The sequence below is a fragment of the Amycolatopsis sp. NPDC004378 genome (assembly GCF_053602455.1).
The window spans coordinates 949,982-1,176,484 of sequence record NZ_JBSGDR010000001.1; the positions used below are offsets into that span (position 1 = coordinate 949,982).

The window sequence follows — 226,503 nt, forward strand, 5'->3', positions numbered from 1 at the left end:
TGATGTCGGGCAGGCCGTTCTGGGCGTTGAACGCCGCGCGCAGCGGCCGCAGGGCGTCGAGGCGCTGGAGACCGCGGGTGTAGCGGTCCTTCGTCGCCTGGTCGTCGAAGCTCAGGGTCGCCGCCGCGTTGCGCAGGTCGGTGACCTCGCGGTCGACCTTGGCGATCTGCGCGTCCAGCCCGGTCTGCAGGAGCTGGTTCGAGGACGAGATCCGGGCGACGGCCAGCGAGCGCTCGTTCTGCAGCTCGTGCACGACTGTGGTGACCTTGACCGCGAACGCGACCTGGTCCGCCGTGTGCTGGAACTCCGTCGCGTTGCGGGCGTCGTCGACCACGCGCAGTGCCCCCAGCACCGCGGCGGTCAGGGTCGGGATGATCAGGACCGCGGCCAGCTTGGACCGCAGCCGCCAGTCACGCATGCCGGAAAAGAACCCGGCCTTCCGGCCCGGATCGTCTCCGGGCAGCCGCGCAGGGGCCCCTCCCACCCCCGCGGTGTCTTCATTCGGCACCGCCGCACCACCATCGTCGTTCGTGCTCGTAAAGCCCTGGTCGGTCCAGCGCCCGCCAGGGCGCATCGCGTTGTCCTCAGCCACTCGTCTGCACGCTCCCGGCGCTCCGGCTCACCGGCCGGTCGGTAGGAGCCCAGCGCGAGACGGTACCCGTACGGGTGAAAAGATCGTCTTCAGTGTCGGCCTTCGGGGTTCCTGAACCCCGTCCGGCCGGACGGAATCGGTTCAGCTCGAGCATCACGGTCGGGTCCCTGCGCTGGTCGTGCATGGTCTGTTCGGTCGTTCTAACCCACCGGCGCGGCGGCTGAGCCCGGCCCGGAAGTGGTCTCTGCGAGGAAGCTTCTCTCAGGAAAAGCACAGCGTGCCCTGGTAGACCGAACTGGGTCGTCTTGATCGGCCATCCAGGCACTCTCTCTCACTACATCGGAGGTTGATACCTCCCCGCAGGTGCAGAGGGTAGCGAACGGCCGGGGAAGATGTAACCCTCCCGACAAGGACGTGCACGATGTTGCACAGCGTTCGCTCAGTCGGCTCACAGCTGGACATACCGGATTCCGGAACTGCGTCTTACGCTGGGTGAACGCTTACGGCGAGTGGAGCAGTGGGTCTAGACCAGAGGCCTAAAGAGTGACGTGCGCCACCCTCCTGGGTATTGATTCCACCCGTTGTGAGCAAGCTGTCACGTTCTCTACAGTGACCCGCGTGGCTCCGGAGAATGAGTCACGCACTCCCATCGGATTCGGTTCACGAACCGTCACTTTCTTCAAGGAGCAGGCCTTGCTTGGAAATGCCATGAGCAGTGGCCGGGTTCGCACTCGCCGCGCCGCGCTCGGGCTCGCCCTCGCCGTCGCCGCTGTCACCGCCGCCAGCGGCTGCAGCGCGCTCGGATCGGACAGCTCGAACGCCTCGTCGAACGGGGGCGGCCTGGAGAAGTCGAAGATCAAGGTCTCCATCATGCCGACCACGGACCTGGCACCGTTCTGGCTGGCCATGGACGGCGGCTACTTCAAGGCCGAGGGTCTCGAGGTCGAGCAGATCGTCGCGCCGAGCGGTCAGGCGTCGATGACGAAGGCGATCTCCGGCGAGGCCGACATCGCCCTCTCGACCTACACGCCGTTCTTCGTCGCCAAGAGCACCGGCGCCGCGGACGTGCAGCTGGTCGCCGACGGCACGTCGGTGAACGCGAAGAGCAACGCCATCGTCACGGTGCCGAACTCGCCGGTGAAGACGGTCAACGACCTCCAGGGCAAGCGCATCGCCATCACCGCCAAGAACACCGCGTCCGACATCCTCACCAAGTCGGTCATGAAGGACCACGGCGTCGACTTCAGCAAGGTCAACTGGGTGCCGATGCCGCTGCCGAACATGGCGGCCGCCCTGCAGCAGGGCCAGGTCGACGCGGCGTACATGCCGGAGCCGCAGCTCTCGCAGGCGGCGAAGATCGCCGGCGCGACGCCGGTCATCGACATCAACACCGGCGCCAGCCAGGACTTCCCCCTGACCGGCTACGGCGCGGCGACCAAGTGGGTGCAGGCGAACCCGAAGACCCTCGCGGCCTTCCAGCGCGCCATGAAGAAGGCCACCGTCGACGCGATCAACGACCGCTCGAAGGTCGAGCCGCTGCTCGTCAAGTACGCGAAGATCGACGAAGACACGGCCAAGCTGCTGACCCTGCCCGGCTACGGCTCCACGCTGGACGCCCGGCGCCTCCAGCGGGTCCCCGACCTGCTGCTGCAGATGGGCGTCATCACCAGCAAGGTCGACGCCGCGCCGATGATCGCCCCGCAGGCGACCAGCTGACGTGACGCTGAAGTGACAAAGCTTCTCCGCGGCCTGGCCGGCCTGGTCGGCTTCCTCCTGCTCTGGGAGGTCGTCGTCCAGGTCGGCCTGGTCAGTAAAACCTTCATCCCGCCGCCGAGCGTCGTCCTGGTCACCGTCGGGCACCTGCTCGGCGACCCCGAATTCGTCCGCGACGTCATCGCGACCATGCTCGCCTGGCTGATCGCCATCGCGATCGCCATCGCGATCGGCGTGCCGGCCGGGCTGCTGCTGGGCAGCATCCCGGTGTTGCGCACCGCCACCGCCGCGATCGTCGAGTTCCTCCGCCCGATCCCGGTCACCGCGCTGGTGCCGCTGGTGCTGCTGGTGATCGGCTCCGGCCCGGACGCGAAGATCACCCTCGCGGTGTACGCGTCGCTGTGGCCCATCATGTTCAACACCATCTACGGCATGGGCGAGATCGACCCGGTGCTGATGGAGACCGCGCGCGCGTGCGGGACCAGCCGGTTCCGCATCCTGTCGTCGGTCGCGCTGCCGCAGACCGCGCCGTTCGTCTTCACCGGCGTCCGGCTGTCGGCGACCATCGCCCTGATCGCCGTCGTCAGCGTGGAGTTCCTGGCCGGGTCCGAAGTCGGGCTCGGCAGCTTCATCCTCGTCTCCAGCACCGGCTCGGTCCGGTTCGACCTGGTCCTGGCCGGTACCGTGGTGGCCGGGGTGCTCGGCTACCTCATCAACGAGGGGCTCGAACAGCTCGGCAAGCGGCTGTTCCGCTGGAGCAGCGTCGACCGGGAGGCGATCGCGTGAGCACGGCGACTCTTTCCGGGCGGGTGGGCCGCCGGGCCGCCCGCGGCGCCGCCACCGTCGCGCGCAACTGGCTGCTCTTCGCGATCCTCGTGGTCGTCTGGGAGTTCGCCGCCCGGGCCGGCGGCAGCAAGTTCTTCCCGCCGCCCACGGAGATCGCGACCTCGGCCGCAAAGCTGTGGTTCACCGGGCCCGCGTCACACCTCTTCCTCACCGACGCGGTGTTCGACAACGTGTTCCCCAGCCTCGGCCGGATGCTCGGCGGCTGGGTGCTGGCCGCGGTCGTCGGCGTCGCGCTGGGCGTGCTCGTCGGCCGGTCGGCGAAGGCGATGGACTACCTCGGCCCGCTGTTCGCGTTCTTCCGCTCGATCCCGCCGCCCACGCTGATCCCGGTGTTCGCGGTGCTGTTCGGGCTGAGCTCGGGCATGCAGATCGGGTCGATCATCTTCGGCGCGGTGTGGCCGGTGCTGCTCAACGCGGTCGACGGCGTCCGCTCGGTCGACCAGGTGAAGGTGGAGACCTCGCGGTCCTTCCGCACGCCGAAGCGGTACTGGGTCACGATGGTGGTCCTGCCCGCGGCGGCGCCGAAGATCTTCGCCGGGCTGCGCGTGAGCCTGTCGATCTCGCTGCTGCTGATGGTGGTTTCCGAGCTGGTCGGCGCCTACAACGGCATCGGCCGGTCGCTGCTGAACGCCCAGCAGGACTTCGACTTCCCGACCATGTGGTCGTGGCTGGTGCTCCTGGGCATCCTCGGCTACGTCTTCAACACGATCTTCCTGGCCGCGGAACGGCGGGTGCTGGCCTGGCAGCCGGCCCGCCTGGGCCGCGACTGACGCTGGAAAGGCCTCTCCCCATGTCAACCATGCTCGAAGTGTCCGGCCTCAGCCACACCTACGGCACGGGCGCCAAGGCGCACACCGCGGTGAACGAGCTGACGTTCACCGTCGAGGCCGGGCAGCTGGCCAGCATCGTCGGCCCCTCGGGCTGCGGGAAGTCGACGCTGCTGCGCTGCATCGCCGGGCTGACCAAGTCCACCGCGGGCACGGTCAGCCTGCACGGCGACCGCGTCGACGGCGTGCCGGACGACCTCGCCGTCGTGTTCCAGGACTACAGCCGCTCGCTGTTCCCGTGGCTTTCAGTGCAGAAGAACGTCGAGTTCCCCCTGCGCTGGCGGCCGATCTCGAAGTCCGAGCGGCGGAAGCGGGCGGCCGAAGCGCTCGAGCACGTCGGGCTTTCCGGCGTCGGCGCGAAGTACCCGTGGCAGCTGTCCGGCGGCATGCAGCAGCGGGTGTCGATCGCCCGCGCGCTGGCCAGCCGGCCCGCGCTGCTGCTGATGGACGAGCCGTTCGCGTCGGTCGACGCGCAGACGCGCTTCGAGCTCGAGGACCTGACCCGCCGCGTGCAGCGCGAGCAGGGCAGCACGATCCTCGTCGTCACGCACGACATCGACGAGAGCGTCTACCTGTCCGACCGCGTGCTGGTGCTGTCGAAGTCGCCGGCGTCGATCGTGGCGGACCTGCCCGTGGCGCTGCCGGCCGAACGCGACCAGATCACCACCCGCGAGTCGGCGGAGTTCGTGACGCTGCGCGCCGAAGTGGCCCGGCTGCTGCACGGCGGGACCGCCGCTCCGGAAGCGGCCACGGCCGCGTCCGACGCCGCGGAGTGGGAGCTGGCCGAGCAGGCCAAGGCCGTGACGGAGACCAAGACCGGGAGCTGATTTTCGTTCAGAGGGGGGACCATGAAGAGGGCGCTACTGGCCGGGCTGACGGCCTTGCTGCTGGCGGGGTGCGGGGCGTTGGGCGGCTCTTCTTCGGAGCCGTCGGCGTCCCAAGGTTCCGTGGAGAAGCCGAAGATCCGGGTGTCGATGATGTCGACCATCGACACCGCCCCCTTCTGGCTGGCCAAGGACGGCGGGTACTTCCAGCGTGAAGGCCTCGACGTCTCGACGACCGACGCGGCCACCGGGCAGGCTTCGCTGACGAAGCTGCTCGGCGGCGAGGCCGACATCGCGTACTCGAGCTACACGCCGTTCTTCGTGGCGCAGAGCAAGGGAACCGCGGACATCCGGCTGGTCGCGGACGCGTCGTCGGCCGGCCCGAAGTCGACCGGCGTGGTCGCGCTGCCGTCGTCCGGGATCCGGTCGGTGGCCGACCTCGCGGGCAAGCGGATCGGCATCTCGGCGCCGAACACGATCGCGGACACGCTGACGAAGTCGGTGCTGGCGGACAACCACGTCGACGCGTCGGGCGTCAAGTGGGTCCCGATCCCGCTGCCGAACACGGTTTCGGCGCTGAAGAACGGCGACATCGACGCCGGCTTCCTGACCGAGCCGTTCATCACGCTGGCTTCGCGCACGGCCGGGGCGGTGCTGGTGGCCGACACGGGCACGGGGTCCACAGTGGACTTCCCGACGGCGGGCTACGGCGCGCTGGGATCGTTCGTCTCGTCGTCACCCCGCACGCTGGCGGCGTTCCAGCGCGCGATGGCCGCGGCGACGCGCGACGCCTCGGCGGACCGCAAGAAGATCGAGCCGCTGATGGTGAAGTACGCGAAGATCGACGCCGACACGGCCACGCGCACGGGCCTGCTGACACTGAAGTCCACTTTGGACGCGAAGCAGCTGCAGCGGGTGCCGGACCTGCTGCTCAAGACGGGCGTGCTGGCGAAACCGGTCGACGTCTCGGCGATGGTGGCGCGCTAGCCGCGTCTGCCACCGGTCAGTACAGCGTCGTGTCCGAGGGGGCGACCCGGATGTGCACCAGCGTCGGGCGCGCGTCCGCCAGTGCCGCCGTCAGGCCGGGGACCAGGCCCGACGGCTCGGTGATCGTCACGCCCTGGCAGCCCATGCTCGCCGCCAGGGCCGCGAAGTCGATGCCGCCCAGTGCCGTTCCCGGGATCTTCTTGCCGCCGATCGCGTCACCGAGGATGCGGACCGCCGCGTACTCCGTGTTGTCCAGGATCAGGATCGTCACCGGGAGGTCCTGGCGCGCGGCCGTCCAGAGGGCCTGGATGCCGTACATGCTGGAGCCGTCGCCGACCACGCCGACGACCTTGCGGTCCGGGCTCGCCAGCGCCGCGCCGACCGCGCCCGGGACGCCGTAGCCGAGCGTGCCGCTGGCCATCGTCAGGAAGCCCGTGTCGGTCGAGGTGATCGGCAGGTGGTCGTGCAGGACGCCGCGGTGGCTCGGGGTCTCTTCGACGACGATCGCGTTGTCCGGCAGCAGGTCCGCGAGCGTCGAGTAGACGAATTCACCGGTCAGCTTGTCGCCGCCCGGCTTCGCGGGCCGCTGGAGCGGCGCCGGGGCCGGGCGGGTGCTGCGCGGGACCGCGTTCAGCAGCGCGCGGACGGCGTGCTTCGGCGTGACCCGGATGCCGGTGCCTTCGAAGGCGCGGGCGAGGATCTGCTCGTCGTCGCTGATGACGAACAGCGGCGGCAGCGGAGCTTCGTCGCGCCCGCGGTCGACGTGGTAGGTGAAGGCCGGCGCCCCGAGCACGACGACGAGGTCGTGCTGCGCCAGCTTGTCCGAGACGGCGCCGCGTTCGGGGTCGAGGAACCCCTGGAACAGCGGGTGGTCCTCGGGGAACGAGCAGCGGTAGGACATCGGCGCGACCCACACGCCGGCGCTGAGGCGCTCGGCGAGGGCGACGGTCTCCACGACGGCGGCGTCGTGGTCGACGGCTCCCCCGACGACGATCGCCGGCCGTTCGGCGGCCTCGAGCGCCGCGGCGAGCTCCTCGATCGCCTCGGGATCCGGTGCGAAACCCCGGATCCGCGGCCGGGAGATGGCGGGCCGTTCGGTGGTGACGGTCCAGTCGTCGGCCGGCACGGAGACGAAGACCGGCCCGGACGGCGCCTGCGTCGCGACGTGGTAGGCCCGGGAAAGCGCGGCCGGGACGTCTTCGGCGGTGGCCGGCTCGACCGACCACTTCACGTACGGCTTGGGGAAGTCGGGCGCGTCCGTGGCGCCGAGGAAGGGATCGTGCGGCAGGAGCGCGCGGTTCTGCTGCCCGGCGACGATGATCAGCGGCGTCCGGTTGCGGTAGGCGTTGAAGAGGCTGCCGAGGCCGTGCCCGACGCCGCCCGCGGAGTGCAGGTTCACGAGCACGGCCTGGCGCGTGACCTGCGAGTAGGCGTCGGCCATCGCCACGACGGCGGCTTCCTGGAGGCCGAGGACGTAGTCGAAGTCGTCCGGCCAGTCGGTGAGGAAGGGGACCTCGGTGGTGCCGGGGTTGCCGAACACCTTGGTGAGGCCGAGTTCGCGGAGGAGTTCGCGGGTGGCGTCCAGCACCGTGCGCTTGATCATGGCACCAGGCTAACGCTTAGCCCTGCGAAAGAAACCCCTTCGGGCGGCGGATCACGCCGCCGCCCGAAGGGGTCAAGTGGATCAGCCGATCAGGCCCGAGAGGCCGCTGCCCTTGAACGAGCCCCAGCCGGTGACCTGGTCGTACCCGGTTCCCGCGGTGAAGCCGGTCGTGCCGTGCAGGGTGTTGTTGCCGGTCGTCACGTCGTGGAAGCCCGTGCCGTACGACGACCCGTTGCCGATCGAGTAGAACTTCGGGTTCAGGTTGCCGAGACCGCCGCCGTGGACCTGGTTCTGCAGCGTGGCGAACGCCGCCCACAGCGGGGCCGCGCCCGACGTGCCCCACACCGTCTGCCACGCGCCCGCGGTGTAGATGTAGTAGCCCGAACCGCTCGCCGCGTCCGCGGAGACGTCCGGGACCTTGCGGTAGGTCGGGCTCTGCGAGGACTGCCACGACGGCGCGGTGAACACCGTCGAGATGCCGCCGCCGGTCGAGCCGTTCGACGCGCCGTCGTTCCACGCCTTCTCGCTGCTGTAGGCGTTCGACGACGTCACCGTCAGCTGCGTGCCGCCGACGCCGGTCACGTTCGGGCTGGACGCCGGGAAGTCCACGGCCTTGGCCGTCGACCCGGTCTGGCGGTAGCAGTCGGTGGTGCCGTCGTCGCCCGCGGCCGCGAAGTAGGAGATGCCCTCCGCGGTGCCGGTCGCGATCGCGTTGCTGACGCTCTTGGCCGCGCTCGAACCCTCGGCGGATTCGCAGGCGCCCCAGGAGATCGAGACGACGTTGACCGTGTGGTCCGACGCGATCTTCTGGTACATCGCCAGCTCGCCGGCGCTGGTGTTCGGCGCCTCGTACACGTAGTCGTTCGCCGCGGCGGCGAGCGCGTGCACGACCTCGATGTCGAGCTCGACCTCGATCTGGCCGTTGCCCGGGCTCGAGTCGTAGTTCTGGCCGCTCACCGGGACGGTCGTGACCGAGCCCGCCGAAAGGCCGTACGTGCTGTCGTACTTGGTGATGTTCGACTTCTGGTAGCCGTCGAACTCGACGAAGCCGACCTTGACGCCGCTGCCGGTCGCCGACAGGCCGCTGGTGCCGTAGGCGGTCTTGAGGACGGGCGGCGTGACGGCCTTGACGACGTTGGGCTTCGCGACGGCGGTGGTGTGCGTCCGCAGCGCGTGGTTGTCGAGGCCGACGACGTTGCCGACGACGTCCGAAACCCCGGCGGGCACGGCCGGCGCCGCGTCGTTGGCGAAGAAGGTCCGGCCGGAGGCCTGGTCGTGGTAGGTGCCGATCCGGGTGCGGAACGCCGATTCCAGCTGGGCCGCCGAGCCGGTGAACGTGACGGCCTGGCGGTTGCCGGAAACCTCGATCCCGGTGAGCCCGGCTTTCCCGAGGAATGAGACGGCCTTGTCGACATCGGCTTGCGTCGGGCCGAACTCGGCATTGAACTGCGCCGGGGTCAGAAAGTGGTGGTATTGCGGTGAAGCCGGGTTCTGCACGTCGGCGAGGAACTTTTCCAGCGCCTGCTGGTTGTGCAGTTTCAGCGACAGTGCCGCGGTGATCGGCTGCCCGGCCGCGACGTCGCCGGTGCGGGCGCTGTTGACGAGCGGAGCGGCACTGTCGGCCAGCGTGACCAGGGGTTCCGACGCCGCGGCGGCCGGGACGGCCACGGCGAGGCCGAGCAACGCAGGCAGCGGCACGGCGGCCGCGACGAGCTTGCGCAAGCGCATGGGGAATTTCCTCTCGGCGGTGGGGACCGGGCCTGCGCGCTTCAATACTCGCCGCAGGTTGCCGAGAAGCATAAGAAGCCGCGAACGCGCCGAGGAACCTACTTTTGGCTGCCCTTTCGCGGTTCCCATTTTCGTTTTCCGAACGTTTTACCTTTTCATGGTCGTTCGATTATCGTCCGTATTGTCCGAGATCGTCGATGCGGTCGACGATCTCCTGCGCGTCCGCGCTGCCGGAAAACCGCCGCGCGGCCGCCGACAGCGAGTGCAGCCGCTGCCGGGCCCGCGGCGACCGCAGGGCGCCGACCAGTTCGATCGCCTCCTCGCCGACCGCGGTGGCGACGTCCAGGTCGCCGTCGAGGGCGTGCACGGTGGCCAGCCAGATCAGGGTCAGCGACCGGCTGCGCGCCATTCCCCGCGGGTACCCGGCGATCGCCTCGGTGAGGGCAGGGATGCCGTCGCGGCCGTGCCGGATGTCGACCATCTGGGCCAGTTCGGCGTGCACCGTGCCGACCATCGCCGCCATGTCGGTGGTCCCGAAGAACGCCGCCCACGGCGACGGTTCCCGCCCCTCGGACTCCGCGAACTCCTGCCGGGCGCGGCGCAGGTAGGTCAGTGCCCCGGTGACGTCGGCCTTCTTGGCGAACGCCCACGCCTGGTTCGCCGAGAGGATCGCCTGCGCGAGCTTCGAGTGCGCCAGCAGGGCCGCGTCCCGGCCCTGCTCGAACTCCGTCAGCGCCGCGTCGACGGCCCCGTAGTGCAGGTGCAGCCGCCCGACGCGGTACCGGATGTTCGCCTGGAGATCGTCGTTCCCTGCCTGGACGGCGAGCTCCAGCGCCCGCTCGAACGCGGCCAGCGCGGCGTTCGGCCGGTCCTGGTCGAAGTTCGTCCACCCGGCGAGGTTGTAGATGTCGGCGACGGCCGTGAAGAGCCGCGCCAGGACGACGGTCTTGGCCGCCCCTTCCAGCAACGCCGCGGCGGCGGGCAGGCGCGCCTCGACGGCCGCCCGGCAGGCGCCGCCGCCGTAGCGGTAGTCCAGGCCCCTGAGCTCCGCGACGACGTCCTCGAGCCGCCGCACGTCGGCGAGACCCACGCGGGTTCCCCGCGGTTCGCCCCGCCCTTCACTGCCGGTCATGGCAGCCCTCCGTCCGTTGAGGGCTGCCGGCACGGGCAGCCCCCGGTTATTCCCCACCGGGCCAGGCCGGAGCGCGGTCCTTCGAGGGACTGGCGCCGGGCAGCACCCCGGCGGCGGTCAGCACCACACCCGTGGCCGTTTCCGCGATCTTGACGGCGGCCAGCAGGCCCGTGAGGGCGAGCGAGCCGCCGAGCCCCAGTTTGGCGAACTCGTCTTCGGAGGTTTCGGTTCCGCGTTGACGCGGTATCGTGCTGGTCACGATTCAGCCTTCCGGCTTGTTCCGGACGCACTCGGGCGATATCCGCGGGGAATCAACCGCTCCCACGTGACAGAAATCCACCGGATGGTCGACATCCTGGTTTCCTGATGACTTCTCATCGAATTGACCGCGAACCGAATACGCGCGCCCACAGCGCCGCCTCCCGTGCTGGCCGAACAATTCTTGAGACCATCCGGGTGAACGGCGACCGTGCCCGTCGCACCGAGCCCACCCCGACGGAAACGCCACCGTTTCACGACTTCTCGACCACGATAGCCAGCAGCTGCCGAGCCTTCAGCCGCCAAGCAGCCCAACAACGATAACGCACGTGCAGGTGCACAACCGACGGCGAACGGGCATTCGCAAGCCCCGAATGCAATTTCAGGATAACGATTCAAAAGCCGGTAATACTGGTATGACCGGCCGGCGGATCACGCAATTGCCCGCCGGCCGGCTGCGGATTTGGAAACGGGAGCGCCGTACTCCGTACGACTTCCGCAGCCCCTCAGGATTTGACGAGCTCCACCCAGGTGCGCACCGTTTCGGCGGCCACCGGCGCCTGCCAGCCACCGGGCCGGACGGCGCTTCCGACATGGAACCCGCGCACCCCGCCCGCGCGCAAGAGGTGCACCTGCTGCGCGCGCAGCCCGCCGCCGACGAGCAGTTCCGGCCCGCTTTCGCGCTGTGCCAGGCGCTGTAGCACGGAAAGCCCACTGCCTACACCGTTCGGGTGGCCGGCCGCGAGCACGGTGTCACACCCGATCGCGGCCAGCTGGTCGTACGCGCGCAACGGGTCCCGCGTGCGGTCGATCGCGCGGTGGAACGTCCACGGCAGCCCGTCGATCTCCTTGATGAGCGCCTCGCAGGCGTCCAGGTCGATCTCGCTGTCGACGGTGAGGAAGCCGAAGACGAACTCGCGCGCACCCGCGTCGACCAGCCGGGCGGTGTCCGCGCGCAGCCCCTCGAGGTCGCCGACGGCGAAGGAACCGTTGTCCCGCAGCATGACCCGCACCGGGAGGTCGGTCGCCGAAAGCACGTCACGCAGCGTCTCGACCGACGGCGTGAGGCCGTCCTGCGCCATGTCCGTCACCAGTTCGAGGCGGTCGGCCCCGCCCGCCTGCGCGCCTTCGGCGTCCGCCGCGTCCAGCGCGATCACTTCCAGCAGGGGCGTCTTCGAGCTCATGCCTCATCCGTTTCACTGGTTCCGGGTGTCGTCTCCCCTCGCGTGCCGCCCTCGCCGGAAGCCGCCTTGAAGGCTCGTCATCCGCTCGCGTACCGCTTCCGGGGAAAGAGAGAGTATCGGCCGCTGCTCCGGCACCGCTCCGGGGCTCGCCGCGGAATCCGCGGGCTGCAGGAACGGCCAGGTGTCCTCGGCGCCGTCCTCCTGCTCCAGTTCGGCCGGGGTCGGCCACTCGTAGGCGGGCTCGATCGCGGCCGGCGGCGTGACGGGCCGGATCTGCGGCTCGGTGTCCTCGTCGTCTGGCCCCACCCCGGCACTTTCCCGGGAAAGCTCCGCCCCCAGGCGGTCGCTTTCCCGGGAAAGCGGCGGCGGAGGGGGCGGGGGCGGCGGCGCGGCGAGCGCGTGGCGCGGCTCGGGTTCGGCCGGCCGCGGCTCCTCCGCGACCGGGCGCGGCTCGACGGCCTTGCGCGCCGCCTCGGGCGCCGCCGACGCGTCGAACCAGCGCGACAGGACGTCGCGGTAGGCGGGCATCCGCTCGGTCGGCGCGTCGAGGTCCAGGTGCGAGTCGTCGTCCGCGGTCGGCCACTCCGGCGCGTGCTCGCGGGCCACCACGGGGGCCCGGCGCGGCGGCCCGGCCTCGATCGACGGCGGCGAAAGCTCCTCCGGCTCCGGGTCGGGCTCGGGTTCCGGCGGCGTGAGCGGGGCCAGCGGTGCCAGCAGCTCGGGTTCCGGGGCCGCGGCCGGCTCGGCGGGCGGGGGCGGCGCGGGCATCGGCGGCAGCTCGACGATCAGGCCGGCGGGCACCAGCACGGTCGCGACGAGCCCGCCGTCCCGGCCCGCGCTCAGGCGGACGTCGATCCGGTGCCGGGTGGCCAGCGTCGCGACCACGAACAGGCCCATCCGGCGCGAGACTTCGACGTCGACGTCCGGCGGGTGCGCGAGCCGCGCGTTGGTGCGGTCGATCTCGGCCTGCGGCATGCCGGCGCCGTGGTCGACGATCTCGATCTCCCAGTCGCCGTCGTGGGTCTCGGCACTGGACACGGTGACGGTCTCGTCGCCGGAGTAGCTCGTCGCGTTCTCCAGCAGCTCCGAAACGACGTGCACCAGGTCGTTGACGGCCTCCCCGCGCACCGCGACCTGCGGCGCCGGGCCGAGCTCGATGCGCTGGTAGTGCTCGACCTCGGAGAGCGCGGCACCGATGATCTCGTCGGCCGAGACGGCGCCCGCGTCCTCCCGCGCCGAGTCGTGGCCGGACAGGACCAGCAGGTTTTCGCTGTTGCGCCGCATCCGCGTCGCCAGGTGGTCGAGCTCGAACAGCCCGGCCAGGGTGTCCGGGTCCTGCTCGTCGGCTTCCATCCGGTCGAGCACCGACAGCTGCCGCTCGACGAGGTCCTGGCTGCGCTGGGACAGGTTGACGAACATCGCGTTGACGTTTTCGCGCAGCATCGCCTGCTCGCCGGCCAGGCGGACGGCTTCGCCGTGCACCGCGTCGAACGCGCGGGCCACCTGGCCGACCTCTTCGCGGGTGAACACCGGCACCGGCGCGACCGCCAGTCGTTTCCGCAGGTTCTCCGGCGCGGGCTCGGGGTCGGTGAGCAGGTTCTGCACGGCGGCGGGCAGCCGGTGTTCGGCCACTTCCAGCGCCGTCCGGCGCAGGATCCGCAGGGGGCGCAGCAGGGACCGCGCGATGACGACCGACAGCACGCCCGCGACGAGCAGTACGCCGAGCACGACCCCGCCGTCCCAGATCGCCGCCGTGCGCGCCTGCGCCGCAAGGGCGTCCGTGCGTTCCTGCAGCTGGACCAGCAGGGCTTGCTGCACTTGGTGGGCGAGGTTCACGGTGTGCGTCGCCGAGACGTCCCACTGGTTCGGGTCGAGACCGGAGAGGTTCTGGCCGTTTTCGGTGCGGGTCAGCGCCGACTCGACCATGTCGTTGCCGATGTCGACGACCAGGCCGATCACGGTGTCGTCGAACATGCGCTGCTGGTCGGGCGTCGCGAAGGTGCGGTAGTCGTTGCGCGCGGCGGCGAGCTCCGCTTCGGCGCCGAGCAACGCGCGCGTGCGGTCGCGGTTGAGGCTGCCCGCGGCGAGCGCCTCGGCCAGCACCGCGCGCTTGACCGACATCTGGTCCTTGATCCGGGCGAGCGCGTTGCCGGCCAGGCGCAGCCGCGCGAGCTCCGGGTCCGAGACGTCGGCGGCGGCCGAGTCGCTGATGTCGAGCAGGCCGGAGATCAGCTCGCTGTAGGAGCGCAGCACGGCGTCGGCGGGGAACGCCGAGTGCTCCGCGGAGAACCGGAGGCCGCCGAGCACGCGCAGGCGGTCGTCGGTCTGCTGCAGGCTTTCCCCGGCCTTCGCGTCCAGCCGGGGTCTACTGTCGGCGAGGGTCCGTTCGAACGTGCCGATCGCCTGGTCGACGCGTTTGCGCTGACCGGTGAGGTCGGCCGTGTCGCCCTGGCGGTCCTGGGCGACGAACCGGACGGTGAGGTCGCGCTCGCGCTGGAGCTCGTGGATGGCTTCGGCGACCGTGCTGTCGACGCGGCCGCGGGTGGCGAACTCCGCGAGCTGCCGCGCGTCACGGAGGTCCGAGCTGATCCGCAGGCCGACGAGGGCGATCACCGCGAGCGCGGGGATGAGGAGGACGGCGAAGAGCTTCGTGCCCAGACGCCAGTTGCGGAGCCGCCAGCGGCCGCCGGCCGGACGTGGGTCCGCCGCGTCGCCGCCCTTGCGGGGACGCTGATCGCGACGGGTCACCTGGTTTCCTTTTCCGCCGCGGGAGGGAACCCGCGGATCCGACGACACCTCGAACCTACTGGACGGTAGCCCGCCCGATGAAGATCCGAAAGCCGCGCTGGCACGATACGGCCCTGCCCGCGATCGTATGGGGCGCGGACCATACGATCCAGCACGAGAACCAGATTCTCGCGGTAGGTGAAGGTTCATGATCAGACGCGGACTGACGATTCCGCTGGTGGCGGCGTTGCTGACGACCGCGGGCTGCAGCCTGTTCGGATCCGGATCGCCGGCCTCGCCACCGCCATTGGAACGGACCACTCTGCGTGTCGGTGTGGGCAACGCCATCGACACGGCCCCGCTGCGGATCGCCGTCGCGGCCGGGAAGTTCGGCGCCGCGGGCCTGAACGTCCAGCTCGTCGAGCTCGGCGCGGACGACGGGCTGGCCAAGCTGGCGGCCGGCGACCTCGACGTCACCTTCGCCTCCGACATCGCGGTCTTCCGCGCCGCGGCGGGCGGGACGGCCCTGCAGCTGCAGGGCGAGGCCTACACGTCCGGCCCGAACACCATGGCCCTGGTCACCCTGCCCGGCTCCGACTACACCGTGCCGACGACGAAGAAGTCCCCCGACATCGCGGTGAACATGCTCGACGACGTCGGCGCCCTGGCCGCGCGCTCGGTACTCGGCACCGCGGGCGTCGACGTGGCGAAGATCAAGTTCAAGCAGGTCGCGTTCGACCGGATGCCGCAGGCCCTGCAGGCGGGCGACGCGGACGCGGCGCTGATGATCGAGCCGTACATCACGCGCGCGGAGAAGGACCTCGGCGCGCACATCCTGGCCGACGGCGCCCGCGGCGCGACGCTCGACTTCCCGCTGTCGTCCTACTCGTCGGCCAAGCCGTTCGCCCAGGCCAACCCGCGCACGCTGGCGGCGTTCCGCACGGCGCTGGGCGCGGCCCAGCAGAGCGCGACGGACCCGGCGGTGGTCCGCGACGCGCTCCCGAAGTTCTCCGACATCGACACGACGACGGCGGCCCTCATCTCGCTGGGCTCGTACCCGACGTCGCTGAACGGCATCCGGCTGCAGCGCGTCGCCGACCTGATGCACAACTCGGGCCAGCTGGCCGACCGCCTCGACGTCCAGAGCCTGCTGCCGGACCAGAACAGTTACTGACTCCGGCTAGATGCTCTCGCCCGGCGGCGTCAGGCACACCGCGCGCGTCGGCGGGCCGGCGTAGTACCGGATGTCGTCGGCCTTTCCGCAGGTGCCGGGATCGTGCGGGCCGGTGATGACCTGGACGCGTTCCGTCGCCGCCGGGTCGGTGCAGCTCACCTTGGCGACCTTGACCTCGTCGTCGGCGTCGCGCAGGCAGTCGCCGGTGCTGACGTTCAGCGCCAGGCAGAGCGTCCGCCCGGCCGCGATCTTGAACCGCACGTACCCGTTGGAGGCGCAGGTCGAGGACCCGCTGTAGCTCTGTTCGACCTGGTAGGCGGCGCTGTCCGAGCCGCAGCCGACGCGGTGGTAGGCGATCTTGTCGCCGCTTTCCCGCGACAGGTACACGCAGTCACCGCTCCCGGGCGGGCCGGCGCGATCGGCCCAGTAGATGCTCAGCGCGCCCAGCGAACCCAGGGCCAGCGCCAGGACGACGCACGCCGCGAGGGTGATCTTCACCTTCGTGGTGAACCAGTGCGGGATGGGCTGCCGACCGGGCACCGGTGCGGACGGGGCCGCGTGGTCCGGCGACCGGAACGGGTTGTCGTCGAACGGTGGTGTGGTCAACGTGCCCTCCAGTGATCCCCTCGGCACCTCGTCCCACGAGCGAGGCACGTATAACAGTAGTTGTGACTGATGGCCCGCTGATCGTCCAGTCCGACAAGACCGTGCTCCTGGAGGTCGACCACCCCCAGGCCGATGACGCGCGCGTCGCGATCGCGCCGTTCGCCGAGCTCGAACGCGCCCCGGAGCACGTCCACACCTACCGGATCACGCCCCTGGCGTTGTGGAACGCGCGTGCCGCGGGGCACGACGCCGAGCAGGTCGTCGACGCCCTGACGACGTATTCGCGCTTCCCCGTGCCGCAGCCGCTGCTGATCGACGTCGTCGACGTGATGGGCCGGTTCGGCCGGCTGCAGATCGCGAACCACCCGGCGCACGGCCTGGTCATGTCGACCACCGACCGCGCGGTGCTCACCGAGGTCGTCCGGAACAAGAAGATCAGCCCGATGCTCGGCGCGCGGATCGACGAGGACACCGTCATCGTCCACCCGAGCGAGCGCGGGCGGCTCAAGCAGGCGCTGCTGAAGGTCGGCTGGCCCGCCGAAGACCTCGCCGGGTACGTCGACGGCGAAGCGCACCCGATCGCGCTCGACGAGCGCGACTGGCACCTGCGCGACTACCAGCGGATGGCCGCGGAGGCGTTCTGGGCGGGTGGCTCGGGCGTAGTCGTGCTGCCGTGCGGCGCGGGCAAGACGCTGGTCGGCGCGGCCGCCATGGCGAAGGCGCAGGCCACGACGCTGATCCTGGTGACGAACACGGTCGCCGGGCGGCAGTGGAAGCGCGAGCTGATCGCGCGGACGTCGCTGACCGAGGAGGAGATCGGCGAGTACTCCGGCGAGAAGAAGGAGATCCGGCCGGTCACCATCGCGACGTACCAGGTGATCACGCGCAAGACCAAGGGCGAGTACCGGCACCTGGAGCTGTTCGACTCGCGCGACTGGGGCCTGGTCGTCTACGACGAGGTGCACCTGCTGCCGGCGCCGGTGTTCCGGATGACGGCGGACCTGCAGTCCCGCCGCCGCCTCGGCCTCACCGCGACGCTGGTGCGCGAGGACGGCCGCGAAGGCGACGTCTTCTCGCTGATCGGGCCGAAGCGCTACGACGTGCCGTGGCGCGACATCGAGGCGCAGGGCTGGATCGCGCCGGCGGAGTGCACCGAGGTCCGCGTGACGCTGACCGACGCCGAACGCCTGGAGTACGCCACGGCCGAGGCCGACGAGCGCTACAAGCTGGCGGCGACGGCGCAGACCAAGACCCCGGTGATCAAGTCCATTGTGGAGCGTCACGCGGGCGAGCCGACCCTGGTGATCGGCGCCTACCTCGACCAGCTGGAGATGCTGGGCGACGAGCTGGACGCCCCGGTGATCCAGGGTGCGACGAAGAACAAGGAGCGCGAAGAGCTCTTCGACAAGTTCCGCCGCGGCGAGATCCGCACGCTGGTCGTGTCGAAGGTCGCGAACTTCTCGATCGACCTGCCCGAGGCGTCGGTGGCGATCCAGATCTCGGGCACGTTCGGCTCACGCCAGGAAGAAGCCCAGCGCCTGGGCCGCCTCCTGCGCCCCAAGGGCGATGGCCGTCAGGCGCACTTCTACTCGATCGTCTCGCGCGACACGGTCGACACGGAGTACGCGGCGCACCGGCAGCGTTTCCTGGCGGAGCAGGGGTACGCGTACCACATCGTCGACGCGGACGACCTGCTCCGGCCGCTCTAGCCGGGTCCTTGCCGCCGCTCCCTCGCCGCCACGTCACGATCGCGGGCGAGGCTTGCCGATCCGCGGCTTCATCGCGGCCACGCCCAGCCCGCTCAACGCGGCCTGCTCCGGCGCGCTAACCCCTTCGGCCCAGCGGATCGTCACAGGAACAACTTCCGCCACAGCCGTTTCAGAAACGGCTCTGACCTGCGGATTTGCGGATTCACTCGAACGGATGAGCGGCCCGAACTCTGGAAATTGTCAGACCCTCGAACTACTGTTCGACATGCACCAGCCGAACACAAGTTCGAGGGGACGTCCATGACGATCGCACCGCTCCGCCCCGGTACGCCCGCGCCGCCGGTCCAGACCCTGCCACCGGGGTCGTGGCACGGCCGGCTGTGGGTGTCCGACCTGCCGCTGACCCGGCCCGAGCGCTACCTCGGCTGCGTGGCCGAGTTCGAGCGGTCGGGGCTGTGGCCGGTGCTGATCCCGCACGACCAGCGCTTCGCGGCGAACGGCGAGGACTGGATCGACGACCGCGGCCGCCTGGCCCCGGCCGGCCACCGGGTCGCGACGGCCGACGCGGCGGGCGCGCTGGACCGCTGGTGGGACGCGTCGTGCTGCGACGGCGCCTGCCTGCGGCCGTTCGGCGCGCGCTTCCCGGGGCTGGCCAAGCGCAGCCCGCGCAGGTCCGACCCGCTGGCGGAGGCGGGCAACACGGGCTCGATCCTGGCGACGCGCGCCCCGCACCGGCTCGGCCTGGTCCAGACCGAGCGGCCGGCCGACATCCCAGCCCTGCTGGGCTGGACGGGCATGATCAAGTACACCGACCAGGTGGCCGAGCTGTCGGCGGTGCTGCGCAGCTGGGAGGAGCGCTTCGGCGCGACGCTGGTGGTGCTGGGGTTCGACACGCTGGAGCTGTCGGTGTCGGCGCCCCCGCGCAACCAGGCCCGGGCGCTGTCGGTCGCGGCGGAGCACCGGGCGTTCAGCCTGCCCACCTTCGCGGGACAGCCCGGAAACCTGCGCGAGTACGCGTCGGATCTGGTGCAGTCGCGGGTCTGGCGGTTCTCCTGGGCGTGAGGAACGGGGTCCGGCGGCCGGAGCGGGGGTTCCCCGTGCGCAAGGGAATCGCCGCACCCACCCCCTGGGTGTGGCCGGCCGGAGGCCACCCGTGAGCAAGCGCTTCAAGGGCCCCGTCAGACGGGCGTCCGCGAATCTGGGTCGGCTGTCCCGTCCGGCGGTCCACCCGTCCGGACGGCGGCCTCGCGGCCGCGTTTGTCCCCGCCCGGGAGCGGGCATCACCCACCGCGGGAAGGCGGTGAGCACGATCGCCGAGATCCGGATCGGCACGTCGGGGTGGCGTTATCCGCCGTGGCGCGGGGAGTTCTACCCGGCGGGACTCGCGCAGCGGCGGGAGCTCGAATACCTGTCGCGGCGGATGAACGCGGTCGAAATCAACGGCTCGTTCTACTCGCTGCAGCGCCCGGAACGGTTCCGCGCCTGGTTCGACGAGACCCCGGCGGACTTCCTCTTCGCGGTGAAGGGCGGCCGCTTCATCACGCACATGAAGCAGCTGCGCGACGTCGAGACGGCGCTCGCGAACTTCTACGCCTCCGGCGTGCTGGCGCTCGGCGCGAAGCTGGGCCCGTTCCTCTGGCAGCTGCCGCCGAGACTGACGTTCGACCCCGACCGCCTCGCGACGTTCTTCGCCCTGCTGCCCCGCACGACGACCGACGCGGCCCACCTCGCGGCCAAGCACGACGACAAGCTGAAGGGAACGCCTCATCTCCAGGCCGGCCCGCGGAAGCGGCTGCGGCACGCGCTGGAGGTCCGGCACCCGAGTTTCGCGCAGCCCGCGGCGGCGGCGCTGCTGCGCAAGCACGGGATCGCGTTGGTCGTCGCGGACACCGCGGGCCGGTGGCCGCTCATCGAAGAGCAGACGGCGGACTTCTCGTACGTCCGCCTCCACGGCGACGAGGAGCTGTACGTGAGCGGCTATTCGGACCGGGCGCTGCGTGCCTGGGCCGACAAGATCCGCGCCTGGCACGAAGACGGCACCCGGGACGTCCACGTCTACTTCGACAACGACGTGAAGGTCGAGGCACCCCGCAACGCGGAGACCCTGGCCGGCCTGCTCGGCGTGGCCCCGCCGACCGGACAGTGAGCGGACAGTGAGCGCGATCGGGTTGGGTGACAAGGCGGGCCGGACCGGCTTGCGTGCTGTCGCTGGGGGTCGGCACGCGGGCGGTCCGCCCTTCCGCCCCCGACGCCGCGGTCAGCCCGCGCCCACCAGGGCCGCCAGTTTCGAGCGCACGTCGTCCGCGTCCGGGTGGCCCAGCTCCGTCAGCAGCCGGACCGAGCGCAGCCAGCACTCCCGCGCCAGGCCGCGATCCCCGTGCCGCAGGTGGATCGTGCCGAGCTGGGCCAGCACGTCCGCGGCCTCGTACTGCTCGCCCATCGCGAAGAACATCTCGACCGAGTCGCGGATGCACGCGATGCCCTCGTCCACGCGGCCCAGCCCCACCAGCGCCAGGCCGCGCGTGTGCACCGTGAACCGCGTGTCCACCGGCTCGCCGTCCGGGCCCAGCACCGCCAGCGCCGCGTCGGCGAGGCGCAGGGCCTGCTCGTGGTCGCCCATCGAGGTGCAGATGTCGCCCAGCGCCCGCAGCACGCTCGCCTCGAGCGCCCCCAGCCCCAGCTCGCGGACGATCTCCAGCGCCTGCATCCCGTGCTCGTAGGCCCAGGCGTAGTCGTCGAGGTTGTGCGCCGCCATCGCCAGGTTGTACTGCGCCCGCGCCTCGCCCTCGCGCGCGCCGAGGTCGCGCTGGATCGCGAGCACCTGCTCCAGGTAGCGCCGCGACTCGTCGTACTGCCGCGCGACGCCGTTGACCACGCCGAGCCCGCTCAGGATGCCCGCCTCGCCCGGCCGGTGGCCGCTCGCGCGCGCCGCCTCGAGCGCCACGGCGAACACCGAACGCCAGTCGTCGAGCCGCGAGCGCGTGACGAAGTAGCTCTGCAGCAGCCAAGCCAGCTTCCAGCAGACGTCGTCACGCCGGCGCCGCGCCAGGTGGACCGCGGCGATCAGGTTGCCGGACTCCTCGCCGAACCAGGCCAGCGCCTCGTGGTACTCGGAGAACGCCAGACCACCGGCGAGGTCGTCGAGCTCCAGCAGCCGGTAGTAGCGCTCCGGCCGCATCCGCCGGGACGCGTTCAGCGCCGACGCCAGGTACCAGTCCAGCAGCCGGTCCAACGCGGCGTCGCGCTGCGAAGGCGTGTCGACCCGCGAAGCGACTTCGCCGGCGTACGCCCGGATGAGGTCGTGGAACTGGTAGCGCCCCGGCCGCGGCTGTGCGAGCAGGTGCGCGGCGGCGAGGGTCTCCAGCATCGGCCGGGTCGTCGCGAGGTCCAGCCCGGCGACCGCGGCGGCCGCCGGCGCGGTGAAGTCGACGCCGGTGGGCAGCCCGAGCAGGCGCAGCAACCGTGCCGTCGACGGCTCCAAAGCCTGGTACGAGTACGAAAACACCGAGCGGATGTTCGTGCCTTCGCCGTCGGCGAGGTCGAACGAGCCGAGCAGGTCGCTGTCGAGCGAGTCGACGAACTCGTCGAGCGGCAGGTCGGGGAACTGCGCGGCCCGGACCGCGAGGATCCGGATGGCCAGCGGCAGCCCGCCGCAGTAGCGCACGAACCGCTCGGTCGCCGCCGGGTCGCGCGCGACGCGCTCGATACCGATCGTGGACGCGAGCAGCTCGACCGCGTCCTCCTCGCCGAGCTCCTCCAGCGCGATCCGCCGCGCGCCGTGCGTCGCGACCAGCGCGCGCAGCTGCCAGCGGCTGGTGATCACGACCAGGCAGCCCGGCCCCGGCAGCAGCGGGCGCACCTGCTCGGTGCGGTTGGCGTTGTCGAGCAGGACGAGCAGCCGCCGCCCCGCGCTGTGCGTGCGCCAGCTCGCGGCGCGGCCGTCGAGGTCGTCCGGGATCTGGTCGCAGGGCACGCCGAGCGCGGTCAGCACCGCCTCCAGCGCGGCCGCCGGCTCGACCGGCTCGCCGGGCCCATAGCCGCGCAGGTTGACGTAGACCTGCCCGCCGGGGAACCGGTCGGCGACCTCGTGCGCGAAGTGCACGGCCAAGGTCGTCTTGCCGATGCCGCCCATGCCCTCGACGGACGCGATCGGCGTCGACGTATCGGCCTCGATCGCCTCCGGCAACAGCGCGTGCAACGCCTTGAGGTCGCACTCGCGCCCGGAGAAGGTCGGCAGGTCGGCGGGCAGCTGGTGCGGCACCTGCGGCTCGACGCCGAGCCGGTAGCGCGCCAGCCGCGCGCCGCCGGCCGGGTCGTCGGCGGCGGCTCCGGTCAGGATCGCCTGACGGGTGCGCTGCAGCGAGAGCCCGGGGTCCAGCCCGAGCTCCTCGGCCAGGACCCCGCTGATCCGGCGGTAGACGTCGAGCGCCTCGGCCTGGCGGCCCGACCGGTAGAGCGCGACCATCAGCTGCTCGTGCAACCGCTCCCGCAGCGGGTTTTCCCTGGTCAGCCGGGCCAGTTCGGGCACGACGGTGCCGTATTCGCCGACGTCGAGCAGGGCGTCCGCCCACTGCTCGCGCACGCGCAGCCGTTCTTCGGCCAGCTGGCCGACCTCGTCGCGGTGCAGGGCGTCCGACTCGACGTTCAGCAGCGCCGGGCCCCGCCACTGCGCGAGCGCCCCGGCGAAGTGCGCGGCCGCCTGGCGGCTCTCGCCGCGGTCCATCGCGGCCTTGCCGCGGGTGGCGAGACCGCGGAACCGGGCGAGGTCGAGCAGGTCGTCGTCGAGCTCGATCAGGTAGCCGCCGCTCTCGGTGCGGATCGCGACCTGGTCGCCCAGCGCCCGGCGCAGGCGCAGCACATACGTCTGGAGCGCGCCCTTCGAGCGGCGGCGATCGTCGTCCCAGAGCCAGCGGCCCAGCTCGTCGACCGGCACGACCCGGTTCGCGCGCAGCAGCAGCCCGGCCAGCACGATCAACGGCCGGCTCCCCCCGAGCGGCACCGGGTGGCCATCGGCCGTGACCTCGGCCGGACCCAGCACGCGGAAGTCGAGGACCACGGGGTCATTCTGACGGGAACCGCACTGATCGGCAGCCGTTTGCCGAAGGTCGGGATGGCATGATCGGCGACGATGAAGGTCTACGCGATCCCCCTGCGCAACCGGTTCCGCGGCATCACGGTCCGGGAAGGCGTGCTGCTCGGCGGCCCGGCGGGCTGGGGCGAGTTCTGCCCGTTCGCCGACTACTCGGACGCCGAAAGCGTGCCCTGGCTGCAGGCGGCACTGGAAGCGAGCGAGGCCGGCTGGCCGGCGCCGGTCCGCGACCGGGTCGAGGTGAACACGACCGTGCCGGTGGTCTCGCCGGAGAAGGCGTACGAGCTGGTGCGAGCCTCCGGCTGCCGCACGGCGAAGGTGAAGGTCGCGGACCCGAGGTCGTCGATCGCGGACGACTGCGACCGCGTGGCGGCGGTCCGCGACGCGCTCGGCCCGGCGGGCGCGATCCGCGTGGACGCGAACATGGCCTGGGACGTCGACACGGCGGTCCGCGCGATCACGGACCTCGACAAGGCGGCGGGCGGCCTGGAGTACGCGGAGCAGCCCTGCCCGACGATCGACGACCTGGCGGCGGTCCGCCGGCGGGTGCGGGTCCGCATCGCGGCCGACGAGTCGATCCGCCGGGCCGAGGATCCGTTGAAGGTGGCGGTCGCGGGCGCGGCGGACATCGCGGTGCTGAAGGTGGCGCCGCTGGGCGGGGTCCGCCGGGCCCTGGAGGTCGCGGAGGCGTGCGGGCTGCCGTGCGTGGTGTCATCGGCGGTGGAGACGAGCGTGGGCTTGGCGGCCGGCCTGGCACTGGCGGGCGCGTTGCCGTCGTTGGACTTCGCGTGCGGACTGGGCACGATCTCGTTGCTGGAGGGCGACGTCTGCGCGGACTCACTGTCCCCTGTGGACGGCCACCTGCCGGTGCTGCGCCAAGCACCCGAGCCCACGGACGCATACCCGGCACCGCCCGACGTCGAAGCGGCGTGGACGGCCCGGCTCGACCGGGTGCGCGGCTTGTCGTGAGTGGTCACGCCGCCTGCCAGGCCTGACCGTAGGCGCGCACCAGCCACTGGTCGGCCCAGGCGCGGTCCGGGTGTTCCGGCAGCGGCGACGCGCCCCGGACCAGCCGGTCGAGCCGGTCTCGAGCTCCGCCGCTGCTGCCACCGCCTCCTGCTGCGTGCTTCCCGCGCCGCAGGTCGCGCAGCCAGGACAGCCACGGCTCGGCGATCGGGCCGTGCAGGCCGGACCGACCTGACAGCGCAGGATCGTCCCCCGCTCGGCGATCGCGGCGAACTCGGGCATGTCGTGTTTCACGGTCCGAAGTTGGACCGGCGCGCCCGGGTGCGGGCACCTGGTTTTCCCGGAGGCGGAGTTCAGGGTCGGGGTCCGGGCCGTTCCCGATGTGGCGGGACCCCGGCCGGAGCCACTATTGAGCCATGACGAACAGCGTGTACACCCCGGAAACCACCAAGAAGCTCCGCCGCAGCAAGACCGACAAGATGCTCACCGGCGTCTGCGGCGGCTGGGCGACCTACCTCGGCATCGACGCCAGCGTGCTGCGCATCGGCATGGTCGCCGCCGTGTTCCTTTCCGTCGGCATCGCCATCCCGGTCTACGTCGCCGCCGCCATCCTGACGCCGGAAGAGGACTCCTGACGCGGGCGGGCGCCGGCTCGCAGGGGGAGCCGGTGCCCGCCGGACGACGGGGATGTGACGCGGGCGTCGGGGGACGCTCGCGCGGGGGTACGAGAACGGCCCGGACGCCAAGGGGACGTCCGGGCCGTTCGGCCTACTGTGCTGCGCTGAGCGGCGCAAAACCCGGACGCGAATCCCGTTCGAGGGGTTAGGGTTCGCGGTCGTGGATCAAGGGAGCAGGACGGCCGCGAAGGTCGTCGTCGGGATCCTCGGCGGGCTCTACCTGATCGCCGGGCTGGGGCTGACCGCCTTCTCCGCTTTCTTCGCGCTCGCCTTCGACGACACCGGCAGCGCGACCGTCACCAAGACCGTGCTCTACACCGCCGCGGCCCTGGCCATCTGGATCCTGCTCACCGGGATCGGCGCCATCGTCGTCGCGCTGGAGGCGGAAGAAGCGAGCACCGCCTGGCTCGGGGGCCTCGGCGTGCTCGCGCTCGGCGTCGTCATCCTCGGCGCCTACGCGGTCTGGTTCTTCACGAAGCCATGAGCTGTGTGCACAAAGAGAAAGCCCGGCCCGCCGAAGCGGACCGGGCTTTCCGGGAAAGCGACCGGACTCAGAAGTCCATGCCACCCATGCCACCGGACGGGTCGGCGGGAGCGGCCGAAGCCTTCTCCGGCTTGTCCGCCACGACGGCCTCGGTGGTCAGGAACAGCGCCGCGATGGACGCGGCGTTCTGCAGCGCGGACCGGGTGACCTTCGTCGGGTCCGGCACGCCGGCGGCGAGCAGGTCCTCGTAGACACCCGTGGCGGCGTTGAGGCCGTGACCCTGCGGCAGGCCCTTGACCTTCTCCACCACGACGCCGCCCTCGAGGCCGGCGTTGATCGCGATCTGCTTGAGCGGGGCCTCGACGGCCACCTTGACGATGTTGGCGCCAGTGGCCTCGTCGCCCTCGAGCTTCAGGCCCGCGAACGCGGCTTCGGCGGCCTGGATCAGGGCCACGCCACCACCGGCGACGATGCCCTCTTCCACGGCGGCCTTCGCGTTGCGCACCGCGTCCTCGATGCGGTGCTTGCGCTCCTTGAGCTCGACCTCGGTCGCGGCGCCGGCCTTGATGACGGCCACGCCGCCGGCCAGCTTCGCGAGCCGCTCCTGCAGCTTCTCGCGGTCGTAGTCCGAGTCCGAGTTGTCGATCTCGGCGCGGATCTGGTTGACGCGACCCTGGATCTGGTCGGCGTCGCCCGCACCCTCGACGATGGTCGTCTCGTCCTTGGTGATGACGGCCTTGCGGGCCTTGCCCAGCAGGGACAGGTCCGCGTTCTCCAGCTTGAGGCCGACGTCCTCGGAGATGACCTGGCCACCGGTCAGGATCGCGATGTCCTGCAGGATCGCCTTGCGGCGGTCACCGAAGCCCGGGGCCTTGACGGCGACGGACTTGAAGGTGCCGCGCATCTTGTTGACGATGAGGGTGGCCAGGGCCTCGCCCTCGACGTCCTCGGCGATGATCAGCAGCGGCTTGCCGGACTGGATGACCTTCTCCAGCAGCGGCAGCACGTCCTTGACGGTGGAGATCTTGGAACCGAAGAGGAGGATGTACGGGTCCTCCAGCTCGGCTTCCTGACGCTCCGGGTCGGTCACGAAGTAACCGGAGATGTAGCCCTTGTCGAAGCGCATGCCCTCGGTGAGCTCGAGCTCGAGGCCGAAGGTGTTGCTCTCCTCGACGGTGACGACGCCTTCCTTGCCGACCTTGTCCAGCGCCTCGGCGATCAGCTCGCCGATGGTGCGGTCAGCGGCCGAGATCGAGGCGGTAGCAGCGATCTGCTCCTTGGTCTCGATCTGGACGGCGGCCTTGTGCAGCTGCTCGGTGACGGCCTCGACGGCCGCCTCGATGCCACGCTTGAGGGAGATGGGGTCGGCGCCGGCGGCGACGTTGCGCAGCCCCTCGCGGACGAGGGCCTGGGCGAGCACGGTGGCGGTGGTGGTGCCGTCACCCGCGACGTCGTCGGTCTTCTTGGCGACCTCCTTGACGAGCTCGGCCCCGATCTTCTCCCACGGGTCCTCGAGCTCGATCTCCTTGGCGATGGAGACACCGTCGTTGGTGATGGTCGGCGCGCCCCACTTCTTCTCGAGCACGACGTTCCGGCCCCGCGGGCCGAGGGTCACCTTGACGGCTTCGGCGAGGGTGTTCAAGCCGCGCTCAAGACCGCGGCGGGCGTCCTCGTCGAACGCGATCAGTTTGGCCATTGCGGTGTGGTCCTCCGGTATTGGGCGCCACCGCCACGTGGTCTACAGCGGCGGCGGCAGGACTCTTCCTCGGCCAGGCTCGGTGCCCGCGACGGACGACTGGACCCGGGTGGGGGTCAGCCTCACCGTCCCGACCTTTGGCACTCGACGGCGTCGAGTGCCAAGACCGTGTTTAGCACTCTCCGGGTGAGAGTGCAAGAAGACCTGCTCAGCGCCGCACGGATTCAGCTGCTCGGCTTGATGGAGATCGACGGCGGCGGCGTCTTCAGCGACGACGTCGGGTTGCTCTGCGAGTCACCGGGGCCGACCGGGATGTTGGGGGCCGTGGTCTGGCCGCCACCGCCGCCGCTGTCGCCGCCGCCGAACAGGAAGATCGCGCCCACGACCAGGCCGGCCACCACGACGAGGCCGAGCACGATGAAGATCCACTTCTTGCCACCGCCGCTCTTCGGCTGGTGGAACGCGCCCGCGCCACCGGCGGGCATCGGCGGGCGCAGCCGCATCGGGTCCTGGCCGTAGCCGGGCGGCGGGCCCTGCGGCGGCATGCCCGGCTGCTGCGGGTAGCCGTAACCCTGCGGGGGCATGCCCTGCGGCGGCATCCCCGGCTGCTGCTGCGGGTAGCCGTACCCCGGCGGCGGACCCTGCGGGGGCATCCCCGGCGGCGGCCCCTGCGGACCGCCGGGACCTTGCGGGCCCTGGCCGTAGCCGGGCTGCTGCTGTCCTCCGTACGGATGCACGGGGGCCCCCTCTCCCTGCGGTGCGCTGTTCTGGTGCGGCCCCTGTTGTACCTGACCGGAGCGCTGCGGCGCGGGGATTCCACCCGAATTGGACCCCGGCGGACCCGGTGGGGTGTCCGACACCGCGAGGGGGCCGAGCGCGCGGCGGGCGGCCGCGATCATCTCGACGCAACTGGGGTAGCGGTCCGCGGGGTTCTTCGCCATCCCCTTCCGGATGACCTCGTCGATCGCCGGCGGCAGCGCGACGGCGCGGGAGATCGCCGGCGGGTCGCCGTTGAGGTGGCCCTTGATCACCGTCGGCACGTCGCCCTTGAACGGCGGGCTGCCGGTGAGGCAGGCGTAGAGGACGCACGTCAGCGCGTACTGGTCGGTCCGCCCGTCCAGCGGCTCGCCGCGCAGGTGCTCGGGCGCCGCGTACGTCGGCGAGCCGAGGAAGTCACCGCCGCGCGTCCGGTGGCCCGTCGCGCCGCGGCGGGTCAGCCCGAAGTCGGCGACGTAGACGTGCTCGCGCGACGTCTCCTTCTTCGTCACGAGCACGTTGGCCGGCTTGACGTCGAGGTGGACCAGACCACGGTTGTGCAGGGTGTCGAGGGCGTCCGCGACCTGGTCGAGCATGGTCAGGGTGCGCGCGGGCGCGATCGGGCCGCCCGCGATCAGGCCGGCGAGATCGCCGCCGTCGACCATGCGCATGGCGATGTAGAGCATGCCGTCGAGCTCGCCGAAGTCGTACAGCGGGACGACGTTGGCGTGGTCGATCGCGGACGTGTTGCGCGCCTCGTCGACGAACCGCTCGCGGAACTCGGCGTCGGCCCCGAGGTGGTCACCGATGACCTTCAGCGCCACCTTGCGGCCGAGACGCACGTCCGTGGCCTTGTAGGTCACGCTCATGCCGCCCTTGCCGAGCACCCCGTCGATGCGGTAGTTGCCCAGCCGGCGACCGGTGAGGTCCCCCGACACATCGCCTGTCACGCCCGGCAGCCTAACGTCCCAGGTTCGCAGGCTGCCGGGGGTTCGCCAATCGGGTGATGAAGGTCCTCAGGAGACCTTGCGGACGTCCGCCGCCTGACTCCGCCCGTCACGCCCGGACTGGACTTCGAACTCGACGCGGTCGCCTTCGTCCAAAGTGCGGAATCCTTCGGCCTGGATGGCCGAATAGTGGACGAACACGTCCGGACCGTCGGTGGATTCGATGAACCCGTAGCCCTTTTCCGAGTTGAACCATTTGACGGTGCCGACAGCCACGGCGCCCTCCCTCAGCACAAAGGATCCGCTGGCCCGAGCGGATGCCAGCGGCGGAAGTGCCAATCACGCTACCGGAATTACCGCCCTCGGCAATGGGCAATTCGTTTGAAGATCACGCTGAAGAAAGGCGTCTGTTCCGCGCTTGCACGAGCACCGTCCCGGGCCCCGCGAAGTCGACCGCGAGCCCTTCTCCGGTGCGCAGCGACTGCGGGCCGCCGGGGTCGAGCGCCCGCAGCCGGCACTGCACCGTGTCCGGGTACGCCAGGAGGTAGTCCGGCCGGACCGTGACCAGCTCGCCCTGGCCGAGCTCGAACGCGTCCACCGGGCCGGGCGCGGCCAGCACGAGCGGCCCGGTCCCGCTGTAGTGCTCGAGGAACCCCGAGTCGGCGCCGAAGAGCTGCTGCAGCGGCGCCCAGCCCGGGTCGGTCCGCGCCGACGACGGCCGCACCAGCACGGCTTCGCGGTGCACCGACCAGCCCGTGCCGCCGCCGAGTTCGAGCGGGTAGACGTCACCGGGGCTCAGCGGCGCGAAGTCGATCCAGCCGCCGTCGGACGGGGCGGTGTACACCGCCGTCGACGCCTTGCTCGCGCGGACGCCGCGGCCCATCGCCGTCTCGGTCACGCCGAACCGGCTGGCGAGCAGCGTCTCGGGCGCGGCCTGCACGGACTCGCCCGGGTCGAGCAGGACGCGGGCGACGCCGAAGCCGGGGGTGTGCCGGGTCTGGACGCGCATGGTCAGCGGTTGCTCGGCACGTGGGACAGGATCCACGAGATCAGCGCGGCCGGGTTCCGCGTCTGGGTCATCACCTGGCCGGGGCCGGCGAAGTCGAACACCAGGCCCTCGCCGGTGCTCATGGTGTGGAAGAGGCGCTCGGAGACCCGGCGCGTCTGGTACTGGACGGTGTCGGCGAACGCGACGACGTGCCCGGTGTCGATGGTGACGACCTCGCCCGGCTGCAGGGTGATGGTCTCGATCGCGCCGTAGCAGCTGACCAGGACCTGGCCCTGCCCGGAGGCGTGGGTGAGGAAGCCGCCCTCGCCGCCGAAGAGGTTCTTGAAGCCGCCCCACTTCGTCTCGGTCTGCACGCCGTGCGAGGAGGCGAGCCAGTTGCCGCGGGTGATGCACCAGCCGGTGCGGCCGTCGAGCTGGACCATCTGGATGTCACCGGGCAGGTTGTCGGCGACGTCGACCCAGCCGCCGTTCTGCGGGGCGGTGAAGGTGGAGATGAACCACGACTCGCCGCCCGCGGCCGAGCGGACGAAGCTCTTGAGGATGCCGCCTTCCGAGCGGCCCTCGGCCTGCACGCCGTAGCTCGTGGCCATCATCGCCCCGGACTGGACCTGGCACGGTTCGCCCGGCGCGAGCATGAGCCGCGCGACGGCGAACGAAGGCTGCTGACGGACCTGGACCTGCATGCGTACTCCCCGTTTGCGTGCTCGTGACGGGCCGGGCGAGGCTCATTCGGACGTCGCCCGGCGCGAGGCAACCGTAGCCGTGTCCCCGCGGCGAAGTGCGCCGGGCTGATCCGAATGAGCCTCGGTCTTGCACACCCCCCGAAGACGGGGAGGATGGTCCGGTGATCTCCGTCGACGACTACCGCGACCGGGTTGCCGCGCTCCTCGGCACCTCCCCCGCGGCCGCCCTGCCCCTCGCCGCCGCGGCCGGCCTCGTCCTGGCCGAGGACGTGCGGGCCGGCGTGTCCCTCCCGCCCTTCGACAACTCGGCGATGGACGGCTACGCGGTCCGCGCCGCCGACGTGGCCGCGGTGCCGGTGACCCTGCCGGTGGCCGACGACATCCCGGCGGGCCGCGTCGACGTCCGGCCGCTCGAACCGGGCACTGCCCAGCGGATCATGACCGGCGCGCCGCTGCCGCCCGGCGCGGACGCGGTCGTCATGGTCGAGGACACCGACGGCGGCACCGAGACCGTGACGATCACCGCCGCCGCCACGGAAGACGCGCACATCCGGCGCTCGGGCGAGGACGTCCGCGAGGGCACCGTCGCGCTGCCCGCAGGGACCGTCCTCGGCCCTTCGCAGCTCGGCTTGGCGGCCGCCGTCGGGCTCGCCGAGGTGCGGGTCCACCGGCCGCTGCGGGTGCTGGTCGCGTCCACCGGCACCGAGCTGGTCGACGCGCCCGCCCCGCTGCGGCACGGCCAGATCTACGAGTCCAACAGCGTCACCCTCGCGGCGGCTATCCGCGGCCTCGGCTGCGAGGTCGAGGTGGTCCGCAGCGTCGTCGACGACGTCGAGGAGTTCCGCAAGGTCATCGAGCCGAAGCTGGCCGACGCCGACCTCCTGGTCACCTCCGGCGGCGTCAGCGCGGGCGCGTACGAGGTGGTGAAGGACGCCCTGACCGGCCAGGGCGTCGAATTCACGAAGATCGCGATGCAGCCCGGCGGCCCGCAGGGCAGCGGCCGCTGGCAGGGCGTGCCGGTGGTGGCGCTGCCCGGCAACCCGGTCAGCGTGCTCGTGTCGTTCGAGGCGTTCCTGCGCCCGGCGCTGCTGACCGCGCTGGGCCACACCGACGTCACGCGGCGGCGGGTGCGGGCCCGGCTGCTCGAGGCGATGCCCTCACCGGCCGGGCGCCGCCAGTACCGCCGCGGCGTGTTCACCCCGTCCGACGGGGAGGTCACCGGGGTGGTCGGGCCGCGCGGCGGGCCCGGCTCGCACCTGCTGGCCGCGTTCACGCAGGCCAACTGCCTGATCGTGCTGCCGGAGGACGTCACTTCGGCAGCGGAAGGGCAAGAGGTGGACGTGCTGCTGCTGTGAGCGGGAAGTCGCGCTCCTTCGCCAGCGGCACGAGCATCCCGAGCGCGAGGACCAGCACGCCGGACATCACCCAGAGCGTCTCGCGGACGCCGATCGCCTCGCCCAGCACGCCGCCGAGGACCCCGGCCAGCGGGATCGTGCCGTAGTTGACGATCGACGCGCTCGAGGTGATCCGGCCGAACAGCTCGGGCGGGCAGTAGCGCTGCCGGAACGTCGTGGTCAGCACGTTCGAGGCGACCACGCCGGCGCAGACGCCGAACTCAGCGACGACGAACAGCGCGAGTCCCCAGCCCGGGCCGCTCAGCGGGCCGAGCAGCAGCATCGGCGCCGCGAAGACCTCGCACAGCAGGAACGCGCGGGCGGTGCCGAAGCGCGCGCCGAGCCGGCCCGCGACCGCCGCGCCGAGCACCCCGCCGGCCGCGGCCAGCGCCAGGACCAGCCCGACCAGGCCGGGTGCGGCGCCGAGCGTGCGGGACAGGAAGACGATCTGGATGGCCTGGTACCCGGTCAGGGCGAGGTTCGAGACCGCGCCGAACGTCATGAGCGTGCGCAGGTAGCGGTCGCCGAGGGCGAACCGGAGTCCTTCGGCGATCTGGCTGCGCAACGGCGTGCGCGGCACCGGGACCACGGTTTCGCGGACCCGGATCGCCCGCACGCACAACACCGAGACGCCGAAGCTGACCGCGTCGGCCAGCACCCCGCTGACCGGGCCGAACGCCTGCGCCAGCAACCCGGCCAGGCCGGGCCCGCCGACCTGCGTCGCGGACTCGCTGCCCTGCAGCTTGGCGTTGGCTTCGAGGAGGTCGCCCTCGCCGACCAGCGCGGGGAGGTACGCGCGGTAGGCGAGGCTGAAGAAGACCTTGGCGACGCCGCCGAGCAGGGCCGCGGCGATCAGGTACGGCATGGTCAGCGCCCCGAAGGCGGCGGCGAGCGGCACGCTGCCGAACACCGCCATCGACACCGCGTTGCAGGTCAGCATCACCGGGCGCTTCGCGAGCCGGTCGACCCAGGCGCCGGCGGGCAGGCCGATCACCAGCCACGGCACCCAGGCCACCGCCGTCAGCAGCGCGACCTGGAACGTGCTCGCGCCCAGCGTGACCACCGCGACCAGCGGCAACGCCGTGCTCGCGACCATGCTGCCGAGCATGCTCGTGGTCTCGCCGGTCCAGAGCAGCCGGAAGTCCCTGTTCCCCCAGAGCCCCTTCACGGCTTGCCCAGCGAAGCCCGCGCGGCGAAGAAGACGGCGTGCCGCTCGACGCCGTCACCCGGTTCGGTGCGGTTTTCGAAGTCGGCCAGCAGGAGCAGGACCCGTTCGTTCAGCTCTTCCAGCTCGGCGGCGGACAGCCGCATCCAGGTGTCCGTGCTGAACGCGACGCCGCGCCACTGCGGCGGGTAGGTCTCACGGGTCGCGATCCATTCGCGCGCGATCGCCGTCTGGTGGTCGAGGGTCAGCACCTCGGCGGCCTCGGCGATCGGGTCGTCCGGGAAGTCCGCGGACGCCCACCGCAGGGTCTTCACGCTGCGCTTCCACCAGCGTTCCCGCTGGTCACGAGCCAGTTCGGGGGCCTCCTCGACCAGCTTGGCCGCAGCCAGCACCTTCATGTGGTGGCTGATGTTCCCGACCGCCTGGTCGGTCTTGCCCGCCAGCATCGACGCCGTCGCCGGGCCGTCCAGGTGGAGCAGCTCCATCAGCCGTCGCCGCAGCGGGTGCGACACCGCCGCCAGCACCTTCGAATCCCGGATGTCCCGGACCTCGTCGCTCATGACGCACAAGAGTAGTTGTACAACAACTCTTGTGCAATGACTCTTGTACGTCCTGCTCGCGTAAGCTCGCGCCATGGGTTTCGTCGCATGGGTGATCTTCGGTGCGATCGTCGGCTGGGCCGCGAACCTGGTCGTCGGCGGCCGGGACCGGCGCCGGCAAGGCTGCCTGGTCAGCGTGCTGGTCGGCGTGGTCGGCGCGGCCCTGGGCGGGCTGCTCTACCGGCTCGCCACCGGGCAGGCGAAGACGTTCGACTTCGACTTCCCGAGCTTCGGCGTGGCCGTCCTCGGCGCCGTCGTGCTGCTGGCGATCCTGCGGCTCGTCAGCGGTCTCGGCCGTCGTCCGAGTGACCGTTTGTAACTTTTGCCGGACAAGCCGTGATCAGAACCGCTCCGGCGGGTAAAATGTGTCCTCACGCGCACTACCCGGTGGCCGGGTGCCTGCGCCGTCGGGGGGCGCATGCACCCGGCCTCTCTTCTTCGCCTCGATGACGACGTCGACGGCGCGCGCCGGGTCCACGAGGGAAGGCAGCGGCACTTCGTCGATCTCCGCGCGCCACGCGCCGAAGAGCTCGTCGAGGCGAGCGTCGGCGGGGTCGCGGTGGTCGGTCATCGTCCCTCTCCCAGTCGGGTGGGGAGCGCTCTCGGCAGCGCCCCGAACGGCATCAACTACTCAGTGTTGTCGTCGAATTCGACCTTGTGTTACCGGGATGTGGCCGCTCCCACCCGGAGCGGGGACACCCTCGCGAGGGAGCCGACCAGGGGCGCACGGAGACCGCCGCCCGGTGCAGCGGTAGCGTGGTGACGCCCATCCGCGGCCGCCGGACCCGGCGCCGACCCGTCCTTCCGACACGAAACCAGGGGACCCGACCATGAGCGGCACCCGGCCGGAGCCCGCCGGCAACCCAGTCGCGCACGCCGTCCAGCTCGCCCGCGAGACGCTGCCGCCGATGCACAAGGCCGGCCGTCCGTTCGTGGCGGGCGGAGTGGCCGCGACGCTGCTCGCCGGCCGGTTCTCCAAGGGCCTGGGCGTCTTCGGGGCCCTCGCGACCGCGGCGATGGCCGCGTTCTTCCGCGAGCCGAAGCGGGTGGCGCCGCCGCGCGACGACGTCGCGCTGGCCTCGGCCGACGGTCTCGTGTCGCTGATCGAGGAAGCCGTCCCGCCGGCCGAGCTCGGCCTGCCCGCCGAGCCGCGGATGCGCGTTTCGGTGTTCCTCTCGGTGTTCGACGTGCACGTCCAGCGCGTTCCGGCGACCGGCGTGATCGAGCGCGTCGCCTACCGCCCGGGCAAGTTCCTCTCCGCCGACCTCGACAAGGCCAGCGAAGACAACGAACGCAACTCCGTGCTCATGCGCACCGAAGACGGCCACGAGCTCGTCGTGGTGCAGATCGCCGGGCTGGTCGCGCGCCGCATCCTCTGCGAGATCCGCGAGGGCGACAAGGTCGGCGCCGGCGCGACGTACGGCATCATCCGCTTCGGCTCCCGGGTCGACCTCTACCTCCCGCCGGGTTCGCGCGTGCTGGTCGCGAAGGGCCAGCGCACGGTCGGCGGCGAGACCGTGATCGCGGAACTCCCCGCCTCGCCTGCGAAGGGCTGATTCGATGGTCCGCGTGACCACCCCCGGCGTGCGGCTGCTGCCGAACGCCATCACGGTGCTGGCGCTGTGCTCGGGCCTGTCGGCCGTGCAGTTCGCGCTGACGAAGAACTACGCGATGGCCATCGCCGCGATCGGCATCGCGGCGGTGCTCGACAGCCTCGACGGCCGGATCGCCCGCCTGCTCGACGCGACGTCGAAGATGGGCGCCGAGCTGGACTCGCTGTCCGACGGCATCTCGTTCGGCGTCGCCCCGGCCCTGGTCATCTACGTGTGGCAGACCGGCGCCGACCGGATCGGCTGGGTGGCGTCGCTGGTCTTCGCCGTCTGCATGATCCTGCGGCTGGCGCGGTTCAACACGCTGCTCGACGACACCGAGCAGCCGGCGTACGCGAGCGAGTTCTTCGTCGGCGTTCCGGCGCCGGCGGGCGGCCTGCTCGGCATGCTGCCGCTGGTCGCGGAGCTGCAGTGGGGCGAGGGCTGGTGGTCTTCGCAGTACGTCGTGTGGGCGTGGACGATCGCCATCGCGGCCCTGCTGATCAGCCGCATCCCGACGCTGTCGCTGAAGACGGTCAAGGTGCCGGCGAAGGCGATCGCGCCGATGCTCATCGCGGTGGCCCTGCTGGCCGCGGCGATCATCCAGTTCCCGCTGGTGGCGCTGGTGATCGCGATGCTCCTGTACCTGGCGCACATCCCGTACTCGGTGTACCGGCACCGCTGGCTGGCGGCGCACCCCGAGGCCTGGACGGTCCCGCCGCGCGAGCGCCGCGCGATCCGCCGGGCCCGCTCCCAGCGCCGTCTCGGCCTCCGGCCGCCGCTGCGCCGCCGGGTCGCGGGCGCGGCCATGCGCGCGGTCCGCCTCCCCCGCAACGGCGAGACGGTCCGCACCCCCCGCGGCAGCCAAAACGGCCAAGGCCCCCGCCGCCGCTCCTGGCGCCAGATCGGCCTGCGCCGCAAGTAGCCGTGTCGACCCTCCAATCACGCGTGATGCCTCTCCAATCACGCGAGATGCCCCTCGAGTCACACGAGATGCCTCTCCAATCACACGAGATGCCTCTCCGGTCACGCGAGTCGCCCGGCCGGGTACGCGAGTCCGCCGTCTCGGTCCGGCGATCACCCGTGATCCAGGCGGCATCACCCGTGATCCGGCGGGCATCACACGTGATGCGGGAGGCATCACGCGTGATTGGAGGGGCATCACGCGTGATTGGGGAGTCGACACGTGTGATTGGGGGGACGACACGGCTTTCCGCTCCTGCCGGGCCGTCGGATCGCTAGGGTGAACGGCGTGAGCCACCCGCAGATCACGCTGACCGTCCGGCACACGCCGTCGGCGCTGGACACCCGCCGCGGCGTCGTCCGGCTGCACCCCGAAGTCCTCGACGCGCTCGGCCTGCGGGCCTGGGATGCCGTGCACCTCACCGGCGCCCGGGTCAGCGCCGCGCTCGCGGCGCCCACCGACGAGGCCGACGTGCCCGGGATCCTGCTCACCGACGACGTCACCATGTCGAACCTCGGCGTCTCCGAGGGCTCCGAGGTCGTCGTCGCGCCCGCGGACGTCGCCGCGGCGAAGACGGTCACCGTCGCCGGGTCGCGGCTGGCCAGTGTCTCGGTCAGCCCGCACATGCTGCGGCTCGCCCTGATCGGCAAGGTCCTCACCGTCGGTGACGCCGTTTCGCTGCTGCCGCAGGACCTCGCGCCGACGCCGGGGTCCGACCCGGCCGGCCTGCGCGGCCAGCTGTCCCGCGCGATCGGCGCGACCTGGACGAACGAGCTGCTCACCGTCACCGCGACCGAGCCGGCCGGCACGGTGGCGGTCGGACCGTCCACAGTGGTCGTCTGGCGCGACGGCGCCCGGCCGGCGCCCGAGCCCGCGCAGCCCCGGACGGCGACCGCGCTGGTGCGCACCTCGGCGGTCACCGCGGCCGAGGAGTGGATCGACGCCGAGATCGTCGAGGACGACGTCGCCGTGGTCGAGGAGACCGCCGAACCCGCGGTCCCGCTGGCCGACCTGATCGGCGCCGAGGCGACCGCGCGCAAGCTCGCCGAGTGGTTCGACCTGGCGTTCCACCGCCCCGAACTGCTGGCCCGCCTCGGCGCGCCCGCGCACCTGGGCGTCCTGCTGTCCGGTCCCGAAGGCGTCGGCAAGGCGACGCTCGTGCGGTCGGTGGCGAAGGAAGCGGACATCCGCGTGGTGCCGGTGGCCGCGCCGAACCTCGCGGTGCTCGACCCGAACGTCGCGGTCGCGCGCCTGCGCGAAGCCGTCCGCGGCGGCGAGGGCCCCACTGTGCTGCTGCTGACCGACGTCGACGCGCTGCTGCCCGCGGCCACGCCGCCGCCGGTCGCGACTGTCGTGCTGGAAGAGCTGCGGACGGCCCTGCGGCGGGAGCGCTTCGCCGTCGTCGCGACAACGGCCCGTGCGGAGTCGGCCGACCCGCGGCTGCGCGCCGCCGACCTGCTCGACCGCGAGCTCAGCCTCGCCCTCCCGGACGCGAAGACGCGCCGCGAGCTGCTGAACGTCCTGCTCCGCGACGTCCCGCTCGACACGGGCATCGACTGCGGCGTCCTCGCCGAGAAGACGCCGGGGTTCGTCGCGGCGGACCTGATCGCCCTGCGCCGGGACGCGGCGCTGCGGGCGGCCCTGCGCCAGCGGGAGGCCGACGAGCCGCGCATCTCGCAGCAGGACCTGCTGGACGCGCTCGCGACCGTCCGGCCGGTGTCGATGTCCACATCGGACAACCTGGCCACCGGCGGCCTGACCCTCGACGACGTCGGGAACATGGTCGACGTCAAGCAGTCCCTCACCGAAGCCGTGCTGTGGCCGCTGAGGTACCCGGACTCGTTCGCGCGGCTCGGCGTCGAACCGCCGCGCGGCGTGCTGCTCTACGGGCCGCCCGGCGGCGGCAAGACGTTCCTGGTGCGGGCGCTGGCCGGCACCGGCGCGCTGAACGTCTTCGCGGTCAAGGGCGCCGAGCTGATGGACAAGTGGGTCGGCGAGTCCGAACGCGCCGTGCGAGAGCTGTTCCGCCGGGCCGCGGAGGCCGCGCCGTCGCTGATCTTCCTCGACGAGATCGACGCGCTGGCCCCGCGCCGCGGCCAGTCGTCCGACTCCGGTGTCGCCGACCGCGTGGTCGCGGCGCTGCTGACCGAGCTCGACGGCGTCGAGCCGATGCGCGAGGTCGTCGTGCTGGGCGCGACGAACCGGCCGGAGCTGGTCGACCCGGCCCTGCTGCGGCCCGGACGGCTGGAGCGCCGCGTCTACGTCCCGCCGCCGGACGCCGAGGCCCGCGCCGCGATCCTGACGGCCACCTCGAAGAACACGCCGCTCGCGTCCGATGTGGACCTCGCCCGGGTGGCGTCCACTCTGGACGGCTACTCGGCGGCCGACTGCGCGGCGCTGATCCGCGAGGCGGCGCTGACGGCGATGCGCGAGTCCCTGGAGGCCCGCGAAGTCACGGCAGCGCACCTGGAGACGGCGCGCAAGACGGTCCGCCCCAGCCTCGACCCGGTGCAGCTCGCGGCGCTGGAGTCCTACGCGAAGACCCAGGCCGGGGACTGAACCGTCAGCTGCCCTTGTGGCCGGACTGGTAGTTGTTGGTCACGATGACGATCACGCCCGGGCTCGCGCTCTGGATGCCCTCGAAGCGGGGTTCAGCCTTGAAGCCGAACTCCTGCGCGAGCTGCTTGGCCGCGGCTTCCTCGTCGGTGCCCGGGCGGAAGTACGCCGTGGTCGCCGGGATGATGCCCTGCGAGTAGTTGCTGACCTCGGTGACGTTCCAGCCCGCGCCGGCGAAGTCGTCCTTCGCGCGCGCCGCGAGGCCCTTGATCGTCGAGTTGTTGAAGACCCGGACGGTCACCCACTTGTTGGACGCCTGCTGGTCACCGGGCTGGCCCGGCTGGCCGGGCTGCCCCGGCTGGCCCGAGGTCGGCTGCCCGGGCGTCGGCGACGGCGGCGTCGGCGAAGTCGGGTTCGTCGAGGTCGACGGCGGAGGCGTCGAAGAGGTGCCCGAAGGCGGCTGCGACCCGCTGGTGGTGCCCGGCTGCGTCGACGTGCCGCTCGGCCCGGCCTCGTTGGACCCGTTGCCCCCGCTCAGCGCGGAGATCCCGCCGATCACCGCCGCGATGATGGCGACGCCGACCAGGGCGACGCCCGCGGCCTTCATCGGCCGGGACATTCCCGAAAACACGCTCATTTCAGCTCGATCCCCAGTCGCCGGGCGCCTCGCTTGCGCTGGCGGGCGGCGCGGGTCTTGCGCAGCCGCTTCACCAGCATCGGGTCGGCTTCGCTCGCCTCCGGCTTCTCCAGCAGCTTGTTGAGCAGCTGGTAATAGCGCGTGGCGGACAAGTCGAAGCGTTCGCGGATGGCGTTCTCCTTCGCCCCGGCGTGCCGCCACCACTGGCGCTCGAAGGCGAGGATCTCGACCTCGCGTTCGGTCAGGCCGGGCACGGGCTTCGGCGGCGACGGCTGCGGCTCAGCCATCGACTCCGCGGCGTCCATCCGAGTCCCTCTCAATCGGGCGTCATGGCGAATCAGACCTAGCTCTTCCGCGGGCGCCATTCAACCACGGAAGCGCACGCCGACGTGGGCATCCGCGTCGGCGCGTCACGGTCTGATGCAGGTCTACCAGAGGGGTCCGACTAAACTGCGTGGTCGTGACCATCCACCCCATCGTTATCGCCGGCGAACCCGTGCTGCACCAGCCGACCCGGGAGATCACCGAGTTCGACGAGAAGCTGCGCACGCTCGTCGACGACATGTTCGAGACGATGTACGCCGCCGAGGGCGTCGGCCTCGCGGCGAACCAGATCGGGCTCGGCCTGCGGGTGTTCGTCTACGACTGCCCGGACGACGAGGGCGTGCGGCACAAGGGCGTCGTGGTCAACCCGAAGCTCGAGACCTCGGAGATCCCGGAGACGATGCCGGACCCGGACGACGACTGGGAGGGCTGCCTGTCGGCGCCCGGCGAGTCGTACCCGACGGGCCGCGCGAAGTGGGCGAAGGTGACCGGCTCGGACGTCGAGGGGAATCCGATCGAGGTCGAGGGCACCGGCTACTTCGCGCGCTGCCTGCAGCACGAGACCGACCACCTGGACGGGTACCTCTACCTCGACCGCCTGGTCGGCCGCCACGCGCGCGCGGCGAAGAAGATGCTGAAGTCGAACAAGTGGGGCGTCCCGGGCAACTCCTGGCTGCCGCCGAAGACCCCCGAGGACGACGGCGCCGTCATCTGACCGCTCCGAAGGGCCCCTCGCGATCGAGGGGCCCTTCGGCGTTCAGCAGCCGAGGAAGTGGCAGCGGACCACCTGCGGCGTCTCCAGGGTCGAGCCTGCCTTGACGTCCCAGGCCAGCCGGACGTACTGCGCGTGCGTCCAGGCCAGCGGGGTCGCCGACGTGGTCGGCGTGCCGGCCGGGAAGCCGGTCTGGCCGGACGGCGGATTCTCGTCCCACACCTGCTCGGGCATGGTCTCCGCCGAGCTGCTCACCCGGCCGAGGTCACGCAGCCGCCGCGCGGCCGACGCCGGGTCGCCGAGCGTCAGTTCGTACTCGCCGCGCTCGCCGGCGAGCAGCGGCCACAGCCGGCCGAACGTCGTGCGGCTCCCGGCCGGGAACGTGTAGTCCCACGGCGAACCGTCGGCCTGCTCGCCGTAGCCGTCCTTCGTGTACCGGTGCCAGAACTGCCCGGTCGGCGTCGTGAACGCGATGTCCTTGTCCGTGACGCGGACGCTGTTCCTGATCACCGGGTCGTCGGCGCGGTAGACGCCGAGCCGGACCAGGTCGAGGAAGCCCGCGTCGGTGACCGCGCGCTGGTCCATCGTGACGCTCGAGTTGCCGAGGTTGTACGTCGTCCCGGCGTTGGCGTTCGCGTCCTTGGTGAGGCGGACGAAGTACGGGTCCTTCGACAGCGGCCCGTTCGTGGTGATCGTCTGCTTCGGCAGGTCGGCCTTCATCTTGTCGGCCGCGGCCAGGTACCGGGCGGCGTCGGCGGACGCGCCGTTGTGCGAAGCGATGTCCGCGGCGCAGACGAGCCCGGCGATCACCGAGGCGATGGTCGACGGGGACCAGCCGTCCTGCTCCTCCCAGCGCTCCTGCTGGGTGTACGGCGACGCCTGCCCGTTCGGGCCCCGGTACCCGATGATGAAGTCGGCGGCCTTGCGCACGCCGGGCCACAGATCGGTCCGGCCGAGCTGCTGGGCCAGCACGATCGGGAACGCGGTCTCGTCGAGCTGGACCGACGTCCAGTACGGGACGCCGTCGACGCGGCTGTTCTGCGGCAGGTGCCCGTCGGCCTGCTGCTGCGTGCCGAACATGTACGACACCGCGCGGTTCGCCGCGGCCCGGTCGCCGCCGGCGGCCAGGCCGGTCGCGATCTGGTAAAGGTCACGCGGCCAGACCAGGTGGTAGGTGCCGGACGGCGACCACTCCGGGTCGTTGTTCCCGAACCGCCACGGCATGCTCGGCGACGCGATGAAGGCACCCGGGTGGTGCTTGTCCTCGCTGGCGGCGAGGGTCAGCATCGACGCCTTGTACAGGTCGCGCTCGGCGTCGGTCTTCAGCGACGACGGCGGCTTGCTCACCCCGCGCAGGTACTGCTCCCAGCCGCGGTCGTACGCGCGGGTGATGTCGCGGACCCCGCGTCGCTGCGACGCCTGCGCGCTCTTCACCGCGTCGGCGGCCTTCGCGCCCATGCCGAGCGCGAGCGTGACGTGCCGGTTCCGGACGCCGTCGGCGGTCGTCTGCCCGGTCAGCACGACGTTGCCCTTGGCGGCGGTGTCGTACTGCGCGAGCTTGAAGGTCTTCGTGAGCTGTGTGTTCCCGTCGGACACGCCCGCGTAGCCGACGCTCGTCTTCGTGAAAGCGGGCTTCGCGGTCAGTGCAGCGGCGTTCGTCGCGTCCTGCGCGGTGACGGCGTCGCCCTGGCGCGCGGCCGAGTCGTCGGAGCCGTCGTTGGTGAGGTCCGGGTCGGCGACCGCGTAGAGCTGGTAGGGCCGCCCGGTGAGCGACTGGAAGTCGACGTCGACCAGCACGGTCGTGGCGGCCGGGTCGGTGACGTAGGTCTTGGTGAGGCGCCAGCGGTGCTGGTCGTCGGTACTGGTCTGCTCGTAGGTCAGGCTGTCGGCGTCGGCGCGCCGGACCTGCTGGGACTTGGCGGTGTAGTCGGCGACGGCGAAGCTGCGGCCGTCCGTGACGACGAAGTTCGCCGACCGGACGCTCGGCGTCGACAGGTCCGGGTAGTACACCTCGGACATCTGGCCGCCCTGGAGCGTGAACCAGACGTTGCTCGAGCGGTCGTGAGCCGTGCCGAAGCCGGTCTTGTTCGCGGGCAGCCAGCTCGGATGGGCTCCGGGAGCACCGGGAGCCTCACCCTGGGCCTCCGCGGTCGCCGGGATCAGGCCGGTGACCAGCAGCCCGGCGAGGGCGCCGAACATGAGTTTTCGCATATCAACCCCACAGAAGATCGCTTCTGCACCGTTACAGAAGCGCTTTGGGAGTCTGCCGCCGAATCTTCACCGGCGCATGGTCCGAACCGGTGAACCACTGACCGTCACTGGTCCGGTCGGCGGTTCACGGACAGCGAACCCGCGCCCACCTCGTTCGGGCGCACACTTGTAGTACCTGCAACGGTGTAATCGAGGTGCATCCATGGACGAGGCGATGGACGCCTATTCGCGCGCGGTCAGCACCGTCGCCAAGACCGTCACCCCGCACGTCGCCGGGGTGCAGCTCGCACGCGGCGGCGGCTCGGCCGTCGTCTTCGCCGACGACGGCCACCTGCTCACCAACGCCCACGTCGTCGGCGACCACCGCCGCGGCGTCGCGACCTTCGCCGACGGCAGCGAACTTCCCTTCGACGTCGTCGGCGCCGATCCGCTGTCGGACCTCGCCGTGCTGCGGGCGCGTGGCGAGACGCCGTCGGCCGCCCAGCTCGGCGACGCCGACCAGCTCGTCGTCGGGCAGCTCGTCGTGGCCATCGGGAGCCCGCTCGGGTTCTCCGGCACCGTCACGGCGGGTGTCGTCAGCGCGCTCGGCCGGGCGCTGCCGGTGCGGCAGGGGCGCACCACCCGCGTGATCGAGGACGTCATCCAGACCGACGCGGCGCTCAACCCGGGCAACTCCGGCGGCGCGCTCGCCGACTCGGCCGGCCGCGTGGTCGGCGTCAACACCGCGGTCGCCGGCGTCGGGCTCGGGCTCGCCGTGCCGATCAACGCGACCACCCGGCGGATCATCGACACGCTCGTCGTCGAGGGCCGGGTGCGGCGCGCGTACCTCGGTGTCGTCGGCGTGCCCGCGCCGCTGCCGGACGACGTCGCCGAGCGCACCGGCCAGGCGGCCGGGCTGCGGGTCCACGAGGTGGTCGCGGGCGGGCCCGCCGACCGCGCCGGGCTGCACGCGGGCGATCTCGTCCTGACCGTCGGGCGCGCCCGCATCTCGGACGCCCAGGGCATCCAGCGGCAGCTGTTCGCGGAGGTGATCGGCACCGCACTGCCGATCACCGTGCTGCGCAACGGAGCCATGGTCGACGTGTACGCGACCCCCGCCGAGTTGGTCGGGTGAGGTGAGCGGACTTGAGTATGCGCTCCCGGCGTGGCATGGTCGGGGGCACAACACCAACGCGGGAGCTCGCGCCATGGCGGGCTGAGAGGGTGACTTGCTTCGGGCAGGCGTCACCGACCGCATGAACCTGACCGGGTAATGCCGGCGTAGGGAGTGAAAGTCGTTGACGACGCTGGAAAACAAGCACGTCTCCGTCACCACGGGTCCGATCACCGGATCGCACAAGACGTACCACCAGACCGAATCCGGATTGCGGGTTCCGGCGCGCCGGATCGATCTGTCCAACGGCGAGCACTTCGACGTCTACGACACCTCGGGCCCGTACACCGACCCTGACGTGTCGATCGACGTCCACAGTGGACTGCACCGGCTGCGCGCCGGGTGGGCCGACGGCCGGGAGCACAACACCCAGCTCGGGTGGGCGAAACAGGGTGTCATCACGCGGGAGATGGAGTACATCGCCGCCCGCGAACGGGTTGCGCCGGAGTTCGTGCGCGACGAGGTCGCGAGCGGGCGCGCGGTGATCCCGGTCAACCGCAGGCACCCCGAGTCCGAGCCGATGATCATCGGCAAGAACTTCCTGGTGAAGATCAACGCCAACATGGGCAACTCGGCCGTCTGGTCGTCGGTCGAGGAAGAGGTCGACAAGATGGTGTGGGCGACCCGCTGGGGTGCCGACACGATCATGGACCTTTCGACGGGCAAGCGGATCCACGAGACGCGCGAGTGGATCATCCGCAACTCGCCGGTCCCGGTCGGCACGGTGCCGATCTACCAGGCCCTGGAAAAGGTCGACGGGGAACCGGAAAAGCTGTCGTGGGAGATCTACCGCGACACCATCGTCGAGCAGTGCGAACAGGGCGTCGACTACGTCACGGTGCACGCCGGTGTGCTGCTGCGCTACATCCCGCTGACCGCGCGGCGCGTCACCGGGATCGTCAGCCGCGGCGGGTCGATCATGGCCGCGTGGTGCCTGGCGCACCACCAAGAGTCCTTTTTGTACACCCACTTCGAAGAGCTCTGCGAAATCCTGCGGCAGTACGACGTCACGTTCTCCCTCGGCGACGGCCTGCGTCCCGGCTCGATCGCCGACGCCAACGACCGCGCCCAGTTCGCCGAGCTGGAAACCCTCGGCGAGCTGACGCACATCGCGCGGTCGCACGACGTCCAGGTGATGATCGAAGGCCCCGGCCACGTGCCGATGCACAAGATCAAGGAGAACGTCGAACTGGAAGAGAAGCTCTGCGGCGAGGCACCTTTCTACACGCTCGGGCCACTCGCGACGGACATCGCGCCGGCGTACGACCACATCACGTCGGCCATCGGCGCGGCCCAGATCGGCTGGTACGGCACGGCGATGCTGTGCTACGTCACGCCGAAGGAGCACCTGGGCCTGCCGAACCGCGACGACGTCAAGACCGGCGTGATCACGTACAAGATCGCCGCGCACGCAGCCGACCTGGCCAAGGGGCACAAGTACGCGCAGGAGTGGGACGACGAGCTGTCGAAGGCCCGCTTCGAGTTCCGCTGGAACGACCAGTTCAACCTGTCGCTGGACCCCGACACCGCGCGGTCGTTCCACGACGAGACGCTGCCCGCCGAGCCGGCCAAGACCGCGCACTTCTGCTCGATGTGCGGTCCGAAGTTCTGCTCGATGCGGATCACGCAGGACGTCCGCAAGTACGCCGAGGAACACGGTCTGTCCACTGTGGAAGCCATCGAGGCCGGGATGGCTTCGAAGTCGGCGGAGTTCACCGAGTCCGGCGGCAAGGTCTACCTGCCCGTGGTGCAGCCGTGACACCGCCCACCGCCCTCACCATCGCCGGATCCGACTCCGGCGGTGGTGCGGGCATCCAGGCGGACCTGAGGACGTTCTTCGCGCACGGCGTCCACGGGCTCGTCGCGCTGACCGCGGTCACCGTGCAGAACTCCCTGGGCGTGCAAGGCTTCACGGAGATCCCCGCCGACGTCGTCACCGCGCAGATCAAGGCGGTGGCGTCCGACATGGGCGTCAACGCGGCCAAGACCGGGATGCTGGCTTCGGCCGAGATCATCCGCGCGGTGGCGAAAACCCTGGACGAGGTCGAGGTCGGCCCGTTCGTGGTCGACCCGGTGGCGGCGTCGATGACCGGGCACGCCCTGCTGCGCGAGGACGCCCTGGAGGCGATCCGCACGGAGCTGTTCCCCCGCGCGACCTTGATCACGCCGAACCTGGACGAGGTCCGGCTGCTGACCGGCGTTTCCGTCGTCGACCCGGCCTCCCAGCGCGCTGCCGCCGAGGCCCTGCTGGGCTTCGGCTCCCGGTGGGTCTTGGTCAAGGGCGGCCACATGGAAGGCACGGCCGAGTGCGTCGACCTGCTTTCCGACGGCCGCGAATTCATCTCGCTGAGCGGCCCCCGCTACGAGACGGAAAACACCCACGGCGGCGGCGACACCCTGGCGTCGGCGATCACGTCGTCGCTGGCGAAGGGCGCCTCCGTACCGGACGCGGTGGCGGCGGGCAAGAAGTTCATCGAGCGCTGCGTGGCGGAGGCCTACCCCCTGGGCGCAGGCGTCGGCCCGGTCTCCCCGTTCTGGGTCCTGCCGCAGTCGTCGTGAGCGTCCGGCGACACGCCGCGAGCCATCAGCGGACCGGCTGCAGCTCCCGGCCGTCGTAGGTCTCGCGGGCCGCGCGGATGCGGTCGAAGTTCGCCTGGGACCACGCGCTCAGCGCGATCAGGTGCGCGCCCACCTCCGCGCCCATGTCCGTCAGCGCGTATTCGACTGTCGGCGGCGTTGTCGGGTACACGGTGCGCGTGAGGAAACCATCGCGTTCCAGCTGGCGGAGGTTCTGCGTCAGCATCTTCTGGCTGATGCCGTCGACGGCGCGGCGCAGTTCGCCGAACCGGTGCGGGCCGCGGGCCAGCGCGCCCAGCATCAGCGCCGTCCACTTGTTGGCCAGCAGGTCCAGCACGTCCCGGCAGGGACAGCTCCGGAGATAGACGTCCCAGGGTCCGTCCTGGTCACAGGTGGTTTCCATCAGGTACCTACTTCACTCGGAAGTGCCTTCTAGCGAAAAGTGACGAACGCTCCGAGTATAGGAGAACCCGAAGAGAAGGAGTGTGGAGATGCGCATCGTGACCCAGCAGGCACTCGGCGGGCCGGAGGTGCTGAGCGTCACCGAAGCACCGCGGCCGGAACCCGGGCCGACGGAGGTCCTGGTGCGGGTGAAGGCCGCCGGCATCAACCCCGTCGACTGGAAGGTGCGGGCCGGCGGCGGGTTCCTCGGTGAGCCGCCGTTCACCGTCGGCTGGGACGTCGCCGGGGTCGTCGAGGAGGCCGGCTTCGGCGCGACCGGTGTCCGGGAGGGTGACGAAGTCCTCGGCATGCCGTGGTTCCCGCGCCCGGCCGGCGCCTACGCGGAGTACGTCACCGCGCCCTCGCGGCACTTCGTGCGCAAGCCCGCCGCGCTGTCGTTCGCCGAGGCCGCCGCGCTGCCGCTGGCCGGGCTCACCGCCTGGCAGGGCCTGGTCGACGTCGCGAACGTCCGGGAGGGACAGCGCGTGTTCGTCGACGCCGCCGCGGGCGGGGTCGGCCACCTCGCCGTCCAGATCGCCAAGGCGCGCGGCGCCTACGTGATCGGCACGGCCAGTGCGGGCAAGCACGGCTTCCTGCGCGAACTCGGCGTCGACGAGCCGATCGACTACCACGACCCGGAAGCGACGACGTCCGATGTGGACGTCTACTTCGGACTCGTCGGCGAGGAGAGCGACCTGCGCTGGCTGCCCGCGATCAAGGCGGGCGGGCTGTTGATCGGCGTGCCCAGCGGCGTCGCCGAACGCGTGGCGCAGCAGGCCGCCGAACGCGGTGTCCGGGTGGAACGGATCCTCGTGGAGCCGGACCGCGGCGGGCTGGCCGGCCTCGTCGAGCTGATCGAGGCCGGCCGCCTGAAGGTCCGCGTCGAGCAGACCTTCCCGCTGGAAGAAGCCGCCAAGGCGCACGAGCTGGGTGAGTCCGGCCGGGTGTCCGGCAAGCTCGTGCTGACGGTCTAACCCCGGGCGAGCACCTGCGGCAGCACCGTCGTGAGCCCGGTCCAGTCGGCCGTGACCACCGACGCGTGCTGCTTCGCCAGGTCGGCGACGCGCTGGTTGGCCTGGTCGACCGTCGGGTTGTGGGCGTCGATGGCCGGCGCGACGTTCTGCGCGTCGGTCATCACCAGGTAGTAGTGGTTGGCGTCGTACCACCACGGCCCGGTCTGCGTCACCCACGCGTTCGCGTCGCCGTCGAACACGACGAACCACGGCTTGAGGTCGGCGGTGTACTTGTCCCGCGGGTCACCGCCGGCCGCGCCGTGCACGGTCGGGAAGATGTTCGCGTCGCCCAGCTTGCCCGCGTTCTTGAGGCCCAGCAGGTACTGCGCGTACTCGACATCGGTGTGCAGCGTGTCGGTCGGGTTCCCCTCCTCGACCGTGCCCGGGATGATCTCGGTGATCACCCGGCCCCGCAGCGCGTCCACCGACGGCCAGTTGTCCGCTTTGGCCGCGTCGTCGAGCGTGGCGTAGCTGCCGAGCAGCTCGGCCGGGCGGAACGCGACGCTGCCGAGGTGCGCCTTGAACGTGGCGTCGAGCAGGGCGGGGCCCATGCCGGTGTTGGCCGAGAAGCCCGTCTTCATCTCCAGCTTGAGCGTGATCGGCGTGTGGCCCGGGTGCGCGGCCAGCCAGATCCGGATGTCGTCGAGGCAGTACTCGAGGTTCTTGTTCGTCCCGCCGCTGTAGAGCTGCGACGCCGAGGTGGCCGCGACGCAGTTGTTGTTGTTCCCCAACGGGTTCGAGTGGCTGACCTTCCACTCGTGGGTGAAGAAGTCCGGCCAGACGTCCAGCTCGATCAGGGACGAGCCGGCGTCGAGCGCCTGCGCCAGGTAGCCGTAGGCCGCCGGGTCGTACGTGTTGTGCACGCCGACGGTCGTGACGTGGGACAGCTTCGGGCTGTCCGCGTGCGCCGCCGTCGCCCCCGAGAGCGCGAGCGCCGCCGTGAGGATTGCCACCGAGAAGAGCTTCATCCAGGCTCCTTCGAACGTGAGTAACGTTCACAATGTCCCACCGTGGTTGACTGTTGATGAAGCAAAAGAGGCTGATTGGCCTAGACCAGAAGTCGGGAAACCACCATGACGACGAGCCTGCCGACCGCGTTGACCATCGCCGGGTCGGACTCCGGTGGCGCCGCCGGGCTGCAGGCGGACCTGCGCACGTTCCTGACCTGCGGCGTGCACGGCCTGGTCGCGGTCACGGCCGTCACGGTCCAGAACACCCTCGGCGTGCACGACCGCGCCGACCTGCCGCCGCACATCGTGGCCGGCCAGATCGAGGCCGTCGCGTCGGACATGGGCGTGGGCGCGGCGAAAACGGGCATGCTGGCCTCGGCCGGGATCATCCACGCGGTCGCGGCGGCGTGCGACAACGCGGACATCGGACGCGACGAGAAGATCCCGTTCGTCGTCGACCCGGTGGCGGCGTCGATGCACGGCCATCCGCTGTTCGACGAAGCGGGCCTGCACGCCCTGCGCGACGAACTGCTCCCGCGCGCGACGGTCCTGACGCCGAACCTCGACGAGGTCCGCCTGCTCACCGGCATGACCGTGAAGGACCGCGAAGGCATGCACACCGCGGCCGTGGTGCTGCACCGGATGGGCCCCCGGTACGTCCTGGTGAAGAGCGGCCACCTGCAGGCGGACCCCGAGTGCGTGGACCTGCTGTTCGACGGCTCGACGTTCGTGGAGCTGCCCGGCAGGCGCTACTCGACGCCGCACACGCACGGCGCGGGCGACACGATGGCGTCGGCGCTCACCGCCGGGCTCGCGAAGGGCATGTCCGTGGTCGAGGCGGCCCGCTACGGCAAGTGGTTCGTCTCGCACGCCGTCGAGCACGCGTACCCGATGGGCGCCAAGGTCGGGCCGGTCTCGGCCTTCTGGCGGCTGGCACCCGAAGAACGCTGAGCACCGGCCCGGTTACCATCCCTGCGTTTACTGATCCTTGACTCACGCGGGGGGCGGCCTTGACCGGACGCGAGCGGGTGGCGAAGGTCCTCGAAGACCGCCGCTTCCAGAACTTCATCATCGCCGTGATCGTGTTCAACGCGGTCACGCTCGGCATGGAGACGTCGACGTCGCTGATGGACGGCTTCGGCGGGCTCCTGCACACCCTCGACCACATCGCGCTCGGCGTCTTCGTCGCCGAGCTGCTGGCGAAGTTCTACGCCTACCGCGGCGGGTTCTTCCGCGACCACTGGAACGTCTTCGACCTGCTGGTCGTCGGCATCGCGGTGATCCCGGCGACCGGGCCGTTCGCCGTCCTGCGGTCGCTGCGCGTGCTCCGCGTGCTGCGGCTGATCTCGGTCGTGCCGTCGATGCGCAAGGTCGTCTCCGGGCTGCTCGCCGCGATTCCCGGGATGGCTTCGATCGCCGCGCTGCTCGCGCTGATCATCTTCGTCGCGGGCGTCATGGCGACGAAGCTGTTCGGCGTCATCGACCCGGGCGACTTCGGCGACCTCGGCACGTCGTTGTTCACGCTGTTCCAGGTGATGACCGGCGAAGCGTGGCCGGACATCGCGAAGACGATCATGGAACAGGCGCCGATGGCCTGGATCTTCTTCGTCGTCTACATCCTGGTGTCCAGCTTCGCGGTGCTGAACCTCTTCATCGCCGTCGTGGTCAGCGGCATGGAAGACGAGCTGCGCCAGGACCTCCGCGAGGAAGAGGCGAAGCAGGCCGAAGCACAGGCCGCGGCCAACCAGGAGATCCTCGACGAGCTGCGCGCCGTCCGCGCCGAACTCGCCGAGCTGCGCCGGGAGCGGGTCCCCTAATCAGCCCTCGTCGGCGATCAGGGCTTCGAGTGCCGGGAGCGCCGCCGTCAGCGCTTCGCGGTGCTCAGGCGTCAAGCGGTCGAGGCGCCGGTTCAGCTCCTGGACCCGCGTCGACCGGACGCCGGACACCAGCCGCTCGCCTTCTTCGGTCGCCTTCGCGAGCCAGGCGCGCCGGTCGACCGGGTCGGACTCGCGGCTGACGTACCCCGCTTCGACCAGCGACGCGATGATCCGCGACATGGTCGCCGCGGCGACGCCCTCCTTCGCGGCGAGGTCGCCGAGGCGCAGCTGACCGGAGATCACCAGCGTCGCGAGGGCCGAGATGGCGCCGTGGCCCGGCCCGGGCACGCCGGCCTGGCGCAACGACCGGGACAGCCTGCCGACGGCGAGGTACAACCTGCCCGAGGTGTCCTGAACCGATGTGGTCACGGCTGGCTCCTTCTGCCCTGGCCCCGCCGCGGATGCGCCGGAAAGTGCCGTCCACCTTACGGGCTCGCCGTGCACGTTCGGCGTTAAGGCACCCTGGTTCACCGGGGTGGACTCGAAGCCTGCGCCCAGAACCGCTGCGGTACGCGGCCGGCGCTGCGCGCGAGGTGACCGGCGACGACGGCCGATCGCATCGCCGACGCCATCCGTTCGGGGTCCGCCGCCCGGGTGACGGCCGTCGAGAGCAGGACGGCGTCGCAGCCGAGCTCCATCGCCAGCGTCGCGTCGGACGCCGTGCCGATCCCGGCGTCCAGGATCACCGGCACGCCCGCCCGCGAGACGATCAGCTCGATGTTGTGCGGGTTCCGGATGCCGAGGCCGGTGCCGATCGGCGCGCCCAGCGGCATCACCGCGGCGCAGCCGGCCTCCTCCAGGCGCAGGGCCAGCACCGGGTCGTCGTTCGTGTAGGCGAACACGGTGAACCCGTCGGCGGTCAGCCGTTCGGCGGCGTCGAGGGTCTCGAACGGGTCCGGCAGCAACGTCCGGTCATCGGCGTGCACCTCGAGCTTGACCAGGTCGGTGCCGAGGGCCTCCCGCGCGAGCTGCGCGGTGAGCACGGCTTCGGCGGCCGTGCGGCAGCCCGCGGTGTTCGGCAGCAGCTCGATCCCGAGCTTGGTGAGCAGTTCGAGGACACCGGAGCCGCCCTCGGCGTCCGCGCGGCGCATCGCGACCGTGGTCAGCTCGGTGCCGGACGCGACCAGCGCGCGTTCGAGCACGGCGAGGTTGGCCGCGCCGCCGGTGCCGATGATCAGCCGGGACGTCAGCTTGCAGGGGCCGATGACCAGCGGTTCCGTCTCCATTTCAGCCTCCCTGGACGGCGGTGAGCACGTCGACGCCCGCGCCCTTCGGCACGGCCGTGGTGGCCCAGTCGGTGCGGCGGACGACGACGCCGTCGACCGCGACGGCGATGCCGGGCCGCTGCCCGCCGGACGCGTCGAGGACGTCGGCGACGGTCGCGCCGTCCGGGAACTCCGTCCACCGGCCGTTGAGCTTGATCTCCATCACACGTGCTCCTTCTGGTGCAGGCGGTCGGGCGAAGCCGCTTCGACGCCTTCGGGCGGCTTCTCGCCTTCGAGCCACGCGACCACGGCGTCCGCGGTCACGGGGGCCATGAGCAGGCCGTTGCGGTGGTGCCCGGTCGCGGCGAAGACGCCGTCGTCCAGGACGCCGATGTACGGCAGCACGTCCCGGCTGCCGGCCCGCAGGCCCGCGGCGGTCTCGACCAGCTCGTACTCGGTGATCGCGGGGAACACCCGTTCGGCGCCCTCGATCAGCTCGCGGACCCCGCGGGCGGTGACGGCCTGGTCGAAGCCCGCTTCGTACTGCGTCGCGCCGAGGACGAGCTCCTGGTCGCCGCGCGGCACGAGGTAGATCGGGTGCCCCTCGACGACGGCGCGAACCGTGCGTTTCGGCGGCGGGAGGCAGCCGCGCCGGGGCCGGAGCCGGAGGATTTCGCCCTTGAGCGGGCGGACCGCCCCGGCGAGCCGCGGGTGCAGCCGCCCGGTCCACGCGCCCGCCGCGAGCACGACGGCGTCCGCGTCCGGCGGGGCGGCCACGCGTTCCCGGACGAACCGCACATCGCGTTCCTGACAGGCCGCGTACAGCGCGTTGAGCAGTTTCCGGTTGTCCACGGCCAGGTCGCCGGGCACGTGGAGTCCACTTCGGACGGATCCGGTGCCGGGTTCGAGCCGCCGGGCTTCCCGGCCGGTGAGCCGTTCGGCCGTGCGGCCCAGCGCGTGCAGGTGACCGGCGAGGATGTCGAGGTACCCCGCGTCGGCGCTGTCGAAGGCGACGACCAGCGTCCCGTGCTCGGCCAGGCCGGGGTCGACGCCCTCTTGCGCGAGGTCGCGCGCGAAGCCGGGCCAACGGCGCAGGGACTCCTCGCCGAGGCTGAGGACGTCCTCCTCGCCCGGCCAGGCCTCGGTGACCGGGGCGAGCATGCCGCCGGCCAGCCACGACGCGCCGCCGCGGACGGGTTCGGGGTCGTAGAGGGTGACGCTTCGGCCGGTTCGCGCCGCGCGCCACGCGGCGGACAGCCCGATCACGCCGCCGCCGACCACTGCCAGGTTGTTCGTCATGGGATCACGCTCCCTGCGCCGGCATGACCCGGATCAGGTTCCACGGTCGGAGCGGCAGCTCCCTCTCAGCCCGTGCCCCGGGCTCCCGTGCGGACCCGTCCACCCTACGTGCCGTTGGTCGATAATCCAACCGCGGTCACGGCCGGATGGCTTTCACGGCAACGGCACCGGGTCTTGGCCGGACCGTCCGCCGGCGGGGTACGGTCGCCGCCATGCCCGCCCTCTCCGGTGACAAGATCCGCGCCCGGCTCGACGCCGCTCGCCTGTACCTCTGCACGGACGCCCGCACGGCCCGCGGCGACCTGGCCGCGTTCGCCGACGCGGCGCTGGCCGGCGGCGTCGACATCATCCAGTTGCGCGACAAGACCGGCGGCTCGCCGCTCGAGGCCGCGGCCGAGATCGCGGCGCTGGAGGTGCTGGCCGAGGCCTGCGCGCGGCACGGGGCGCTGCTGTCGGTGAACGACCGGGCGGACGTGGCGCTGGCGGTCGGCGCGGACGTCCTCCACCTGGGCCAGGACGACATCCCGGTGCCGCTGGCCCGGCGGATCCTGGGCGAGGACGTCGTCATCGGCCGCTCGACGCACTCGGTGGCGCAGGCCACCGCGGCCGCGGCCGAACCGGGCGTGGACTACTTCTGCACGGGTCCCTGCTGGCCGACGCCGACGAAGCCGGGCCGCTCGGCGCCGGGCCTGGACCTGGTCCGCTCGACCGCCGCATCGACGCCCGGCCGGCCCTGGTTCGCGATCGGCGGCATCGACGCCGGCCGGCTGCCCTCGGTCCTCGAAGCGGGCGCGTCGCGGATCGTGGTCGTCCGGGCGATCACCGAGGCCGAGGACCCCGAGTCCGCCGCCCGCGAACTGCGCGCCCGCCTCCCCTGACGGTTACGGGGTCGGGGTGGTCGCCGCGCCCTGGCTGGTGGGCGGGGCCGAGGTCGTCGGCTGCTGGGCCGTCGTGCTCGGGGTCGTCGGCGTCGGCGAGCTGCTCGGCGTGCTCGACGTCGTCGGCGCGGTGGGCGTCGTCGTCTCCGTCGTCGTGGTCCGGGTGGGCGACTCCTGCGTGTCGTCCGTCGGAGCCGTCGGCGTGGTCGACGGGGTCTTGTCGGTCTGGCCGCCGCCGTTGCCGAAGATCTTGCCGATGCCCGCGCCCGTCCCGCCGGCCACCTTGCCGCCGGTCGCCGCCTCCACGCCGACGATCGCCAGGATCGCCACCGCGAACGCCACCACGCTCGTGCCGATGACCAGCGGCCAGCGCAGCTTCCGCAGCCGCGACGGCTGCTCCTCGAGCGGGCCGTCCGGCTTCGGCAGCCGGACCGTCGGCTGCTCGGTGATGGGCACGGCCGACGGCAGCGGCTGGTCGGTGATCTCGTTGATCGCGATGACCTGCCCCCGGCGCCGGATGCCGGACGTCGCCAGCTGCCGCGCCTTGAGCGCGGCGTCCTTCGTGCGCTGCAGCGAGCGCAGGTAGATCTCGCCGCCGACCGTCGTGATCACACTCGCCACGCCCGCCCCGGCCACCGTGCCGGCGACGCCGAGCGTCGACCCGAGCAGCGCCGCCGTCACCGCCGCGAGCGCCGCCGCCAGCACCTGCGCGATGCGCAGGCCCGACTTCTGTTCCTTCTCCCCTGAAGGCTGTTCCGTCTCCTTGCTCATGATCCCGATCCGCTAGAAAGTCTTCTCCCCGTTCCCAACGTGTAAGGCGCGCGAGGAACTCCCCGCGTTGCCGGAGCGTGAGCAGCACCACTCCCACTGTCCACAATAGACAGTACGGGCCGAACACTTTCTTGACATACTCGGCACATGGAACTGGTGACGATCTCCGACATCGAAGCCGCGGCGAAGCGCGTCCAGGGGGTCGCCGTGCGCACACCCCTGTTGCGCCAAACGTGGGATCCTCGCGAAAACCTCTGGCTCAAACCCGAAAGCCTCCAACCGGTCGGTGCGTTCAAGGTGCGCGGCGCGTACAACGCGATCGCCACCCTCGACGACGAACGGCGTACCCGCGGTGTCATCGCTTACTCCAGCGGCAACCACGCGCAAGCGGTCGCGTACGCCGCGCAGCGGTTCGGCGTGCCCGCCGTGATCGTCGTACCGGACATCGCACCGCGGATCAAGGTCGAGGCCACCCGCTCCTACGGCGCCGAAGTGATCGAGGTGCCGATCGGCGAGCACGAGGGCAAAGCGCACGAACTGGCCACCGAACGCGGCCTGACCCTCATCGCGCCCTTCGACGACGCGGCCGTCATCGCCGGGCAGGGCACCGCGGGGCTCGAGATCGCCGAGGACCTCCCGGACGTCGAGGTCGTGCTCGTGCCGGTCAGCGGCGGCGGGCTGGCCGGCGGGGTCGGTGCCGCGGTCAAGGCGCGCTGCCCGCGCGCCCGCGTGATCGGGGTCGAGCCCGCGCTGGCCGGCGACACGGCCGAGGGGCTGCGGCTGGGCCGCCGCGCCGACTGGCCGCAGGCCGACCGCGCCCGCACGATCGCCGACGGCCTGCGCGCGCAGCCGTCCGAGCTGACCTTCGCCCACCTGCGGGAAGTCGTCGACGACATGATCACGGTCACCGAGGACGAGATCCGCGAGGCCGTGCGCACCCTCGCCCGCAAGGCCCGGCTGGTCGCCGAACCGAGCGGCGCGGTGACGACGGCGGCGTACCTGTTCCACACCGGCGAGCTGCCGGCCGGCCGCACGGTCGCGATCGTCTCCGGCGGCAACGCCGACCCGGCGGTGTTCGCGGAGATCCTCGCGGGCTGAACCGGCGCTAGTCGCCGGCCACCGGGGTCCCGCGGCGGACGTGGGTCGGCGGGCCCTCGACGCCGCAGTGGTAGCACTCGCCCAGGTGCGGGCACTCGTCCGAATCCGGCGGCGCGGGCTCGGCCGGGGGCGCCAGGACGCCGTTGTGGATGCCCAGCGCGATCAGCCCGCCGGCGATCGCCAGGACCGCGCAGATGACCAGCGCCATCCGCCAGCCCGCGGTCAGCGCCACCGGGTCCGCGTACGCCTCGCCGGTCAGCCCCGCCGCCGCGGGCAGCACCGCGACCGCCAGGAGACCGCCCGAGCGGGCGATCGCGTTGTTGACGCCGGACGCCACCCCGGCGTACCGGTCCGGGGCCGCGGCGAGCACCGTCGCGGTCACCGGGGCCACCACCGTCGCCAGCCCGAGCCCGAACACGACGACCGCGGGCAGCACCGCGCCCAGGTAGGACGCGCCGGGCGCGATGCGCAACATCAGCAACATCCCGATGCCGACGACGATCGGGCCGGCCACCAGCTGCGCCCGCGGGCCGATGCGCTGGGCCAGCGCCCCCGACCGCCCCGACAGCAGCAGCATGATCACCGTCAGCGGCAGCCCGGCCAGGCCGGACGCCGTCGGCGAGTAGTGCAGCGACACCTGCAGCTGCATGACCAGCAGCATCATCACGCCGCCGAGCGCCGCGTACATGGCGAAGGTCAGCGCGTTGGCCAGGGTGAACGTCCGGTCGCGGAACAGCGACGGCGGCACCAGCGGCTCGCGCGAGCGGTGCTGGACGACGACGAACGCGGTCAGGCCCGCGATCCCGAGCAGGCCCGCGACCAGCACGACCGGGTCGCCGATGCCCCGCACCGGCGCCTCCACCAGGGCGCCGGTGACGCCGGCGAGGCCGAGCGCACCGAGTGCGGCGGCGCCGAAGTCCGGGTGCCCGGTCGCGTCCGGGTCGCGGGACTCGGGCACGAACTTCCGCGCCATCAGCACGACGACCAGCGCGATCGGGACGTTGATCAGGAACGCGAGCCGCCACGACCAGACCTGGACGAGGAAGCCGCCGAGCAGCGGGCCGGCGGCGGCCGCGATGCCGCCGAGGCCGGACCAGGCGCCGATCGCGCGGGCGCGCGCGTCGTGCGCGAAGGACGACTGGAGGATCGCGAGCGACCCGGGCGTCAGCAGGGCGCCGCCGATGCCCTGCAGGATCCGCATCGCGACGAGCATCTCGGTCGACACCGCGGCGGCGCACAGCCCGGAGGCGACGCCGAACCAGACGACGCCGACGAGGTACACGCGGCGCCGGCCGTACCGGTCGCCGAGCGAGCCGGCGACGAGGATGAGCGCGGCGAGCGCCAGCAGGTAGCCGTCGAGGATCCACTGCAGCCCGGCGACGGACGCGTTGAGCTCGGCGCCGATGCGGGGCAGGGCGACGTTGACGATGGTGCCGTCGAGCATCGCCATGCCCGACCCGAGGATCGTGGTGGCCAGCACCCCGCGCGCGGCGTGCGTCCCCCAGCGGATCCCGGTGTCTTCAGTGGCTGTCACCCTGCCACTTCACCCCGGCCGGAGATCGCCGTCAACAACTCAGGGCATCAGCGTGGTGACGAACTTGTACCGGTCGCCGCGGTAGACCGACCGCGCGAACTCGACCGGCTTGCCGTCGGTGGCGAACGAGTGCCGGGTCAGCCGCAGCACCGGCATGCCGACGTCGGCGCCGAGCATCTCCGCCTCTTCCGGACCCGCGAGCGACGTCTCGATCGACTCCTCGGCGCGTTCGAGTTCGACGCCGAAGTGCTCGCGCAGAACGGCGTACAACGAACCGCCGGCCGAGATGTGCTTGCGCAGCCCGCGAAACCGGCCGGCCGGCAGGTGCGAGGTTTCCAGTGCCATCGGCTGCGAGTCCGCCAGTCGAAGCCGTCGAAGGCGAAGAATTTTCGCACCCGTCCGGATTCCGAGCAGTTTCGCGAGGTCGCCCTCGGCCGGCAGCTCTTCGAGCTCGAGGAGCTTCGAAGACGGCTTCAGACCCTGCCGGCGCATGTCCTCGGTGTAGGACGACAGCTGCAGCCGCTGGGCGAGCTTCGGCTCGGCCGCGAAGGTGCCTTTCCCCTGCACGCGGTGCAGGCGGCCCTCGGCGGTCAGGTCGGCCAGCGCCTGGCGCACGGTGGTGCGGGAGACCGTGAACTCCCCGGCGAGCGCGCGTTCGGTCGGGATCGGCGACCCCGGCGGCAGCACGTCCAGGAGGTCGAGGAGGTGCTGTTTCAGCGCCCAGTACTTGGGCTCGCGCTGCCCGCGGATCCCGGCGACGGCGCCCGCCTCGCCCGTGGTGGTGGTCTCCAACATGCCCGACTCCCTATGTCTTCCCTCATTGCGCGCCACGTCCCCGTAAGAAACGTACCCTTTTCCCCAAACCCGCCGCCCTACTAACATTGGTCTAGACCTGACCGACGCCGCCTGAGTCCGGTACATAATGCCGGAGGTGGAGAGGAAAATGATGACCGAACAACGGCCCGGCGAGCACATGGCCGCGGAGATCGCCCAGCAGCCGGACGTCCTGGCGGGACTGGTCGAGCGTCAGGCGGAAATCGCCGGGGTGGCGGAAAAGATCTCACAACGGCCCCCGCGCTTCGCTTTGCTCGCCGCGCGTGGATCGAGTGACCACGCAGCGTTGTATGCGAAGTACCTGATCGAGGTACTTCTCGGCCTTCCGGCTGGTCTTGTCTCCCCGTCCACGGCGACGCTGTACGGCGCGCGGCCCGATCTGCGGGACGTGCTGTTCGTCACGGTCAGCCAGAGCGGTGGTTCGCCCGACCTGATCGAGGTCACCGAGACGGCGCGGCGCCAGGGCGCGCTGACGGTGTCCGTGACCAATACGCCCGATTCGCCGTTGCGCGCGGCGTCCGAGCTCGGCGTCGACATCGGCGCGGGCGTCGAGAAGGCCGTCGCGGCGACCAAGACGTACTCCGCGACGCTGATGGCGCTGTACCTGCTGATCGACGCCGTGCGCGGCGGCAAGGCGGCCGACGCCGAGAAGATCGGCGAACTGGCGCAGCAGACGCTCGACGGGGCCGCCGAGGGCGTGCAGCGCGCCGTCGACCGGTACCGCTTCGTCAACCGCGTGCTGACCACGGCCCGCGGCTACTCGTACGCCACCGCGCTCGAGGCGTCGCTGAAGCTGGCCGAGACCAGCTACCTCGCGGCCCGCGCGTACAGCGGCGCGGACCTGCTGCACGGCCCGGTCGCGGCCGTCGACGACCAGACCGCGGTGCTCGCGGTGACCAGCGCCGGGCACGGCGCGGAGGCGATGCGCGAGGTCATCGACGCCGTCGGCAAGCGCGGCGCGGACGTCGTGGCGGTCGGTTCGGCCTCGGCGGCGGCCCCCGCCGCGCTGCGCATCGACGTTCCCCAGACCGTCGAGGAGCTGGCGCCGATCCTGGAGATCCTGCCGATCCAGCGGATCGCGCTCGGCCTGTCGCTCGCCCGCGGCGGCGACCCGGACAGCCCGCGCGGCCTGCTGAAGGTGACCAAGACGCGGTGAGCTTCGCGGTCGGCGTCGACGCCGGCGGCACGTCGACCAGGGCCGCCCTGGTCGACGCCGCCGGCGCCGTTCTGGGCACCGGGCGCGGTGAAGGCGCCAACCCCAACGCGCACACGCCCGGGGTCGCCGCGGGCCGGATCGCCGAGGCGATCACCGCCGCGCTGGGCGGGCACGACCCGGGCGCCGTGCGGGCGTGCGTCGTCGGCATGGCCGGGGTCAGCAAGCTGAGCGACCCGGCGGTGGCCGCGGTCTTCGACGCGGCGTGGGCGCGGATCGGGCTCACCGGCACCGTGCGCGTGGTGGCCGACGCCGAAGTGGCGTACGCGTCCGCGACGTCGGCGCCGGACGGGACGGTGCTCGTCGCCGGCACCGGCTCGATCGCGGGCCGGATCCGCAAGCGGCGCTTGGCCGGCACCGCCGGCGGCTACGGCTGGCTGCTGGGCGACGAAGGGTCCGCGTTCTGGCTCGGGCGCGAGGCCGTCCGATCCACTTTGGAGGCTCTGGGCCGCGGGCTGCCGCTCGACGGGCTCCCGTCGGCGGTGCTGGCCGCCGCGCTCGGACCGTCCGGTTTGGACGTCCGGACGGACGCCGAACGGCTCGTCGCGTCCCGCGCGCTGATCACCGCGGCCAACGCCGAGGCGCCGGTCCGGCTGGCCCGGTTCGCGCCGTTGGTGAGCGCGGCGCACGACGCGGGAGAGCCCGCGGCGAGCGGGATAGTCGCCCGGGCGGCCGAGCTTCTGGTCGCCAACGCCCTCGCCGCGCGCGAGCCCGGCGAGGCGGGCCCGGTCGTGCTCGTCGGCTCGGTGCTCACCGGGACCAGCCCGGTCGGCACCCTGGTCCGCCGTGGGTTGTCCGGCCTCGAGGTGCTGACCAGCTCCGATGGGGTCCTCGGGGCGGCCTGGCTCGCCGCCGTCGACGCCTTCGGCGAAGGGGTGGTTAGACCAGTATTTCCCTAAACCGGGCGCGAAATCGCCAAAACATCGACTGAACCCGGGTGTTCCGGGTAACGTAGGCAGTGGCCCCCGGACCCTCCCCCCTCGCCGGGGGCCGCCTTATGTCCTGGGTACGTCGTCCGGGCCGTCCGGGGCCAGGCGCAGTCCGGGGTGTTCCGGCGGCAGCGCCCGGTACAGCACCCAGCCGCTCACCGCGACGGTCAGCGCGACCAACGGCCACGAGAGCACCGTCCGGGCCACGCCGAGCGCGATCACCTGGCCGGACCACCACAGCAGGCCGTAGACGACGACGCGCAGCGTGTACTGGCCGAACACCCACACCCAGCTGGCGCGCGAGTACGCCTTCAGCAGCACCGGGTCGCGGCGCCAGCGCGTCTTCTGGCCCAGCAGCAGGCCGACGACGACGCCGAGCAGCGGCCACCGGACCACGATGCTGGCCGCCCACAGCAGGGCGCTGGCCACATTGGACATCAGCTGCAGCAGGAAGAAGTCCTGGGCGCGCCCGGTGTGCAGGGCGATCAGCGCGGCCGCGACGACGGCGGCCAGGCTGACCACGAGCGCGCGGACCTTCCCGCCGCGGACCATCCGGTAGACACCGAGCGCGACGGCGACCGCGATGGCCGCGCCGGCACCCCACGCGATCGACTGCCCGGCCGCCAGCCAGCCGACGACGAAGCCGACGGGCGGGATGCTGGCGTCGAGCGCGCCCCGGCGGCCGCCGAGGATCTGCGTGAGCGACTCACGGGGTTCTGCGGACACGTGTCCAGCCTGCCGGATCGCGGCGCGAGCGCTCCAAGCAGGGAGATTTTCGCCACATCGGATGTGGTATTCGCCTTCGAGTGTGCTGTCTCACGGCATGCCGAAGGTGAAGACTGCGTAATAGAGAGGCGGGGAAGGCCGACAAGATAAGACACTGTGACCGCGAGCTGAACACCGGTGGGACACAGATGGTTAGTTGGGGTGTACAACTACATGTCGGGGAGTGTCGGCCGCAGGACGGGAAGGGGACCCAACGTGTACGGATTCGACAGCTATGTGGCGATCGGTGACAGCTTCACCGAGGGGCTGAACGACGAGCTGCCGGACGGTTCGTTCCGCGGCTGGGCCGACCGCCTCGCGGAGATCCTCGCGGCCGGGCGGGCCGGCTTCCAGTACGCGAACCTGTCCCTGCGGGGCAAGATGCTCGACGAGATCATGGACGAGCAGCTCCCGATCGCGCTCGACCTGAAGCCCGACCTGGTCACGCTCTGCGCGGGCGGCAACGACATCATCGTCCCGGGGGCGGACGTGGACGCGGTGGCGGAGCGCTTCGAAGAGGGCGTCGCGAAGCTGCGCGAGGCGGGGATCCCGGTGCTGATCTTCAACGGGCCGGACACGAAGGTCCTCTCGGTCATGTCGGTCCTGCGCGGCAAGGTGGCGATCTACAACGCGCACCTGTGGGCGATCGCGGAGCGCCACGGCGCCCGGATGGTCGACCTGTGGACGATGGCCCCGCTGCACGACCGCCGCGCCTGGAGCGACGACCGCCTGCACTTCTCCCCGGACGCCCACCGGCGCATCGCGCTGAAGTCGGCGGAGGTCCTGGGCGTCCCGGTGGCGAGCGACTGGCGCGAGCCGTGGCCGTCGGAAGACCACCCGTACCGGTGGATCGACTCGCGCCGCTCGGACCTGACGTGGACGAAGGTGCACCTGCTGCCCTGGATCCGCCGCCAGCTGCGCGGCGAGTCCATGGGGGACGGCCTGTCGCCCAAGCGGCCGCAGCTGTCCCCGCTGGTCCCGCTCGACGTGCTCGAGGTGCCCGACAGCGCCCAGCAGGCCAGCTGACGGGCGTTCGCCCCACGGTCCGTACCCGGGCGATCACCGGGTCGCCAGTTGTCCCCATGTCGACACGCCTGGGGACAACTTGTGGACCACCACCCTTCTCCGGCTCGCCAACCCGCCGGACCCGGCTTACGCTCCCCTTATGCCCGGTGGTCGTCGCTGGATCCTCGTGGTCCCGATCGCGGTGCTGGTCACGGCGCTGCTCGCGGGGGTCGTCACCTGGGCTCAGGGCGGCAACATCCAGCGCGACCTCACCTCCGACGCCCAGGCCGCGCTCGCCGGGGCCGGGCTGACCAAGGGGAACGTCAGCTTCGACGGCCGGGACGCCACCCTCAGCGGCTTCCCGCCCGACCAGGCGCTCCGGGCCCTCGAGGTCGTCCAGAAGGTCGACGGCGTCCGCGCCGCCCAGCTCGACGGGGACGTCACCCCGGTGGCCCCCAGCAGCCCGCCGCCGAGCACGACGCCGCCCGAGAGCAGCAGCCCGCCGCCGACCACCACCGCCACCGCGCCCCCGCCGCCCACCGACAAGGCCGGCGTGCAGGCCGAGATCGACCGGATGCTCGCCGAGACGCCGATCACCTTCGTGCCGGACACCGCCCGGCTGACACCCGAAGGCGAGCAGGCCGCCGTCGCCGTCGCGGTCGCGATCGCCAAGTCGCCGGAGACCTTCCGGTACCGCGTCACCGGCCACGCCGCCCTCGGGTCGGGCAGTGCGAGCGGCGCGCTGAAGCTCTCCCGGGACCGCGCCAGGGCCGTCGTGCGGATCCTCACCACCAACGGGCTGACGGCCGAGCGCCTGACCGCACGGGGGCTGGGCGACACCCGGCCGTCCGGCGGCGAAGAGGACCGGCGCGTCGAGATCACGGTCGTTTGAGGGGTGAGTGAGCAGATGGTGTGGCTGTTCGGGCAGATCTGGCTGTGGCTGATCATCGCCTTCCTCCTCGGCGCGCTCACGTCGTGGCTCGTCCTGCGCACCGCACAGCGCCCGAAAGCCGAACCGGTGCCCGAAGACCACTACTACGACGAGCCGGAGCCCGAGCCGGAGCAGCTGGCGGCCGAGCAGACCCAGTTCATCCCGGCCGCCTGGGCGCAGCACGAGACCGATCGCCCCCAGGCCGTCCACGACGACGACGGACCCGAACCCGCGGGCCACCGCGAAGGGCACTTGCCGATGCCGCCGCAGCACGCCCTGCAGGCCGAGGACTGGCCCACCGAAGAGGAGCCGGCCTGGCCCGGAACCGACGACCTGCCGGAGGCCACTCCCCAGTGGCCGCACCAGCCTGGGCGCGGTGGCTGACACCCATCCTGGTAAGTTCGGCTACGCACTGTGAGCGAAGGCCGAGGAGGGGGTGGCGTGGCGCTCCCCCATTGGACGTCGCAGCAGGTCCTGCCGCCGGGCCGCCACGCCTGCGATCTGGCCGACGTCTACGAGCGGCTCGTGTTCGACGCCCCGTACCAGAACGAGCGCGAGATCCTCTTCAGCGCGCTCAACAGCTACCTCGGCGTGGCCCGGCGGATCATGCCGTCCGGGCGGGCCTGGGTCGGTGGCGAGCTCATCACCCGCGGCGCGCACCCGCCGCGCGGCCTCGACGTCGTCCTCATCCCGGACGAGTGGGGCGCGCTCAAGCGCCTCGACGACGCCGGCCGCTCGGCCCTGTACGGCCTGCTGACGCTGCGCGGCGTGATCGTCGGGCAGCCCGCGATGTACCTCGATCAGGTTCAGCCGGTCGGGGGGATGCTGGACGGCTTCCTGTGCCGCCCGGGCGACGAAGACGTCTGGGCCGAGGTGTGGGCCGAAGGCGGCAGGGGCTACCCGGAGATGATCTGGTGAAGAACGAGTTCCGGCGCATCGCCGACGAGATCCCCGGCGGCACGTGGCTCGACGACCTGGCGCGCGCCTCGGCGATGGCGGCCAACGCCAAGTTCGAGCGGACGTCCCGCTCGCCGCTGCTGCACGTCTCGGTGATCGGCGAGCAGACCATCGACGCGTACACGTTCTCGGACATCAGCCGCGCGCTGCAGGACGCGACGGCCAAGATCGGGCACATCATCCGGAACCCGTCCGGCGAGGTCACCCAGGTCCAGCAGGCCGACCGCGACAAGGCGCCGCTGATCCAGCGCGGCCAGGCGGGCAACGCGATCTTCTTCGGCTTCCCGGAGCTCGACGTCACCGACGACGCGCTGATCGTGGACGGCATCGAGACGCTGTCCGAGCGCGCGGTCAAGGAGCTGTGCGACTTCCTGCCGGCGAACGGCTCCGACGACGGCGCGCTCGACGCCGTGCTGCTGCAGCGCGACACGGTCCGCAACGCGGTGAGCGACATCGTCAACGCCGTGGCGAAGAACGCGGGCATCGGGATGGCGCTGACGCCGACGTCCGGCGAGCAGGTCACCCGCAGCATGACCACCGAGCAGGCCCGGATCCTGCAGGGCAGCCTCCGCGAGTCGCGCGAGGCCGTCGGGTACGAGACGGTGCGCGGGCGGCTCGACGGCGTCCGCACCCGGCGCCGGATCTTCTACCTCGACCGCGAGCCGGGCGGGACGATCCAGGGCGCGGTGGCGCCGGACCTGCTCGACCAGATCAAGGAGAACCTCGACCGCCCGGTGACCGCCCGGCTGCGCGTCGTCCGCACGACGACGATCGACGGGCGCCGCGGTCGTCCCGTTTTCGAGCTTCTCGAAATCACTCCCGAAGTGAGCCTTTTCGACTGAGAAGTCCGGTATACGACTTTCGCCGTGGGCGACCCTGCCGACACCCGTCGTAGGCCCCACGGCGGTACTGGGATGTCCGTACGGTATTTACGATACCGGCTGCGAGGTCGACGAACCGGCCACGGAACAGTGGGAACTCCGATATTCTTCCCATTGATCACCGGGCCACACCCTGCGCACGTTGTCAGGAAATACCGATACCTGGCACAAAATGGTGGGACAATGACTTTTTCCAGAATGTAACAATTTCGTCTGCGGGCACTCTTATGGGTTAACGTCGTCGCACTCCCACCCGAAGGGGTCCGCATGATGACCGACCCGCAGTACCCGCCGCCGACCGCCGCGCGCCACGGAAGGCCCGCGCCACCGGTGACGGCCACGGAGCGTCGTCAAGCCAACGCGAAACCCGGCCGGAACATCCTGGCGATCATCGGCCTGCTGCTCGGCGTGGCCGCCCTGGTCGTCACGTTCGTCCCGGACTTCGGGTACGTCGCGTGGCCCCTCGCCGGGATCGGCCTGGTCCTGGCGATCGCCGGATTGGTCCAGGTCAAGAAGGGCACCGTGGGCGACCGCGGGCTGGCGGTCACCGCGCTCGTGGCGACGATCGCGGCCCTGCTGACGACGGCCGGGATGCTGCTCTACTCGACCTTCTTCGGCGGCGGCGAGGCCGGGCTGCACCTGCCTTCGGTCGCCGGCGACAAGCACTCCGTGACGTTCCAGGTGACCTCGGCGGGCGGCGCGACCGTGCGCTACGGCAGCCTTTCCGACCAGCGCACGGAAAACGCGCCCGCGAGCACCGACGCGTGGGAAGGCCAGGCGTCCTACAACAATGGTTCGTACCTGTTGACGCTGACCGCGGACACCCGCAATTCGAACGTGAACAACGAAATCAGCTGCGCCATTCTGGTCGACGGCAAGAAGGTCGCGGAAAACAGCGGGACGACGATCGCGCTCTGCACGGCGAACGTGGGCTGAGCCTGGCGACCGGCCGGCCTACCCCCACGTCGGCCGGCCGGGCCGCCACGAGCCGCTCCTGGCGGCTCCCGGCCCCGGCGGGAGTTTTCCCGCGCGGGGCCCGGCGCCGGCGTCTCAGCCTGCCCCTCCCCTAGGGCTCAGCCGGCACCACCGAACCTACGCGGACGTAGCCCGGCGACACTAAGAATCCACTAAGGATCGACCCCGGTTCCGGGCCGTTTCCGCCTCACCGGGACACGGACGTGCGGAATTGGCCGCGCCGAAGCCGGGCCGTGACACATTCGCAACCGGTGGACTCTTCACAAATCTTGATCACCGGCGCCGAGTTGTCGCAGTTCGAATGCGCGGGGAAATCCCGGCTACAGTTCGGCGAGCTCGGTCCGGACCTCGCCGACCAGCTTCGGGTGCACCCGTTCGTAAATGCGCACGGACAACGCCAGCTGTTCCCGCGCGCCGTCGAGATCGCCCCGGGCCCGCAGGACCCGGCCCAGCGTCAGCCGCAGCGCGCCCTCGCGGACCACGAACTCGCGGCTGATGGCGAGGTCGATCGCCTCCCAGACGTGCTGCTGCGCCGCCTCGAGGTCGCCCGCCCGCAGGCAGAGCTCGGCCAGCTTGTCGAGCGAGACGACGAGCCGGTCGTCGTCGCCGGCTTCGCGGTCGATCGCCAGGCCCGCGAGCTGGTGGGCGATCGCCTCGGGCAGCCGGCCGGCCCGCTTCTCCGCCTGCGCGCAGCTGCCGAGCGCCAGGCCGCGGAGCGTGCCGTCCGGCGCCTCCTCGACGGCCTTCGCCAGCCTGTCGATGGCCTTCTCGTGCTCGCCGAGCCGGCTCAGCGCGCGGCCCAGGTGCAGGTCCACCGACGTGACCAGCCGCGGGTCGGCGGATCCGGCGGCGAGGTCCAGCGCCCGTTCGGCGTCGGCGAGACCGGCCCCGGGCAGCTCGAAGGTCAGCGCGATCTCGCACCGCGCGAGCCGCAGCCAGCACTGCCCTTCGACGTCGTCCGCGGCTTCGGCGGCGGCGACGCCGAGGTCGGCCATCCGCGTCCACTCGTCCAGCAGCGGGCACGCGACGCGGTAGCTGTGCCCGATCCGGGCCAGCCGCCAGACGTCGTCGTGGCGGCCCGCGGCGTACGCGGCGTCGAGGACCGCCAGGAGGTTCGGCCACTCGGCCGCGAACCAGTCCTGCGCTTCGGCGAAGCCCGGTAGCGGCGGCATGGCCTCTTCGCCGAGCACGCCGTCGAAGGTGAGCGGATCGGCGACGGGCCCCAGCCGGCGCCGGGCCCGGTCGGCCACCGCCTGGTAGTAGCGGACGGTCCAGCCGAGCGCCTCGTCGCGCTCCTTCTCACCCAGCTCCTGCTCGGCGAGTTCGCGCAGGTAGAGCCAGACGAGGTCGTGCGGGACGAAGACGTCGCGAGCGGTCTCGGCGATCAGGTTGTGCGCGGCCAGCGCGCGCAGCCGCCGCCGGGCCTCGGCCACCGGGATCTGCGCGACGGCGGCCATCAGGTGCGGCCCGACCATCACCCCCGGCACCGCGCCCAGCTGCAGGAACGTCTCCGCGACCTCGCCGGGCAGCCCCCGGAAGGAGACGTCGAACGCGGCGCGCACACCGTCGTCGGCGCCGTCGACCTGCAGCCCCGCCAGCCGCGTCCGCTCGTTGCCGAGCTCGTCGACCAGCTCCTCGGCGGTGCGCTGCGCGCTCGCCGAAAGCCGCGCGCCCGCGATGCGGAGGGCGAGCGGGAGGTAGCCGCAGAGCCGCGCGAGGGCGTGGTTGAGCTCGGCCGGGCCGGCGAGCTCCTCGATCAGCTGGACGGCGTCCTCGGGCGCGAGCGTGCCGAGCACGCGCTGCTGGGCCGCGTTCGACACGGCGAGCCCGTCGAGGCGCGAGCGGCTGGTCACCACGGTCATCGTCCGCGCGCTCGGCGGCAGCAGCGGGCGCACCTGCTCGGCCGTGCGGGCGTCGTCGAGCAGCACGAGCATCCGCCGTCCCGCGATCAGCGACCGGTAGAGCGCGACGCGTTCGTGCAGCAGCTCGGGGATCTTCGCGGTCTCGACGCCGAGGCCGAGCAGGAACTGGGTGAGCAGCTCGGCCGGCTCCAGCGGCGGGTGGTGCGGGTCGAAACCGCGCAGCGAAGCGAACAGGACGCCGTCCGGGAACCGCGCCGCGACGCGATGGGCCCACCACACGACGAGCGTGCTCTTGCCGACCCCGGCGGTCCCGGTGACCACTGCGATGGTCGTCTGGCCCGCCTCGGCCCGGGTGACCAGGCCGTCGAGCCAGGCCAGCTCGTCGGCGCGCCCGGCCAGGCGGGGCACCGCGGCGGGCAGCTGCGAGATCGGCTCCCCGGGGGCGGCACTTTCCCGGGAATGTGCCGCCCCCACGGGGGAGTTTTCCCGGGAGAGTGCCGGGAGGTCGTCGTTGAGCACCCGCTCGTGCAGCCAGCGGAGCTCGGCACCGGGCTCGACGCCCAGGGTGCGGAGGGTGGCGCGGGAGACGGTCCGGTACAGCTCGAGCGCGTCCCCGCGGCGCCCGGCGTGGTAGAGCGCGCGCATCAGCTGCCCGGCGGTCCGCTCGGCGAGCGGATCGGCCCGCACGATCGGGCTCAGCTCGACGATCAGCTCGGCGTGCCGGCCGAGGTCGAGGTCGGCGTCGACGCGCGCGCCGTGCACGGCGCGGCGGAGGTCTTCGAGTTCGGGGGCCCGCAGCGAGTCGGGCACGCCGCCCAGCGCCGGCCCCTGCCACAGCGCGAGCGCCTCGGCCAAGAGCGTGGCCGCGGTTTCCGGCCCGGCCACGGAAGCCCGGTCCAGCAGGGTGCGCGCCCGGTGGACGTCGACGCGGTCCGGCTCGACCTCCAGGCGGTAGCCCGGCGGGGTGGTCAGGATGCTCGGGCCGCCGATCTCGCGGAGGATCCGCCGCAGGTGCGAGACGTTGCCGTGGACGATGGTCCGGGCCGTCGCGGGCGGGTCGTGGCCCCAGAGCGCGTCGATGATCTCGTCGAGCCCGACGACCTTGCCGGGCTTGAGCGCGAGGAGGGCGAGCAGCCCGCGGACGCCGGGGCCGCCGATGGGCACGGCGACGTCGCCGTCGAACAGCTGGACGGGCCCGAGCAGCTGGAACCGGCATTCGGCCATGCTCGCGCCCACCTCCCCTGGGTCGTCCGCGGCGTCTCCCTCGCCGGGAGAGTCAACCTACCTTGGTCACCGGCTGTCGAGCAGGCCCGGTACCAGGAGTTTTGGGTTCCTGCGGATTCCGCAGCGGGACCCGGACCCCGGTGCGGCTTCCACGGGGCCGGACATGACACGACCCCGCACCATCGGTCCCGAGCCGCTGGTGCGGGGTCGTGCGGTGCTGCCCCGGGGCTTCGCCCCGGGCCGGCGGCTCCGCCACCCGGAGCCCCCGGAAAGCACCTGGAACTCCCGGCCGGGCCGCCAGGGGGCGCGGTCCGCCCGTCGTCCACGCTGACGGCCGGGCGGGTGGGCTCACCCCGAGCGAAGCACCCGCCGCCGGTCGTCCGCGAGGACGTCTGTTGCGCGGGCCACACGCCCACGCGGTGGCGACACGGTAACAAAGCGCACCGAGTCGGTCACCGCGGGGCCGTGCACCCGCGCGTTCGCGGGGGCTGCTTCACCGCGAGATCGGCGTCGAGTCGCGGCCGGCGATGAACGCCGGCCGCGGCACGCTCGCCGCGTAGGGCTCCTCCAGGGCGTTCTCCACGCTGTTGAACACCAGGAAGATGTTCGAGCGCGGGTACGGGGTGATGTTGTTCCCGGAGCCGTGCATGATGTTCGAGTCGAACCACAGGGCCGAACCGGCCTGCCCGGTGAACTGGTCGATGCCGTGCTCGGCCGCCATCTTCGTGATGTCGTCCTCGCTCGGCACGCCCACCCGCTGGTCCTTGAGCGAGGCCTTGTAGTTCTCGTCCGGCGTCTCGCCGGCGCACTGGACGAACGTCCGGTGCGAACCCGGCATGATCATCAGACCGCCGTTGAACGGGTAGTTGTCCGTCAGCGCGATGGAGCAGCTGACCGCGCGCGGCGACGGCATGCCGTCCTCCGCGTGCCAGGTTTCGAAGTCCGAATGCCAGTAGAACCCGGTGCCCTTGAACCCCGGCATGTAGTTGACGCGGCTCTGGTGGACGTACACCTCGGAGCCGAGCAGCTGCCGGGCCCGGTCCAGCACGCGCGGGTCGCGCACCAGCTCGGCGATCAGGCCCGAAATCTCGTGGACGTCGAAGATCGACCGGACCTCACCGGTCTTCGCCTCGGTGATCACGCGCTCGTCCCTGGCGAGCTCCCCGTCGGAGGACAGCCGCACCAGCTCCTGCCAGTACGCCTGGACCTCGCCCACGGAGAGCAGGTCCTCGACCACGGTGTAGCCGTTGGTCTCGTGGTTGGCCAGTGTGGCGGCGTCGATCGGGCCGTCGGCTTCGGTACCCCACACCGTGGGGTGCACGCGCGGCAGGTGGGCCGGCGTACCGGTGATCCGGGTCGGGTAACTGTCGTCGACCCGGGTGTCCGTGAGCGTCACGGGCTTCGCCTCCTGTTTCCTTTCTCCGGTTCCTTACTCGGTGACCAGCGGGTACACGCCGTTCTCGTCGTGGACCTCGCGACCGGTCACGGGCGGGTTGAAGACGCAGACGCACTTGATCTCGGTCTTCGGCCGGACCTGGTGCTTGTCGTGGTCGTTGAGCAGGTACAGGGTGCCGGGCTTGAGCTCGTACACCTTGCCGGTGGCCAGATCTTCGATTTCGCCCTCACCGGAGGTGATGAACACGGCCTCGATGTGGTTGGCGTACCAGAAGTCGTTGACCGTCCCCGCGTACAGCGTGGTCTCGTGCACCGAGAAGCCGACGCCCTCCTTGGCCAGGATGATGCGTTTGCTGCGCCAGTTCGGGGTCTTGATGTCGGCGTCGGTGTCGGTGATCTCGTCGAGCGTGCGGACGAGCACGTCGTACTCCCTTACTTGGTCAGGACGGCCTTCACGGACTCGTCGATGATCGACAGGCCCTGCGTCAGCTCGTCGTCGGTCAGGGTCAACGGCGGCAACAGCTTCATGACTTCGCCGTCGGGCCCCGAGGTTTCCATCAGCAGGCCGCGCGCGAACGCTTCCGCGCAGATGCGCCCGGCCAGGTCACCGTTCTGGAACTCGATGCCGCGGGCCAGGCCGCGGCCCTTGGCGAGCAGGTTCGCGTCCGGGTAGGACTCGACGATGCCCGAGAACGCGGCGGCGATGCGCTCGCCCTTCGCGGTGGTCGACTTCTCGAGCTCGTCGTCGCTCCAGTAGACGTCGATCGCTTCCTTCGCGGTGACGAACGCGGGGCTGATGCCGCGGAAGGTGCCGTTGTGCTCGCCCGGCTCCCAGACGTCGAGCTCCGGCTTGATCAGCGTCAGCGCCATCGGGATGCCGTAGCCGCCGATGGACTTCGACAGGCAGACGATGTCCGGCTGGATCCCGGCGTCCTCGAAGCTGAAGAACGGGCCGGTGCGGCCGCAGCCCATCTGGACGTCGTCGAGGATCAGCAGGATGCCGTGGCGCTTGCAGAGGTCGCCGAGGGCCTTGAGCCACTCGACGCGGGCGGCGTTGATGCCGCCTTCGCCCTGGACGCCTTCGACGATCACGGCGGCGGGCTCGTTCAGGCCGCTGCCCGAGTCTTCCAGGAGCTTCTCGAAGTAGAAGAAGTCCGGGTAGTCGCCGTCGAAGTAGTTGTCGTACGGCATCGGGGTGGCGTGCACCAGCGGGACGCCGGCGCCGCCGCGCTTCATCGAGTTGCCGGTGACCGACAGCGCGCCCAGCGTCATGCCGTGGAAGGCGTTGGTGAAGTTGATGACCGACTCCTTGCCGGTCACCTTGCGCGCCAGCTTCAGCGCCGCTTCGACGGCGTTCGCGCCGCCCGGCCCGGGGAAGACGACCTTGTAGCCGTACCCGCGCGGGTCGAGGATCTTGTCGCGGAAGGTCTGCAGGAAGTCGCGCTTGGCCACGGTGAACATGTCCAGCGCGTGGGTGACGCCGTCACGCTGGATGTAGTCGATCAGCGCCTGCTTCAGCTTCGGGTTGTTGTGCCCGTAGTTCAGCGCGCCGGCGCCCGCGAAGAAGTCCAGATAGGGCTTTCCGCTCTCGTCGTACAGCCAGCTGCCCTGGGCGCGGTCGAACACGACCGGCCACCCGCGGCTGTAGCTGCGGACCTCTGATTCGAGCTCTTCGAAGATGCTCATGACGTTTCTTTTCTCCTACTCGCCCGGATCTTTGCGTGCTGTGAGCGGACCGATGCGGTAAAGCTCTTCGGCCAGGTGCCCGGCTTCGGGGAAATCTTCCCCGGCGAACAGCACCGTGGTTTCCACCGTGGCGTTCCAGCGCTTCGCGAACGACGTGAACAGCCGGATGGACGCCTCGTTGTCCGGGGTGATGGTGGTCTCGAGGTAACGCACCCCGTTGTCGACCAGGCGGTCGTACAGGGCGTCGAGCAGCTTCCCTGCCAGGCCCTTCCCGCGCTGGGACGCGTCGACCGCGACTTGCCAGACGAACCCGACGTCGGGCTCCCCCGGCCGGCGGTAGCCGGTCACGAATCCGACCGCCCTGCCGTCCTCGCGCGCGACCACCGAGGTCTCGGCGAAATCGCGGCACCACAGCATGTATGCGTACGGCGAGTTGAGATCGAGCTTGGCGGAATCACGCGCGATTCGCCACAGCTCCGCGCCGTCCGCCTTGGTCGGGGATTCGATCAAGTGCGTTACGGACATACTCAGGAAACGTAACAGAGAATTTTCGGCCCGCCAGCGATCTGGCTCACGACCCCCGCAATGACCTGCGGCGACGCGGAGTACCCGGTGAGGAGTCCCACAAACATGTTTGATGTGGACGGTTCGTGGGCATACGCGCGCCTGGGTCGCGCGCCGGTGGTTCGCGACCTACCGGCACCATGAACCTTCGCGGCCGTGATCGCAAGGCGACGGGCCGTATTCCGCACGAGTCCGCACGAGCGGCGCCCCCGGCCGGACGGCCGGCGGCCGCGGCGCCCCTCGACGGCGAAGGTGTCCGGTCAGGCTCCGCGGCGGTGGCGGACGCGGCGCCAGATCCCGCTCACCGGCATCACGACGGCGGGCAGGATCAGGAAGGCGGCCACCACGAGCCACCAGACCGCGCCCTCGCCCCGGCGCCAGCCCGCCACCACGCTGCCGAGCCAGCCGAAGAACGGCTGCGCGAGCGGCGGCAGGAACGAGGCCAGCAGGAGCGCGGCGACGACGAGCACCCCCAGCAGCGCGAACAGCCGTCGCGCGGGGTGCCCCATGGTCAGCAGCGCCGTGGCCAGGTAGACGACCGCGCCGGCCAGCACCGGGAGGCCGATCCACTGCAGGATCGCGCCGCCGCTGTCGCCGATCACCAGGCCGGCCAGCAGCGCCAGCACGCCCGCGGCCAGCGAGCCCGGTGTGCCCAGCCTGGACGCGCTCTGCGTGACCTTCGCCGTGCTCCTGGCCACCGTCCGCAGGATGCCCGCGACCGTCTTCGGCCAGCCGCCGGGCAGGCGGAACGCCACCACGCCCGCGTTGACCGTCGCGGCGCCGAGCTTGACCAGCGTCCGCGTCAGCTGGGCCGTGCCCTGCTCACCCGCGAGCTTCTCCGCCGACACCTGGCACGCCTGGAACACGCTCTGGGCGGCGGCCGCGCCGGCGATCGGCTGCGCGGCCCGCGCGCGGAACCCGGCCGACGCCCGGCCGCTGCACCCGCCGGTCTTGACGTCCGCGGCCGCCTGCGTCGCGACGACCGGAAGTTCTTCCGCGGCGATCTCGGCCTGGCGTGTGCGGGCCAGCACCATCGCCGTGACCGGCATGCTGACCGGGCGTGTGGTGGCGAAGTCCACGGACTCGAGCTTCGCGTTCAGCCCGAGGAACGCGAGTTCGGCGTCGAGCTGGCCGGTCAGCTGCTGCACCTCGGCCGGCTCGGCGTTGTCGTCGCGATCGGGCAGGCGCCAGAGCGGCGTGAGGAGTTCGACGAGCTCGGTCCGGAACGCCTCGGGTCCGATGAGGTCGCGCAGGGTTTCCAGGCGCTGCGGGTCGAGCAGGCACTGCACCAGCCAGCCGGCGCCGTCGACGCGGCCCCACATCCAGTCGCTGGCCCGCCACGACGCCTTGTAGAACGCGCCGAAGTAGTCGGCCTGCATCCCGGTCAGCTTGTCCCACGACCGGCGGCGCTTCAGGTCCAGCAGCGTCCGCGAATCGGCGCTGACCTGCACGAGCTCGACGCGCTGGTCGACCGACGGTGCCTGCGCGAGCAGCCCCCGCGTCGCGACGTGCAGGGCCAGCAGCCGGGCTTGGACGACGTCGTCGGGCGAGCCGGGGTCGAGCCACTCCAGCAGCGTCTTGACCGTGGTGTCGGCCGGTTCCGGCGCGGCGTCGGCCAGCGCCTGGAACGTCGGCGCCGCGGCGCGCACCGCCGCCACGACCATCGGCCAGGCCTGCGCCACCTCGTCGGAGCGGCCGAGCCCGGCCCACTCCTCGGCGAGCTCGCGGATCCAGACGTCCAGAGTGCTACTGGCGCCGGGCCCGTCGTGCGCCGCGACCCACTGCGCGAGCCGGACGCCGCGCGCGGACTTCTGCCGCGCGGTGTGCAGCCCGGCCCGCGCGTCGTTGAGGGCCTTGGCCTGCGCGGGGTCGGGGCCGAGCCGAAACGCGGCGTTGATCAGCTGCAGCCCGGTCGCGACGGCGTCGTCGAGCGCGCTCGTCCGGTACGCGACGAGGTCGGGCACGGCCATGGTGGCCGCCGGCGGCTCGGGCGGGATGCCGCTGCTCAGCCCGCCGACGGCGACCGCGCGCAGCTGCTGCGACATCCCCGAGGCCCACTCGCGGTCTTCGGTGTCCACATCGGACAGTGCGTACCGGCGGGTGGCGACGCGGACCAGCTCGGCCGCGTCCTCGGCCGTCCGCCGCTCCAGGTAGGCGGTGGCGATGCGCCGGTCGATCAGGCAGTCGGGCCCGCCGCGCAGGCCCAGCGCCGCCAGCGAGACGCGGGTGTCCCGCGTCCGGACGACGGCGTCGTTGTGCCGGGTCAGGTCCTCGAGCTCGGCGCTGATCGACTGGCTCATCACCGTCGAGACGACCTTGCTCATCGCGTTCGACAGCAGTGGCGGGTTCGCCGCGTCGCAGGCGATCTCGCTCGCCTCGCGTTCGCCGGTCGGCACGACGTAGAGCAGCAGCCGCCGCACGTCCGCGTGCGACGGGCGTTCGAAGATCTCGCGCAGGGCCGGCCGCAGCGGCTTGTTGAGCAGCACGCCGCCGTCGGTCAACCAGTGCGAGCGCGTCAGGTCGGTGTAGGCGGTCATGTCGGGGTGCAGCTCGTCGGTCCCCTCCGGGCCGATGTGCATCCGGGACAGCTCGAAGGCACCCGGGAACGACGCCGTCGAGCGCGCGGCGAGGGCGAGCGGGCCCTGCACCCCCTGCGTCCACTGTGGACCGCCGAAGCGGAAGAGCATGCGGTGTTCGGTGTCCCGCACCAGGTTCCCGAGCGCGTCGTCGAACCGGGTCGTCTCGCCGTCGATCATCGTGCCGGTGAGCAGCACGGTGATGTCCGGCTCCTCGGCGGGCGCGGCACCGGGATCGGTGATCTCGTGCAGCGCCCGCTCGAGGTCGCCGAGCAGCACCCGGTCGCCGTCGAGGATCGACCGCGGCTGCGCCTCGGCCGGGTCGCGGACGAGGTTCTCCAGCGACCCGATCCTGATCCAGGTGTCGCGCAGCACCTGCGGCGTGGAGCCGAAGGCCTCGGCGAGCCCGAGGCAGGCGGCGTTGATCCCGCCGGCGCTGGTCCCGGTGAGCACGTCGACCGACACCGACGCGCGCAGCAGGTCGAGCAGCTTCCGGTAGAGCCCGGGCCCGGTGTCGCCCCGCGACTCGCGCAGCAGCTGCGACGTCTCGGTGGCGACACCGCCCATCCAGATGGCGAGGCTGGCACCGCCGACCATCGTCATCGCCAGGCGGATCTCCTGCTGCCACGGCTGCACTGTCTGAGGCATGGGCTCCCCCGCCCGGTCGTCGTCCTGACGCAGAGTAGAGGCGCAAGGTAAGCCTCGGGATACGTACAGGTGTACGGCCGTTCGGGTGGAGTTGCTCGCCCGGCCGGGTGCTCAGCTCGCCAGGTGCTCCAGCACCAGCACCTGGCCTTCACCGACGAGGAAGCCGAGCACCGCGCCCGTCGCGATCAGGATCCATTCGTCCTGCTCGAAAGCCGGGCGCAGCAGGCGCTCGAACTCGTGCGGGGAGAGCTCCTTCATCTTCGACACCAGGACGTTCCGGATGTCCATCGCGTCCGTCGCGTAGTCCTCGATGTAGCGCATCGTCTCCGGCAGGCGGGACATGATCTGGGACGCGATCGCCAGCTTCATGTCCTGGTACTTGCGGCTGCCGACCGCGAACACCAGCACCGGCTTGGCGACGCTGCCCAGTTCCCGGTCGAGCTGGCGCTGGATCAGTGCCAGCACCCGGTCCGACAGCGGGCCGTTGAGGATCGCCTCGATGACGTTGTGCGGGGTGATGATCTCCTTGGCGATCAGCGACCCGTACGCCTCCGCGACCTCCGCGCGCCGCTTCAGGAACAGGCCCTGCCACTCGACGCCGAAGTACTTGCGCGGCTCGATCGGGTAGAAGATCATCCGCAGCGCGAGCCAGTCGGTGAACCAGCCGGTGAAGAGGCCGAAGACCGGCATGATCGGCGGGAACTTGAACAGCACCCAGGCGACCATCTGGATCACGCCGATCGCGCCGCCGAACACCAGGCCCGAGCGGGCGATGAACTTGAACTCCTTCGCGCCCGCTTCCTGGAAGATCCGGTTCAGCAGGCGCTTGTCCTTGACCAGGCTGGTGACCACCATGCCCTTGAGGTCGAAGACACTGTCCACATCGGACTTGATCAGGTCGAGCACGGCCGCGACCATCCGCGGCGACTCGTGCTGGACGCGCTGGATGACCAGCTGCTGCACCCGCACCGGCAGCGACTCCCACAGCCCGGGCTGGTAGTGCCCCGCCACCTCGCGCACGATGTCCTCGACGCCCGCGAGCAGCGGTTTCTCGATCTCCTGGGCGATCCGCGACGCGTCCAGCCGCGCGACGACCTCGGCCGGCTTGATGAGCTGCTCGGTCATCGTGTCGCAGGCGATGCTCGCCATCCGCGCCGCGCGCTTGGGCACGATGCCCTGCCAGCCGAGGAACGGCTTGACGCCGATGAACTCCACCGGCTGGAACATCATCCGGATCGCGACGAGCTTGGTGCCGTAGCCGATCAGCGCGGCGACGAGGGGGATCGAGACGTAGAGGGGCCAGTGCTGCGCGAAGTCGGCGACGATGCCGGCGAGGAACGCCCCCATCCGGCTACGCGAAACTCGGGTCGCAGGCTTGCCAGAACTGCGCCCCCAGGCGCGAGATGTGGATCGTCCGCCGGACGTACTTCGCGCGTTTGACGTGCTTCTCGGCGTCGCGCACGGTCTCGTCGGTCAGCAGGATCTCGTACTGCGTCTCCAGCGCCGGCACCTCTTCGTCGAGGTCGACCAGCCCGAGCCCGATCAGCCGCGTGACGTAGCCGGGCACCTGGTCGGGCAGCGACACCCCCGCCGCCTTGCCGACGGTCGACGCGTTGCGCAGCGCGACGCGGCCGGTGCCGCCGAGGCCGGTGCGCTCGACGACGTCGACCGCGGGGAACGGCGAGCCGTCCGACAGCGCGGACAGGATGCGGGCCTCGTCCGGCGTCAGCTGGCGCAGGATGATCGCGTAGAAGTACTCGCGGGCGCGCTCGCGGCCGAAGCCGATGGAGTGGTTGAGCAGCTCGGCCATCGCCGCGCGCAGCGGCTCGGCGTGGTTGTCGCGCGCCGGCACGATGGTGACGCTGGCCTCGACCTTGCCGGGCACCGCCGGGCGGTTCATCGCGGACGCCGCTGTCAGCGCCGCGTGGTACGGGTCGTCGACCTCGTCCAGGCGACGGCGCAGCTCGGCCAGCAGGGAGTGCTCGACCTGCCGGACCGTGCGTTCGGCGGTCTCGACACCGGGGAGCTTGCGCCCGAGCGCGAAGCTGGTGCGCGCGGCCCAGCCCGCCAGTTGCCCGGCGCGGCGGGCCAGGTCGGCCACCTCGTCGCCGGTGCCCCGGCCGTTCGGTCGCTCTGCGTTCACCGGCGGACTCCCCTCTGCGTACGGGCTGATGCTACCTGCGGGTAGGCCGGATGGAGGTGTGACGACCGGCATTATGTGCGACATGAGTCCGACGCGCTGGGGCCCGCCGATCGACGTCCTCCCGTACTTCTCGAAAGAAGAGCAGGCGCTGATGACGCTGCTCGGCGCGCTGACCGACGAAGACTGGACGCGGCCGACGATGTGCGCGGGCTGGTCGGTCAAGGACGTCGCCGCCCACCTGCTCGGCGACAAGGTCGGCCGGCTCTCCCGCGGCCGCGACGGGCACGCGTCCGAAAGCCCCCGCGCGGGTGAGTCCTTCCCGCGGTTCATCGACCGGATCAACGAGGAGTGGGTTGTCGCCTGCCGTCGCCTGTCGACCGACGTTCTGCTCACGATGATGTACGAGTTCATGGGCCAGACGACCGAGTACTGGGCGCAGCTCGATCTCGACGCCGTGGGCGAGCCGGTCAGCTGGGCGGGCGACGAGCCCGCGCCGCGCTGGCTGGACGCGGCCCGCGAGTATTCGGAGTTCTGGGTCCACCACGTGCAGATCCGCGAGGCCCTGGAGCACACGCCGCTGGAGCGGGAGTACGCCGAGCCGATCGCCGACACGTTCGTCCGCGCGCTGCCGCACACCCTGCGCGACGTCGACGCGCGCGTCGGCAAGCAGGTCGGCTACACCGTGACCGGCGCCGGCAAGTGGTACGCCCGCCGCGAGCGCGACGGCTGGACGCTCGACCGCGGTGCGCCGCCGTCACGCACCCCGCTGGCCACGGTGACGACGGACCTGGACACGTTCTGGCGGCTCTGCACCCGCAACGCCGCCGACGTCGGCCGCATCCGCACGACCGGTGACGAAAACGTTTGCGCGCAGGTGCTGACGATGACGTCGATCATCGTCTGACCAGCGGGCAAGCGCTTGCGTCAGCGGCGGCGGGCCTGTTTTCGCAGCTGCAGGATCCGGGCGCCGCCGATCAGGGCGACGAGCGCCGCGCCGCCGATGGCCGAGAACAGCATCGCGATGGCCAGCGGCAGGCTGCCCTCGGCGCCGAAGAAGTGCACGGTCACCGAGTCCAGGTTCTGCAGGATGAAGATCAGCAGCAGGACCAGCACGATCAGCCCGGCGATCACCGCGACCCAGGTACCGCTGATGCGGGTCCGCTTGATCTTGGCGGCCCCGGCGGGCCGGCTGGGTGCGGGCCGGACCGGCGCGATCTCCTCGGGGCCGGGCCGGACGTCACCGGCGCGCTGTTCGGCGGGCTCCAGCGCGCCTTCGGGCACGTCGTTTTCGCCCAGCTGGTGGCGGCCGGGGCCGTCGCTGGCGGGCAAGTCACTGGTGGGGCGGTCGGCCGCGCCCCCGCGCGCGTGCGTCATGAGCCCAGTGTCCGTCTCACGCGCGGGGAGCGCCGCCCCAACCCCCCTAACGGGCGAAGCCGTCGACCTCCCGGAGGACGCGGAGCGTGTTCTTCCCGGCCAGTTTCGCGCAGTCTTCCTCACTCCAGCCGCGCTCGAGCAGCGCCGCGAACAACACCGGGTACTTGGACGTGTCCTCCAGGCCCTCCGGCAGGGAGCCGACGCCGTCGTAGTCGCCGCCCAGGCCGATGTGGTCGATCCCGGCGACCTCGCGGGCGTGCTCGACGTGCGCGACGACGTCCTCGACGGTGGCCTTCGGCTTGGCCGGGCCGTCCCACTCCTTCACGAACTGCCCGCGCTGCCCCAGGTTCCGGTAGTCCTGGCCCGCCGCCGCCATGGCGGCCTTCAGCTCGTGGTCCCACGCGGTGACCTTCGGCGAGACGAAGGCCGGCACGAACGTCGTCATCGCGACGCCGCCGTTGCCGGGCAGCAGCGCCAGGACGTCGTCCGGGATGTTGCGCGGGTGGTCGTTGACGGCGAGGCACGAGGAGTGGCTGAAGATCACCGGCACCGAGCTGACCTCGATCGCGTCGCGCATGGTCGTCGGCGCGACGTGCGAAAGGTCGACCATCATCCCGATCTTGTTCATCTCGCGCACGACGTCGCGGCCGAACTCGGTGAGCCCGCCGTGGGCCGGCTCGTCGGTGCCCGAGTCGGCCCAGGTGGTGTTGTAGTTGTGCGTCAGCGTCATGTACCGGACGCCGAGGCGGCGCAGGATCCGCAGCACGCCGAGCGACTCGGCGATGCTGTGCCCGCCTTCGGCGCCGAGCAGCGACGCGATCCGGCCGTCGGCGAACGCGGCCTCGGCCTCGTCCGCGGTGTCGACCAGCCGCAGCCGGTCGGGGTAGCGCTCGGCCAGCTGGTGGACGACCTCGATCTGCTCCAGCACCGCCGTCACGGCGCTGTGGCCCTCGAACTCACACGGCACGTAGACCGACCAGAACTGCATGCCGAGCTTCCCGTCGGCGAGCTTCGGGAAGTCGGTGTGCAGGGCCGGCTGCCGGACGGTCAGGTCCAGCGACGCGGCCGCCTCGACCGGGTTCGGGCCGCCGTGCTGCCGCAGTTCCCACGGCAGGTCGTTGTGCCCGTCGGCGAGGATGACCGAATCCAGCAGTTTGGTGGCGCGCTGTAGTGCCTCGTTAGTCATCGCCCGATCGTAGGCCGGGCCGATATACGGTCCGTACAAACGCTAGGCCGTGATCCACTTCGCCGCCGCCCGGACACCGTCGAGGGTGATCTGGTGCCCGCCGGGGTGACGTTGCGTGACGACGTTGGCACCGCGCTCGCGGAGGAACCCGATCAGCTCCTCGGTGGACGCCAGGGGCGCCATCGGGTCGCGTTCGCCGTTGGCCAGGAACACCCGCGACGCGCTGAGGTCGTGCTCCGGTGGCGCCGGAACCGGCGACATCGCCGCGAAGAGCGCGGCTTCCCGCACGACCTCCGGTCGCAGGAGGACCACCGCGGCCGCGATGTTGGCGCCGTTCGAGAAGCCGACGGCCACCAGCCGCCGGTCGCCGAGCCCGTACTTCTCGCGGGCTTCGAGGACGAAGTCGGCGAGCTGGTTCGCGCGCTTGACGACGTCTTCGTGGTCGAAGACGCCCTCGGCGAGCCGCCGGAACCAGCGCGGCGCGCCGTGTTCCGACACCGGGCCGGCCGGGGCCAGCACGGCGGCGTCCGGGTTCAGCTCGCGCGCCAGGCCGAGCAGGTCGTCCGGGCTGCCGCCGGTGCCGTGCAGCAGGAGCAGCACCGGCGCGTCCGGCGCGCCTTCGACGTACTTGTGCTCGAGCGTCATGACAGCTCCGGGTTGTTCTCGGCGGGGAGGTTCAGCTTCGGCAGCATGTGCTGGATCTCTTCGCGGCGCGGCTCCAGCCACGGCGGCAGCTTGAGCGCGCGGCCCAGCTCGAGCAGCGGCTCGTCGATGGCGAAGCCGGGCTCGTCGGTCGCGACCTCGAGGAGCGTGCCGCCCGGCTCGCGGAAGTAGATCGAGCGGAAGTACTGGCGGTCCAAGATGGACGTCACGTGCACACCCTGGTCCACGAGCTCTTCGCGCCAGGTCTTCTGGGTGGCTTCATCCGGCGCGCGCCAGGCGACGTGGTGCACGGTGCCCGCGGCGACCAGCCCGCGCGGCGCGTCCGGCGTCACGAGGACGTCGACCAGCGCGCCCGGCCCGCCTTCGCCGGCGGCGAAGCGCAGGCGGTTGCTTTCCTGGTGGGCGAAGCTGAGGCCGAGGCCGTCGGTGAGCATGCCGGCCGTGGCGTCCTCTTTGGTCACCGACAGGGTCACCGAGTGCAGGCCGCGGATCGCGTGCTCGGCGGGGACGAGCTCGGTGTCCCACGGGTCGCGCGGGTCGCCCTGCGGGTGCGCGACGAGGGCGAGCTTCAGGCCGTCGGGATCACGGAAGGTGAGCGTGTCCTCGTCGTCGGCGTTGCGGATCTCGCCGGTCTCGATCTTCTGCGCGGCCAGGTGCTGCTTCCACCAGCCGATCGAGGCCTCGGGGACGGAGAACGACGTGGTCGTCGCCTGGCCGGTGCCGTGCCGGCCGCTCGGCGCGTCGGGCCACGGGAAGAACGTCATCAGCGAGCCCGGCTTGCCGGAGCTGTCGCCGTAGTAGAGGTGGTAGGTGCCCGGGTCGTCGAAGTTCACGGTGGTCTTCACCAGCCGCAGGCCCAGGGTGCGCAGGTAGAAGTCGGCGTTGCGCTGCGGGTCGCCGCCGATGGCGGTCACGTGGTGCAAGCCGGACGTCTTGATCGACATGGTTGCCTCCTCGGGTCAAGGTAACCCCAGAACCTCTCGCTCGCAAGATATATTCCGTACAGACTTTCGGGTAGGCTGCTGCCGTGGATCCGAAGACCGACGACGACGAGATCGTCACGTGGTGGGGCCTGGTCATCGAGGGTTACCTGGCCACGCAGGACAAGCTGATGGGCGAGATCGCGGACCGCCTCGGGCTCGCGCCCGCGTCGTTCGACATCCTGCTGCGCCTCGTCCGCTCGCCCGACCACCGGATGCCGATGACCAAGCTGGCCACCGAGGCCGCGCTGTCCAGCGGCGGCTTCACGAAGGTGGCCGACCGCCTGGTGGCGGCCGACCTGATCTGCCGCGTCCCCAGCCCGGACGACCGCCGCGTCACGTTCGCCTCCCTCACCGACCACGGGCTCGACATGGCGAACAAGGCCCGGACCGCGGCGGCGGAGATCCTGCGCCGCATCGTGCTGACCCCGCTGGGTGACGACGCGGCAGCACTCGCGGAAGCCATGCGGACACTGCGCGCGTTCAACGCCTGACGTTGAAAAAGTCGAGGTCACCGGGGTGCGCGCGGTGGCGCACCATGGGAGTCATGCTGACCGAATCGACCATCACGACGATGCTCCCGGTGACCGACAGCGAACGCGCCGGCCACTTCTACGCGGACTCCCTCGGCCTGAAGCAGACGGGGAAGGGCGAAGACGGAACGCTGTACTTCGCGGCGGGCGCGGGCGCGATCGGCCTCCGCCCGATGCCGGCCGGCGCGCAGAGCGAGAACACGGCGCTGAGCTTCGAAGTCGTCGACCTCGAAGGCGAGATCAAGACGCTGGAGAGCCGGGGCGTGCGGTTCCAGGACTTCGAGATGGAGGGACTGAAGACGGTCGCGCACATCGCCGAGGTCGGCAACGAACGGGCGGCCTGGTTCGCCGACTCCGAGGGCAACGTGCTGTGCCTGCACCAGGTCCTAGGCTAGGCCGGGCATCAGCTTGATCGCGTTGCCCGACAGCACGCCGGTCAGCACGTCCTCCGGCAGCCCGAGCCCGGCCAGCGTCCGGACGTTCGTGGCCACGCTCGGCACCCCGGGCCAGTCCGTCCCGAAGACGAACTTCCCGGCCAGCCGCGCCAGGTCGAACCGCTGGTAGTACTCGGGCAGCTTCTTCGGCGGCAGCCCGGCGAGGTCGAGCCAGACGTTCTCCCGGGCGAGCGCCAGGAACGCCGCGACGTCGTACCACCAGCCGCGGCCGCCGTGCGCGAAGACGAACTGCAGCGAAGGGAAGTCTTCGACCACATCGGACATCAGCTCGGGATTGCCGAAACTGGTGCGGGACCCGGGAAAGCTCGACGTTCCCGAGTGGAGGATCACCGGCACGCCACGCTCGGCGCACAACGCGTAGACCGGGTACATCTCCTTGTCCGCCGGGGAGAACGCGCCGTGCACCGGGTGGATCTTCAGCGCGACCGCGCCCAGGTCCAGCTGCCGCTCGACCTCCACGGCCGGCGGGTGGTGCAGGTAGGGGTTGACGTTCGCGACGAGCCGGAACCGGGCCGGGTTGTGCGCGACCAGCGGCAGGTTGTCCTCGATCGGCTGAATCCCGGTGGCCCGCGGGCTGTACTCGCAGAACAGCAGCACGCGGTCGACGCCCTCGGCCGCCATCAGCTCGTCCATCGCCGACGGGATCACCGCACCGTCTTCGGAGTACACCGAACGCCACGGGTACGCCCCGGCGAAGTCGTGCGCCCACTGCATCCAGGCGGGCTTGAGCGTCGGCAGGCGCGGCGCGTGGACGTGCGCGTCGACCACGAAGTACCCGTCGATCAAGAGCTGGGCACCACCCGGAGCACGTCGCGGACCTGCTCGCGGATCACGTTCCGGCGGATCTTGCCGGTCGCCGTCTTCGGCAGTTCCGCCACCTCGACCACTCCTCGCGGGCGCTTGAACGCCGCGAGACCTTCGCGGCAGAACTCGATCAGCTCGTCCGGGTCCACCGTAACCCCGGGCGCCGCCACCACGCACGCCACCGGCTTGTCGAGGCCGTCGCTGTCCGGCGCGGCGACCACCGCGACCTCGGCGACCGCCGGGTGCTGCCGCAGCCGTTCCTCCACTTCGGACGGTGACACCCAGATCCCGCCCGCCTTGAGCATGTCGCCGAACCGCCCGAGGCAGCTGTACGTCCCGTCCTCGTTGCGCACGTAGCTGTCGCCGGTCCGCAGCCACTGGCCCTGGAACACGAGCTTCGTCGCGTCGTAGCGCGCCCAGTAGCCGGTCGCCGTCGACGGCCCGGCCACGAACAGCTCGCCCGGCTTGCCGACGGCGTCGATCACCGCGCCGGCCTCGTCGCGGATCTGGACGTCGTACCCGGGCACGGGCACGCCGGTGCTGCCCGGCCGGATCGTGCCCGGCTGGTTCGACAGGAAGATGTGCAGTGCCTCGGTGGACCCGATGCCGTCGAGGATCTCCAGGCCGAAGCGCGCCCGGAACCGTTCGAAGAGCGACGCCGGCAGCGGCTCCCCGGCCGAAACCGCGTGCCGCACCGAAGCGAACGAGTCGTCCGGGACGTCGCTGGCGAGCAGCGCCGCGTAGAACGTCGGGACGGCGAAGAACAACGTCGGCTGCTCTTCGCGTGCTCGTCGCGCGAACAACGCGGGCGTCGGGCGTGAAGGTTCGAGCAGCGTGGTGCCGCCCGCGCCGAGCGGGAAGAAGCACGAATTCCCCAGCCCGTAGGCGAAGAAGAGCTTGGGCACGGACAGGAACCGGTCGGCGGACGTCGTCGCCAGCACGCCGCGCGCGTACGTCTCGCACACCGCGCGGATGCTCGCGTGCCGGTGCATCGCGCCCTTCGGCTGCCCCGTCGTCCCCGACGTGTACAGCCACAGCGCGGGCGAATCCGCCCACGTCTGTCCACTTCGGAACGAGCCGGTCAGCGACGACCACTGGTGGGTCCGGACGCCGAACCCCGTCGCGTCCGAGCGGTCGAGGAGCACGTCGGTGACCTCGGGGGCGAGCCCGGCCGCCGTCACGGCCTGCTCGGCGAACTCGCCGGACACGCACAGGACGCGCGCCCGCGAGTCGGCCAGCATCTTGCCCAGCTCGAGCCCGGTGACCATCGTCGAAACCGGCACCGCGACCGCGCCGGCCAGCATCGCGCCGAGGATGCCGGTGAGCAGCTCGACGTCGTCGACCATGCAGAACATGACGCGTTCCTCGGGCCGCACGCCCAGTTCGACGAGCCCGCCCGCGACCCGCCGGGACTCCTCCGCCAGCTCGGCGTAGGTGAGCGAACGCCGGGGCGACACGACCGCGGTCGCGTCCGGGCGTCCGGCCGAAAGCAGGTACTCCGCCGCGTTGAACCCTGTGGCCACCCAGACCTCCTACGTGAGGTACACGTACTCGTAGTCGAAGGGCTTCCCGTTGATGCCCTGCCGCGGCGGCGCCACCCAGCTCGCGATCTTCCCCCGCTCGTACACCGGGTGCATCAGCGAGCGGACGAACGTGAGGTCCTCGGTCGTGGGCAGCCACTTGCTCTTGCCGGCCTGCCAGGTCGCCTCGTCGACGATGGTGCCGTCGGGAGTGACGTGGTGGCCGGAGTTTATGCCGACTTCGCGGTTGAAGCCAGGGTGCGGCAGCTTGAACGAACGGTCGATGCCGGCCTCGGAGAGGATCTTGTTCCACCGGTTGACGCCGGTCTGGCAGTCGGCCACGTACTCGCTGCGCAAGTCGAGGTTCAGCAGCAGGATCGCCTGCATCTCCTCGGTCGTCCAGGTGCCGTCGCCGGCCGGCTTCTCCAGGTTGCGGGCGTCGTCGGTGAGCTTGTGGTCGTCCTTGCGGCGTGTCTCCTGCCAGCGGCCCTTGAGCCCGGCGGTGTAGTAGTTCGCCGCGTTCGTCGACGTCTCGCTGCCGAAGAGGTCGAGCGAGACGGTGTAGTGGAAGTTGATGTACTTCTGGATCAGGTCCAGGGGGATCCCGCCGTGCGGGCCGATGTCGAACGTGTCGTGCTCGCGGATCAGCTCGGCGCTGCGGGTCACCACGCGGTCGACGCCGGTGGTGCCGACCATCATGTGGTGCGCTTCTTCCTTCAGCATGAACTCGCAGGTGCGCGAGAGCGGGTCGAAGGAGGACTCCTTGAGCGTGCCGAGCTGGTACTTCCCGTCGCGGTCGGTGAAGTAGGTGAACATGTAGAAGGCCAGCCAGTCGGCGGTTTCCTCGTTGAACGCGCCGAGGATGCGCGGCGCGTCGGGACTGCCCGAGTTGCGCAGCAACAGCCCTTCGGCCTCGTCCCGGCCTTCGCGGCCGAAGTAGGCGTGCAGCAGGTACACCATCGCCCACAGGTGCCTGCCCTCTTCGACGTTGACCTGGAACAGGTTCCGCAGGTCGTAGAGGCTGGGTGCGGTGAGCCCCAGCAGTTTCTGCTGCTCGACCGACGCCGGTTCGGTGTCGCCCTGGATGACGATCAGCCGTTGCAGGTCGGCGCGGTACTCGCCGGGCACCTGCTGCCACACCGGCTCGCCCTTGTGCTCCCCGAAGGCGATCCGCCGGTCCGGGTCGCGCTCGGCGAGGAAGATCCCCCAGCGGTAGTCCGGCACGTTGACGTGGTCGAAGTGCGCCCACCCCTCGCGGCCGACGCTGACGGCGGTGCGCAGGTAGACGCCCTGGGTCTCGAGCGTCGGCCCCATTTCGCCCCACCAGTGCATGAACTTCGGCTGCCAGCCCTCGAGCGCCCGCTGCAGCCGCCGGTCCTCGGAAAGGTTGACGTTGTTGGGGATCTTGGCGTCGTAGTCGATCTTCTCGGGCATCTGCGCTAGACCCGCTTCCTGTCGAAGACGGCCTTCTGGCCGGTCCCGTACCGGCGCAGCGCGCCGTCCGGCCCGGCCGCGTTCGGCCGGGTGAAAATCCAGTTCTGCCAGGCCGCCAGCCTGCCGAAGATCTTGGTCTCGACGGTCTCGGGACCGACGAACCGGTGGTTGGCCTCCATCCCGGTCAGCGCGTCCGGGGACAGCGACGCCCGGCCTTCCAGCGCGATCCGGATCTCGTCCGCCCAGTCGAGGTCGTCCGGCGCGTCGGTGACCAGGCCGAGTTCGACGGCTTCGGCCGGGGTGAGGTCGCGGTTCTTCTCACGCGCGAGCCAGGCGAGGTGGTCGTCGTCGCCGTAGAACCGCGCCTGCAGGCGGGTCAGGCCGTTGCCCATCGGGAACGCGCCGAAGTTGGCGTCCGTCAAGCGGATCGACGCGCGCTCTTCGCTGTCTTCGTCGTCGATCGGCGGGCCGTCGAGGATGTACTGCCGGTCGGCGGCCAGCGCGATCTCCAGCAGCGCGCCGGTGAAGCAGCTGCCGGGTTCGATGAGCGCGATCAGGCTGCGGCTGGTGACGTCGAGGCGCTTGAGCACGCGCTTGAAGTAGTGCGTGATCTCGTTGGCCAGCCAGTCCTTCTTGCCGAGGACGGCCTGCTCGTGCGCGTCGACCTTCGCGGGGTCGCCCTCGGTGCGCAGGACCCACGTGCCGGCTTCGACTTCGTTGGTGCGCAGCCGCAGGATGGCGTCGTCCAGCTCGCGGGTCATCGCGAGGAACCAGCCGTTCGCGCCCTCTTCGTGCAGGTCGCCCGGGTCGTTCTCGGGCCCCTTGATGGTGATCGTGGCGCGGTCCTTCTCGACTGCCACGTCGACATGGCGATGTTCGAGCGGGGTCAGCTCGATGCCGCCCTCGCCGGTCCGGTCGGACTCGCGCGCGATCTCCCGGGCCCGCTTCGCCACGGCCTCGCGGAAGCCCTGGCGCGGCACCAGTTCGTCGACCAGGCGCCAGTCGACCGCCGTCTTGCCCTTGACGCCGTCCGGGCGCGTCGCGAAGACGTCGGCGAGGTCGCGCCGGACGCGCCGCTTGTCGACCACGCGCGTCAGGCCGCCGGTGCCGGGCAGCACGCCGAGCAGCGGCACCTCCGGCAGCGCGACGGTCGAGGAGTTGTCGTCGACCAGGAGGATCTTCTCGCAGGCCAGCGCGATCTCGTAGCCGCCGCCGGCGCAGGTGCCGTTCACCGCGGCCACGTACGTCTGACCGGAGTGCTCGGTCGCGTCCTCCATGCCGTTGCGGGTCTCGTTGGTGAACTTGCAGAAGTTCACCTTCCAGTGGTGCTCGGACGCGGCGAGCATCCGGATGTTCGCGCCGGCGCAGAACACCTTGTCCTTCGCGCTGGTCACCACCACCACGCGCACCTCGGGGTGCTCGAACCGCAGCCGCTGCGTCGCGTCGTACAGCTCGATGTCGACCCCGAGGTCGTAGGAGTTGAGCTTGAGCTCGTACCCCTCGACGAGCCCGCCCTGCTCGTCGACGTCCATTTCCAGCCAGGCGACCTCCCCGTCGACGTTGAGCCGCCAGTGGCGGTACTCGTCCGGACGGCGGTCGAAGGTCACCGGCGTGGTGGTGGTCACTCTCCCGATTGTCTACATGAGTCAGACGAACGTCAATGTTGTGTAGAAACTTGATCTCGCACGCTCACCCGGTTGAGCACCGACCACGCCCACGTTACGAACACCCACAGGGCGAGCGCTGCCGCCGAGTCGGTGAAGATCGTGGCGAACCAGAACGCCGGGATCCGCGGCACGCCGACCAGGAAGTGCCCCGCGCTCGCCAGCCCCGAAAGCGAGTAGACCAGCAGGAACGCCAGCGCCCGCGGGTAGTTCCCGCGCTGGTAGGCGCGGTAGCCGAGCCAGCCGAACGTCGTGAACAGCACCCAGCCGAAGGCCACGACGATCTGCGCCGCGAGCACCGGCAGGCCGGGGATCTGCGGGTAGTCGACCGCCCGGATCACGTTGTGCGCGTAGTGCAGCGTCGTCGTGAGCAGCGAGAAGCCGAGGATCACGCGAAGTGGCGTCAGCCCCTTCTCCCGAAGTACGTCCATCGCGGGCCCCCTAGCCGACTTGATAGATCGCTCTAGCGATCGAAGGTACCGCGCGGCGGCCTCGCCGGGCAAGACGAGGCCGCCGCCGGTGTCACACCAGGTCGATGCGGTGCTGGGTGACCGGGTAGCCCGCCTTGGCGAAGGCCTTGGCCATCGGGACGTTGCCGACGTCGGTGCCCGCGACGATCTTGTCCGCGCCGTGCGCGACGAGGTCGTGCGTGGCCTCGACCAGCAGGTCGTACGCGTAGCCGTGGCCGCGGTGCTCCGGCACGACGGCGACATAGCCGACCACCGGGTCGTAGGCGTTGCGGCTCGGCAGCGTCAGCCCGACGAGGTCGCCTTCGCGCGTGTACGCCAGCCGCCACCAGTCCCGCGGCGCCGGCATCCACTTCATGATGTCCAGGTCTTCTCGCGCGGCCGCCTCGAGCCCGTGCTCCTCGACCGTCTTCCGGACGTGCGCGTCGAGGCTGCCGACGTGCACGCGCTTGAAGACCTCGAGGATGACGTCGTCGTCCGGCTCGGGCCGGAAGTCCAGCCGGCCCGGACGGTCCGGCAGGCCGTTTTCCGGCGTCCAGCAGAACCGGTAGCGCTCGACGAGCTTGTGGTAGCCCGCCTTCTCGGCCGCCTCGACGCGGACGTCGACCTCGTGCTTGACGGCCGGGTCGTCCTGCCACGCGGGTGGCGTGGTCAGCGAGTACTCCGCCCGCAACGGCGCCCGCCTCAGCAGCTCGACGCCCGCGTCGAAGTCGGTGAAGTCGAACCAGTCGAGCGCGATCGGGGTTTCGTCCTTCGGCGTCCCCCACCACGCGGCCCGCGCCACGACGACGTCTTCGCGCAGCGCGACCCAGACCCACTCGGGCCGGTATTCGCCCTGGGCGGCCATCTCGGCGAAGTCGTTGCCGAGCACCTTGCGGCCGACGAGGCCGCGGTCGGGCAGGGAGGTGAAGAGGTGTTCTTCGCCCGCTTCGAGCGGACGCACGACCAGTTCGGTCATGAAGGTCCTTCCGGGAGGTGCGCTCCCGGTCTAAGGACCCGGCACCCTCGATCCGGGGTGGGAGCGCATGATCGGTTGCGTGATCACGGGACCCACCTCCTTTCGCTGGTCAAGGGTGCTCGGCACAAGCTAGAGAAATCCCCTTCGGCCCGTCAACGGATTTTCTGGAGCACGACCCGCGTGCTCAACCGCGGCTGGTCGTAGGCGTGCGAAGCCTCCAGGACGTACTCGCCGGCGATGTGCTGCCAGCCGTCGCGCCAGACTTCGACGGACCTCGGCTTGATCGCGACGTCGACTTCGACGGCCTCACCGGGCCCGGCTTCGACGCTCGCGAAGCCGGCGAGCCAGCGGTGCGGGCGGTCGCCGCGTTCGGTCGGGGCGAGGTAGAGCTGGACGACTTCGCGGCCCTTCCGCGCTCCCGAGTTGCGGACTCGGACTCGGACGCGCGTGCCGCCTTCGTCGTCCGGGTAGACGTCGAGCTCTTCGTACACCCAGGTCGTGTAGCCCTGGCCGTGGCCGAACCAGTACGCGGGCTTCTGCTCGACCCGGGCCCAGGCGCTGTAACCGATGTAGACGCCTTCGCCGTACTCGAGCACGCCTTCTTCCGGTGTCACATCGGTGACCGGAGCGTCTTCGAGCTTGGCCGGCCAGGTCGTCGGGAGGCGGCCGCCGGGTTCTTCGTGACCGAGGAGGACGTCGGCGAGCGCGTCGCCGCCGGCCTGGCCGGGGAACCAGGTCAGCAGCACCGCGGCGACGTCGTTCCGCCACGGCATCTCGACCGGGGAGCCCGCGTTGACGACGACCACGGTGTTGGGGTTGACCTCGGCCACGCGCTCGACCAGCTCGTCCTGCCGTCCCGGCAGGGCGAGGGAAGTGCGGTCGAAGCCCTCGCTCTCGACCTCGGCGGTGGTGCCGACCACGACGACGGCGACGTCCGACTTCCCCGCCGCGGCAACGGCTTCCTCGAGCGCGGCGTCCGGGTCGAGCACCGGGCCGCGGTGGCCGAGCGCGAAGGTGACCCAGGCGAAGGTGCCGCGGGCGAACTCCGCCATCTCCGACGGGATCCAGTACGTCAGGCTGACGTCCACCAGCTCGCCCGCCGTCAGTTCGGCCTCCCGGCGCTGCTCGATCACCTGCATGATCGAGGTGAAGACGTCGCCGCCTTCGGGCAGGTTCACGCCGTCGAAGAGGGTTTGGCCGCCGACGGTCAGGCGGAGGTCGCCGGGACCGGTCAGGCCGAAAGTGTGCGTTCCGCTGCGCTCCGGCAGGTACGTGCCGTGGATTTCGACGGACGCGAGCGTCGCCATGTCGAGGCCGGCCGGGAGTTCCCCGATCCAGGAGATTTTTGCTTCCCTGAGCGGAAATTCAGCCAATCGGGTGCCATCCGCGGCTTTGGCCGTGACGCGGAGCCGGAAATTGTCGGTGGCCGGCGGTAGCGTCGTTCGCGGATCGGCACCGGTCGAAAACGTGAGGTCGGTGCCCGGGGGAACGGCCTTCCTGAGGCCGTCGAGAGGGGAGATGACGTGGTCCGGGAACACGGTGGCACTGCCGCCGCCGAGGATCTTCGGGTCCTCGGCCAACGCGCCGATGAGGGCGATGCTCCGCGGCTCGCGCAGGGGCAGTACTCCGGTTTCGTTGCTGAGCAACACGAACGACCGGTGCGCGAGTTCGCGTGCGACCGCGTCACCGTCCAAATCGGACTTCTCCGGCGCGGCGGCGTCGCCGAGCGCGCCGGTCCGGTGGGCCAGCAGGAGCACGCGGCGGACCATGTCGTCGACGACGTCTTCGTCGACTTCGCCGTCGCGCACGGCTTCCGCGAGCCGTTCGCCGAACACCGTGCGCGGGCCGGGCATCGCGACGTCGAGGCCGCCGTTGGCGGAGGCGACGGTGTCGCGCGCGGCCAGCCAGTCGGAGACGACGAAGCCGTCGAAGCCCCATTCGTCGCGCAGCACGCCGTTGAGCAGTTCGGCGTGCTGGGTCATCGTGGTGCCGTTGACGCTGTTGTAGGCGGCCATGATCCCCCACGGCTTCGCGCGCCGGACGATGAGCTCGAAGGGCGCCAGGTAGAGCTCGCGCAGCGCGCGTTCGCCGACGCGGACGTCGGCGGTGAAGCGCTCGGTCTCGAAGTCGTTGGCGACGAAGTGCTTGACCGTGACGGCGACCCCGCCGTCCTGCACGCCGGTGACGTAGCCGGCGCCCAGCATCCCGGTGAGGAGGGGATCTTCCGAGTAGCACTCGAAGTGACGGCCGCCCAGCGGCGAGCGCTGGAGGTTGACCGTGGGCGCCAGCAGCACGTGCACGCCCTTGCGGCGGGCCTCCTGCGCGAGCAGCCGGCCGGCGCGCACGGCCAGTCGCGGGTCCCAGCTCGCGGCGAGGGCCGTCGGGCTGGGGAGGGTCACCGAGGGGTCGTCCGGGCTCCACCGCGTCCCGCGGACGCCGACCGGGCCGTCGGAGAGCACGAGGGAGGCCAGGCCGATGTCGCCGATCGCGGGCAGGGACCAGACGTCCTGCCCGGCGAGCAGGCGGGCCTTGGTGTCCAGGTCGAGCTCGGCCAGCAGCGCGTCGACGTCGAAGCTCATGGCCCTACTCTACCTGGCAGTGGGTAGTGAAAGTTATGGTTCCGTGACAGCTTCTCCCGTAGGCTCGGGATCATGACGCGGGCCAGGGGCGCCGACCGCCGGGCGAGCATCGTCCGAGCGGCGTTCGAAGTGATCGCCGAACGCGGCTATCGCGGCACTTCGCTGGCCGCGGTGGCCGAGCGCGTCGGGCTGACGCAGCAGGGGCTGATGCACTACTTCCCGACGAAGGAAGACCTGCTGGCGGCAGTGCTGGAGACCCGTGACGAGTGGGATCTCCTGCACTTCGGCCACGCCCCGCCGGGCGACGAGTCGTCGATGACGGTCAACCAGCTGGCCGACCTCGTCGACTACAACGCGACCCGGCCGGGGATCGTCCAGACGTACACGGTGCTTTCGGCGGACAGCGTCACGGAAGACCACCCGGCCCGGGAGTACTTCCACGACCGGTACGCGCGCGTCCGGGCGGGCATGACCCAGATGCTGGAGCGCCACCGGGACGAGCTGCCCCCGGGCACGACACCGGAACAGCTGGCCCCCATCGCGATCGCGGTCCTGGACGGCCTGCAGCTGCAATGGCTCCTGGACCCGGACGAGGTCGACATGCCGGCGGGCTTCCGGGCGTTCCTGACCCTGCTGGGCATCAAGCCGGACTGACGAGTCCCGGTCCGGCCCCCGGGGCGTCAGCCCATGCCCACGCTCTGGCGCTCCGGCTCGATGAGGGCCACCACCCGGGCCTGCTCCCGCGGGTAGCCCTGGCCGAGGTACTTGGTCGCGATCCGGTCCACGATCGCCCAGCCGGCGTCCCCGTCGATCCACTCGACCACGCGGCCGCGGACGATCACGGGCTCGAACGGGTTGTCCACGGGGGTCAGGGAGAGCGCCACCCGGGCGTCGCGCCGCAGGTTGCGGGCCTTGACCGAGTCCGGGCCGGTCATGATCGCGATGCGGTCGCCTTCCGGGTCGACCCACACCGGGACCGAGTGCGGGGCCCCGTCGGGCAGGACGGTGGCGAGGTGGCCGATCGCGGTGGTGGCGATGATCCGGCGGACGTCGTCGTTCAGCATGGTGCGCTCCTTCGGGTTCAGGCGACTGCGTAGTGGAGGTGGGTGACGCCGGGGGCGGGGACGGCCTCGATCAGCTCGAGGCGGATGTGCGAGGGCAGCTCCCGGAAGAACGAGCGGCCGCCGCCGAGGAGCACCGGGACCTGGTGGAGGACGATCTCGTCGACCAGTCCCGCCGCGAGCGCCGAGGTCAGCGCGCCGCCGCCCATGAGGCCGACGTCCTTGCCGCCGGCCGCCGCGCGGGCCGCCTCGACGGCTTCCTTGACGTCGCCGGCCAGGGTCTGCCGGTCGGTCAGTTCGGGTGCCGGCCGGTGGCTGAGCAGGACGAGCGGGGCGCCCGGGTGCGGGCTGCCGCCGCCGAAGTGGTCCGAGTCCTCGTAGGTGTTGCGGCCCGCGACGACGGCGCCGATGCGCCCGGCAAGGCTGTCGAACACGCGGGCACTCGGCTCGCTGAGGCTGAAGAAGTCGAACACCCGGCTCCGCGTGTCGCCGTCGGTGTACCAGTCGAAGAGCGTCCCGCCGTCGCCGAGCCCGTTCCCGGGGCCGGGTTCGCGGCCGGTGATGTACCCGTCGACCGACACCGCGTGGGCGCTGATCACCTTGCTCATCGGAGCCGTCCTTTCGAGTTCCTTGAGGAGACTCCAGAACCGTAGCAGTTCAAGTTCCTTAAGGGAACCCCGAGTGCTAAAGTGGCCTCATGCAGCGCACGAACTTCAGCGAACTGGCCGCGTGCTCGATCGCGCGCACGCTGGACGTCATCGGCGAACCCTGGTCGCCCCTGATCCTGCGGGACGTGTGGGTCGGCATCAGCCGGTTCGAGCAGCTCCAGGCCGATCTCGGCATCTCGCGCAAGGTCCTCACCGAGCGGCTGAACCACCTCGTCGACCAGGGCGTCCTCGAGCGGCGGCCGTACGACCAGCGTCCGCGCTTCGAGTACGTCCTCACCGAAAAAGGCGCCGACCTGGTCGACATGCTCATGGTCATGACCCGTTGGGGCGACAAGTGGCTGGCGGGCGAGGCCGGCCCGCCGGTGCTCTACCGGCACCACGCGTGCGGCGAAATCGCCGCCGCCGACCTCCGCTGCACCCACTGCGGCGAGCCGATGCACGCCGGCGACGTCGATCCGCTGCCCGGCCCCGGCGCGGCGAAGTAGCTTCAGGGCAGCCGCGGCTGGGCCACGACCTCCTGCAGCCGGCGCAACGTGCGCAGCGTCGTCTCCAGGTCTTCCCGGGACACCTGCGTGGCCACGTCCTCCGCCCACGCTTCCTGCGCGGCGCCCAGTTCCCGCAAGGCCGCCTTCGCCGGTCGCGTCAACGACAGCAGCGGCGCCCGCGCGTCGGCCGGATTGGGCAGGCGGTCGAGCATTCCGTTGCGCAGCAGGCGGTTCACCGTCTCCTGCACGCTCTGGCGCCGCAGCCCGCGGCGGCGCGCGACCTCGGCGGCGGTCGCCGGGCCGTCCTCGAGGAAGCCGAGCACCTGCCACTGCGCGGCCGTCAGCCCGACCGGCCCGGTCAGCGCGTCGCCCGCGGCCAGGAAACCGCCATTGGCCTTGAAAACGGCGTCGATCACCCGGGTGAACGTCTCGGCTCGCTGCGACCACATGCGTGCTAGTCTCGCATATTGACAGGCACCTGTCGAAATGGAGCGAGCATGGACATGCCCACCCTCGGGCCCGCGCACGACGCGCTGAAGGCCTTCGTCGGCGACTGGACCGGCACCGAAGACCTCGCCGCGTCGCCGTGGGCGCCGGCCTCGGCCGCGCGCGCGAAGTGCGCATACCGCTTGACACTCAACGGTTTCGCACTGCTCCAGGACTACCGGCAACGCCGCACCGACGGCACGGAGTTCCTGGGGCACACCGTCTTCACCGTCGACCCGCAGACCGGCGAGACGCTCTCGTACGGCTTCGACAGCTACGGCTTCCCACCCGAGTCGCCCGCCCGCGGCGCCTGGTCGGGCGCCACCCTGGTCCTGGAGAAGAAGACCGCCCGCGGGGTCGCCCGGCACCGGCTCACCCCGGACGGCGACACCCTCACCCACGAAATCGACGTGCGGATGGGCGAAGACCGCGAATTCAGCCCATTTCTGCGTGCGCGGTACACCCGGGAAAACGGGTAGGAGGAAACGGGTGACACCCCTCCCCCCTTGCTCGAGGACGTCACCCGTTTCCGGTCTCTGCCACCACATCCGCGGACCTGCCGAACTGGGCGATCCTGCGGTGGGTCAATTTCACAACAATTATTAGTTATTCGGTCTTGCTCGCTTTCGCGGTATGCAAGCGAGTGTGTCCCCGATGCCGCCGGAGGCCCAGGGAAAACGATTACTTTCACCCGAACGGCCTAGCGTCGACCCCCGTCCACCGGGGTTCGCCCGGGCCGCGGGCGCCCGAAATTGTCGGACCCCCGGAGTAGAGATGAACGCGTGCGCAGACCAGCCGGGCCGCCCCTGGAACCCACGGACTCGACCCCGCTGATCGGGGTCGAGAACATGAAGATGCCCGAATGGGCGCGCGTCGACGAACGCGTGGCCTCCGCGGGGTTCGGCCAGGCGGTGCGCGCGCTGCCACACGCGATCGCCGTCGTGCTGCGGCTGGCCTGGCGCACGTCGCCGCGGCTGACGCTGCTGGCCGGGTTCGTGCACGTCGTCTCGGGCTGCGTCACCGCGTTCGGGCTCCTCGCCACCGCGAACGTCTTCACCGCGCTGCTCGAACAAGGCCCCACGCCCGAGCGGGTGCTGCAGTCGCTGCCCGCGATCGCGGTCGTCACGGGGTCGTACGCGGCGCGCGCGGTGCTCGATGCGGCCGTCGCCGCCGTCGAGGGCGCACTGCGGCCACGCGTCACCGCCGCGGCGGACGACGCGGTCACGGCGGCGGTCGTCCGCGTCGGGCTGATCGCGTTCGAAGACGCGGACTTCCGCGAGCTGGCGCGGCAAGGCGCGCGGTTCGGCGTCCGGTCGATCGAGACCAGCCTGCGGCGGCTGGCCGACCTGACGTCGTCGGCGATCTCGCTCGCGGCGGCGATGCTCACCGCGGGCCTGCTCAACCCGTGGCTGGCGCCGGTGCTGCTGCTCGCCGCGGCGGCCGACGGCTGGGCCGCCGCCCGCATCGCGAAGCTGAACTACCGGCACTTCCTCGACACGGTCGGGCGCAACATCCGCAAGTCGGTCGTCGAGGAGGTCGCGACCTGGCGCACGATGGCCCTCGAGCGGCACGCCCTGACGCTGCAGGAGCCGTTGCTCGGCGAGTACCGGCGCATCTCGCGCAGCCTGGCGCGGGAGGAGGTGCGGCTGGCCCATCGCAGCAACCTGGTCCGGACCACCGGCCGGGCGGCGGCGGGCTTCGGCACCGCGGCGGCGTACCTCGTGCTCGGCTGGCTGCTCTACTCCGGCGGGATGGAGCTGGCACTGGCCGGCACTGCGGTCTTGGCGATGCGCACGGCGTCGACGGCGCTGTCCAACACCATGCGCGCGGTCAACGCGCTGTACGAGGACTCGTTCTACATCGGGTTCTACAACCAGCTGCTCGTCGAATCGGTGAAGCGGCAGCCGCCGCCGACGGCGGTGACGGCGCCGCCCGACCCGGCCGAGATCCGGCTGGAGGGCGTCACGTTCACCTACCCGGGGCAGAAGAGGCCCGCGCTGCGGGACGTTTCGCTGACGATCCGGCGCGGCGAAGTGGTCGCGCTCGTCGGGGAGAACGGCTCGGGCAAGACCACCCTCGGCAAGCTGTTGACCGGGCTCTACCCGCCGGACGAAGGCGTGGTGCGCTGGGACGGCGTCGACCTCGCGCACGCCGACCCGGCGTCGGTGCACGCGAACATCGCCGTCATCGCGCAGGAACCGGCCGAGTGGCCGATGACGGCGGCGAACAACGTCGCGGTGGGCCGGCTCGGCCGCGCCGACCCGGATCGCCGGGCGTGGCGCGAAGCCGTGGGCTACTCGGGCGCGGACGAGGTCATCGATTCGTTGCCCGCCAAGGAGAACACGGTCCTGTCGAAGAAGTTCGACGAGGGCCACGACCTGTCCGGCGGCCAGTGGCAGCGCATGGGCATCGCCCGCGGCATCTACCGCGACGCGTCGGTCCTGGTGGCGGACGAACCGACGGCGGCGCTCGACGCCCGAGCCGAGGCCCGGGTGTTCGCCGGCCTGCAGCACGCGAGCACGTCGCACCGCGGCCGGCGGACCACGGTGCTGGTCACCCACCGGCTCGCCAACATCCGGTCCGCCGACCGGATCCTGGTGCTGGAGAAGGGAAGGCTGATCGAACAGGGCACGCACGACGAGCTGATCCGCGAGGGCGGCGTCTACCACGAGCTGTACGAAATCCAGGCGCGCGCGTACCGGAACGGCGCGGACGTCCCGGCGCCGCGCGTCAAAGGCACACCGGACACGGCCTCGTCGTCGCCCGAAAGCCCAGCGTCGCCACGAGCAGCGCGGCGCCCCACACCAGGAACACCGGGTAGGTCGCCGTGAACGCCCACTGACCGGCCAGCGCCCCCTCGCCCGCTCCACCCGGGTCACAGGCGGGCGTGAGGCCGAAGGCGACGCATCCCGTCATCAGTGCGCCGTACTGGCCGACGAGCAACCCGGCCACGAGCGGCGGCGTGATCGCGAGCGCCGCCGGCACCCGGCGGCCGGCGAGCCCGGGCACCCACCGCGGAAACCGCTGGGACCAGCCCCGCGCCAGGCCGGCGGTCAGCACGGCACCGACGGCGGGAACGGCCCCGAGCACGAAGAGCGAGACGGCGATCGTGCCGCTCATCTCCCCGGCCCGGGTGGTGCCGAGCGGCACGCCGAGCGCCCACGACCAGTGCGGCAGCGTGAACCCGGCGAGCGGCACGAAGACGGCGACCCCGACGGCAACCCGCGCCCACCGCGGCGCCACGAGCGTGCCGTCCGGCCGCCGGGCAACCGGCCGCGTCCGCCCGCACACCCGGCAGCCACGGCCGGTCCGCACCCGACGCGCATCGGCGGCGAGCCCGCACAGCAAGCCGCCGACGAAGGCGAACACCAGCGGCGCTTCGACGGGCTGCCCGAAGGCCACCTGCATCACGAGGTTGTGCGGCACGACCAGAACGAGCACGACGCACGCACCCCAGCCCCCGGCCACGGCCACCAGCCGCGGCGCCGCCGGCACGAGCACCGCGCCCGCAACACAAAGCCCGGCCACGGGAAGCGCGATTCCGACACGACCCCCGAACGGCGACCCGGTCCCGAACGGCCACAGGAGGGCCAGCCCCGCCTGCGCCACGAGCCAGGTGGACGCCGCACCCTCGGCCCGAGTCAGCGGCCGCCGAACCAGGGTCATCGCGACACCTTCCCCACGCCCGCCGAGCAGCCGAAGGCGACGTACTCCGTCCGCGAGAGCGGGAGCCGAATCGTCGTCATGCACGCAGTCTCGCCGCCGGGCAGGCCGTCCCGGATCCCCTTCGAGGCGCAGCACGATCCCCCATGAGCGGGTGGACTTCCGCACCCGGCCAGCGGATTTACCCCCGGCGACCCGGCGGGGCAGACTGGCTTGCCGAGCCGAGGGAGGCCCCATGCGCCAGCTCACCGCCCTGGACGTGCAGTTCCTCAACGCCGAGTCCACCACCACGACCGGGCACGTCGGTGGCCTTTCGATCCTCGACCCCGCCACCGCTCCCGGCGGCGGGCTCACGCTCGACGACCTCCGGGAGCTCATCGGCTCGCGGCTGCACCTCGCCAAGCCGCTCCGGTGGCGGCTGCTGACCGTTCCGTTCGGGCTCGACCACCCGTACTGGATCGACGATCCCGAGTTCGACCTCGAGTACCACGTCCGCGAGATCGCGCTCCCCGCGCCGGGCGACGAGCGGCAGCTCGCCGAGCAGATCGCGCGGCTGACCGCGCGGCCGCTCGACCGGCGGCGGCCGTTGTGGGAGGCCTACCTCATCCACGGCCTGCCGGACGGCCACGTGGCCGTCTACACGAAGGTCCACCACAGCGCGATCGACGGCGTCTCGGGGGCCGAGCTGATCGGCGTCCTCATGGACACCACGGCCGAGCCGGAGCCGAAGGCCCCGCCGAAACAGCCGGTCAAGGAGCCCGTCCCCACCCCGGCCGCGCTCGCCCTCAACGGCGCGAAGAAGCTCGTGCTGCACCCCGTCAAAGCCGCCCTCCAGGTGCCGAAGCTGCTCCAGCACATCGACGAAGTCCCCGGCCTGGGCCGCTACCCCGGCGTCGGGCTGCTCGCGAAGGCCGGCAGCATGCTCAACCGCGTCACGCGCCAGGGCTCCGGACGCCACGAGGCCGCGCGGCCGCGGCTCGTGGCGCCGGACACGCCGTTCAACGGGCCGATCAGCCCGCACCGCCGCTTCGCGTACGGTTCGCTGCCGCTCGACGAGGTCAAGCACGTCAAGAACGTCTTCGGCGTCACGGTCAACGACGTCGTGATGGCGTTGTGCGCCACCGTGATGCGCCGCTGGCTCGTCGACCACGACGCGCTGCCCGAGCAGCCGCTCGTCACGCTCGTGCCGCTCTCGGTCCGCACGCCCGAGCAGGCGAAGGACGCCGGCAACCAGGTGTCGGTCATGCTCGCGCCGCTGCCGACGCACCTCGCCGACCCCGCCGCGCGGCTGGCCGAGGTCACCAGCGCGATGGTCGCCGCGAAGCAGCGGTACCAGCCGCTGCCCGCGTCGTGGCTGGTCGACTTCAGCGGGATGCTGCCGGCCGCGCTCGGCGGGCTCGCCGCGCGCGCCACCATGCTGTTCCTCGGCGCCACCGCGCCGGTGGTGAACCTGGTGGTGTCGAACGTCCCCGGGTCGCAGAAGCCCCTGTACCTGGCCGGGGCGCGGATGCTCGCGAACTACCCGGTCTCCGCGATCACCGACGCGAGTGGCGGCCTGAACATCACCGTGATGTCCTACGACGGGAAGCTGGACTTCGGGCTCGTCGCCTGCCGCGAGCTGATCCCGGACGTCTGGGACCTGGTGGACCACCTGCACGACGCGCTGGCCGAGCTCACCAAGCTGGCCGCCGAGCACACCCGGGAGGCCTGATGGCGGAGCGCGTCGCGGCGGTCGGCGACGTCGAGCTGTGCTTCGAGACGTTCGGCGACGCGGGCGGCCGTCCGCTGCTGCTCGTCATGGGCCTCGGCGCACCGATGATCTGGTGGGACGAAGACTTCTGCGAAACCCTGGCCGCCCAAGGGTTTTACGTGATCCGGTTCGACAACCGCGACTCCGGGCGGTCGAGCCGGATGCGCGGCCGCGCCACCCTCGCGCAGGCGTACCTGCTGCACAGTTCGCCGTACTCGCTGGCCGACATGGCCGCCGACGCCGCAGGGCTGCTGGACGTGCTCGGCGTCCCGGCCGCGCACGTCGCCGGGGCGTCGATGGGCGGGATGATCGCGCAGACCCTGGCCGTCCGGCACCCGGCGCGGGTGCTGTCGCTGACGTCGATCATGTCGAGCACCGGCGGGCGGCTGGTCGGCCGGCCGAGCCCGCGGGCGATGTCGATGCTGCTCAGCGCGCCGCCGCGCACCCGCGCGGACTACGTCGACCTGCTCGTGCGGACGTTCCGGCTGATCGGCTCGCCCGGCTACCCGTTCGACGAGGAGCGCATGCGCTTGCGGGCGGAGCGCACGTTCGACCGCGGTGTGCCCCCGGGCGGCACGCTGCGGCAGCTCGCGGCGATCATGGCCGAACGCGACCGCGCCCCGAAGCTGCGGAAGGTCCGGGTGCCGGCGCTGGTCGTGCACGGCGCGAAGGACCCGCTGGTCCACGTCTCGGGCGGGCGCGCGACGGCCCGCGCGATCCCGGGCGCCGACCTCGACGTCGTCCCCGGCATGGGCCACGACCTGCCCCGCGCGGTCTGGCCGCGGGTGGTCGGCGGCATCAAGCGGATCGCCGACCGTGCGGAAGTGGCGCACACGCGTGATTGAAGAGGCATCACGCGTGATTGGAGGGGCATCACGCGTGACTGGGAGGTCGACACGGCTCAGCCGGACAGGGTGATCGAGCCCAGGTGGGAGAAGTGGGCCGCGACGCGGGAGCCGGGGCGGAGCGGGACCGCGTCGGTCATGCCGCCCGTCAGCACCAGCCAGCCCGGCTCCAGGGCCAGGCCCCGCGCGGCCAGGGCGTTCGCCGCCAGGGCCAGGGCTTCGGCCGGGTGGCCCTGGACGGCCGCGCCGGTCGCCGTGTCGACGATCTGGCCGTCGACCTCCAGCAGCGCCGCCTCCAGTGAAAGGTCGAGCGAGGCGGGCGGGAGCCCGACCGGGCCGACGCCGAAGTACGCCGACGAGCCGTTGTCCGCGACGGCGTCCGGGAGCGTGAAGCGGTAGTCCGTGTACCGGCTGTCGATGACCTCGATGCCGCCGTACACGCTCTCGACCGCGGCCAGCGCCGTCGCCGCCGTGACGCCCGGGCCCGCCAGGCGGCGGCCCAGCACGAAGACCAGCTCGGGCTCGGCCCGCGGGTGGATCAGCCGCGGCACCGGGACGCCCGCGGGCAGCACCATCGCGTCGGTGAGCCAGGCCAGCAGCGGCGAGTCGATGCCCATCCGCTCCTGCTTGGCCCGGGACGTCAGGCCCAGCTTGACCCCGACGAGCGTCTCGCCGCGGGCTCGCCGCTGCCGCAGAGCTTCGTCCTGGATCGCGTACGCGGTGTCGACGTCCAGCCCGGGCCACTCCTCGGAAAGCGGGGCCCGCTCCGAAGTCGTCTCAAGCAGCGAAGTGGCTGCTTCGCGCACGTTCACGATTCCTCCGAGAAGACTGCGGTGACGCTGCCGAGGCCGGCGATGGTCGCGACGATCGTGTCGCCCGGCGAGACCGGGATCGCCCGGGTCATCGACCCCGGCAACACGACGTGCCCGGGTTCGAGCGTGACGCCCAGCGGCCCCACCGTGTTCGCCAGCCACACCAGCGAGTTCAGCGGCGAGCCGAGCACCGCGCCGCCCGCGCCGGTCGCCGCCACCGAGCCGTTCCGGTAGAGCACGCACCCCGCCAGCCGCAGGTCCACGGCCCCCAGCGCGGTCGGGCTGCTGCCCAGCACCACCCCGCCGGACGACGCGTTGTCGGCGATCGTGTCGAACAGCGAGATCTTCCAGTCCCGGATCCGGGAGTCGACGATTTCCAGCGAGGGCAGGACGAAGTCGACCGCGCGCACCGCGTCGGCGACCGTGACGCCGGGGCCGCGCAGGGCCGAACCGAGCACGAACGCGATCTCCGGCTCGATCCGCGGCTGCAGGAACGCCGAGGTCGGGATCGCCTGGTGCTCGAGGTGGAACATGCCGCCGGTGAGGTGCCCGTAGTCGGGCTGGTCGACGCCCATCTGCCGCTGCATCGCGGCCGAGGCGAGCCCGACCTTGTGCCCGCGGACCGAGTCGCCGGCCTCGGTCCACTGCCGCACCTGCTCCTGCTGGATCCGGTACGCGTCCTCGACGCCCGCGTCCGGGTAGGTCTTGATCAGCGGCTCGATCGGCTCGCGCATCGCGTAGGCCCGCGCCAGTACGGCGGCGGCCTCCTGCACCCTGCTGGCGTCCACGCGAGGTGACTCTGCCGTGCGGCCACCCCGCACACAAGTCTCGATGTTCCACCCAGCGGAACTCTCGCGATACAACCTCTTGCGCGCGAGACAAATGGGGCGTAGCGTTCGCGGTACCACCAGGAAGGGACGTGAGGGACATGGCACCGACCCAGGCCGAGGTCACCGAGCTCGCCGAGATCCGCGACGAACTGCGCGAGCGCCACCTGCGCCCGGCCGCCGACCGCCCGGCGACGAACGGCCGCGGCATCCACCACACCGCGCTGATCTCCAGCGACGTCGAGCGGACCATCCGCTTCTACCAGGACGTCCTCGGCTTCCCGCTCACCGAGCTGATCGAAAACCGTGATTACCCCGGCTCCAGCCACTTCTTCTTCGACGTCGGCAACGGCAACGCGGTCGCCTTCTTCGACCTGCCCGGTCTGGACCTCGGCCCGTACGCGGAAGTCCTCGGTGGACTGCACCACCTGGCGCTGTCGGTCACCCCCGACCGGTGGAGCGCCATCAAGGACAAGCTCGACGAAAACGGCGTGCAGTACCTGCTGGAGAGCAAGACGTCCATCTACCTGTCCGACCCGGACGGTGCCCGCGTCGAGCTGATCTCCGACCCGCTCGGCGAGATGTACGGCGAGAAGATCGGCTGAACTCCTGTGCCGGGCGTCGCGCGCCGTCTAGCCTGTGCGCGACGTCTGGAGGTCCGATGGCCGATTGGTCGCTCTCCCACGCGAAAGCGCGGCTCGATCACCGCGAGCTGCTCGACGAGCTCACCGCGCGCACGCGGTTCGAGGTGCGGCTGCACCTGAACGAACCGGCGGCCAACGGCAGCTACGACGAGCTGACGAGCATCTTCGCCATCGGCCACGGCGAATGCGCCGCGCTGCTGGCCCACCACCGGCTGCTGCCGTGGTGGGAGCGCGCGCTGTTGTGGCGCTACGCGCGCCGGCTGCACGGCAAGGCGATCACGCGCAGCGTCGGCGCGGTGCCCGCCGAAGTCGCGCCGCAGGCCGCCCGCGCGTTCGGCGCCGAAATCCTCGAGCTGGCCCCGGACTCCGGCGACACCGGCGCCAAGTACGACCTGCAGGGCCGCGGCCTGCTCACGGTGTTCCGCATCGCCGTCGGCGCCCAGGGCGAAGCCTGGCCGGACCGGCACGAGGTGGCGACGACGTCCGCGCGCAACGTGCTCATCTGCGCCGCCGCGTTCGCCCGCCGCAAGCCCTGGCACGTGATCTGGCCCGTCTACCGCGTCCGCGGCCTGCGGCTCTGGAAGCTTTGACGCCCGCCGCGCGTTCCACCGGCATGAACGCAGCGGAGATCCTCGAAGGCGCCAAGACCATCGCCGTGGTCGGCCTGAGCCGCGACCCGGCCAAGGCCGCGCACGGCGTCCCCGCCGTGCTGCAGGCGCACGGCTTCCGCATCATCCCGGTGCACCCGACGGCTACCGAGCTGCTCGGCGAGAAGGTGTACCGGTCGCGCAAGGACATCCCGGAGCCGGTCGACCTCGTCGACGTCTTCCGCCCGTCGCCCGAAGCCCCCGGGATCGCGCGCGAGGCCGTCGAGATCGGGGCCAAGGCGCTGTGGCTGCAGCAGGGCATCGTCTCCGCCGAGGCGCGCCGCATCGCCGAAGAGGGCGGGCTCGAGTACGTCGAGAACCGCTGCACGGCCGTGGTCCGCGCGACCGCCGCGATCTCGAAGAACTAGCGCGACACTCCGAAGTGGACGATCCGGTGGTGCCCGGTGTCGGCCACCCAGACGCCGCCGTGCCCGTCTTCCGCGCGGTCGCGCGCCGATCCGGCCCATTCGGAGCCGTCGGCCAACGCCGTGCCCGTGCGGGTGTCGAAGCGCGCGACGCGGTCGGTGTCGTAGACCAGGAGGCGTCCGGCGCGGTCCAGCGCGACGCCGCGGGGCCGGTCCAGGTCCGGGAACTCACGCACGAACCCGCCCTGCCACGAGTACTGCGCCACCCGGCGGTTGCCGGTGTCGGCCACGTAGACGTTGCCCGCCGCGTCGACCGCGACCGCTTCCGGCGCCTTGAGCCGTCCGGCGATGACGCGCACGAGGTAGCCGTCGCGGGTGAAGGCCTGGACGCGGTCGTTGCCGGTGTCGGCCACCCAGATCCGCCCGCGCGCGTCGACGGCGACACCCGACGGCGCGCGGAACCGGCCCGGCCCGGAGCCGGGCCCGCCGATGGCGGCGAGCTCACTGGTGGTCACGCCGCCAGGATCGCCGATCACGGGCGGTGGTGGCCAGTGTCGAAAAGAGTGTTCAAGAGCTGTTTCTCCGGCGCTCACCAGCTCCACCGCGAGCAGGCCCGCCGCTCGAGGAAGCTGTACGCGGGCAGGGGCCCGATCCAGTCCGCCTGGACACCGCCGGCGCGGCCGAGCCCGGCGACGGCCTCGCGGACGACGAGCAGGTCGCCCAGCCCGACCAGGAACGCCCACCGCTCGTCGGCCGACTCGCCCGGCGGCAGCGACACGGAGTCGCGGGCGCGGTCGGCCACGGCCGAAAGCAGCCCGTCGGAGCGGGCGGCCCGCCACGCCGAGCCGGGTTCGGCGAACCGCAGGCAGACGTGCACCTCGGCCAGCCCGTCGAGCCGGTCGAGGTCGGCGCGGTAGGTGCCGGCCGCCGGGGCCAGCACCTCCGCGCGCACGGCCTCTTCGTCCTCGGCCACCGTGCCGAACCGGATCGGCAGCACCGGGCCGCCCTCGACGAGCGCGGACACCACGGCCAGGTGCGCGGCCGGGTCCGGCTCGGGCTCGCCGACGACCATCGCCAGGTCTTCCCAGCGCACCGTCCGCGGCGCCCGCGGGTGCCCGGACCGCACGACGCCGTAGAGCTGCAGCGTCACGGCTGATCGACCGGGATCGCCGGCTCGACCGGCACGGCCACCGCGGGCGTCGGCGGGGGCGGCGGGATGAGTCCGGTGGTCTGCCCGAGTCCCTGCGAGAGCTGCCCGGGCGCGGTCGTGCCCTGCAGCCGCTGCATGGCTTCGAGGTAGCGGATGTAGGTGTCGACGCTCGCGATCACGATCCGCGCCTCGATGGCCAGCAGCTCGATCCCGATCACCGACACCCGCACCGACGCGTCGATCACGAGTCCCTTGTCCAGCAGGATGTCGAGCGTGTCCGCGAGTCCTCCGCCGGTCTGTCCCGGTCTGCTCACTTAGATCCTTTCGTCGAGGGCCGCGCGGATCTCGGCGAACCGGATCTCCAGCGCGATCAAGGCCTGGCCGAGGTCTTCGACCTGGGCGGGGGTGAGGGTCTCCATGCGCCGCAGCGCTTGGCGTTCGAGCACTTCGCGGAGGATGTCGAGCACGGTGACGACCAGGTGGCCGAGCCCGCGGCCGGCGTCGGCGGGGATCCGGACGGGCTCGCTCATCCTTCGAGCCCGAGCAGCAGCAGCCGCAGGTCGAGCCGCACCAGGTCGATGCCGGCGAGCGAGATGACCACGTCCCCGGTCACCACCGCACCGCGGTGCACGACGCGGTCGAGCAGGTCGGCGACGGACTCGACGGCGTCAGCCACCGGCCGTCACCCCCAGCTCGACGTCGGTGAACGAGTACGGCGGCCACGGCCCGGACGTCTCCACCGTCGCCCCCGCCCCGCGCAGCTCGCGGGCGAACCACTCGAACTCGGCGTGGAACGCGGCTTCCCGCCCGGTTTCGACGAGGAAGGCGGTGTTGAGCAGCACGCCGTGCGGCCGCGCGCGCTCGACGCTGCCGGCGGCGTGCCGGCCCAACGCGTCCCGGAGCCGTCCGGCCGCGCCGGCGACGTCTTCGCGAGCCTGCTGAAGCGCCTTCAGCCGTTCTCGCCGGCGGACGAGGTACTGCGTGCCGGTCAGCCCCGAGGCGTCCGGCCGGGTGGTCGACGCGGGTTCGACGTGCCGCACCCGGACGCCCCACTCGCGGTGCCCGTCGACCTCGTCGAGGCAGTCGCGCGCCTGTTCGTAGGCGGTTTCCAGCAGTTTCAGCGCGGCGGCCTCGCCGTCGAGCACCGTGCCGAACCGCAGCGGCAGCACCGGTTCGTGGCGGAACACCGCGCGCACCACGGCGTCGTGCTCGCGGGCCAGTTCGGCGAGCGCGCCGTCGACCGGGTCGAGCGTGTCGATGCGGTCGAAGCGCGCCGGGGCCACCTCGGAGACGACCACGCCGAGGTCCCGGTAGCCGATCAGCCGCGGCGCCGGGTCCAGGTCCAGGGCGGTCGGCCGGTTTCGCGTGATCGCGTACGCGCAGAGCCAGTTCCGGGTGCTCACCGGGGTTCTTCCCTTCCGCTCGGCACGGGCAGCCGAGCCTCGAGTTCGGCGACGCGCGCCGCCAGGTCCGTCTTCTTTCCGGCGACACCGCCGAGTTCTCCGCGGGCCGCGTTCGGCGCGAAGAACGGGTCGTTCGTCCACCAGTCCATCCCCATTTCCCGGGCGGTCTGGGCGGAGGCGATGAACAGCCGGATCCGCAGGGTCAGCAATTCGACGTCCACGACGCTGACGCCGATGTCACCGGCTATCACGACACCCTTGTCGAGCACGCGTTCCAGAATGTCGGCCAATGAATCGGACGAAGCGGCCAATCTTGTCACCCTTCCTTTCAGGAATCGGTGGCGCCGCGGGTGAACCGCCGCAGCCGTTCGCACGCGGTGAGCTCGCCCGTGGCGTCGATGTCGACCCGGTAAGTGGCCATGACGCTGGTGGAGTCCGGGATCCGGGCCAGCTCGACGACGTCGACGAGCACGGACCAGCCGCCTTCGGCGCGCGTGCGCACCCCGGTCACGGCGTGCGGGGTCAGCCCCGTGATCACCCCGAACAGGGCGGTCGCTTCACGAATCGCGTCGGCGGCGCGGAGCGGGGAAACGGATTTCTCAGGCCTTTCGCTTTGAACGTGGAACGGCTGCGGCGATTCCGTCATCGCTTTCCTTGTCGCGGGTGGGTGCCCACCGTAGCAATGGGCACAAGCACCCGGCAGAGACCCGCAGTACGGTATTTTTCACCGGTTCGCGAGAAGAGTTGGGCGATCCGCGGCAACCGGCGGCGGCAAACGGCGGAACCCCGCAGCACCCGGCGGAACCAATTCCCGGATTCCGCCCCGGAGATCACGATCGAGTAACGTCCACCAGCCGGTACCCGACACCCCGGACCGTCTCGATGGTCCGGGTGCCGAACGGCACGTCGATCTTGCGCCGCAGGTACCCGATGTACACCTCGACGACGTTTTCGTCGCCGTCGTAGTGCGCGTCCCAGACGTGGCCGAGGATCTCGTTCTTCGTCAGCGCGGTGCCCGCCCGCCGCAGCAGGAACTCCAGCAACCCGAACTCCCGCGCGGTCAGCTCGATCCGCTGGTGTCCTCTGTGGACAGTGCGGGCGGACGGGTCGAGCCGCAGGTCGCCCGCCTCCAGCACGGCCGGGCGGGCCGGCGCCCCGCGCCGCAGCAGCGCCCGCAGCCGGGCGATGAGGACGACGAAGGAGAACGGCTTCGACAGGTAGTCGTCGGCGCCGAGGTCGAACGCGTCGGCTTCGTCGTACTCGCCGTCCTTGGCGGTGAGCATCAGCACCGGCGTCCAGTTTTCGGCCGCCCGCATGCGTTTCAGGACCTCGTAGCCGGAGAGCTCGGGCAGCATGATGTCGAGCACGACGACGTCGTACTCCTGCTCGGTCGCCCGCCAGAGGCCGTCCCGGCCGGTGTGCGCGACGTCGACGGTGAACCCCTCGGCCACCAGCCCGCGCCGCAGCGTCTCCGCGAACTCGCGCTCGTCCTCGACGATCAGCAGCCGCACTACTCCTCCTCCGGCAGTTCGAGCACCGGCAGCTCGAGCACGAACCGCGCGCCCGGCTCGTCCGACGCGGCGTAGCGCGCCCGCCCGCCGTGGCGTGCCGCGATGCCGGCCACGATCGGCAGGCCGAGACCGGTGCCGCCGTGGTCGCGCTGCCGCGACGCGTCGAGCCGGACGAACCGCTCGAAGATCCGTTCGCGGTCGGCCACGCCGACGCCGGGGCCGTCGTCGCTCACCTCGACGACGGCGAGGTCTCCGCGCACCGAGCTGGCGACGCGGATGTGCGAGCGCGCGTGCCCGCGGGCGTTGTCGACCAGGTTGCGCACCGCCCGCCGCAGCTGGGCCTCGCTGCCGCGCACCTTCGCCGGCCCGGCGCGGACCTCGATGGCCAGCGCGCACTCGGCGCGGACCCGCTCGGCCTCGGCGCGGACGATGTCGTCGAGGTCCACCTCGGTGCGCGACGGCCGGTCGGTCGTGTCGTCGGTGCGGGCGAGCATGAGCAGGTCGTCGACGAGCTCGCGCAGCCGGGCGGTCTCCCGGGCGATCACGGGGACCAGGTCTTCGGTGCTTTCCGGGTGCCGCCCCGAGACGTCCAGCGCGGTGCTGATCGTCGAGAGCGGCGACCGCAGCTCGTGGCTGGCGTCCGCGACGAACCGGCGCTGCGCCGCCTGCGCCGACGCGAGGCGCCCGAGCATCTCGTTGAGCGTCACGGCCAGCCGGTGCACCTCGTCGCCGCCCGGCGGCAGCGGGACCCGGGCGGCGAGGTCGCGCGTCGAGATCTCGGCGACGGTCCGGCGCATCCGCTCGACCGGCCGCAGCGCCGAGCCGACCGCGCGGTAGACGGCCAGCCCGGAGATCGCCAGCAGCGGGACGGCGATCAGGCCGAGCAGCAGCGTCAGCCGCGTCGACGCCTCGGTCACCGGCTCCAGCGACCGCGCGGAGATCACGGTGTACGGCCCGCCCGGCCCGTTGACCTGCTGCGACACGACGCGGTAGTCGTCGCTGTCGCCGTTGAGCCCGAGCGGGAGGGTCTCGATGGCTTCGTGCCCGACCGTCGGGTGGGCGGTGGTCAGCGGCGGGTGCCCGACGATCGCCGGGTCGCTCGCGATCGGCCGGCCCTGCGCGTTCAGCACCTGGGTGACGGCCTCGGTGTCCCCGGTGCTCGCGACGTCGGACGCGCTCAGGTCGCGCGCGCCCTCGCGGACCAGCTGGATCGCGACCTGGCGGCCGGTGCTGCGCGCGCTCTCGGTGACGCTGCGGTCGAGCGACTCCTCGAGCAGCACCACGACGACGGCGAGAGCGGCGGCGATGGCCAGTGCGAGCGCGAACACGGCCACGGCCGTGGTCCGCATGCGCACGCCGGTCGCGGCGATCACCCTGCCCAATCTCACCAACGCAGCGTAACCGCGCAGGGCCACCGGACGCGGCTCCGGCACGGACACGTCCACGGGCTCAGCGGCGCCGGCGCGTGGCGGTGAGCCGCTCGACGCGCAGCCGGTCGACCTCGGGCACGGCGAGCGGCGGCAGCGGGTGCCCGGTGGTCCAGGTCAGCAGCAGGTCCGCGAGCGCCGGGTTGCGGGCGAGCGCCGGGCCGTGCAGGTACGTGCCGACGACCCGGTCGGTCAGCGCGCCCTCGGTGCCGTCGCCGTTCCCGGTGCCGCGCACGACCCGCCCGAGCGGCGCGCTGTCGGCGCCGAGCTTGCTCACGCCGAGGTGGTTCTCGAACCCGGTGAGCGGCGCGTCCTCCAGCAGGCCGGTCGACGTCGCCACCAGCTCCGCGACGGCCCGCCGCTCGCCGGGCTCGGTGCTGACGTCGAGCAGGCCGAGCCCGTCGTGGTCGACGCCGTCGATCCCGCGGAAGCGGGTGCCGAGCACCTGCAGGCCGGCGCAGACGCCGAACACCACGGCGCGGTTCGCCACCGCGCGGCGCAGGCCGGGGTACCTGCGCAGGTGCGCGGCGGCCAGCGCCTGCGCGCCGTCCTCGCCGCCGCCGAGCAGGTAGAGGTCCAAAGTGGACGGAACGGGGTCGCCCAGCCCGACCGGCACGACCTCGGCGTCGAACCCGCGCCAGCGCAGCCGCTGGCAGAGCACCTGCGCGTTGCCGGTGTCGCCGTAGGTCCCGAGCACCTCGGGCAGGAGCAGTCCGATTTGGACGATCGAGTCAGCCACCGGGCAACCTGCCCACCAGGTCGCGGAACGCGGTGTAGTTGGCGACGAGCTCGACACCGCCGGGCGGCAGCGCGTCGATCGCGGCGACCGGGTCGGGGTCGGTCCAGTGCGCGACCTCGGCGTAGCAGAGCCGCACGGAAAGGTCGGCGCCACGCTCGCCGGTGACGACGACCTGGCGGCCGCGGAGCCGCTCGAAGTGCACGTCCCAGAGCCAGGACAGGTCGCGGCCGTCGGCCTCCTGGGCGTTGACGGCGACGACGACCGGGGTGTCCTCGTCGAGCACGCGCAGCGTTTCGGCCCAGCCGGCCGGGTTCTTCGCCAGCATCAGCCGCACGAAGTGCCGCGACCGCCGGACCGTCCGGTAGCGCCCGCCGATGTCGGCGATGGTCCGCAGCCGCGCGGCGGCGGTGTGCGGCGGCACGCCGAGCCGGTGCGCGGCGGCCAGCGCGAAGGCGGCGTTCGCGCGGTTCGCGTCCCCGGGCAGCCGCAGGTCGAGGTCGACCTGCCGGCCACCGGGCGTGCTGACGAGGTCGCCGTCGAGGGTCCAGGCGGGTTCCGGCCGGGCGAGGCCGCACTCGCAGCTCCAGTGCTTGTCCTGGTGCCGGATGGGCCCGTCGCAGCGCGGGCAGGCGGTGGAGTCGCCGGTCCACCGGCGGCCGGTGGCGACCCACACGGGCTTCGCGGCCGCGCTGGCCGCGGAGGTGACGAGCACGTCATCGCAGTTGGCGACGACGACGGTGCCCTCCTGCCCGGCGATGGCGGCCCGCAGGTCGCGTTCGGTCGACCGGACCTCGCCGACGCGGTCGAGCTGGTCCCGGCTGAGGTTGAGCAGCACGAGGACAGCGGGTTTCAGCTGCTCGGCGACCCAGGGCACGTAGGTTTCGTCGACCTCGAGCACGGCGTAGGGCGCCTCGGGCCGCGCGGCCAGCGCGGCGAGGACGCCGTCGGGCATGTTGGCACCATCGCTGTTGGCGGCGACCTCAGCGAGCGCCTCGATGGCGCGGGTGAGCATCAGCGAGGTGGTGGTCTTGCCGTTGGTCCCGGTGACGAGCACGACGGTCCGCTCCCGCCCGAGCCGCCGAAGAGCCCGCGGATCGAGCGCGAGGGCGACGCGCCCACCGATGACACCCCCGCGCCCGAGGCCGGTACTGCGCGAGAGCCAGGCGGTCGCCCGCCCGGCGGCCACGGACGCACGGGTACGAAAAGGGCTGCGTGCGGTCACCGGCTGCATGGTGCTCGCCGGGCGCTGTGAGTTTCCTGAGTCCGTGACTCGGACCACCCGGAGGCGCCCTGAGACTGCGGCGGCCGTTGCGGCCGTCTTGGGGGGCGGTCGCGGGGGCACGTGGCTTGCCGGGTGCTCCCGGGTCGCGGGTGCCCATGGGTTGCCGCCGGGGTTGCCGCGGCGGCCGCCGCCGGGGTTGCCGCGGGCCGCTCGGGCTTCGCCGGGCGCTGGTGGTGCGCCGGAAGCTTTGGTCACCCTGGGCTGTAGCGGCTGCTCGGGGCCGCCCGACTACCCGGGTTCATTGAGCGCCCGGGGGGCGGGGTCGCCCGGCTTGCCGGGGCCCTGGGTCACGGGTCCCCCTGGGTCACGGGTCCCCCTGGGTCACGGGTGCCCTGGTCCGCAGGGTTCCCCTGAGCCGCTGGGTGCCCCTAGTCCGCCGGTTCGCCTGGGCTGCTGGGTGTCCCTGGGCCACCGGGTGCCCTGGGCCTTTAGTCCGCCGGGTCCCCTGGGCCGCCGAGTCCACTGGGCCGCCGAGTGCCCAGGGCGGCCGAGTCCCCTGGGCCGCCGAGTCCCCTGGGCCGCCGAGTCCCCGGCTCGCCCGAATGCCCGGCTTGCCGAGGCCCCTGGTCGCCGCGCATCGGGTCCGGGTCGCCACCCGTCGGGCCCGGATCGCCGCGGCCGGACTCGCCGCCCGGCGGGAACGACTCCTCGCCGACCTCCGCAAAGGCACTGGGCTCCGCCCCCGGATCGAGCGTATCCAGGCCGACCGACGAAAAGCCGTCGAAACCGCCGCCGGAAGCGGGTTTGTCCACATTACGGCCGGGCTGGTGACAACTCCTCTACTCCCTTCACACGCCATTCACGAATATGAACGACGGTGCTGTCGAAGTTGTCGAACGAGCCCGTCAGTGGCTGCGCAACCGCCGTAGGTAGGAAAGTTAACCATCGGAGGTTGTACCAATTAGCATGCACAACTACCTGCTTAATTCCGAGTTGTTCCAAGATCTTCCGCCGATACATCGGAGGTGTTACCGTCCAAACCCACCCAGCGGAAATGCGTGCCGCTGAGCGGAAACCGGGAACGTCCAACGGAGGGCAGCGTGGGACCGGAGCGCGGGCTGGAGAACAGCGGAACTCTCGAACGCGGGCTCGCGGTGCTCGAGCACGTGGGTCGGCACCAGGAGATTTCCACCAATGCGATCGCGCGGCAACTGGGGCTTTCCCGCAGTGCCGCCTACCGCATCGTCGGCACCCTGAAGAGCCTCGAATACCTCGAAGCCGACCAGGTCACCGGGCGCGTGCGGCTCGGGACGCGGCTCGTCGAGCTGGGGGCGCGGGCCATGGCCGCCACCGATCTGCACCGGTGTGCGCCGCGGTACCTGGCTTCGCTCGCCGAACGGTCCGGGGAGACCACCTACCTCGCCGTTCCCGACAACGACACCATGGTCTACGTCGCCACCGAACGCAGTGCCAGCGCCGTCACCCTCGCCTGCCGCCTCGGGACGCGGCGGCCGCAGCACGCGACGTCGCTCGGGAAGGCCTGGCTCGCCGCGCTGCCGGAGGCCGACCGTGCCGAGCGCGTCCGGCGGATGAAGCTGGACCCCTTGACCCTCAAGACGATCAGCGACCCGCACCGGCTGCTCGACGAGCTCGCGCGGACCAGCCGCCGCGGGTGGGCGATCGACGAGGTCGAAAACGAACCGGACGTCGGGTGCGTCGCCGCCGCCGTGCGCGACCACTCCGGGCGGCCGATCGCCGCCATCAGCATCGCCGGGCCCGCGCCGCGCGTGCTGCGCCGCCTCGACGAGCTCGGGGCCTCCGTCGCCGGGACCGCCGCCGCCCTTTCGCTCCGGCTCGGGTACGTCCGGGGGCAGCGGGGATGACCTGGCTCCAGGACTACCAGCCGGCGGGCGGGCTGTGGGTCTCCGCGCTGCTCGCCGCGCTCCCGATCATCGTGCTGCTGGTCGCGCTCGGCGTGCTCCGCTTCTCCGCGCACCTTTCCGCCGCGCTCGCGCTGGTCACCGCGCTCGGTGTCGCCCTGCTGCTGTACCGGATGCCGGCCGCGCTCGCGTTCGACTCCGCGGCGATGGGCGTGGTCTTCGGTGTGTGGTCGGTCGCCTGGATCGCGTTCCACGCCGTGTACTTCCACAACGTCACGGTCGCCACCGGCCGGTTCGACAGCATCAAGCGCGTCCTCGCCGGCTTCAGCGAGGACCGGCGGTTGCAGGCGCTGCTCATCGCGTTCGGCTTCGGCGCGCTGCTCGAAGGCGTCGCCGGCGGCGGGTCGCCGATCGCGATCACCGCGGCGATGATGGCCGCGCTCGGCTTCCCGCCGGTCAAGGCCGTCGTGCTGGCGCTGCTGGCGAACACCGCGCCGGTCGCGTTCGGCGGGCTCGGCAACCCGCTGATCGTGCTCGGCCGGCTGACCGCGCCGATCATGCACCTCAAGCCCGACCAGGCGACGGACCTGTTCTCGGCGGCGGTCGGCCGTCAGGTGCCGGTGCTGGCGTTGATCATCCCGGCGTTCCTCGTGGTGGTGCTGGCCGGCTGGAAGCGCATGCTCGAAGTGTGGCCCGCGGTGCTGACGGCCGGGCTCGCGTTCGCGGCCATGCAGTTCGTGGCGTCCAACTACATCAGCGCCAGCCTGGTCGACGTCCTCGCCGCGCTCACGGCGATGGCCGCGCTGTGGGTGCTGACCCGGTTCTGGCAGCCCGCTTCGGTGTGGCGGTTCGAGGGTGAAGAAAGCGCTGTCAAGAGTTTGGGCGCGGCGGCGCGGTCCGAGCGCGGCGCGCTCTACGCGTGGACGCCCTACATCATCCTGATCCTGGCGATCTTCCTGTCCCGGATCGGCACGATCTTCAAGAACCTGCCCCCCTGGCTGGACCTGACGAAGCTGCTGCACAAGGCGGACTGGATCTTCGCCTGGCCGGGCCTGCACAACCACGTGGTCCAGCACCCGCCGATCACCGCGAAGAACGCGCCGTACGCGGCGACGTTCACGGTCGACTTCCTCTTTTCGCCGGGCACGGTGGCCCTGATCGCGGCGGTGGTCGCGGGCTTCGCGATGGGCGCCCGGCCGGCGCTGCTGCTCAAGACCTACCGGCAGACCCTGGTCCAGATGCGCTGGGCGCTCGCGACGATCTTCATGATCCTGGCGATCGCGTTCGTGATGAACTACTCGGGCGCGACGCAGACGCTGGGCCTCGCCCTGGCGACGACCGGCGCGGTCTTCCCGCTGTTCTCGGCGTACATCGGCTGGCTGGGCGTGTTCCTGACCGGCTCGGACGCGTCGACGAACAGCCTGTTCGGCCCGATGCAGGTGATCTCGGCCCAGCAGCTGAACCTGAACCCGGTCCTGGCCGGCGCGACGAACACGTCGGGTGGCGTGATGGGCAAGATGATCTCGCCGCAGAACCTGTCGATCGGCGCGACGGCGATCGGGCAGAGCGGCAAGGAGGGCTCACTGCTGCGGCAGACGTTCCTCTGGTCGCTGCTGCTGACCGCGGTGGTCGGCGTGATCTCCCTGCTGCAGGCGACGATCCTGACGGCGATGATCCCGTCGCCCTAGGCTGGGCGGCATGAGTGAGCCGCTTGCCGCGTTCGGGTACGAGCTGGGCCTGCTGAAGCGCGTCCGCCGGTCGGGCTGGTGGCACGCGGGGGTGCGCGACCCGGAGTCGGTCGGCGAGCACAGCCTGCGCGCCGCCCAGCTGGCCGCGCTGATCGCGGCCGAGGAAGGGGCATCGCCGGAGCGGGCGGCGTTCCTGGCGATCTGGCACGACACGCAGGAGACGCGCACGGGCGACCTGCCTCTGACGGCCACCGACTACCTGCGCAAGCCGGAGCCACGCGAGATCACGGCCGACCAGACGGCGTCGTTGCCCGCGCGGTCGCAGGAGCTGGTGCGCACGGCGGTGGACGAGTACGAGACCCGTTCGTCAGCCGAGTCGGTGTGCGCGAAGGACGCCGACAAGCTGGAGATGCTGCTGCAGGCGCTCGAATACCGGGACGTCGGCGTCCAGCGCGTCGACGAGTGGATCGAGTCGGCGCGGAAGGGCCTCAAGACGGAAACCGCGCGGAAGATCGCCGAGGCGGCGTTGACGTTGTCGCCGTTGGCCTGGCGGGACCGCTAACTGCCCACCGCCGCCGCGCGTTGCAGCAGCAGCGCGCGCTCGCGGGCGTTCTCCGTCATCTCCGCCGCCCGGCGGTACTCCTGGCCTGCCTCGTCGAGGCGGCCCAGTTTCTCCAGCAGGTCGCCGCGGACGCTCGGGAGGAGGTGGTAGTCCTTCAGCGCCGCCTCGTCGGCTACCGCGTCGACGACTTCCAGGCCCGCCGAAGGGCCGTACGCCATCGCCACCGCGACCCCGCGGTTCAGCTCGATCACCGGCGACGGCTGCAGCTTCCCCAACCCTTCGTACAGCGCCGCGATGCGGACCCAGTCCGTCTCCGACGCCCGCCGCGCGCGGGCGTGGCAGGCCGCGATCGCCGCCTGCGCCGAGTACGGCCCGTACGCGCCCTCGGCGATCTGCTCCGACAGGGCCAGCGCGGCCAGGCCGTGCTGGATCAGCAGGCGGTCCCAGCGGGAGCGGTCCTGGTCCAGCAGCAGCACCGGCTCGCCGTTCGGACCGGTGCGGGCCTTCGCGCGCGACGACTGCAACTCCATCAGCGCGACCAGGCCGTGGACCTCGGACTCGCCCGGCATCAGCCCGGCGAGGACGCGGCCGAGGCGCATCGCCTCTTCGCAGAGCGCCGGCCGCATCCAGTCGTCGCCGCGGGTGGCCGAATAGCCTTCGTTGAACACCAGGTAGATGACCTCGAGCACGGACGACAACCGTGCGACGCGCTCGTCGCCTTCGGGCACCTCGAACGGGACCTTCGCCGCGGCGAGGGCCTTCTTCGCGCGCACGATCCGCTGCGCGATCGTCGATTCTCGGACGAGGAACGCGCGCGCGATCTCGTCGGTGGTCAGCCCGCCGAGCATGCGCAACGTCAGGGCGACCCGCGCCTGCGTGTTCAGCACCGGGTGGCAGGCGACGAACACCAGGCGCAGCAGGTCGTCCTCGATGTGGTCGTCGAGGGCCGCGTCGAAGTCGGGGAGCACGCCCTCGCCGAGCCGCTGGTCGCGGCCGACCTCCTCGAGCTTCTCCGCGTAGCGCTCGTTGCGGCGGAACTGGTCGACCGCGCGGCGCTTGGCGATGGTCATCAGCCACGCGCCGGGGTTGCGCGGCACGCCGGACTCGGGCCACTGCTCCAGCGCCGCGACGAGCGCGTCCTGGGCCAGCTCCTCGGCGAGACCGACGTCGCCGCGGGCCATCCGGGCCAGGCCCGCGATGAGCCGCGGCGATTCGATCCGCCAGACCGTCTCGATCGTTCTCTGGGCGTCCGCAACCGTCACCCGGCCATTCGACAGGGTGATCGCGTGCGGTGCAACCCACTACTCGGCGATGGCGCGGATCTCGACGACACCGCCCTTGGCCCCCGGGTTCGGGGCCTGTCTCATCAGCGCGACGACGTCTTCGAGCGACTCGCCGTTGAGCACCCAGAAGCCGGCGACGAGCTCCTTCGACTCGGCGAACGGCCCGTCGATGACCTTCGGCTCGGCGTGGCCTTCGAAGAGGACGCGCACGCCCTCCGCGCTCGACGTCAGGCCTTCGGCCATCACGATCCGGCCCTCGTCCAGCAGGCGCTCGTTGAACTTCGACATCTCGGCCAGCTCGTCGGCGGCGGGCTGGAACCCGGGCGCCTCGGACTCGGGGCTGGCCTTGACCATCACGAGGAACCGCATCACGCCTCCCCGGCGCTCTTCGCGCGCAGCCGTCCTTCGAGCTCGGCTACCTCGGGCGTCATGTTCTCGAAGTCCGACGCCTCGGCGACGCGGCGGATCTCGACCTCGCCGGCCTGGCCGTCGGGGTTCGGCATCCGCTTGATCCACTCGATGCACTCTTCGCGGTCACGGCACTGCAGGATCCAGAAGCCGCCGACGAGCTCCTTCGTCTCGGCGAACGGGCCGTCGACGACCTTGGGCTCCTCGGTTCCGGAGAACACGACCCGCGCGCCCTGCGAGCTCGGCGTCAGGCCTTCGCCGGCGAGCAGGACGCCGGCCTTGACCAGCTCTTCGTTGAACTTCCCCATCTCGGCGAGCAGCTCGGCGCTCGGGCCCTTCCCGGCCTCGGAGTCCTCGTTCTGCTTGACGATGACCATGAACCGCACAGCGGTCTCCCTTCGTTGTCTGCTGCCTACGCGTCGAACGGCCCGGCCCCGGATCGACAGCGTTCGCCGAAAATCTTTCCGCGCCGAAAACTAGCAGCTCAGGGCCGCCCCGGCGGGGCAAATCGGACAGGGGAGAATCGACGCTCGTGGCGGTACTCCCCGACGACCTCTCCTCCGCGCTCGACGACGAGCTGGCCCGGCACCCGCTGGCGCGGCTCACCCAGTCCGTCGACCGGCTCAGCACGCGCTACCGCCAAGGTGACGCGGCGACTTCGCCGATCCTCGGCTCCGAAGCCGACGTCGCCGCGTACGCGGGCTACCGGATGCCGGCCACCTACGCCGCTGTACACGCTGTGCTCGCCGAAGCGGCTTCACGCGCTCCGGGCTTCGAGCCGCGTACGCAGATCGACGTCGGCGGAGGCACCGGCGCGGCGGTCTGGGCCGCCGCGGCCGTCTGGCCTTCGCTGACTCGGTGCACGGTTCTGGAGCAGGTCGCGGGGGCCATCGGGCTCGGCAAGCGGCTCGCCGCCGGGGCGGCGCTGCCCGCGGTCCGGGACGCGCAGTGGCGGCGCGGGTTCGTCGACCCGGCCGCGCCGCCGCCGGAAGCCGACCTCGTGACGCTGTCGTACGTGCTCGGCGAACTGCCGGAAGCCGGCCGCGACGACGTCGTGCGCTGGCTCGCCGCCGAGGCCGGGGCGGTCGCCCTGATCGAGCCGGGCACTCCGGCGGGCTACGAGCGGATCCGCGCCGCCCGCGCGCGGCTGATCGACCTCGGCCTGCACGTCGTCGCGCCGTGCCCGCACGACGGCGGCTGCCCGATCGTGCCCGGCGAGGACTGGTGCCACTTCGCCGCGCGGCTCCCGCGATCGGGCCTGCACCGGCGGCTGAAGGCGGGCACGCTCGGCTTCGAGGACGAGAAGTTCGCGTACGTCGTCGCGTCCCGATCGGCGCCGGAGCGCCCGGACGCGCGGATCATCCGGCACCCGAAGAAGCACAAGGGCTGGGTCGCGCTCGACCTGTGCACGGCGTCCGACGGGCTGACACCCGGCGTGGCCGTCTCGAAGAAGCAGGGCCCGCGCTACCGCGCCGCCCGGGACGCGGAGTGGGGCGACGGCTGGTCGACCGGCTGACCCCGGGCACCACAGCTAGGGCATGTGCACCGTGCGCAGGAACGGCAGCAGCCGCCACGGGCGGCGGCCGCCCACGCGGACCTTGCCGCTCGTGACCGCGCGAAGCGGCGAGATCCGGCCGAACATCATCGGCACCAGCACGGCCGGGTCGAAGGTCAGCCGGACGTCGGCCGTGCCGTCGGGTTCCTCCACCCGCAGGCCGCCGTGCTGCAGCACCATCACCACCGGGGCGGTGTGCACCGAGCGGAACTCCACGGCGATCCGGCGCGGCGAAGGCGTCGCGTAGTCGAGCAGCCGGCCGACGTCGTTGCGGACCATGCCGACGAAGAACAGCTCCAGGAAGAACGCCTCGTGCACGGGGTCGATCCGCCACGGACGGCCGCTCGCGCGGGCGATGTCCCAGCCGTGGATCTCCAGCTCGTTGACCAGGTGCGCGAGCAGGCCCGCCACCGGGACGCGGCTGCCGCCCAGCCACCAGACCGGCTTTTCCGGGTCGTGGTCGCGGGTCACCTGCAGCACTTCGGCGACGTCGGCGCGCAGCCGTTCGGCCAGCAGGCGCGGGTCGCGCTCGGGGTAGGCGGTCATCGCGATGTCGTTCATCGCCGAGACCGTCTCGATGTTCGCCGACGCCATCGGCTCTTCCAGCTCCGGCAACGGCAGCGGACCGCCGTCGCCCTTGGCCATCGCGGTGTAGACGAGGGCGATCCAGCCGACGTGCGCGGCCGTTTCGGCCACCGACCAGTCGCCGACGGCCTTCGCGTGCGGGTCGGGCGCGCTCTCCACGACGTCCGCGAACCGGTTGCCGGCCTCTTCGAAGGCCGTGCGCACCGCCTGCCACTGCGCCGGGAGGATCGTCATGGTTTTCGACGGTAGCTCCCGGAGTGCCGCGGGCGACTCTTCCGAGGTGCTCAACCGTGGGTAGCAGACACCGCAGCGGTAACCGGCCAGTCGGGGGGCGTGCCGGCCGGTTACCGCCGCACCGAGAAAGAGGGGACCGCGCCCCAGGAATGACGCGCGGGTTCGTGCTTCACCCGATCGAGTGACGAGCAGGCTTTCAGGCCGGGTCGGCGAGGATGCCGTTGACGTAGGAACCCGGGTGGGTCGCCGCGTCCTGGCGGAGGACCGGGAGGTCGGCCGGCCACTTCGCGCTCAGGGCCTTCGTCGAGCCCGGCGGGATCGTGTTCAGCTTCGCCGGCGTCCAGGCCGGTTCGCCCGCCGCCGGCTTGAGCACCGTGATCGTCGCCGAGGCCGTCGTGCCCGCGGTGACTTCGTTGTACTTGACGCCGTTGTCGATGCGCGGCAGGTGGTAGACCGGGCCGAACGTCGCGTCGTCCGGGCCCACCAGGTCGACGCCCGGTACGCCGTACAGGCCGCACGTGTGGTCCGTGGTGTTGCGGAAGGTCAGCGGGATGTCGTACTGGCCGGGCGCGTCCTTCTTCTCGGCCGGCTTGCCCAGCAGGACCTCCAGGTCGGCCGTGGTGCACCGCGGCGTGGCGGTCGACGCCGGGGCCACCCCGCCGCCGGACGCCCCCTGCGCCGCGGCCGGTGCCGGAGCGGGCGAAGACGCGGAAGGCGCCGCCGTCGGCGTCCCGCAAGCCGCCAGCGCGAACGCCCCCGCCGCGGTCCCGATCCCGATCAAGATGCGCTTCATGGTGGTTCCCCTCCGAAAGATCAGTTGCTGACCGGCGTGACCTGGACGGCGTCGCCCTTCAGGGCCGCGTCCGCGGGCCAGGCGACGCTCACCGGCTGGCCGTACGGGCCGGTCGGCAGGTCGAACGTGACGAAGTCCGGCTCGGTCCCCGGCGCCGTGGCGGCGCGCTGCACGATCCGCGACTCGGCCGGGTGGCCGGCGCGCAGGTTCACCGGGACGGACTCGGCGCCGTCCGGCGTCGCCATCACGGGCAGCCGCTGCCCGCCGGCGAGGAAGGCCACCGCCGTCGGCGCGCCTTCGAGCTTGCAGTTCGTCGTCGGCGAAGACGCCGTGTAGGTCAGGACGTAGGCCTCGTGCCCGGCGGCGTTCGACGGGTCCAGCGTGACGCTCTCGGTCACGTCCGAGGCGCCGCACGGTGTGTCGCTCGGCATGGCGTTCGCGGCCCCGGCCGCCGGCACCAGCCCGCCGGCCGCCAGACCCCCGACGATCAGCGCCGCAACCGTTCGCTTCATGGTCGTCCTCCCTCGTTCCGTGATCAACTGGACTCACTGGAGGAGATGCCCGGCGACGCCCCGGGGATGCGCCCCGATGGGGTCGATCACCCGAAAGCAACCTCTTCGAGGCCCGGACGTCAAAACAGATGTCAGCTTCGGCCGAAGCAGACGAACGGCATCAGCGGTTCGGCCTGGGCCGCGTCGGCCAGGGCACGCGCAGGGGGCGTGCCCGCCGCCAGCGCCCGGTGGTAGGCCAGCATCACCCCGCCGGCCGTCCGGTCGTCGACCCGGGCCACGCTCGAGACGACCGTGCGGCTGCCGCCGTAGAGCAACGCCGCCGTGAACCCGAGAACCTCGTCGCCCTCGCGGACCACCGCCTGGCCGACGTCGCACGAAGACAGCACCACCTGCTCGGGCGCCGTCGAAAGCTGCTGGACGTCGTACGCCATCAGCGGCCCGTCGGCCAGGTTGAGCCGGGAGAACAACACGTTCTCCTGCTCGTGGTGGCCGTGCGCGGCGAAGTGCGCCAGGCGGCAGCCGTCGAACGCCTTGAGCGTCGCCGCGACCGTCGCGTCCGGGCCCGTCAGCACCTCGGCGTCCGGGTAGAACGGCGCCAGCGACGCCACCTCGGTCTCCGCGTGGGTCAGGTCCGAGCCCGCGACCAGCAGCGGCGCCCCGGCCGCCCGGCGCGGCCGGCGGCCCGCGTCGAGCCACGCCGACGAAGACGGCGTGACCGTCACCGGCCGGCCCCGCACCGTCGGCAGCAGGCCCCACGGGATCGCCGAAAGCGCGCCCGTCGGCACGAGGACCACGTCGAGGTCGCCCAGCCGGGAGGCCAGCGGCGCCAGCAGGATCCCGTCCAGGGCCGTCACCTGCGTCCGCACCGACCGGCGGATGACCTGGTCGAGCTGCGCCGGCAGCTGACGCCCGCACAACGCGTCGAGGTCGCTGTGCAGCCGCGCGACCGGTTCGGCGACCGCCGACGCCGGGCCGAGCTCGATCAGCGCCACCCGGTGGTCCGCGATCACCTGCGCGCACAACGCGCCGTGGTCGGCGAGGAAGCACACCATCGCGCTGCCGGTCTCGGCGAGCTCGTCGCCCACCTCGCGCAGCTTCGCCTCCGGGTGGTCGCCGTCGGTGCCCTCGGCCTGCCAGCCCTTCGCGCGGATTTCCCGTTCCAGGGCGGCACACCGCTTCACGGCGTGCGTGTCCGGCTTCCCGGACAGCTCGCCCGCGCGGATCTGCATCGAGAGGTACCGCAGCTCGGCGACGGCGTCGACGGTCTCCGGGTGCGCGGGCGGGCGCACCGGCCGGAACCGGAACGCCTGCGCGCGCGAACGGTCGAGCCAGCGGAAGACGACACCGGGCGAACGCTGGGCGAGGGCGGCGGCCAGGCCCGCGTCGGCGAGTTCCTTGCCGAGCGACGTCGTCCCGGTCTGCAGGTCGATGCTGCCGAACCGGCCGCGGTGCCGTTCCAGCTGCGCCAGCCCGGCCCGCGCGTTCGCGAAGGTGCTGCGCCGGTCGCCGGTCGCGGCCCCCAGCTCGGCCAGCGCGAGCCGCCGCACCAGCCGGTTTTCCAGCGGTGCGGCCCGCCGGTCACGCGGGGCGATCCCCGCCCGGGCGCCGTCCGGGTCGCCGAGGGCGATCCGCGCGCGGGCGGCCAGCAGCGCCGCGATCTCCGCGTCGTTGCGCAGGCCCAGCGCGGTGAGCCGGCCGGCCAGCGCGGTCGCCTCCGCCGCGACGCGGGCGATCCGCCGTCCGGCCGCGAAGTCCGCGCGCAGCACGGTCAGCTGCGCGACCGCGGCCCAGGTTTCGTTGCCCCGGCGGCGAAAGCGGCGTTCGGCGCGTCCGGCCCAGCTCCGCGCGGTCGACGGCTCGCCGCTCGCCAACGCGGCCAAGGCGCGGGTCAGCTCGGCTTCGGCGTGCTCCTGGTTCATCCGCAGCCGCGGGAACTGCTCCAACGCCGCGTCCAGTTCGGCGGCGGCCTCCTGCGGCAGCCCGGCCGCGAGCAGCGCCCGCGCCTTGTCGACGGCCAGCACGGGCAGCATCCCGACGCTCTGTTCGGCGTAGAACCCGCTCGCCGCGTCGAAGTCGCGCAGCGCGCCCGGGATGTCGCCGGTGAGCACGCGCGCCTGGCCGCGGCCGTGCGCCGCCTTCGCGAAGATCCGTCCCAGGCCTTCTTCCGACGCCTGCCCGGCGCCGATCTGCTCGCACTGGTCGAGGTCGGCGAGCGCGAGCCGGACGCGCCCGGCGTACTGGTGCAGCATCGCGCGGTTGAGCAGGGTCCGTGCGAGCACGACGTATTCGCCGGCTTGGCGCAGCAACGGGATCGCTTCGTCGAAGCAGCGCAAGGCTTCGTCCATCCGGCCGATCAGGATGAAGACGAGACCCCGTTGCTGGCGCAGGATCCCGCGCCCGGCGTCCGACACGAGCACGTCGGCCTCGTCGAGCAGGGCGAGACCGCGAGTGCTGTTGCCCAGCGCCGTTTCGACGGCCGCGTACGTGCCGAGGACGCGGGTCGCGAGGTCCGGCCAGGCGGGCCAGTCCGGCGGCGGCTGCGCGGCGGGCAGGCCGAGAAGCCTTGCGGCGGAACGGATCAGGCGGCCGCCGACGACGGGCTGGCCGTTGTTGGTCGCCGCGACCGCACGCCGATGCAGGTCGCGCACCCGGTCTTCCGCCCTCGGCGACGCGACCACAGGCTGCCCTTCCGGCCGGGGCCGTCCCCCTCGGCCGAGAAGGACGCCCCGGATCGTACCTCCGGGCCGCGGCGGTCCGGGGGTTTTCGCCGGGTGGACAGAAGTTCACGCGAGGACGCGGCAACCGGGCAGGTCGCGCCAGGTGGTCGGCCGCGGCTCGTCACAGCTCGATCGCCGGCGTGCTCACCGTCCTCGACCGGCCGACCGTGCGGACCAGCACCTGGACCATCCCGTGCGGCACACCGCTCACCGCGAACCGGCCTTCGGCGTCCGACGTGGTCGTCAGCGGGCCGTCCGCCGTGCGCACCTCGATCGGGTGCTCCGCGGGCGGGGTCAGCCAGCCGTCCAGCCGGATCGAACCGCCGGGCTCGGGACTCACGTTCACCATGATCGTCAGGCTTTCGCTGTCGAAGGTGATGAGCCGGCCCTGTTCCGCCGCGCTCCGCGCGACCGGGAGCCCCTCCTGCTCGCGGATCCGCATCACCTCGAGGTCGACGTCCTCCAGCTGGATCGCGAAGCGGATCTGCTCCACCAGCGTTTCGGGCATCGGGTCGGCGTCTTGCCACAGCTCGCGCAATCCGGCCAGCAGCCGGAAGTCGAGCTCGTCCAAGGGCTCGTTCGCGCCGGGTGGTTCGACGGTGGTCACAGCCAATCTCCTTCGCCGTTGGCGAGTAGCTGCTCGCGCAGGCGCGCGAGGCAACGTCCCCTGGTCGGGCCGATACTCCCCCTCGGCATTCCCAGCCGGGCGCCCACTTCGGCGTAGTCCGGCCGGTGCACGAACGCCACGATCCGCAGCAGGCTGCGGCAGCGTTCGGGCAAGGTGTCGACCGCACGCCACAAGCGAGCGCGCTGGTCGTCGCGCAGCACCCCCTCCTCGGGTGCCGGTGACGCTTCGGTCAGCCGCTCCGGAAGCTCCGGCAGCGGCCGTTCGACCTGGCGTTTTTCCCCAGTCCGCCAGGCCTCCCGCTTGGTGACGGTGATCAGCCAGCCGGTCAGTGCGACCGGCGAGCGGATCTCCGCGAACGAGCCGAGCAGTCGCAGCCACGTCGTCTGCACGACGTCGCCCGCCTGGTCGGCGTCCAGACCCTGGTCCCGCGCCACCTGCCAGAGCAGCGGCGTGAGCAGGGAAACCAGTTCGTTCAGCGCCGCGCGGTCGCCCTCCCGCGCGGCGTCGAACAGGGCCGCTACCCGGCTGTGGTCGGTTTTGGCCACGTTCACAGCGAGCCCAGCGCGGTCCAAGCGCGCTTGACGACGGTGTCGCGGTCGACCGTGGCCAGATCTCCGGACTGGGACAGGGCTTTCGCGAGCTCCGCGGCGGCCAGCGGCGCCGCGAACGACGTCCCGTCCCAGACCGCGAAGCCACCCGTGTAGTCGTCCGGGTCGAAGGAGCTGCGGCCGGGCATCTCGTGGTCGGCGGCCGCGGTGCCGCGGACGTCCGACGGGTAGGTGCTGACGACCCCGGCGCCGGTCGCCCAGCAGCGCACCCACGGGCCCTCGTTGGAGAACAGCGCCCGGCTGGCGCCGGCGTCCGGGTTCAGCGCGCCGACGCTGATCACCTGCGGACCGCAGCCGCTGCCGAGCGGCTGGTCGGCGAAGGCGGCCGGGTAGAACCGGCGCGTGGTGGCGTCGTTGCCCGCGGCGGCGACCACGAGCACGCCCAGCCCGAGCAGCTCGGCGACGACCGCGGCGAACTGGCCGGTGAAGGCGACGTCCACCGGGTCCTCGACGTAGTAGCCCAGCGAAAGCGAAACGATGTCGACCATGTCCTGCGGCCGGTTGTTCGCCTGCGCGGTGCGCACGCGGTCGGCGAGCAGGTGCAGCGCCAGCAGCACGTCGGCTTCGTACGCGACGCCGTCGCTGTGCACGACGCGGATCGCGAGCGTGTCGGCTTCGGGCGCGGCCTGCCGGATGATGCCGGCGATGAACAGGCCGTGCCCGGTGTCGGTGTCGACGTCGCCGATCAGCGGCTGCCCGGTCGTCGGCGCGTCCCAGTGGTCGGTGAGCAGCTGGGTCGGCACGGTGCCCGCGGAGGCGAGCTCGGCCTGCAGGACCGCGGCCTGGATGTCGGGTGCGACGGCGAGGCCGGATCCGGCGGGCGGCGGGGCGGTGCGGTCCGCCAGCCCGAACCAGCGGTGCGGGCCGATGCCGGTGTCGAGCACGGCGACGACCGGCCGCCGGTGCGCGGGCTTCTTGCTGCGGAACGGCGGGTCCGCGGCGAGCGTCACCGGGATCCGGTTGGCGCCGTGGGTGCGCCCGTAGGAGCTGCCCGCGCCGAACCCGCTGGTCTCCCACGGCGTGCCGCCGAGGCCGCTGGTCTCCCACGGGACCCCGCCGAACACCGGTGACGTGAAGAGCAGGTGCTCCACGGAGATCGTCGCGACGACGGCCGGGTCGACCTCGGGTTTCTCGCCCGAAGCGGCGGCCCGCAGCAGTTGCAGGGCCTTCCAGCAGTCGACGACGACGGGGTCGGAGTCCTCGCGGACGTGCAGCAGCGCGCGCACCGGCAGGGTGCCGAGCTCCCGGACGCGCTCGAGGCCCTCGCTGTCGCCGCGGTCGGCCGGGGTGGCGAAGACGCCGATGCGGGCCAGCACGCGGTTGATCGCGGCCAGGGTCTCCTGGTCACGCAGGTAGCGGTCGGGGATCAGGAAGGTGCCCGGCCGGTACACGGTCGCGCGCGGGACCGGCTGCCCGGCCGCGACGACCGACGTCGCCGGGTCGAGCACCCGCGCGCCGTGGCGGTCGAGCACCTGCCTGGGCGGGGTCGGGAGCTCGTTGAGCGTGCTCGCGTCCTCGGCCGCCGCTTCCGCGGTCTCGCCCCGTTCGAACTTGACGACCATCGGTCCACCCTCCGCCATTGATCACTGATGGCACCCGGGAAAGACCCGTGGGCCGAGACCGGGATACGACACCGACATCACGAATGCGTAACGACGATGGCAAACGGGTGAAGACGTATCTGACGGCCCCTTCTCACCCACTTGGCCCTCCGGAAGTCACGTATCCAGGCGGGGAGATCAGCATGCTTCTGCTCCGGTCGAGCGCGCGGGAGGCGGACCGGCCCGCACCGGTCCGGGGACCGGGTGGCGCGTTCACCCCGGACCCGGCCACCGGCGGCGGCAGCTTCGCCGTGCCGCTCGACCTGCCGCCCGGACCCGGCGGCATCGCGCCGGCGCTCGCGCTGCGCTGGACCACCGGGGCGCCGAACGGCCCGTTCGGCGGCGGGTTCGCGCTGCCGCTGCCGCACGTCCGCCTCGACGACGGCCGCGCGCGCTCCGGCGCCGAGGGCCGGCTCGCCCGCAGCGGCGACGGGTTCCACCTGACCACCCGGACGGGCGTCCGGCACGTCCTCGGCACGACCGACGGCGGCCGCTCGGGCGGCTCCGCCTGGTACCTCGAACGGACCGAGGACGCGTTCGGCACGACCGCGCAGTTCGGCTGGGCGCACCACAGCGGGCAGGCCTACCTCGCGCGCGTGGCCTACGGGCCGTACGAAGTGGACTTCACCTACGAGCAGCGGCCGGACGTGCTGCGCTGGGGCCGCGGCGGCGCGCTCGTCACGACCGCCCTGCGCTGCGCCCGGATCGACCTGCGGGTGCCGGCGGACGCGCGCCCGCTGGTCCGCCGGTGGTGCCTGGGCTACGACGAGGACGACCGCACCGGTGCGTCGTTGCTGACGTCCGTCGCGCTCACCGGGTTCGACGCGCACGGCGCCGAAGCCGCCGCGCCCGTGCTGCGGCTGGCCTACGCCCGCACCGAACCGCCCGCCCCGCGGCGGGGCCGGCTCACCGCCCGCGTCCGGGCCGGCGGCGGCGACGCGGCCGCACTGGTGCTCGACGACGCCCTGCCGTACTACTCCCTGGAGCCCGGCGACCTCCCGCGCGCCGGCCGGCTGAGCGGGATCGACAACGGGATCGGGCTGCGCACGGCGATCGAGTACGCGACCGTCGAGACGGTCCCGGTCGTCCGGCGGGTGGCGGTCCGGGAAGCCGCCACCGGCCAGGCGGGCGTCACGGAGTTCGAGTACCACGACGGCCGGTTCGGCGACCGCGCGTTCGGCGGGTTCGGCCGGGTCGTGCAGGACGAGCTCGGCGACGAGCACGCGCCCACGCTGCGGACCGTGCGCTGGTTCGGCACCACCGGGTTGCTGCGCAAGGAGGAGACGTACGGCCTTGACGGCTCGCCCGAAGCGGACCGGCCGTACCACCGCGTCGAGCACACCCGGAATCCCCAGTGGACGCGGTCGGTCACGACCGTGTTCGAACGCCGCGAGCGGCCGGTTTCGGTGACCACGAAGGAGACCCGCTTCGACACCGCCGGGAACCCGACCCGCGAAGTGGAGCGGACCGACCGACCGGGCCGCGCCCCGGTCGTCCGCGAGACCCGCACGACGTACGCGACCTCGCCCGAGCGCCGGTTCGCCGCGCTGCCCGCGCGGGTGCGGAAACTGGACGGCGCCGGGAACGTCCTGGCGGACAACGTGTTCCGGTACGACGAGCGGCCCGACGGCACGGCCGGTTCACGCGGCCTGCTCACCGCGCACGAGGAGCTGGTGCTCACCGACGAGCTCGTCGCCGACGTCTACGGCCCGGTCGTGCCGGACTTCCGCCACCACGGCTACCACCGGCGTCCCGGGGAGGACGGCTGGTGGGTGACGACGTTCCACGGCCGGCTCGACACCGTCGCCGGGCTGCGCACCACGACCACCGGGCCGAACGGCCACACCAGCGAGACGCGGTACTCGGCCGACCGCTGCTTCCCCGAGGTCGTGTCGGACCCGCTCGGGAACGTGACGGCGACGCGCTACGACGTCCGCACGGCGCGGGTGTGCGAGGTGACCGACCCATCGGGCGCGGTGACCACCGTGACCCACGATCCGCTGGGGCGCCCGGAAACCGTCGTGCGCCCGGGCGACACGGCGGACCTGCCGACTGTCCGGCACCGCTACGAGCCGGCGCGGGTCACCACCGAGCAGCGGGCGGTGTCCGGCGAGCCGGAGGTGATCGTGACGGCGGAGCTGCGCGACGGCGCCGGGCGGCTGCTGCAGCGCCGGCACGCCGACCTGCTCGGCGAAGTCGTCGACGAGCACCACGAGTACTGCGCGCGCGGCCTGGTGTGCCGGACGAGCCGGGGGTTCCGCGCCGGCGAGCCGCCGGAGTCACCGGAGGAGTTCCGCTACGACGCGCTCGGCCGCCCCCTGGCTTCCGCCCCGGAGTCGTCCGGCTCGCCTGGCGTCGTGCGGGACCTGCTCGGCCGGGAACTGCGGGCCGCGGACGGCGTCGTGCACGCCCGGGACGCCGCCGGGAACCCCGTCGAGACGCGGACCGCGGGCGGGCACACGGTGTACCGCGTGCACGACGCGGCCGACCGGGTGGTCGCGGTGCTGGTCGACGACCCGGGCGGCACCCCGGTCACGACGTTCGCCTACCACGACGGCGGGCTGCCGGTGCCGCCCGAGGCGGGGCCGCACAGCTGCGGCCGGCTGGTGCGCGTCGCCGACGAGTCCGGCGAGACGCTGTTCGGCTACGACGCGCAGGGCCACCCGGCCGAACGACGCTGGCGCCCGGCGCACGTCGCGGTCGAGTACCGCCTGGACGTCACGCGCCGCGCGGACGGCCGGCTGTCCGAAGTGGTCTACCCCGATGCGGGCGACGGGCGGCTGACCGTGCGCCACCAGTACGACGAGGTCGGCCGGCTGGTGAGCGTGCCGGGCTACCTCGACGCCGTCCAGTACGACCTGCGCGGCCGCCGCGTCGCGATGCACTACGCGAACGGCGTCAGCGAAGTCTTCTCCCCTTCGCACATCGTCACGGGTCCCGGTGGGTTGCACGAGGTTTCGCCGCGGGCGCCGGAGGAACCCCCGTCGGGCAGCGAAATCCACGACGCGTTCGGCCGCCTGCGCGGAGTCCACGGCGACGACGGGGTCAACGCGCTGTACGGCTACGACCACACGGGCCGCCGGGTCCGCACGCTGGTCACGGACGGCACGGGCATCCACGAAACCCTGACCCCGGACGAGCTGTACGCCATCGAGGACGGCGAGCTGGTGATCGTGGTGGCGGGCACGGTCCGCCAGTACGCGAACGGCCGGCGCCGGTACCTGCACTTCGACGAGCGGGCAGAGGTCGCCTTGGTGACCGACGAGCACGGCGCCGTCGTGAGCGGGAAACAGGGTTAGAACACTGGTTCCGACTCGCGACGGGTCAGTCGAGCACCGCCAGGTCCAGCCGCTCCAGGCGGGCCGGGTCCGCGAGGATGTCGATCTCCACGATGCGGCCGCCCGCCACCGTGAAGCCCAGTACCGAGAACGGGCGGCCGTCGCGGGTCGCGACCACGCCCGCCGCGCCGTTGACCAGGGCCCGGCGGACCGTGCCGCCGCCCGAGGCGAGGCGGGAGAACGTCAGTGCCTGGTTCGCCACCTCGGCCGCGCCGTGCACCTCGACCAAGCCGCCCAGCGCCACGCCGCGGTCCGAGCGCAGCACGACCTCCGGGTCGAGCACCGAGACCAGCGCGTCGAAGTCGCCGCCGCGGGCCGCCGCCAGGAACGCGTCCACCACTTCACGTTGCCGCGCGAGGTCCGGGTCCGGGGCGACGGGGGCGCCCTGGACGCGCCGCCGGGCTCGGCTCGCCAGCTGCCGGGTAGCCGCCTCCGAACGGCCGACGATCGGCGCGATCTCCTCGAACGGCATCGCGAACATGTCCCGCAGCACGAACGACAGCCGCTCGGCCGGGGTGAGCGTGTCGAGCACGACGAGCAGCGCGAGCCCGACCGAGTCCGCCATCAGCGCCTCGTGCTCGGGGCCGGCGTCCTCACGGCTGATGATCGGGTCGGGCACCAGCGCGTCCCACGGCTCCTCGCGCCGGGCCTTGCGCGTGCGCAGCATGTCGAGGCAGACGCGGCCGACGACCGTCGTCAGCCAGCCGCCGAGGTTCTCGACCGCGGCCGGGTCGCTGCGGCTCAGCCGGAGCCACGACTCCTGCACCGCGTCCTCGGCCTCGCTCAGCGACCCCAGCATGCGGTAGGCGACCGCGCGCAGGTGGGCGCGGTGGGATTCGAAGCTGCGGGCGAGCAGGTCGTCGTGCACGGGTGGTCCTTTCGCGGGCGGTCACCACCTTGACGGATCGCCCAGCGAGAGTGTGACAGATCAGACCACTGTGTGCCGCTCACCGGTATCTTTGCTTGACGTACGATATATGACCACATAATCATCGGATCTCTCCGGACGAGGAGGGTCCATGAAATTTCGACCGCTTGTCTGCCTCGCCGCCGCCTTCGCGCTGGTGGCGAGCCTGGTCAGCCCCGCGACCGCCGAGCTCTACAACCCGCGCCAGGACTGGCTGCGCGCCTCGACGGCCGGGCTGTTCCTGCACTGGGGCATGTTCACCGCGCCGCGCCACACCGACTGCGCCGCCTGGGAGCGCGACGTCACCGACGGCGGCTGGACCCCGGACTACTGGATCGACGAGGCGAAGAAGCTCGGCGCGTCCTACGTCGTCCTCACCACCTTCCACAGCCGGCTGGGCTACGCGCGGCCGTGGCCGTCGAAGATCCCGGGCAGCTGCTCGACGCAGCGCGACTTCCTCGGCGAGCTGATCGCCGCCGGCCGGGCCAAGGGCGTCCGGGTGATGCTCTACATGACCGACGATCCCCAGTGGCACAACGAAAGCGGCCACGAGTCGCTCGACTCGGCCGCCTACTCGGCGTACAAGGGCAAGCCGGTCGACCTGACCACGCGCCAGGGCTTCGGCGAGTTCGGCTACGACCTGTTCGACGAGGTCATGGACCGCTACTCCGACCTCGCGGGCTTCTGGATCGACAACGACAACGAGTACTGGGAACAGCACGGGCTCTACGAGCACATCCGCGAGAAGCGGCCGTCCTGGTTGCTGAGCAACAACAACGAGGACACGCCGATCATGGACACGGTCAGCAACGAGCAGAAGACCGGCATGACACCGTCGTACGACTACCCGCAGGCGATCTACACGCCGATGCCCCGGCTCACCGAGGCCGACTACAAGCTGCCGACCAACGGCGACTGGTGGTACAGCGGCGGCGACCAGGCCGTCGACTTCCGGCTCTCCACCGGCCGCTACATCACGAACGCGGGCTCGTCGATCAAGTCGCTGATGGCCGAAACCGCCATGGTGAACGGGAAGTTCCCGCCGCAGCAGGAGGCGTTCAACACCTTCATGGCTTCCTGGACGCAGCCGATCAAGGCGTCGCTGCAAGGGCTCGAAGGCGGCGGCTACATGTACGGCGGCATGCAGCCGGGTTTCTGGAACGACGGCGCGCACGGCGTGATCACCGTCAAGCCCGGCGCGCGGACGCAGTACGTGCACGTCGTCACGCGGCCGTCGACGAACCTGGTCCGCCTGCGCGACAACGGGTACCGCGTCACCGGGGTGTCCGACGTGCGCACCGGCAAGAGGATGCGGTTCGCCCAGTCGGGCGGCTATCTGTCCATCTTGGACATCAAGGACTGGGACACCTACGACACCGTGTTCCGGGTGGACACCGCCGGGCAGCAGTACTTCTACGACAAGAGCACGATCAAGGCGACCGCGTCGGCGTCGGCGCCCGGGCACCCGGCGTCGAACCTCACCGACGGCAGCTACCTGAACTACTGGGACGCGGGCGGGCAGCAACCGGTGTCCGTGACGCTCGACCTGGGCCGGCCGCGGTCGACGGCCTACCTGGCGGTGCACGAGCGCGAGTCGTCACCGACGGCCGCGCGCGAATCCTTCGGCCGCGCCGAGGATTCCGCGCGGATCAAGGACTACCGCGTCTACGCCAGTGACGACGGGAAGCACTGGGGACAGCCGGTGCGCACGGGTGCCCTGCCGAGTACTCGCGGCGTCCAGTTCGTCGACGTCGGCGACGTGCACGCGCGGTACCTCAAGCTCGAGGTGCTGAACACGTGGTCCGGCCCGCAGGCCAAGCCGTTCTTCCACCAGCTCGCGCTCGACGAGATCGACGTCGCCTACGGTTATCCCGACGCCCGCGGCGAGCTGCCGCTGGAAGCGGAGTCGTGGCGCAACGGCTTCGAAGGCAGGGCGAGGCCGGTCTGGTGTGCGGCGTGCTCGGGCGCGGCCGCGGTCACCGGGCTCGACCGGGGCGCGGTCACCTTCCACGACGTCCAGGCCACCGGCCCGGCCCGCCTGCAGCTGGACACGTCGGGCCCGGGCACGCTCTCGGTGAGCGTCAACGGTGCCGCGCCGATCACCGTCCACGCGCCGGCGGCGATCCCGGCGCCGCTGGTCGCCGGTTCGAACACGATCAAGGTGTCCGGCACCGCGGATCTCGACCGGATCGCGGTGGCGCCCCTGCCACCCGAGTCGTACACGCCGAAGACGACGCTGACCGTGCAACCCGCCGGCGTGCAATGGGTTTCGGCGGGTCAGCAGTCGCTGAAGATCACCGCGTCGCTGCGGCTCGACGTCGACGACCCGGTCGACCAGGTGTCGCTGGCGCCGGTCGTCCCGGCGGGCTGGACGCTCGTCGGTGCCCCGGTGACGGCGTCGAACCTGACGCTCGGTCAAGTCCTGAGTGGATCGTGGACGGTGACGGCCCCGGCCGCCCAGGACACGACCATCCCGGTGACGGCGTCGTTCACGACGCTCGGGCGGGCCAAGTCGGTGAGCAAGCCGGTGCCGGTCAAGCCGCGTCCGGCGGACCGGGTGTTCATGCGCGAGGCGGAGGATTCGGCCAACGACATCGGCGACGCCGGCGTCACGAGCTGCTCGCCGTGCTCGGGCGGGCAGAAGGTGCGCAACATCGGCGGCAGCGCGGGTGCGGCGGTGACCTTCCCGGGCGTGACCGTGCCCGCGGCCGGTCAGTACACCCTGTACCTCGACTTCACCGTCAACGGCGACCGGTCGTACTTCGTGTCGGTGAACGGCGGTGCGCCGGCGGAGGTGAAGGTCAGCGGGGTCGGCAACAACACGCCGTACACCACTTCGGTGCCGGTGACGCTGGCCGCGGGGGCCAACACGATCCGCGTCGGCAACGACCGGGACGGCGCCCCGGACCTGGACCGGATTTCACTGGGTTAGCTCGCGCAGCACCCGGGCCGGGTCGACGTCGACGGCGTCCCCCGTGCCCGGGTGCCCGCTCGGCGCGCTCCACGCGACGGACACCCACAGCTCGGCGTAGTCCCCGCGCTCGACGACGGGCAGCTGCCAGGTGAGCGTGGTCCCGGCCCGTCCGACGGCGTCGTCCCCGAGCAGGCCGGACCAGTACGGCGGCACGTGCTGCCCGGCCCGCGAACAGTGGCGCAGCATTTCGACGCCGGGACCGCCGACGCTGACCACGGCGTCTTCGCCCTCGACCGTGAAGGCGCTTTCCCCGGCGCTCACCGGTTCGGCGGCCCCGGCCAGCTCGGCCTGGACGACGAACTCGCTGAGGTCTTCCCGGGCCAGCACCCGGAAGACGGCCGTCTCGCGCGTGACGACGGGGTAGTCGTCGGGCAGCCGCGGCTCGGTCGCGCCGGACAGCACGTCGAGCCGCACGGACTGGTGCCGCCACCGGCACAGCCGCGCCCCGGAGCCGAGGCCCCAGGTGAACTCCGGTCTCACGGGCACGTCCCAGCCACCGACGCGGACGGCGAACCGCACGTCCCCGAGCGGGGTGACGACGTCGAGCGCCCGGGGCGGCGTCCGCGACAGCACATCGGTGTCCAGCATGCAGACATCCTTACCCCGGCGAGGCAGGCGCGAAAATGACGCGCGCGAACGTCACCCGTCCGTGGAGGATCACCGCATACTGGACGGCCGCGGCGCTCGGGAAACCCGAACGCCGCGGCCGGTGGTGCCTCAGAAGCCGGACGTGCCGTTCGGCGTGCCCAGCCCGGTCGGGCCGTCGTACCCGGCCTTGGCCGTGCAGAGGTAGCTGCCGCCGCAGCTGCCGTTCGAGCCGGAGGTCACGTCGTTCAGCCCGCCCGTGTGGGCGTACGGGTAGGACCCGGACGTCACCGAGTTGCCCGCCAGCGCGTACACGCTCGCGATCACCGGCGACGACAGGCTCGTGCCGCCCACCTGGACCCAGCCGTCCGCGCCCTGGGCGAGGCCCAGCGACAGCAGCACATCGCACCACGACGAACTGCCGCAGCTGTTGTACGTGTCGTAGACGCCGAGCCCGGTGGCCGGGTCCGCGACCGCCGACACGTCCGCGACCGTCCGCTTCGCACACCCGGTGTCGTGCTGCCAGGCCGGCTTGGCTTCGAGCGCCGAACACCCGCTGCCGCTGCCGTTCCACGCCGTTTCGGTCCAGCCGCGCGAGGTGCTCGCCGACTTCTTCAACGTGGTGCCGCCCACCGCCGTCACGTACGGCGAGGACGCCGGCCAGCTGACGCCGTAGCCGGAGTCGCCCGACGACGCCGTCACCGCGATGCCGGGGTGGTTGAGGTGCGCGTCGGCGGCGAGGATCGTCGAATCCTCGGTGCCGCCGTAGCTGTTGGAGATCGCCACCACGCCGGGCGTCGCCGCCGCCGTGTCGACCGCCGTCATCAGCGGGTCGGTGTCCGGGGAGTTGGCTTCCACCAACAGGATCTTGCAGTCCGGACAGGTCGCCGACACCGCGTCGAGGTCGAGGCTGATCTCCTCGGCCCAGCCGTAGTCGGGCGCGGGCAGGGGGCTCGCCGCGCCGTTCTGGTTGACCTTCTTGAAGCAGCCGTTGGCCGTCGTGCACGACGAAAGTCCCCGCGCGGAGCGGAACTTCGCCAGGTCGGCCTCCGCCGTCGGCGCGTCCTGCGCGTCGACGATGGCGACCGTCTTGCCGTTCGAGTGCAAACCGGCGACGTTGTAGGCCGACTGGATCTCCGCCGGTCCGTAGCCGACCGGGGTGGAGGTGACCAGCGGGCCCTTCCCCTTCGGCGAACGGATCGCCTTGCCGAGGCAGTGCAGCTTGCCGGAAGTGGCACAGCCGAAGTTGACGACGCCGCCGCTCTTCAGCGGGGCGGCTTCGGCGGGTGCCGCGGCGGCCACCGAGAGCGGGGCCGCGACGAGGGAGAGGACGACGGCTGACCGGAACAGCCGTTTGACGCGCGAAAGGGCCATGCTACTCCTCGGTAGGGGACCGGGTGTGGCACGGGATCGTCGCATGTCACTCGATCAGGGTCACCCGCTTGATGGATGTTTCTCGGTTCAGTCATTCGCCCACCGCGCGGTAAACCGGACCAAAGGTCACCAAGTCGCTCACCCGGGTGAGTTATTGGTCCAGACAAGTGTTACCGAAACGAGATCGAGTATCCGCTCACCGGGAGCTACTTTGTTGTGACTCGCAACAAATGCTGCTCGTGGATCCCCAACGGCGGAGGTGTCACGGCGTGAACCTGACCTTGAAGCACCGACGACGCGGCTCGAGGCTCGCGCTCGTCGCATCCGCGCTGCTGGTCGCGGCCGGGTTGAGCGCCCCCGCGGCGCTGGCCGCGGACGACTACACCCAGAGCGTCACGCAGCTCAGCTCGACCCAAGTGCAGATCACCTTCACCCCGACGACCCCCGCGGCGTACGTCGACGTCCACTACACCGGCGTGCCGGGCCTGGGCCAGCAGAACGTCCGGATGACCAACGGCTCCGGCACGTGGCGCACCACGGTCGGCGGCCTGAGCACCGGCAACACGCTCGACTACTGGTTCACCTACGAGAAGAGCGGCCCGCAGTACGACACCCCGCACTTCAGCTACACCGTCGGCGGCGGCACGACGACGGTCGCGGCGCCGACGTTCAGCCCGCCCGGCGGCACGTACTCGACCGCCCAGACGGTGACGATCAGCAGCGCCACCTCCGGCGCGACCATCCGGTACACGACCGACGGCTCCACGCCGACGGCGTCCTCGACGCTCTACAGCGGACCGATCAGCGTCCCGACCTCCCGCACGGTCAACGCGATCGCGCTGAAGTCCGGTTCGACCAACTCGGCGGTGTCGAGCGCGACCTACTCGATCGGCACCCAGGCCGGCTGCCCGACGCAGTCCGACACCCCGAACTTCGGGTCCAACGTGCGGATCTTCGACCCGAGCATGTCCGCGGCGACGATCCAGGCGCAGCTGGACACCGACTTCGCCAACCAGAAGGACACGCAGACGGCGCAGTTCGCCGAGCGGCGCGTCGCCCACCTCTTCAAGCCGGGCACCTACAACGTGCACGACAACGTGGGCTTCTACACCTCGGTGGCCGGGCTCGGCCAGAACCCCGGCGGCGTCGTGATCAACGGCGACATCACCGTGGACGCGTTCAACCCGTCCGACAACGGCGTCGCGCTGCAGAACTTCTGGCGCTCGGCCGAAAACATGGCGGTCAACCCCTCCAGCGGCAACGACCGCTGGGCGGTGGCGCAGGCCGCGCCGTTCCGCCGGATGGACATCCGGGGCGGGCTGCAGCTGTACCCGGCGAGCTACGGCTACGCCAGCGGCGGCTACATCGCCGACACCAAGGTGTCCGGCCAGACGGCGTCGATCTCGCAGCAGCAGTGGTACACCCGCGACTCGGCGCTCGGCAGCTGGGACGGCGGTGTCTGGAACATGGTCTTCTCCGGCACGAGCGGCGCGCCGGCGACCACTTTCCCGAGCCCGCCGGAGACCACGCTGGCCACGACGCCGGTCTCGCGCGACGTGCCGTACCTCTACGTCGACGGCTCCGGCAAGTACCGCGTCTTCCTGCCTTCCCTGCGCACCAACGCGTCCGGCCCGAGCTGGGCGAGCGGCAGCACCCCGGGCACGTCGGCGCCGATGAGCCAGTTCTACGTCGTCAAGTCCGGTGACACGGCCGCGTCGATCAACAACGCGCTCGCCGCCGGCTGCGACCTGTTCTTCACGCCGGGCATCTACCACCTCAACCAGACGCTCAACGTGACCAGGGCGAACACGACGATCCTCGGCATCGGCTACCCGACGCTGGTGCCGGACAACGGCGTCAACGCGATGAACGTGTCCGATGTGGACGGCGTGCGGCTCAAGGGCCTGCTCTTCGACGCGGGCACGACGAACTCGCAGGCGCTGCTCACGGTCGGCCAGTCCGGCTCTTCGGCGTCGCACGCTTCGAACCCGACGACGGTCCAGGACGTGTTCTTCCGGATCGGCGGCGAGATCGCCGGAAAGGCGACCAACAGCCTGGTCGTCAACAGCGCCGACACGATCATCGACCACATCTGGGCGTGGCGGGCCGACCACGGCAACGCCGGGACCGTCGGCTGGACCACGAACACGGCTGACACCGGGCTGGTGGTGAACGGCGCGAACGTGACGGCGACCGGCCTGTTCGTCGAGCACTACCAGAAGTACCAGGTGATCTGGAACGGCCAGGGCGGGAAGACGATCTTCTTCCAGAACGAAATGCCCTACGACGTGCCGAACCAGGCGTCGTGGAACGCGCCGTCGGGAGTCGCGGGGTACGCCGCCTACAAGGTCGGCGCGAACGTGACGTCCCACGAAGCGTGGGGTCTCGGGAGCTACTGCTTCTTCGACACGAACCCGGCGGTGTCCAGCTACCACGCGTTCGAAGTGCCGAACACCAGCGGTGTGAAGTTCCACAGCCTGCTGACGGTTTCGCTCAACTACCGCGGCACGATCACCCACGTCATCAACGACACGGGCGGGGTCACGCCTTCGGGCACCGTGCCGGTGAACGTGGTGAACTACCCGTAACCCGGGTGAACGACGGCCCCCGGTACCGGACCCGACCCGGTACCGGGGGCCGTTTCACGCGATGTGCAGGACCGCGTCGGCGCCTCCGAGCAGGTTTTCGTCGAGCGGGAAGTAGCCCTGCTCGGGCCGGGTGTCGGTGCGCTTGCGGCCCGGCGCGACGTCGCTCGCGGCGGTCAGCGACCAGGTCTCGGTGCCGCGCTGCAGCGCGGCTTCGTAGGTGTCCCCCGCCGGCTCGCCGAGGCCGAGGACCTCGCTGTGGCCGAGGCTGCCGACGACGAAGGCGTACCGGTCGCCGAGCAGTGACGCGACGACCGCGCCGGCGCTGACCCATTCGAGCTTCGCGTAGGGCGAGTCCCAAGTGCTCAGCCGGCGCTGCAGGTGGCTGTTGTGCGCGAACACCAGCGTCGGCCCGCGTGGCGCTTCGAGTTCGCGGATCTCCAGGAGGTTCCGGGCCATCAGGGCGTCGCGCGTGCTCGACAGCCGGCTGATCCGCTCGTCCCGGTGGCCGGGCCGGGCGCACTGCGCGTGGTAGCGCAGCAGGCCGAGACCGGCGGTGAGGGTGGTCTTCGCCCGCAACCACCGCGCGCGGGACGTCGCCGCGATCAGGGCCGGGGCCTGGGCGTAGAGCTCGGTGAGCAGGTCGTCCGCCAGCACCCGCAGCCGGTCGGCCTCCGCCGTGCCGCCGGGGGACGCGGCCGGGTCGAGGACCGCCTCCTGACGGCTCCAGCGTTCGTCGTCCTCGGCGAGACCCGCGATGTCGAGGTCGAGGCCCAGGTAGTCGCGGGCGTGCTCGAGGTAGGTCCGCGGGCTGGGGACGGTCATCATCTCCATCGCGGCGTCGAAGCCGTGGAAGGCCAGCGGTTCGGCGGCGTGCTCGTTGTACGCGCGCATCCAGGCGACCAGCCGCCGGTTGGCGTCGAGGGCGCCGAAGGTGTGCGAGAACCCTTCGTCCATCGCAGTACCGAGCGTGCCGGTTCCGGCTCGGACGTATTCGTCCACGACCAGCGCGGCGACGCGGTCGGTCTCCAGCGCGATCGAGCGGAAGCCCTGCTCGGCGAGCTGGGCGAAGAGGTCGTTCCGCAGCAGCGCGAAGGCGGGTTCCTGGTGTGTCGGCTCGCCGAAAGCGAGCAGCTCGGCGGTGAAGTCGCGGATGTCCATGAGCTTCAACCGTATCGTTGAAGACTCGGTTGAGACTTTGCCCGGTAGGCTCCGGCTCGTGCGCCCTGCCGACCTCGCCCGTGAACACGGTATCTCGACGCAGGCGGTCCGCAACTACGAACACGACGGCTTCCTCCCGCCCGCGTCACGCACCGAGAGCGGCTACCGGGTTTACACCGAGATCCACGCGGCCGCACTGCGTGCGTTCCTCGCGCTGGTCACGGCGTACGGCCACGCGACGGCCGGCGGCATCATGACCGCCCTCCACGACGACGACCTCGAGCGCGCGCTGACCCTCGTCGACCGCGGCCACGAACGCCTGCTCCGCGACCGCGAAACCCTCAACACGGTCCGCACGGCGATCGGCCACCTGACCGCGGAACCGGTCCGCGAGGACGGCCCGCAGGGCAGCCGGTCGGTCGGCGAGCTGGCCCACCGCCTGGGCGTCACCGCGGCGACGGTCCGCGCGTGGGAACGCGCGGGCGTCCTGGTGCCGTCACGCAACCCGGCGACCGGCTACCGGGTCTTCACCGCGGCCGACGTCCGCGACGCGGAGCTGACGCACCTGCTCCGCCGTGGCGGCTACCCGCTGGAGCACATCGCCACGGTGGTCGGCCAGGTCCGCGCCGCCGGCGGCACCGCCTCGCTGGCCGGCGCTTTGTCGACGTGGCAACGAAACCTGGCCGCGCGAGGCGTCGCCATGCTCACCGCGGCGGCCCGGCTCGGCGAGTACCTGGCGTCACGGCCGTGACTTCGGGTGCAGCCGGTCGTACTCGAGGGCGGCCGAGTGCTGGGTGCGCACGCGCAGGGTCTTCTCCACGTCCTCGTCCTCGATCTCGTTGAGCCCGAGCTGCACGGCCTGCCGGATCTGCTCGCGGTTGTCGCGCACGACGGCGGAGAAGAAGTCGTCGATCCGCGGGTCGAGGAGCACTTCGAGCAGCACCCGGAACGACGTGTCGACGCACGCGCGCACGATCTCGTCGTGGAACGGCAGCCGCTTGAGCTTGCCGAGCTGCGGGTCCTCGGCGATCTTCTCGGTGATGATCGCGCGCAGCTCTTCCTTGTTGGCGCCGAGCGACTTGGCGAGGTTCTCGGGGTAGTTGCCGGTTTCCAGCACCTTGACGACCTCGTCGAGCACGGCGATGGTCACCGGCTTCTTGATGGCCTTCACGATCGGCTCGGACAGCTTGTCGACGAGCCGGTAGGTGAACTGCTCCCCGACGGCCCGGTCCGCGGCCCGCCCGACCCGGATGAGCAGCAGCACGACCCCGACGAACTTGTGCCCGACGATCCACGGGTGCGCGACGGGGATCATGGCGAACAGCTCGTACCAGTTGCGCACCAGGAACTTCCGGGCCCACCGCCGCTTGCGCCACCGCCACAGGAACTCGAGGAAGAACACCCCGCAGATCCCGCAGTCGACGGAGAAGACGACCAGGGCGGCGTCGCGCGCCGGCGGGCTGATCAGCATGAACCCCAGCAACCCGACGGACCCGGCGGCGAGGATGAGCATGATCCAGTCGTCGGCCCGCACGTTCCCGGGCAGGATCCCGCTGTTGAGCTCCGGCTCGCGGGCGTCGCGATGGGTGGTCATGCCCGATGATGGCACGCACGGCCCCGCGAAGCCGGTTCACCGCCCCGGCCGCAGCCTCCTCATCCGGACGGCGCACAGCGCCGTGCAGGCCGCGGACACCAGCAGCAACGCCGCGACGGACCCCAGCCACCACGGCCAGTCGTGGGTCCACAGGTCATCGGCCGGCCCGGTCCGCGGCAGATCCACAGTGGAGGCCCCGGCGGCGTAGCCCCACCGCGCGGGAGCCAGCCAGGACAGCTGCGCCAGCACCGGCCGCCCGGCCACCGGGATCATCCCGCCGCACAGCACCAGCTGCGCCATCACGGTCACGACGAGCACGGGCGTCGTCTGCTCGAGCGAGCGCACCAGCGCCGACCCCAGCAGGCTGAGCAGGCAGGACGCCAACGCGGTCAGCCAGACGGCGACCCCGAGCTCGACGACCGGCCGCGGCAGCAGGACCGCCGAAACCGGCCCGGGCTTGACCGTCGTGACGACGCCGACGAGCACCGCCGCCTGCACGGCCGCGACGAGCGTGAACACGCCGGCCTTCGCGAGCGCGTACGCGCCGGGCCGGAGCCCGACGGCCCGTTCGCGGAGGAAGATCGCCCGTTCGGCGACGGCCTCGCGCGCCGAAGCCGCCGCGCCCATGAAAGCCGCGCCGACGAAGACGAGCACGAGCACCTGCGCGGCCTCCGCCGGGTGGTCCGGCCCCGGCCGTCGCAGCCCTTCGTGACCGGGCACCGCGAGCGCGAGCACGGCCAGCACGACCGGCACGAGCAGGAGGAACAGCGCGTACCCGGGATCGGCGAGGACGAGCCGCAGGTGCCGCGCGGCGAGCGTGCCGGCCTGGTGCCCCAGTCCCGCGCGGACCGGCGGCGGCTCGACGGCCGCCCCGGGCGGCGCCGCCGGGCCCACCGGCGACGGCTGGTGCGGCGGCGCCGTCCCGGCGATCACCCGGTGGAAGATGTCGGCCCAGTCGGCCGTGCCGAACCGCGCCCGCAGTTCCGCGGGCCGCCCGCTGAACACCGGGACGCCACCCGGGGCCAGCAGCAGCACCAGGTCGCAGTCCTCGAGGTTGGTGACGTTGTGCGTGACCACCACGACCGTCCGGCCGGCGTCGGCCAGTTCGCGCAGCCGGCCCATGATCTGCCGGTCGAGCGCCGGGTCGAGGCCGGACGTCGGTTCGTCCAGCATCAGCAGCGACGGCGCGGTCAGCAGCTCGAGCGCGATCGAGACGCGCTTGCGCTGCCCGCCGGACAACCGGTGGATGGGAGTGCGCGCGTGCTCGGCGAGCCCGACTTCGGCCAGCGTCTCGGTCACCCGCTGCCGCCGGGCCGCCGCGCCGGTGTCGTCCGGCAGCCGCAGCTTGGCCGCGTAGGACAGCGCACTGCGCGCGGTCAGCCGCGTGTGCACGACGTCGTCCTGCGGCACGACCCCGACCCGCCGGGCCACCGCCGAGCGCTGCCGGTGCATGTCGTAGCCGTCGTAGGTGATGCGCCCGGTGGTCGGCGCGACCTCGCCGGAGAGCACCTTGAGCAGCGTCGACTTCCCCGCCCCGGACGGCCCGACGACGGCGACCAGCTGCCCGGGCCGCAGGTCGAGCGATACACCCGCAAGCAACCGCTTCTCCCCGACGGCGAACCCGACGTCGTCGGCCACGAGCCGCGTGCGCTCCCCGCCGGTCGCGACGAGGTTGTCGCCGTCGACCCGCAGATCGGTGGCCCCGACGGTGATCCGGTCCCCGTCCGCGATCGGCGCTCGCCCGGCGACCGGGACGCCGTTGACCAGCGTCGGGTTCCGGCTGCCGAGATCGGTCAGCCGCCACGCCCCGCCGACGCGTTCCAGCCGGGCGTGGCGCCGGGAGACCTGCAGGTCCCCCAGCACGACGTCGTTGTCGGCGGCCCGCCCGATGGTGATCCGGACCCGGTTCCCGATCCACACGCCGTCAGCCGGTGGTGGTCGGGGACGTCGGCACCTCGCCGGGCAGGCCCAGCAGTTCGGCGGTCCCGAGCACGAGGTAGCTCCGCGTGCAGCACTCCCTGTTGCCCGACACACCCTCGTACTGGAATCGCAGCCGCAGCACGCCACTGACATCCAGGTCGATCGGTGTCGGTGTACCGAAGGCCACCGGCTTGTTGAAGATCTCCCGGCCGTCGGCGAAGATCTCGAGCTGCATCTTCAGGGAGGAATCGCCCGCGTTGTCGTCGATCCCCGCAGTCGCAGTGAACCGGCGGAACCCCTTGGCGATGTTGTACTCGACTCCGTGGGTGCTCGTGCCGGCGTCCACTGCGTCACCCAGCGAGTGCAGGTAGTTCTTGCCCGCGATGTTGGCGTTCTGGTTCGCGTCCCACTGGCCGCTGGCAGGCTGGACGGAGTCGAGGTAGACCAGCTGGGCCTGGCGGGCCACGGTCAGCTTCACCGTGTCACCGATGGCCGCACCGGCGGCCGGGTCCTGCTCGATCACCGTGCCGTCGGCGGCCGTCGCGTCGATCTTGTCCACTGTGGACACCTGGACGCCCGGCAGCGCGTCCTGGGCGTCGGCGAGCTTCTTGCCCACGACGTTCGGCATGACGCTGGGCTTCGCCGTGGTCGTCACCGTCGGCGAGTCGCTTGTGGACACCGGTGCCGGGGCGGACGTCGCCGGGGCGACGGAGTTGCCCGAGGCCGCGGTGGTGTTCGGCGCCGGCCGGAAGACGAGCCAGCCGCCGACCAGGAGGGCCAGGACGACGACCAGGGTCACCACCACCGGTCCCCGGCGGCGCTTGCGGTTCGGCATGTTCGCTCCGGTCGGGGTGGACGGCGGGCCCGCCGTCAGCGGTCTGGACGGCGGCGGCGCGGGCACGCCGAACACGGTCTCGGTGCCCGGGCCGGGTTCGGCGAGCGGCACCGGGGGCGGCGGCGTGGCGAGCGGGAGGACCAGCGGCTGGTTCATCAGTTCCAGCACGAGCGCGTCGAGGATGGTCGCGACCTGCTGGGCCGACTCGGGCCGGTCCGCCGGCCGCTTCGCCAGCAACCAGGTGAGCACGTCCCACAGCTGGTCGGGCACCCCGGCGGGCCGGCCCGGCATCGCGGTTTCGTGCAGCCGGATCACGGCGAACGTCGACTGCCCGGCGAACGGCGTGACCCCGCAGCACAGTTCGTACAGCAGGATGCCGAGCGAATACAGGTCCGACGCGGGTGCCGCGTCGAGGCCCTTGCCCAGTTCCGGCGCGAGGTACTGCGGAGTACCGACGAGCAGCGACCGGCGGCCGAGGTCGCTGGCCGTCGCGAGGCGCGAAATCCCGAAGTCCGTCAGGCGCGGCACCGTGCCGTCCATCAGGACGTTCTCCGGTTTGACGTCGCGGTGCACGACCCCGGCCTGGTGCACGGCCGCGAGCGCCGACGCCACCCCGGCGCCGATGCGCGCGACTTCCGACGGCAGCAACGTCTTCTCGGCGTTCAGCCGTGCCCGGAGATCGCCGCCGCCGACCAGGTCCATCACGATCGCCACGGTTTCGCCCTCGACGACCAGGTCGTGCACGCCGACGAGGTTCGGGTGGCGCAGCCCCACCAGGATGGACCGCTCCTGCAGGAACCGCGCCACCTGTTCGGGGTCCTCGACGAGCTCGTCGCGCAGCACCTTGAAGGCGTAGGCGTGCCCCTGCTCGTCGGAGCCGGCGAAGACCCGGCCCATCGCACCCGTGCCCAGCGGGTCACCCAGCCGGTAGCGGCTGCCCAACGGCTTTTCCATTCACGACCTCCAGCGGTTCAGTCCTCTTCGGGCTTCTTCTTCCCGAAGAGGTTTTCGAGGTGGGGGAAGAGCTGCCAGATGATCACCGGGAGGTTCATCAGCGCTCTGGTGATGCCGGCGCGGTTCCGGAGTTCGGCCCGCCAGCCGAGTGCTTCGCCGATCCGCTGTTCCGCCTCGACGACCAGCGGGACGGCTTCGTCATTGTCGCCGTTCAGCGCCAGCGCGATGCCGAGGTCGAGCTGGGTCCGCATGGTGTCCGGGTGGTACGGCCCGATCGACTCCCGCTGCTTTTCCAGCAGGACGCGCAGGATCACGGCGACGTCTTCGTACTCCTTCAGCTGGGCGTACGCCTGCGCGGTCGAATACCGCAGCCACTGGTGGAGCGGGTGGTGCTCCGCGAAGACGTCCCGCACACGCGGTTCGAGCTCCGCGAACTCCCGCAGGGCCCGCTTCGGGCGGCCGCGGGTGACGGACGCCCGCGCGCACCGGACGCCGGCCGCCAGGGTCAGCGGGCTCTCGCTGCCCAGCAGGCCGGCGAGGCTGTCGCGAGCCGAGCGGAGCTGCGCTTCCAGGGCGTCCCAGCCTTCGTCGCGCACCTTGAACTCGGTGAGGTCCAATGACATCTGGGCCTCGGCGTGCACGCCGATCGCCTCCAGCCGCAGCGGGTGGCGTTCGTGGTCCGGCGTGTCGTACTCGCGGATGACCGACTCGGCGATCGTCCGCGCCGGCTTGAGGTCGCCGGTGACGATCCGCAGCCGGGCCAGTTCCAGGCGCGCCCGCGGGTCCGGGTCGCCGGTGGAGAGCAGTCCGAGCGCGTCCCGGAACCGGCCGCGCATCCGCTTCGCGACGGCCATCGCCACCCGGGCTTCGGCTTTTTCCCGGTCCGGCAGGGCTTCCGGGACCTCGTCCGGCCACAGCGGATCCGCGTCCGCGTACCGCCCGAGCTGGTCGAGCGCGCGGGCGCACGTCAACCGGGCGCGGAAGGCTTCGGTGCCCGCGAGCGGGCGGCAGACCGCGACGGCCTCGGCGAAGTCACCGGCCTCGACCAGCGCCGCGGCGGCGGCCACCCGGTCCGCCGGGCCCGCGCCCGCCAGGCCCAGGATCCGGTTCGCCGCGTCCCGTGCGGCCACGATGTCGCCCTGGTCGCGGAACCGGTCCAGCCCGATCCGCAGCAGCCGGGCCCGCCGGTCCGCGGGCACGCAGTCGTGCCCGGCGAGCGCGGCCGCGTGCTGGTGGAGGTGTGCGGTGTCCTCGGCCAGCTCCAGCAGGACCTCGGCGGCTTTGCGCGTCAGGTCTTCGTCGACGCCCGCCGCCTCGCGGACCAGCGCGTGGACGTCCCACCCGGAGCCGAGGTGGGTCAGCAGCGCGCGTCTCGCCAATGCGGCGACGGCGTCCTCGACCGGTTCGCCCGGCAGGACGCGCCGCACGAGGTCCGGCGGCACCGGTGCCCCGGAGATCGCCGCGGCGATCCGCAGAACGCGCCGCGCGGTCCGCCCGCAGCCGTCGACCGCCTGCCGCAGGACGTCCACGGTCGTGCCCTTGACCGCGTCGAGGACATCGGGGAAACCGGTGTGGTCGACCGCGCCCCGCCGGTCGCGCAGCGCGGTGCCGACGCTCGTCAGGACGATCGGGTGCCCGCCGCACCGCTCGACGAGCCGGCGCACGGCCGCCAGCTCGACGGGGTCGTCGGACCCGACGATTTCCGTGTACAGCGCGGAACCCTCGTCTTCCGACAGCCCCGTGAGGTCGATGACCGGGGCGGGCCAGTCCGGGTTGCCGGACCGCGTCGTGAGCACGGTCCGGATGTACGACGTCGGCATGACCAGCTGGTCGAGCACGTCGGCCGGCAACTCCGACGGGACGTCGTCGATGACCCACAGCTGAGGTTGCCGGGCGGCTTCGACGCGCCGGGCGACGACGTCGCGGACCTGGTCCGGCGGCAGGTCGCCGGCGACCTTCGCGAACGTCCGGAGCTGGGTGTGGAACCGCGAAAGCGCCCCGACCGGGTCGTCCTGCCCGAACAGGTCCAGCCACCGCACCCCGCCGGGGAAGGCGTCCCGGAAGAGGAAGGCGTACTGCTCGGCCAGGCTGGTCTTCCCGAGGCCCGCGATCCCGCGCACGACGGCGAGCGCCGAAGACTTCCGCGGGGTGGTGGGCGGCAGCTCGCGGGCGTGCAGGGCGCTGTGGATCGCCCAAAGCTGCCGGTAGCGGCCGACGAACCGGCGGGGCCGCAGCAGCCGGGGCAGCAGCGGCGCCGTGCTGCGGGCCGAACCCAGCGGTGTGGCCGCCTGCCGGACCATTTCGGCGACCCGGTCGGCGATCCGCGCACGTTCCCGGTCGTCCTTCGGCGCCCCGAAGTAGGCGGCGTCCTCCAGTTCCACCGGGGCGATGTGGTTGCTGTCCCGCTCGGGATTGACGACGAGCACCCGCCGCCGGGGATCGCCGAGGCGCTGCGCCGCGAGAAAGGCGGAAGTCAGTTTCCATTGGCAGGCGTACCGCGTCGGAAACCGGCGCGAGTAGTACGCGAGAAGGACTTTCGCTTCGGCCAGTGCGGCTTCGAGCGTCTCGGTGATGCCCTCGAACCGTTCGATCCCGCGGTCACGGAAAACCCGCATGCCGGCGGTTTCGAGTGCGCGTTCGAGCGCGTCCACCTCGACACGGTCCGACCAGGTGAAACTGAGGAAGACGTCGTGGCCCATTTTGTCCTCGCCGGGAGCGGGAAAGCGTGACGCTCGCCGATGTCGGCCGAGGAATGGTTCCCGTTACACCCGGCGCCGCCCGACCGGGCACGATTGTCGCGTTTTTGTCGTCTTTCCGACGCGGCTTTTCCCGTCCGGATGGGGCACGCTGGAAGAAGCGCTCAAGCCGAGGAGGAGCATGGCGCGCACACCGAGGTTCCGGTCAGGGGGCCGGCTGCCAGCCCACGCCGTAGGACCGCGCGGGCCGGAGGTCGTGGAACCCGGTGTGCACCTCGCCCGCGTTGTCGAGGAAGAGCGGCTTGCGCGCGGGCACCGGATCCTCGGCGTCCTTGGAGAACTCGCCGTCGATCCGCCAGATCCGCGAAGGCGGTTCCTGCCGGTCGAACCGGACATTGAGGTCGAAACTCTCGCACGGGAATTCCGGCGTGCAGCAGTAGAAGGGCGCGGGCAGTTCTTCCAGCCTGATGCGGAAGAAGAACTCGTGCTGGTCACCGGCGTCCAGCGCCTGCGGCGGCCGCAGGCGGAACGCGACCCGCGTCGAGGAGACCATCCGCACGGAATGCACCTCACCGCCCGCGACGACGTCGATGCCGAGCCCCGAAAGATCGGGCTGACCGGTCGTGCTGGCCGGCCGCGCCAGGGAAATGCCGTGCTCGATTTCGGCGAGCCCGGAGACGTGACTGACGATTCGCCGGGTTTCGAAGACTTCGGCAGCGGCACCCGTGAGCGTCAACCGGACCGCCAGCGCGGACGTGTGCCACGGGTCCTGCCGCCCGGTGGCCGCCGAGGCGCGGAAGGCCGTCGGCAGCTCGGCCGCGGCCTCGGCGATGAGGTAGAGGACGTCGTCGGCGCGGCGCTGCATGGTGCGGACGTTGCGATCGGCGCCCGTGCCGAGGAGTTCGAGCCGCGCGGTGTAGCGCTCGTTCGCGCCGGTGCCGAAGCCCAGGACGATCCGCGCGGTTTCCCGCTGCGATTCGGGCAGCTTCCCGATCAGGGCGACGAGCGTGGCGACGACCTTGGCGCGGACCGTTCCCGGACCGTCGTCGTCGCGGACACCGCACACTTCACGTAACTGTTCGCCGACGACGCCGGGCAGGTTCTTCGCTTGGACGCCCAGGCCTTTGCGAAGCAGTTTCAGCTCCGCTGAGAGCGCGTTGATCTTCGCGTCGGCCGCCTCCTGAGCCAAGCCGCCACCTCCGTCGTGCTCGCCTTCGGGGAAGTGTACTCATGTTCCCCTGCCCGCCACGAAGCCGTCATCCGTTTCCGCCCGGTTTCCGAAACCGGGAAACAGTGCTGGTCACGGCGCCGGGAACCGTTTCCTTTCGAGGGTCAACCAGAAACGCCTGTCGCCACCGAAATGGCCGGGTGAAGCTGGAACAGCCGAAATCCTTCGGCAATCCGAGAAATGCGAAACGGAAAGGTGGCCGCGATGCACACGCACCTCGTCATCGTGCTCAGCCAGCTGGTCTCCCTGCTGGGCTGACCAGGAACAGGCCGGCGGGCCCGGGCCGCCGGCCGATCCTTCCCACCGTTCGCCGAATACAGGATGATCGAGCCATGCAGGACTTTGGAGCCGAATTGAAACGTCGACGGACGGCGGCCGGAATTTCACTGACCGGTCTCGCGGCCGCCGCGCATTTCACCAAGGGCTATCTCAGCAAGGTGGAGAACGGCAAGGCCCGCGTGAACCACGACCTGGCCAAGGCCTGCGACCGGGCACTGGACGCCAAGGGCGAACTGCTCGCCCTCGCCGCGGAACAGGCCTCCCCCGCGCGCCGCAGCGCCGGCGGCATCGTCGGGCTGCCGGCCGGCGGACCGTACTTCGTCGGCCGGGAAACCGAGCTCGAGGCGCTTTCCGCGCTCCTGCTGGACGCGGACGACACCCGCGTCGGCGTCGTGCACGGCATGGCCGGCGCGGGCAAGACGGCGCTGGCCGTCGCCGCCGCCCGGCAGGTCGCGCGCGCCTTCCCCGACGGCTGCCTCTTCTTCGACCTTCGGGGCCACACCCCCGGCGCGACCGAGCTTTCGGCCGGCGAAGCGCTGGGCCGGCTGCTGCGGCTGCTCGACGTCTCGGCCGACCAGTTGCCCGCCGACGAGGACGGCTTGGCCAACCTGGTCCGCGACCAGCTCCGCGGCCGGCGGATGATCCTGGTGCTGGACAACGTGCGCTCCGCCGAGCAGATCCGGGCGATCGTCCCGGGCGAGACGGCGTCGCGGATCCTGGTCACCAGCCGCGGCCGGCTCCCGGCCCTCGACGACGCCTGGCACTTCCCCGTCGACGTGCTGCCGCTCGACGACGCCGTGCGGCTCCTGCGGTCCGTCGCGGGCGAGCACGCGCCGGACGACGAAGACGTCGTGACCGAGATCGTCCGGCACTGCGGCCGGCTCCCGCTCGCGGTGCGCATCGTGGCCGCCCGGTTCGTCGCCGGTGGCTGGACCGCGGCGAAGCTGCGCGACCGGCTCGCCGACGAAACGACCCGGCTCGGCACGCTGGACGACGGGGAGCGCAGTGTCGCCACCGCGTTCGCCGTCTCCTACGCCTCCCTGCCCCGCGACCAGCGGCGGCTGCTGGGCCTGCTCGCCCTCCACCCCGCGACCGCCGCGGAAGAGCGGGCCGTCGAAGCCCTCGCCGGCCTGGGCGCCGGCGAAGCGGACCGCCTGGTGGACCGGCTGCACGACGCCCACCTGCTCGTCCGCGACGAGCGGGGGTACGTCGAGCTCCACGACCTGATGCGGATGTTCGCGGCGAAGCACGCCCTCCCCGAGGTCGCGCCGGACGACCGCGAAGTCGCGGTGAGCCGCCTGGTCGACCACGCGCTCTCGACGACCCTGGCGGCCGACGGACTCGCGGAGCCGTACCGGTTCCGCCCGCCCACCGGCCTTCCGCCCGCGGCCACAGTGCCGTTCGACGACGCCGAGGGGGCGCTCGCCTGGCTGGCCGCGCAATGGCCGATGCTCGTCGAAATCGTCGACTCCGCCGCCAGGCACCGGCTGCACGAACGCTGCTGGCAGCTCGCCTTCACGCTCCGCGCGTTCTTCTTCCGCGAGAAGCTGTTCGAGCCGTGGATCCGCACGCACGAGCGGGCGCTCGAAGCCACGCGCGCGCTGGGCGACCTGAGCGCGACGGGGTTGATCCTCAACAACCTCGGCATGGCCCACGTCGAGGCGGGCCACGTCGACGACGCCGTCCGGCTCCACGAACAGGCCCGGGAGTGCTTCACGCAGGCGCACGACGAACGCGGCGCGACCGACGCGCTGTCGAGCCTGGCGTGGGCGCGCCTGTACCGAGGCGAAGCCGAAGCGACGCTGACCGACCTGACCACCGTGCTGGCGGTCTACCGCCGGACCGGGCGGACCCGGAACGTGGTCATCGCCCTGCGCGGCATCGCGCTCGCGGCGGCGGATTTGGAGCAGTTCCCCGAAGCCCTGACTCGCGCCCGGGAAGCCGTCGAACTCGCTCAGCAGCCGGACGACCAGGTGATGTCGGTCAACTGCGCGGCGTGGGTGCACTTCCGCGCCGGCCAGTGGGAAGACGCCGAACGCTGCTACCGGCGGGCGGCCGAACTGGCCGACGACGCGGGGAACGAGTACGAACACGCGCGCGCGTTGACGGGCCTGGGCAACACCGCGGCCGGGCGCGGCGACCGGGAGGCGGCGACGCGCTGGTGGGCGGACGCCGCCGCGTACCGGGTGACCCTCGACCGGACCGTGCTCGGCGAGGCCGAGTACCGGGACCGGGTGGCCGGCTGATCAGAAGACGATGAAGAAGATGAGCCGCTTCGCCTGCCAAGTCCAGATCCGCCAGGCGTAGCGGAGAGCCAGCGCGGCCAGGGCCAGGCCGACGAGCCCGGCGAAGACCGAGCCGTGGCCCAGCAGGAGGAACCCGCCGATCGCGAGGACGACGGTCCACACCGTCCACAGCAGACCGTAGCCCGCTCTGCTCGCCTCGCTGTACGGGCGGGTTTCGGCCGGTCCCGGCACCGGGCCGACGGGTGACTGCGGTTCCGCACTCATGGTTCCTCCTCGTTTTCCAGGAAGCGGTTCGGCATTCCTGGGTGACGAGTCGCCGGGCCGGCGGAACGCGTTGCGACGGACCGTCCATTGTCGGCCTTCTGTCGCGTTCGGCAGGCACCGGGCCACGGCGCGGTGGGGTTCTCACCGCCGGGAAACCGGTCAAAAACCCGACATTCCCCGGCAACCGCACCCTGAGCGGTAGCGAAGCCGCCCGGGCAGCCGATCAACGTCCGGGAAGCGGAAACCGGGGTGAGGACACCGTCATGACCACGCATTGAGTCGCCGCCGAAGGCTGAGCGCACGTCAGTCTTCGAGGACCTCCCGGAGCCTGCGGGCGAACGCCTCGGGCTGGCCGGCGTAGCCGAACTCGCCGCCCAGGAAGCCGCCGTGGTGGCTGGGGAACACCGTTGCCTGCCGGCCGAGGCGGGCGGCCGTGGCCTGGGCGGTGCGGCCCGTCATGACGTCCGCGGACTCCTCGCCCACCGCGATCACGATCCGGGTCGGCGCCGACCTCAGCGCGTCGACGTCGAGCTCGTAGGCCGTGACCGCCAGGGAGCGTTCGGTCAGCAGCGGGTCGTCGCGGCGGCCGTCGTCCTCGGTGGGCATGCCGAACTGGGCGGGGTCCGGCAGGGGCTGCGCGAAGTAGTCGTCGGTGAATTCGCCCTTCCACGAAGTCATCGCGACGAACGCCGCCATCCCGGCGCCGAAGCCCCGTGCCTGGTAGGCGTCCCGGAAGGCCTGGCTCGCCCGCTCGGCCGCCGCGGCATCGGGCAGGACCGACACGAGTGGCGGCTCGTGGGCGACGAGCGTGCGGACGCTCTCGGGGTGCGCCGTGACCAGCGCGAGCGCGGCGACGGCGCCCCCGCTGCTCCCGAACACCTCGACCGGGCCGACGCCCAGCGCCCGGATGACGCCGTGGATGTCTTCGGCCTGGACGGCGGGCACGTGGTCCTCCCGGCCGTCCTTGCGGACGCTGCGCCCGAGCCCGCGCGGGTCGTACGTGACGACGGTCCGCTCGGGGAAGAACGACGCCAGGGTGCTGAACCCGGCCGCCTCCATGGGCTGCCCGACCATGAGGAGCGGTGGCCGCGGGCTGTCGGCGGGCGCGGGGCCGTGGACGTCGTAGACGACGTCGGCCTCCGGTGTTTCCAGTACGTGTGTGGTGGTCATGCTGCCTCCCCGGTTCGGGACTCGGGCCGAGCCTAAACCGGGGCACCGACAGTTTCCGTGGTCGCGCGCCGTGGTGTCGATCCACGTCCGCGGGGCTCATGAGGCCCCGCTGGTTGCCGAACCGCGCGCGTGGGGTGGCCGGCCGGACTCGCACCGGCTTCGCCCGGGGTCACAGCCCGGGGCCTCGTCTCCTTCGGCTTCGGCCACAGTCGTCCTGCCGGGGTTCGAACCCGGGACCACCCCGAGGTGACCGGGGTGCTCTTCCGCTGAGCTACGGGACGTTCGTTGACTGCTTCGCGTAGCGCGTCCGGGAGTCGAACCCGGGTCTCCCGGGTGAGAACCGGGGATCCGTACCGCTGGACCAACGCGCCGTGGTGGTGGAGGAGGGAGTCGAACCCCCGGTGTCGCGAGGACGTCCGGTTTACGGCCGGCTGGGGCTCCACAGCCCCGTCTCCACCGATTCCCCGGCCGCGGCAGGCCGGGGCGCACTCGCGTCCGCCGCATTGGTACGACGAAGACGAGCGCAGAAAAAAGAACGCAAAAAGAAAGCCGCCCGGATCGGTTTCCCGATGGGCGGCTCCGCGAGCACGACGACTGCTACGTCATGGCCGGGAGCCGGTGTTCGTGCACGGAGAACCGGTGGTCCGACGCGCGTACGAGGACGGCCGAGACATACATCTCGCGCCTCTCGATGTGCGTCATGACAACTCCTCGGCTCGTTTGGGTGAACACATCATCGCCCACCGCGGCGCACGCGTCAACGAATTAATGCACCAGCCCGGTGCGATAGGCGTAGATCACGGCCTGCACGCGGTCACGCAGATCCAGCTTGGCCAGGATTCGCGACACGTACGTCTTCACGGTCTCCTGGCTGATCACGAGCGTCGCGGCGATTTCGCTGTTGGACAGGCCGTTCGCGATCAGGCGCAGCACCTCCAGCTCGCGCGGCGCCAGCGCGGTCTCGCCGGAAGTGCCTGCGGCGGGCCGGATCCGCGCGGCGTAGCGGCCGACGAGCCGGCGCGTCACCTCCGGGTCCAGCAGCGCGGCGCCGGTCGCGACGGTGCGGATGCCGTGCAGCAGCTGGGCCGGCGGAGCGTCCTTGAGCAGGAATCCGCCCGCGCCCGCGCGCAACGCCTCGTACACGTACTCGTCGAGGTTGAACGTCGTCACCACGAGCACCTTGACCGGCTGCTCCACCCCGGCGCCGGCGAGCCGCCGGGTCGCCTCGATGCCGTCGAGGACCGGCATCCGGACGTCCATCACCACGACGTCCGGCTTCAACGAGCGGGCCAGGTCGACCGCCGTGCGGCCGTCCGCGCACTCGCCGACCACTTCGAGGTCCGGCTGCGCGTCGATGATCGTCGCGAACCCGGTGCGGATCAGCGCCTGGTCGTCGCAGACGAGGACCCGGATCACCGCGGGATCCGAGCCCGGACGACGAAACCGCCGTCACCGCCGCCGCCCGCGGTGAACTCGCCACCGAGCGCGCCGACGCGTTCGCGCAGCCCCGCCAGGCCGCGCCCGCTTCCGCTCGGCACCACCGGGCCCGCGGGGGCGCCCCCGTTTTCCACGCTACCGGACGGCACCGACGGTTTCGGCGGCCCGGAAGTCGTGACCTCCACGAGGATCTCCTTCTCGTCGTGCTGCACGCGGACTTCGGTGTGCTTGCCGTACGCGTGCTTCAGCGTGTTCGTCAAGGCTTCCTGCACGACGCGGTAGACCACGGCGTCGGCGGTGCCGGGCACCTGACCACCCGCTTCGGTGAATTCGACCGGCTGCCCGGCCCGCCGCGTCTGCTCCACGAGGGCCCGCAGCGAACCGAGGGAAGGGTGGTCGGGGTCGAGCAGGTCGAGCAGCTGCCGGAGGTCCGAGATGGCCAGCCGCCCGGTGTCGGTGATCGCGCTCAGGGTCCGGTCGAGCCGTTCGGGCGTGGCGGTCAGGTAGCGCGCGGCTTCGGTCTGGACGACCATCGCCGTCACGTGGTGGGTCACGACGTCGTGGAGTTCGCGGGCGATGCGCGTGCGCTCGGCGGCGCGGGTCGTCTCGGCGACGTGGCGGCGGTGCTCCGCCTCGGCGGCGCGCGACTGCCGCAGCCAGGCGCCGATGCCCCACGCGAGGGCCAGCGCCAGGTAGAAGGTGACGAAGCCGGTCACGCCCTCGGTCGACCCGTGCCGGGCCAGGACGACGGCCAAGGGCACATACGCGGCGGAAGCGACGGCCACGGTCGTCCACCGGAAGCGCGTCAGGTGGGCCGCCGCGCTCAGCAGCGCGATCGGCAGCGCGGAGCCGGAAACCGTGTGGTAGGCCCAAATCTGGTCGAGGGCGAAGCCGGCCGAGACGAGCGCGAGGCACACGGCCGGCCATCGCCGCCGCACGGCGAGCGGCAGGCACTCGAGGGCGACCACCGCGTAGGCCGGGCCGTCCATGGGCCGCGTCGGCAGATCGCCGACCTGGGTGCCGTAGCCGTGCAGCGCCGGGATCAGGGCCAAGCCGGCGAGCAGCACCGCGAACGCGAGGTCCCGGACGGTGACGTCGAGCCGCCGCCACCGGTCCGGGACGCGCCGGAGGTCGGTCACGGGAGGACAGTAGCGGCCGCGGCGGCGCGTCCCCGGCGAGGCACGATGTGGCCGCGCCGCCGGGCCAGCCGCATGAAGGCGGCCGTCACGACCACGCCGGCCACCACGGAGCAGACGCTCGCCTCGGGTCCGAACTCGCCACCGCTGAGCGCGGCCGGCCCGGACACGACGCCGTGCAGGAGGCCTTCGGGGGCGTTCGTGCCGGAGACGTCGGTGCCGAAGATCGCGCCCTCCGCGTAGTTCCACCCGAAGTGCAGGCCGATCGGCAGCCACAGGGTGCGCGTGGCGGCGTAAGCGGCGGCGAGCATGCCGCCGGCCTCGACGGCGATGGCGATCGCGCCCCAGAGCGTCGCGTGGGCGTTGAAGAGGTGCGAGAGGCCGAACAGCAGCCCGGTGAGGGCGAGCGCGGCCCAGGTGCCGATCCACCGTTCGACGTTCCGGAAGAGCACCCCGCGGAAAAGCAGCTCTTCGGTGACGGCGGCGGCCGCGGTGAACCCGAACAACGCGATCGCCCCGGCGACCGAGCCCCACCCGAGCACGTCGTAGCCGCCGACCAGCGCGATGATCGCGATGACGCAGGCGAACAACCCGAGCCCGAGGAGCAGCCCCCGCCCGAGCGCCCCGGTGTTCCTGGCGACTTCGACCGGCTCGCGGTGCTCGGTCCGGTTCACGATCCACCGGTAGGCGAGCAGGGAAAGCACCGCGGTGCCGAGCCCGAAAACGAGGGTGAGCGGGGTGTTCCACCCGACGGCACTGACCACGAGACTGCCGCCGAAGGCGACGACCGCCACGACCACGAGCTGCAGGAACAGTCGCATGACAACTCCTTCGAGAGGTCCGCGACCAGCGCGCCGCGGCTGCGACGAACGCTAGGGATTCCGCGGCCCGGAAACGTCACCGCGGAGTGGACACTTGCGAGTGGCTCGCAAGGGGGACAAGGCTCGCTCAGTCGCGTTTCAGCGCGTTGGTGACGCCGGCGACGACGGCCGTCGTGAGCACCCAGCCCGCCCCGGTGAACACCCACGACCACACCTGGGCAGGGCCCTCCGCGAACCAGGCCTTCTTCTGGCCGAGGTCGACGATCGGAACGAGGACGTCGAGCGTGTAGGCGACCGGCTGGAACGCCGGCCCGGCGGGGGCCGACGGGTGCAAGTCCGTGCGGTACGCGCCGCCGAACAGCATCGTGCCGAACGCCACCAGTGCGACGAGCCACAGCCCGGCGAGCCAGGTGCGGTAGCCGTAGCCGACCGTCACGGCGAGCAGCCGGTTCCACAGCCTGCCGAACGGGTTGAGCTCCTCGCGCCGGTGCCGCTGCTTCGCCAAGCCGACGCGGCGGGCGGCTTCGACCTGCCCGCCCCGCCGGAAGGCGGCGGCCAGCTGGTCGTACGCGCTCGGGTCGTAGCCGACGGTGCCGTCCCGGAGCCAGGCCAGCCGTTTGCGCACGGGCAGGTAGTCGTTGCGCAGCACCTGGTAGGTGAACCCGAGCATGGCCCGGCCCGGTGCCCAGGTCTCCGGCAGGTCGTAGAACTCCCGGACCTGGGCGCGGGAGAGGTCCACCTTGCCGTGGAACGGTTCCTTCGGCAGCAGGAGGAGGGAATCCGCGCGCAGGCGCATGAGGTTGAGCGTCGGCTCGCCCTCGGCCACCGTGCTGACGCCGTTGAACCGGACGTGCCCGGCGACCTGCGCGCCGTGCAGGCTGATCGAGCCGGCCGCCGTCAGGTCCGGGCCGAGGTCCAGGTCGTCGCCGACCACGAGGCCGTCGCCGATCAGCGGTCCGGTCAAGGCCGCTTCGGTCAAGAGCACCCGGCCGCCGACGTTCGTGTTGGCCACCTGGACCGCGCCGTCGGCCGTGAACCCGCCGCCCATGCGGAGGCCACGGCCCACGGTGACTTCGTTCGCTTCGAGGGCGACCCCGCCCGGATTGCCTAGCCGCGCGCCGTCGAGGTCGAGGTGGCCGCCGATCTTGGACCCGCTCAGCCAGACTCCGGCCGTTGTCGTGTACCCGTGGCAGGACACCGTTCCGGTCACGGTCATCCCGTCGGCGATGAGCCCCTGCGCATTCGCGTCGGCCAGGACGACCTCGCCCCCGACGTTCGCACCCGACAGCACGACGGCCCCGCGGACGGTCAGGTCCGAGAGCACCAGGTCCCCGGCCACGACGACCCCACCGGCGGCCAGGGCCCCTTGCCCGGAGGCGCCCAGCTCGGCTTTGGCCAGCTCGAGGTGACCGCCGATGCGCGCGTTCGTCAGCAGCACGAGCATGTCCACGGTGAGCCCGGTGAGGTGCAGGCTCCCGCTGGTGCGCAGGTCGATCGCCAGGAGCGCGGAAACGTGGCTGTGCCGCAGGTTGACGGACTTCGCCTGGGTTTCGGCCAGCAGAACCGCGTCTTCGAAGTGACAAGACTCCAACGACAGGGGGCAGTCGATGGTCAGGGCACTGAGATCGAGCTCTCCGGTGACCCGCGCGCCCTTGAGCCGCACGGCTCGCGGCGCACCGGCGAGCACCTCGACGAGCACCGACGCGTCGACCGGCTCCCGGTGCTCCGGATCGCCCCCGGTCAGGTCGACCACCCGCCCGGCCCGGCCGGCTTCGACGAGCTGCTCCAACGCCGGCGCGCCGGTCACACGACCCCCAGGTGGCTGGAACCGAAGGAGCCGCCAAGGGGGCTCGAACCCCTGACCTTCTGTTTACAAGACAGATGCTCTACCAGCTGAGCTATAGCGGCCTGGCGCCGAGGCGCCGGGCCCAGTGTATCGGCCGCCGTGGAGATCCTCCTCGAGAGGCACGATCACCTGGTCGAGGCCACTATGGACCTACGTGGTGCACGCCACTGCAACGCTCGACACACCCGCGTCGATGGTCCGGGCGGAGGGGCGTGAAAAGGGCGTCTGCGGCGAGCCGAGAGCGAGGAGGTGACGGGATCATGAAGATCAACGAGCGCACCAACGGGGGCACCACGACCAGATGGCCCCTCCTCGAACCTCCGGAACAAAAACCGCGCACGCACCGCCCGAACCTCCTCAAGCGGCGGCCGTGGCACGTGCTCGAGGCGCCCACCGGCGAATTCCCCGCCGTCGACGCCGAGGAGGCCATGGGGCCTCAGCTGCCCGATGACGCCACCGTCAACTTCGTGCTCGACCTCTCCCTGCGGATCGGGGAGAACCAGATGGCCAGCGGGGCCGGGGCGTCGGACGTCAGCGCCACGATCCTCGCCATCACCGCCGCGCTCGGGCTGCCGCACTGCGAGGTCGACGTCATCTTCACGTCGATCACCGTCACCTGCCACCGCGGCACCGACCTCGCGCCGGTGACCGCGCTGCGGGTCGTGCGCAGCCGGAGCCTCGACTACACGCGGCTCACCGAGACCGAGAAGCTCATCCGGAAGATCGTCCGCGGGAACATGAGCGCCGAGCAGGCGCAGACCGAGCTGGAGCGGATCACCCGGGCGCCGCACCCGTACCCGCGCTGGGTCGCGACGCTGTCCTGGGGCGGGGTCGCCGCGTTCATCACCATCCTGCTCGGCGGGGGCTTCGACATCGCGCTCGTCGCGTTCGTCATCAGCGGGGTCATCGACCGGATCGGGCGGTTCGTCAACCGCTATTCGCTGCCCTTCTTCTTCCAGCAGGTGCTCGGCGGTGCCATCGCGACGCTCTCCGCGATGGCCATCGTGAGCAGCAACGTCCTGACCACCGACAAACCGACGCTGGTCGTCGCCGCCGCGGTCACCGTGCTGCTGTCCGGGCTGTCCACCGTCTCGGCGGTGCAGGACGCCATCACCGGATACAACGTCACCGCCGCCGGGCGCACCATGGAGACCGCGCTCATGTCGGCCGGCCTGATCGCCGGCGTCGTGATCGCCCTGCGGATCGCCGTCCTGCTCGGCCTGCCGCGCACGCCGTTGCCCGAGGTCAGCGGGTCGACGCCGCAGCAGCTGCCGCTCGTCGTGCTCGGGGGCGCCGGCGCGGCCGCCTGCTTCGCGCTCGCGAGCTACTCCAAGATCCGCGCGATGCTGGTCGCGGCCGCCGCCGGGGGCATCGGCGCCGCCGTCTACGGCGCGCTCATGCTGGCCCAGCTCGACGGCGTGAGCTCGTCCGCGATCGCCGCGACGCTCGTCGGGTTCTGCGGCGGCGTGCTCGCCCGGCGCCTCGGCGTTACTCCACTGGTGGTCGCCGTGTCCGGGATCACTCCGCTGCTTCCGGGCCTCTCGACCTACCGTGGTCTGTACCAGATCGGCGTCGAGCCCAGCGGGAACATCTCGACGCTCATGACAGCCGTCGCAATCGGGCTTGCGCTGGCAGCGGGCGTGGTATTCGGCGAATGGCTCGCCCAGCCGGTACGGACCGGCCTGGGCAGGCTCGAGCGGCGGTTCGCCGGACCACGCATGGCTGGTCCGCTCGAACCGACCGAACGAAGCTTGGAGTAACGCTGCGGTCACCGGCTGTTCATCGCTCACGCGATAGGGTTTCACTCTGGGGCCGCGACCCAGGACGCGAGGAGCGACAGCTGTGAGTGACAAGGAGAACGGGAACCAGGCCGACTTCGTCGTAGTGGCGAACCGGCTACCGGTCGACCTCGAACGGACGGCCGACGGTGAGCGCCGCTGGACGGCCAGCCCGGGCGGGCTGGTGTCGGCGCTGGAGCCGTTCCTGCGCTCCCGGAAGGGCGCCTGGGTGGGCTGGCCGGGCATCCCGGACGTCGAGGTCGAGGAGTTCGACGACGACGGCCTGGTGCTGCACCCGGTGTCGCTGAGCGCCGACGAGGTCCGCGACTACTACGAGGGCTTCTCCAACGCGACGCTCTGGCCGCTCTACCACGACGTCGTCGAGCGCCCGGTGTTCGACCGAGCGTGGTGGAACAGCTACGTCAAGGTGAACCGCCGCTTCGCGCACGCCAGCGCCGAGGTCGCCGCCCAGGGCGCGACGGTCTGGATCCAGGACTACCAGCTGCAACTGGTGCCGGCGATGCTGCGCGAGCTCAGACCGGACCTGCGCATCGGCTTCTTCCTGCACATCCCGTTCCCGCCGGTCGAGCTGTTCATGCAGATGCCGTGGCGCGCCGCGATCATCCGCGGCCTGACCGGCGCGGACCTCGTCGGCTTCCACCGCCCCGGCGGGGCGCAGAACTTCCTGTGGCTGTGCCGCCAGCTGATCGGCCTCGAGTCGACGCGCGGCGCGGTCGGCGTCCGGTCGCGGCCGGGCACCATGCAGGTCGGCGACCGGACGGTCCGGGTCGGCGCGTTCCCGATCTCCATCGACGCGACCGGGCTCGACGCGCTGGCCCGCACCAAGGGCGTCCAGGAGCGGGCCGCGCAGCTGCGGCGCGACCTCGGCAACCCCAAGACGGTCCTGCTGGGCGTCGACCGGCTCGACTACACCAAGGGCATCGACCTGCGGCTGCAGGCGCTGCACGAGCTGCTGCACGAGGGCAGGCTGCAGCCCGACGAGGTGACGTTCGTCCAGCTCGCGACGCCGAGCCGCGAGCGCGTCGAGCACTACCAGCGGATGCGCGGCGAGATCGAGCAGATGGTCGGGCGGATCAACGGCGAGTTCTCGCGCGTCGGTCACCCGGTGGTGCACTACCTGCACCAGTCGGTCGACCGCACCGAGCTGGCCGCGTTCTTCTCGGCTGCGGACGTCATGGTCGTGACGCCGCTGCGTGACGGGATGAACCTCGTCTGCAAGGAGTACGTCGCCGCGCGGCACGACCTCGGGGGCGCGCTCGTGCTGTCCGAGTTCGCGGGCGCGGCCGCGGAACTCTCCAGTGCGTTCCTCGTGAACCCTCACGACCTGGACGGGGTGAAGGACGCGCTAGTGGCTGCCATTACGCTCGACCCGGCAGAGGGCCGTCGCCGGATGCGCGCCATGCGTCGCCAGGTCCTCACGCACGATGTCGATCGTTGGGCGCGCTCTTTCCTACAGGCTTTGGGTGCCGAAGCGGTCGACTGAAGGCTATTCGGGTTAGGCCGCCGCAACGGGCCGCAGCTGGCCGATCAGCTGCAGCTTGCGGCGGACGACGGCTGAATAGTCTTCACTGACCCGAACGACCATGCACGAGCTCCTGAGGAGGAGTGTTGACTGCCGAGGCCCTGCCCGCCGAGTTGCGGCGCGCGATCGTCCAGATCGCTCGCACGCCGCGTCTGCTGGTCGCTTGCGACTACGACGGCACGCTGGCACCCATCACCCTCAACCCGGACGAGGCGCGCCCGCTGCCCGAGTCCGTGGGCGCCCTCAGATCGCTCGCCGGGCTGCACGAGACGACGACCGCGGTCATCTCGGGGCGCGCGCTGCGCGACCTCGCCACGCTGTCGCGGCTGCCGTCCGAGGTGAACCTGGTCGGCAGCCACGGCTCCGAGTTCGACATCGGCTTCATCCACGCCCTCGACGAGAAGGCGCGGGACCTGCACCGGCGGCTCGAGGCCGAGCTCGAACAACTCGTGCTCGACGTCCCGGGCGTGTCGCTGGAGGTGAAGCCGGCCAGCATCGCGGTGCACGTGCGCCGCGCCGAGCACGAAGCCGGGCGCCGCGTGCTCGCGGCCGTCCACAGCGGACCGTCCACATGGGAGGGCGTGTCGACCACCGACGGCAAGGAGGTGGTCGAGCTCGCGGTCGTCCAGACGGACAAGGGCCGCGCGCTCGACATCCTGCGCCACCAGGTCGGCGCCACCGCGGCGATCTTCCTCGGCGACGACGTCACCGACGAGAAGGCCTTCGCCCGGCTGTCCGGCCCGGACCTGGGCATCAAGGTCGGCGACGGCGAGACACTCGCCGGGTTCCGCGTGCCGGACACCGTCGATGTCGCGCTGGTCCTCGGTTTCCTGCTGGAGGAGCGCCGGAACTGGCTGTACGGCGAGTCGGCGCCGCCGATCGAGCGGCTGTCGCTGCTGGCCAACGAGCGCTCGGTCGCGCTCGTGACGCCGGACGCGAAGCTGACCTGGCTCTGCCACCCCGGCCCGGACGCGCCGGCGGTGTTCGCCGACCTGCTCGGCGGCGAGGGTGCCGGCCACTTCTCCATCAAGCCGCACCGCAACGGCCTGCCGCTGGGCCAGCGCTACCTGCCGAACACGATGACGGTCGAGACGCGCTGGTCGCGCCTGCTCGTCACCGACTACCTCGAGCCGGAAAGCCCGCAGCACCGCACGGACCTCGTGCGCGTGATCTCGGGTGAGGCGATGGCGGACGTCAAGTTCGCGCCCCGCCCCGAGTTCGGTGGCGTGCCGGTGAAGCTGGAGATCACCGAAGGCGGCCTGCGCGTGCTCGGCACGTCGGAGCCGTTCGTCCTGTACTCGCCGGGCGTCGAGTGGACCATCACGTCGGACGGCCTGCACGACACCGCGACGGCGCTGGTGCAGCCGACGCCGACCCAGCCGGTGGTGCTGGAGCTGCGCTGCGGCACCACGGACCTCGGCGCCCACGAACTGTCCGAAGTGGAACGCCGTGACCGCGCGGGCCGCTACTGGAGCGAGTGGACGTCGAAGCTGCAGCTGCCCAAGGTGCAGACCGACCTGGTGCTGCGCTCGGCGCTGACGTTGCGCGGCCTGGTCAACACCGACACGGGCGGCGTGCTCGCCGCGGCGACGTCGTCGCTGCCGGAGGAGATCGGCGGGGTCCGCAACTGGGACTACCGCTACTGCTGGATCCGCGACGCCGCGATGACCGTGCGGGAGCTCGTGCACCTGGGCTCGGTCGAGGAGGCCGAGGGCTACCTCAAGTGGCTGCACGGCGTGCTCGCCACGCTGGCCGGCCCGGAGCGCCTGCACCCGCTGTACACCCTCGCGGGCAGCGTGATCGGCGCCGAAGCGGTCATCGAATCCCTGCCCGGTTATGCCGGTTCTCGCCCGGTTCGGGTCGGGAACCTCGCGAACCACCAGGTGCAGCTGGACGTCTTCGGCCCGGTCGTCGAGCTGGTCGGCACGCTCGCCGCGGCGCGCGGTGACCTGCGTGACGAAGACTGGCAGCTGGTCCGCGCGATGGCCGAGGCCGTGACGCGGCGCTGGAACGAGCCCGACCACGGGATCTGGGAGGAGCGGCACGTGCCGCGCCACCGGGTCTACTCGCGCGTCATGTGCTGGGTGACCATCGACCGCGCGATCAAGCTCGGCGAGCAGTACGGCCGCGAGCTCCCCGGGAACTGGCACGGATTGCGCGAGGAAATCTCCCGCGATGTCCTCACGCACGGGTGGAACGACGAGGTCCAGGCGTTCACGACGGCCTACGACGGCACGGACCTGGACGCGGCGTCGCTGTTCGTCGGGCTCACCGGGCTGATCGACCCGGCCGACGAGCGGTTCCAGCAGACGGTGACGGCGATCGAGGCGGAGCTGCGCAGCGGGTCCACTGTGTACCGTTACCGCCGCGACGACGGCCTGCCGGGCGGTGAGGGCGGTTTCCACATCTGCGCGGCGTGGCTGATCGAGGCGTACCTGCTCACCGGGCGGCGCACCGAGGCGCAGGAGCTGTTCGACCAGATCGTCGCGGCGGCCGGCCCGACGGGCCTGCTGCCGGAGCAGTACGACCCGATCGCCGAACGGTCGCTCGGCAACCATCCGCAGGCGTATTCGCACATCGGGCTCATCAGGTGCGCCAACTTGCTGGCGGCCAGTTAGCCCTTTCGGTCCGAAAGCCGTTGAAGGCCACCATAAAGGCGTCCGCGCCTTTATGGTGGCCTTCGGGCCATCGCGGAGGTGAGGCTGGTGCAAGGGACTTTCGGACAGGTCGAGTTCGTGCCGCTGCCGCCCCGCTTCGCCGACCGCGTGCGCTGGGGTTCGGTGGTCGTCGGGAGCTCGATGATCGCCGGGATGGTGCTCCTGTTCGGCCTCACGACGTTCCTGCAGGGCATCGTCCACGGCCATTCTTTTCCCGACACGCTCGTCGGGAAGGCGGCCGCGGTGGTGCCGCCGCTGGGCGTGCTGGCGATCGCGGTGCTGGTGCTTTCGTCCCGCCGCTGCCTGCGCGGCGACTACCTGGTGGTCGCCAGCGCCGGTTCGGCCCGCAACGCGCTGGTGTTCACGTACGTGCTGACGCTCGTGCTGATTCTCGGTTCGTTCGCGGTGCCGCTGGTGTTCCGCGTCTGGCGCGACACCCCGCAGTTCCGGGCGCCGGACCTGCTCACGACGTTCTCGACGCTCGGCTTCTCCACGATGGGCTTCCTGGCGGGGATGTTCTACGTGCGGCCGAGCGTGCAGACGCTCAGGAAGTTCAGCGACCACCCGATCTGGTGAGCAGAGAATCCACAGTGGACTCGCCGGCCCGGCCGGTTCGCCCGTGAACGCCCCTGGCGCCTGCGGGCAGCAGGGAGCACGACCGGGACACGCTGCTCCCGTTGTCGTGGGCCGGGCTCGAAGCGCGGGGCGCGCCGGTCGACCCTGGTGACCTGGACCGCCCGCTCGAGCCGGGCGAGCTCCGCTACACCCGCGAGGCGCCGCCGCCCACGACGTTCACGTACTCGATCACCACCGGCAAGCCCGGCCACCCGCGGCCCCGGGTCTCAGCGCGCGTGGCTGGCGGCGTTCAGCGCGTCGGCGACGTTCGCCACCTCCAGCACCCGGATCCCGGCCGGCGGTTTCCCGGAGTCGGGCGGCACCAAGGCGTGCGTGAAGCCGAGCCGCGCCGCCTCCGCGAGCCGCCGGCCCACGCTCGGCACCCGGCGGATCTCGCCCGCCAGCCCGACCTCGCCCACCGACACCAGCCGCGGCGACAGCGGCACGTCTTCGAACGACGACGTCAACGCCAGCACCAGCGCCAGGTCGATGCCCGGCTCGGTGATCTTCATGCCGCCGACCGTGGCCGCGTACACGTCCTTGTCGCCCAGCTTCAGGCCGCCGCGCTTCTCCAGCACCGCCAGGACCATCGCCACGCGCGCCGAGTCCAGCCCGCTGACCGCGCGGCGCGGCTGCGGTGCCGACGTCGACGACACCAGCGCCTGGACCTCGCCCAGCAGCGGCCGCTTGCCCTCGAGCGACACCGTGATCGCCGTGCCCGACACCGCCTCTTCCGTGCGGCTGAGGAACAGCCCCGACGGGTCGGGCACCCCGACGATGCCTTCTTCCTGCAGCTCAAAACAGCCGATCTCGTCGGCCGCGCCGAAGCGGTTCTTGATGCCGCGCACCATCCGCAGCGTCGAATGCTTGTCGCCCTCGAACTGCAGGACGACGTCCACCAGGTGCTCCAGCACGCGCGGGCCGGCCACCGTGCCGTCCTTCGTGACGTGCCCCACGAGCACCACCGGCAGCCCGCGCTCCTTGGCCAGCGCGACCAGCCCGGACGTCACCGCGCGGACCTGCGTCACCCCGCCCGGCGAGCCGTCGACCTGCGGGGACGCCATGGTCTGCACCGAGTCGACGATCAGCACGCCCGGCTTGACGTCGTCGACGTGCCCGAGGATGGCCGAAAGGTCGCTCTCGGCGGCCAGGTACATGCGGTCGTGGACGTTGCCCGTTCGCTCAGCGCGCAACCGGACCTGGCCCGCGGACTCCTCGCCCGTGACGTACAGGGACCGGTCGACCGTCTTCGCCCACTGGTAGGCGACCTCGAGCAGCAGGGTCGACTTGCCGACGCCCGGCTCACCCGCGAGCAGCACCACCGCGCCTGGCACCAGGCCGCCGCCCAGCACCCGGTCGAGCTCGGAAACGCCGGTCCGGTGAGCCCGGGCGGCTTCGACGTCGACCTCGCCGATCGGCCGCGCCGGAGCGCTCGGCGCCCCGGCGGCGACGCGCTGGATGGCCGGCTTGGCCGGCGCTCCGCGCTCCTGGAACGAGCCCCACTCCTGGCACTCCGGACACCGGCCCAGCCACTTGGCCGCTTCGTACCCGCAGCTCCCGCAGCGGTAGGTGGTCCCTTTCTTCACCCCGCGAGGCTATCGGCGACCACCGACAAAACCGGGGACCTAGTCGTTGGCGTGCGCCGGCGCCGCGACGGGCAGCTCGACGGTGACCGGCCCGGCGTTCTGGAAGACGAAGGTCACCTTGAGGACCTGGCCGGGCCAGAGCGGCTGCTTCAGCGGGGCCAGCTTCACGGTGGCCTTGCCGACGACCTGGGGCGCGGTCGGCGTCGCGCTGGACGTCGGCGCCTCCGGCGTGGTGGTCGCGGTCCCGGTGGCGCTCGAGCTGGTGCCGGTCGGCGTCCCCGAGGAGGACGGCGTGGCCGCCGGGGCCGACGACGTGGCCTGGGCCTCGTTGGTGGACTCGACCGCGTCGTCCGGGCCGATCACCAGGGAGTGCCCGGCGACGATGGCCTTGGAGCCGCTGAGGGTCGCCGGGGCGCCGTCCTCGCTCGTCACCGAGACGAGTGAGTCGTCCTGGTCGCCCTCGTTCACGATCGTCAGCGTCAGCGCCGGGGTCGCGCCGGCCGGGTAACCCGTGCCGGAGGTCGGGTACTGCACCGCGGCATCGCGCAGGACGATGGTCTTGACCTGCGCGTACGTGCCGTTGACGGCGGGCTGCTGCGAGGCGGTCTGAGTGATCTGGCCGGCCCCGCACCCGGCGAGCACGAGCGCGGCACCGAGCGCCAGCACGCCCGCGCCGAGCACGCGACGATTCTGCAGCCTCACGTCGCAGTCCTTCCCTTTTCACGGCCTATCCGCCCCGAAGACTAGCCGGGGGCGATCTCCCGCGCGGAACCGGTGTGCGTTGCGCCCAAGATCAACCGTCCACAAAGGATTTCCCACCACCCCGGGAAACCCGCCCGCATCACCTGCATGAGCACGGGGGTCGGACGTTTGTCAACCCCCGCTCAGGCCGCTGACCTGCGAGGACGAGTCCGGCCCGCTAGGTGGGCGCTGGCGGACCGTGCTAGGATGGAGTCAGCGAAAGGGGCAGAGGACACATGGTTTTCAAGGTCGGAGAGACCGTCGTCTACCCGCACCACGGTGCCGCACTCATCGAAGCCATCGAGACCCGCGTGATCAAGGGCGAGGAAAAGAAGTACCTCGTCCTCAAGGTCGCGCAAGGGGATCTCACGGTTCGCGTGCCCGCAGACAACGCCGAGATCGTCGGCGTTCGCGATGTCGTCGGGCAAGAAGGACTGGACAAGGTCTTCGACGTTCTGCGTGCTCCGCACACCGAAGAGCCCACCAACTGGTCTCGTCGGTACAAGGCCAACCTCGAGAAGCTCGCCTCCGGCGATGTGAACAAGGTGGCCGAAGTGGTGCGCGACCTCTGGCGGCGAGAGAAGGACCGCGGGCTTTCGGCAGGCGAGAAGCGCATGCTCGCCAAGGCGCGGCAAATTCTGGTCAGCGAGCTCGCGCTCGCGGAGGGCACCGACGAGGACAAGGCTGAAGTCCTCCTCGACGAAGTTCTGGAAACCGCGACGGTCTGAAGCCCGGGCACCTCGCTCGACGGGCGGGCGGGTGCCTCTACGATCGCGAACCGATGAACGTCGTCGCGATCGTGACCGTCGCACATCATGCCTCCGACGGAGAGCTCGCTCTCACGCCGGTCCATGGTGAGGCGCTACTCACTCACACCGTGCGGGGGCTGCTCGACGTGCCGGAAATCGATCTGGTGCTCGTGGCGGCCCCCCAGCGGTGTGCTTTTTCGTTTTCCCAGGCGGTCGGTGTCCTCGGAAAACGTGGTCTGACCTGCCGGGTCGTGCCCGGTTCCCCGCGGCAGGCCCTCGCCGCCGTCGAGGCCGAGCTGGCCCGTGACTCAGTTGTACTCCTCCACGACGCCCTGCGGGCCTTCATTCCTGCGGAAACGGTGCGTGACGTCATCCGCGCGGTCGGTGACGCCCCGGTCGTCGTGCCCGTGCTGCCGATGGCGGACACGGTGAAGGTGACCGACGCCTCGTTCATCGTCGGCACGGAGGACCGGAACCGGTTGCGCACCGCCCAGACCCCGATCGGCTACACGCTCGGGGCGTTCCGGTCGGCGGAGCTGTGGGACGTCGCCGGCGCGGCGACGGTCCCCGGCCACCCGGACGCGATGCGCGTCACGACGGACTTCGAACTTTCCCTGGCCGAGGCGATCGCGGCGGCACCGAAGAACGAGGAGACGCTGTGAGGATCGGCAACGGCGTGGACGTCCACCCGGTCGAAGCGGGCCGCGAGTGCTGGATGGCGGGCCTGCTGTGGCCGGGCGTGGACGGCTGCGCGGGCCACTCGGACGGCGACGTGGCGGCGCACGCCCTGTGCGACGCCCTGCTGTCGGCGGCGGGCCTGGGCGACCTCGGCGCGGTGTTCGGCACGGGCGACCCGCGGATGGACGGCGCCCACGGCGCGGACATGCTCGCCGAGGTCCGCGGCCTGGTTTCCGCGGCCGGCTGGCGCGTGGCGAACGCGTCGGTCCAGATCGTGGGCAACGCCCCGCGCGTGGGCAAGCGGCGCGAGGAAGCGCAGCAGGTGCTGTCGGAGGCGGTGGGCGGCCCGGTGAGCGTGTCGGGGACGACGTCGGACGGCCTGGGCCTCACCGGCCGAGGCGAAGGCATCGCGGCCTTCGCGACGGCACTCCTGCTCGCCGCGGAATAGGCACCCACGGGCGCCCGTTCGGCGTGATATGGCCCTCACCCTCTCGGACGACGTCCGCGCGCTGATCGACGGGAAGAACTTCGCCACCGTCGCCACCCTCGATCCCGACGGCAGCCCGCAGACCTCCGTCGTCTGGATCGGCCTCGACGACGGCGACCTCGTCTTCAGCGCGACCGAGGACCGCCGGAAGGTCCGCAACCTGCGGCGCGACCCCCGCCTCGGCGTCTCGATCACCGACGCCACCAACCCGTACCGCCACACCCAGCTGCGCGGTACCGCCACGATCACCCCCGACCCCGGCAAGACGCTCCCCAAGACTCTCAGCCACAAGTACCTCGCCCAGGACCCGCCGCCGGAAAGCGAGAGCACCGAGCGCGTCATCGTCCGGCTGAAGGTCGAGAAGGTCGCCGGGAACGTGAAATAGGGTCCAGACCATGGGTGTGACATTCAACGCGGCCACCAAGGCCCTGCTCGACGGCACCAACTACCCGGTCGTGGCCACCACGAACGCCGACGGCTCGCCGCAGAGCTCCGTCGTCTGGGCCCGCCGCGACGGCGACACCGTGCTCTTCGTGACCGTCCAGGGCCGGCGCAAGGAACGCAACATCCGCCGTGACCCGCGGGTTTCGCTGTCCGTCTTCGACCTGGCCGATCCGGAGAACTACGTCGAGATCCGCGGCCGCGCCGAGGTCACCGCCGAGGGCGGCCGCGAGCTGAACGACGAACTGGCCCGCAAGTACACCGGCACGGTCTTCCCGCCCGAGCCGCCCGAGGTCGTGCGCGTGCTCGTCCGCGTCGTGCCCGAACACGTCACAGGGCATTCGGCCTGACGCTCCCGTTAGGCTGGAAACCATGACGATCAGGGCGGTGTTGTTCGACTTCTCCGGCACGCTCTTCCGGCTCGAGCAGGACGAGTCGTGGCTCGCCGAGCTGACCGACCACGAAGGCACTCCCCTCGACATCGAGGCGCAGGCCGAGCTGATGCGCCGGATGACCGCGCCGGTCGGGCAGGTCGTCGAGCTCGACGCCGAGCACCTGCACGCCTGGCACAACCGCGACCGCGACCCCGGGCTGCACCGGAAGGTGTACCTCGAGGTGCTCAAGAAGTCCGGCGTCCCGCTCCCGGAGCAGGCCGTGGCCCTGTACGACCGGCTCATCGATCCCAGCCAGTGGACGCCCTACCCGGACACCGAAGCCGCGCTGAAGGCCGCGTCGGAACGCGGCCTCAAGGTCGGTGTGCTGAGCAACATCGCCTTCGACATCCGGCCGGCCTTCACCGCGCGCGGGTGGGACGCCTACGTCGACGAGTTCGTGCTGTCCTTCGAGGTCGGCGCCATCAAGCCGGAGCTGGAGATCTTCCGCAAGGCCGTCGGCGCCCTCGGCGTCCCGGCCACCGAGACCCTGATGGTCGGCGACAGCGAGGAGGCCGACGGCGGTGCCCGCGCGCTCGGCTGCGAGTTCGCGCTGGTCGACCCGCTGCCCACCGCCGACCGGCCGGACGCCCTGCTCACGGCCCTGCGCACGCACGGGGTGGCGTGAGGGCCAGAGACATCCCTCACGCCCGACCCCGTACCCTTTGAGGGTGGCCCTTCACCTTTTCGACACAGCGACCCGGAGCGTGCGGGAGTTCCATCCCGTCCGTAGCGGAACGGCGTCGATCTACGTGTGTGGTGCCACCGTGCAGGGCGTGCCGCACATCGGGCACATCCGCGGCGCCCTGAACTACGACGTCCTGCGCCGCTGGCTCGTCCACAGTGGACTGGACGTGCTGCTGGTCCGCAACGTCACGGACATCGACGACAAGATCCTGGCCAAGGCCGCCGACGCCGGCCGGCCCTGGTGGGAGTGGGCGGCGACGCACGAGCGCGCCTTCGAGCAGGCCTACGACCAGCTCGGCTGCCTCCCGCCGTCGATCAACCCGCGCGCGACCGGGCACATCACCCAGATGGTCGAGCTGATGCAGCGCCTGATCGACCAGGGCCACGCGTACGCGACCGAAGGCGACGTCTACTTCTCGGTCAAGTCGTTCGACCACTACGGCGAGCTGTCGCGCCAAGGCCTCGACGACGTCCAGCAGGGCGAGACGCCGACCCGCGGCAAGCAGGACCCGCGCGACTTCACCCTGTGGAAGAGCGCGAAGCCGGGCGAGCCGTCGTGGCCGACGCCGTGGGGGCCCGGCCGGCCGGGCTGGCACCTCGAGTGCTCGGCGATGGCGACCGCCTACCTCGGCCGCGAGTTCGACATCCACGGCGGCGGGATCGACCTGATCTTCCCGCACCACGAGAACGAGCGCGCCCAGTCGAACGCCGCCGGCGACCCGTTCGCCCGCTACTGGCTGCACAACGCCTGGGTGACCATGTCGGGCGAGAAGATGGCCAAGTCCCTCGGCAACACCGTGTCGATCCCCGCGATGCTGGAGCGGTACCGCGCGGTCGAGCTGCGGTACTACCTGGTGCAGCCGCACTACCGGTCGAACGTCGAATACTCCGACGACGCGGTCTCCGAAGCCGCCCAGGGCTACCGGCGGATCGAGACGTTCCTGCGCCGCGCCGCGCAGTCCGGCGAGGTCGGGCTGGGCACGATCCCGGCGGAGTTCGCCGCCGCGCTCGACGACGACCTGGCGACGCCGCAGGCGTTCGCCGTGGTGCACAACACGGTGCGCGACGGTAACGCCGCGTTCGACGCGGGCGACACCTCCAAGGCACTCGACTTCGCCGCGGCCGTCCGCGCGATGACCGACGTGCTCGGCCTCGACCCGCTGTCCGCGCGCTGGTCCGAGGCGGGCGGTTCCGACACGCCCACCAAGGAAGCTCTGTCCCGGATCGTCGAAGGGCTCCTGGCCGAGCGCCAGCAGGCCCGGGCCGAGAAGGACTTCGCGCGCGCGGACGCCGCCCGTGACCGCCTCTCGCAGGCGGGCATCGTGGTGGAGGACACCCCCAACGGTCCTCAGTGGACAGTCAAGTCCGACTGATCCCGTTACAACGCAAGGAAACTTTCACCATGGCAGGCAATTCGCGGCGCCAGGGCGCGATCCGCAAGACGGGCACCAAGAAGGGTGCCGTCGTCGGCTCGGGCGGCCAGCGGCGCAAGGCGCTCGAAGGCAAGGGCCCGACCCCGAAGGCGGAGGACCGCCCCGGGCACAAGGCCTACCGCGCGGCCAACGCGGCGACGAAGCGCGACCAGGCCCGGCAGAAGAAGGCCGACAAGCCGGAGCTGATCGCCGGGCGCAACCCGGTGGTCGAGGCGCTGCGCGCGGACGTCCCGGCGACCGCGCTGTACGTCGCGCTGAACATCGACATCGACGACCGCGTCAACGAAGCCGTCCGGCTGGCCGGCGACAAGGGCATCTCGATCCTGGAGATCCCGCGCGAGGAGCTGGACCGCAAGACGAACCGGGCCGTGCACCAGGGCCTGGGCCTGCAGGTCCCGCCGTTCGAGTACGCCCACCCGGACGACCTGATGGCGGCGGCCCGCAACTCGGGCGAGGTGCCCCTGTTCGTCGCGCTCGACGGCGTCACCGACCCGCGGAACCTGGGCGCGGTGATCCGGTCGGCGGCCGCGTTCGGCGCCCAGGGCGTGCTGCTGCCGGAGCGGCGCAGCGCGGGCATGACGGCGGTGGCGTGGCGGACGAGCGCCGGCACGGCGGCGAAGCTGCCGATCGCGGTGGCGACGAACCTGACGCGCCAGCTCAAGTCGTGGGCGAACGACGGCCTGATGCTGGTCGGCCTGGACGCGGACGGCTCGGTCGACATCGACGAGCTGGAGCTGGCGTCCGACCCGCTGGTCATCGTGCTCGGCTCCGAAGGCCGCGGGCTCTCGCGCCTGGTGCGCGAGACGTGCGACGCCACGGTGTCGATCCCGATGGCGGCGGGCGTCGAGTCGCTGAACGCGTCCGTGGCGGCGGGAGTGCTGCTCGCGGAGGTGGCGCGGCGCCGCCGTGTCGCCGGTCGGGTCTGACCCGGCCACCCACTCGGGTTAAGGTCACCGTCGGATAAACCGAGGGGACCCGATGTCGTTCGTATCGCCACTGTTCCTGTGGTACTTCATGCCGGCGGTGCTCATCGCCGTCCTGGTGTGCCCGCGGAGCTGGCGCAACGGCATCGTCGCGGTCGGCAGCCTGCTGTTCTACACGATCGGCGCCGGGCCGTTCGTGTTCCTGCTGCTCGGCTGCATGGTCGTCAACTTCCTGGCCGGGCCGTGGCTCGCGCCGAGCCCGTGGGACGTCAACGGCACCCGGCGGCGCCGGATCCTCATCGGCGTGGTGACGCTCGACGTCGCGGTGCTGGTGATCTGGAAGTACGCGGGGTTCGCGACGCAGCAGATCGCCGCCGTCGCGCACTGGTTCGGCGGCAGCGTGCCGGTGGCGAGCATCGTGGTGCCGATCGGCATCTCGTTCTACACGTTCCACCACATCTCGTACGTCGTCGACATCTACCGCGGCGAGCGGCAGGCACTGCGGAACCCGGTGTCGTTCGCCGCGTACATCGCGATGTTCCCGCAGCTGGTGGCCGGCCCGATCGTGCGCTACCGCGAGATCGCCGACCAGCTGCCGCAGCAGCGTTCGCACCGCCTCGACGACATCGCGGCGGGCTTCCCGCGGTTCGCGCTGGGCCTGTGCAAGAAGACGATCATCGCGGACTCGCTGAGCCCGCTGGTCGAGGCGTGCTTCAAGGTGCCGCCGGACGAAATGACGTTCGCGACGGCCTGGCTCGGCGCGCTCGGCTACACGCTCCAGCTGTTCTTCGACTTTTCCGGCTATTCGGACATGGCGATCGGCCTCGGCCGCATGCTGGGCTTCCGCCTGCCGGAGAACTTCGCGCGCCCGTACTCGTCGGTGACGATCACGGAGTTCTGGCGCCGCTGGCACATGAGCTTGAGCCGCTGGTTCCGCGACTACGTCTACATCCCCCTGGGCGGCAACCGCAACGGCGCGGCGAAGACGTACCGGAACCTGTGCATCGTGTTCGTGCTGACGGGTTTCTGGCACGGCGCGCAGTGGACGTTCCTGGTGTGGGGCTGTTACCACGGAGCGCTGCTGGTGATCGAGCGCCGCTTCCGCTTCGACCTGGACCCGGCTTCGCGTTGGCCACGCCTGGCCCGCCGAGCCCTGACGATGCTGCTGGTGGTGTTCGGCTGGGTGTTCTTCCGCTCGGCGGACCTGGGCAGCGCGCTGTCGATGATCGGCCACATGCTGATCCCCGACTTCGACGGCTTGGGCACGGGAGTGGAGCAGGCGTTCACGAACCAGCGCCTGGTCCTCCTCCTGGCCGCGGCGGCGGTGTTCTTCCTCCCGGCCCACCCGGTGACGGGCCCGATGCTGGAGTCGTCCCGAAGCCGCCCGGCAACGGCGCTGCGCATAGGCGTGATGACGGTGGGTCTGCTGTACGCGGCGATCCTCATCGCGACGGGGACGTTCAGCCCGTTCCTGTACTACCAGTTCTAGCGCCCTGATGGCCTGGCAGCATGATCGGGGAGAACCGCTGGAGGCCCGAGAAATGACCGACCCGACCGAGCTGGCCAAGACGCCCGGCGTGATCCCCTACGTCGACCACCACGTAGGGCCGCGGCGGCTGCTGGTTCTCGAGATCCCGCACCTCGGCCACACCGTGCTGAACTACGCGCCCGTCGCGAGCATCGACGGCCGGCAGTACGTCGTCTCGTGGGGGGCCGTCTCCTTCGAGGTGCCCGCCGACCGGAACGTGCACGTCAGCGTGCACCTGCACACCAACGGCGGGCGCGACCACTCGATCACCCCCTTCGCCTCGCTCGTCCTGTCGCCCCATCCCGCGCCCTTGCGGCTCGTCGCCCAGTTCGTGCCGAGCCGGGGTCCCCAGGGCACGCTCGTCCCCGTCGGCTGATCGTGCTCGCGACGCGCTACCTCTTCCTCACCCGGCACGGCGAAGCGGGCCCATCCGGTGATCTCACCGAGGCCGGGCAGCGCCAGGCCGTGCTGCTCGGCCGGCGCCTGCGCGACATCCCGGTCACCGCCGTGCACCACGGTCCTCTGCCCCGCGCCACCCAGACCGCCGCCTTCGTCGCGATGCAGCTGCCCGGCGTCCCGGTGTACGTCGACGAAGCGGCCGGCGACTTCGTCCCCTACACGCCGATGCGCGAGGAGCTCCCCGAGACCTCCGGCGACCTCCTGCACGCCTTCGCCCGGCAACTGCCGCCCGCGGACGAGGAGCTCGCCGCCGAGGCCGAGCGGCGGTTCACCGGGCCCGTGCCGGGGAACGAGCCGCGGTACGACGTGCTCATCACGCACAACTTCCTCGCCGGCTGGATCGTGCGCGCATCGCAGGACGCGCCGCCGTGGCGGTGGCTCGCGCTCGACCACGCCAACGCCGCGCTCACCGTGATCCGCTACTCGCCCGGACGCCCGGCCGCGCTGCTGGCCTACAACGACGTCGGTCACCTGCCCGCGGAACTGCGCTGGACCGGCTTTCCGCCCGAGTTTTACCTTCCGTGACCGGCGAACGCGGAGCGTTGCCGCACCCGGAAACTGTGGCTCGCCCGAATGGCCGATCCTGACAGGATGGGCGGATGAGTCCCGTTCCGTCGCCCACCTCCGATCGGCTCAGCGACTACCTCGTCGCCGACGCCGTCGTCGATCACGGACACCCGTCGATCCGCGCGAAAGCCGAGGACCTCCGGCCGGGTTCCGGCGACGTCGTCGCGCGCGCCGAGGCCGCGTTCCTCTTCGTGCGGGACGAGATCGACCACGTGATCGACGCACGCGATCCGCGCGTCACCTGGCGGGCGTCGGACGTCCTGCGCGAGCGCGTCGGGCTGTGCCACGCGAAAGCGCACCTGCTCGCCGCTTTGCTGCGCGCACAAGGGATTCCCGCCGGGTTCTGCTACCAGGAGCTCTCCGCGCTGCACGGGCTCAATGCCGTGTATCTGCACGGTAAGTGGGCCCGGCTCGACGCGCGCGGGAACCGCACCGGCGCCCGCGGGGAGTTTTCGCTCGACGAGGAAGAACTCGCCTGGCCGGTGGATCGCGAGCGCGGCGAACGCGACCACCCGGAGATCCACCCGGCGCCCGCGGCGGTCGTCGTCGATTTCCTGATGACCGCGCGACCGGGCCCCGGCTGGTACGAAAAAGATCTCCCCGGCACGCTTTGACGCCGGTTTTCCGCGGTTTTCGGAAAACTCGGCGAGCCGGTTAGTTATTGCCGAGAGTGACGTCTGTCCGTCAGGATTGTCCCCCGAATCTCTTATTTCGCGGGCTCCCCCAGGCGCGTAAAGTGACTCCCCGCGCTCGAACAGACACTTTGTGCATTCGTCCGTTCGGGTGGCTCGAGGGAGGTGAAGCACGTGGCCGCGGATGGCGGACGCCTCCGCCGTACCCCACTGCAGGAGATCTTCTGGACGAGGACGAGCCTGCTCCTCACGGTGCTCGTCGTGGTCGCCGGGCTGAGCCTGTGGCTCGCCGGCCTGATGGACCCCGGCACCGGGAAGAACCTGGTGACGTCGCTGGGCACCGGCACCCTGATCTCCGCGATCGTCGGGTTCGGCACGACGCTGATCACCGCCAGCGCGTCGCAGAAGGCGCTGGTGACCCCGGTGATCGAGGAGAGCAGGCGCGCGCTGGAGGACCTCAGCGCCGAATACCGGGCGCTGAACAAGGAGTTCTTCCCCACCGACGTGTTCGAGGCGACCACCGATCCGGACCCCGCGTTCAACCGCGCGCTGATGGCCGACCTCAACGCGACCCGGCAGTACTTCTTCCGCGGCTTCTCCGGGCGGCACGCCGCCGCCCGCCTGCTGCTTTCCCGCACGGAACGGGAGCTCCGGGCCGTCATCGCCGACCCGCGCGACGCCAACTCGATCAGCGGGCGCGCCCGCTACCTGTTGCGCCGCGAGGCGGGCGACGTCGACTACGAACAGATCCAGACCCGGCTCCACGAGGAGATCCGGATCGGGCTCGTCGGCCTCTTCCTGGCGCGCAGCCGCTGCGCGCAGGTCGACATCACCGTGATCCCCGACCCGCCGCTGGACCGGCTCGAAATGTTCGACGACAGCGTGTGGGTTTCGCTCTACAGCGACGTCCGCGGCGCCACGAAGCTGTACCCGCGGTCCCTTCGGTTCACCGAGGGTTCCTTCCTCTACAACATGGAACGCGCCGAGTTCGTGCGCGTTTCGCAGTCCCGGACCGGCCGCCACTTCCGCATCACGTCCGCGACGACGCGGACGGATTTCCTGGCGCTGTTCGAAAAGATCACCGGATCCCCCTTGTCCGAGGAGCAGGTCCGCGAGCTGGAGGGCAAGTTCCACGCCTTCCGCGCGGAGTTCTCCGAAGTAGCCGAGCTAGGGAGCTGACCTTGCTCACCCGCCTGTCCCCTCTTTCCGAACTGGCCGCGCGCCTGCGTGCGGCCGGGCCCCCGATCGCCGCCGACTGGCGCGCGGTCGACGGCTGGTTCCGGCCGTGGGCCGGCCAGTCCGGGCTGCGCGACGAACTGCGCGCGCAACTGCGCGCGCTGACGGACGCGCAGGCCGCCAAGGTGCTGCGCTCGTCCCGGGAAACGACCACGCATTTCGCCTGGTGCCTGCTGGATTCACCGGCTGACCCGTTCTCCTTCTGGCTGCACGAATACAAGGCGCAGGAGGACTGGCGGGAGGGCTACGCGGATTCCGTCCACAACCACAGGTACCACTTCTGCACCACCATTCTCCGTGGCGACTACCTCCACGAAAGGTACGAGACGACGATCGACGGCGGCACCGGGCTGATCACCTCGGCGCGGCGGCGGCGCAGCACGTTGTGCCAGGCCGGCGCGTGCCTCACCATGCTGGCCGACGAATTCCACCGGATCCCCGAAGCTGCGGCCGGGACGATGACTTTCCTGGTGAAATCACGGCCGGTGAGCGGATACAGCCTTTCCTTCGATCCCGCCGGCGGAATCGGCCATCGGCACGTTCCGGTCGAGAGCCGATTGGGGGAATTGGCGGACCGCATCTAGCTACACACCGGCGTCAGCGGCGCTTACCATTACTCCACCCGTCTGAACACCACGGCCGGGATCGGAGAGGTGTATGCGCACGCAGGAAAGCACGATCGACCACGTCACCGTCGGCGCTGTGGAAAACCGGGTCCACCGGCTGTGCCACCGCTATGCCGAACGCCTGCAGTTCCACGGCTGGCACCACGTGAGTTTCGTCCGCGCGAAAGCGGTCGGCTTCGCCCAGCACAACGGGGCCGACCGCGCCGTGGTCGAAGTGGCCGCGCTGGTGCACGACGTCAACTACCTGGTGCTCCGGAACTCGCCCGCCGCGGCGGGCCGGAGCCTGCGGCTGGAGATCCTCGCGGAGTGCGGCGTGCCGCCGTCCGTCGCGCGCTGGATCGACGAGATCGTCGACGAAGCCGAGATGGCCACGCGCGGCCGTGACATCTCACTGGAGGCGCAGGCGCTGAGCGACGCCGACACGCTGTTCAAGGCGCTGCCGGTGACGCCGGTGGTGCTCGCGCACCGGTACCTGCGCGAAAACGGGCTGAGCCTGCGCGAGCTGGCGGACAAGATCGTCGGCGAACAGTGCGACGTCCACGACGAGGGGTACTACTTCTACAACCCCGAAGCGGCGGCGACGTACTCGCGCTGGGCGATGGCGAACCTCCAGCTGTGGCAGTGCATCAAGGAGGCGGTCGACGACCCGACGGTCGCGGAACTGCTGGACGCCGTCCACGCGGTGGACGCGCTGGCGTCCTAGTTACGCAAGCACCTGGTGGGCCGCGGCCGTCATCCGCTAACGCTGGCCGTAGCTGCGCAGCCGGTCGACGACCTTGGCCACCTCGGGCGGCGGCAGCAGGCTCGGCCGGCCGGCGCTCTGCGCGAGCAGCCACACGCGGCAGGCCCATTCGAGCTGCTGCGCGCGGTGGTAGGCGGCCTCGAGGCCGTCGCCGTAGGTCAGGGTGCCGTGGTTGGCCATGAGGCAGCCGCGGCGTCCGTCCAGTGCCTCGAGCACGGCGGCGGCGAGCTCGGGCGTGCCGTAAGTGGCGTAGCGAGCGACGCGCACGGACGGCCCGATGGTCGCGATGATGTAGTGGACCGGCGGCAGCTCGCGCACGAGCGTGGAGGCGGCGGTGGCGTGCGGCGAGTGCGTGTGCACGACAGCGGTGACCGGCTCGCTGTCGGGATCGCGCACGTCCCAGTAGACGGACAGGTGCATCGGCAGCTCACTGGTCGGCTTGAGCGAACCGTCGACAACCTGCCCACCGAGGTCGACGACGGGCACGTCGGCCGGGTTCAGGCTGGAGTAGCCGACCCCGGTCGGGGTGACGGCAACGAGATCACCGGCCCGCACGGACACGTTTCCGGACGTGCCGACGACCAGGCCATCACCGACCATCCGCCGCGCATAAGCACACACGGCGGCGCGCTCGGTCTCGAGGATCATGGGCAGGTCCGTTCGTCTCGGGGGTGATCAGCATGAACATTGCCAGCCACCCACGAGCCTCGGCCACCTACCCGGCCGGGGGATTTCCAGAGGGCACGAACGGCCCGTTCGCGACGCCGCGCGGGCGCGAAGGGGCCGTTGGTGACGCCGGGCCGGGCGCGAACGGGCCGGTCGCGACGGCTGAGCGGGCGCGAAAGGGCCGCTCGCTACGCCGCCGCGCGAGCGCGAATGGACCGTTCGCGACCCCGGCGGGGCGCGAAAGGGCCAGTCGCGACGCTGGGCCGGTGCGAAGGGGCCGCTCGCTACGCCGCCCGCGCGCGAAAGGGCCAGTCGCAACGGTCGCCGAGTCGCGAAAGGGCCAGTCGCGACGCCGGGCCAGGCACGAAAGGGCCACTCGCAACGCCCGCCGAGTCGCGAAAGGGCCACTCGCAACGCCCGCCCGCGCGCGAAAGGGCCACTCGCAACGCCCGCCGAGACGCGAAAGGGCCACTCGCAACGCCCGCCGAGACGCGAAAGGGCCAGTCGCAACGCCGGGCCAGGCGCGAAAGGGCCGCTCGCCCCCCGGCCAGGGGTGCGAGCGGACCGTTCGCCCTAAGCCTTCGTCGGAGCAGGCGCAGCAGGAGCGGCAGCGGAAGCCGGAGCAGCCTTCGAAGCCGCACCCTTCGGCGCAGGCACAGGAGCAGGAGCCGGAGCAGGCTTGCGATCCCCGTTCTCACCAGCCACAGGCTCCGGAGCCAGCAACCGCATGGCCTCCTGAACAGCCACATCCGTGGCCGCGATCCGCTCCGCGACCTTCGACCGCAGGTCCAGAGCCAGCTTCCGGTTCTGGTCAGCCGTCGCCTGCTTGGACCGAGCGTCGGCCAAGGCCGCGTCCGTCTCGTGCTTCTTGGTCGCGATCTCCTCGTCGAACGCCTTCTTCTTGGCCGCGTACTCGTCGTCGAAGGCCTTCTTCTTGCGGGCCAGCTCCTCCGAAGCCACCCGGTCCGCCTCGGCGCGTGCCTCGGCCGCCGCTGCTTCGGCTGCCGCGTCCGCTTCCTTGCGGGACCGCTCCGCCGCCGCGGCCAGCTCGACCCGCTTGGCGCCCGCCGCCGCGTTGAGCTTTTCGATTTCGGCCTTCGCGTCCGACAGCAGGCGGGCGCGCTCCTCTTCCGCGTCCTTCGCCAGCTTGTCGGCCGTGCGGCGCGTCTCGTGCGCGTACTTGTCGGCCTGGTCGCGGGTCGATGCCGCGTCCGCCTCCGCCGCCGCGCGCAGGTCGGCGATCTCCTCCTCGGCGAGCTGCATCATCATCCGGACGCGCTCGGCCATCGCGCCGGCGCCGGACGGGCTCGAACTCATCCTGGCCAGCGCGGCCTTGGTCTCGGCGAGCTCCTTCTGCGCGTACGCGAGGGCCTTGGTGAGGTCCGCCGACGTCGCGACGGCTTCGTCGCGGCTGCGGGACGTCTCGCGCAGGTCCTTGTTCAGCTCGGCGACGCGTTCGTCGACCTGACGCTGGTTGTAGCCGCGGACACCCACGGCGAACTGGGCGGTCTTCGGGGCGGGCTGGGGCTTCTCAGGCGCGACCATCGCGCCACCTTAATGAGCCGGGGCCCGTCAGGACGTACCGCCAAACGGATGCATCACGAATATTGGAACCCCCGGTGACGCATGGCATCCTGAGCTTGTTGACCAGCGGTTGACGGCGAGGAGGCCACTGTGGACATACAGGCGATCCTCGCGGACATCGGCGAGCACTGGCACGTCTACGCCACGATGCCGCTCATCGCCGCCCTGATCGGCTACCTGACCAAGCGCGTCGCCATCGAGATGATGTTCCGGCCCCTCGAGTTCCGCGGCATCCGGCCGTTCCTCGGCTGGCAGGGCGTGATCCCGGCGAACGCGCGGCGGATGGCCACCACCGCCGTCGACCTGCTCACCCGCAACCTCGTCGACCCGCAGGAGATCTTCAGCCGCCTCGACCCGGAAGAAATGGTCAAAGAGCTCGAAGCACCCCTGCTCAAGGCCGTCGAAGACGTCACCCGCGAAGTCATGGAGACCTACCAGCCGCGGCTCTGGGAGCTGCTGCCGGCGCGGGCGCAGCAGCTGCTCGTCGACCAGGTCCGCGCGCAGGCGCCGGAAGTCGTGAAGCGCCTGCTGCGGGAGGTCTCGACCAACATCGACGACGTCCTCGACGTCAACGCCATGCTGATCGGCGCCATGGTCCGCGACAAGTCGCTGACCTGCCGGCTGATCCGCGAGGTCGCCGCGCCCGAGTTCAAGTTCATCGCGCGGTCGGGGATCTGGTTCGGGTTCGTGATCGGGCTCGTCCAGTTCGTCGCGTGGGCGCTGACGAAACAGCCGCTGATCATGCCGGTCTTCGGTTTCGTCACGGGCTTCGTCACGGACTGGCTCGCGCTCAAGATGATCTTCTACCCGCGCGAGCCCCGCGGGTTCCTCTTCTTCCGCTGGCAGGGCATGTTCCAGAAACGGCGCCAGGAGGTCGCCGCCGACTACGGCGCGCTGATCGCCGACGAGGTGCTCACCGTGCGGAACGTGCTGGAGGCCGTGCTCACCGGGCCGCGCGCGGACCGGCTGTTCGCGCTGGTCACCCGCGAGGTGCAGCGCACGATCGACGCGCAGGCGAGCATCGCCAAGCCGCTCGTCGCGCTGACCATCGGCGGCCGCCAGTACCAGGAGATGAAACGCGCGGCCGCCGCCAAAACGATCGAACACCTCCCCGAAACGGTGAAACACGTCGAGAGCTACGCGACCGGCGCGCTCGACGTCCGCAACACCATCGTCGAAAAGATGCAGCAGCTGACCCCGCTCGAGTTCGAAGGCATCCTGCGCCCGGCCTTCAAGCAGGACGAATGGAAGCTCATCGCCGTCGGCGCGATCATCGGCGGGCTGGTGGGTGAACTGCAGGTGCTGCTCCTGCTCCACTGACACCGGGCCGATAGCGTGCCCGGCGTGGACGCGATCGAGTTCGGCACGCACTGGCAGGTGTACGTCACCATGCCGTTCATCGCGGCCCTGATCGGCTACGTCACCAAGCGCGTCGCCATCGAAATGATGTTCCGGCCGCTCGAATTCACCGGGATCAAGCCGTTCCTCGGCTGGCAGGGGGTGCTGCCGGCGAACGCCGAGCGCATGGCGGCGACGGCGACCGAAATGCTGACGACCACCCTGGTCGACCCCAAGGAGATCTTCGCCCGCCTCGACCCGGCGCAGGTCGCGAAGGAGATCGAACAGCCGCTGCTGCGGGTCGTCGAGGACGTCACCCGCGAGGTCATGGAGACCTACCAGCCGCGGCTCTGGGAAGTGCTGCCGAACACCGCGCAGCTGCTGCTGCTCAAGCGCGTCCAGGCCGAGGCGCCGAAGGCGATCACCAAGATCATGCGGGAGATCGCCGACAACATCGAGGACGTCCTCGACCTGCAGCACATGGTCGTGACGAACCTCGTGCGCGACAAGGCCCTGCTCAACCGGCTCATCCGCGACATCTCGCGGCCCGAGATGCGGTTCATCGCGCGCTCGGGCATCGGGTTCGGGTTCGTCCTCGGCTGCGTGCAGCTCGTCGTGTGGACGCTGACGAAGTCGCCGATCGTGCTCCCGCTGTTCGGCCTCCTCATCGGCTGGTTCACCGACTGGCTGGCCCTGAAGATGATCTTCCTGCCACGCGAACCCAAACGGTTCTTGGGCCTCTACACCTGGCAGGGCGTCTTCCAGAAGCGCCGCGACGAGGTGGCCGCCGACTACGGCGACATGATCGCCCGCGAGATCATCACCATCCCGAACCTGCTGGAAGCCGTGCTGAGCGGGCCGAAGTCCGACCGCCTGTTCACGATGATCACCCGCGAGGTGCAGAAGACGATCGACGCGCAGGCGAGCGTCGTGAAACCGTTCGTCGCCATCGCCGTCGGGACGAGGAAGTTCCAGGAGATGAAGCAGACGGCGGCGGCGAAGGCGGCGGAGCGCGTCCCGGAGACGATCCGGTACGCCGAGAACTACGCGATCAACGCGCTCGACGTGCGGAACACGATCGTCGACCGGATGAAGAAGCTGAGCGCGCTGGAGTTCGAGCAGCTGCTGCGGCCGGCGTTCCGGCAGGACGAGTGGAAGCTGATCGCCGTCGGCGCGGTGATCGGCGGCCTGGTCGGCGAGCTGCAGGTGCTCGCCCTGCTCGGCTAGCCGGTACGGTTTCGCTTTCGGGAGAGGAGGTCGGGTGGACGCTGTCCTGCACGACCTCGCCCTCCACTGGCCGCTGTACGCGGCGATGCCGTTCATCGCGGCGCTGATCGGGTACGTCACCAAGCGCGTCGCCATCGAGATGATGTTCCGGCCCCTGGAGTTCGTCGGGATCCCGCCGCTGCTCGGCTGGCAGGGCGTCGTCCCGAAGCACGGCGGGCGGATGGCGGCGGTGGCGACCGATCTGCTGACCGCGAACCTCCTCGACCTGCGCGAGGTCTTCGGCCGCATCGACCCCGTGATCATCACGAGCGAGCTGGAACAGCCGCTGCTGCGCGCGGTCGACCACATCGCGCGTGACGTCCTCGCCGAACACCACCCGCGGCTCTGGGAGGTCATGCCGACGCTGGCACAGGAGATGCTGATCAAGCAGGTCCAGGCGTCGGCGCCGCGGCTGGTCCGGGAGTTCCTCGACGACGTCCGCGACAACCTCGACGAGGTCCTCGACGTCCAGCACATGACGGTCCAGCGGCTGACGCGCGACAAGGCGCTGCTGGTGCGCCTGATCCGCGAGACGTCCCGGCCCGAGATGGCGTTCATCGCGCGGATGGGCATCTACTTCGGCTTCGGCCTCGGCCTGGTCCAGACGATCGTCTGGGCGTTCACGCGCGAGCCCCTGGTGCTGCCGGTCTTCGGCGGCACGATCGGCCTGTTCACCGACTGGCTGGCGATCAAGCTGATCTTCGTCCCGCGCGAGCCGGTCCGGCTGGGCCGCGTGATCTTCCAGGGCAAGTTCCAGCGCCGGCGCGCGGAGGTGGCCCGCCAGTACGGCGAGTTGATCGCGAACGAAGTCCTGACGGTCCAGAACCTGCTGGACGCGGTCCTGCGCGGCCCGCGCGCCGACCGCCTGGCGGCGCTGGTCGAGCACCTCGTCTCGGAAGCGGTCGACACGCAGATGCCGCTGTCCCGGACCGTCGGCGGCACGCGGCTGAAGGAGATGAAGCACGCGGCGGCCCGCAAGGCGCTCGAACAGCTGCCGGACACGGCCCGGTACGCCGAGGGGTACCTGACCGAGGCGATGGACGTCGCGAAGATGATCGAGCAGCGGATGCTGGCGTTGACGCCACTGGAGTTCGAGGGCTTGCTGCGCCCGGCGTTCCGCCAGGACGAGTGGAAGCTGATCGCGGTCGGCGGGGTGATCGGGTTCGTCGTGGGTGAGCTGCAGGTCCTGCTGATGCTGGGTTAGGCCGCCGCGACGAGAGCCGGTTCCACCGCGCGGACCCGGGTCCGGCGATCGCGCTGCCAGGCGATCACCCGGCACACCACGTAGATCAGGAACGAAATCGCCGTCACGAAGGCGCTCACCGGCAGCCCGGGCGCCAGCGACAGCACGATCCCGCCGATCGCCGACACCTCGGCGAACACGATCGACAGCACCGTGGCCTTCCACGGCGACGCCGTCACGCGCGCGGCAGCGGCCGCGGGCGTCACCATCAGCGCCACCACCAGCAGCGAGCCGACCACCTTCACGCTCAACGCCGTCGAGACACCCACCAGCAGCGCGAACACCACGGTCAGCGTCTTCACCGGCACCCCGCGCGCGACCGCGACGTTCCGGTCCACGGAGGCGAACAACAGCGGCCGGTACACCAAGGCCAGCACCGCCAGCACCACCACCGACGACACCACGAACAACGTCAGGTTCGTCGAATCGATCGTGATGATCTGGCCGGTCAAGATCCCGAACTTGTTCCCGGACCGTCCTTTGTAGAACGACAGGAACAGCACGCCCATGCCGAGGCCGAACGACAGGATCACGCCGATCACCGAGTCGCGGTCCGCGTCGCGCGCGCCCAGGATGCCCAGGAGCAGCGCCGCCACCACCGCGCCGATCAGGGCGCCGTACTCGACGCCGATGCCCAGCAACAGGGCCGCCGCGCCGCCGGTGAACGCCAGCTCGGACGTGCCGTGCACCGCGAACGACATCCGCCGCATCACGATGAGCGGGCCCAGCACCCCGGCCACCAGGCCGAGGATCGCCGCCGCCAGCAACGCCGTCCGGACGCCGTCGAGCTCGGTGATCAGCTCCCAGGTCTTGCCGAAGTCGAACAGATCCAAGACTCAGCCCACTTGCTCTTCGACGTCGTGCTCGTGGTGGTGCGGCTCCTCCTCGCACAACGCGCTCTGCGCGCCCGCGATGTGGATCTGCCCGCCCACCTTCAGCACCTCGACGCGGGTTCCGTACAGCTCGGACAGGGTCTCGGTGGTCATGACCTCGTCCGGCTTGCCGATCCGGAACTGGCCGTTGACCAGGTACAGCACCCGGTCGACGAACGGCAGCACCGGGTTGATCTCGTGCGTCACGAACAGCACCGCCGTGCCCGCCGCGCGCCGCCGGGCGTCGATCAGCTCGCTGATCGCGCGCTGGTGCGCCAGGTCCAGGGACAGTAGGGGCTCGTCGCAGAGCAGCACCTCGGGGTCGCCGACCAGGGCCTGGGCCACCCGCAGCCGCTGCTGCTCGCCGCCGGACAGCCGGCCGACCGGCTGCTTCGCGTAGCGGGTCGCGCCGACCGCGTCGATCGCCGCGGCGACCCGGCGCCGCCGGGCGGCCATGCCGAACAGACCCGGACCCCAGCGGTGACCGTCGAGGCCCAAACCGACCAGGTCGACGCCGCGCAGCGTCAGCGACTCGTCGATCGCGCGCTGCTGCGGGATGTAGCCGACCTTGCGGTTCGCGCCGCCCGGACGGCCGCCGGCGATCTCGACCGCGCCCGCCGACAGGCCCTGCATGCCGAGCAGCGCCTTGAGCAGGCTGCTCTTGCCGGAGCCGTTCGGGCCGAGCACGGCGAGGAACTCCCCCGGCTCGACGACGAGGTCGAGCCCCGACCAGAGCGTGCGGGGACCGAAGGCGAGGCCCGCCCCGCGGACCCGGACCGCGGGGCGTACGTCGTCGGGGACAGAGGTCGGCGGCATGGTTACTTCAACGCTCCTGCCAGCGCGTCCACTTCCCCGGTCATCCAGCCAATGTAGTCCGTCACACCCCGGGGCAGCGTTTCGGTCACGTCCACGACGCCGATCCCGGCGGCCTTCGCCTGCCCGACGACGTCCTGGGTCAGCGGGGTGACCGTCTGCGCGTTGTTGATCAGCGCCTTGACCTGCTTGGTGGCGATGAGCTGCTTGTACTCGTTCACGGCACCCGCCGGGACGTCGGTGTCGTTCTCGACGGCGTCCGAGAACGCCTTGGGCGTCGCGTCGGTCAGCTTCGCGCTCTGGAGCAGGTAGTGCGCGACCGGCTCGATGACGACGACCTTCGCGCCCGGGTGCGACGCGCCCAGCTCGCCGAGGCGCTTCTCCAGCGCGTCGACCTTCGCCTTGAACGCGGTCGCGTTGTCGGTGAACTGCTGCTTCGCGGCCGGCTGGAGCTCGCCGAGCTGCGCCGCGACCTGGTCGGCGACCTTCCCGACGCCCGGCAGGTCGTACCAGACGTGCTCGTTCTCGTCGCCGGTCGCGGCGATGTCGTAGGCGACGAGCTTCTTGGCGTCGCCGGCCTGCGCGGTGAGCTTGTCGAAGAACTCGTCGTAACCGCCGCCGTTGGAGAGGAGCAGCTTCGCGTCCTTCGCCGCGAGCGCGTCGTCCGCCGTGGTCTCGTAGGAGTGCGGGTCGGCCGAGGGGTCGTGGATGATCGACTTGACCTCGACCTTGTCGCCGCCGACGGCGCTCACGACGCTGCCCCAGACGTCCGTCGAAGCCACGACCCCGATCTTGTCCGAGCCGCCGGACTGCCCGCCGCCGTCGGAGGTTCCACCGGAGCACGCGGCCAGGGCGAGCACGGACAGGGCCGAAGCGGCGGCGAGCACGCTCCTGGTGCGGGAACTCATCTGAAGACTCCTGCAGACGCTAATGGAAACCGTTGTCAGATTCACCTTACCCCATCCGGATGACTTCCTGGCCATCCGATCCCGGTTTGGTGTATGCGTCTTCATGCATGCGGATCGAGACATCGACCACCCGGGGTGTCTCTTCAGGAAAACGATCTGAACCGTTACGGTTTGCTGATGGGACGTCCTATTCGCACCCGGAGGCAGGCGACGCTGGCGTCGCTCGCGGCGGAGCTCGGTGTGTCCAGGACCACGGTGTCCAACGCCTACAACCGGCCGGACCAGCTGTCCCCGGAACTGCGCCGCCGGGTCCTCGAGACCGCGCGGCGCCTCGGCTACCCCGGTCCCGACCCGGTCGCCCGCTCCCTGCGCACCCGCAAGGCGGGCGCGGTCGGGCTGCTGCTCACCGAGAACCTCTCCTACGCCTTCCGCGACCCCGCGGCCGTCGGTGTCCTCGAAGGACTGGCCCTGGCCTGCGAAGACGCCGGCGTCGGCCTGCACCTGGTGCCGGCCAGCCCCGGCCGCGAGGACGTCGCCGCCGTGCACCGCGCGGGCGTCGACGGCTTCGTCGTCTACTCCGTCCCGGACGACGACCCGCACCTGGCCGCCGTGCTCGAGCGGCCGGTGCCGACGGTGATCATCGACCAGCCGAGCCTGGAGGGCATCGACCGCGTCGGCCCGGACGACGCGGCGGCGGTCGGCAAGATCGCCGAGCACCTCGTCACCCTGGGGCACCGGCAGGTCGGCGTGATCTGCATGCGGCTCGCCCGCGAGCGCAACGACGACTTCGTCTCGGCCGCCCGGCAGAGCGGCGCGCACTTCCACGTCCAGCGCACCCGGCTGGAGGCGCTGGCCGTGGCGTTCTCCGCGGCGGGCGTCGACTGGGCGAGCGTCCCGGTGGTCGAGCGCTTCGACCACACGGTGGACGACGGCGCGTCCGCGGCGCGGCAGCTGCTGGACGCGTACCCGCAGATCACGGCCGTGATCTGCACCTCGGACATCCTCGCGCTCGGCGCCATGGCCGAGGCCGAACGACGGGGGCTGCGCGTGCCGCAGGACCTGACCGTCACCGGCTTCGACGGCATCGCCGAGGCCGAGCGGATCGGCCTCACCACGGTCCACCAGCCCGTGCTCGAGAAGGGCAAGACGGCCGGGCGGCTGCTGCTCGGTTCGGCCGAGCGAAGCGCACCGAAGGTGATCACGCTCCCGACCGAACTGCGCGTCGGGCGCACGTCGGCACCCCCCAGGACGGTCGAGGAGCCCTGGTTCGGGGGCTGACCCCGTGACATAGCTCGTAACGCATTGCCCGACGGGGTACTCACCGGGTCAAATGGAGTGGCACGCCCGCGCCGCGGGGCCACTGGCCGGAAGGTGACCGATGACCTCGATCGACGTACTGCTCAAGCGCAACCAAGAGCTCGGCGAGGTGACGCCGGGCGACCGGTCGTCCCCGAAGCCGTCGCTGCAGGTCGCCGTCCTGACCTGCATGGACGCCCGAATCCGGGTGTTCGAGCTGTTCGGCCTGCTGCAGGGCGAGTCGCACGTCCTGCGCAACGCGGGCGGCGTGGTGACCGACGACATGATCCGCTCGCTCGCCCTGTCCCAGCGCAAGCTCGGCACCCGCGAGGTGCTGATCGTCCAGCACACCGAGTGCGGCCTCTCGATGGTCACCGAGGACGACTTCAAGGACGAGCTGGAGAACGACACCGGCCTGCGCCCGACCTGGGCGGTCGAGGCGTTCCGCAACGTCGAGAACAGCGTCCGGACGTCGGTGGAGCGGGTGCGGCGCAGCGCGTACCTGCCGCACACGGACAACGTCCGCGGCTTCGTCTACGACGTCAAGACCGGGCGGCTGACCGAGGTCGAGTGACGCACGGGCGCCTCGGCGACCGGACGGTCAACCGGATCGGGTTCGGCGCGATGCGCCTGCCCCAGACGGGCCAGGCGTTCGCACCGGACGCCGTCCCGCGCGACCGCGACCAGGCGATCGCCGTGCTGCGGCGCGCGGTCGAACTGGGCGTCGACCACATCGACACCGCCGCTTTCTACTTCTCGCGGACGCGCTCGGCCAACGAGCTGATCAACCGCGCGCTGGCGCCCTACCCCGACGACCTGGTCATCGCCACCAAGGTGGGGCCGCGGCGCGAGCCCGGTGGCGGGTGGCTGCCGATGGCCGAGCCCGGGCAGCTGCGCGGCGACGTCGAGGAGAACCTGCGTCAGCTCGGGCGCGACCACCTCGACCTGGTCAACCTGCGCGCCGGCGGCCGCGGCTCGATCGCCGAGCACTTCGGGGCGCTGGCCGAGTTGCGCGACGCCGGCCTGGTCCGCCACCTCGGCCTGTCCAACGTCCGGCCGGAGCACCTGGCCGAAGCCCAGACCATCGCCCCGGTGGTGTGCGTCCAGAACTCCTACGGGCTCGGCTACCGCTCGCGGCAGGACGAGTTCGTCGACCTCTGCGGCGAGCAGGGCATCGCGTTCGTGCCGTTCTTCGCCATCGCGGGCGCGGGCCGCGAAGCGGGCGCCGGCAACGGCGAACACGCCGAGGTACTCGCGATCGCGCGGGCACACGGGGCCAGTGCCGCGCAGGTCCGGCTGGCCTGGACGCTGCACCGCGGCCCGCACGTCCTCGTCATCCCCGGCACCGGCGACTCCCGCCACCTGGCGGAGAACGTCGCCGCGGGCGAGCTGCGGCTCACGGCCGGCGAGCTCGCCCGCCTCGGCGCGGCGCACCGGAGCGAGGCCGAGTCCCCGGCCTGACCGCCGTCGGGTTCAATGGGCGCGTGGCTGTGGACGCTGACGTACTGCTCGACTGGTTTTCCGCGCACGGCCGGGACCTGCCCTGGCGCGAGCCGGAGTGCTCGGCCTGGGGCGTGCTGGTCAGCGAAATCATGCTCCAGCAGACGCCGGTCGCCCGGGTCGAGCCGATCTGGCACGAGTGGATGGCGCGCTGGCCGGTGCCCTCCGCGCTCGCCGCGTCGTCGCCGGGTGAGGTCGTGCGGGCCTGGGGCAAGCTCGGCTACCCGCGGCGCGCGCTGCGCCTGCACGAGGCCGCCGGGGTGATCGCACGCGACCACGGCGACGTCGTTCCGTCCGATGTGGACACCCTGCTCGCGCTGCCCGGGATCGGGGCCTACACCGCGCGGGCCGTCGCCGCGTTCGCCTACGGGCGGCGGGCACCGGTCGTCGACACCAACGTGCGGCGGGTCGTCGCGCGGGCCGTGCACGGGGCCGGGGACGCCGGGCCCGCGTCGAACACGCGGGACATGGCCGACGTCGAAGCGCTGCTGCCGGCCGGAGACGCGCCCGCCGCGCGGTTTTCCGCGGCGATCATGGAACTGGGTGCGCTGATCTGCACCGCGCGGGCGCCGAAGTGCGCCGATTGCCCCGTTCACACCGAATGCGCGTGGCAACTCGCCGGCCGTCCGGAGTACGCCGGCCCGGTCAAGCCCGTGCAGAAGTTCGCCGGCACCGACCGGCAGGTCCGCGGGCTGCTGCTCGACGTCCTGCGCGGCAGCGAAGGCCCGGTCGAGAAGGCCAGGCTGGACCTCGTCTGGCACGACGGTGGCCAGCGCGACCGCTGCCTGGACTCCCTGCTCGTCGACGGGCTCCTGGAGCAGACCAGCGGCGGCCTCTTCGCCCTGCCGGGTGAACACTAACGCGCTACACCAAAAGTTGGTCAATAGTTGTCATCGGCGCGGCCCGGAGCTACCTTTTCCGAATGGTCGAAGTTGACCGCCGGACCCTGCTCAAGGCGGGGGCGACCGCGACCGCGGCCGGCGCACTGGGGATGACGATCACGGGGACGGCCGTCGCGGCCGTGCCGACACCGACGATCCACGGCTGCTCGGAGTGGGGCGCCCGGCCCCCGGCCGGCACCATCGTCGTGGAGAACCACAAACCCACCTACATCGTCGTGCACCACGCGGTCGATCCGCCGATGAACGACGACTTCTCGCTGTCTCGCGCCTTCTACGTCGCGAAGTTCATCCAGAACCTGCACATGGACAAGAACGGCTGGATCGACAGCGGCCAGCAGTTCACGAACAGCCGCGGCGGGTTCGTCACCGAGGGCAGGCACCGCAGCCTCGAGATCCTGCGCGGCGGCACGCAGCACGTGCAGGGCGCGAACGTGGGCAACCACAACAGCGAGGTCATCGGCATCGAGAACGAAGGCATGTACAGCACCGTCGACGTGCCGCCGGCGCTGTGGAACTCGCTGGTCAACCTGGTCGCCTACATCGCGCACCAATACGGCATTTCGCCCGAGTTCATCAAGGGCCACCGCGACTTCAACTCGACCGAGTGCCCCGGCCAGGTGCTCTATGACCGGCTGCCGGAGCTGCGGACGGCGGTGGGCCGCGTCCTCGGTGTCCCGGTCGCGCGCGCCGAAGCCGAGTGGCCGCTGCTGAAGCAGGGCGACACGGGCCGTCAGGTGCAGCAGGCCCAACGGTTCCTGCGGGCGTCGGGGTTCGGCGTGCCGGCCGACGGCGTCTTCGGGCAGTCCACAAAGGACGCCGTGGCCGCGCTGGCGGTCCAGGCCGGGCTGCCCCGCGACACGTGCACCGCGGCCAAGGTGACCGACGAGACCGGCTTCCTCGGCGCGGACGTCTGGCCGCTGATCGTGCCGTCGGACCGCTCCACGGCGGCGTGGCGGGCGGACCTCGCTAGCGCGTGAGGACCTGGCTCAGGAACGCTTCGACGGCGCCCCGGTAGATCTCCGGGGCCTCGTCGTGCGGCAGGTGCGCCGAGCCCGGCACCACGAGGTGCTTCGCGCCGTCGACCCGCGCCGCGACTTCGGCCTGCTGGCCGGGCGGCATCGCGGTGTGCTCGCCCTCGACGAGCAGCAGCGGGCAGCGGATCGCGCCGACGACGTCCCAGTAGTCCCGCCGGCCCCACTCCGCCGCGATGACGTACAGGTCTTCGAGGTCGGCGACCAGGTGAAACCCGTCGGAACGTTCCTCGACGCAGTCCGCGAAGTACTCGCCCGCGTCGCCGAAGAACTCGCGCACGTGGTCCAGGGACTCGAACGGCACCGGCCAGCTCTCGAAGTAGCCGCGCCACGTCTCGACGGTCCGGCCGCGCTGGTCCGGCGCGAAGTCCTCGGACACGACCGCGCGCACCAGCTCGGGGTGGCGTGCGGCGGTCGCCCACGCGTGCAGCCCGCCCATCGAATGCCCGATCAGCACGGCCGGGCCGCCGTCGAGGGTCCGCAGCGCCGCGGCGACGTCCTCGGTGAACCGCTCGGTCGTCCACGGCCCGGTGCGCGGCGCGCTGCCGTGGCCGCGCGCGTCCAGGCCGTACACCGCGCCGTAGGGCCGGAGCCACTCCGCGACCCGCCACCACGTCCGCGCCCGGCCCATCAGACCGTGGAGCAGAACGATCGGCACGCCGCTGCCGCCGAAACAGAGCACGGGGCCACCTAACCACAAAAGCCCTGCTCCGGAACGTGACGAAGTGATCGCGCTCCATCACCTATGGTGGTCGTATGCGCCGCCGACTCGCTGTCCTCGCCGTCTGCGCCGCGGTGATCGTCGCCGCGGCCTGCAGCGGCGACGCCGTCTCGGGGGCGCCGCAGCCGCCGCCCATGCACCCGGTCGCGGGCGCCGCCGGCGCCGGTGATCCGTATTACCCGGACGACGGCAACGGCGGCTACGACGCCCTCGGCTACCAAGTCGGCGTGAGCTACGACCCGCCGAGCGGGCACCTCGACGGCGACACGACGGTGACCGCCAAAGCCACCGAGGACCTCGGCCGGTTCGACCTCGACCTGCGCGGCCTGGACGTGCACAGCGTCGAGGTCGACGGGAAGCCGGCGCACTTCACGCGCGAGAAGGCGTTCGAGCTGGTGATCACGCCGCCGTCGCCGATCCGCGCCGGGACGACGTTCCGCACGCGGGTGCGCTACGGCGGCGACCCGGCGAAGACCCCGCACGACGGCGGCAGCGAGAACGGCTGGCAGCACTCGGCCGACGGCGGCGCGTACATGGTCGGCGAGCCGCACTCGGCGGCGTTCTGGTTCCCCGTGAACGAGACCCCGCGCGACAAGGCCACCTTCACGGTGACCGCGCACGTCCCGGCGGGCTGGACGGTGATCTCGAACGGCCGCGAGGGCCCGCCGGGGACGTGGACCGAGCCGAACCCGGTCGCGAGCTACCTGACGACGATCGCGATCGGCAAGTTCAGCGTCGACAGGTCGACTTTGCCGGACGGCACCCCGGTCGTCTCGGCGTACGCGCCCGGCGCCGAGTCCCACCGCGCGATCGGCGACCGGCTGCCGGAGGTGCTCGGGTTCCTGAGCGGCAAGTTCGGGCCGTACCCGCAGTCGGCGGCCGGCGGGATCTTCCTGAACGAAGACGTCCACTTCTCGCTGGAGACGCAGACCCGGCCGACGTACGCGAAGTGGGCCGACCTGCCGACCCTGGTGCACGAGAACGCCCACGAGTGGTTCGGCGACTCGGTGTCGCTCGAGAACTGGTCCGACATCTGCCTGAACGAGTGCTTCGCGTCGTACGCGCAGTGGCTGTGGGCCGAGCGCGAAGGCCAGAGCCTGGACGACCGCTACCGCGCGGCCATCGAAATCACCCGCGGCAGCGCGGACTTCTGGGGCCAGAAGCTGGTCGGCATGGGCCACGGCCACGAGTTCGAGGGCGTCTACAACAAGGGCATCCTGGCGCTGCACGCGTTGCGCCGCCGGATCGGCGACCCGGCGTTCGACCGCCTCCTGAAGGCCTGGCCGGCCCGCTACCGCCACGGCAACGCGACCTGGACCGACTTCGAGACGACGGCGGCGCAGGTCAGCGGCCAGAACCTGAAGCCGTTCTTCGACGAGTGGTTCCGGGGGACCACGCTCCCGGCGGACGCCGACCTCTTCCCGGGCTCACTGCGCAGCTGAGCTGTCCGGCACGGAGCACCGGGCCCGGCCAACTAGGCTGGGACGCATGAGTGTCGTGAAGATCAACGCGATCGAGGTCCCCGAAGGCGCCGGCCCCGAGCTGGAGAAGCGGTTCGCGGCGCGGCTGCACGCCGTCGACCAGCAGCCCGGGTTCCTCGGGTTCGAGCTGCTGCGCCCGGTCTCCGGCGAGACGCGCTACTTCGTGTACACGAAGTGGGAGACCGAGGAGGCCTACCAGGCGTGGGCGAAGGGCGGCCCGGCCGCGGCCGCGCACTCGGGCGAGCGCGCCAAGCCCGTGTCCACCGGGGCGAACCTGCTGGAGTTCGAGGTCGTCCTCGGTTCGCAGCCGGGTGAGTGACGCGCTCGACCGGGCCGCGGAGCTCATGCACGGCGCCGGCGCGCTGCTGATCTGCGCCGGCGCCGGGATGGGCGTCGACTCCGGGCTGCCGGACTTCCGCGGCGGCGAGGGGTTCTGGCGCGCGTACCCGCCCTACGCCCGGCTCGGGCTGCGGTTCGAGGAACTGGCCGACCCGCGGCACTTCGCCGACGACCCCGAGCTCGCCTGGGGTTTCTACGGCCACCGGCTTTCGCTGTACCGGAAGACCGTGCCGCACGAGGGTTTCCGCCTGCTGCTCGGCTCCGCCCCGTCCGTGCGCGTCTTCACGTCCAATGTGGATGGACAGTTCCAGAAGGCCGGCTTCGGGCACGTCGCCGAGGCGCACGGCTCGATCCACCACCTCCAGTGCCTGGCCGGCTGCACCGGCGACATCTGGCCCGCCGACGTCGAAGTGGCCCTCGACGAGGAGACGATGCGCGCGGTGCCGCCGCTGCCCTCGTGCCCCCGCTGCGGCGGCCTCGCGCGGCCCAACATCCTGATGTTCGGCGACTTCTCGTGGGTGCCGGACCGCAGCCAGGCCCAGCTCGACGAGCTGACGGCGTGGCGCCGCACCGCGCGTGACCTCGTGGTGGTCGAGCTGGGCGCGGGCCAGGCGGTCCCGACGGTCCGCCGCTACGCCGAGCTGGCCAGCGCGGCGACCGGGGCACTGATCCGGATCAACCCGCGCGAGCCCGAGATCCGCCACGGCCGCGGCGTGTCCATCGCCGCCGGGGCGCTGGACACGCTGACCGCGCTCCTCGCCTAGGGCAACTGGACTTCGGCGAACACCGCGCGGTGGTCGCTGCCCGGGACGTCGAACACCCCGTAGTCGCGCACCGCCGCCCGGTTGTCGACGACGACGTGGTCGATCGTGACCACCGGGGTGTGGTCGGCCGGCCACGTCGGCACCAGCGCTTCACCGCGGTCTTCCGCCGCGTCGGTGTAGCCGCGGTAGAGCACCGTGCGGAACGCCGCGTGGTCCAGCGTCGCGTTGAAGTCACCCGCCAGGATGCGCAGGCCGTGCTCGCCGGCCGCGCGGGAGAGGTCCTTGAGCTCGCTCTCCCACTGCGGGGTGTCGACGTCCGGGGAGATCGGGTGGACGGCGACGATCTCGAGCACCACGCCGTCGCCGAGGTCGGCCTGGGCGCCCGGCTGCTTCGCCGCGGAATCACCCGTCAAGTTGACCTCCGTCAGCGGAAAGCGCGACACGATCCCCGAGCCGGACGCGCCCCCGGCGGGGTGCAGCACCTGGTACGGCAACGTCTCGAACAGCCCGGCGGCGGTCAGGCCCTCGACCGCGCGGGGCGTCAGCTCGACCAGGTTCAGCACGTCGATCCGCTGCTCGCGCACCAGGTCGACGACGGTCTTCGGGTCCCCTTGGCCGTAGCGCAGGTTCGAGGCGAGCACGCGCAGTGTCTTGCCGTGCACGTCGCGCTGTTCGCCCGCCGAGAGCCGCGGCAGCACCAGGACGGCCGGCACGATCGCCAGCACCAGCGCGACGCCGCCCGCCCACCAGCGCCGCAACGCCAGGGACAGGCCGCCGAGCAGCAGGCCCGCGACCGCGACGTACGGCGTCAAGGCCAGCGCCACGAGCGTGTACCAGCCGCCGTCGTAGCCGATCAGGCGCAGTACGACCACGCTCGCCAGGAGCACCAGCGGCACCACCAGCAGGGCCGTGACCAGCGGGTTCTTCCGCCGGACGCGCTTCTCTTCCGCAACGGTCATGCTGCCGAGTATGCCGACGTGCCGGGCACGCGGCCCGGGCGCCGGCAACACCTCCACAAGATCTCCACCAGCCGCTGCCAGCGCCTGCCAGCGCGCTGTGCGCGGGTTGCCAGGCCGGCCGTCCACAGTGACGGCATGGCACACGCAATCCAGGCCGAGGGCCTTGTCAAACACTTCGGGGACACCAAGGCCCTGGATGGAGTGGACCTCGAGGTCCCCTTCGGCCAGGTCGTGGGCGTGCTCGGCCCGAACGGCGCGGGCAAGACCACCGCCGTCCGCATCCTGGCGACGCTGATGAAACCCGACGCGGGCAGAGCGACCGTCGGCGGCTACGACGTCGTCACCGACCCGGTCCGGGTCCGCAGCCTGATCGGGCTGACCGGGCAGTACGCCTCGGTCGACGAGGACCTCAACGGCATCGAGAACCTGGTCCTCATCGGACGGTTGTACGGCTACTCCCGCGCCCACTCGAAGACCCGCGCCGCCGAGCTCATCGAGCGGTTCGAGCTGACCGGTGCGGCGAAGCGGCCCATCCGGACCTACTCGGGCGGCATGCGACGGCGTCTCGACCTCGCCGCCAGCCTCGTCGGCCGGCCCGAGGTGCTCTACCTCGACGAACCGACCACCGGCCTCGACCCGCACGCCCGCAACGAGGTCTGGGAGGTCGTCCGCACCCTCGTCGCCGAGGGCGCGACGGTCCTGCTGACCACGCAGTACCTCGAAGAAGCCGACCAGCTGGCCGACAAGATCACCGTGTTCGACCACGGCCGCGTCGTCGCCGACGGCCGCGCCGACGAGCTGAAGCGCCGCGTCGGCGGGCAGACGCTGCAGGTCCGGCCGACCCAGCTGTCCGACATGGACGCCGTCAACCGGATCCTCGGCGACCTCTCCGGCGTCCAGCCGACCCGCGACGACTCGAGCGGGCTGCTCACCGCGCCGGTCAACGACCCGGTGCTGCTGTCCACCCTGGTCCGCAAGCTCGACGAAGCCGGGATCACCGCGGACGAGCTGGCGCTGCGGCTGCCCAGCCTCGACGAGGTCTTCCTCGCCCTGACCGGGCACCCCGCCGAAGAGTCCACTGAGGACACCCGCGACCTCGAAGGGAGCCTGGCATGACGACACTGGCGCTCGACCGCCCGGCCCCGCCGCGGCACATCAGCCCCGCCAAGGGCTTCGGCCACGCGCTTTCGCTGGCCTGGCGCGGCATCCTGAAGATCCGCAAGAACCCCGAACAGCTCGCCGACGTCACCCTGATGCCGATCATCTTCCTGGTGATGTTCGTGTACCTGTTCGGCGGCGCGCTCTCCGGCTCGACCGACGCCTACCTGCAGATGGTCGTCCCGGGCATCATCGTGATGAACATCCTGCAGGCGTGCCTGACCGTGGGCACGAACCTCAACACCGACATCACCAAGGGCGTGTTCGACCGGTTCCGCAGCATGCCGATCGCCCGGTCGGCACCGCTGGTCGGCGCGGTGCTCGCCGACGTCGTCCGCTACGTCGTCTGCCTGACCGTGCTGATGGTCGTCGCGACGATCATGGGCTACCGCATCGCGACCAGCCCCGGCGAGTTCGCCGTGGCGATCCTGCTGGCGCTGGCGTTCGGGCTCTGTTTCTGCTGGGGCTCGGTGTTCGTCGGCATGCTGATGAAGTCGCCGGGTTCGGCGCAGGCGCTCATGTTCGTCTTCATCATGCCGCTGACGTTCGGCAGCAACGTGTTCGTCCAGACGTCCACGATGCCGGGCTGGCTGCGGGCGTGGGCCGACATCAGCCCGGTCAGCCTGATGGCGAACGCGCTGCGCGGCCTGATGAACGGCGGCGCCGTCGCCGGGCCGCTGGCCGGGGCGCTGGCCTGGATGGCCGGTGCGGTCATCGTGTTCTTCCCGCTGGCCACGTGGGCGTACCGCCGGCGGGTGTGAGGCGCGAGGACACGGGGGTGACCCGCGCCAGGGGGAGCTGAAGGGGACGTCCGCGCGGGCGTCCCCTTCAGCCGATCGCGGTGTACATCTCCGCGATGGCGTCCTCTTTGGACATCCCGCGCACCGCCGCGACCACCTCGTCGTACTTCGTGTCGGAAAGCCGCGCGCGCAGGTCGGCGATCAGCTCGCGCACGTCCGGGTTGCCGAGGTCGAACCGGCCGCGGATCAGCGCCGACGTGCCCAGCAGGCGCGCCGACTCCTCGAACCGGCCCTGCCGGTCGCGCACCAGGGCCAGGAGCTCCACGGCGCCGGCGAGATCCGGCATGTCACCGCGGTCCCGCGTCGCGCGGATGGCCTTGACCACGTGCGCCTCGGCCGCGTCCGGCCGGTTCTCGGCCAGCGCCACCCGGCCTTCGAACGCGCTGACCCACTCCTCGCCCATGCCCTCCGGGAACGCGGCCTCCCACGTGAGCTCCTTGAGCCGGTCGAGTGCCGCGCGCGCTTCGGCCAGCCGTCCGCTGCGCAGGCACAGCTCGATCCGGCCGAACGCCAGGATCGCCTTCTGCTGCGGGTTCCCGATCTCCCGCCCGTAGCGCTCGGCGGCCTCCTGGTCGCGCCACGCGCCCTCGATGTCCCCGAGGCGGGCCCGTTCGACCGCCAGGCGCCACCAGTGCTGGACGACGTCTTCGTGCGACCGCAGCTCCATCGACAGCGCGAGCCCCTGCTGGTACACCTCGATCGCGCGCTCGCCGTCGCCGGCCTGCGAAAGGGCGTTCGCCTTGAAGCTCAACGTCATCGCCGTGCCCCAGCGGTCGCCGACCGCGCGGAAGCCGTCGTGCGCCCGGGTCCGCTCCCGGTCCGCGGCCTCGATGTCCCCGAGGTCCTCGCGCAGGAAGCTCTCCACCCAGTGGCCGCCGGAGCGCGTCCAGAGGTCGTCGGAAGCCTGCGCGCGGCGCACCTCCCGCATCGCCAGCTCGTGGTCACCACCGAGGAACGCGAGCATCGGCAGCGCCACGGACAGCCCCGGGTACTTCCCGGCCGCGCCGGTGCGGACGCACTCGTCGACCACCACGCGGACGTCCGCGAGCGGCAGCCGGGTCGGCACCTGGTGGAACAGCAGCGAGATCGCGCGGTAGGCCGCGTTGACGTCCGGGGGCAGCCGGTCGCCGAAGGCGAGCACCGAGTCGATGAACTCTTCGGCCCGCTCGCCCTGCCCGAGGATGGTGAAATACCAGAACATCCCGTTCAGCAGCCGCACCGAAGTGTCCACATCGGACTTCTCGATGGCGGCGCGCAGCGCGCCGGTGAGGTTGGCCGTCTCCGCCTCGTACAGGTCGATCGCGGCCAGCTGCGCCGCGGTGCGCAGCGACGCTTCCACCCCTTCGACCAGGTCGACGTAGTAGCGGGCCATCGCCCGCTCGAACGCGTCCCGCTCGCCCGACTCGGCCAGCCGCTCACCGGCGTAGGCCCGCAGGGTCTCGAGCATCCGGTACCGCGGCTCGCCACCGCGGTCCACGGCGTCCACAATGGACTTCTCGATGAGGGTGCCGAGCACGTACGGGACGTCCGCGGCCGGCAGCAGCTCGTCCGCGCAGACCCGCTCGACGGCGTCCATCGGCGCGCCGCTGGGGAACACCGCGAGCCGCCGCGCGAGCACCAGCTCCGGCTCGGTGAGCAGATCCCAGCTCCACTCGACGACCGCGCGCAGCGTCCGCTGCCGCGGCAACGCCGTGCGGCTGCCCGACGTGAGCAGGCGGAACCGGTCGTCGAGCCGGGCCGCGATCTGGGCCGGCGTCATCGACCGCAGCCGCGCGGCGGCCAGCTCCAGGGCCAGCGGCATCCCGTCGAGCCGGCGGCAGATCTGCCCGACGTCGTCCACAGTGGACTCGTCGAGCACGAAGTCGGGCCGGACCGCGCTCGCCCGGTCGAGGAACAGCCGCGTCGAGTCCAGCTCGGCGGCTTCGGCGGGCGCCACGCGCTCGGCGGGCACGGGCAGCGGCCCGAGCGGGCAGAGCGCCTCGCCCGTGATGGCCAGCGGCTCCCGGCTGGTCGCGAGGATCCGCAGGCCGGGCACCCGGCCCAGCAGGTCGTCGGCCAGCGTCGCGGCCGCGTCGACGACGTGCTCGCAGTTGTCCAGCACGAGCAGCGCCTCGCCGCCGGCCAGCACCTCGACGGCGTGGCCCAGCAGGTCCGGCCGCCGCCGCACCTCGGTCTCGGTGCTGCGGATGTCGCGCACCTCCAGCGCGCCGAGCACCGCCCCGACGACGTCGCCGGGGTCGCGGACGCCGGCCAGCGGCACGAACCACACGCGGCCGCGCCGGTGTGCCGGGTGCCTCGACGCGGCCTCGGTCGCCAGCCGGGTCTTGCCCGCGCCGCCGGGACCGACCAGCGTCACCAGCCGGGCGCCGCCGAGCAGTTCGGCCAGCAGCTTGAGCTCGTCGTCGCGGCCGATGAACGACGTCAGCCGGGTCGGCAGCCGGTCGGCCACCGGCGCGGGCGGCGCGAACTCCCCGCGCAGCGCGGCCAGGTGCACCTCCTGCAGCTCGGCCGACGGGTCGACGCCGAGCTGGTCGGCCAGGGTGGCGCGGATCCCGGCGTAGACGGCCAGCGCCTCCGACTGGCGCCCGGCCGCGCACAGCGCGCGGATCCGCAGCCCGGCGAGCCGCTCGCGCAGCGGGTCGGCGTCGGCCGCGGCGGCCAGGTCGGCGAGGACGCCGGCGTGCTCGCCCAGCCGGATCAGGGCCTCGAACCGGTCTTCGGCCGCCTCGGCCCGCAGGTCGGCGAGCCGCCGGGCGGGCGCAGCCGCGAACGGCGCGTCGAGGACATCGGCGAGCGCACCGCCCTGCCACAGCGCGAGGGCCTCGGTGAGCAGCTCGGCCGCATACGCGTCCCGGCCCGCGGCCAGCTCCCGGCGGCCGTCCGCGGCGAGGCGTTCGAACCGGTCGGCGTCGACGTCCCCGGCGGCGACCCCGAGCCGGTAGCCGCCCGGGCCGGATTCGACCGCCACCGGCAGCGCCTTGCGCAGCCGCGAGACCAGCGACTGCAGGGCGTTGGCGGCGTCGGCGGGCGGATCGGCGCCCCAGAGCCCGTCGACGAGCGCGTCGGCCGGGACGGCGCGGCCGGCGTCCAGCGCGAGCCTGGCCAAGAGCATGCGGAGGCGGGCCCCGCCGATGTCGATCGGGGTGCCGTCGTCCTCGGTCGCCCGCAGCGGGCCCAGCAGCGCAACGCGCATGCGTCCAGCTTTCCAGACCCCGCCACGGCTCCGGGCGCGGATGGCCGGACCGGCACCGACGGAAGTGTTGACTTTCCGGACAAATGCGACGTCAGCCCGCCAGGGCCCGCAGTCCGGGCGCTACGTTGCGGTTTCAAGGTCACCCCAGACGGACAGGGAGCGTTCATGAGGGGACGGAAACCGGTCGTGCTGGCCGCCGCGCTGGTCACCGGCATCTGCCTGAGCGGCGGGGTCGCCGCCGCCGGGAACGACTGGGGCGCGCAGCCGGGCAGCGACGGCGCCGGCGACAGCTACTACCCACAGGACGGCAACGGCGGCTACGACGTCGCCGACTACAACCTGAAGGTCGGCTACGACCCCGCATCGCACCAGCTCACCGGGCTCCAGGACATCTCCGCCCGGGCCACGCAGTCGCTGAGCTCGTTCGACCTCGACCTGCACGGCCTGACCGTCGACTCGGTCGAGGTCGACGGCCGCGACGCGAACTTCTCCCGGACCGGCGACCACGAGCTGGTCATCACGCCGTCGCGGGCGTTGCGGCGCGGCGACCGCTTCGGGGTCAAGATCGCCTACCACGGCGTGCCCGCCCCGATCAGCGACCCGTCGCTCGGCAACAACGGCTGGCAGTTCGCCCAGGCGGGCGGCGCGTTCGTCGCCGGGGAGCCGAAGTCGGCCACCACCTGGTACCCGGTCAACGACACCCCGCTCGACAAGGCGACGTTCCACCTCGCGATCACCGTGCCCGACGAGTGGGGCGTGATCGCGAACGGCCGCGAGAAGCCGTCGGTCAAGGCACCGGGCGGCGGCACCACGCACTTCTGGGCCGAGGAAACACCGATCGTGCCGTACATGACGACGGTCGCGATCGACAAGTGGACCTTCGACCGCCGGCAGCGCGAGGACGGCACCCCGGTCGTCAGCGCGTTCGCCCCGGGCACCCCGGACTCGACCAAGCAGGCCGAGGGCCGGCTGCCGGAGATCCTCGACTTCCTCGAGTCGAAGTTCGGCAAGTACCCGATCGACGCCGCCGGCGGCATCTTCCTCAACGAGCAGATCGGCTTCTCGCTCGAAACGATGAGCCGCCCGATCTACTCCGCGGGCTGGGCCGGCACGGTGCCGACGATCGTCCACGAGAACGCCCACCAGTGGTACGGCGACTCGGTCGCGGTCGAGCACTGGAAGGACGTCTGCCTCAACGAGTGCTTCGCCTCCTACGCCGAATGGCTGTGGGACGAGGCGAAGGAGGGCGTCGACCTGAACAAGCAGTACGCGGACGACGTCAAGAAGGCGTCGGCGAACTTCTGGAACGGCAAGCTCTACGACATGGGCCCCGGCAAGGAGTTCACGTACGTGTACTCCAAGGGCCCGGTGATGCTGCACGCGCTGCGCAACTACGTCGGGCAGGCCGCGTTCGACCGGGTGCTCAGGACCTGGCCGGCGCTGCACCGCAACGGCAACGCGAACATGCAGGAGTTCCAGCAGTACACCGAGAAGGTCGCGCACAAGGACCTCCAGGGCTTCTTCGACGCGTGGGTGTACGGCACCGGCAAGCCCGCCGACCAGTACCTGTTCCCGGGTGGGCTGAAGCCCGCCGCCTGACGGGTAGGTTCGTGAAGGCCACCTCGCTCTTTCGAGGTGGCTTTCACGACGTCGGAGGTCGCATGGGCAAGGTGCTGTTGACGGGGTTCGCGCCGTTCGGCGGCGAGTCGGTGAACCCGTCGTGGCAGGCGGTTTCGCTGCTCGGCACGCGCCGGGACGACGTCGCCGCGGTCGAGCTGCCGTGCGAGTTCGCCGCGTCACTGCCCGCGTTGCGCGCGGCGGTCGTGACGCACCGGCCGTCCTTGGTGGTCTGCGTGGGCCAGGCGGGCGGACGTCCCGAGGTGACGCCGGAGCGCGTCGCGATCAACCTGGTCGACGCCCGGATCCCCGACAACGCGGGCGCGCAGCCGGTGGACGTCCCGGTGGTCGCGGACGGGCCGGCGGCGTACTTCACGACGTTGCCGGTGAAGGCCTGCGTCGCGGCGATCCGCGCGTCGGGCGTGCCGGCGTCGGTCTCCCACACGGCCGGGACGTACGTGTGCAACCAGGTCTTCTACGGGCTGATGCACCTGCTGGCCACCGAGTTCCCGGCCGTGCGCGGCGGGTTCGTGCACGTCCCGTTCAGCCCGGAGCAGGTGGCGTCGTCCGGCAAGGCCGCGCCTTCGCTGGGCGTGGACCGGATCGCGGCCGCCCTGGACGTGTTGGTGGACACGGCGTTGAAGACCACGGAGGACCTGGCCGTCAGCGCGGGCGCGGAACACTAGCCACCGCGGCCGGTCAGCTCCACGAACGCCGCCGGCCCGGGCACGTTGTGGTGGACGGTCAGGTCCGCCACCCGGTCGCCGGTCCAGGCGGGGGTGAAGCTCACGACCAGCGTGCACCGCCTCCCCGGGGCCACGTCGTGGCCGACGCACGCGCTCGCGTCCACCGCGAACTCCGTGCTGTCCAGTTCGGTCCCGGTGACCCGCAGCGCGCCGGCGCCGACGCTGCGGACCGCGACCGTGCAGGTCGTCGTCGTGCGCACCGGCGTCACCCCGCACGCGACCGACTCCGGGACGATCACCCGCGGCACCGCCGCGTCCGGGGCCGGCCCCACCGGGAACGTCGCCGGGCCGCCGCGCACGAGGTCGACCACCGTCACCCCGGTCACCGTCAGCACCAGCGCGCCCGCGGCCAGCAGCACGATCGCGATCGCCTTGATACCGCGAGCAGTGCCGTCCTTGGCGGTGAAGCCGCCGGCCGCCAGCACCGTCACCACCAGCGTCGAAACCAGCGTCGCGTTCGGACCGGCACCGATCGCCGCCGGGACGAGCGTGCCGAGCAGCGAAGCGGCCATCGTGACGCCGAATCCGGTCCAGGAGAAGCGTTTCGCGTCGCGCAGCCGGCTCCGCACGGTCGGCGCGCGAGGCTTCGTGACTGTGCTCATGCAGGTAAGAGCACCGGCCGCCCCGGACAGGTACGACATTCGCCCGTTCGGCGGCACGCGCCGCGCCGTGGACTTACGTCGAGACGCAGCGGGAGTCGACGAAGCAGACCGCGCAGCTGCCCGGTAGGCGCTCAGAACTGCCGCTGCCACGGCGGCGGCACCGTGAGGTCCGGGCGCCCGGCGCCGAGCCGGACGTGCTGCAGGCCGAACGCCACGGCCGTCTCCGGCTGGCTCTGCGTCGCCGGCTGCACGCGCAGCTTCCGGGCCAGCAGGTCGGCCAGCAGCGGCATCCGGCTGGGGCCGCCGACGAGGTAGACCCCGGCGAGGCGGTCGGGGGTCAGCCCGGCACGGTGGATCGTCGCTTCGAGGAGTTCCGCGCTGCGCAGCAGACTCGGCCGTACCAGCGCTTCCAGCTCCGCCCGCGTGACGACGACGTCGCCGAACGGCTCGGGCATCGGCACGGCCGTCTCGTGGTGGCGGGACAGGCTTTCCTTGGCGCCCTTGACGTCCTGCAGCAGGGCGCGCCGCTGACGTCGTTCGGACTTCGTGCGCGGGCGGAGTAAACCCTGCCACTGCAACGGATCCGCGTAGGACACGGACCGTCCGATGTGGACGAGCAGGGCCTGGTCGATGTCGAGGCTGCCGATGTCGGTGAGCCCGTCCTCGGCGAGCACCGCGAACCCGTGCGGCGTCATGCCGACGACGGCGCAGTCGAAGGTGCCGGCCCCGAGGTCGTAAACGCCGACCGGCCCCCCGCCCCGGCCCCCGAGGGCGGCGTAGTGCGCCGCCGCGGCGACGGGCTCGGGAACCAGCCGCACGTCCCCGAACCCGGCCCGCGCCGCGGCGGCGCGAAGAACGTCCTGGCGGCGCGCATCCCAGCCGGCGGGGTGCGAAATCCGCACCTGAGCGGGCGGGCGGCCGAGCTCACGCCAGGCTTCCTCACCAACCCGCCGGAGGACGGCGGCGAAGGTGTCGGCGATGTCGAAGGTGTGCTCACCGAGCTGCAGGGAGCCCTCGTCGATCCGCCGCTTGGGATTGGCCTCGAACCGGCTGGGATCAAGCCGCGCCCGCCGTTCGGCTTCCAACCCGGCAACGAGCAGCCCATCGTCGTTGACGCAGACGGCGGACGGCATGGTCACCGTCCCGTCGACCTCGACCGCCCACGGCGCCCGCCCGGCGGCGGCCACGACGGCAACGGTGCTGGAAGTCCCGAAGTCGATCGACAGCACGTCCACGCAGGTTCCCCTCCCACGGGCATCGTCTCACGGCCCGGGAAGCAGCGGCCGATCAGGCGCAGACGTCGGCGGACGGAACCCGAGCACATAAGCCTGAGTGGCCTCGCGCGCGGCAGTACGGGCGGCCTCGACATCCCGTCCGGCCTCCCGGTCGGCGGCTGCCTTGTCCGCCTTCACGTCCTTCCACGAACGGCTCATACCTCTCCTCACTTCAGGTGTGCGCGGAAACGCTGCTCCGCGATCGGGATGTTCCGGTCGTACCAGACTTTCCGTTTCCGGGCGAGGCGACGGATCGCCAGACGCAAGAAGGGCGGCTCCCCACTCGGGGGAACCGCCCTTCCTACGTGCCTAGAGCGTCACTCGCCTTCGGCTTCGCCGCTCTGTTCCTCGTGGCCGGCGCCGATGCTGACCGGCGGGGCGTCCGGGACCGAGGACGGCTTGCGCTCACCGCGGAAGGTGAAGTGCGCCTGGTCGTCCTTGTCCTCGGGGTTGCCGCTCCAGCCTTCGACGTCCACCAGGATGATCTGGCCCGGCTCGACCTCGCCGAAGAGGATCTTCTCCGACAGCTGGTCCTCGATCTCGCGCTGGATCGTGCGGCGCAGCGGCCGCGCGCCGAGCACCGGGTCGAAGCCGCGCTTGGCCAGCAGGGCCTTCGCCTTCGACGTCAGCTCCAGCTCCATGTCCTTGGCCTTGAGCTGCGTCTCGACGCGGCCGATCATCAGGTCGACCATCTCGATGATCTGTTCCTGCGTCAGCTGGTGGAACACGATGATGTCATCGATCCGGTTCAGGAACTCCGGGCGGAAATGCTTCTTCATTTCCTCGTTGACCTTCTGCTTCATCTTCTCGTACCGGGTGCCGGTGTCGTTGGACCCGGCGAACCCGAGCGAGACGGACTTCGAGATGTCCGAGGTGCCCAGGTTGGACGTGAAGATGAGGACCGTGTTCTTGAAGTCGACCGTGCGGCCCTGACCGTCGGTCAGGCGGCCGTCCTCCAGCACCTGCAGGAGCGTGTTGTAGATCTCCTGGTGCGCCTTCTCGATCTCGTCGAACAGGACCACCGAGAACGGCTTGCGACGCACCTTCTCCGTCAGCTGGCCGCCCTCTTCGTAGCCGACGTAGCCCGGAGGGGCACCGAAGAGCCGCGAAGCGGTGTAGCGGTCGTGGAACTCACCCATGTCGATCTGGATGAGCGCGTCGTCCTCGCCGAACAGGAACGAGGCCAGCGCCTTGGACAGCTCGGTCTTACCGACACCGGACGGGCCGGCGAAGATGAACGAGCCCGACGGGCGCTTCGGGTCCTTCAGGCCGGCACGCGTACGGCGGATCGCCTGCGAGACGGCCTTGACCGCGTCCTCCTGGCCGATGATGCGCTTGTGGAGCTCTTCCTCCATGCGCAGCAGCCGGGTGGTCTCCTCCTCGGTCAGCTTGAACACCGGGATGCCGGTCCAGTTGGCCAGCACCTCCGCGATCTGCTCGTCGTCGACCTCGGCGACGACGTCGAGGTCGCCGTCCTTCCACTGCTTCTCCCGCTCGCCCTTCTGGCCGAGGAGGGTCTTCTCCTCGTCACGCAGGCGGGCGGCCCGCTCGAAGTCCTGCGCGTCGATCGCGGACTCCTTGTCGCGACGGACGTTCGCGATCTTCTCGTCGAACTCGCGCAGGTCCGGCGGCGCGGTCATCCGGCGGATGCGCATCCGGGCGCCGGCCTCGTCGATCAGGTCGATCGCCTTGTCCGGGAGGAACCGGTCGTTGATGTACCGGTCCGCCAGGGTCGCGGCGGCGACCAGCGCCGAGTCGGTGATCGAGACGCGGTGGTGCGCCTCGTACCGGTCGCGCAGGCCCTTGAGGATCTCGATCGTGTGCTCCAGCGACGGCTCGCCGACCTGGATCGGCTGGAACCGGCGCTCGAGGGCGGCGTCCTTCTCGATGTACTTGCGGTACTCCTCGAGCGTGGTCGCGCCGATCGTCTGCAGCTCACCGCGGGCGAGCATCGGCTTCAGGATCGAAGCCGCGTCGATCGCGCCCTCGGCGGCACCCGCCCCGACCAGCGTGTGCAGCTCGTCGATGAACAGGATGATGTCGCCGCGGGTCTTGATCTCCTTGAGCACCTTCTTCAGGCGCTCTTCGAAGTCACCGCGGTAGCGGGAGCCGGCGACCAGGGAGCCCAGGTCCAGCGTGTAGAGCTGCTTGTCCTTGAGCGTCTCGGGCACCTCGCCCTTGACGATGCTCTGCGCGAGGCCCTCGACGACGGCGGTCTTGCCGACGCCGGGCTCGCCGATGAGCACCGGGTTGTTCTTGGTGCGGCGGGACAGCACCTGCATGACCCGCTCGATCTCCTTGCCGCGCCCGATGACCGGGTCGAGCTTGCCTTCGCGGGCCAGCACGGTCATGTTGCGGCCGAACTGGTCCAGCACCAGCGACGAGGACGGCGTGCCCTCTCCGCGGCCGCCGGAACCGGTCTCGGTGGACTCCTTGCCCTGGTAGCCCGAGAGCAGCTGCAGCACCTGCTGACGGACCCGGTTGAGGTCCGCACCCAGCTTGACCAGGACCTGCGCGGCGACGCCCTCGCCCTCGCGGATCAGGCCGAGCAGGATGTGCTCGGTGCCGATGTAGTTGTGGCCGAGCTGCAGCGCTTCGCGCAGCGACAGCTCCAGCACCTTCTTCGCCCGCGGCGTGAAGGGGATGTGCCCGCTCGGGGCCTGCTGGCCCTGGCCGATGATCTCTTCGACCTGCTGGCGGACGCCCTCAAGCGCGATACCCAGCGACTCCAGCGCCTTGGCGGCGACACCCTCACCCTCGTGGATCAGACCCAGGAGGATGTGCTCGGTGCCGATGTAGTTGTGGTTGAGCATCCTGGCCTCTTCTTGAGCCAGGACGACCACCCGCCTCGCGCGGTCGGTGAACCTCTCAAACATGTGCACTCCCTCGACTGCTGCGCCGGCGGCCCTTGTCCATCGTGCTTTCACCGCGATGGATTCAGCACCGTGAGACCACTCTAGTAGCCAACTGGTCGCGCTGGCGTACCACTGGGGCTCTTCGTGGCCTTTTCCGCACCCGGTCGTGGCTTCCACCGGGTGCTTCCATCTTCAGGTTGCCCAGCACCTTTACGTCAACCCCAACGTGCGGGCGGCCACCCGGATTCCGCCATCCGCGCGGTGTCCGCTCACCGCGAACAGTCCGCAAGCTGGGAGTTCCCCGCTCGAGCACCACCCGATCGGCGCAGTATCGCCACTCAGTAAGGTTAGGCACGCCTAATATCGAGAGGAGAGCGGGTGAGTCAGCAGCGGTCCTCCCGTGCCACGCGCGAGGTCGGCGACGGCCTCGCGTCGTCGCTCCTGCGGGTCTCCGGCCTGCGGGAACACCCCGAACTGCGCCGCGACGTCCCGCCCGGCTGGATCCGCTGCTCGGAGCTGCTGGAGACGCCCGCGTACTTCGCCGAGTGGCGTGACCTCCTCGCCGGCTCGCTGCAGGCCTCGTACGGTGCCGCGCCGGCCCGGACGACGGCCGCCTGGGTGCTGACCTGGTACTTGTACGTCCCCGCGCACGTCGGCGCACTCCTGCTGCACCACGAGCGGCGGGTGCCGTCGCTGAAGCCCGCCGAGCTGGCGTTCCGGCTGGCCGACGACGGCCCGCACCCGGCCGGCACGGCCGTCCTGGGCACCGCCTTCCACTGCCTCCCGACCGACCCGGGCTCGGCCCGCCCGGAGGCGACGGCCGTCCGCGACGAGCGGGCCCTGGCAGCCGTCCTGCGGGCGCGCTACGTGGCCCACGCGACGCAGTTCGTCCGGGCCTACGCGCCGGTCAGCAGGCTCGGCCCGCGCGCGCTCTGGGCCGCGGCGACGGACGCGCTGGACAACGCGCTGTGGTGGGCGGGCGGCCAGGGCGGCACCCCCGAAGCCGAGGGCGCGGGCGTCGCCGACGCGGCACTGGTCCTGGACGAGCGGTACCCGCCGCTGACGTCCGCGTCGACGTTGCGCCTGGCCGAGAACCGCGAGTGGACCCGGCGGCGCGAGAGCTGCTGCTTCTCGTACCTGCTGCCCGGCGAGCCCGAATGCGACGGCTGCCCGCGCACCTGCCCCCGCTGACCGGTCAGGCCGGCCGGTGCGGGTCCCGGCCCGACGCTCCCAGCGCCCGGTCCAGCGGCGACGCGTCCCCGACGTCCACAGCGGGCCCGTAGACGCCCATCGACCGCGCCTGCTCGCCCATGGCCACCGCGGACTCGTACACCTCCGTCGCCGCCTCCGGGGCGCAGGACAGCTCCTGGCCGCTCGCCCGGGCCAGGTCCCAGCCGTGCAGGACGAACTCGCCCAGCACCATGGCGCCGACCACCGAGGCGGGCAGCTCCGCGGTCCCCAGCGCGGTCGTGCCCGTCCAGGCCGACGGCGCCCCGAAGACGTCCACGAGCGTCTCCGTCTGCTTCTTCAGCGCCGCGCGCCAGTCCGCTGTGACGAGCGCCGCCCCGGCTTCGCCGGTGGCCGGCGACGGCGGGTCCTCGCGCCGTCCCGCCGCGACCAGCCACGGACCCCAGTACAGGAGGTGGTTGAGCAGCCCGCGGACGTCGTAGCCGGCGCACGGCGTCGGGGCGGACAGGTCGGCCACGGCGTGGGCGACCCGGAGGAACTCGGCCGCGGCGGGCCGCAAGAGCTCGGCAGTCATCCCCCGATCCAAACCGCCGTGCGCGGCGCCCGTCTTGAAGGAACGCGACAGCTACCGTGGGCGCGTGGGTGAGCACCGGATCCCGCGCGGCATCGTGGCCGAGGTCACCGCGCGCACCAGATTCACGCTGACCAGGCACGCGCCCGCGCCGGAACTGGCCGAATTCGTCGACTACCACTGGGTGCTGCGCTGGGACCTGCGCGGCAAACCACCCCACGACCAGCGCGTGCTGCCGAACCTCGCCGTCCACGTGACGTTCTTCCCCGGCGCGTCGGGCGTGTACGGGCCCGCCCACGACGTCTTTTCCCACCGCCTCGAAGGCCGGGTCCAGGGCCTGGGCGTGCGTTTCCGGCCCGGGTGCTTCCGCGCGTTCCTGGACGGCCCGGTAAGTGACATCGCCGATCGGGCTGTCCCGCTCACGGACGTTTTCGGGCCGAAGGCGATCGAAGCCGCGGAATCGGTGCGGACCGCCGACGGCGACGCGCAAATGGTCCGTGCGATCGACAACTTGCTGATCGCAAATCCGGTCGAGCTGTCGCCGGCCGCGCGCAGCGCCGCGGAAGCCGTCGAATCAATCGCACGCGACCCGGGAATTACCCGGGTGTCGCAACTGTGCGCGGATACTGGACTGACCACCCGCTCCTTGCAGCGGTTGTTCGCCGAACACGTCGGCTGCCCGCCCAAGTGGGCGATCCGGATATACCGGCTCGACGAGGCGGCGCGGCGGATCGCCGCGGAAGGTGACCCGGATTACGCCGGACTGGCGGTTCGGCTGGGCTATAGCGACCAGTCGCACTTCATCCGCGATTTCCGGGCCGTGACGGGCCAGTCGCCCGGCGAGTACGCCAGGACGGCCCGCGCGGACGTCTGAGCGGTCCGGGGACGAAGAAAGCCGCCGGGTGAATAACACCCGGCGGCTTCGCCCGTGAACCCCGCTCGGAGGAGTTTCCCGGCTACCGGTGACCTGCGGATACCGGTGCGAACGGGAAGGATCCTCAGTTCTTCTTGTGGTAGGCGTCGACGACCTCGGACGGGATCCGGCCCCGGTCCGAAACCGCGTAACCGTTCTTGCGCGCCCACGCCCGAATGGCCTGGTTCTGCTCACGGTCGACGGCGGCGGGGCGCGCCGACCCCTTACCCGCCACCGGACGCACGGAAGCGCGCTTGCGGCCACCGGCACGGCGGGCGTGCTCGACATACTGGGCGAGCGCGTCCCGCAGCTCCTCGGCGTTTTCCGAGGAGAGGTCGATCTGGTAGCTGACGCCGTCCAAACCGAACTCGACCGTCTCTTCCGCCTCACTGCCGTCGAGGTCGTCGACCAGCGAGACGAGCACCTTCTGTGCCATCCGATTCCTCCTGCGGGGGACTTGCGCAATGATCTGGGTTACGGGGCGGGCCCCGCGACAGAAGACTTTGTCCAGAACATTACTACCCGCTTCCCGAGGGCAGCGCAAATCTCATTGCGGATACGACACTGCCGGGTTATTCGGGACGCACGAGCGGGAAGAGGATCGTCTCCCGGATACCGAGACCGGTCAGCGCCATGAGGAGCCGGTCGATCCCCATTCCGACGCCGCCGCTCGGCGGCATTCCGTACTCCAGGGCCCGGAGGAAATCTTCGTCGAGCCGCATGGCTTCGCTATCGCCCTGCGCGGCCAGCCGGGACTGTTCGGTGAGCCGTTCCCGCTGGATGACCGGATCGACCAGCTCGGAGTATCCGGTGGCCAGTTCGAATCCGCGCACGTAGAGGTCCCACTTCTCGGCCACGCCGGGCCGGGAGCGGTGCTGCCTCGTCAATGGCGACGTCTCCACCGGAAAATCACGGACAAACGTCGGTGCGTGCAGGTGATCTCCGACGAGGTGTTCCCACAGTTCCTCGACGAGCTTCCCGTGCCCGAGCTTCGGATCCACTTCCAGGCCCCTGGCCTGCGCGAATCCGTGCAGTTTGGCGGCGGGCGTCTCCGGCGTCACCTCTTCGCCGAGGGAATCGGACAACGACTCGTACATTCCGAGTGTGGTCCATTCGCCGGACAGGTCGTACTCCGAACCGTCGGGCAGGGTGACGACCAAAGTGTCCAGTGCCCCCAGCGCGGCCTCCTGGATCAGCTCCCGCGTCATCACCGCATTGGTTTCGTACGTCGCGTACGCCTCGTAGTACTCGACCATCGCGAACTCCGGCGAGTGCGACGAGTCGCTGCCTTCGTTCCGGAAGTTGCGGTTGATCTCGAAGACCTTCTCGATCCCGCCGACGACGCACCGCTTGAGGTAGAGCTCCGGCGCGATCCGCAGGAAGAGGTCCATGTCGAACGCGTTCGAGTGCGTGACGAACGGCCGGGCCGCGGCGCCGCCGTGCAGCGTCTGCAGCATCGGCGTCTCGACCTCGGTGAACCCGCGGCGGTGGAACGACTCGCGCAGCGACCGGACCACGCCGGCGCGCGTGCGCACGACGTCCCGCGCGCGGTCGCGCAGGATGAGGTCGACGTAGCGCTGGCGGATCCGCGTCTCCTCGGCCAGGTCCTTGTAGGCGTTCGGCAGCGGGCGCAGGGCCTTCGACGTGAGGCGCCACGAATCGGCCATCACGGACAGCTCGCCGCGCTTGGACGTGATGACCTCGCCCTGCACGAACACGTGGTCGCCGAGGTCGACATCGGACTTCCACGCGGCCAGCGCGTCCTCGCCGACCTTCGCCAGGCTGATCATCGCCTGCAGCTCGGTGCCGTCGCCCCCGCGAAGGCTCGCGAAGCACAGCTTGCCGGTGTTGCGCAGGAACATCACCCGGCCGGCGACGCCGACGATTTCGCCCGTGGCGGTGTCGGCGGGCAGCCCGGAATGCGCCGCGCGCACCTCGGCCAGCGAGTGCGTGCGGGGCACCTCGACCGGGTACGGATCGATCCCCTCGGCGAGGACCCGGTCGCGCTTCTCCCGGCGCACCCGCATCTGCTCGGGCAGTTCGTCTTCGGCGGGCTCGCTGGTGGAAGCGGGGTTTTCGGTCATGGCCCATAGGGTACGAACCCGGCCGCGCGCTACGCCAACCGGATTACCTTTCCTTTCCCTCCATTAACCTGGCCCGGTGAGTGATCCCACACCCGACATCCACGCCCGGCGCGCTTCTTCCTTCGGCAGCCGGGCGGCCGCGTACGCCGAGCACCGGCCCGATTACCCCCGGCAGGCGATCGAATGGGGCCTTTCGGGCGCGAGCGGAACGCCGCGGCGGGTGCTGGACCTGGGCGCCGGAACCGGCAAACTGACCCTCGGCCTGGCGGAACTCGGGCTCGACGTCACCGCGGTCGAACCCGATCCGGAAATGCGCGCCGAACTGGCCCGGACGGTGCCGTCGGCGACGTCGCTGCCGGGTCAGGCGGAACGGATCCCGTTGCCCGACGCCGACGTCGACGCGGTTTTCGTCGGCCAGGCGTTCCATTGGTTCGACGTCCCGGCGGCGATGACGGAGATCGGCCGCGTGCTGCGCCCGGGCGGCGTGCTGGTGCCGATGTGGAACTACGAAGACGATTCGGTCCCGTGGGTCGCGGAGTTCACCGCGCTCGGCCGCGAAGGGGCCCGCAAGCCGGCCCGCACGGACGATTTGCGGCAGTTGTCGCACCCGGGGTTCGACCCGTTCGAAAGCGAACGGTTTCGCCATGCGCAACGCCGGACGGCGGAGAGCCTCCTCGAAACGATCGCGACGTATTCGATGGTGATCGTCTCGTCGCCAGAAGACGCGGCGGCACTGCTGACGCGGCTCCGGGAGTTCCTCGCCGGCAATCCCGCGACGGCGTACGGCGAGTTCGACCTCCCATTGATCACGTGGGCACTTCGCGCCAAGCGCCGTTAGGACATTTTTTGTCATGACGGCGTGCTAACTTCGGAAGCGACGTCCGCGGGCGTCCCGGACGAGCGCGTCGTACCCGGTCAGGACAAGACGGCGCAGTGTCTCGACAACACTGCGAAGGGTTTTCCCATGTCCTGGCTCGTTCTCGTCCTGTCCGGAATTCTCGAAACCGTCTGGGCGGCCGCCCTGAAGGGGTTCTTCCGGCCGGCTTCGGTCGTGACGTTCGTGGTCGCCCTGGTGCTGAGCATGAGCGGGCTGGCGTACGCGCTGCGGGAGATCCCGCTCGGAACCGGTTACGCGATCTGGGTCGGCATCGGCACCCTCGGCACGGCGCTCTACGGCATCTTCGCCCTCGGCGACGCCGTGACGGCGGCGCGGATCACCTGCCTGACGCTGATCGTCGCGGGGGTCGCCGGCCTGAAACTGCTGCATTGACCTCGATCTGGGTCGAGGTTCGATACTGGCCGCATGCGCAGGAAATCCTTGGGGCGGGCCCTGATCTCGCTGACCTCGCTCGTGACGGCCGTCGGCCCGTACCGCGCCGACTGGAACGAAACCCACGTCCACAACCCGGCCTGGCCACCGCACGCGAAGTTCCACAACGGCCAGACGATGAGCCTGGGCCTCGCGCTCGGGGCCACCAGCCTGTGGCAGCTGTGGCGGCGGCCGACGCGCGCCGGCCTGGACGCGGGGGCCGTGCTGGCGTCGCTGTACTGGGTGACGCAGATTTCGGCGCTGGCCTACCCGGGCGCGAAGGCCGTCGACCCGCCGGGCGAGGACCGGTTCCCGCAGGCCAAAGTGGCTTTCCCGGCTTTGGCGGTGACGGCGCTGGGGTACGTGCTGGAGCGGCGCAGGCTGGCCCGCGGCTGAGCCGGCCGGGTCAGGGGCGGATGTTGCGCTCGAAGACCAGCCGGAGGCCGAGCAACGTCAGGTCCGGCACGTGGTCGGTGATCGTCTCGGACTCGCCGATCACCAGCGGCGCCAGCCCGCCGGTCGCCAACACGGCGACCGGTTCCGTGCCGCCGGGCGCCAGCTCGCGGACGATCCGGCGAACGAGCCCGTCCACCTGGCCGGCGAAGCCGTACAGGATGCCCGACTGCAGGCACTCCACGGTGTTCTTGCCGATCACCGACCGCGGCGGGACCAGCTCGACCTTCCGCAGCGCCGCCGCGCGCAACGCCAGCGCGTCCACGGAGATCTCGATGCCCGGGGCGAACGCGCCGCCCAGGAACTCGCCCCGGGCCGAGATGGCGTCGACGTTCGTGGACGTCCCGAAGTCGACCACCACGCACGCGGTGTCGTGGAGGTGGTGCGCGGCCAGCGTGTTCACCAGCCGGTCCGCGCCCACCTCCTTCGGGTTGTCCACCAGCAGCGCCACTCCCGTGCGCACGCCCGGCTCGACCACGATCTTCGGCACCTCCGCGTAGTACCGCGAAAGCATCACCCGCAGCTCGCGCAGCACCGCCGGCACCGTCGACAGCGCGCTGATGCCCGTCACGTCGTCCGCGTGCGGGCCGAGCAGGCCGCGGACCGTCAACGCCAGCTCGTCCGCCGTGATGCGCGCGTCCGTGCGCATGCGCCAGTCGCCGACGAGCGACTTGCCGGACCACAGCCCGAGCACGATGTTCGTGTTGCCGACGTCGACGGTGAGCAGCAAGCGGGTCAGCTTTCCGCGTGCAGCAGCGCGTCGAGGCGGCGGGCGTCCGCCGTTTCGGCGACTGGGAACACCGCGGTGTCGTCCTCCGGCGGCAGCGTCACCGTGCCGGACAGCAGCCCGGACCCCTCGGGCGCGTAGCCCGGGTCGGCGTGCCGGTGGACGATCCGGTTGTCCGCGTCCACGAACACCACGCGTGGTTCGTAGGTCGCGGCCTCGGCGTCGTCCATCTGGCCGTAGGAGATCAGGATGACCAGGTCGCCCGGGTGCACCAGGTGCGCCGCGGCACCGTTGATGCCGAGCACGCCGCTGCCGCGCTCACCCTTGATGACGTAGGTCTCCAGCCGCGCCCCGTTGGTGACGTCCACAATGGACACCTGTTCCCCCGGCAGCAGGTCCGCGGCCTCCATCAGGTCCTCGTCGACCGTGACCGAGCCGACGTAGTGCAGGTCGGCCTGGGTCACGGTGACCCGGTGGATCTTCGACTTGAGCATCGTGCGGTACATCGTGGACTCCTTATTCCCCTGCGTCCAACCGCTCCGGGTGCTCGACGGCCGCGCCGAGCAGGACCGGAACGTTGTCGATCAGCCGGGTACTCCCCACCCGGGCCGCGATCAACAGCCGTGCTTCACCATCGACGGGCGCCGGCCCGAGGTCGGTTCCCCTCAACTCCAGGTAATCCACCTCGACCGCGGGACGCGCGGCGAGGGTCTTCCACGCGGTCTCGAGGACCGCGTCCGCGCCGTCGCGGCCGACGAACGCCCCCGCGGTGAGGGCGGCCGACAGCACGACGGCGTCTTCGCGCTGCTCAGGCGTCAGGTAGACGTTGCGCGACGACAGCGCCAGCCCGTCTCGCTCGCGGACCGTCGGCACGCCGATGACGTGCGTGTCGATGTTCAGGTCCTTGACCATCCGCTTGATCAGCACCAGCTGCTGGTAGTCCTTCTCCCCGAAGAAGGCGTAGTCCGGGCGCAGCAGGTTGAACAGCTTCGCCACGACCGTCAGCACGCCGGCGAAGTGCCCGGGCCGGACAGCGCCTTCGAGCTCGTCGCCCAGCGGGCCCGGGTGGACGGTCACCACCGCGCCCTCGGCGTAGAGGGCGTCCGCGCTGGGCGTGAACCCGATCTCGACGCCGTCCTCGCTCAGCACGGCCAGGTCGGCCTCCAGCGGACGCGGGTAGGCCTCGAAGTCCTCACCCGCCCCGAACTGCAGCGGGTTGACGAAGATCGAGGTGGCCACGACGGCGTTCGGCAGCCGCTTCGCGCGGCGGATCAGCTCGCGGTGCCCGGCGTGCAGCGCGCCCATGGTCGGCACGAGCGCGAGCTTGCGGCCGACGCCGTGCAGGGCCCGGCTGACCTGGCTCATCTGCTCGGGCGACGCGAACGTGTTCAACGTGCCGCGGCTGAATTTCGGTGTGGTCACTGGTCTTGCTGCCCTTCGGCGGGATCGTCGAGGAGGTCGGTGAGGTCTTTGGCGGCCGCGGTGTCCAGCAGCCCGGCGGCCTCGGAACGCGCCACCGTGCGCTTGGCCAGCGCCCGGTAGGCCGGCGCCACGTCCGGCGCCCGGTCCGCCAGCACGGCGAGGTGCTTGCGGACGGTGCCGGCGTCGCCACGCGCGACCGGGCCGGTGAGGGCGCGGTCGCCGTGTCGCAGCACATTATCCAACGCCGCCGAAAGCAGTGGTGCCACCAGGCGTTCGGAATGCCCGATTCCCGCTTCCCGCAAGACTTCCGCGCAGTCGGCGACCAGCGTCATCAGGTGGTTCGCGCCGTGGGTCAACGCAGCGTGGTAGAGCGCTCGCGCGGAGTCGGGGATGCGGACGGGCTCGGCTCCCATCTCGACGGCGAGCGCTTCGCCGACGCTCCACGCGGCGTCGTCGTCGGCCGCCGCGGTGATCCCGATGCTGCACGCCGCCAGCCGCTCGAGGTCCTCCTCGCGCCCGGTGAACGTCATCACCGGGTGCAGCGCGAGCGGCAGCGCCCCGGCCTCGGCCGCGGGCGCCAGCACGTCGATGCCCTGCGCGCCGGAGGTGTGCACGACGATCTGCCCGGCCCGCAGCGACCCGGTCGCGACGAGCCCGCGGACCATCCCGGCGAGCGCGTCGTCGGGCAGGGCGAGCAGCACCAGGTCGGCCCGGCCGGCCGTTTCGTCGGGCGGCAGGAGGGGCACGTCGGGGAGGAGGCGTTCGGCGCGGGCCAGCGACGCGGCGGACAGGCCCGACGCGGCGACCACGGTGTGCCCCGCCCGGGCCAGTGCGGCGCCGAGCACGCTGCCCACCCGGCCGGCGGACACGACACCGACCGCGAGGCGAGCGGGCCTCATCATGGCGTGCGCCTGTGGACGCTCATGGTTGGCAGACTCCCTCTGCTCTCGTTCCAGTCCCTTCCCGGGTACCGGACGAACGGCGCGAGACTAACTCGGGTGAGCGTGCGCCGTTGTGCCCGGGTGACAAGCTTCACCCGGACTGGGTCACCCGCGGGCGGCCTCGTCGGCGAGGCGCGTCGCCTCCGCCCGGGCGGACTTCAGGGTGTGCAGCAGCTCGCGCTGGCGCTGCCGGTCGGCGTCCGTGGTGAGCTCCCGCCGGTCCAGGAACGCGAGCTCGGTCACGCTCGCCTGGTACACCGCGACGGCCCTGGCGGCCCGCTTGCCGGACTGGCGTTTCGCCTGGCGGCGCCACGCGCGGCGGCCGGGCAGGCTGGCCAGCAGGTCGACCTCCGACGGCGCGATCCAGCGCTGCGCGGCCATGTGCGGCAGCGCGGTGGCGATGATGCGCTGCTCACGCCGTCGTTGCAGGACGACCAGGTAGAACACGCCGAGGAACAGCGGCAGCATGATCAGGAAGTAGACGGTGAGGAACTTCGACCCGCCGAGCAGCGCGGCGCTGTTCCACAGCGCGTGCAGGCAGACGGCGGCCAGGTAGCCGGCGATCGGCGCGAGCACCTTCAGGGTCTTCGCGGACGTCCGCACGGCGATGCCGATCCCGATGCCGGTGAGCACGGCGAACAGGGGGTGCGTGAACGGCGCGAGCACGCCACGCAGGAAGAACGCCGTGATGACGCCTTGACTGTGCCCGTCGCCGAAGCCGTAGTCGGCGAACGCGCGGCCGAAGTAGTAGATGTTCTCGGTGAACGCGAACCCGGCGGCGCTGAACCCGGCGTAGACGACACCGTCCACGACGCCGTCGAACTCCTCGCGGCGGCGCCACACGATGAGCACCACGAACAGGGCCTTCGCGGCCTCTTCGACGATGGGCGCCGACACCAGTGCGGCGACGGTGTTGCCGCTGCCCTTGCCGAGCAGCTCGTCCCCGACGGCTTCGGCGGTGGTGTTGATGAGCAGCGCGGTGATCGTCGCGATGCAGGCGCCCCAGGCGAAGGCCAGCAACAGGAACTTCGCCGGTTCGGGCTCCCAGCGGTCCACCCAGAGGAACCCGGCGACCACGCCCGCGACCGGCACGAGCGCGGCGAGCACCCCGATGGTGACGGCGAGCGGGCCGACCCGCGCCGTCGCCAGGCCGAACAGGAACAAGCCGCAGAGGGCCACCACGATGAGCCCGAGCACCGGCAACAGCACGGTGATCCGGCGAGGCCGCCGTCCGCGATCCAGCCCTGTCGCGGGCGAGAGGGTTCCGCTCACAGCCGGTCACCCTACGCAGACGGGCCGGGAACGGATACGCCACCTGGCACGTTCAGGCGCCGATTCAGCCTGCCGGGCCACGTCGTGCCGGAACCTCAGTCTTCGGCGCGGCGACGGCGGCGCGGCGTCGAGCCCGTCCCGCCGTTGGCCGCGAGCAGTTCGCTGACCGACCGGCCCGCGGTGTGCGAACCGCTGCCCGGCGCCGGCTCGGCCGAACGGCGGCCGTTGCGGGCGTGGCCGTTGGTGCCGCCGTTGTGGCCGTTCTGCTCCACGTCCGCCGGGTCGACCGGGGCCATGTTGCGGCGCGACATCGACGCCCGCTCGGCGACCATGCCCTCCCACGCCGGGGGCTCGCCGTCCGGGCGACGGCGCCGGCCACCGGTGGGTTCGGGCGCGGGCACCGCGGGCAGCTGCTGCGAGTCGTCCGGCTTGCGGCGACGGCCACCCGAGCGGCCCTGGTAGTTGCGGACCGACTCCGGGAGAGTCGGGTTCGCCATCGGCGCTTCACCGCCCGCGGCCTCGGCCGGCGCGCGGTGCGAACCGCCGTGCCGGGACACCGGCTCGTCGAGGATCGGCGACATGTCCGCCCGCGAGAACTGCTCCAGCCGCGAGGGACGGCCGTCGGCGGCTGGGACCGGCGTGGTCGGCGGCACCACCGGTGGCAGGTCGGTGCGCGACGGCTGCCGCTGCGCCGGGCTCTTGCCCGGCACCGGCGTCGTCGGCGGGACGACCGGGAGGTCGCTGCGCGACGCGGAGGCGTCCCTCGGCATCGGCGGCTTCGGCTCCGGCGGCTTCGGCCGGTTCGGGCGCTGCCGCTCGGCGAAGTCGTCGCGGTTCTGGAAGGCCGCGCTCAGGTCGGTCACCGGCCGGAGGTCCGACCGCGACATCTCCGACGGCCGCACCGGCGGCGTCGGACGGCCCGGCGCGGGCCGCGGCGGCTCGGGCGCCTTGCGCGGCTCGGGACGTGCGCCGTTCGGCTGGCCGCCGACGCGCGGCAGGTCCGGCCGGGACATCTCGACGCGCGGGATGTCCGGACGCGACACCTCCACCCGGGGAATCGCCGGCATCGACCGCTCGACCCGCGGGATCGCGGGCATCGACCGCTCCACGCGCGGGATGTCCGGACGCGACACCTCCACCCGCGGGATGGCGGGCATCGACCGCTCGACGCGGGGGATGTCCGGTCGCGAGACCTCGGCGGGCCGCATCGGCGGCCGCGCTGGGTCGACCCGCGGGAGGTCGGGACGCGACATTTCGACGCGCGGGATGTCGGAGCGCGAAATCTCCGCCCGCCGCGCGGGCGGCGGCTCGGGACGGCGGATCTCCGTCTTCGGCTCCGGGGTGCGGCGGACCTCGGTCTTGGGTTCGGGCCGCGGCACCTGGCGCGTCGGCTCGGCCGCGGCCTCGGGACGGCGTTCCGGCTGCGCGACCTCGTCCGGGTTCGGCAGCCGCATCGGCTGCGACTCGGCCTGGCGGCGAGCCGCCTCGGCGCGCAGCTCGGCGGCCTTCAGCTCGCGCTGCGCGGCGTTCAGCGCCGGGTCGACCGCCGGCACCGGCGGGCGGCGGTCGCTCAGCGGCTTCGGCCGTGAGATCTGCTGGGTGCTCTGCGCGGACACGTTCGCGGGCGCCTTCGGGGCCGGCTTCCCGCCGAAGCCCTTGCCCTTGCCGAGGCCCTTGCCGTTCGCGGGCTTGCCGTTCGACGCCTTGCGGCGGCGCTCGTCGAGCACGCGGTCGATCAGCTCGGTCGGGCGCTCGCCCTGCTCGGCGGGCTTCTTCCCGGCCATCAGCTGGGCCGGCTTCTTCTTCGGGGTGCCGTCGGTGACCAGGCGGTTCTCGTCGGAGAGCTTCCGCATCCGGGTGGCCTGCGCGGTCAGCGCGACGCGTTCGAGCAGCACCTCGCCGCCGAACAGCGACTGGAGGCTGTCGCGCAGCGCGGAAACCTCGGCGCGCAGCGCCTCGAGCTCCTCGCGGCTGCGGTCGTCGGCCGCGCTGCGGCTCTCCGCCTCCATCTCGAGCTCGTACTCGCGCCGGGCCGCGATCTCGCGTTCCAGCTCCAACTCGTACACAGCCTGCGCCTCGGCGACCGCGTCCTCGCTGTGTGCCGCGTGCTTGCGGTACTTCACGGCGAGGAACGCGCCGATCAGGGCAGCCCAGAGGGCGGCGACGATCCCGAGGCGGAGATAGCGGAGATCGTCGCTGAGCACCAGTGCGAGGGTGGCTCCGATGGCGAGGACAAAGCCGACGACAAGCCACGGCCTGCCCAGAAGGCGGCCGCGCGAGTCGTCACCCACGCCGGTCATGCCTGACACCGTACCTGCTCGTAATCCGAACGAGACCTACTCGGTCCCGCGAGCGGTGGGATTCCAGCGCTAACCGGTCGTCCCCCGGCTGTGCTCCCGATCTTGGTCACGAGGGGTCCGGCAGCAGTGCTCGAGCCACAAACCCGCTGCTACCAGGGCTGCGGAAGAGACCACGCCGACCACGCCGGCGCGGGTGTCCAGCATCGCCGCGACGAGTTCGTCACGTCGCGGAAAAAGATAAGCGAGGGCCGCCAGCCAAGCGCCGCCCATGAACGCCCCGGCGAGTGACGAAGCCTTCGCGAGGGCTACCGACCGGGCGATCCCGATCGCGGCGATGACCCGGCCGTTCTTGATCCGCGAGCGGATGGAGAACGCGAGCACGGCTTCGACCACGGCCAGCACGGCGAAGGTGACGCCCGCGAACGTCGGCAGCTGGGGCAGCGAGCCGTAGGCGACGAGGAAGAGCAGGTAGCCGAGAACCAGGCCGAGCAGCCCGGCCACCACCAGGTCCCGGGGCCGGGTGAAGTGCATGCGCCAAGCCTAGCGTGCGACGCTTGACTCTCCCCCGACTGGAGACTTCACCATGCGTCTTGTGGGCACCACCGCGACCTTCACCATCGGCGAGCTGGCCAAGCGGACCGGCCTGCCGGTCAAGACCATCCGCTTCTATTCGGACGAGGGCCTGCTGCCCCCGACCGAGCGGACGGACGCCGGCTACCGCCTCTACGACGCGGCGGCGATGGCCCGGCTCGAGCTGGTCCGCACGCTGCGGGAGCTCGGCCTGGGCCTCACCGACGTGTCGGCGGCCTTGACCGAGCCGGCGACGGTCGGCGAGCTGGCGACCCGGCACGTCGCGGCGCTGGACGAGCAGATCCGGCGCCTGCGGCTGCGCCGGGCGGTGCTGCGCGCGGTGGCCAAGCGTGGTTCCGAACTGGAGGAAGTGAAACTGATGAACCGTCTCGCGTCGATGTCCGACGAGGAGCGCAAACGGCTGGTCGACGAGTTCTGGGACGAGATGGTCGCCGGACTGGAGATCGACGAGGAGTTCTACCGGCGGATGCGGGCCGGGAAGCCGGAGCTGCCGGACGACCCGTCGCCCGAGCAGCTGGAGGCCTGGATCGAGTTCGCCGAACTGGTCCAGGACCCGGACTTCCGGGCGTTGATCCGCGGCATGAGCGAAACCCAGGCCCGCCAGATCCGCGAAGGCGACTTCGAGCAGCCGTCCTCGGCCTGGCGGGAGAACTGGAACGCGTGGACGGCCCGCGCCCAGGAAGCCGTCGACGCGGGAGAAAGCCCCACGTCCGAGCTGGGGCAAGCGCTTGCGGCGGAGATCGCGGCGGCGTCGGTCCGGCCGGACCAGGACCCGGCGTCGCCGGAGTTCCGCCACGAGCTGGCCGACCGCTTCGCCGCGAGCGGCGACCCGCGGGCCGAGCACTACTGGAAGCTGCTGGGGATCATCAACGGCTGGCCCCCGTTCCCGACCACCCGCCCGGCGGTCGGCTTCATGATCGAGGCCCTGCGCGGCTGACCACTCACGACAAAGTCCGAAAGGAGCCTTCCGCACGCCGATTCGGCACCGCAGCTCGGCGATCTCCCCGGGCTCGAGGGTTGACTTACCCGAGCCGGAGATCCGTCTTGCGGACCGAGGCGAGGTCGTCGGCCGGGCGGGCGGCGAGCAGCTCGGCGATCGGGCCGTGGCCGGGCAGGAGCGCGCCCGGCTCGATCTCTGCCCACGGCACCAGCACGCTCGCGCGGTCCGGCGTGCCCGGGTGCGGCAGCAGCAGCTCCGGGTCGTCGGACGTCACGCCGCCGACCGTGACCACGTCGACGTCCAGGGTCCGCGGGCCCCAGCGCAGCTCGCGCACCCGGCCCGCGGCCTGCTCGGCCGCCTGGCCCGTGCGCAGCCACGCCCAGTGGTCGCGCGCCGGGTCGTCGACCACGCACACCGCGTTCAGGAAGTCCGGCTGGTCCTCGACGCCCCACGCCTTGGTCTCGTACACGCTCGACACCGCGACCAGCGCGGGCCGCACCGCGTCCAGCGCCAGCTCCAGGAAGCCGAGCCGGTCGCCGAGGTTGGAGCCGAGCGAAAGGACCGCGCGGCTCATCGGTCCCGCCGGACCGTGACGGCCACGTCGTCGAACGTCAGCGGGATCGGCGCGGACGGCTTGTGCACGGTCACCTCGACGGCGCCCAGCCGCTCGTCGCGCAGGACCTCGTCGGCGATCTTGCCCGCGACGCTCTCGATGAGGTCGTACGGCTCGCCCGCGACGATCCCCGCCGCCAGCTCGGCCAGCTCGCCGTAGTGCAGCGTCTTGGTCAGGTCGTCCGACGCGGCGGCCGGCCCGAGGTCGAGCCACACCGTGATGTCGACGACGAACTCCTGGCCGTCCCGCTTCTCGTGCTCGAACACCCCGTGGTGGCCGAACACCCGCAGGCCGGTCAGCGTGATCCGGTCAGACATCCGGCGATCCCTTCCACCAAGCGGCGGCCACCGCGACCGCGTCCAGTGACGCCCCGACCTCGTGCACCCGCACGCCCCACGCACCCGCCGCGGCGGCGAGCGCGGAAATGGCGGCGGTGGCGTCCTCACGACCGTCCGGCGGCCGCGGCGTACCGTCCTTTTCGGACAGCAGGCGGCCGAGAAACCGTTTTCGGGAAGCGCCGACGAGCACCGGGAAACCCAGCGAAAGCAGCGAATCGAGCCCGCGCAGCAACGCCCAGTCGTGCTCGGCGTTCTTCGCGAAGCCCAGCCCCGGATCCAGCACGATGGCGCTCTCGGCGACCCCCGCCGCGAGCGCTTCGTCCACTCGGGACAGCAGCTCGGACCGGACGTCGGCCACGACGTCTTCGTACCGCGCGAGGGCCTGCATGTCCCTGCTGTGCCCGCGCCAGTGCATCAGCACCCACGGCACGCCGGTCTCGGCGGCGACGCGCGCCATGTCCGGATCGGCCAGCCCGCCCGAGACGTCGTTGATCACGGTCGCCCCGGCCTCGAGCGCCGCGGCGGCGACGGCCGCGCGCGTGGTGTCGACGGAAATCCCGATGCCTTCACCGGCGAGAGTGCGGATCACGGGGATGACCCGCTTCAACTCGGTCCCGGCGTCCACCCGCGCCGCCCCCGGCCGGGTCGACTCGCCCCCGACGTCGATCAGGTCGGCACCGCGCGCCCACATCTCGCGGGCGTGCGCCAGCGCCTGATCGAGCCCGAGGTACCGGCCACCGTCCGAAAAGGAATCGGGCGTCACGTTCAGCACGCCCATCACGACGCACCGGCCGGGAGCGGGAAGCCCCACGCTCACCGACGCGCCTTGATCAGGTCGAGCGCCTCGGCCCGCGAGGAAGGCGAGGTCTTCAGCTGCCCCCGCACGGCGGAGGTGGTCGTGCGGGCGCCCGGCTTCCGGATCCCGCGCATGGCCATGCAGAGGTGCTCGGCCTCGATGACGACGATGACACCCCGCGGTTCGAGCTTCCGCACGAGCGCGTCGGCGACCTGCGAGGTCAGGCGCTCTTGGACCTGCGGCCGCTTGGCGTAGAGGTCGACGAGCCGCGCGAGCTTCGAAAGCCCGGTGACCTTCCCGGCGGCGTTCGGGATGTACCCGACGTGCGCGACGCCGTGGAAGGGCACCAAGTGGTGCTCACACTGGCTGAACATCGGGATGTCCGTGACCAGCACGAGTTCCTCGTGGGACTCGTCGAAAGTGCGGTCCAGCACCGAGTCCGGCTCGGTGTACAGGCCGGCGAACATCTCTTGGTACGCGCGGGCGACCCGGGCGGGGGTGTCCTTCAGACCGTCCCGCTCCGGGTCTTCGCCGCACGCCAGGAGGAGCTCGCGGATCGCCTTCTCCGCCCGGTCCTGGTCGAAGACCGGGCGGTCGGCGTCACTGGGACTTTTCGGGTCCATCCGCGTCACGACGCTCCCCCTCGCTCTGCTGGTTGCCGGCTTGGTCGGCGAACCAGCCGTGCTCACGAGGGCGTTCTTCGCCACCGGGCCGCCACGACTGGCCCGGCTGACCGCCCGGCGAGGTCGCGGGCGTCCAGCCCGGAGGGGCGCCGTAGTTCGGGGGGCCGCTCTGGCCCGCAGGGCCGCCCGGGTAGCCGCCCTGCTGCTGGCCGCCGTAGTTCTGCGGCCAGTGGGCCGTGCCGTTGGGGCCTCCGTTCGGGCCGCCGTAGGGACGGCCGCCGTTCGGGTAGGCGCCCGGCGGCGGCGGGGCGTACGGGTTGGCGTTCGGGTCCGGGGCCGGCGCCGGGTACGGCGGGCCGCCGGGGAGGTCGCCCGCGCCCGGCGCGGTGCCGACCGGGGTCGGCTCCGGCTTCAGGACCGGCTTCTCCTTCTCCGGCGGGGGCCACGGCTCGCCGCGCTCCATCGCCAGCTCGCCCG

At 71.6% G+C, this 226,503-nt stretch carries 215 protein-coding genes, 5 tRNA genes, 1 pseudogene and 3 riboswitches (2 of these 224 only partly in view); of the genes and pseudogenes, 95 read left to right on the top strand and 126 right to left on the bottom strand.

Annotation, left to right across the window (positions count from 1 at the left end; genetic code table 11):
* Positions 1–574: the start of a sensor histidine kinase gene (locus tag ACWEN0_RS04690; protein ID WP_451968913.1), read on the bottom strand. The gene continues 2,558 nt to the left of window position 1, outside the view; only the first 574 of its 3,132 coding nucleotides appear in the window; it begins with the start codon at positions 572–574; its stop codon lies beyond the left edge, outside the window.
* A 726-nt stretch (positions 575–1,300) separates the two neighbouring features.
* Between ACWEN0_RS04690 and ACWEN0_RS04695 the strand changes: the two genes are divergently transcribed.
* Genes ACWEN0_RS04695 through ACWEN0_RS04715 form a run of 5 tightly spaced genes read left to right on the top strand, consistent with a single transcriptional unit; the run spans position 1,301 to position 5,789 of the window.
* Positions 1,301–2,308, top strand: coding sequence for an ABC transporter substrate-binding protein (locus ACWEN0_RS04695; RefSeq protein WP_451968914.1), 1,008 nt, complete (start codon positions 1,301–1,303; stop codon positions 2,306–2,308).
* 12 nt (positions 2,309–2,320) lie between these two features.
* Complete coding sequence (locus ACWEN0_RS04700) at positions 2,321–3,091, top strand: ABC transporter permease (protein WP_451968917.1); 771 nt, start codon at positions 2,321–2,323, stop codon at positions 3,089–3,091.
* On the top strand, positions 3,088–3,921 hold the full coding sequence (locus ACWEN0_RS04705; protein ID WP_451968919.1) for an ABC transporter permease: 834 nt from the start codon (positions 3,088–3,090) through the stop codon (positions 3,919–3,921). Before ACWEN0_RS04700 ends, ACWEN0_RS04705 begins: the two co-directional genes overlap by 4 nt.
* A gap of 20 nt (positions 3,922–3,941) precedes the next feature.
* Positions 3,942–4,805, top strand: coding sequence for an ABC transporter ATP-binding protein (locus ACWEN0_RS04710; protein ID WP_451968920.1), 864 nt, complete (start codon positions 3,942–3,944; stop codon positions 4,803–4,805).
* A gap of 21 nt (positions 4,806–4,826) precedes the next feature.
* On the top strand, positions 4,827–5,789 hold the full coding sequence (locus tag ACWEN0_RS04715) for an ABC transporter substrate-binding protein (protein ID WP_451968921.1): 963 nt from the start codon (positions 4,827–4,829) through the stop codon (positions 5,787–5,789).
* 16 nt (positions 5,790–5,805) lie between these two features.
* On the opposite strand, the gene mdlC is transcribed toward ACWEN0_RS04715, so the two are convergent.
* From mdlC to ACWEN0_RS04745, 6 genes are all read right to left on the bottom strand, one after another.
* Entirely contained in the window at positions 5,806–7,392 is a 1,587-nt protein-coding gene (gene mdlC / locus ACWEN0_RS04720; RefSeq protein ID WP_451968923.1) for a benzoylformate decarboxylase, read from the bottom strand.
* An 81-nt stretch (positions 7,393–7,473) separates the two neighbouring features.
* Entirely contained in the window at positions 7,474–9,120 is a 1,647-nt protein-coding gene (locus tag ACWEN0_RS04725; RefSeq protein ID WP_451968925.1) for a S53 family peptidase, read from the bottom strand.
* 169 nt (positions 9,121–9,289) lie between these two features.
* Positions 9,290–10,252, bottom strand: coding sequence for a tetratricopeptide repeat protein (locus ACWEN0_RS04730; protein ID WP_451968927.1), 963 nt, complete (start codon positions 10,250–10,252; stop codon positions 9,290–9,292).
* Positions 10,253–10,298: 46 nt separating this feature from the next.
* Positions 10,299–10,511: a hypothetical protein gene (locus ACWEN0_RS04735; protein WP_451968930.1), complete on the bottom strand. Its 213-nt coding sequence runs from the start codon at positions 10,509–10,511 to the stop codon at positions 10,299–10,301.
* A gap of 505 nt (positions 10,512–11,016) precedes the next feature.
* Positions 11,017–11,694 (bottom strand): copper homeostasis protein CutC, encoded by a 678-nt coding sequence (locus ACWEN0_RS04740; RefSeq protein ID WP_451968932.1) that lies wholly within the window; start codon positions 11,692–11,694, stop codon positions 11,017–11,019.
* 12 nt (positions 11,695–11,706) lie between these two features.
* On the bottom strand, positions 11,707–14,442 hold the full coding sequence (locus tag ACWEN0_RS04745; RefSeq protein WP_451968934.1) for a sensor histidine kinase: 2,736 nt from the start codon (positions 14,440–14,442) through the stop codon (positions 11,707–11,709).
* A 187-nt stretch (positions 14,443–14,629) separates the two neighbouring features.
* Between ACWEN0_RS04745 and ACWEN0_RS04750 the strand changes: the two genes are divergently transcribed.
* Positions 14,630–15,595 (top strand): ABC transporter substrate-binding protein, encoded by a 966-nt coding sequence (locus tag ACWEN0_RS04750; RefSeq protein WP_451968937.1) that lies wholly within the window; start codon positions 14,630–14,632, stop codon positions 15,593–15,595.
* 6 nt (positions 15,596–15,601) lie between these two features.
* Here ACWEN0_RS04750 and ACWEN0_RS04755 read toward each other — a convergent pair whose 3' ends face one another.
* Positions 15,602–16,201 carry an LppU/SCO3897 family protein gene (locus ACWEN0_RS04755; RefSeq protein WP_451968940.1) on the bottom strand — a complete coding sequence of 200 codons (600 nt, stop codon included), beginning with the start codon at positions 16,199–16,201 and terminating at the stop codon, positions 15,602–15,604.
* A gap of 62 nt (positions 16,202–16,263) precedes the next feature.
* Between ACWEN0_RS04755 and ACWEN0_RS04760 the strand changes: the two genes are divergently transcribed.
* The 3 genes from ACWEN0_RS04760 to ACWEN0_RS04770 all read left to right on the top strand — a co-directional run bounded on the left by ACWEN0_RS04760 (position 16,264) and on the right by ACWEN0_RS04770 (position 20,056).
* On the top strand, positions 16,264–17,910 hold the full coding sequence (locus tag ACWEN0_RS04760) for a DNA repair helicase XPB (protein WP_451968942.1): 1,647 nt from the start codon (positions 16,264–16,266) through the stop codon (positions 17,908–17,910).
* Between the two features lie 300 nt (positions 17,911–18,210).
* Positions 18,211–18,972, top strand: coding sequence for a DUF4253 domain-containing protein (locus ACWEN0_RS04765; RefSeq protein WP_451968945.1), 762 nt, complete (start codon positions 18,211–18,213; stop codon positions 18,970–18,972).
* Between the two features lie 238 nt (positions 18,973–19,210).
* Complete coding sequence (locus ACWEN0_RS04770) at positions 19,211–20,056, top strand: DUF72 domain-containing protein (RefSeq protein ID WP_451968947.1); 846 nt, start codon at positions 19,211–19,213, stop codon at positions 20,054–20,056.
* 111 nt (positions 20,057–20,167) lie between these two features.
* On the opposite strand, the gene ACWEN0_RS04775 is transcribed toward ACWEN0_RS04770, so the two are convergent.
* Positions 20,168–22,966: an AfsR/SARP family transcriptional regulator gene (locus tag ACWEN0_RS04775; protein WP_451968949.1), complete on the bottom strand. Its 2,799-nt coding sequence runs from the start codon at positions 22,964–22,966 to the stop codon at positions 20,168–20,170.
* Positions 22,967–23,038: 72 nt separating this feature from the next.
* Here ACWEN0_RS04775 and ACWEN0_RS04780 point away from each other — a divergent pair, with 72 nt between their 5' ends.
* The 3 genes from ACWEN0_RS04780 to ACWEN0_RS04790 all read left to right on the top strand — a co-directional run bounded on the left by ACWEN0_RS04780 (position 23,039) and on the right by ACWEN0_RS04790 (position 25,126).
* The gene (locus tag ACWEN0_RS04780; protein WP_451968951.1) at positions 23,039–23,968 is read left to right on the top strand and encodes an o-succinylbenzoate synthase; all 930 of its coding nucleotides are present in this window, start codon (positions 23,039–23,041) and stop codon (positions 23,966–23,968) included.
* A 413-nt stretch (positions 23,969–24,381) separates the two neighbouring features.
* Positions 24,382–24,600 carry a PspC domain-containing protein gene (locus tag ACWEN0_RS04785; protein ID WP_451968952.1) on the top strand — a complete coding sequence of 73 codons (219 nt, stop codon included), beginning with the start codon at positions 24,382–24,384 and terminating at the stop codon, positions 24,598–24,600.
* Positions 24,601–24,802: 202 nt separating this feature from the next.
* On the top strand, positions 24,803–25,126 hold the full coding sequence (locus ACWEN0_RS04790; protein WP_451968953.1) for a hypothetical protein: 324 nt from the start codon (positions 24,803–24,805) through the stop codon (positions 25,124–25,126).
* A gap of 67 nt (positions 25,127–25,193) precedes the next feature.
* Here ACWEN0_RS04790 and groL read toward each other — a convergent pair whose 3' ends face one another.
* The 5 genes from groL to ACWEN0_RS04815 form a co-directional block, all read right to left on the bottom strand.
* Complete coding sequence (gene groL, locus ACWEN0_RS04795) at positions 25,194–26,822, bottom strand: chaperonin GroEL (RefSeq protein ID WP_003085442.1); 1,629 nt, start codon at positions 26,820–26,822, stop codon at positions 25,194–25,196.
* Positions 26,823–27,046: 224 nt separating this feature from the next.
* The gene (locus ACWEN0_RS04800; protein WP_451968955.1) at positions 27,047–28,528 is read right to left on the bottom strand and encodes a serine/threonine-protein kinase; all 1,482 of its coding nucleotides are present in this window, start codon (positions 28,526–28,528) and stop codon (positions 27,047–27,049) included.
* A 66-nt stretch (positions 28,529–28,594) separates the two neighbouring features.
* Complete coding sequence (locus ACWEN0_RS04805; protein WP_329054617.1) at positions 28,595–28,801, bottom strand: cold-shock protein; 207 nt, start codon at positions 28,799–28,801, stop codon at positions 28,595–28,597.
* Between the two features lie 112 nt (positions 28,802–28,913).
* Positions 28,914–29,534: an AIM24 family protein gene (locus ACWEN0_RS04810; RefSeq protein ID WP_451968957.1), complete on the bottom strand. Its 621-nt coding sequence runs from the start codon at positions 29,532–29,534 to the stop codon at positions 28,914–28,916.
* Positions 29,535–29,536: 2 nt separating this feature from the next.
* Complete coding sequence (locus ACWEN0_RS04815) at positions 29,537–30,217, bottom strand: TIGR00266 family protein (protein ID WP_451968958.1); 681 nt, start codon at positions 30,215–30,217, stop codon at positions 29,537–29,539.
* Between the two features lie 161 nt (positions 30,218–30,378).
* Here ACWEN0_RS04815 and moeA point away from each other — a divergent pair, with 161 nt between their 5' ends.
* Positions 30,379–31,572, top strand: coding sequence for a molybdopterin molybdotransferase MoeA (moeA, locus tag ACWEN0_RS04820; protein ID WP_451968959.1), 1,194 nt, complete (start codon positions 30,379–30,381; stop codon positions 31,570–31,572).
* Here moeA and ACWEN0_RS04825 read toward each other — a convergent pair.
* Both ACWEN0_RS04825 and ACWEN0_RS04830 read right to left on the bottom strand, forming a co-directional pair.
* Positions 31,526–32,779, bottom strand: a complete 1,254-nt coding sequence (locus ACWEN0_RS04825; RefSeq protein ID WP_451968960.1) for an MFS transporter — start codon at positions 32,777–32,779, stop codon at positions 31,526–31,528. The genes moeA and ACWEN0_RS04825 overlap by 47 nt on opposite strands.
* A complete protein-coding gene (locus tag ACWEN0_RS04830) occupies positions 32,776–33,336 on the bottom strand; it encodes an ArsR/SmtB family transcription factor (protein WP_451968962.1) in 561 nt (186 codons plus the stop codon). The genes ACWEN0_RS04825 and ACWEN0_RS04830 overlap by 4 nt, the downstream gene beginning before the upstream one ends.
* Positions 33,337–33,409: 73 nt before the next feature.
* On the opposite strand from ACWEN0_RS04830, the gene ACWEN0_RS04835 reads away from it, so the two are divergent.
* A complete protein-coding gene (locus ACWEN0_RS04835; protein WP_451968964.1) occupies positions 33,410–33,694 on the top strand; it encodes a GlsB/YeaQ/YmgE family stress response membrane protein in 285 nt (94 codons plus the stop codon).
* 21 nt (positions 33,695–33,715) lie between these two features.
* Here ACWEN0_RS04835 and ACWEN0_RS04840 read toward each other — a convergent pair whose 3' ends face one another.
* Complete coding sequence (locus tag ACWEN0_RS04840; protein WP_451968965.1) at positions 33,716–33,946, bottom strand: hypothetical protein; 231 nt, start codon at positions 33,944–33,946, stop codon at positions 33,716–33,718.
* A gap of 259 nt (positions 33,947–34,205) precedes the next feature.
* Here ACWEN0_RS04840 and ACWEN0_RS04845 point away from each other — a divergent pair, with 259 nt between their 5' ends.
* The 3 genes from ACWEN0_RS04845 to ACWEN0_RS04855 all read left to right on the top strand — a co-directional run bounded on the left by ACWEN0_RS04845 (position 34,206) and on the right by ACWEN0_RS04855 (position 38,487).
* On the top strand, positions 34,206–34,931 hold the full coding sequence (locus tag ACWEN0_RS04845; RefSeq protein WP_451968967.1) for a phosphatidylserine decarboxylase: 726 nt from the start codon (positions 34,206–34,208) through the stop codon (positions 34,929–34,931).
* A gap of 4 nt (positions 34,932–34,935) precedes the next feature.
* Positions 34,936–35,889, top strand: coding sequence for a CDP-diacylglycerol--serine O-phosphatidyltransferase (pssA, locus tag ACWEN0_RS04850; RefSeq protein ID WP_451968968.1), 954 nt, complete (start codon positions 34,936–34,938; stop codon positions 35,887–35,889).
* 327 nt (positions 35,890–36,216) lie between these two features.
* A complete protein-coding gene (locus ACWEN0_RS04855; RefSeq protein ID WP_451968970.1) occupies positions 36,217–38,487 on the top strand; it encodes an AAA family ATPase in 2,271 nt (756 codons plus the stop codon).
* Positions 38,488–38,491: 4 nt separating this feature from the next.
* On the opposite strand, the gene ACWEN0_RS04860 is transcribed toward ACWEN0_RS04855, so the two are convergent.
* Entirely contained in the window at positions 38,492–39,121 is a 630-nt protein-coding gene (locus ACWEN0_RS04860) for a LytR C-terminal domain-containing protein (RefSeq protein WP_451968971.1), read from the bottom strand.
* Entirely contained in the window at positions 39,118–39,426 is a 309-nt protein-coding gene (locus ACWEN0_RS04865) for a DUF3263 domain-containing protein (RefSeq protein WP_451968972.1), read from the bottom strand. The genes ACWEN0_RS04860 and ACWEN0_RS04865 overlap by 4 nt, the downstream gene beginning before the upstream one ends.
* Positions 39,427–39,581: 155 nt before the next feature.
* Here ACWEN0_RS04865 and ACWEN0_RS04870 point away from each other — a divergent pair, with 155 nt between their 5' ends.
* A complete protein-coding gene (locus tag ACWEN0_RS04870) occupies positions 39,582–40,160 on the top strand; it encodes a peptide deformylase (RefSeq protein WP_451968973.1) in 579 nt (192 codons plus the stop codon).
* A 42-nt stretch (positions 40,161–40,202) separates the two neighbouring features.
* Here ACWEN0_RS04870 and ACWEN0_RS04875 read toward each other — a convergent pair whose 3' ends face one another.
* Entirely contained in the window at positions 40,203–42,368 is a 2,166-nt protein-coding gene (locus ACWEN0_RS04875; protein ID WP_451968975.1) for a glycoside hydrolase family 15 protein, read from the bottom strand.
* A 202-nt stretch (positions 42,369–42,570) separates the two neighbouring features.
* Between ACWEN0_RS04875 and ACWEN0_RS04880 the strand changes: the two genes are divergently transcribed.
* From ACWEN0_RS04880 to thiD (ACWEN0_RS04890), 3 genes are all read left to right on the top strand, one after another.
* A complete protein-coding gene (locus ACWEN0_RS04880) occupies positions 42,571–43,482 on the top strand; it encodes a S1C family serine protease (protein ID WP_451968977.1) in 912 nt (303 codons plus the stop codon).
* Between the two features lie 48 nt (positions 43,483–43,530).
* Positions 43,531–43,652, top strand: a riboswitch (TPP riboswitch).
* Positions 43,646–45,280, top strand: coding sequence for a phosphomethylpyrimidine synthase ThiC (gene thiC / locus ACWEN0_RS04885; protein ID WP_451968979.1), 1,635 nt, complete (start codon positions 43,646–43,648; stop codon positions 45,278–45,280). Its footprint overlaps the riboswitch before it by 7 nt.
* Complete coding sequence (gene thiD / locus ACWEN0_RS04890) at positions 45,277–46,080, top strand: bifunctional hydroxymethylpyrimidine kinase/phosphomethylpyrimidine kinase (protein WP_451968981.1); 804 nt, start codon at positions 45,277–45,279, stop codon at positions 46,078–46,080. Before thiC ends, thiD (ACWEN0_RS04890) begins: the two co-directional genes overlap by 4 nt.
* A 25-nt stretch (positions 46,081–46,105) precedes the next feature.
* Here thiD (ACWEN0_RS04890) and ACWEN0_RS04895 read toward each other — a convergent pair whose 3' ends face one another.
* Positions 46,106–46,501, bottom strand: coding sequence for a winged helix-turn-helix transcriptional regulator (locus ACWEN0_RS04895; protein WP_451968983.1), 396 nt, complete (start codon positions 46,499–46,501; stop codon positions 46,106–46,108).
* Positions 46,502–46,589: 88 nt separating this feature from the next.
* On the opposite strand from ACWEN0_RS04895, the gene ACWEN0_RS04900 reads away from it, so the two are divergent.
* A complete protein-coding gene (locus tag ACWEN0_RS04900; protein WP_451968985.1) occupies positions 46,590–47,513 on the top strand; it encodes an NADP-dependent oxidoreductase in 924 nt (307 codons plus the stop codon).
* On the opposite strand, the gene ACWEN0_RS04905 is transcribed toward ACWEN0_RS04900, so the two are convergent.
* Positions 47,510–48,520 carry a phosphatidylinositol-specific phospholipase C domain-containing protein gene (locus tag ACWEN0_RS04905; RefSeq protein ID WP_451968987.1) on the bottom strand — a complete coding sequence of 337 codons (1,011 nt, stop codon included), beginning with the start codon at positions 48,518–48,520 and terminating at the stop codon, positions 47,510–47,512. The two genes, ACWEN0_RS04900 and ACWEN0_RS04905, sit on opposite strands and share 4 nt — an antisense overlap.
* Before the next feature lie 105 nt (positions 48,521–48,625).
* Here ACWEN0_RS04905 and thiD (ACWEN0_RS04910) point away from each other — a divergent pair, with 105 nt between their 5' ends.
* Together thiD (ACWEN0_RS04910) and ACWEN0_RS04915 are read left to right on the top strand one after the other, a co-directional pair.
* Positions 48,626–49,453 carry a bifunctional hydroxymethylpyrimidine kinase/phosphomethylpyrimidine kinase gene (gene thiD, locus ACWEN0_RS04910; protein WP_451968989.1) on the top strand — a complete coding sequence of 276 codons (828 nt, stop codon included), beginning with the start codon at positions 48,626–48,628 and terminating at the stop codon, positions 49,451–49,453.
* 59 nt (positions 49,454–49,512) lie between these two features.
* Entirely contained in the window at positions 49,513–50,319 is an 807-nt protein-coding gene (locus tag ACWEN0_RS04915) for an ion transporter (protein ID WP_451968991.1), read from the top strand.
* Here ACWEN0_RS04915 and ACWEN0_RS04920 read toward each other — a convergent pair whose 3' ends face one another.
* The 4 genes from ACWEN0_RS04920 to thiO all read right to left on the bottom strand — a co-directional run bounded on the left by ACWEN0_RS04920 (position 50,320) and on the right by thiO (position 52,883).
* Entirely contained in the window at positions 50,320–50,748 is a 429-nt protein-coding gene (locus ACWEN0_RS04920; protein WP_451968993.1) for a MarR family winged helix-turn-helix transcriptional regulator, read from the bottom strand. It abuts the gene before it with no gap.
* Positions 50,749–50,846: 98 nt separating this feature from the next.
* Positions 50,847–51,605: a thiazole synthase gene (gene thiG / locus ACWEN0_RS04925; protein ID WP_451968995.1), complete on the bottom strand. Its 759-nt coding sequence runs from the start codon at positions 51,603–51,605 to the stop codon at positions 50,847–50,849.
* A gap of 1 nt (position 51,606) precedes the next feature.
* Complete coding sequence (gene thiS, locus ACWEN0_RS04930; protein ID WP_451968997.1) at positions 51,607–51,807, bottom strand: sulfur carrier protein ThiS; 201 nt, start codon at positions 51,805–51,807, stop codon at positions 51,607–51,609.
* The gene (thiO, locus tag ACWEN0_RS04935) at positions 51,807–52,883 is read right to left on the bottom strand and encodes a glycine oxidase ThiO (protein WP_451968999.1); all 1,077 of its coding nucleotides are present in this window, start codon (positions 52,881–52,883) and stop codon (positions 51,807–51,809) included. The genes thiS and thiO overlap by 1 nt, the downstream gene beginning before the upstream one ends.
* Positions 52,877–52,982: riboswitch (TPP riboswitch) on the bottom strand. Its footprint overlaps the gene before it by 7 nt.
* A 113-nt stretch (positions 52,983–53,095) precedes the next feature.
* Between thiO and thiE the strand changes: the two genes are divergently transcribed.
* A complete protein-coding gene (gene thiE, locus ACWEN0_RS04940; RefSeq protein WP_451969001.1) occupies positions 53,096–53,761 on the top strand; it encodes a thiamine phosphate synthase in 666 nt (221 codons plus the stop codon).
* 3 nt (positions 53,762–53,764) lie between these two features.
* Here thiE and ACWEN0_RS04945 read toward each other — a convergent pair whose 3' ends face one another.
* Positions 53,765–54,532, bottom strand: a complete 768-nt coding sequence (locus tag ACWEN0_RS04945) for a hypothetical protein (protein ID WP_451969003.1) — start codon at positions 54,530–54,532, stop codon at positions 53,765–53,767.
* Between the two features lie 147 nt (positions 54,533–54,679).
* On the opposite strand from ACWEN0_RS04945, the gene ACWEN0_RS04950 reads away from it, so the two are divergent.
* Positions 54,680–55,630, top strand: coding sequence for a threonine ammonia-lyase (locus ACWEN0_RS04950; RefSeq protein WP_451969005.1), 951 nt, complete (start codon positions 54,680–54,682; stop codon positions 55,628–55,630).
* A gap of 7 nt (positions 55,631–55,637) precedes the next feature.
* Here ACWEN0_RS04950 and ACWEN0_RS04955 read toward each other — a convergent pair whose 3' ends face one another.
* Together ACWEN0_RS04955 and ACWEN0_RS04960 are read right to left on the bottom strand one after the other, a co-directional pair.
* Positions 55,638–57,164, bottom strand: a complete 1,527-nt coding sequence (locus ACWEN0_RS04955; protein WP_451969007.1) for an MFS transporter — start codon at positions 57,162–57,164, stop codon at positions 55,638–55,640.
* Between the two features lie 39 nt (positions 57,165–57,203).
* Positions 57,204–57,959, bottom strand: a complete 756-nt coding sequence (locus ACWEN0_RS04960; protein ID WP_451969009.1) for a GntR family transcriptional regulator — start codon at positions 57,957–57,959, stop codon at positions 57,204–57,206.
* 148 nt (positions 57,960–58,107) lie between these two features.
* Here ACWEN0_RS04960 and ACWEN0_RS04965 point away from each other — a divergent pair, with 148 nt between their 5' ends.
* On the top strand, positions 58,108–59,154 hold the full coding sequence (locus ACWEN0_RS04965; protein WP_451969010.1) for an SIS domain-containing protein: 1,047 nt from the start codon (positions 58,108–58,110) through the stop codon (positions 59,152–59,154).
* Complete coding sequence (locus tag ACWEN0_RS04970; protein WP_451969012.1) at positions 59,151–60,110, top strand: N-acetylglucosamine kinase; 960 nt, start codon at positions 59,151–59,153, stop codon at positions 60,108–60,110. Before ACWEN0_RS04965 ends, ACWEN0_RS04970 begins: the two co-directional genes overlap by 4 nt.
* Positions 60,111–60,206: 96 nt before the next feature.
* Here ACWEN0_RS04970 and ACWEN0_RS04975 read toward each other — a convergent pair whose 3' ends face one another.
* Positions 60,207–60,866, bottom strand: a complete 660-nt coding sequence (locus ACWEN0_RS04975) for a DUF3159 domain-containing protein (RefSeq protein ID WP_451969014.1) — start codon at positions 60,864–60,866, stop codon at positions 60,207–60,209.
* 255 nt (positions 60,867–61,121) lie between these two features.
* Here ACWEN0_RS04975 and ACWEN0_RS04980 point away from each other — a divergent pair, with 255 nt between their 5' ends.
* The 6 genes from ACWEN0_RS04980 (at position 61,122) to ACWEN0_RS05005 (ending at position 65,615) form a co-directional block, all read left to right on the top strand.
* Positions 61,122–61,931, top strand: coding sequence for an SGNH/GDSL hydrolase family protein (locus tag ACWEN0_RS04980; protein WP_451969015.1), 810 nt, complete (start codon positions 61,122–61,124; stop codon positions 61,929–61,931).
* A gap of 139 nt (positions 61,932–62,070) precedes the next feature.
* Positions 62,071–62,802, top strand: a complete 732-nt coding sequence (locus ACWEN0_RS04985; protein ID WP_451969017.1) for an OmpA family protein — start codon at positions 62,071–62,073, stop codon at positions 62,800–62,802.
* A 3-nt stretch (positions 62,803–62,805) separates the two neighbouring features.
* Entirely contained in the window at positions 62,806–63,225 is a 420-nt protein-coding gene (locus ACWEN0_RS04990; RefSeq protein ID WP_451969019.1) for a hypothetical protein, read from the top strand.
* A 57-nt stretch (positions 63,226–63,282) separates the two neighbouring features.
* Entirely contained in the window at positions 63,283–63,759 is a 477-nt protein-coding gene (locus tag ACWEN0_RS04995; protein ID WP_451969021.1) for a DUF6932 family protein, read from the top strand.
* Positions 63,756–64,640 carry a hypothetical protein gene (locus ACWEN0_RS05000; RefSeq protein WP_451969023.1) on the top strand — a complete coding sequence of 295 codons (885 nt, stop codon included), beginning with the start codon at positions 63,756–63,758 and terminating at the stop codon, positions 64,638–64,640. Before ACWEN0_RS04995 ends, ACWEN0_RS05000 begins: the two co-directional genes overlap by 4 nt.
* A 306-nt stretch (positions 64,641–64,946) precedes the next feature.
* Positions 64,947–65,615 (top strand): DUF4190 domain-containing protein, encoded by a 669-nt coding sequence (locus tag ACWEN0_RS05005; protein WP_451969024.1) that lies wholly within the window; start codon positions 64,947–64,949, stop codon positions 65,613–65,615.
* 359 nt (positions 65,616–65,974) lie between these two features.
* On the opposite strand, the gene ACWEN0_RS05010 is transcribed toward ACWEN0_RS05005, so the two are convergent.
* From ACWEN0_RS05010 to ACWEN0_RS05045, 8 genes are all read right to left on the bottom strand, one after another.
* Positions 65,975–68,740, bottom strand: coding sequence for a BTAD domain-containing putative transcriptional regulator (locus tag ACWEN0_RS05010; RefSeq protein ID WP_451969025.1), 2,766 nt, complete (start codon positions 68,738–68,740; stop codon positions 65,975–65,977).
* Between the two features lie 493 nt (positions 68,741–69,233).
* Positions 69,234–70,136 carry an ectoine hydroxylase gene (thpD, locus tag ACWEN0_RS05015; RefSeq protein ID WP_451969026.1) on the bottom strand — a complete coding sequence of 301 codons (903 nt, stop codon included), beginning with the start codon at positions 70,134–70,136 and terminating at the stop codon, positions 69,234–69,236.
* 33 nt (positions 70,137–70,169) lie between these two features.
* Positions 70,170–70,556 carry an ectoine synthase gene (locus ACWEN0_RS05020; RefSeq protein WP_451969028.1) on the bottom strand — a complete coding sequence of 129 codons (387 nt, stop codon included), beginning with the start codon at positions 70,554–70,556 and terminating at the stop codon, positions 70,170–70,172.
* Positions 70,557–70,567: 11 nt separating this feature from the next.
* Positions 70,568–71,821 carry a diaminobutyrate--2-oxoglutarate transaminase gene (gene ectB / locus ACWEN0_RS05025; protein WP_451969029.1) on the bottom strand — a complete coding sequence of 418 codons (1,254 nt, stop codon included), beginning with the start codon at positions 71,819–71,821 and terminating at the stop codon, positions 70,568–70,570.
* A gap of 15 nt (positions 71,822–71,836) precedes the next feature.
* Entirely contained in the window at positions 71,837–72,346 is a 510-nt protein-coding gene (ectA, locus tag ACWEN0_RS05030; RefSeq protein WP_451969031.1) for a diaminobutyrate acetyltransferase, read from the bottom strand.
* Positions 72,347–72,645: 299 nt separating this feature from the next.
* On the bottom strand, positions 72,646–75,609 hold the full coding sequence (locus ACWEN0_RS05035) for a patatin-like protein (protein WP_451969033.1): 2,964 nt from the start codon (positions 75,607–75,609) through the stop codon (positions 72,646–72,648).
* A 111-nt stretch (positions 75,610–75,720) separates the two neighbouring features.
* Positions 75,721–76,956, bottom strand: coding sequence for a DUF445 domain-containing protein (locus ACWEN0_RS05040; protein ID WP_451969035.1), 1,236 nt, complete (start codon positions 76,954–76,956; stop codon positions 75,721–75,723).
* 4 nt (positions 76,957–76,960) lie between these two features.
* A complete protein-coding gene (locus ACWEN0_RS05045; protein ID WP_451969037.1) occupies positions 76,961–77,752 on the bottom strand; it encodes an Abi-alpha family protein in 792 nt (263 codons plus the stop codon).
* A gap of 82 nt (positions 77,753–77,834) precedes the next feature.
* On the opposite strand from ACWEN0_RS05045, the gene ACWEN0_RS05050 reads away from it, so the two are divergent.
* Positions 77,835–78,656: a maleylpyruvate isomerase family mycothiol-dependent enzyme gene (locus tag ACWEN0_RS05050; protein ID WP_451969038.1), complete on the top strand. Its 822-nt coding sequence runs from the start codon at positions 77,835–77,837 to the stop codon at positions 78,654–78,656.
* 20 nt (positions 78,657–78,676) lie between these two features.
* Here the strand turns inward: ACWEN0_RS05050 and ACWEN0_RS05055 are convergent, their stop codons facing one another.
* The 4 genes from ACWEN0_RS05055 to ACWEN0_RS05070 are packed head-to-tail and all read right to left on the bottom strand — an operon-like array spanning position 78,677 to position 81,919.
* Complete coding sequence (locus tag ACWEN0_RS05055) at positions 78,677–79,126, bottom strand: LapA family protein (RefSeq protein WP_451969040.1); 450 nt, start codon at positions 79,124–79,126, stop codon at positions 78,677–78,679.
* A gap of 46 nt (positions 79,127–79,172) precedes the next feature.
* Positions 79,173–80,312, bottom strand: a complete 1,140-nt coding sequence (locus ACWEN0_RS05060) for a dipeptidase (protein WP_451969041.1) — start codon at positions 80,310–80,312, stop codon at positions 79,173–79,175.
* A gap of 42 nt (positions 80,313–80,354) precedes the next feature.
* Entirely contained in the window at positions 80,355–80,957 is a 603-nt protein-coding gene (locus ACWEN0_RS05065) for an alpha/beta hydrolase (RefSeq protein ID WP_451969042.1), read from the bottom strand.
* Positions 80,954–81,919, bottom strand: coding sequence for a ring-cleaving dioxygenase (locus tag ACWEN0_RS05070; RefSeq protein WP_451969044.1), 966 nt, complete (start codon positions 81,917–81,919; stop codon positions 80,954–80,956). The genes ACWEN0_RS05065 and ACWEN0_RS05070 overlap by 4 nt, the downstream gene beginning before the upstream one ends.
* Before the next feature lie 83 nt (positions 81,920–82,002).
* Between ACWEN0_RS05070 and ACWEN0_RS05075 the strand changes: the two genes are divergently transcribed.
* Together ACWEN0_RS05075 and ACWEN0_RS05080 are read left to right on the top strand one after the other, a co-directional pair.
* The gene (locus tag ACWEN0_RS05075; protein WP_451969046.1) at positions 82,003–82,449 is read left to right on the top strand and encodes a MarR family winged helix-turn-helix transcriptional regulator; all 447 of its coding nucleotides are present in this window, start codon (positions 82,003–82,005) and stop codon (positions 82,447–82,449) included.
* 53 nt (positions 82,450–82,502) lie between these two features.
* Complete coding sequence (locus tag ACWEN0_RS05080; RefSeq protein WP_451969047.1) at positions 82,503–82,883, top strand: VOC family protein; 381 nt, start codon at positions 82,503–82,505, stop codon at positions 82,881–82,883.
* On the opposite strand, the gene ACWEN0_RS05085 is transcribed toward ACWEN0_RS05080, so the two are convergent.
* The 7 genes from ACWEN0_RS05085 to ACWEN0_RS05115 all read right to left on the bottom strand — a co-directional run bounded on the left by ACWEN0_RS05085 (position 82,875) and on the right by ACWEN0_RS05115 (position 92,369).
* Positions 82,875–83,729, bottom strand: coding sequence for an amidohydrolase family protein (locus ACWEN0_RS05085; RefSeq protein WP_451969048.1), 855 nt, complete (start codon positions 83,727–83,729; stop codon positions 82,875–82,877). The genes ACWEN0_RS05080 and ACWEN0_RS05085 overlap by 9 nt on opposite strands.
* The gene (locus ACWEN0_RS05090; RefSeq protein WP_451969049.1) at positions 83,726–85,270 is read right to left on the bottom strand and encodes a benzoate-CoA ligase family protein; all 1,545 of its coding nucleotides are present in this window, start codon (positions 85,268–85,270) and stop codon (positions 83,726–83,728) included. The genes ACWEN0_RS05085 and ACWEN0_RS05090 overlap by 4 nt, the downstream gene beginning before the upstream one ends.
* A 9-nt stretch (positions 85,271–85,279) precedes the next feature.
* On the bottom strand, positions 85,280–86,701 hold the full coding sequence (gene boxB, locus ACWEN0_RS05095) for a benzoyl-CoA 2,3-epoxidase subunit BoxB (RefSeq protein WP_451969050.1): 1,422 nt from the start codon (positions 86,699–86,701) through the stop codon (positions 85,280–85,282).
* A gap of 5 nt (positions 86,702–86,706) precedes the next feature.
* Positions 86,707–88,326, bottom strand: coding sequence for a 2,3-epoxybenzoyl-CoA dihydrolase (gene boxC, locus ACWEN0_RS05100; protein WP_451969051.1), 1,620 nt, complete (start codon positions 88,324–88,326; stop codon positions 86,707–86,709).
* A 32-nt stretch (positions 88,327–88,358) separates the two neighbouring features.
* Positions 88,359–88,796: a hypothetical protein gene (locus ACWEN0_RS05105; protein WP_451969052.1), complete on the bottom strand. Its 438-nt coding sequence runs from the start codon at positions 88,794–88,796 to the stop codon at positions 88,359–88,361.
* Positions 88,797–88,887: 91 nt separating this feature from the next.
* Positions 88,888–89,790: a GNAT family N-acetyltransferase gene (locus tag ACWEN0_RS05110; protein WP_451969054.1), complete on the bottom strand. Its 903-nt coding sequence runs from the start codon at positions 89,788–89,790 to the stop codon at positions 88,888–88,890.
* Positions 89,791–89,942: 152 nt separating this feature from the next.
* Positions 89,943–92,369: a beta-glucosidase H gene (locus tag ACWEN0_RS05115; RefSeq protein WP_451969056.1), complete on the bottom strand. Its 2,427-nt coding sequence runs from the start codon at positions 92,367–92,369 to the stop codon at positions 89,943–89,945.
* A 72-nt stretch (positions 92,370–92,441) separates the two neighbouring features.
* On the opposite strand from ACWEN0_RS05115, the gene ACWEN0_RS05120 reads away from it, so the two are divergent.
* A complete protein-coding gene (locus ACWEN0_RS05120) occupies positions 92,442–93,023 on the top strand; it encodes a TetR/AcrR family transcriptional regulator (protein ID WP_451969058.1) in 582 nt (193 codons plus the stop codon).
* 26 nt (positions 93,024–93,049) lie between these two features.
* Here the strand turns inward: ACWEN0_RS05120 and ACWEN0_RS05125 are convergent, their stop codons facing one another.
* Positions 93,050–93,433 carry a TIGR03618 family F420-dependent PPOX class oxidoreductase gene (locus tag ACWEN0_RS05125; protein WP_451969060.1) on the bottom strand — a complete coding sequence of 128 codons (384 nt, stop codon included), beginning with the start codon at positions 93,431–93,433 and terminating at the stop codon, positions 93,050–93,052.
* A gap of 17 nt (positions 93,434–93,450) precedes the next feature.
* The gene (locus ACWEN0_RS05130; protein WP_451969061.1) at positions 93,451–94,038 is read right to left on the bottom strand and encodes a dihydrofolate reductase family protein; all 588 of its coding nucleotides are present in this window, start codon (positions 94,036–94,038) and stop codon (positions 93,451–93,453) included.
* A gap of 89 nt (positions 94,039–94,127) precedes the next feature.
* Between ACWEN0_RS05130 and ACWEN0_RS05135 the strand changes: the two genes are divergently transcribed.
* A complete protein-coding gene (locus tag ACWEN0_RS05135; RefSeq protein ID WP_451969062.1) occupies positions 94,128–94,583 on the top strand; it encodes a winged helix-turn-helix transcriptional regulator in 456 nt (151 codons plus the stop codon).
* A gap of 2 nt (positions 94,584–94,585) precedes the next feature.
* On the opposite strand, the gene ACWEN0_RS05140 is transcribed toward ACWEN0_RS05135, so the two are convergent.
* A complete protein-coding gene (locus tag ACWEN0_RS05140) occupies positions 94,586–95,032 on the bottom strand; it encodes a MarR family winged helix-turn-helix transcriptional regulator (RefSeq protein WP_451969064.1) in 447 nt (148 codons plus the stop codon).
* A gap of 48 nt (positions 95,033–95,080) precedes the next feature.
* Here ACWEN0_RS05140 and ACWEN0_RS05145 point away from each other — a divergent pair, with 48 nt between their 5' ends.
* Together ACWEN0_RS05145 and ACWEN0_RS05150 are read left to right on the top strand one after the other, a co-directional pair.
* The gene (locus ACWEN0_RS05145; RefSeq protein ID WP_451969066.1) at positions 95,081–95,548 is read left to right on the top strand and encodes a DUF1579 family protein; all 468 of its coding nucleotides are present in this window, start codon (positions 95,081–95,083) and stop codon (positions 95,546–95,548) included.
* Positions 95,549–95,917: 369 nt separating this feature from the next.
* Complete coding sequence (locus tag ACWEN0_RS05150) at positions 95,918–97,900, top strand: ABC transporter ATP-binding protein (RefSeq protein ID WP_451969864.1); 1,983 nt, start codon at positions 95,918–95,920, stop codon at positions 97,898–97,900.
* Here ACWEN0_RS05150 and ACWEN0_RS05155 read toward each other — a convergent pair.
* A complete protein-coding gene (locus ACWEN0_RS05155; RefSeq protein WP_451969068.1) occupies positions 97,800–98,735 on the bottom strand; it encodes a hypothetical protein in 936 nt (311 codons plus the stop codon). The two genes, ACWEN0_RS05150 and ACWEN0_RS05155, sit on opposite strands and share 101 nt — an antisense overlap.
* A 232-nt stretch (positions 98,736–98,967) precedes the next feature.
* On the opposite strand from ACWEN0_RS05155, the gene ACWEN0_RS05160 reads away from it, so the two are divergent.
* Positions 98,968–100,443 carry a WS/DGAT/MGAT family O-acyltransferase gene (locus ACWEN0_RS05160; RefSeq protein WP_451969070.1) on the top strand — a complete coding sequence of 492 codons (1,476 nt, stop codon included), beginning with the start codon at positions 98,968–98,970 and terminating at the stop codon, positions 100,441–100,443.
* On the top strand, positions 100,443–101,327 hold the full coding sequence (locus ACWEN0_RS05165; protein ID WP_451969072.1) for an alpha/beta fold hydrolase: 885 nt from the start codon (positions 100,443–100,445) through the stop codon (positions 101,325–101,327). Before ACWEN0_RS05160 ends, ACWEN0_RS05165 begins: the two co-directional genes overlap by 1 nt.
* 56 nt (positions 101,328–101,383) lie before the next feature.
* Here ACWEN0_RS05165 and ACWEN0_RS05170 read toward each other — a convergent pair whose 3' ends face one another.
* Positions 101,384–102,139 (bottom strand): 2-keto-4-pentenoate hydratase, encoded by a 756-nt coding sequence (locus ACWEN0_RS05170; RefSeq protein WP_451969074.1) that lies wholly within the window; start codon positions 102,137–102,139, stop codon positions 101,384–101,386.
* Positions 102,136–102,927, bottom strand: a complete 792-nt coding sequence (locus tag ACWEN0_RS05175; protein ID WP_451969076.1) for a 2-keto-4-pentenoate hydratase — start codon at positions 102,925–102,927, stop codon at positions 102,136–102,138. The genes ACWEN0_RS05170 and ACWEN0_RS05175 overlap by 4 nt, the downstream gene beginning before the upstream one ends.
* 140 nt (positions 102,928–103,067) lie before the next feature.
* Between ACWEN0_RS05175 and ACWEN0_RS05180 the strand changes: the two genes are divergently transcribed.
* Genes ACWEN0_RS05180 through ACWEN0_RS05190 form a run of 3 tightly spaced genes read left to right on the top strand, consistent with a single transcriptional unit; the run spans position 103,068 to position 104,625 of the window.
* Positions 103,068–103,571 carry a VOC family protein gene (locus tag ACWEN0_RS05180; RefSeq protein WP_451969078.1) on the top strand — a complete coding sequence of 168 codons (504 nt, stop codon included), beginning with the start codon at positions 103,068–103,070 and terminating at the stop codon, positions 103,569–103,571.
* Positions 103,572–103,627: 56 nt separating this feature from the next.
* Positions 103,628–104,200 carry a hypothetical protein gene (locus tag ACWEN0_RS05185; protein WP_451969080.1) on the top strand — a complete coding sequence of 191 codons (573 nt, stop codon included), beginning with the start codon at positions 103,628–103,630 and terminating at the stop codon, positions 104,198–104,200.
* A gap of 23 nt (positions 104,201–104,223) precedes the next feature.
* Positions 104,224–104,625, top strand: a complete 402-nt coding sequence (locus tag ACWEN0_RS05190; RefSeq protein ID WP_451969082.1) for a CoA-binding protein — start codon at positions 104,224–104,226, stop codon at positions 104,623–104,625.
* Here ACWEN0_RS05190 and ACWEN0_RS05195 read toward each other — a convergent pair.
* The 12 genes from ACWEN0_RS05195 to ACWEN0_RS05250 form a co-directional block, all read right to left on the bottom strand.
* Entirely contained in the window at positions 104,622–105,137 is a 516-nt protein-coding gene (locus ACWEN0_RS05195) for an NHL repeat-containing protein (protein WP_451969084.1), read from the bottom strand. The two genes, ACWEN0_RS05190 and ACWEN0_RS05195, sit on opposite strands and share 4 nt — an antisense overlap.
* A 74-nt stretch (positions 105,138–105,211) precedes the next feature.
* Positions 105,212–105,772, bottom strand: coding sequence for a GvpL/GvpF family gas vesicle protein (locus ACWEN0_RS05200; RefSeq protein ID WP_451969086.1), 561 nt, complete (start codon positions 105,770–105,772; stop codon positions 105,212–105,214).
* A complete protein-coding gene (gene gvpJ, locus ACWEN0_RS05205; RefSeq protein WP_451969088.1) occupies positions 105,769–106,086 on the bottom strand; it encodes a gas vesicle protein GvpJ in 318 nt (105 codons plus the stop codon). The genes ACWEN0_RS05200 and gvpJ (ACWEN0_RS05205) overlap by 4 nt, the downstream gene beginning before the upstream one ends.
* Positions 106,087–106,302 (bottom strand): gas vesicle protein GvpK, encoded by a 216-nt coding sequence (gene gvpK, locus ACWEN0_RS05210; protein WP_451969090.1) that lies wholly within the window; start codon positions 106,300–106,302, stop codon positions 106,087–106,089. It abuts the gene before it with no gap.
* Positions 106,299–106,448, bottom strand: coding sequence for a gas vesicle protein GvpJ (gvpJ, locus tag ACWEN0_RS05215; protein ID WP_451969092.1), 150 nt, complete (start codon positions 106,446–106,448; stop codon positions 106,299–106,301). Before gvpJ (ACWEN0_RS05215) ends, gvpK begins: the two co-directional genes overlap by 4 nt.
* On the bottom strand, positions 106,441–107,175 hold the full coding sequence (locus ACWEN0_RS05220; protein WP_451969094.1) for a GvpL/GvpF family gas vesicle protein: 735 nt from the start codon (positions 107,173–107,175) through the stop codon (positions 106,441–106,443). The genes gvpJ (ACWEN0_RS05215) and ACWEN0_RS05220 overlap by 8 nt, the downstream gene beginning before the upstream one ends.
* Entirely contained in the window at positions 107,172–107,495 is a 324-nt protein-coding gene (locus ACWEN0_RS05225) for a gas vesicle protein (RefSeq protein ID WP_451969096.1), read from the bottom strand. Before ACWEN0_RS05225 ends, ACWEN0_RS05220 begins: the two co-directional genes overlap by 4 nt.
* Before the next feature lie 8 nt (positions 107,496–107,503).
* The gene (gvpO, locus tag ACWEN0_RS05230) at positions 107,504–107,821 is read right to left on the bottom strand and encodes a gas vesicle protein GvpO (RefSeq protein ID WP_451969098.1); all 318 of its coding nucleotides are present in this window, start codon (positions 107,819–107,821) and stop codon (positions 107,504–107,506) included.
* Positions 107,822–108,005: 184 nt separating this feature from the next.
* On the bottom strand, positions 108,006–108,686 hold the full coding sequence (locus tag ACWEN0_RS05235) for a response regulator transcription factor (RefSeq protein WP_451969100.1): 681 nt from the start codon (positions 108,684–108,686) through the stop codon (positions 108,006–108,008).
* Positions 108,686–110,074 (bottom strand): sensor histidine kinase, encoded by a 1,389-nt coding sequence (locus tag ACWEN0_RS05240; protein WP_451969102.1) that lies wholly within the window; start codon positions 110,072–110,074, stop codon positions 108,686–108,688. Before ACWEN0_RS05240 ends, ACWEN0_RS05235 begins: the two co-directional genes overlap by 1 nt.
* Positions 110,075–110,135: 61 nt before the next feature.
* Positions 110,136–110,852: a type 1 glutamine amidotransferase gene (locus ACWEN0_RS05245; RefSeq protein ID WP_451969104.1), complete on the bottom strand. Its 717-nt coding sequence runs from the start codon at positions 110,850–110,852 to the stop codon at positions 110,136–110,138.
* Positions 110,845–112,038 (bottom strand): MurT ligase domain-containing protein, encoded by a 1,194-nt coding sequence (locus ACWEN0_RS05250; RefSeq protein WP_451969106.1) that lies wholly within the window; start codon positions 112,036–112,038, stop codon positions 110,845–110,847. Before ACWEN0_RS05250 ends, ACWEN0_RS05245 begins: the two co-directional genes overlap by 8 nt.
* A 1,136-nt stretch (positions 112,039–113,174) precedes the next feature.
* Between ACWEN0_RS05250 and ACWEN0_RS05255 the strand changes: the two genes are divergently transcribed.
* From ACWEN0_RS05255 to ACWEN0_RS05265, 3 genes are read left to right on the top strand one after another with little or no spacing between them, the layout of a single operon-like run.
* Complete coding sequence (locus ACWEN0_RS05255; protein WP_451969108.1) at positions 113,175–113,957, top strand: IclR family transcriptional regulator; 783 nt, start codon at positions 113,175–113,177, stop codon at positions 113,955–113,957.
* Positions 113,954–115,642 carry an L-lactate permease gene (locus ACWEN0_RS05260; protein ID WP_451969110.1) on the top strand — a complete coding sequence of 563 codons (1,689 nt, stop codon included), beginning with the start codon at positions 113,954–113,956 and terminating at the stop codon, positions 115,640–115,642. Before ACWEN0_RS05255 ends, ACWEN0_RS05260 begins: the two co-directional genes overlap by 4 nt.
* Positions 115,643–115,652: 10 nt before the next feature.
* Entirely contained in the window at positions 115,653–116,204 is a 552-nt protein-coding gene (locus ACWEN0_RS05265) for an HD domain-containing protein (RefSeq protein WP_451969112.1), read from the top strand.
* Here ACWEN0_RS05265 and ACWEN0_RS05270 read toward each other — a convergent pair.
* The 3 genes from ACWEN0_RS05270 to ACWEN0_RS05280 are packed head-to-tail and all read right to left on the bottom strand — an operon-like array spanning position 116,201 to position 118,281.
* A complete protein-coding gene (locus ACWEN0_RS05270) occupies positions 116,201–117,466 on the bottom strand; it encodes an RNA polymerase sigma factor (protein ID WP_451969114.1) in 1,266 nt (421 codons plus the stop codon). The two genes, ACWEN0_RS05265 and ACWEN0_RS05270, sit on opposite strands and share 4 nt — an antisense overlap.
* Positions 117,467–117,505: 39 nt before the next feature.
* Positions 117,506–117,856 carry a YciI family protein gene (locus tag ACWEN0_RS05275; RefSeq protein ID WP_451969116.1) on the bottom strand — a complete coding sequence of 117 codons (351 nt, stop codon included), beginning with the start codon at positions 117,854–117,856 and terminating at the stop codon, positions 117,506–117,508.
* Positions 117,856–118,281, bottom strand: coding sequence for a YciI family protein (locus ACWEN0_RS05280; RefSeq protein WP_451969118.1), 426 nt, complete (start codon positions 118,279–118,281; stop codon positions 117,856–117,858). The genes ACWEN0_RS05275 and ACWEN0_RS05280 overlap by 1 nt, the downstream gene beginning before the upstream one ends.
* Positions 118,282–118,427: 146 nt before the next feature.
* Here ACWEN0_RS05280 and ACWEN0_RS05285 point away from each other — a divergent pair, with 146 nt between their 5' ends.
* A complete protein-coding gene (locus tag ACWEN0_RS05285; protein ID WP_451969120.1) occupies positions 118,428–119,411 on the top strand; it encodes a small ribosomal subunit Rsm22 family protein in 984 nt (327 codons plus the stop codon).
* Between the two features lie 15 nt (positions 119,412–119,426).
* Here the strand turns inward: ACWEN0_RS05285 and ACWEN0_RS05290 are convergent, their stop codons facing one another.
* The 7 genes from ACWEN0_RS05290 to ACWEN0_RS05320 all read right to left on the bottom strand — a co-directional run bounded on the left by ACWEN0_RS05290 (position 119,427) and on the right by ACWEN0_RS05320 (position 127,089).
* Positions 119,427–120,269: a maleylpyruvate isomerase N-terminal domain-containing protein gene (locus tag ACWEN0_RS05290; RefSeq protein ID WP_451969122.1), complete on the bottom strand. Its 843-nt coding sequence runs from the start codon at positions 120,267–120,269 to the stop codon at positions 119,427–119,429.
* Positions 120,270–120,465: 196 nt separating this feature from the next.
* Positions 120,466–121,062 carry a DUF4232 domain-containing protein gene (locus tag ACWEN0_RS05295; RefSeq protein ID WP_451969124.1) on the bottom strand — a complete coding sequence of 199 codons (597 nt, stop codon included), beginning with the start codon at positions 121,060–121,062 and terminating at the stop codon, positions 120,466–120,468.
* Positions 121,063–121,082: 20 nt separating this feature from the next.
* Complete coding sequence (locus ACWEN0_RS05300; RefSeq protein ID WP_451969126.1) at positions 121,083–121,574, bottom strand: DUF4232 domain-containing protein; 492 nt, start codon at positions 121,572–121,574, stop codon at positions 121,083–121,085.
* A 131-nt stretch (positions 121,575–121,705) separates the two neighbouring features.
* Positions 121,706–124,222: a CHAT domain-containing protein gene (locus tag ACWEN0_RS05305; protein ID WP_451969128.1), complete on the bottom strand. Its 2,517-nt coding sequence runs from the start codon at positions 124,220–124,222 to the stop codon at positions 121,706–121,708.
* 190 nt (positions 124,223–124,412) lie between these two features.
* A complete protein-coding gene (locus tag ACWEN0_RS05310; RefSeq protein WP_451969130.1) occupies positions 124,413–124,898 on the bottom strand; it encodes a hypothetical protein in 486 nt (161 codons plus the stop codon).
* Positions 124,895–125,470, bottom strand: coding sequence for an RNA polymerase sigma factor (locus tag ACWEN0_RS05315; RefSeq protein WP_451969132.1), 576 nt, complete (start codon positions 125,468–125,470; stop codon positions 124,895–124,897). The genes ACWEN0_RS05310 and ACWEN0_RS05315 overlap by 4 nt, the downstream gene beginning before the upstream one ends.
* Positions 125,467–127,089, bottom strand: coding sequence for a S8 family serine peptidase (locus ACWEN0_RS05320; RefSeq protein WP_451969134.1), 1,623 nt, complete (start codon positions 127,087–127,089; stop codon positions 125,467–125,469). The genes ACWEN0_RS05315 and ACWEN0_RS05320 overlap by 4 nt, the downstream gene beginning before the upstream one ends.
* Before the next feature lie 182 nt (positions 127,090–127,271).
* Here ACWEN0_RS05320 and ACWEN0_RS05325 point away from each other — a divergent pair, with 182 nt between their 5' ends.
* Positions 127,272–130,427: an RHS repeat domain-containing protein gene (locus ACWEN0_RS05325; RefSeq protein ID WP_451969136.1), complete on the top strand. Its 3,156-nt coding sequence runs from the start codon at positions 127,272–127,274 to the stop codon at positions 130,425–130,427.
* A gap of 25 nt (positions 130,428–130,452) precedes the next feature.
* Here the strand turns inward: ACWEN0_RS05325 and ACWEN0_RS05330 are convergent, their stop codons facing one another.
* Positions 130,453–131,334: a sigma-70 family RNA polymerase sigma factor gene (locus ACWEN0_RS05330; protein WP_451969138.1), complete on the bottom strand. Its 882-nt coding sequence runs from the start codon at positions 131,332–131,334 to the stop codon at positions 130,453–130,455.
* Positions 131,335–131,485: 151 nt separating this feature from the next.
* Between ACWEN0_RS05330 and ACWEN0_RS05335 the strand changes: the two genes are divergently transcribed.
* Positions 131,486–134,305: an alpha-L-fucosidase gene (locus ACWEN0_RS05335; protein WP_451969140.1), complete on the top strand. Its 2,820-nt coding sequence runs from the start codon at positions 131,486–131,488 to the stop codon at positions 134,303–134,305.
* Here ACWEN0_RS05335 and ACWEN0_RS05340 read toward each other — a convergent pair.
* Positions 134,294–134,935: a hypothetical protein gene (locus ACWEN0_RS05340; protein WP_451969142.1), complete on the bottom strand. Its 642-nt coding sequence runs from the start codon at positions 134,933–134,935 to the stop codon at positions 134,294–134,296. The two genes, ACWEN0_RS05335 and ACWEN0_RS05340, sit on opposite strands and share 12 nt — an antisense overlap.
* A 129-nt stretch (positions 134,936–135,064) precedes the next feature.
* Positions 135,065–136,306 carry a S53 family peptidase gene (locus ACWEN0_RS05345; RefSeq protein ID WP_451969144.1) on the bottom strand — a complete coding sequence of 414 codons (1,242 nt, stop codon included), beginning with the start codon at positions 136,304–136,306 and terminating at the stop codon, positions 135,065–135,067.
* Positions 136,307–136,575: 269 nt separating this feature from the next.
* Here ACWEN0_RS05345 and ACWEN0_RS05350 point away from each other — a divergent pair, with 269 nt between their 5' ends.
* A complete protein-coding gene (locus ACWEN0_RS05350) occupies positions 136,576–138,894 on the top strand; it encodes a chitobiase/beta-hexosaminidase C-terminal domain-containing protein (protein WP_451969146.1) in 2,319 nt (772 codons plus the stop codon).
* A gap of 54 nt (positions 138,895–138,948) precedes the next feature.
* Here the strand turns inward: ACWEN0_RS05350 and ACWEN0_RS05355 are convergent, their stop codons facing one another.
* Positions 138,949–140,052: an erythromycin esterase family protein gene (locus tag ACWEN0_RS05355; protein ID WP_451969148.1), complete on the bottom strand. Its 1,104-nt coding sequence runs from the start codon at positions 140,050–140,052 to the stop codon at positions 138,949–138,951.
* 58 nt (positions 140,053–140,110) lie between these two features.
* On the opposite strand from ACWEN0_RS05355, the gene ACWEN0_RS05360 reads away from it, so the two are divergent.
* Positions 140,111–140,803 carry a TioE family transcriptional regulator gene (locus ACWEN0_RS05360; RefSeq protein WP_451969150.1) on the top strand — a complete coding sequence of 231 codons (693 nt, stop codon included), beginning with the start codon at positions 140,111–140,113 and terminating at the stop codon, positions 140,801–140,803.
* Here ACWEN0_RS05360 and ACWEN0_RS05365 read toward each other — a convergent pair.
* The 5 genes from ACWEN0_RS05365 to ACWEN0_RS05385 all read right to left on the bottom strand — a co-directional run bounded on the left by ACWEN0_RS05365 (position 140,792) and on the right by ACWEN0_RS05385 (position 149,240).
* A complete protein-coding gene (locus tag ACWEN0_RS05365; RefSeq protein WP_451969152.1) occupies positions 140,792–141,646 on the bottom strand; it encodes an ion transporter in 855 nt (284 codons plus the stop codon). The genes ACWEN0_RS05360 and ACWEN0_RS05365 overlap by 12 nt on opposite strands.
* A 36-nt stretch (positions 141,647–141,682) precedes the next feature.
* Positions 141,683–143,566: an ATP-binding cassette domain-containing protein gene (locus ACWEN0_RS05370; protein WP_451969154.1), complete on the bottom strand. Its 1,884-nt coding sequence runs from the start codon at positions 143,564–143,566 to the stop codon at positions 141,683–141,685.
* A gap of 4 nt (positions 143,567–143,570) precedes the next feature.
* Positions 143,571–145,355, bottom strand: a complete 1,785-nt coding sequence (locus tag ACWEN0_RS05375; protein ID WP_451969156.1) for a protein kinase domain-containing protein — start codon at positions 145,353–145,355, stop codon at positions 143,571–143,573.
* A 17-nt stretch (positions 145,356–145,372) separates the two neighbouring features.
* The gene (locus ACWEN0_RS05380; RefSeq protein ID WP_451969158.1) at positions 145,373–148,054 is read right to left on the bottom strand and encodes a TIR domain-containing protein; all 2,682 of its coding nucleotides are present in this window, start codon (positions 148,052–148,054) and stop codon (positions 145,373–145,375) included.
* A 202-nt stretch (positions 148,055–148,256) separates the two neighbouring features.
* Complete coding sequence (locus ACWEN0_RS05385) at positions 148,257–149,240, bottom strand: hypothetical protein (protein ID WP_451969160.1); 984 nt, start codon at positions 149,238–149,240, stop codon at positions 148,257–148,259.
* A 371-nt stretch (positions 149,241–149,611) separates the two neighbouring features.
* Between ACWEN0_RS05385 and ACWEN0_RS05390 the strand changes: the two genes are divergently transcribed.
* Entirely contained in the window at positions 149,612–151,804 is a 2,193-nt protein-coding gene (locus ACWEN0_RS05390; protein ID WP_451969162.1) for an NB-ARC domain-containing protein, read from the top strand.
* Here ACWEN0_RS05390 and ACWEN0_RS05395 read toward each other — a convergent pair whose 3' ends face one another.
* The 11 genes from ACWEN0_RS05395 to ACWEN0_RS05445 form a co-directional block, all read right to left on the bottom strand.
* A complete protein-coding gene (locus tag ACWEN0_RS05395) occupies positions 151,805–152,068 on the bottom strand; it encodes a hypothetical protein (RefSeq protein ID WP_451969164.1) in 264 nt (87 codons plus the stop codon).
* A gap of 303 nt (positions 152,069–152,371) precedes the next feature.
* On the bottom strand, positions 152,372–153,238 hold the full coding sequence (locus ACWEN0_RS05400) for an alpha/beta fold hydrolase (RefSeq protein WP_451969166.1): 867 nt from the start codon (positions 153,236–153,238) through the stop codon (positions 152,372–152,374).
* Between the two features lie 130 nt (positions 153,239–153,368).
* Positions 153,369–153,445: transfer RNA gene (locus ACWEN0_RS05405), tRNA-His, on the bottom strand.
* Positions 153,446–153,447: 2 nt separating this feature from the next.
* Positions 153,448–153,519, bottom strand: a tRNA-Val gene (locus tag ACWEN0_RS05410).
* Positions 153,520–153,537: 18 nt separating this feature from the next.
* Positions 153,538–153,609 (bottom strand) — tRNA-Glu (locus ACWEN0_RS05415).
* 1 nt (position 153,610) lies between these two features.
* A tRNA-Tyr gene (locus tag ACWEN0_RS05420) sits at positions 153,611–153,696 on the bottom strand.
* A 307-nt stretch (positions 153,697–154,003) separates the two neighbouring features.
* Complete coding sequence (locus ACWEN0_RS05425; protein ID WP_451969168.1) at positions 154,004–154,654, bottom strand: response regulator; 651 nt, start codon at positions 154,652–154,654, stop codon at positions 154,004–154,006.
* Positions 154,651–155,814 (bottom strand): sensor histidine kinase, encoded by a 1,164-nt coding sequence (locus ACWEN0_RS05430; RefSeq protein WP_451969170.1) that lies wholly within the window; start codon positions 155,812–155,814, stop codon positions 154,651–154,653. The genes ACWEN0_RS05425 and ACWEN0_RS05430 overlap by 4 nt, the downstream gene beginning before the upstream one ends.
* Positions 155,811–156,632 (bottom strand): CPBP family intramembrane glutamic endopeptidase, encoded by an 822-nt coding sequence (locus tag ACWEN0_RS05435; RefSeq protein ID WP_451969172.1) that lies wholly within the window; start codon positions 156,630–156,632, stop codon positions 155,811–155,813. Before ACWEN0_RS05435 ends, ACWEN0_RS05430 begins: the two co-directional genes overlap by 4 nt.
* 127 nt (positions 156,633–156,759) lie before the next feature.
* Positions 156,760–158,439 carry a hypothetical protein gene (locus ACWEN0_RS05440; RefSeq protein ID WP_451969174.1) on the bottom strand — a complete coding sequence of 560 codons (1,680 nt, stop codon included), beginning with the start codon at positions 158,437–158,439 and terminating at the stop codon, positions 156,760–156,762.
* 28 nt (positions 158,440–158,467) lie between these two features.
* Positions 158,468–158,540 (bottom strand) — tRNA-Thr (locus tag ACWEN0_RS05445).
* 198 nt (positions 158,541–158,738) lie between these two features.
* Between ACWEN0_RS05445 and ACWEN0_RS05450 the strand changes: the two genes are divergently transcribed.
* The 4 genes from ACWEN0_RS05450 (at position 158,739) to ACWEN0_RS05465 (ending at position 165,032) form a co-directional block, all read left to right on the top strand.
* Complete coding sequence (locus ACWEN0_RS05450; RefSeq protein ID WP_451969176.1) at positions 158,739–160,238, top strand: threonine/serine ThrE exporter family protein; 1,500 nt, start codon at positions 158,739–158,741, stop codon at positions 160,236–160,238.
* A gap of 82 nt (positions 160,239–160,320) precedes the next feature.
* Positions 160,321–161,760: an alpha,alpha-trehalose-phosphate synthase (UDP-forming) gene (locus ACWEN0_RS05455; RefSeq protein ID WP_451969178.1), complete on the top strand. Its 1,440-nt coding sequence runs from the start codon at positions 160,321–160,323 to the stop codon at positions 161,758–161,760.
* Between the two features lie 125 nt (positions 161,761–161,885).
* Positions 161,886–164,417, top strand: a complete 2,532-nt coding sequence (gene otsB / locus ACWEN0_RS05460) for a trehalose-phosphatase (RefSeq protein ID WP_451969180.1) — start codon at positions 161,886–161,888, stop codon at positions 164,415–164,417.
* 87 nt (positions 164,418–164,504) lie between these two features.
* Positions 164,505–165,032 (top strand): hypothetical protein, encoded by a 528-nt coding sequence (locus ACWEN0_RS05465; RefSeq protein ID WP_451969182.1) that lies wholly within the window; start codon positions 164,505–164,507, stop codon positions 165,030–165,032.
* Positions 165,033–165,298: 266 nt separating this feature from the next.
* On the opposite strand, the gene radA is transcribed toward ACWEN0_RS05465, so the two are convergent.
* Both radA and ACWEN0_RS05475 read right to left on the bottom strand, forming a co-directional pair.
* On the bottom strand, positions 165,299–166,657 hold the full coding sequence (gene radA, locus ACWEN0_RS05470; protein ID WP_451969184.1) for a DNA repair protein RadA: 1,359 nt from the start codon (positions 166,655–166,657) through the stop codon (positions 165,299–165,301).
* 39 nt (positions 166,658–166,696) lie between these two features.
* Entirely contained in the window at positions 166,697–167,359 is a 663-nt protein-coding gene (locus ACWEN0_RS05475) for a hypothetical protein (RefSeq protein WP_451969186.1), read from the bottom strand.
* 275 nt (positions 167,360–167,634) lie between these two features.
* Here ACWEN0_RS05475 and ACWEN0_RS05480 point away from each other — a divergent pair, with 275 nt between their 5' ends.
* The 15 genes from ACWEN0_RS05480 to ACWEN0_RS05550 all read left to right on the top strand — a co-directional run bounded on the left by ACWEN0_RS05480 (position 167,635) and on the right by ACWEN0_RS05550 (position 178,978).
* Positions 167,635–168,126, top strand: coding sequence for a CarD family transcriptional regulator (locus tag ACWEN0_RS05480; RefSeq protein ID WP_004559016.1), 492 nt, complete (start codon positions 167,635–167,637; stop codon positions 168,124–168,126).
* Between the two features lie 53 nt (positions 168,127–168,179).
* Positions 168,180–168,809 carry an IspD/TarI family cytidylyltransferase gene (locus tag ACWEN0_RS05485; RefSeq protein WP_451969187.1) on the top strand — a complete coding sequence of 210 codons (630 nt, stop codon included), beginning with the start codon at positions 168,180–168,182 and terminating at the stop codon, positions 168,807–168,809.
* Positions 168,806–169,273, top strand: coding sequence for a 2-C-methyl-D-erythritol 2,4-cyclodiphosphate synthase (gene ispF, locus ACWEN0_RS05490; protein WP_451969189.1), 468 nt, complete (start codon positions 168,806–168,808; stop codon positions 169,271–169,273). Before ACWEN0_RS05485 ends, ispF begins: the two co-directional genes overlap by 4 nt.
* A 28-nt stretch (positions 169,274–169,301) precedes the next feature.
* Positions 169,302–169,697: a PPOX class F420-dependent oxidoreductase gene (locus tag ACWEN0_RS05495; protein WP_451969191.1), complete on the top strand. Its 396-nt coding sequence runs from the start codon at positions 169,302–169,304 to the stop codon at positions 169,695–169,697.
* A 10-nt stretch (positions 169,698–169,707) separates the two neighbouring features.
* On the top strand, positions 169,708–170,103 hold the full coding sequence (locus ACWEN0_RS05500; protein WP_451969192.1) for a PPOX class F420-dependent oxidoreductase: 396 nt from the start codon (positions 169,708–169,710) through the stop codon (positions 170,101–170,103).
* 22 nt (positions 170,104–170,125) lie between these two features.
* Positions 170,126–170,812, top strand: coding sequence for an HAD family hydrolase (locus tag ACWEN0_RS05505; protein WP_451969194.1), 687 nt, complete (start codon positions 170,126–170,128; stop codon positions 170,810–170,812).
* 43 nt (positions 170,813–170,855) lie between these two features.
* A complete protein-coding gene (cysS, locus tag ACWEN0_RS05510; RefSeq protein ID WP_451969196.1) occupies positions 170,856–172,244 on the top strand; it encodes a cysteine--tRNA ligase in 1,389 nt (462 codons plus the stop codon).
* A gap of 29 nt (positions 172,245–172,273) precedes the next feature.
* Positions 172,274–173,230: a 23S rRNA (guanosine(2251)-2'-O)-methyltransferase RlmB gene (gene rlmB, locus ACWEN0_RS05515; protein ID WP_451969198.1), complete on the top strand. Its 957-nt coding sequence runs from the start codon at positions 172,274–172,276 to the stop codon at positions 173,228–173,230.
* Between the two features lie 52 nt (positions 173,231–173,282).
* Positions 173,283–174,716: an MBOAT family O-acyltransferase gene (locus ACWEN0_RS05520; protein WP_451969199.1), complete on the top strand. Its 1,434-nt coding sequence runs from the start codon at positions 173,283–173,285 to the stop codon at positions 174,714–174,716.
* Positions 174,717–174,768: 52 nt separating this feature from the next.
* Positions 174,769–175,131, top strand: a complete 363-nt coding sequence (locus ACWEN0_RS05525; RefSeq protein WP_451969201.1) for a hypothetical protein — start codon at positions 174,769–174,771, stop codon at positions 175,129–175,131.
* 2 nt (positions 175,132–175,133) lie between these two features.
* A complete protein-coding gene (locus tag ACWEN0_RS05530) occupies positions 175,134–175,739 on the top strand; it encodes a histidine phosphatase family protein (protein ID WP_451969203.1) in 606 nt (201 codons plus the stop codon).
* Between the two features lie 74 nt (positions 175,740–175,813).
* Positions 175,814–176,395 carry a transglutaminase-like domain-containing protein gene (locus ACWEN0_RS05535; RefSeq protein WP_451969204.1) on the top strand — a complete coding sequence of 194 codons (582 nt, stop codon included), beginning with the start codon at positions 175,814–175,816 and terminating at the stop codon, positions 176,393–176,395.
* A gap of 183 nt (positions 176,396–176,578) precedes the next feature.
* Entirely contained in the window at positions 176,579–177,592 is a 1,014-nt protein-coding gene (locus ACWEN0_RS05540) for a hypothetical protein (protein ID WP_451969205.1), read from the top strand.
* A gap of 2 nt (positions 177,593–177,594) precedes the next feature.
* Positions 177,595–178,233, top strand: coding sequence for a hypothetical protein (locus ACWEN0_RS05545; protein ID WP_451969206.1), 639 nt, complete (start codon positions 177,595–177,597; stop codon positions 178,231–178,233).
* A 73-nt stretch (positions 178,234–178,306) separates the two neighbouring features.
* Positions 178,307–178,978, top strand: a complete 672-nt coding sequence (locus tag ACWEN0_RS05550) for an HD family phosphohydrolase (RefSeq protein WP_451969208.1) — start codon at positions 178,307–178,309, stop codon at positions 178,976–178,978.
* A 36-nt stretch (positions 178,979–179,014) separates the two neighbouring features.
* On the opposite strand, the gene ACWEN0_RS05555 is transcribed toward ACWEN0_RS05550, so the two are convergent.
* Together ACWEN0_RS05555 and ACWEN0_RS05560 are read right to left on the bottom strand one after the other, a co-directional pair.
* Positions 179,015–179,665 (bottom strand): class II aldolase/adducin family protein, encoded by a 651-nt coding sequence (locus ACWEN0_RS05555; RefSeq protein ID WP_451969209.1) that lies wholly within the window; start codon positions 179,663–179,665, stop codon positions 179,015–179,017.
* 591 nt (positions 179,666–180,256) lie between these two features.
* Positions 180,257–181,228, bottom strand: a complete 972-nt coding sequence (locus ACWEN0_RS05560) for a hypothetical protein (RefSeq protein WP_451969210.1) — start codon at positions 181,226–181,228, stop codon at positions 180,257–180,259.
* Positions 181,229–181,357: 129 nt separating this feature from the next.
* Between ACWEN0_RS05560 and ACWEN0_RS05565 the strand changes: the two genes are divergently transcribed.
* From ACWEN0_RS05565 to ACWEN0_RS05575, 3 genes are all read left to right on the top strand, one after another.
* Positions 181,358–182,587 carry a DUF445 family protein gene (locus ACWEN0_RS05565; RefSeq protein WP_451969211.1) on the top strand — a complete coding sequence of 410 codons (1,230 nt, stop codon included), beginning with the start codon at positions 181,358–181,360 and terminating at the stop codon, positions 182,585–182,587.
* A 69-nt stretch (positions 182,588–182,656) separates the two neighbouring features.
* Complete coding sequence (locus ACWEN0_RS05570; protein WP_451969865.1) at positions 182,657–183,832, top strand: DUF445 domain-containing protein; 1,176 nt, start codon at positions 182,657–182,659, stop codon at positions 183,830–183,832.
* Positions 183,833–183,866: 34 nt separating this feature from the next.
* Positions 183,867–185,075 (top strand): DUF445 domain-containing protein, encoded by a 1,209-nt coding sequence (locus ACWEN0_RS05575; protein WP_451969213.1) that lies wholly within the window; start codon positions 183,867–183,869, stop codon positions 185,073–185,075.
* Here ACWEN0_RS05575 and ACWEN0_RS05580 read toward each other — a convergent pair.
* Genes ACWEN0_RS05580 through ACWEN0_RS05590 form a run of 3 tightly spaced genes read right to left on the bottom strand, consistent with a single transcriptional unit; the run spans position 185,072 to position 187,707 of the window.
* The gene (locus tag ACWEN0_RS05580; RefSeq protein ID WP_451969215.1) at positions 185,072–185,947 is read right to left on the bottom strand and encodes a metal ABC transporter permease; all 876 of its coding nucleotides are present in this window, start codon (positions 185,945–185,947) and stop codon (positions 185,072–185,074) included. The genes ACWEN0_RS05575 and ACWEN0_RS05580 overlap by 4 nt on opposite strands.
* Before the next feature lie 3 nt (positions 185,948–185,950).
* Positions 185,951–186,802 carry a metal ABC transporter ATP-binding protein gene (locus ACWEN0_RS05585; RefSeq protein ID WP_451969216.1) on the bottom strand — a complete coding sequence of 284 codons (852 nt, stop codon included), beginning with the start codon at positions 186,800–186,802 and terminating at the stop codon, positions 185,951–185,953.
* A 2-nt stretch (positions 186,803–186,804) separates the two neighbouring features.
* On the bottom strand, positions 186,805–187,707 hold the full coding sequence (locus ACWEN0_RS05590; RefSeq protein WP_451969217.1) for a metal ABC transporter solute-binding protein, Zn/Mn family: 903 nt from the start codon (positions 187,705–187,707) through the stop codon (positions 186,805–186,807).
* Positions 187,708–187,884: 177 nt separating this feature from the next.
* Here ACWEN0_RS05590 and ACWEN0_RS05595 point away from each other — a divergent pair, with 177 nt between their 5' ends.
* The 5 genes from ACWEN0_RS05595 (at position 187,885) to ACWEN0_RS05615 (ending at position 192,382) form a co-directional block, all read left to right on the top strand.
* Positions 187,885–188,985 (top strand): LacI family DNA-binding transcriptional regulator, encoded by a 1,101-nt coding sequence (locus ACWEN0_RS05595; protein WP_451969218.1) that lies wholly within the window; start codon positions 187,885–187,887, stop codon positions 188,983–188,985.
* 100 nt (positions 188,986–189,085) lie between these two features.
* A complete protein-coding gene (locus ACWEN0_RS05600; protein ID WP_451969219.1) occupies positions 189,086–189,577 on the top strand; it encodes a beta-class carbonic anhydrase in 492 nt (163 codons plus the stop codon).
* A complete protein-coding gene (locus ACWEN0_RS05605; protein WP_451969220.1) occupies positions 189,574–190,464 on the top strand; it encodes an oxidoreductase in 891 nt (296 codons plus the stop codon). The genes ACWEN0_RS05600 and ACWEN0_RS05605 overlap by 4 nt, the downstream gene beginning before the upstream one ends.
* 23 nt (positions 190,465–190,487) lie before the next feature.
* The gene (locus ACWEN0_RS05610; RefSeq protein ID WP_451969221.1) at positions 190,488–191,363 is read left to right on the top strand and encodes an A/G-specific adenine glycosylase; all 876 of its coding nucleotides are present in this window, start codon (positions 190,488–190,490) and stop codon (positions 191,361–191,363) included.
* Between the two features lie 62 nt (positions 191,364–191,425).
* A complete protein-coding gene (locus ACWEN0_RS05615; protein ID WP_451969222.1) occupies positions 191,426–192,382 on the top strand; it encodes a peptidoglycan recognition protein family protein in 957 nt (318 codons plus the stop codon).
* Here ACWEN0_RS05615 and ACWEN0_RS05620 read toward each other — a convergent pair.
* Positions 192,372–193,118: an alpha/beta fold hydrolase gene (locus ACWEN0_RS05620; protein ID WP_451969224.1), complete on the bottom strand. Its 747-nt coding sequence runs from the start codon at positions 193,116–193,118 to the stop codon at positions 192,372–192,374. The two genes, ACWEN0_RS05615 and ACWEN0_RS05620, sit on opposite strands and share 11 nt — an antisense overlap.
* A 74-nt stretch (positions 193,119–193,192) precedes the next feature.
* On the opposite strand from ACWEN0_RS05620, the gene ACWEN0_RS05625 reads away from it, so the two are divergent.
* The 3 genes from ACWEN0_RS05625 to ACWEN0_RS05635 are packed head-to-tail and all read left to right on the top strand — an operon-like array spanning position 193,193 to position 195,741.
* Positions 193,193–194,599, top strand: a complete 1,407-nt coding sequence (locus tag ACWEN0_RS05625; RefSeq protein ID WP_451969225.1) for a M1 family metallopeptidase — start codon at positions 193,193–193,195, stop codon at positions 194,597–194,599.
* Between the two features lie 46 nt (positions 194,600–194,645).
* Positions 194,646–194,957, top strand: a complete 312-nt coding sequence (locus tag ACWEN0_RS05630; RefSeq protein WP_125308236.1) for an antibiotic biosynthesis monooxygenase family protein — start codon at positions 194,646–194,648, stop codon at positions 194,955–194,957.
* Between the two features lie 25 nt (positions 194,958–194,982).
* Positions 194,983–195,741, top strand: a complete 759-nt coding sequence (locus ACWEN0_RS05635) for an SIR2 family NAD-dependent protein deacylase (RefSeq protein ID WP_451969867.1) — start codon at positions 194,983–194,985, stop codon at positions 195,739–195,741.
* Here the strand turns inward: ACWEN0_RS05635 and ACWEN0_RS05640 are convergent.
* Positions 195,738–196,700 carry an endonuclease/exonuclease/phosphatase family protein gene (locus ACWEN0_RS05640; RefSeq protein ID WP_451969226.1) on the bottom strand — a complete coding sequence of 321 codons (963 nt, stop codon included), beginning with the start codon at positions 196,698–196,700 and terminating at the stop codon, positions 195,738–195,740. The genes ACWEN0_RS05635 and ACWEN0_RS05640 overlap by 4 nt on opposite strands.
* A gap of 135 nt (positions 196,701–196,835) precedes the next feature.
* Between ACWEN0_RS05640 and ACWEN0_RS05645 the strand changes: the two genes are divergently transcribed.
* Positions 196,836–197,816, top strand: a complete 981-nt coding sequence (locus tag ACWEN0_RS05645) for an ATP-binding cassette domain-containing protein (RefSeq protein ID WP_451969227.1) — start codon at positions 196,836–196,838, stop codon at positions 197,814–197,816.
* On the top strand, positions 197,813–198,619 hold the full coding sequence (locus ACWEN0_RS05650; RefSeq protein ID WP_451969229.1) for an ABC transporter permease: 807 nt from the start codon (positions 197,813–197,815) through the stop codon (positions 198,617–198,619). Before ACWEN0_RS05645 ends, ACWEN0_RS05650 begins: the two co-directional genes overlap by 4 nt.
* 67 nt (positions 198,620–198,686) lie before the next feature.
* Here the strand turns inward: ACWEN0_RS05650 and ACWEN0_RS05655 are convergent, their stop codons facing one another.
* Positions 198,687–201,851 (bottom strand): ATP-binding protein, encoded by a 3,165-nt coding sequence (locus ACWEN0_RS05655; protein ID WP_451969230.1) that lies wholly within the window; start codon positions 201,849–201,851, stop codon positions 198,687–198,689.
* A gap of 165 nt (positions 201,852–202,016) precedes the next feature.
* On the opposite strand from ACWEN0_RS05655, the gene ACWEN0_RS05660 reads away from it, so the two are divergent.
* Together ACWEN0_RS05660 and pcp are read left to right on the top strand one after the other, a co-directional pair.
* The gene (locus tag ACWEN0_RS05660; protein WP_451969232.1) at positions 202,017–203,450 is read left to right on the top strand and encodes a M1 family metallopeptidase; all 1,434 of its coding nucleotides are present in this window, start codon (positions 202,017–202,019) and stop codon (positions 203,448–203,450) included.
* 62 nt (positions 203,451–203,512) lie between these two features.
* Positions 203,513–204,154, top strand: a complete 642-nt coding sequence (gene pcp, locus ACWEN0_RS05665) for a pyroglutamyl-peptidase I (RefSeq protein WP_451969234.1) — start codon at positions 203,513–203,515, stop codon at positions 204,152–204,154.
* Here pcp and ACWEN0_RS05670 read toward each other — a convergent pair.
* The 4 genes and pseudogenes from ACWEN0_RS05670 to ACWEN0_RS05685 form a co-directional block, all read right to left on the bottom strand.
* Positions 204,151–204,816: an Ig-like domain-containing protein gene (locus ACWEN0_RS05670; RefSeq protein WP_451969235.1), complete on the bottom strand. Its 666-nt coding sequence runs from the start codon at positions 204,814–204,816 to the stop codon at positions 204,151–204,153. The two genes, pcp and ACWEN0_RS05670, sit on opposite strands and share 4 nt — an antisense overlap.
* 137 nt (positions 204,817–204,953) lie before the next feature.
* Positions 204,954–206,051 (bottom strand): annotated as a pseudogene (locus tag ACWEN0_RS05675) (Hsp70 family protein); the annotation flags it as partial.
* Positions 206,052–206,078: 27 nt separating this feature from the next.
* Positions 206,079–206,249 carry a hypothetical protein gene (locus ACWEN0_RS05680; RefSeq protein WP_451969237.1) on the bottom strand — a complete coding sequence of 57 codons (171 nt, stop codon included), beginning with the start codon at positions 206,247–206,249 and terminating at the stop codon, positions 206,079–206,081.
* Between the two features lie 158 nt (positions 206,250–206,407).
* The gene (locus ACWEN0_RS05685) at positions 206,408–208,966 is read right to left on the bottom strand and encodes an ATP-dependent Clp protease ATP-binding subunit (protein WP_451969239.1); all 2,559 of its coding nucleotides are present in this window, start codon (positions 208,964–208,966) and stop codon (positions 206,408–206,410) included.
* 357 nt (positions 208,967–209,323) lie between these two features.
* On the opposite strand from ACWEN0_RS05685, the gene ACWEN0_RS05690 reads away from it, so the two are divergent.
* Entirely contained in the window at positions 209,324–210,136 is an 813-nt protein-coding gene (locus tag ACWEN0_RS05690) for a (2Fe-2S)-binding protein (protein ID WP_451969241.1), read from the top strand.
* A 4-nt stretch (positions 210,137–210,140) separates the two neighbouring features.
* On the opposite strand, the gene ACWEN0_RS05695 is transcribed toward ACWEN0_RS05690, so the two are convergent.
* On the bottom strand, positions 210,141–210,707 hold the full coding sequence (locus tag ACWEN0_RS05695; protein ID WP_451969243.1) for a TIGR03086 family metal-binding protein: 567 nt from the start codon (positions 210,705–210,707) through the stop codon (positions 210,141–210,143).
* A gap of 34 nt (positions 210,708–210,741) precedes the next feature.
* Between ACWEN0_RS05695 and ACWEN0_RS05700 the strand changes: the two genes are divergently transcribed.
* A complete protein-coding gene (locus tag ACWEN0_RS05700; RefSeq protein WP_451969245.1) occupies positions 210,742–211,578 on the top strand; it encodes an AraC family transcriptional regulator in 837 nt (278 codons plus the stop codon).
* Positions 211,579–211,702: 124 nt separating this feature from the next.
* Here ACWEN0_RS05700 and ACWEN0_RS05705 read toward each other — a convergent pair whose 3' ends face one another.
* Positions 211,703–212,053 carry a histone-like nucleoid-structuring protein Lsr2 gene (locus tag ACWEN0_RS05705; RefSeq protein WP_451969247.1) on the bottom strand — a complete coding sequence of 117 codons (351 nt, stop codon included), beginning with the start codon at positions 212,051–212,053 and terminating at the stop codon, positions 211,703–211,705.
* A 136-nt stretch (positions 212,054–212,189) separates the two neighbouring features.
* Complete coding sequence (lysS, locus tag ACWEN0_RS05710; RefSeq protein ID WP_451969249.1) at positions 212,190–213,701, bottom strand: lysine--tRNA ligase; 1,512 nt, start codon at positions 213,699–213,701, stop codon at positions 212,190–212,192.
* A 76-nt stretch (positions 213,702–213,777) separates the two neighbouring features.
* Between lysS and ACWEN0_RS05715 the strand changes: the two genes are divergently transcribed.
* The 3 genes from ACWEN0_RS05715 to ACWEN0_RS05725 all read left to right on the top strand — a co-directional run bounded on the left by ACWEN0_RS05715 (position 213,778) and on the right by ACWEN0_RS05725 (position 215,406).
* Positions 213,778–214,539: a class I SAM-dependent methyltransferase gene (locus tag ACWEN0_RS05715; protein ID WP_451969251.1), complete on the top strand. Its 762-nt coding sequence runs from the start codon at positions 213,778–213,780 to the stop codon at positions 214,537–214,539.
* Between the two features lie 35 nt (positions 214,540–214,574).
* Positions 214,575–214,636, top strand: a riboswitch (guanidine-III (ykkC-III) riboswitch).
* Between the two features lie 29 nt (positions 214,637–214,665).
* Positions 214,666–214,971: a DMT family transporter gene (locus ACWEN0_RS05720; RefSeq protein ID WP_451969253.1), complete on the top strand. Its 306-nt coding sequence runs from the start codon at positions 214,666–214,668 to the stop codon at positions 214,969–214,971.
* Positions 214,972–215,004: 33 nt separating this feature from the next.
* Complete coding sequence (locus tag ACWEN0_RS05725; protein ID WP_451969255.1) at positions 215,005–215,406, top strand: DUF6640 family protein; 402 nt, start codon at positions 215,005–215,007, stop codon at positions 215,404–215,406.
* Positions 215,407–215,416: 10 nt separating this feature from the next.
* Here ACWEN0_RS05725 and ACWEN0_RS05730 read toward each other — a convergent pair whose 3' ends face one another.
* The 7 genes from ACWEN0_RS05730 to ACWEN0_RS05760 form a co-directional block, all read right to left on the bottom strand.
* Positions 215,417–216,193, bottom strand: coding sequence for a type III pantothenate kinase (locus ACWEN0_RS05730; RefSeq protein WP_451969257.1), 777 nt, complete (start codon positions 216,191–216,193; stop codon positions 215,417–215,419).
* Positions 216,194–216,198: 5 nt separating this feature from the next.
* Positions 216,199–216,696 (bottom strand): aspartate 1-decarboxylase, encoded by a 498-nt coding sequence (panD, locus tag ACWEN0_RS05735; RefSeq protein WP_451969259.1) that lies wholly within the window; start codon positions 216,694–216,696, stop codon positions 216,199–216,201.
* Between the two features lie 10 nt (positions 216,697–216,706).
* Positions 216,707–217,612 (bottom strand): pantoate--beta-alanine ligase, encoded by a 906-nt coding sequence (gene panC, locus ACWEN0_RS05740; RefSeq protein WP_451969261.1) that lies wholly within the window; start codon positions 217,610–217,612, stop codon positions 216,707–216,709.
* Positions 217,609–218,568, bottom strand: coding sequence for a Rossmann-like and DUF2520 domain-containing protein (locus ACWEN0_RS05745; protein ID WP_451969868.1), 960 nt, complete (start codon positions 218,566–218,568; stop codon positions 217,609–217,611). Before ACWEN0_RS05745 ends, panC begins: the two co-directional genes overlap by 4 nt.
* A gap of 90 nt (positions 218,569–218,658) precedes the next feature.
* Positions 218,659–219,762: a PrsW family intramembrane metalloprotease gene (locus tag ACWEN0_RS05750; RefSeq protein WP_451969869.1), complete on the bottom strand. Its 1,104-nt coding sequence runs from the start codon at positions 219,760–219,762 to the stop codon at positions 218,659–218,661.
* A 158-nt stretch (positions 219,763–219,920) separates the two neighbouring features.
* Entirely contained in the window at positions 219,921–222,125 is a 2,205-nt protein-coding gene (locus ACWEN0_RS05755; protein ID WP_451969263.1) for a DUF6779 domain-containing protein, read from the bottom strand.
* Between the two features lie 69 nt (positions 222,126–222,194).
* A complete protein-coding gene (locus ACWEN0_RS05760; protein WP_451969265.1) occupies positions 222,195–222,656 on the bottom strand; it encodes a DUF3180 domain-containing protein in 462 nt (153 codons plus the stop codon).
* Positions 222,657–222,717: 61 nt separating this feature from the next.
* On the opposite strand from ACWEN0_RS05760, the gene ACWEN0_RS05765 reads away from it, so the two are divergent.
* On the top strand, positions 222,718–223,653 hold the full coding sequence (locus ACWEN0_RS05765; protein WP_451969267.1) for a helix-turn-helix domain-containing protein: 936 nt from the start codon (positions 222,718–222,720) through the stop codon (positions 223,651–223,653).
* 85 nt (positions 223,654–223,738) lie between these two features.
* On the opposite strand, the gene folK is transcribed toward ACWEN0_RS05765, so the two are convergent.
* The 5 genes in view from folK to ftsH are tightly spaced (at most 35 nt apart) and all read right to left on the bottom strand, a layout consistent with a single transcriptional unit that may run on beyond the window.
* Positions 223,739–224,230, bottom strand: coding sequence for a 2-amino-4-hydroxy-6-hydroxymethyldihydropteridine diphosphokinase (folK, locus tag ACWEN0_RS05770; protein WP_451969269.1), 492 nt, complete (start codon positions 224,228–224,230; stop codon positions 223,739–223,741).
* On the bottom strand, positions 224,227–224,586 hold the full coding sequence (gene folB, locus ACWEN0_RS05775) for a dihydroneopterin aldolase (protein WP_285477109.1): 360 nt from the start codon (positions 224,584–224,586) through the stop codon (positions 224,227–224,229). Before folB ends, folK begins: the two co-directional genes overlap by 4 nt.
* Positions 224,579–225,385, bottom strand: a complete 807-nt coding sequence (gene folP / locus ACWEN0_RS05780; RefSeq protein ID WP_451969871.1) for a dihydropteroate synthase — start codon at positions 225,383–225,385, stop codon at positions 224,579–224,581. Before folP ends, folB begins: the two co-directional genes overlap by 8 nt.
* A 35-nt stretch (positions 225,386–225,420) precedes the next feature.
* Positions 225,421–226,026, bottom strand: a complete 606-nt coding sequence (gene folE / locus ACWEN0_RS05785) for a GTP cyclohydrolase I FolE (protein ID WP_451969271.1) — start codon at positions 226,024–226,026, stop codon at positions 225,421–225,423.
* Positions 226,004–226,503, bottom strand: the final stretch of a protein-coding gene (ftsH, locus tag ACWEN0_RS05790; RefSeq protein WP_451969273.1) for an ATP-dependent zinc metalloprotease FtsH. It continues 1,915 nt past the right edge of the window; the window shows 500 of its 2,415 coding nt (coding positions 1,916–2,415); the start codon falls outside the window, past its right edge; it ends in the stop codon at positions 226,004–226,006. The genes folE and ftsH overlap by 23 nt, the downstream gene beginning before the upstream one ends.

Bases quoted from the DNA above. Each gene is read 5' to 3' on its own strand.
- ACWEN0_RS04695 (WP_451968914.1), top strand. From the start codon at position 1,301: ATGAGCAGTGGCCGGGTTCGCACTCGCCGCGCCGCGCTCGGGCTCGCC.
- ACWEN0_RS04710 (WP_451968920.1), top strand. From the start codon at position 3,942: ATGTCAACCATGCTCGAAGTGTCCGGCCTCAGCCACACCTACGGCACG.
- ACWEN0_RS04715 (WP_451968921.1), top strand. From the start codon at position 4,827: ATGAAGAGGGCGCTACTGGCCGGGCTGACGGCCTTGCTGCTGGCGGGG.
- mdlC (WP_451968923.1), bottom strand. From the start codon at position 7,392: ATGATCAAGCGCACGGTGCTGGACGCCACCCGCGAACTCCTCCGCGAA.
- ACWEN0_RS04725 (WP_451968925.1), bottom strand. From the start codon at position 9,120: ATGCGCTTGCGCAAGCTCGTCGCGGCCGCCGTGCCGCTGCCTGCGTTG.
- ACWEN0_RS04730 (WP_451968927.1), bottom strand. From the start codon at position 10,252: ATGACCGGCAGTGAAGGGCGGGGCGAACCGCGGGGAACCCGCGTGGGT.
- ACWEN0_RS04740 (WP_451968932.1), bottom strand. From the start codon at position 11,694: ATGAGCTCGAAGACGCCCCTGCTGGAAGTGATCGCGCTGGACGCGGCG.
- ACWEN0_RS04750 (WP_451968937.1), top strand. From the start codon at position 14,630: ATGATCAGACGCGGACTGACGATTCCGCTGGTGGCGGCGTTGCTGACG.
- ACWEN0_RS04765 (WP_451968945.1), top strand. From the start codon at position 18,211: ATGACGATCGCACCGCTCCGCCCCGGTACGCCCGCGCCGCCGGTCCAG.
- ACWEN0_RS04780 (WP_451968951.1), top strand. From the start codon at position 23,039: ATGAAGGTCTACGCGATCCCCCTGCGCAACCGGTTCCGCGGCATCACG.
- ACWEN0_RS04785 (WP_451968952.1), top strand. From the start codon at position 24,382: ATGACGAACAGCGTGTACACCCCGGAAACCACCAAGAAGCTCCGCCGC.
- groL (WP_003085442.1), bottom strand. From the start codon at position 26,822: ATGGCCAAACTGATCGCGTTCGACGAGGACGCCCGCCGCGGTCTTGAG.
- ACWEN0_RS04810 (WP_451968957.1), bottom strand. From the start codon at position 29,534: ATGCGCGTCCAGACCCGGCACACCCCCGGCTTCGGCGTCGCCCGCGTC.
- ACWEN0_RS04815 (WP_451968958.1), bottom strand. From the start codon at position 30,217: ATGCAGGTCCAGGTCCGTCAGCAGCCTTCGTTCGCCGTCGCGCGGCTC.
- ACWEN0_RS04830 (WP_451968962.1), bottom strand. From the start codon at position 33,336: ATGAGCGACGAGGTCCGGGACATCCGGGATTCGAAGGTGCTGGCGGCG.
- ACWEN0_RS04835 (WP_451968964.1), top strand. From the start codon at position 33,410: ATGGGTTTCGTCGCATGGGTGATCTTCGGTGCGATCGTCGGCTGGGCC.
- ACWEN0_RS04840 (WP_451968965.1), bottom strand. From the start codon at position 33,946: ATGACCGACCACCGCGACCCCGCCGACGCTCGCCTCGACGAGCTCTTC.
- ACWEN0_RS04845 (WP_451968967.1), top strand. From the start codon at position 34,206: ATGAGCGGCACCCGGCCGGAGCCCGCCGGCAACCCAGTCGCGCACGCC.
- pssA (WP_451968968.1), top strand. From the start codon at position 34,936: ATGGTCCGCGTGACCACCCCCGGCGTGCGGCTGCTGCCGAACGCCATC.
- ACWEN0_RS04860 (WP_451968971.1), bottom strand. From the start codon at position 39,121: ATGAGCGTGTTTTCGGGAATGTCCCGGCCGATGAAGGCCGCGGGCGTC.
- ACWEN0_RS04865 (WP_451968972.1), bottom strand. From the start codon at position 39,426: ATGGACGCCGCGGAGTCGATGGCTGAGCCGCAGCCGTCGCCGCCGAAG.
- ACWEN0_RS04875 (WP_451968975.1), bottom strand. From the start codon at position 42,368: ATGCGAAAACTCATGTTCGGCGCCCTCGCCGGGCTGCTGGTCACCGGC.
- ACWEN0_RS04880 (WP_451968977.1), top strand. From the start codon at position 42,571: ATGGACGAGGCGATGGACGCCTATTCGCGCGCGGTCAGCACCGTCGCC.
- ACWEN0_RS04895 (WP_451968983.1), bottom strand. From the start codon at position 46,501: ATGGAAACCACCTGTGACCAGGACGGACCCTGGGACGTCTATCTCCGG.
- ACWEN0_RS04900 (WP_451968985.1), top strand. From the start codon at position 46,590: ATGCGCATCGTGACCCAGCAGGCACTCGGCGGGCCGGAGGTGCTGAGC.
- ACWEN0_RS04905 (WP_451968987.1), bottom strand. From the start codon at position 48,520: ATGAAGCTCTTCTCGGTGGCAATCCTCACGGCGGCGCTCGCGCTCTCG.
- thiD (WP_451968989.1), top strand. From the start codon at position 48,626: ATGACGACGAGCCTGCCGACCGCGTTGACCATCGCCGGGTCGGACTCC.
- thiG (WP_451968995.1), bottom strand. From the start codon at position 51,605: ATGGAGACGGAACCGCTGGTCATCGGCCCCTGCAAGCTGACGTCCCGG.
- thiS (WP_451968997.1), bottom strand. From the start codon at position 51,807: ATGGAGATCAAGCTCAACGGCCGGTGGACGGAGTTCCCGGACGGCGCG.
- thiO (WP_451968999.1), bottom strand. From the start codon at position 52,883: ATGACGAACAACCTGGCAGTGGTCGGCGGCGGCGTGATCGGGCTGTCC.
- thiE (WP_451969001.1), top strand. From the start codon at position 53,096: ATGCCCGCCCTCTCCGGTGACAAGATCCGCGCCCGGCTCGACGCCGCT.
- ACWEN0_RS04945 (WP_451969003.1), bottom strand. From the start codon at position 54,532: ATGAGCAAGGAGACGGAACAGCCTTCAGGGGAGAAGGAACAGAAGTCG.
- ACWEN0_RS04950 (WP_451969005.1), top strand. From the start codon at position 54,680: ATGGAACTGGTGACGATCTCCGACATCGAAGCCGCGGCGAAGCGCGTC.
- ACWEN0_RS04960 (WP_451969009.1), bottom strand. From the start codon at position 57,959: ATGTTGGAGACCACCACCACGGGCGAGGCGGGCGCCGTCGCCGGGATC.
- ACWEN0_RS04965 (WP_451969010.1), top strand. From the start codon at position 58,108: ATGATGACCGAACAACGGCCCGGCGAGCACATGGCCGCGGAGATCGCC.
- ACWEN0_RS04985 (WP_451969017.1), top strand. From the start codon at position 62,071: ATGCCCGGTGGTCGTCGCTGGATCCTCGTGGTCCCGATCGCGGTGCTG.
- ACWEN0_RS05005 (WP_451969024.1), top strand. From the start codon at position 64,947: ATGATGACCGACCCGCAGTACCCGCCGCCGACCGCCGCGCGCCACGGA.
- ACWEN0_RS05010 (WP_451969025.1), bottom strand. From the start codon at position 68,740: ATGGCCGAATGCCGGTTCCAGCTGCTCGGGCCCGTCCAGCTGTTCGAC.
- ectB (WP_451969029.1), bottom strand. From the start codon at position 71,821: ATGAGCATCTTCGAAGAGCTCGAATCAGAGGTCCGCAGCTACAGCCGC.
- ectA (WP_451969031.1), bottom strand. From the start codon at position 72,346: ATGTCCGTAACGCACTTGATCGAATCCCCGACCAAGGCGGACGGCGCG.
- ACWEN0_RS05035 (WP_451969033.1), bottom strand. From the start codon at position 75,609: ATGCCTCAGACAGTGCAGCCGTGGCAGCAGGAGATCCGCCTGGCGATG.
- ACWEN0_RS05040 (WP_451969035.1), bottom strand. From the start codon at position 76,956: ATGGGGGCGTTCCTCGCCGGCATCGTCGCCGACTTCGCGCAGCACTGG.
- ACWEN0_RS05050 (WP_451969038.1), top strand. From the start codon at position 77,835: ATGAGTCCGACGCGCTGGGGCCCGCCGATCGACGTCCTCCCGTACTTC.
- ACWEN0_RS05055 (WP_451969040.1), bottom strand. From the start codon at position 79,126: ATGACGCACGCGCGCGGGGGCGCGGCCGACCGCCCCACCAGTGACTTG.
- ACWEN0_RS05060 (WP_451969041.1), bottom strand. From the start codon at position 80,312: ATGACTAACGAGGCACTACAGCGCGCCACCAAACTGCTGGATTCGGTC.
- ACWEN0_RS05065 (WP_451969042.1), bottom strand. From the start codon at position 80,957: ATGACGCTCGAGCACAAGTACGTCGAAGGCGCGCCGGACGCGCCGGTG.
- ACWEN0_RS05070 (WP_451969044.1), bottom strand. From the start codon at position 81,919: ATGTCGATCAAGACGTCCGGCTTGCACCACGTGACCGCCATCGGCGGC.
- ACWEN0_RS05080 (WP_451969047.1), top strand. From the start codon at position 82,503: ATGCTGACCGAATCGACCATCACGACGATGCTCCCGGTGACCGACAGC.
- boxB (WP_451969050.1), bottom strand. From the start codon at position 86,701: ATGCCCGAGAAGATCGACTACGACGCCAAGATCCCCAACAACGTCAAC.
- ACWEN0_RS05105 (WP_451969052.1), bottom strand. From the start codon at position 88,796: ATGGACGTACTTCGGGAGAAGGGGCTGACGCCACTTCGCGTGATCCTC.
- ACWEN0_RS05110 (WP_451969054.1), bottom strand. From the start codon at position 89,790: ATGACCGAACTGGTCGTGCGTCCGCTCGAAGCGGGCGAAGAACACCTC.
- ACWEN0_RS05115 (WP_451969056.1), bottom strand. From the start codon at position 92,369: ATGAGCTTCGACGTCGACGCGCTGCTGGCCGAGCTCGACCTGGACACC.
- ACWEN0_RS05120 (WP_451969058.1), top strand. From the start codon at position 92,442: ATGACGCGGGCCAGGGGCGCCGACCGCCGGGCGAGCATCGTCCGAGCG.
- ACWEN0_RS05125 (WP_451969060.1), bottom strand. From the start codon at position 93,433: ATGCTGAACGACGACGTCCGCCGGATCATCGCCACCACCGCGATCGGC.
- ACWEN0_RS05130 (WP_451969061.1), bottom strand. From the start codon at position 94,038: ATGAGCAAGGTGATCAGCGCCCACGCGGTGTCGGTCGACGGGTACATC.
- ACWEN0_RS05135 (WP_451969062.1), top strand. From the start codon at position 94,128: ATGCAGCGCACGAACTTCAGCGAACTGGCCGCGTGCTCGATCGCGCGC.
- ACWEN0_RS05140 (WP_451969064.1), bottom strand. From the start codon at position 95,032: ATGTGGTCGCAGCGAGCCGAGACGTTCACCCGGGTGATCGACGCCGTT.
- ACWEN0_RS05145 (WP_451969066.1), top strand. From the start codon at position 95,081: ATGGACATGCCCACCCTCGGGCCCGCGCACGACGCGCTGAAGGCCTTC.
- ACWEN0_RS05150 (WP_451969864.1), top strand. From the start codon at position 95,918: ATGAAGATGCCCGAATGGGCGCGCGTCGACGAACGCGTGGCCTCCGCG.
- ACWEN0_RS05155 (WP_451969068.1), bottom strand. From the start codon at position 98,735: ATGACCCTGGTTCGGCGGCCGCTGACTCGGGCCGAGGGTGCGGCGTCC.
- ACWEN0_RS05160 (WP_451969070.1), top strand. From the start codon at position 98,968: ATGCGCCAGCTCACCGCCCTGGACGTGCAGTTCCTCAACGCCGAGTCC.
- ACWEN0_RS05165 (WP_451969072.1), top strand. From the start codon at position 100,443: ATGGCGGAGCGCGTCGCGGCGGTCGGCGACGTCGAGCTGTGCTTCGAG.
- ACWEN0_RS05180 (WP_451969078.1), top strand. From the start codon at position 103,068: ATGGCACCGACCCAGGCCGAGGTCACCGAGCTCGCCGAGATCCGCGAC.
- ACWEN0_RS05185 (WP_451969080.1), top strand. From the start codon at position 103,628: ATGGCCGATTGGTCGCTCTCCCACGCGAAAGCGCGGCTCGATCACCGC.
- ACWEN0_RS05190 (WP_451969082.1), top strand. From the start codon at position 104,224: ATGAACGCAGCGGAGATCCTCGAAGGCGCCAAGACCATCGCCGTGGTC.
- gvpK (WP_451969090.1), bottom strand. From the start codon at position 106,302: ATGAGCGAGCCCGTCCGGATCCCCGCCGACGCCGGCCGCGGGCTCGGC.
- gvpO (WP_451969098.1), bottom strand. From the start codon at position 107,821: ATGACGGAATCGCCGCAGCCGTTCCACGTTCAAAGCGAAAGGCCTGAG.
- ACWEN0_RS05260 (WP_451969110.1), top strand. From the start codon at position 113,954: ATGACCTGGCTCCAGGACTACCAGCCGGCGGGCGGGCTGTGGGTCTCC.
- ACWEN0_RS05265 (WP_451969112.1), top strand. From the start codon at position 115,653: ATGAGTGAGCCGCTTGCCGCGTTCGGGTACGAGCTGGGCCTGCTGAAG.
- ACWEN0_RS05275 (WP_451969116.1), bottom strand. From the start codon at position 117,856: ATGCGGTTCCTCGTGATGGTCAAGGCCAGCCCCGAGTCCGAGGCGCCC.
- ACWEN0_RS05290 (WP_451969122.1), bottom strand. From the start codon at position 120,269: ATGACGATCCTCCCGGCGCAGTGGCAGGCGGTGCGCACGGCCTTCGAA.
- ACWEN0_RS05295 (WP_451969124.1), bottom strand. From the start codon at position 121,062: ATGAAGCGCATCTTGATCGGGATCGGGACCGCGGCGGGGGCGTTCGCG.
- ACWEN0_RS05300 (WP_451969126.1), bottom strand. From the start codon at position 121,574: ATGAAGCGAACGGTTGCGGCGCTGATCGTCGGGGGTCTGGCGGCCGGC.
- ACWEN0_RS05320 (WP_451969134.1), bottom strand. From the start codon at position 127,089: ATGGTCGTCAAGTTCGAACGGGGCGAGACCGCGGAAGCGGCGGCCGAG.
- ACWEN0_RS05325 (WP_451969136.1), top strand. From the start codon at position 127,272: ATGCTTCTGCTCCGGTCGAGCGCGCGGGAGGCGGACCGGCCCGCACCG.
- ACWEN0_RS05335 (WP_451969140.1), top strand. From the start codon at position 131,486: ATGAAATTTCGACCGCTTGTCTGCCTCGCCGCCGCCTTCGCGCTGGTG.
- ACWEN0_RS05340 (WP_451969142.1), bottom strand. From the start codon at position 134,935: ATGCTGGACACCGATGTGCTGTCGCGGACGCCGCCCCGGGCGCTCGAC.
- ACWEN0_RS05345 (WP_451969144.1), bottom strand. From the start codon at position 136,306: ATGGCCCTTTCGCGCGTCAAACGGCTGTTCCGGTCAGCCGTCGTCCTC.
- ACWEN0_RS05355 (WP_451969148.1), bottom strand. From the start codon at position 140,052: ATGGACATCCGCGACTTCACCGCCGAGCTGCTCGCTTTCGGCGAGCCG.
- ACWEN0_RS05365 (WP_451969152.1), bottom strand. From the start codon at position 141,646: ATGACCACCCATCGCGACGCCCGCGAGCCGGAGCTCAACAGCGGGATC.
- ACWEN0_RS05375 (WP_451969156.1), bottom strand. From the start codon at position 145,355: ATGGAAAAGCCGTTGGGCAGCCGCTACCGGCTGGGTGACCCGCTGGGC.
- ACWEN0_RS05380 (WP_451969158.1), bottom strand. From the start codon at position 148,054: ATGGGCCACGACGTCTTCCTCAGTTTCACCTGGTCGGACCGTGTCGAG.
- ACWEN0_RS05390 (WP_451969162.1), top strand. From the start codon at position 149,612: ATGCAGGACTTTGGAGCCGAATTGAAACGTCGACGGACGGCGGCCGGA.
- ACWEN0_RS05395 (WP_451969164.1), bottom strand. From the start codon at position 152,068: ATGAGTGCGGAACCGCAGTCACCCGTCGGCCCGGTGCCGGGACCGGCC.
- ACWEN0_RS05400 (WP_451969166.1), bottom strand. From the start codon at position 153,238: ATGACCACCACACACGTACTGGAAACACCGGAGGCCGACGTCGTCTAC.
- ACWEN0_RS05435 (WP_451969172.1), bottom strand. From the start codon at position 156,632: ATGCGACTGTTCCTGCAGCTCGTGGTCGTGGCGGTCGTCGCCTTCGGC.
- ACWEN0_RS05450 (WP_451969176.1), top strand. From the start codon at position 158,739: ATGAAGATCAACGAGCGCACCAACGGGGGCACCACGACCAGATGGCCC.
- ACWEN0_RS05480 (WP_004559016.1), top strand. From the start codon at position 167,635: ATGGTTTTCAAGGTCGGAGAGACCGTCGTCTACCCGCACCACGGTGCC.
- ACWEN0_RS05485 (WP_451969187.1), top strand. From the start codon at position 168,180: ATGAACGTCGTCGCGATCGTGACCGTCGCACATCATGCCTCCGACGGA.
- ACWEN0_RS05495 (WP_451969191.1), top strand. From the start codon at position 169,302: ATGGCCCTCACCCTCTCGGACGACGTCCGCGCGCTGATCGACGGGAAG.
- ACWEN0_RS05500 (WP_451969192.1), top strand. From the start codon at position 169,708: ATGGGTGTGACATTCAACGCGGCCACCAAGGCCCTGCTCGACGGCACC.
- ACWEN0_RS05505 (WP_451969194.1), top strand. From the start codon at position 170,126: ATGACGATCAGGGCGGTGTTGTTCGACTTCTCCGGCACGCTCTTCCGG.
- rlmB (WP_451969198.1), top strand. From the start codon at position 172,274: ATGGCAGGCAATTCGCGGCGCCAGGGCGCGATCCGCAAGACGGGCACC.
- ACWEN0_RS05520 (WP_451969199.1), top strand. From the start codon at position 173,283: ATGTCGTTCGTATCGCCACTGTTCCTGTGGTACTTCATGCCGGCGGTG.
- ACWEN0_RS05525 (WP_451969201.1), top strand. From the start codon at position 174,769: ATGACCGACCCGACCGAGCTGGCCAAGACGCCCGGCGTGATCCCCTAC.
- ACWEN0_RS05535 (WP_451969204.1), top strand. From the start codon at position 175,814: ATGAGTCCCGTTCCGTCGCCCACCTCCGATCGGCTCAGCGACTACCTC.
- ACWEN0_RS05550 (WP_451969208.1), top strand. From the start codon at position 178,307: ATGCGCACGCAGGAAAGCACGATCGACCACGTCACCGTCGGCGCTGTG.
- ACWEN0_RS05555 (WP_451969209.1), bottom strand. From the start codon at position 179,665: ATGATCCTCGAGACCGAGCGCGCCGCCGTGTGTGCTTATGCGCGGCGG.
- ACWEN0_RS05560 (WP_451969210.1), bottom strand. From the start codon at position 181,228: ATGGTCGCGCCTGAGAAGCCCCAGCCCGCCCCGAAGACCGCCCAGTTC.
- ACWEN0_RS05570 (WP_451969865.1), top strand. From the start codon at position 182,657: ATGCCGTTCATCGCGGCCCTGATCGGCTACGTCACCAAGCGCGTCGCC.
- ACWEN0_RS05585 (WP_451969216.1), bottom strand. From the start codon at position 186,802: ATGCCGCCGACCTCTGTCCCCGACGACGTACGCCCCGCGGTCCGGGTC.
- ACWEN0_RS05590 (WP_451969217.1), bottom strand. From the start codon at position 187,707: ATGAGTTCCCGCACCAGGAGCGTGCTCGCCGCCGCTTCGGCCCTGTCC.
- ACWEN0_RS05595 (WP_451969218.1), top strand. From the start codon at position 187,885: ATGGGACGTCCTATTCGCACCCGGAGGCAGGCGACGCTGGCGTCGCTC.
- ACWEN0_RS05600 (WP_451969219.1), top strand. From the start codon at position 189,086: ATGACCTCGATCGACGTACTGCTCAAGCGCAACCAAGAGCTCGGCGAG.
- ACWEN0_RS05615 (WP_451969222.1), top strand. From the start codon at position 191,426: ATGGTCGAAGTTGACCGCCGGACCCTGCTCAAGGCGGGGGCGACCGCG.
- ACWEN0_RS05625 (WP_451969225.1), top strand. From the start codon at position 193,193: ATGCGCCGCCGACTCGCTGTCCTCGCCGTCTGCGCCGCGGTGATCGTC.
- ACWEN0_RS05630 (WP_125308236.1), top strand. From the start codon at position 194,646: ATGAGTGTCGTGAAGATCAACGCGATCGAGGTCCCCGAAGGCGCCGGC.
- ACWEN0_RS05635 (WP_451969867.1), top strand. From the start codon at position 194,983: ATGCACGGCGCCGGCGCGCTGCTGATCTGCGCCGGCGCCGGGATGGGC.
- ACWEN0_RS05640 (WP_451969226.1), bottom strand. From the start codon at position 196,700: ATGACCGTTGCGGAAGAGAAGCGCGTCCGGCGGAAGAACCCGCTGGTC.
- ACWEN0_RS05645 (WP_451969227.1), top strand. From the start codon at position 196,836: ATGGCACACGCAATCCAGGCCGAGGGCCTTGTCAAACACTTCGGGGAC.
- ACWEN0_RS05650 (WP_451969229.1), top strand. From the start codon at position 197,813: ATGACGACACTGGCGCTCGACCGCCCGGCCCCGCCGCGGCACATCAGC.
- ACWEN0_RS05655 (WP_451969230.1), bottom strand. From the start codon at position 201,851: ATGCGCGTTGCGCTGCTGGGCCCGCTGCGGGCGACCGAGGACGACGGC.
- ACWEN0_RS05660 (WP_451969232.1), top strand. From the start codon at position 202,017: ATGAGGGGACGGAAACCGGTCGTGCTGGCCGCCGCGCTGGTCACCGGC.
- pcp (WP_451969234.1), top strand. From the start codon at position 203,513: ATGGGCAAGGTGCTGTTGACGGGGTTCGCGCCGTTCGGCGGCGAGTCG.
- ACWEN0_RS05670 (WP_451969235.1), bottom strand. From the start codon at position 204,816: ATGAGCACAGTCACGAAGCCTCGCGCGCCGACCGTGCGGAGCCGGCTG.
- ACWEN0_RS05680 (WP_451969237.1), bottom strand. From the start codon at position 206,249: ATGAGCCGTTCGTGGAAGGACGTGAAGGCGGACAAGGCAGCCGCCGAC.
- ACWEN0_RS05685 (WP_451969239.1), bottom strand. From the start codon at position 208,966: ATGTTTGAGAGGTTCACCGACCGCGCGAGGCGGGTGGTCGTCCTGGCT.
- ACWEN0_RS05695 (WP_451969243.1), bottom strand. From the start codon at position 210,707: ATGACTGCCGAGCTCTTGCGGCCCGCCGCGGCCGAGTTCCTCCGGGTC.
- ACWEN0_RS05705 (WP_451969247.1), bottom strand. From the start codon at position 212,053: ATGGCACAGAAGGTGCTCGTCTCGCTGGTCGACGACCTCGACGGCAGT.
- lysS (WP_451969249.1), bottom strand. From the start codon at position 213,701: ATGACCGAAAACCCCGCTTCCACCAGCGAGCCCGCCGAAGACGAACTG.
- ACWEN0_RS05720 (WP_451969253.1), top strand. From the start codon at position 214,666: ATGTCCTGGCTCGTTCTCGTCCTGTCCGGAATTCTCGAAACCGTCTGG.
- ACWEN0_RS05725 (WP_451969255.1), top strand. From the start codon at position 215,005: ATGCGCAGGAAATCCTTGGGGCGGGCCCTGATCTCGCTGACCTCGCTC.
- panD (WP_451969259.1), bottom strand. From the start codon at position 216,696: ATGTACCGCACGATGCTCAAGTCGAAGATCCACCGGGTCACCGTGACC.
- ACWEN0_RS05755 (WP_451969263.1), bottom strand. From the start codon at position 222,125: ATGACCGGCGTGGGTGACGACTCGCGCGGCCGCCTTCTGGGCAGGCCG.
- ACWEN0_RS05760 (WP_451969265.1), bottom strand. From the start codon at position 222,656: ATGCACTTCACCCGGCCCCGGGACCTGGTGGTGGCCGGGCTGCTCGGC.
- folK (WP_451969269.1), bottom strand. From the start codon at position 224,230: ATGAGCCGCGCGGTCCTTTCGCTCGGCTCCAACCTCGGCGACCGGCTC.
- folB (WP_285477109.1), bottom strand. From the start codon at position 224,586: ATGTCTGACCGGATCACGCTGACCGGCCTGCGGGTGTTCGGCCACCAC.
- folP (WP_451969871.1), bottom strand. From the start codon at position 225,385: ATGGGCGTGCTGAACGTGACGCCCGATTCCTTTTCGGACGGTGGCCGG.
- folE (WP_451969271.1), bottom strand. From the start codon at position 226,026: ATGGACCCGAAAAGTCCCAGTGACGCCGACCGCCCGGTCTTCGACCAG.